235 protein-coding genes, 3 tRNA genes and 1 pseudogene (1 of these 239 cut by a window edge) are annotated in these 222487 nt (G+C 69.2%); 149 read left to right on the plus strand and 90 right to left on the minus strand.

Annotated features, from left to right (window positions below):
- Both ACGFIB_RS13400 and ACGFIB_RS13405 read right to left on the minus strand, forming a co-directional pair.
- Positions 1–642: cellulose-binding domain-containing protein (locus tag ACGFIB_RS13400; protein ID WP_393371491.1), on the minus strand; the 642-nt coding region annotated here is incomplete at its 3' end.
- A 49-nt stretch (positions 643–691) separates the two neighbouring features.
- Positions 692–1813, minus strand: coding sequence for a cellulose binding domain-containing protein (locus tag ACGFIB_RS13405; protein WP_393371495.1), 1122 nt, complete (start codon positions 1811–1813; stop codon positions 692–694).
- Positions 1814–2434: 621 nt separating this feature from the next.
- On the opposite strand from ACGFIB_RS13405, the gene ACGFIB_RS13410 reads away from it, so the two are divergent.
- On the plus strand, positions 2435–3907 hold the full coding sequence (locus ACGFIB_RS13410) for an endo-1,4-beta-xylanase (protein WP_393371498.1): 1473 nt from the start codon (positions 2435–2437) through the stop codon (positions 3905–3907).
- A 61-nt stretch (positions 3908–3968) separates the two neighbouring features.
- On the opposite strand, the gene ACGFIB_RS13415 is transcribed toward ACGFIB_RS13410, so the two are convergent.
- Positions 3969–5003: a LacI family DNA-binding transcriptional regulator gene (locus ACGFIB_RS13415; RefSeq protein ID WP_142574332.1), complete on the minus strand. Its 1035-nt coding sequence runs from the start codon at positions 5001–5003 to the stop codon at positions 3969–3971.
- 197 nt (positions 5004–5200) lie between these two features.
- Here ACGFIB_RS13415 and ACGFIB_RS13420 point away from each other — a divergent pair, with 197 nt between their 5' ends.
- Together ACGFIB_RS13420 and ACGFIB_RS13425 are read left to right on the plus strand one after the other, a co-directional pair.
- Positions 5201–5605 carry an SRPBCC family protein gene (locus ACGFIB_RS13420; RefSeq protein WP_393371502.1) on the plus strand — a complete coding sequence of 135 codons (405 nt, stop codon included), beginning with the start codon at positions 5201–5203 and terminating at the stop codon, positions 5603–5605.
- A gap of 37 nt (positions 5606–5642) precedes the next feature.
- Complete coding sequence (locus tag ACGFIB_RS13425) at positions 5643–6890, plus strand: MFS transporter (RefSeq protein WP_393371505.1); 1248 nt, start codon at positions 5643–5645, stop codon at positions 6888–6890.
- A 41-nt stretch (positions 6891–6931) separates the two neighbouring features.
- Here ACGFIB_RS13425 and rph read toward each other — a convergent pair whose 3' ends face one another.
- Positions 6932–9472, minus strand: coding sequence for a rifamycin-inactivating phosphotransferase (gene rph, locus ACGFIB_RS13430; RefSeq protein WP_393372763.1), 2541 nt, complete (start codon positions 9470–9472; stop codon positions 6932–6934).
- A gap of 183 nt (positions 9473–9655) precedes the next feature.
- Here rph and ACGFIB_RS13435 point away from each other — a divergent pair, with 183 nt between their 5' ends.
- Complete coding sequence (locus ACGFIB_RS13435; protein ID WP_393371508.1) at positions 9656–10624, plus strand: ATP-binding cassette domain-containing protein; 969 nt, start codon at positions 9656–9658, stop codon at positions 10622–10624.
- Entirely contained in the window at positions 10621–11466 is an 846-nt protein-coding gene (locus ACGFIB_RS13440; RefSeq protein WP_142574336.1) for an ABC transporter permease, read from the plus strand. Before ACGFIB_RS13435 ends, ACGFIB_RS13440 begins: the two co-directional genes overlap by 4 nt.
- A gap of 6 nt (positions 11467–11472) precedes the next feature.
- Here the strand turns inward: ACGFIB_RS13440 and ACGFIB_RS13445 are convergent, their stop codons facing one another.
- A complete protein-coding gene (locus ACGFIB_RS13445; protein ID WP_393371512.1) occupies positions 11473–14583 on the minus strand; it encodes an ATP-binding protein in 3111 nt (1036 codons plus the stop codon).
- Positions 14584–14603: 20 nt separating this feature from the next.
- Complete coding sequence (locus tag ACGFIB_RS13450; protein ID WP_229689512.1) at positions 14604–15407, minus strand: fumarylacetoacetate hydrolase family protein; 804 nt, start codon at positions 15405–15407, stop codon at positions 14604–14606.
- 233 nt (positions 15408–15640) lie between these two features.
- On the opposite strand from ACGFIB_RS13450, the gene ACGFIB_RS13455 reads away from it, so the two are divergent.
- The 10 genes from ACGFIB_RS13455 (at position 15641) to ACGFIB_RS13500 (ending at position 29426) form a co-directional block, all read left to right on the plus strand.
- Positions 15641–18016 (plus strand): glycoside hydrolase family 3 N-terminal domain-containing protein, encoded by a 2376-nt coding sequence (locus ACGFIB_RS13455; protein ID WP_393371515.1) that lies wholly within the window; start codon positions 15641–15643, stop codon positions 18014–18016.
- Positions 18017–18261: 245 nt separating this feature from the next.
- Complete coding sequence (locus ACGFIB_RS13460; protein ID WP_393371517.1) at positions 18262–19257, plus strand: LacI family DNA-binding transcriptional regulator; 996 nt, start codon at positions 18262–18264, stop codon at positions 19255–19257.
- Between the two features lie 214 nt (positions 19258–19471).
- Entirely contained in the window at positions 19472–21688 is a 2217-nt protein-coding gene (locus ACGFIB_RS13465; RefSeq protein WP_393371520.1) for an alpha/beta hydrolase, read from the plus strand.
- Between the two features lie 189 nt (positions 21689–21877).
- The gene (locus ACGFIB_RS13470; protein ID WP_142574342.1) at positions 21878–23263 is read left to right on the plus strand and encodes an ABC transporter substrate-binding protein; all 1386 of its coding nucleotides are present in this window, start codon (positions 21878–21880) and stop codon (positions 23261–23263) included.
- 78 nt (positions 23264–23341) lie between these two features.
- Positions 23342–24283 (plus strand): carbohydrate ABC transporter permease, encoded by a 942-nt coding sequence (locus ACGFIB_RS13475; protein ID WP_393371524.1) that lies wholly within the window; start codon positions 23342–23344, stop codon positions 24281–24283.
- Positions 24283–25164, plus strand: coding sequence for a carbohydrate ABC transporter permease (locus tag ACGFIB_RS13480; protein WP_142574344.1), 882 nt, complete (start codon positions 24283–24285; stop codon positions 25162–25164). The genes ACGFIB_RS13475 and ACGFIB_RS13480 overlap by 1 nt, the downstream gene beginning before the upstream one ends.
- 57 nt (positions 25165–25221) lie before the next feature.
- Positions 25222–26943 (plus strand): IlvD/Edd family dehydratase, encoded by a 1722-nt coding sequence (locus ACGFIB_RS13485; RefSeq protein WP_393371529.1) that lies wholly within the window; start codon positions 25222–25224, stop codon positions 26941–26943.
- 134 nt (positions 26944–27077) lie between these two features.
- A complete protein-coding gene (locus ACGFIB_RS13490) occupies positions 27078–27458 on the plus strand; it encodes a YccF domain-containing protein (protein ID WP_191055157.1) in 381 nt (126 codons plus the stop codon).
- A gap of 208 nt (positions 27459–27666) precedes the next feature.
- On the plus strand, positions 27667–28539 hold the full coding sequence (locus tag ACGFIB_RS13495) for a hypothetical protein (RefSeq protein ID WP_393371532.1): 873 nt from the start codon (positions 27667–27669) through the stop codon (positions 28537–28539).
- Between the two features lie 224 nt (positions 28540–28763).
- Entirely contained in the window at positions 28764–29426 is a 663-nt protein-coding gene (locus tag ACGFIB_RS13500) for a DinB family protein (RefSeq protein WP_393371535.1), read from the plus strand.
- Positions 29427–29523: 97 nt separating this feature from the next.
- Here the strand turns inward: ACGFIB_RS13500 and ACGFIB_RS13505 are convergent, their stop codons facing one another.
- A complete protein-coding gene (locus tag ACGFIB_RS13505) occupies positions 29524–29970 on the minus strand; it encodes a cytidine deaminase (protein ID WP_393371538.1) in 447 nt (148 codons plus the stop codon).
- 138 nt (positions 29971–30108) lie between these two features.
- On the opposite strand from ACGFIB_RS13505, the gene ACGFIB_RS13510 reads away from it, so the two are divergent.
- The gene (locus tag ACGFIB_RS13510; protein ID WP_393371540.1) at positions 30109–30480 is read left to right on the plus strand and encodes a hypothetical protein; all 372 of its coding nucleotides are present in this window, start codon (positions 30109–30111) and stop codon (positions 30478–30480) included.
- Positions 30481–30520: 40 nt separating this feature from the next.
- Here the strand turns inward: ACGFIB_RS13510 and ACGFIB_RS13515 are convergent, their stop codons facing one another.
- The 4 genes from ACGFIB_RS13515 to ACGFIB_RS13530 form a co-directional block, all read right to left on the minus strand.
- Complete coding sequence (locus tag ACGFIB_RS13515) at positions 30521–31153, minus strand: response regulator (protein WP_393371543.1); 633 nt, start codon at positions 31151–31153, stop codon at positions 30521–30523.
- Complete coding sequence (locus tag ACGFIB_RS13520) at positions 31150–32256, minus strand: sensor histidine kinase (protein ID WP_393371546.1); 1107 nt, start codon at positions 32254–32256, stop codon at positions 31150–31152. The genes ACGFIB_RS13515 and ACGFIB_RS13520 overlap by 4 nt, the downstream gene beginning before the upstream one ends.
- 3 nt (positions 32257–32259) lie before the next feature.
- Positions 32260–32451, minus strand: a complete 192-nt coding sequence (locus tag ACGFIB_RS13525) for a hypothetical protein (RefSeq protein ID WP_142574352.1) — start codon at positions 32449–32451, stop codon at positions 32260–32262.
- A 209-nt stretch (positions 32452–32660) separates the two neighbouring features.
- Positions 32661–33008 (minus strand): ArsR/SmtB family transcription factor, encoded by a 348-nt coding sequence (locus tag ACGFIB_RS13530; RefSeq protein WP_142574353.1) that lies wholly within the window; start codon positions 33006–33008, stop codon positions 32661–32663.
- A 170-nt stretch (positions 33009–33178) separates the two neighbouring features.
- Between ACGFIB_RS13530 and ACGFIB_RS13535 the strand changes: the two genes are divergently transcribed.
- The gene (locus tag ACGFIB_RS13535; RefSeq protein ID WP_357251312.1) at positions 33179–34084 is read left to right on the plus strand and encodes a quinone oxidoreductase family protein; all 906 of its coding nucleotides are present in this window, start codon (positions 33179–33181) and stop codon (positions 34082–34084) included.
- 45 nt (positions 34085–34129) lie between these two features.
- Here the strand turns inward: ACGFIB_RS13535 and ACGFIB_RS13540 are convergent, their stop codons facing one another.
- Positions 34130–35230, minus strand: coding sequence for an acyltransferase family protein (locus ACGFIB_RS13540; protein ID WP_393371550.1), 1101 nt, complete (start codon positions 35228–35230; stop codon positions 34130–34132).
- A gap of 289 nt (positions 35231–35519) precedes the next feature.
- On the opposite strand from ACGFIB_RS13540, the gene ACGFIB_RS13545 reads away from it, so the two are divergent.
- Positions 35520–36710: a sensor histidine kinase gene (locus tag ACGFIB_RS13545; RefSeq protein ID WP_393371553.1), complete on the plus strand. Its 1191-nt coding sequence runs from the start codon at positions 35520–35522 to the stop codon at positions 36708–36710.
- A gap of 5 nt (positions 36711–36715) precedes the next feature.
- Positions 36716–37345, plus strand: coding sequence for a response regulator transcription factor (locus ACGFIB_RS13550; protein ID WP_357251320.1), 630 nt, complete (start codon positions 36716–36718; stop codon positions 37343–37345).
- Between the two features lie 184 nt (positions 37346–37529).
- Here ACGFIB_RS13550 and ACGFIB_RS13555 read toward each other — a convergent pair whose 3' ends face one another.
- The 3 genes from ACGFIB_RS13555 to ACGFIB_RS13565 form a co-directional block, all read right to left on the minus strand.
- Entirely contained in the window at positions 37530–38018 is a 489-nt protein-coding gene (locus tag ACGFIB_RS13555; protein WP_357251323.1) for a hypothetical protein, read from the minus strand.
- 110 nt (positions 38019–38128) lie between these two features.
- Complete coding sequence (locus tag ACGFIB_RS13560) at positions 38129–39727, minus strand: carboxylesterase/lipase family protein (RefSeq protein ID WP_393371558.1); 1599 nt, start codon at positions 39725–39727, stop codon at positions 38129–38131.
- A gap of 57 nt (positions 39728–39784) precedes the next feature.
- Positions 39785–40288 carry a Rossmann-fold NAD(P)-binding domain-containing protein gene (locus ACGFIB_RS13565; protein WP_393371561.1) on the minus strand — a complete coding sequence of 168 codons (504 nt, stop codon included), beginning with the start codon at positions 40286–40288 and terminating at the stop codon, positions 39785–39787.
- Between the two features lie 226 nt (positions 40289–40514).
- On the opposite strand from ACGFIB_RS13565, the gene ACGFIB_RS13570 reads away from it, so the two are divergent.
- The 3 genes from ACGFIB_RS13570 to ACGFIB_RS13580 all read left to right on the plus strand — a co-directional run bounded on the left by ACGFIB_RS13570 (position 40515) and on the right by ACGFIB_RS13580 (position 41952).
- On the plus strand, positions 40515–40760 hold the full coding sequence (locus ACGFIB_RS13570; protein ID WP_191055146.1) for a hypothetical protein: 246 nt from the start codon (positions 40515–40517) through the stop codon (positions 40758–40760).
- Positions 40757–41182, plus strand: coding sequence for a type II toxin-antitoxin system VapC family toxin (locus tag ACGFIB_RS13575; protein ID WP_357251334.1), 426 nt, complete (start codon positions 40757–40759; stop codon positions 41180–41182). Before ACGFIB_RS13570 ends, ACGFIB_RS13575 begins: the two co-directional genes overlap by 4 nt.
- 254 nt (positions 41183–41436) lie before the next feature.
- Positions 41437–41952, plus strand: coding sequence for a hypothetical protein (locus tag ACGFIB_RS13580; protein WP_393371566.1), 516 nt, complete (start codon positions 41437–41439; stop codon positions 41950–41952).
- 237 nt (positions 41953–42189) lie between these two features.
- On the opposite strand, the gene ACGFIB_RS13585 is transcribed toward ACGFIB_RS13580, so the two are convergent.
- Positions 42190–42897 carry an IS3 family transposase gene (locus ACGFIB_RS13585; protein ID WP_393372766.1) on the minus strand — a complete coding sequence of 236 codons (708 nt, stop codon included), beginning with the start codon at positions 42895–42897 and terminating at the stop codon, positions 42190–42192.
- Positions 42786–43103 carry a hypothetical protein gene (locus ACGFIB_RS13590; RefSeq protein ID WP_393372829.1) on the minus strand — a complete coding sequence of 106 codons (318 nt, stop codon included), beginning with the start codon at positions 43101–43103 and terminating at the stop codon, positions 42786–42788. The genes ACGFIB_RS13585 and ACGFIB_RS13590 overlap by 112 nt, the downstream gene beginning before the upstream one ends.
- 253 nt (positions 43104–43356) lie before the next feature.
- Here ACGFIB_RS13590 and ACGFIB_RS13595 point away from each other — a divergent pair, with 253 nt between their 5' ends.
- Positions 43357–44445 carry an IS110 family RNA-guided transposase gene (locus ACGFIB_RS13595; protein WP_393371568.1) on the plus strand — a complete coding sequence of 363 codons (1089 nt, stop codon included), beginning with the start codon at positions 43357–43359 and terminating at the stop codon, positions 44443–44445.
- Here ACGFIB_RS13595 and ACGFIB_RS13600 read toward each other — a convergent pair.
- Both ACGFIB_RS13600 and ACGFIB_RS13605 read right to left on the minus strand, forming a co-directional pair.
- A complete protein-coding gene (locus ACGFIB_RS13600) occupies positions 44399–44737 on the minus strand; it encodes a transposase (RefSeq protein WP_393371571.1) in 339 nt (112 codons plus the stop codon). The genes ACGFIB_RS13595 and ACGFIB_RS13600 overlap by 47 nt on opposite strands.
- 264 nt (positions 44738–45001) lie before the next feature.
- Positions 45002–45499 (minus strand): nuclear transport factor 2 family protein, encoded by a 498-nt coding sequence (locus tag ACGFIB_RS13605; protein WP_393371574.1) that lies wholly within the window; start codon positions 45497–45499, stop codon positions 45002–45004.
- A 214-nt stretch (positions 45500–45713) separates the two neighbouring features.
- On the opposite strand from ACGFIB_RS13605, the gene ACGFIB_RS13610 reads away from it, so the two are divergent.
- Both ACGFIB_RS13610 and ACGFIB_RS13615 read left to right on the plus strand, forming a co-directional pair.
- Complete coding sequence (locus tag ACGFIB_RS13610; protein WP_393371577.1) at positions 45714–46064, plus strand: tyrosine-type recombinase/integrase; 351 nt, start codon at positions 45714–45716, stop codon at positions 46062–46064.
- A gap of 246 nt (positions 46065–46310) precedes the next feature.
- Positions 46311–47066 (plus strand): hypothetical protein, encoded by a 756-nt coding sequence (locus ACGFIB_RS13615; RefSeq protein ID WP_393371580.1) that lies wholly within the window; start codon positions 46311–46313, stop codon positions 47064–47066.
- 252 nt (positions 47067–47318) lie between these two features.
- Here the strand turns inward: ACGFIB_RS13615 and ACGFIB_RS13620 are convergent, their stop codons facing one another.
- Entirely contained in the window at positions 47319–48053 is a 735-nt protein-coding gene (locus ACGFIB_RS13620; protein ID WP_393371583.1) for a hypothetical protein, read from the minus strand.
- A 336-nt stretch (positions 48054–48389) separates the two neighbouring features.
- Here ACGFIB_RS13620 and ACGFIB_RS13625 point away from each other — a divergent pair, with 336 nt between their 5' ends.
- The 4 genes from ACGFIB_RS13625 to ACGFIB_RS13640 all read left to right on the plus strand — a co-directional run bounded on the left by ACGFIB_RS13625 (position 48390) and on the right by ACGFIB_RS13640 (position 50103).
- The gene (locus ACGFIB_RS13625) at positions 48390–48977 is read left to right on the plus strand and encodes a replication initiator (RefSeq protein ID WP_393371585.1); all 588 of its coding nucleotides are present in this window, start codon (positions 48390–48392) and stop codon (positions 48975–48977) included.
- Between the two features lie 13 nt (positions 48978–48990).
- Positions 48991–49197 carry an excisionase family DNA-binding protein gene (locus ACGFIB_RS13630; RefSeq protein WP_393371588.1) on the plus strand — a complete coding sequence of 69 codons (207 nt, stop codon included), beginning with the start codon at positions 48991–48993 and terminating at the stop codon, positions 49195–49197.
- Positions 49198–49365: 168 nt separating this feature from the next.
- Positions 49366–49803: a tyrosine-type recombinase/integrase gene (locus tag ACGFIB_RS13635; RefSeq protein ID WP_393372769.1), complete on the plus strand. Its 438-nt coding sequence runs from the start codon at positions 49366–49368 to the stop codon at positions 49801–49803.
- 6 nt (positions 49804–49809) lie between these two features.
- Positions 49810–50103, plus strand: coding sequence for a site-specific integrase (locus ACGFIB_RS13640; RefSeq protein WP_393371590.1), 294 nt, complete (start codon positions 49810–49812; stop codon positions 50101–50103).
- 119 nt (positions 50104–50222) lie between these two features.
- On the opposite strand, the gene ACGFIB_RS13645 is transcribed toward ACGFIB_RS13640, so the two are convergent.
- Positions 50223–50768, minus strand: a complete 546-nt coding sequence (locus ACGFIB_RS13645; RefSeq protein ID WP_393371593.1) for a hypothetical protein — start codon at positions 50766–50768, stop codon at positions 50223–50225.
- A 244-nt stretch (positions 50769–51012) separates the two neighbouring features.
- Here ACGFIB_RS13645 and ACGFIB_RS13650 point away from each other — a divergent pair, with 244 nt between their 5' ends.
- The 5 genes from ACGFIB_RS13650 to ACGFIB_RS13670 all read left to right on the plus strand — a co-directional run bounded on the left by ACGFIB_RS13650 (position 51013) and on the right by ACGFIB_RS13670 (position 53993).
- Entirely contained in the window at positions 51013–51417 is a 405-nt protein-coding gene (locus ACGFIB_RS13650; protein WP_393371596.1) for a hypothetical protein, read from the plus strand.
- A complete protein-coding gene (locus tag ACGFIB_RS13655) occupies positions 51414–51815 on the plus strand; it encodes a hypothetical protein (protein WP_139580601.1) in 402 nt (133 codons plus the stop codon). The genes ACGFIB_RS13650 and ACGFIB_RS13655 overlap by 4 nt, the downstream gene beginning before the upstream one ends.
- 397 nt (positions 51816–52212) lie before the next feature.
- On the plus strand, positions 52213–52524 hold the full coding sequence (locus ACGFIB_RS13660) for a hypothetical protein (RefSeq protein ID WP_393371599.1): 312 nt from the start codon (positions 52213–52215) through the stop codon (positions 52522–52524).
- Complete coding sequence (locus tag ACGFIB_RS13665) at positions 52524–52955, plus strand: plasmid mobilization protein (protein ID WP_393371602.1); 432 nt, start codon at positions 52524–52526, stop codon at positions 52953–52955. Before ACGFIB_RS13660 ends, ACGFIB_RS13665 begins: the two co-directional genes overlap by 1 nt.
- Positions 52956–53174: 219 nt before the next feature.
- A complete protein-coding gene (locus ACGFIB_RS13670) occupies positions 53175–53993 on the plus strand; it encodes an HNH endonuclease (protein ID WP_393371605.1) in 819 nt (272 codons plus the stop codon).
- Positions 53994–54093: 100 nt separating this feature from the next.
- Here the strand turns inward: ACGFIB_RS13670 and ACGFIB_RS13675 are convergent, their stop codons facing one another.
- Together ACGFIB_RS13675 and ACGFIB_RS13680 are read right to left on the minus strand one after the other, a co-directional pair.
- Positions 54094–54729: a transposase gene (locus tag ACGFIB_RS13675; RefSeq protein WP_393371607.1), complete on the minus strand. Its 636-nt coding sequence runs from the start codon at positions 54727–54729 to the stop codon at positions 54094–54096.
- Positions 54639–55178, minus strand: coding sequence for a winged helix-turn-helix domain-containing protein (locus ACGFIB_RS13680; protein ID WP_357133111.1), 540 nt, complete (start codon positions 55176–55178; stop codon positions 54639–54641). Before ACGFIB_RS13680 ends, ACGFIB_RS13675 begins: the two co-directional genes overlap by 91 nt.
- 568 nt (positions 55179–55746) lie before the next feature.
- Here ACGFIB_RS13680 and ACGFIB_RS13685 point away from each other — a divergent pair.
- Together ACGFIB_RS13685 and ACGFIB_RS13690 are read left to right on the plus strand one after the other, a co-directional pair.
- A complete protein-coding gene (locus tag ACGFIB_RS13685) occupies positions 55747–55998 on the plus strand; it encodes a hypothetical protein (RefSeq protein ID WP_393371610.1) in 252 nt (83 codons plus the stop codon).
- 11 nt (positions 55999–56009) lie between these two features.
- Positions 56010–56573 carry a TRADD-N-associated membrane domain-containing protein gene (locus ACGFIB_RS13690; RefSeq protein ID WP_393371613.1) on the plus strand — a complete coding sequence of 188 codons (564 nt, stop codon included), beginning with the start codon at positions 56010–56012 and terminating at the stop codon, positions 56571–56573.
- Between the two features lie 115 nt (positions 56574–56688).
- On the opposite strand, the gene ACGFIB_RS13695 is transcribed toward ACGFIB_RS13690, so the two are convergent.
- Positions 56689–57492, minus strand: coding sequence for an inositol monophosphatase family protein (locus ACGFIB_RS13695; RefSeq protein WP_393371616.1), 804 nt, complete (start codon positions 57490–57492; stop codon positions 56689–56691).
- Complete coding sequence (locus ACGFIB_RS13700) at positions 57489–57998, minus strand: DUF5919 domain-containing protein (protein ID WP_393371619.1); 510 nt, start codon at positions 57996–57998, stop codon at positions 57489–57491. The genes ACGFIB_RS13695 and ACGFIB_RS13700 overlap by 4 nt, the downstream gene beginning before the upstream one ends.
- Here ACGFIB_RS13700 and ACGFIB_RS13705 point away from each other — a divergent pair.
- The 5 genes from ACGFIB_RS13705 to ACGFIB_RS13725 all read left to right on the plus strand — a co-directional run bounded on the left by ACGFIB_RS13705 (position 57984) and on the right by ACGFIB_RS13725 (position 62430).
- Entirely contained in the window at positions 57984–58385 is a 402-nt protein-coding gene (locus ACGFIB_RS13705; RefSeq protein ID WP_393371622.1) for a tyrosine-type recombinase/integrase, read from the plus strand. The genes ACGFIB_RS13700 and ACGFIB_RS13705 overlap by 15 nt on opposite strands.
- Positions 58386–59306: 921 nt before the next feature.
- Positions 59307–59825 (plus strand): DUF4365 domain-containing protein, encoded by a 519-nt coding sequence (locus ACGFIB_RS13710; protein ID WP_393371624.1) that lies wholly within the window; start codon positions 59307–59309, stop codon positions 59823–59825.
- Positions 59822–60982, plus strand: coding sequence for a hypothetical protein (locus ACGFIB_RS13715; protein WP_393371627.1), 1161 nt, complete (start codon positions 59822–59824; stop codon positions 60980–60982). The genes ACGFIB_RS13710 and ACGFIB_RS13715 overlap by 4 nt, the downstream gene beginning before the upstream one ends.
- Positions 60983–61030: 48 nt before the next feature.
- Positions 61031–61393: a tyrosine-type recombinase/integrase gene (locus tag ACGFIB_RS13720; protein WP_393371629.1), complete on the plus strand. Its 363-nt coding sequence runs from the start codon at positions 61031–61033 to the stop codon at positions 61391–61393.
- A gap of 458 nt (positions 61394–61851) precedes the next feature.
- On the plus strand, positions 61852–62430 hold the full coding sequence (locus ACGFIB_RS13725) for a hypothetical protein (RefSeq protein ID WP_393371632.1): 579 nt from the start codon (positions 61852–61854) through the stop codon (positions 62428–62430).
- 200 nt (positions 62431–62630) lie between these two features.
- Here ACGFIB_RS13725 and ACGFIB_RS13730 read toward each other — a convergent pair whose 3' ends face one another.
- Entirely contained in the window at positions 62631–63572 is a 942-nt protein-coding gene (locus tag ACGFIB_RS13730) for a DUF6602 domain-containing protein (RefSeq protein ID WP_393372772.1), read from the minus strand.
- A complete protein-coding gene (locus tag ACGFIB_RS13735; RefSeq protein WP_393371635.1) occupies positions 63544–64839 on the minus strand; it encodes an XRE family transcriptional regulator in 1296 nt (431 codons plus the stop codon). The genes ACGFIB_RS13730 and ACGFIB_RS13735 overlap by 29 nt, the downstream gene beginning before the upstream one ends.
- A gap of 349 nt (positions 64840–65188) precedes the next feature.
- Here ACGFIB_RS13735 and ACGFIB_RS13740 point away from each other — a divergent pair, with 349 nt between their 5' ends.
- The 9 genes from ACGFIB_RS13740 to ACGFIB_RS13780 all read left to right on the plus strand — a co-directional run bounded on the left by ACGFIB_RS13740 (position 65189) and on the right by ACGFIB_RS13780 (position 71934).
- Positions 65189–65473: a hypothetical protein gene (locus tag ACGFIB_RS13740; RefSeq protein WP_079315398.1), complete on the plus strand. Its 285-nt coding sequence runs from the start codon at positions 65189–65191 to the stop codon at positions 65471–65473.
- Positions 65474–65745: 272 nt separating this feature from the next.
- Complete coding sequence (locus tag ACGFIB_RS13745; protein WP_393371639.1) at positions 65746–66435, plus strand: GntR family transcriptional regulator; 690 nt, start codon at positions 65746–65748, stop codon at positions 66433–66435.
- 117 nt (positions 66436–66552) lie between these two features.
- Positions 66553–66975, plus strand: a complete 423-nt coding sequence (locus ACGFIB_RS13750; RefSeq protein ID WP_079315400.1) for a plasmid replication, integration and excision activator — start codon at positions 66553–66555, stop codon at positions 66973–66975.
- The gene (locus ACGFIB_RS13755; protein WP_393371643.1) at positions 66972–67277 is read left to right on the plus strand and encodes a hypothetical protein; all 306 of its coding nucleotides are present in this window, start codon (positions 66972–66974) and stop codon (positions 67275–67277) included. The genes ACGFIB_RS13750 and ACGFIB_RS13755 overlap by 4 nt, the downstream gene beginning before the upstream one ends.
- 86 nt (positions 67278–67363) lie before the next feature.
- Positions 67364–68785 carry an FtsK/SpoIIIE domain-containing protein gene (locus ACGFIB_RS13760; protein WP_393371647.1) on the plus strand — a complete coding sequence of 474 codons (1422 nt, stop codon included), beginning with the start codon at positions 67364–67366 and terminating at the stop codon, positions 68783–68785.
- Entirely contained in the window at positions 68782–68973 is a 192-nt protein-coding gene (locus ACGFIB_RS13765; protein ID WP_204051483.1) for a hypothetical protein, read from the plus strand. The genes ACGFIB_RS13760 and ACGFIB_RS13765 overlap by 4 nt, the downstream gene beginning before the upstream one ends.
- On the plus strand, positions 68970–70586 hold the full coding sequence (locus ACGFIB_RS13770; RefSeq protein WP_393371651.1) for a replication initiator: 1617 nt from the start codon (positions 68970–68972) through the stop codon (positions 70584–70586). Before ACGFIB_RS13765 ends, ACGFIB_RS13770 begins: the two co-directional genes overlap by 4 nt.
- The gene (locus ACGFIB_RS13775; protein ID WP_393371654.1) at positions 70583–70810 is read left to right on the plus strand and encodes an excisionase family DNA-binding protein; all 228 of its coding nucleotides are present in this window, start codon (positions 70583–70585) and stop codon (positions 70808–70810) included. Before ACGFIB_RS13770 ends, ACGFIB_RS13775 begins: the two co-directional genes overlap by 4 nt.
- A complete protein-coding gene (locus tag ACGFIB_RS13780; RefSeq protein WP_393371657.1) occupies positions 70807–71934 on the plus strand; it encodes a tyrosine-type recombinase/integrase in 1128 nt (375 codons plus the stop codon). Before ACGFIB_RS13775 ends, ACGFIB_RS13780 begins: the two co-directional genes overlap by 4 nt.
- 80 nt (positions 71935–72014) lie before the next feature.
- Here the strand turns inward: ACGFIB_RS13780 and ACGFIB_RS13785 are convergent.
- Positions 72015–72088, minus strand: a tRNA-Gly gene (locus tag ACGFIB_RS13785).
- 119 nt (positions 72089–72207) lie between these two features.
- On the opposite strand from ACGFIB_RS13785, the gene dcd reads away from it, so the two are divergent.
- The 3 genes from dcd (at position 72208) to ACGFIB_RS13800 (ending at position 74556) form a co-directional block, all read left to right on the plus strand.
- Entirely contained in the window at positions 72208–72783 is a 576-nt protein-coding gene (dcd, locus tag ACGFIB_RS13790; protein ID WP_142574361.1) for a dCTP deaminase, read from the plus strand.
- A gap of 156 nt (positions 72784–72939) precedes the next feature.
- Entirely contained in the window at positions 72940–73557 is a 618-nt protein-coding gene (locus tag ACGFIB_RS13795; RefSeq protein WP_030510423.1) for a DUF47 domain-containing protein, read from the plus strand.
- Positions 73558–74556: an inorganic phosphate transporter gene (locus ACGFIB_RS13800; RefSeq protein WP_357251385.1), complete on the plus strand. Its 999-nt coding sequence runs from the start codon at positions 73558–73560 to the stop codon at positions 74554–74556. It abuts the gene before it with no gap.
- A 49-nt stretch (positions 74557–74605) separates the two neighbouring features.
- Here ACGFIB_RS13800 and mshD read toward each other — a convergent pair whose 3' ends face one another.
- Entirely contained in the window at positions 74606–75496 is an 891-nt protein-coding gene (gene mshD, locus ACGFIB_RS13805; RefSeq protein WP_393371662.1) for a mycothiol synthase, read from the minus strand.
- A gap of 130 nt (positions 75497–75626) precedes the next feature.
- Between mshD and ACGFIB_RS13810 the strand changes: the two genes are divergently transcribed.
- Positions 75627–77411 carry a bifunctional metallophosphatase/5'-nucleotidase gene (locus ACGFIB_RS13810; RefSeq protein ID WP_393371664.1) on the plus strand — a complete coding sequence of 595 codons (1785 nt, stop codon included), beginning with the start codon at positions 75627–75629 and terminating at the stop codon, positions 77409–77411.
- A gap of 77 nt (positions 77412–77488) precedes the next feature.
- Here ACGFIB_RS13810 and ACGFIB_RS13815 read toward each other — a convergent pair whose 3' ends face one another.
- Complete coding sequence (locus ACGFIB_RS13815; RefSeq protein ID WP_357251393.1) at positions 77489–78196, minus strand: winged helix-turn-helix transcriptional regulator; 708 nt, start codon at positions 78194–78196, stop codon at positions 77489–77491.
- A gap of 247 nt (positions 78197–78443) precedes the next feature.
- Here ACGFIB_RS13815 and ACGFIB_RS13820 point away from each other — a divergent pair, with 247 nt between their 5' ends.
- From ACGFIB_RS13820 to ACGFIB_RS13870, 11 genes are all read left to right on the plus strand, one after another.
- Complete coding sequence (locus tag ACGFIB_RS13820; protein ID WP_142574366.1) at positions 78444–78692, plus strand: MoaD/ThiS family protein; 249 nt, start codon at positions 78444–78446, stop codon at positions 78690–78692.
- Positions 78693–78755: 63 nt separating this feature from the next.
- The gene (locus ACGFIB_RS13825) at positions 78756–79436 is read left to right on the plus strand and encodes an LmeA family phospholipid-binding protein (RefSeq protein WP_357264642.1); all 681 of its coding nucleotides are present in this window, start codon (positions 78756–78758) and stop codon (positions 79434–79436) included.
- 61 nt (positions 79437–79497) lie between these two features.
- Positions 79498–80010: a sigma-70 family RNA polymerase sigma factor gene (locus tag ACGFIB_RS13830; RefSeq protein ID WP_244311171.1), complete on the plus strand. Its 513-nt coding sequence runs from the start codon at positions 79498–79500 to the stop codon at positions 80008–80010.
- Positions 80007–81032: a zf-HC2 domain-containing protein gene (locus ACGFIB_RS13835; protein ID WP_393371668.1), complete on the plus strand. Its 1026-nt coding sequence runs from the start codon at positions 80007–80009 to the stop codon at positions 81030–81032. Before ACGFIB_RS13830 ends, ACGFIB_RS13835 begins: the two co-directional genes overlap by 4 nt.
- Before the next feature lie 163 nt (positions 81033–81195).
- On the plus strand, positions 81196–81561 hold the full coding sequence (locus ACGFIB_RS13840) for a thioredoxin family protein (protein ID WP_223853970.1): 366 nt from the start codon (positions 81196–81198) through the stop codon (positions 81559–81561).
- Positions 81562–81734: 173 nt separating this feature from the next.
- On the plus strand, positions 81735–82145 hold the full coding sequence (locus ACGFIB_RS13845) for a DUF4395 domain-containing protein (RefSeq protein ID WP_393371671.1): 411 nt from the start codon (positions 81735–81737) through the stop codon (positions 82143–82145).
- A complete protein-coding gene (locus tag ACGFIB_RS13850; RefSeq protein ID WP_142574371.1) occupies positions 82142–82981 on the plus strand; it encodes a sulfurtransferase in 840 nt (279 codons plus the stop codon). Before ACGFIB_RS13845 ends, ACGFIB_RS13850 begins: the two co-directional genes overlap by 4 nt.
- Entirely contained in the window at positions 82981–83280 is a 300-nt protein-coding gene (locus ACGFIB_RS13855) for a DUF1416 domain-containing protein (protein WP_142574372.1), read from the plus strand. The genes ACGFIB_RS13850 and ACGFIB_RS13855 overlap by 1 nt, the downstream gene beginning before the upstream one ends.
- Positions 83281–83394: 114 nt before the next feature.
- Positions 83395–83622 carry an AbrB/MazE/SpoVT family DNA-binding domain-containing protein gene (locus tag ACGFIB_RS13860; protein ID WP_393371675.1) on the plus strand — a complete coding sequence of 76 codons (228 nt, stop codon included), beginning with the start codon at positions 83395–83397 and terminating at the stop codon, positions 83620–83622.
- Entirely contained in the window at positions 83612–84046 is a 435-nt protein-coding gene (locus ACGFIB_RS13865) for a type II toxin-antitoxin system VapC family toxin (RefSeq protein ID WP_142574374.1), read from the plus strand. Before ACGFIB_RS13860 ends, ACGFIB_RS13865 begins: the two co-directional genes overlap by 11 nt.
- Positions 84047–84076: 30 nt before the next feature.
- Positions 84077–85417 (plus strand): hypothetical protein, encoded by a 1341-nt coding sequence (locus ACGFIB_RS13870; protein WP_393371678.1) that lies wholly within the window; start codon positions 84077–84079, stop codon positions 85415–85417.
- On the opposite strand, the gene ACGFIB_RS13875 is transcribed toward ACGFIB_RS13870, so the two are convergent.
- The 3 genes from ACGFIB_RS13875 to ACGFIB_RS13885 are packed head-to-tail and all read right to left on the minus strand — an operon-like array spanning position 85371 to position 87639.
- Complete coding sequence (locus ACGFIB_RS13875; protein WP_393371681.1) at positions 85371–86309, minus strand: hypothetical protein; 939 nt, start codon at positions 86307–86309, stop codon at positions 85371–85373. The two genes, ACGFIB_RS13870 and ACGFIB_RS13875, sit on opposite strands and share 47 nt — an antisense overlap.
- On the minus strand, positions 86306–86983 hold the full coding sequence (locus ACGFIB_RS13880; RefSeq protein ID WP_357251412.1) for a DUF4352 domain-containing protein: 678 nt from the start codon (positions 86981–86983) through the stop codon (positions 86306–86308). The genes ACGFIB_RS13875 and ACGFIB_RS13880 overlap by 4 nt, the downstream gene beginning before the upstream one ends.
- On the minus strand, positions 86983–87639 hold the full coding sequence (locus ACGFIB_RS13885) for a hypothetical protein (protein WP_142574378.1): 657 nt from the start codon (positions 87637–87639) through the stop codon (positions 86983–86985). Before ACGFIB_RS13885 ends, ACGFIB_RS13880 begins: the two co-directional genes overlap by 1 nt.
- Positions 87640–87784: 145 nt before the next feature.
- Between ACGFIB_RS13885 and ACGFIB_RS13890 the strand changes: the two genes are divergently transcribed.
- The 5 genes from ACGFIB_RS13890 to ACGFIB_RS13910 all read left to right on the plus strand — a co-directional run bounded on the left by ACGFIB_RS13890 (position 87785) and on the right by ACGFIB_RS13910 (position 95616).
- Positions 87785–89737 (plus strand): hypothetical protein, encoded by a 1953-nt coding sequence (locus ACGFIB_RS13890; protein ID WP_393371686.1) that lies wholly within the window; start codon positions 87785–87787, stop codon positions 89735–89737.
- A 126-nt stretch (positions 89738–89863) separates the two neighbouring features.
- Complete coding sequence (locus tag ACGFIB_RS13895) at positions 89864–92953, plus strand: ATP-binding protein (protein WP_357251415.1); 3090 nt, start codon at positions 89864–89866, stop codon at positions 92951–92953.
- Positions 92954–92996: 43 nt separating this feature from the next.
- Complete coding sequence (locus tag ACGFIB_RS13900; RefSeq protein WP_393371689.1) at positions 92997–93551, plus strand: DinB family protein; 555 nt, start codon at positions 92997–92999, stop codon at positions 93549–93551.
- 93 nt (positions 93552–93644) lie between these two features.
- Positions 93645–94919, plus strand: a complete 1275-nt coding sequence (locus ACGFIB_RS13905) for a MurT ligase domain-containing protein (RefSeq protein ID WP_142574382.1) — start codon at positions 93645–93647, stop codon at positions 94917–94919.
- A complete protein-coding gene (locus tag ACGFIB_RS13910; protein ID WP_357251421.1) occupies positions 94909–95616 on the plus strand; it encodes a type 1 glutamine amidotransferase in 708 nt (235 codons plus the stop codon). The genes ACGFIB_RS13905 and ACGFIB_RS13910 overlap by 11 nt, the downstream gene beginning before the upstream one ends.
- 22 nt (positions 95617–95638) lie before the next feature.
- Here the strand turns inward: ACGFIB_RS13910 and ACGFIB_RS13915 are convergent, their stop codons facing one another.
- Positions 95639–96001 carry a DsrE family protein gene (locus tag ACGFIB_RS13915; protein WP_142574384.1) on the minus strand — a complete coding sequence of 121 codons (363 nt, stop codon included), beginning with the start codon at positions 95999–96001 and terminating at the stop codon, positions 95639–95641.
- A 118-nt stretch (positions 96002–96119) separates the two neighbouring features.
- On the opposite strand from ACGFIB_RS13915, the gene ACGFIB_RS13920 reads away from it, so the two are divergent.
- From ACGFIB_RS13920 to ygfZ, 9 genes are all read left to right on the plus strand, one after another.
- Positions 96120–96611, plus strand: a complete 492-nt coding sequence (locus ACGFIB_RS13920) for an FABP family protein (protein WP_357251424.1) — start codon at positions 96120–96122, stop codon at positions 96609–96611.
- Between the two features lie 384 nt (positions 96612–96995).
- Positions 96996–97409, plus strand: a complete 414-nt coding sequence (locus ACGFIB_RS13925; RefSeq protein WP_357027618.1) for a Fur family transcriptional regulator — start codon at positions 96996–96998, stop codon at positions 97407–97409.
- A gap of 77 nt (positions 97410–97486) precedes the next feature.
- The gene (locus tag ACGFIB_RS13930; RefSeq protein WP_357251427.1) at positions 97487–98323 is read left to right on the plus strand and encodes an STAS domain-containing protein; all 837 of its coding nucleotides are present in this window, start codon (positions 97487–97489) and stop codon (positions 98321–98323) included.
- Positions 98323–98688, plus strand: a complete 366-nt coding sequence (locus tag ACGFIB_RS13935; protein WP_191054977.1) for an STAS domain-containing protein — start codon at positions 98323–98325, stop codon at positions 98686–98688. The genes ACGFIB_RS13930 and ACGFIB_RS13935 overlap by 1 nt, the downstream gene beginning before the upstream one ends.
- Positions 98685–99086, plus strand: coding sequence for an anti-sigma regulatory factor (locus tag ACGFIB_RS13940; protein WP_142574388.1), 402 nt, complete (start codon positions 98685–98687; stop codon positions 99084–99086). The genes ACGFIB_RS13935 and ACGFIB_RS13940 overlap by 4 nt, the downstream gene beginning before the upstream one ends.
- 1 nt (position 99087) lies before the next feature.
- Positions 99088–100089 (plus strand): ATP-binding protein, encoded by a 1002-nt coding sequence (locus tag ACGFIB_RS13945; RefSeq protein WP_357251432.1) that lies wholly within the window; start codon positions 99088–99090, stop codon positions 100087–100089.
- A complete protein-coding gene (locus ACGFIB_RS13950; RefSeq protein ID WP_393371697.1) occupies positions 100089–101819 on the plus strand; it encodes an ATP-binding response regulator in 1731 nt (576 codons plus the stop codon). Before ACGFIB_RS13945 ends, ACGFIB_RS13950 begins: the two co-directional genes overlap by 1 nt.
- Positions 101812–103386: a SpoIIE family protein phosphatase gene (locus tag ACGFIB_RS13955; protein WP_393372776.1), complete on the plus strand. Its 1575-nt coding sequence runs from the start codon at positions 101812–101814 to the stop codon at positions 103384–103386. The genes ACGFIB_RS13950 and ACGFIB_RS13955 overlap by 8 nt, the downstream gene beginning before the upstream one ends.
- 101 nt (positions 103387–103487) lie before the next feature.
- Positions 103488–104555, plus strand: a complete 1068-nt coding sequence (gene ygfZ / locus ACGFIB_RS13960; RefSeq protein ID WP_357264623.1) for a CAF17-like 4Fe-4S cluster assembly/insertion protein YgfZ — start codon at positions 103488–103490, stop codon at positions 104553–104555.
- Positions 104556–104580: 25 nt separating this feature from the next.
- On the opposite strand, the gene ACGFIB_RS13965 is transcribed toward ygfZ, so the two are convergent.
- Both ACGFIB_RS13965 and dtd read right to left on the minus strand, forming a co-directional pair.
- Entirely contained in the window at positions 104581–105114 is a 534-nt protein-coding gene (locus ACGFIB_RS13965) for a VanZ family protein (RefSeq protein WP_393371701.1), read from the minus strand.
- A gap of 36 nt (positions 105115–105150) precedes the next feature.
- Positions 105151–105576, minus strand: coding sequence for a D-aminoacyl-tRNA deacylase (dtd, locus tag ACGFIB_RS13970; protein WP_142574393.1), 426 nt, complete (start codon positions 105574–105576; stop codon positions 105151–105153).
- A gap of 45 nt (positions 105577–105621) precedes the next feature.
- Here dtd and ACGFIB_RS13975 point away from each other — a divergent pair, with 45 nt between their 5' ends.
- A complete protein-coding gene (locus ACGFIB_RS13975) occupies positions 105622–106563 on the plus strand; it encodes an asparaginase (RefSeq protein ID WP_393371703.1) in 942 nt (313 codons plus the stop codon).
- A gap of 95 nt (positions 106564–106658) precedes the next feature.
- Here the strand turns inward: ACGFIB_RS13975 and ACGFIB_RS13980 are convergent, their stop codons facing one another.
- Entirely contained in the window at positions 106659–108308 is a 1650-nt protein-coding gene (locus ACGFIB_RS13980) for a DUF2207 domain-containing protein (RefSeq protein ID WP_357249518.1), read from the minus strand.
- A gap of 111 nt (positions 108309–108419) precedes the next feature.
- Here ACGFIB_RS13980 and ACGFIB_RS13985 point away from each other — a divergent pair, with 111 nt between their 5' ends.
- Together ACGFIB_RS13985 and ACGFIB_RS13990 are read left to right on the plus strand one after the other, a co-directional pair.
- Positions 108420–108836: a VOC family protein gene (locus ACGFIB_RS13985; RefSeq protein ID WP_142574395.1), complete on the plus strand. Its 417-nt coding sequence runs from the start codon at positions 108420–108422 to the stop codon at positions 108834–108836.
- 96 nt (positions 108837–108932) lie between these two features.
- A complete protein-coding gene (locus ACGFIB_RS13990; protein ID WP_357249521.1) occupies positions 108933–109904 on the plus strand; it encodes a magnesium transporter CorA family protein in 972 nt (323 codons plus the stop codon).
- A 7-nt stretch (positions 109905–109911) separates the two neighbouring features.
- Here the strand turns inward: ACGFIB_RS13990 and ACGFIB_RS13995 are convergent, their stop codons facing one another.
- From ACGFIB_RS13995 to ACGFIB_RS14015, 5 genes are all read right to left on the minus strand, one after another.
- Positions 109912–110262, minus strand: a complete 351-nt coding sequence (locus tag ACGFIB_RS13995) for a DUF2516 family protein (protein WP_229689516.1) — start codon at positions 110260–110262, stop codon at positions 109912–109914.
- 184 nt (positions 110263–110446) lie between these two features.
- A complete protein-coding gene (locus ACGFIB_RS14000) occupies positions 110447–110806 on the minus strand; it encodes a hypothetical protein (protein WP_357264609.1) in 360 nt (119 codons plus the stop codon).
- 3 nt (positions 110807–110809) lie between these two features.
- Positions 110810–111244, minus strand: a complete 435-nt coding sequence (locus tag ACGFIB_RS14005) for a helix-turn-helix domain-containing protein (RefSeq protein WP_357249527.1) — start codon at positions 111242–111244, stop codon at positions 110810–110812.
- Positions 111245–111312: 68 nt separating this feature from the next.
- On the minus strand, positions 111313–112227 hold the full coding sequence (locus tag ACGFIB_RS14010) for a M56 family metallopeptidase (RefSeq protein ID WP_142574399.1): 915 nt from the start codon (positions 112225–112227) through the stop codon (positions 111313–111315).
- Complete coding sequence (locus ACGFIB_RS14015) at positions 112224–112580, minus strand: BlaI/MecI/CopY family transcriptional regulator (RefSeq protein ID WP_079316189.1); 357 nt, start codon at positions 112578–112580, stop codon at positions 112224–112226. The genes ACGFIB_RS14010 and ACGFIB_RS14015 overlap by 4 nt, the downstream gene beginning before the upstream one ends.
- Positions 112581–112631: 51 nt before the next feature.
- Here ACGFIB_RS14015 and ACGFIB_RS14020 point away from each other — a divergent pair, with 51 nt between their 5' ends.
- A complete protein-coding gene (locus ACGFIB_RS14020; protein ID WP_142574400.1) occupies positions 112632–113150 on the plus strand; it encodes an O-acetyl-ADP-ribose deacetylase in 519 nt (172 codons plus the stop codon).
- A 17-nt stretch (positions 113151–113167) separates the two neighbouring features.
- Here the strand turns inward: ACGFIB_RS14020 and ACGFIB_RS14025 are convergent, their stop codons facing one another.
- The 3 genes from ACGFIB_RS14025 to ACGFIB_RS14035 are packed head-to-tail and all read right to left on the minus strand — an operon-like array spanning position 113168 to position 115374.
- Complete coding sequence (locus tag ACGFIB_RS14025) at positions 113168–113695, minus strand: GNAT family N-acetyltransferase (RefSeq protein ID WP_142574401.1); 528 nt, start codon at positions 113693–113695, stop codon at positions 113168–113170.
- Positions 113696–113723: 28 nt separating this feature from the next.
- Entirely contained in the window at positions 113724–114542 is an 819-nt protein-coding gene (locus tag ACGFIB_RS14030; protein WP_357264606.1) for a class I SAM-dependent methyltransferase, read from the minus strand.
- 40 nt (positions 114543–114582) lie between these two features.
- The gene (locus ACGFIB_RS14035) at positions 114583–115374 is read right to left on the minus strand and encodes an SDR family NAD(P)-dependent oxidoreductase (protein ID WP_393372779.1); all 792 of its coding nucleotides are present in this window, start codon (positions 115372–115374) and stop codon (positions 114583–114585) included.
- A gap of 130 nt (positions 115375–115504) precedes the next feature.
- Between ACGFIB_RS14035 and mshA the strand changes: the two genes are divergently transcribed.
- The 3 genes from mshA to ACGFIB_RS14050 are packed head-to-tail and all read left to right on the plus strand — an operon-like array spanning position 115505 to position 118067.
- Positions 115505–116788 (plus strand): D-inositol-3-phosphate glycosyltransferase, encoded by a 1284-nt coding sequence (gene mshA, locus ACGFIB_RS14040; protein ID WP_409348765.1) that lies wholly within the window; start codon positions 115505–115507, stop codon positions 116786–116788.
- 10 nt (positions 116789–116798) lie between these two features.
- Positions 116799–117284 (plus strand): type III secretion system chaperone family protein, encoded by a 486-nt coding sequence (locus ACGFIB_RS14045; RefSeq protein WP_357249534.1) that lies wholly within the window; start codon positions 116799–116801, stop codon positions 117282–117284.
- A gap of 39 nt (positions 117285–117323) precedes the next feature.
- Positions 117324–118067: a phosphoglyceromutase gene (locus ACGFIB_RS14050; RefSeq protein WP_357249537.1), complete on the plus strand. Its 744-nt coding sequence runs from the start codon at positions 117324–117326 to the stop codon at positions 118065–118067.
- A gap of 53 nt (positions 118068–118120) precedes the next feature.
- Here the strand turns inward: ACGFIB_RS14050 and ACGFIB_RS14055 are convergent, their stop codons facing one another.
- Entirely contained in the window at positions 118121–119551 is a 1431-nt protein-coding gene (locus tag ACGFIB_RS14055; protein WP_393371715.1) for a hypothetical protein, read from the minus strand.
- 118 nt (positions 119552–119669) lie between these two features.
- Positions 119670–120329: a phosphate signaling complex protein PhoU gene (gene phoU / locus ACGFIB_RS14060; protein ID WP_142574407.1), complete on the minus strand. Its 660-nt coding sequence runs from the start codon at positions 120327–120329 to the stop codon at positions 119670–119672.
- 103 nt (positions 120330–120432) lie between these two features.
- Between phoU and ACGFIB_RS14065 the strand changes: the two genes are divergently transcribed.
- Both ACGFIB_RS14065 and ACGFIB_RS14070 read left to right on the plus strand, forming a co-directional pair.
- Positions 120433–121623, plus strand: coding sequence for a sensor histidine kinase (locus ACGFIB_RS14065; RefSeq protein WP_393371718.1), 1191 nt, complete (start codon positions 120433–120435; stop codon positions 121621–121623).
- Positions 121620–122309, plus strand: a complete 690-nt coding sequence (locus ACGFIB_RS14070) for a response regulator (RefSeq protein ID WP_191054995.1) — start codon at positions 121620–121622, stop codon at positions 122307–122309. Before ACGFIB_RS14065 ends, ACGFIB_RS14070 begins: the two co-directional genes overlap by 4 nt.
- A 92-nt stretch (positions 122310–122401) precedes the next feature.
- Here the strand turns inward: ACGFIB_RS14070 and ACGFIB_RS14075 are convergent, their stop codons facing one another.
- Positions 122402–123052 carry a copper chaperone PCu(A)C gene (locus ACGFIB_RS14075; protein ID WP_357264595.1) on the minus strand — a complete coding sequence of 217 codons (651 nt, stop codon included), beginning with the start codon at positions 123050–123052 and terminating at the stop codon, positions 122402–122404.
- 257 nt (positions 123053–123309) lie between these two features.
- Between ACGFIB_RS14075 and ACGFIB_RS14080 the strand changes: the two genes are divergently transcribed.
- The 3 genes from ACGFIB_RS14080 to ACGFIB_RS14090 all read left to right on the plus strand — a co-directional run bounded on the left by ACGFIB_RS14080 (position 123310) and on the right by ACGFIB_RS14090 (position 124730).
- Positions 123310–123792: a CarD family transcriptional regulator gene (locus tag ACGFIB_RS14080; protein WP_030510364.1), complete on the plus strand. Its 483-nt coding sequence runs from the start codon at positions 123310–123312 to the stop codon at positions 123790–123792.
- A 17-nt stretch (positions 123793–123809) separates the two neighbouring features.
- Positions 123810–124268 (plus strand): 2-C-methyl-D-erythritol 2,4-cyclodiphosphate synthase, encoded by a 459-nt coding sequence (gene ispF, locus ACGFIB_RS14085; RefSeq protein ID WP_142574409.1) that lies wholly within the window; start codon positions 123810–123812, stop codon positions 124266–124268.
- Between the two features lie 192 nt (positions 124269–124460).
- Positions 124461–124730, plus strand: a complete 270-nt coding sequence (locus ACGFIB_RS14090; RefSeq protein WP_142574410.1) for a GlsB/YeaQ/YmgE family stress response membrane protein — start codon at positions 124461–124463, stop codon at positions 124728–124730.
- 104 nt (positions 124731–124834) lie between these two features.
- Here ACGFIB_RS14090 and ACGFIB_RS14095 read toward each other — a convergent pair whose 3' ends face one another.
- On the minus strand, positions 124835–126472 hold the full coding sequence (locus ACGFIB_RS14095; protein WP_393371722.1) for a hypothetical protein: 1638 nt from the start codon (positions 126470–126472) through the stop codon (positions 124835–124837).
- Between the two features lie 346 nt (positions 126473–126818).
- On the opposite strand from ACGFIB_RS14095, the gene cysS reads away from it, so the two are divergent.
- The 5 genes from cysS (at position 126819) to ACGFIB_RS14120 (ending at position 130799) form a co-directional block, all read left to right on the plus strand.
- Positions 126819–128213 (plus strand): cysteine--tRNA ligase, encoded by a 1395-nt coding sequence (cysS, locus tag ACGFIB_RS14100; protein WP_142574412.1) that lies wholly within the window; start codon positions 126819–126821, stop codon positions 128211–128213.
- A gap of 22 nt (positions 128214–128235) precedes the next feature.
- Positions 128236–129195 carry a 23S rRNA (guanosine(2251)-2'-O)-methyltransferase RlmB gene (gene rlmB, locus ACGFIB_RS14105; RefSeq protein ID WP_357249551.1) on the plus strand — a complete coding sequence of 320 codons (960 nt, stop codon included), beginning with the start codon at positions 128236–128238 and terminating at the stop codon, positions 129193–129195.
- Between the two features lie 51 nt (positions 129196–129246).
- Positions 129247–129322, plus strand: a tRNA-Thr gene (locus ACGFIB_RS14110).
- Positions 129323–129475: 153 nt separating this feature from the next.
- Complete coding sequence (locus ACGFIB_RS14115; protein WP_393371726.1) at positions 129476–130141, plus strand: DUF4145 domain-containing protein; 666 nt, start codon at positions 129476–129478, stop codon at positions 130139–130141.
- Between the two features lie 67 nt (positions 130142–130208).
- A complete protein-coding gene (locus ACGFIB_RS14120; protein WP_393371729.1) occupies positions 130209–130799 on the plus strand; it encodes an ABC-2 transporter permease in 591 nt (196 codons plus the stop codon).
- A gap of 33 nt (positions 130800–130832) precedes the next feature.
- On the opposite strand, the gene ACGFIB_RS14125 is transcribed toward ACGFIB_RS14120, so the two are convergent.
- From ACGFIB_RS14125 to ACGFIB_RS14135, 3 genes are all read right to left on the minus strand, one after another.
- On the minus strand, positions 130833–132956 hold the full coding sequence (locus ACGFIB_RS14125) for an FAD-dependent oxidoreductase (RefSeq protein ID WP_393371732.1): 2124 nt from the start codon (positions 132954–132956) through the stop codon (positions 130833–130835).
- 301 nt (positions 132957–133257) lie between these two features.
- On the minus strand, positions 133258–133701 hold the full coding sequence (locus ACGFIB_RS14130) for a hypothetical protein (RefSeq protein ID WP_393371735.1): 444 nt from the start codon (positions 133699–133701) through the stop codon (positions 133258–133260).
- 312 nt (positions 133702–134013) lie between these two features.
- On the minus strand, positions 134014–134901 hold the full coding sequence (locus ACGFIB_RS14135) for an NmrA/HSCARG family protein (RefSeq protein ID WP_142574419.1): 888 nt from the start codon (positions 134899–134901) through the stop codon (positions 134014–134016).
- Between the two features lie 83 nt (positions 134902–134984).
- Here ACGFIB_RS14135 and soxR point away from each other — a divergent pair, with 83 nt between their 5' ends.
- Complete coding sequence (gene soxR, locus ACGFIB_RS14140; protein WP_142574420.1) at positions 134985–135440, plus strand: redox-sensitive transcriptional activator SoxR; 456 nt, start codon at positions 134985–134987, stop codon at positions 135438–135440.
- A 354-nt stretch (positions 135441–135794) separates the two neighbouring features.
- Here the strand turns inward: soxR and ACGFIB_RS14145 are convergent, their stop codons facing one another.
- Positions 135795–138350 carry an ABC transporter permease gene (locus ACGFIB_RS14145; protein WP_393371739.1) on the minus strand — a complete coding sequence of 852 codons (2556 nt, stop codon included), beginning with the start codon at positions 138348–138350 and terminating at the stop codon, positions 135795–135797.
- Positions 138351–138400: 50 nt separating this feature from the next.
- A complete protein-coding gene (locus tag ACGFIB_RS14150) occupies positions 138401–139192 on the minus strand; it encodes an ABC transporter ATP-binding protein (protein WP_393371742.1) in 792 nt (263 codons plus the stop codon).
- A gap of 167 nt (positions 139193–139359) precedes the next feature.
- Between ACGFIB_RS14150 and ACGFIB_RS14155 the strand changes: the two genes are divergently transcribed.
- Both ACGFIB_RS14155 and ACGFIB_RS14160 read left to right on the plus strand, forming a co-directional pair.
- The gene (locus tag ACGFIB_RS14155; protein WP_208762407.1) at positions 139360–140565 is read left to right on the plus strand and encodes a sensor histidine kinase; all 1206 of its coding nucleotides are present in this window, start codon (positions 139360–139362) and stop codon (positions 140563–140565) included.
- The gene (locus ACGFIB_RS14160; protein ID WP_393371745.1) at positions 140562–141263 is read left to right on the plus strand and encodes a response regulator; all 702 of its coding nucleotides are present in this window, start codon (positions 140562–140564) and stop codon (positions 141261–141263) included. The genes ACGFIB_RS14155 and ACGFIB_RS14160 overlap by 4 nt, the downstream gene beginning before the upstream one ends.
- Before the next feature lie 341 nt (positions 141264–141604).
- Here ACGFIB_RS14160 and ACGFIB_RS14165 read toward each other — a convergent pair whose 3' ends face one another.
- A complete protein-coding gene (locus ACGFIB_RS14165; RefSeq protein ID WP_142574425.1) occupies positions 141605–142249 on the minus strand; it encodes a response regulator in 645 nt (214 codons plus the stop codon).
- Complete coding sequence (locus ACGFIB_RS14170) at positions 142246–143397, minus strand: sensor histidine kinase (protein WP_393371749.1); 1152 nt, start codon at positions 143395–143397, stop codon at positions 142246–142248. Before ACGFIB_RS14170 ends, ACGFIB_RS14165 begins: the two co-directional genes overlap by 4 nt.
- A gap of 133 nt (positions 143398–143530) precedes the next feature.
- Between ACGFIB_RS14170 and ACGFIB_RS14175 the strand changes: the two genes are divergently transcribed.
- Entirely contained in the window at positions 143531–144184 is a 654-nt protein-coding gene (locus ACGFIB_RS14175; RefSeq protein ID WP_142574427.1) for a hypothetical protein, read from the plus strand.
- A 13-nt stretch (positions 144185–144197) separates the two neighbouring features.
- Positions 144198–144434 (plus strand): hypothetical protein, encoded by a 237-nt coding sequence (locus tag ACGFIB_RS14180; protein WP_357323219.1) that lies wholly within the window; start codon positions 144198–144200, stop codon positions 144432–144434.
- Between the two features lie 9 nt (positions 144435–144443).
- On the opposite strand, the gene ACGFIB_RS14185 is transcribed toward ACGFIB_RS14180, so the two are convergent.
- Positions 144444–144971: an SDR family NAD(P)-dependent oxidoreductase gene (locus ACGFIB_RS14185; protein WP_393371753.1), complete on the minus strand. Its 528-nt coding sequence runs from the start codon at positions 144969–144971 to the stop codon at positions 144444–144446.
- A 343-nt stretch (positions 144972–145314) separates the two neighbouring features.
- On the opposite strand from ACGFIB_RS14185, the gene ACGFIB_RS14190 reads away from it, so the two are divergent.
- Positions 145315–145836, plus strand: coding sequence for an Imm21 family immunity protein (locus tag ACGFIB_RS14190; protein ID WP_393371756.1), 522 nt, complete (start codon positions 145315–145317; stop codon positions 145834–145836).
- Between the two features lie 16 nt (positions 145837–145852).
- Here ACGFIB_RS14190 and ACGFIB_RS14195 read toward each other — a convergent pair whose 3' ends face one another.
- Complete coding sequence (locus tag ACGFIB_RS14195; RefSeq protein WP_393371760.1) at positions 145853–146401, minus strand: GntR family transcriptional regulator; 549 nt, start codon at positions 146399–146401, stop codon at positions 145853–145855.
- On the opposite strand from ACGFIB_RS14195, the gene ACGFIB_RS14200 reads away from it, so the two are divergent.
- A complete protein-coding gene (locus tag ACGFIB_RS14200; RefSeq protein ID WP_393371763.1) occupies positions 146384–146572 on the plus strand; it encodes a hypothetical protein in 189 nt (62 codons plus the stop codon). The genes ACGFIB_RS14195 and ACGFIB_RS14200 overlap by 18 nt on opposite strands.
- Positions 146573–147422: 850 nt before the next feature.
- On the opposite strand, the pseudogene ACGFIB_RS14205 reads toward ACGFIB_RS14200, so the two are convergent.
- The 3 genes and pseudogenes from ACGFIB_RS14205 to ACGFIB_RS14215 form a co-directional block, all read right to left on the minus strand.
- Positions 147423–147692: pseudogene (locus ACGFIB_RS14205) on the minus strand (transposase); the annotation flags it as partial.
- Positions 147577–148491 carry an HIT family protein gene (locus ACGFIB_RS14210; RefSeq protein WP_393372782.1) on the minus strand — a complete coding sequence of 305 codons (915 nt, stop codon included), beginning with the start codon at positions 148489–148491 and terminating at the stop codon, positions 147577–147579. The gene ACGFIB_RS14210 and the pseudogene ACGFIB_RS14205, both read right to left, overlap by 116 nt.
- Positions 148492–148871: 380 nt before the next feature.
- Positions 148872–149492: a TetR/AcrR family transcriptional regulator gene (locus ACGFIB_RS14215; RefSeq protein WP_393371766.1), complete on the minus strand. Its 621-nt coding sequence runs from the start codon at positions 149490–149492 to the stop codon at positions 148872–148874.
- Between the two features lie 119 nt (positions 149493–149611).
- On the opposite strand from ACGFIB_RS14215, the gene ACGFIB_RS14220 reads away from it, so the two are divergent.
- Positions 149612–150637, plus strand: coding sequence for a hypothetical protein (locus ACGFIB_RS14220; RefSeq protein WP_393371768.1), 1026 nt, complete (start codon positions 149612–149614; stop codon positions 150635–150637).
- Positions 150638–150796: 159 nt separating this feature from the next.
- Here ACGFIB_RS14220 and ACGFIB_RS14225 read toward each other — a convergent pair whose 3' ends face one another.
- A complete protein-coding gene (locus ACGFIB_RS14225; RefSeq protein WP_393371771.1) occupies positions 150797–151015 on the minus strand; it encodes a hypothetical protein in 219 nt (72 codons plus the stop codon).
- 222 nt (positions 151016–151237) lie between these two features.
- On the minus strand, positions 151238–152278 hold the full coding sequence (locus tag ACGFIB_RS14230; RefSeq protein WP_393371774.1) for an aldo/keto reductase: 1041 nt from the start codon (positions 152276–152278) through the stop codon (positions 151238–151240).
- A 165-nt stretch (positions 152279–152443) separates the two neighbouring features.
- Between ACGFIB_RS14230 and ACGFIB_RS14235 the strand changes: the two genes are divergently transcribed.
- Positions 152444–153073 (plus strand): TetR/AcrR family transcriptional regulator, encoded by a 630-nt coding sequence (locus ACGFIB_RS14235; RefSeq protein ID WP_357249590.1) that lies wholly within the window; start codon positions 152444–152446, stop codon positions 153071–153073.
- A 56-nt stretch (positions 153074–153129) separates the two neighbouring features.
- Here the strand turns inward: ACGFIB_RS14235 and ACGFIB_RS14240 are convergent, their stop codons facing one another.
- The 4 genes from ACGFIB_RS14240 to ACGFIB_RS14255 form a co-directional block, all read right to left on the minus strand.
- The gene (locus ACGFIB_RS14240; RefSeq protein WP_142574431.1) at positions 153130–153918 is read right to left on the minus strand and encodes an oxidoreductase; all 789 of its coding nucleotides are present in this window, start codon (positions 153916–153918) and stop codon (positions 153130–153132) included.
- A 49-nt stretch (positions 153919–153967) separates the two neighbouring features.
- Complete coding sequence (locus ACGFIB_RS14245) at positions 153968–154543, minus strand: TetR/AcrR family transcriptional regulator (RefSeq protein ID WP_393371779.1); 576 nt, start codon at positions 154541–154543, stop codon at positions 153968–153970.
- Between the two features lie 44 nt (positions 154544–154587).
- Positions 154588–155196, minus strand: a complete 609-nt coding sequence (locus ACGFIB_RS14250; RefSeq protein WP_393371782.1) for a DUF1707 SHOCT-like domain-containing protein — start codon at positions 155194–155196, stop codon at positions 154588–154590.
- Positions 155197–155371: 175 nt separating this feature from the next.
- Positions 155372–156016: an FMN-dependent NADH-azoreductase gene (locus ACGFIB_RS14255; protein WP_357249600.1), complete on the minus strand. Its 645-nt coding sequence runs from the start codon at positions 156014–156016 to the stop codon at positions 155372–155374.
- Positions 156017–156099: 83 nt separating this feature from the next.
- Here ACGFIB_RS14255 and ACGFIB_RS14260 point away from each other — a divergent pair, with 83 nt between their 5' ends.
- Positions 156100–156585, plus strand: coding sequence for a MarR family winged helix-turn-helix transcriptional regulator (locus ACGFIB_RS14260; RefSeq protein ID WP_393371785.1), 486 nt, complete (start codon positions 156100–156102; stop codon positions 156583–156585).
- A 160-nt stretch (positions 156586–156745) separates the two neighbouring features.
- On the opposite strand, the gene ACGFIB_RS14265 is transcribed toward ACGFIB_RS14260, so the two are convergent.
- Positions 156746–158593 (minus strand): FAD-dependent oxidoreductase, encoded by a 1848-nt coding sequence (locus ACGFIB_RS14265; protein ID WP_393371786.1) that lies wholly within the window; start codon positions 158591–158593, stop codon positions 156746–156748.
- A gap of 105 nt (positions 158594–158698) precedes the next feature.
- Entirely contained in the window at positions 158699–159238 is a 540-nt protein-coding gene (locus tag ACGFIB_RS14270; RefSeq protein WP_357249607.1) for a GNAT family N-acetyltransferase, read from the minus strand.
- Between the two features lie 123 nt (positions 159239–159361).
- Here ACGFIB_RS14270 and ACGFIB_RS14275 point away from each other — a divergent pair, with 123 nt between their 5' ends.
- From ACGFIB_RS14275 to ACGFIB_RS14290, 4 genes are read left to right on the plus strand one after another with little or no spacing between them, the layout of a single operon-like run.
- Positions 159362–162721, plus strand: a complete 3360-nt coding sequence (locus ACGFIB_RS14275) for a BTAD domain-containing putative transcriptional regulator (RefSeq protein WP_393371790.1) — start codon at positions 159362–159364, stop codon at positions 162719–162721.
- A gap of 43 nt (positions 162722–162764) precedes the next feature.
- Positions 162765–163409 (plus strand): hemerythrin domain-containing protein, encoded by a 645-nt coding sequence (locus ACGFIB_RS14280; RefSeq protein ID WP_142574438.1) that lies wholly within the window; start codon positions 162765–162767, stop codon positions 163407–163409.
- Complete coding sequence (locus ACGFIB_RS14285) at positions 163406–164431, plus strand: hypothetical protein (protein WP_393371793.1); 1026 nt, start codon at positions 163406–163408, stop codon at positions 164429–164431. Before ACGFIB_RS14280 ends, ACGFIB_RS14285 begins: the two co-directional genes overlap by 4 nt.
- Positions 164432–164455: 24 nt before the next feature.
- Positions 164456–165691 carry an MFS transporter gene (locus tag ACGFIB_RS14290; protein ID WP_208762411.1) on the plus strand — a complete coding sequence of 412 codons (1236 nt, stop codon included), beginning with the start codon at positions 164456–164458 and terminating at the stop codon, positions 165689–165691.
- Positions 165692–165727: 36 nt separating this feature from the next.
- Here ACGFIB_RS14290 and ACGFIB_RS14295 read toward each other — a convergent pair whose 3' ends face one another.
- Entirely contained in the window at positions 165728–166165 is a 438-nt protein-coding gene (locus ACGFIB_RS14295; protein ID WP_357029358.1) for a MarR family winged helix-turn-helix transcriptional regulator, read from the minus strand.
- A 108-nt stretch (positions 166166–166273) separates the two neighbouring features.
- On the opposite strand from ACGFIB_RS14295, the gene ACGFIB_RS14300 reads away from it, so the two are divergent.
- Entirely contained in the window at positions 166274–166843 is a 570-nt protein-coding gene (locus ACGFIB_RS14300; protein WP_139580458.1) for an isochorismatase family protein, read from the plus strand.
- A gap of 22 nt (positions 166844–166865) precedes the next feature.
- Here ACGFIB_RS14300 and ACGFIB_RS14305 read toward each other — a convergent pair whose 3' ends face one another.
- The 4 genes from ACGFIB_RS14305 to ACGFIB_RS14320 all read right to left on the minus strand — a co-directional run bounded on the left by ACGFIB_RS14305 (position 166866) and on the right by ACGFIB_RS14320 (position 170729).
- Positions 166866–168404: an FAD-dependent monooxygenase gene (locus ACGFIB_RS14305; RefSeq protein ID WP_393371799.1), complete on the minus strand. Its 1539-nt coding sequence runs from the start codon at positions 168402–168404 to the stop codon at positions 166866–166868.
- Positions 168405–168659: 255 nt separating this feature from the next.
- Positions 168660–169283, minus strand: a complete 624-nt coding sequence (locus ACGFIB_RS14310; RefSeq protein WP_393371802.1) for an acyl-CoA-like ligand-binding transcription factor — start codon at positions 169281–169283, stop codon at positions 168660–168662.
- Between the two features lie 86 nt (positions 169284–169369).
- Positions 169370–169591 carry an EF-hand domain-containing protein gene (locus ACGFIB_RS14315; protein ID WP_393371805.1) on the minus strand — a complete coding sequence of 74 codons (222 nt, stop codon included), beginning with the start codon at positions 169589–169591 and terminating at the stop codon, positions 169370–169372.
- 94 nt (positions 169592–169685) lie between these two features.
- A complete protein-coding gene (locus ACGFIB_RS14320; protein WP_393371809.1) occupies positions 169686–170729 on the minus strand; it encodes an RNA polymerase sigma-70 factor in 1044 nt (347 codons plus the stop codon).
- A 214-nt stretch (positions 170730–170943) separates the two neighbouring features.
- Between ACGFIB_RS14320 and ACGFIB_RS14325 the strand changes: the two genes are divergently transcribed.
- Positions 170944–171726, plus strand: a complete 783-nt coding sequence (locus ACGFIB_RS14325) for an SDR family oxidoreductase (protein ID WP_357249634.1) — start codon at positions 170944–170946, stop codon at positions 171724–171726.
- Positions 171727–171787: 61 nt separating this feature from the next.
- On the opposite strand, the gene ACGFIB_RS14330 is transcribed toward ACGFIB_RS14325, so the two are convergent.
- Positions 171788–174142 carry a GH1 family beta-glucosidase gene (locus tag ACGFIB_RS14330; RefSeq protein ID WP_393371813.1) on the minus strand — a complete coding sequence of 785 codons (2355 nt, stop codon included), beginning with the start codon at positions 174140–174142 and terminating at the stop codon, positions 171788–171790.
- A gap of 292 nt (positions 174143–174434) precedes the next feature.
- Between ACGFIB_RS14330 and ACGFIB_RS14335 the strand changes: the two genes are divergently transcribed.
- From ACGFIB_RS14335 to ACGFIB_RS14370, 8 genes are all read left to right on the plus strand, one after another.
- Positions 174435–174602 carry an STAS domain-containing protein gene (locus tag ACGFIB_RS14335; RefSeq protein WP_393371816.1) on the plus strand — a complete coding sequence of 56 codons (168 nt, stop codon included), beginning with the start codon at positions 174435–174437 and terminating at the stop codon, positions 174600–174602.
- Between the two features lie 101 nt (positions 174603–174703).
- The gene (locus ACGFIB_RS14340) at positions 174704–176671 is read left to right on the plus strand and encodes a glycosyltransferase family 2 protein (RefSeq protein WP_393371819.1); all 1968 of its coding nucleotides are present in this window, start codon (positions 174704–174706) and stop codon (positions 176669–176671) included.
- A 75-nt stretch (positions 176672–176746) separates the two neighbouring features.
- Positions 176747–177805, plus strand: a complete 1059-nt coding sequence (locus tag ACGFIB_RS14345; protein WP_393371821.1) for an energy-coupling factor ABC transporter permease — start codon at positions 176747–176749, stop codon at positions 177803–177805.
- Positions 177806–177928: 123 nt separating this feature from the next.
- Positions 177929–178693 carry a cobalt ECF transporter T component CbiQ gene (gene cbiQ / locus ACGFIB_RS14350; protein WP_393371824.1) on the plus strand — a complete coding sequence of 255 codons (765 nt, stop codon included), beginning with the start codon at positions 177929–177931 and terminating at the stop codon, positions 178691–178693.
- On the plus strand, positions 178690–179442 hold the full coding sequence (locus tag ACGFIB_RS14355) for an energy-coupling factor ABC transporter ATP-binding protein (RefSeq protein ID WP_393371827.1): 753 nt from the start codon (positions 178690–178692) through the stop codon (positions 179440–179442). The genes cbiQ and ACGFIB_RS14355 overlap by 4 nt, the downstream gene beginning before the upstream one ends.
- 40 nt (positions 179443–179482) lie before the next feature.
- Positions 179483–179830, plus strand: a complete 348-nt coding sequence (locus ACGFIB_RS14360) for an STAS domain-containing protein (protein WP_357249656.1) — start codon at positions 179483–179485, stop codon at positions 179828–179830.
- A gap of 33 nt (positions 179831–179863) precedes the next feature.
- A complete protein-coding gene (locus tag ACGFIB_RS14365; protein ID WP_142574454.1) occupies positions 179864–180643 on the plus strand; it encodes an SDR family NAD(P)-dependent oxidoreductase in 780 nt (259 codons plus the stop codon).
- Between the two features lie 15 nt (positions 180644–180658).
- Complete coding sequence (locus tag ACGFIB_RS14370; protein ID WP_229689520.1) at positions 180659–181456, plus strand: crotonase/enoyl-CoA hydratase family protein; 798 nt, start codon at positions 180659–180661, stop codon at positions 181454–181456.
- Positions 181457–181522: 66 nt separating this feature from the next.
- Here ACGFIB_RS14370 and ACGFIB_RS14375 read toward each other — a convergent pair whose 3' ends face one another.
- On the minus strand, positions 181523–182431 hold the full coding sequence (locus ACGFIB_RS14375) for an SDR family oxidoreductase (protein ID WP_142574455.1): 909 nt from the start codon (positions 182429–182431) through the stop codon (positions 181523–181525).
- The gene (locus tag ACGFIB_RS14380) at positions 182428–183030 is read right to left on the minus strand and encodes a TetR/AcrR family transcriptional regulator (protein ID WP_142574456.1); all 603 of its coding nucleotides are present in this window, start codon (positions 183028–183030) and stop codon (positions 182428–182430) included. The genes ACGFIB_RS14375 and ACGFIB_RS14380 overlap by 4 nt, the downstream gene beginning before the upstream one ends.
- Positions 183031–183165: 135 nt before the next feature.
- On the opposite strand from ACGFIB_RS14380, the gene ACGFIB_RS14385 reads away from it, so the two are divergent.
- A complete protein-coding gene (locus ACGFIB_RS14385; RefSeq protein ID WP_142574457.1) occupies positions 183166–183783 on the plus strand; it encodes a rhomboid family intramembrane serine protease in 618 nt (205 codons plus the stop codon).
- Positions 183784–183898: 115 nt separating this feature from the next.
- On the opposite strand, the gene serC is transcribed toward ACGFIB_RS14385, so the two are convergent.
- Positions 183899–185014 carry a phosphoserine transaminase gene (gene serC, locus ACGFIB_RS14390; RefSeq protein ID WP_142574458.1) on the minus strand — a complete coding sequence of 372 codons (1116 nt, stop codon included), beginning with the start codon at positions 185012–185014 and terminating at the stop codon, positions 183899–183901.
- Between the two features lie 122 nt (positions 185015–185136).
- Here serC and ACGFIB_RS14395 point away from each other — a divergent pair, with 122 nt between their 5' ends.
- Positions 185137–187887 (plus strand): ABC transporter substrate-binding protein, encoded by a 2751-nt coding sequence (locus ACGFIB_RS14395; RefSeq protein WP_393371833.1) that lies wholly within the window; start codon positions 185137–185139, stop codon positions 187885–187887.
- Between the two features lie 135 nt (positions 187888–188022).
- Here ACGFIB_RS14395 and ACGFIB_RS14400 read toward each other — a convergent pair whose 3' ends face one another.
- A complete protein-coding gene (locus ACGFIB_RS14400; RefSeq protein ID WP_142574460.1) occupies positions 188023–189129 on the minus strand; it encodes a citrate synthase 2 in 1107 nt (368 codons plus the stop codon).
- A 170-nt stretch (positions 189130–189299) separates the two neighbouring features.
- On the opposite strand from ACGFIB_RS14400, the gene pdxH reads away from it, so the two are divergent.
- Positions 189300–189944 (plus strand): pyridoxamine 5'-phosphate oxidase, encoded by a 645-nt coding sequence (gene pdxH / locus ACGFIB_RS14405; protein ID WP_142574461.1) that lies wholly within the window; start codon positions 189300–189302, stop codon positions 189942–189944.
- Between the two features lie 35 nt (positions 189945–189979).
- Here pdxH and ACGFIB_RS14410 read toward each other — a convergent pair whose 3' ends face one another.
- Positions 189980–190591 carry a UdgX family uracil-DNA binding protein gene (locus ACGFIB_RS14410; protein WP_229689521.1) on the minus strand — a complete coding sequence of 204 codons (612 nt, stop codon included), beginning with the start codon at positions 190589–190591 and terminating at the stop codon, positions 189980–189982.
- Between the two features lie 79 nt (positions 190592–190670).
- Here ACGFIB_RS14410 and ACGFIB_RS14415 point away from each other — a divergent pair, with 79 nt between their 5' ends.
- Together ACGFIB_RS14415 and ACGFIB_RS14420 are read left to right on the plus strand one after the other, a co-directional pair.
- Positions 190671–191375: a metal-dependent transcriptional regulator gene (locus tag ACGFIB_RS14415; RefSeq protein ID WP_142574463.1), complete on the plus strand. Its 705-nt coding sequence runs from the start codon at positions 190671–190673 to the stop codon at positions 191373–191375.
- Between the two features lie 120 nt (positions 191376–191495).
- Positions 191496–193724: an ATP-binding SpoIIE family protein phosphatase gene (locus tag ACGFIB_RS14420; RefSeq protein ID WP_142574464.1), complete on the plus strand. Its 2229-nt coding sequence runs from the start codon at positions 191496–191498 to the stop codon at positions 193722–193724.
- A 37-nt stretch (positions 193725–193761) separates the two neighbouring features.
- On the opposite strand, the gene ACGFIB_RS14425 is transcribed toward ACGFIB_RS14420, so the two are convergent.
- Entirely contained in the window at positions 193762–194688 is a 927-nt protein-coding gene (locus tag ACGFIB_RS14425) for a hypothetical protein (protein ID WP_357249672.1), read from the minus strand.
- A gap of 146 nt (positions 194689–194834) precedes the next feature.
- Between ACGFIB_RS14425 and ACGFIB_RS14430 the strand changes: the two genes are divergently transcribed.
- Positions 194835–195626, plus strand: coding sequence for an alpha/beta fold hydrolase (locus tag ACGFIB_RS14430; RefSeq protein ID WP_393371838.1), 792 nt, complete (start codon positions 194835–194837; stop codon positions 195624–195626).
- A 66-nt stretch (positions 195627–195692) separates the two neighbouring features.
- Positions 195693–195854, plus strand: a complete 162-nt coding sequence (locus ACGFIB_RS14435) for a hypothetical protein (RefSeq protein WP_167538831.1) — start codon at positions 195693–195695, stop codon at positions 195852–195854.
- Between the two features lie 103 nt (positions 195855–195957).
- Here the strand turns inward: ACGFIB_RS14435 and ACGFIB_RS14440 are convergent, their stop codons facing one another.
- Entirely contained in the window at positions 195958–197103 is a 1146-nt protein-coding gene (locus ACGFIB_RS14440; protein ID WP_142574467.1) for an acyl-CoA dehydrogenase family protein, read from the minus strand.
- A gap of 239 nt (positions 197104–197342) precedes the next feature.
- Here ACGFIB_RS14440 and ACGFIB_RS14445 point away from each other — a divergent pair, with 239 nt between their 5' ends.
- The gene (locus ACGFIB_RS14445; protein ID WP_393371841.1) at positions 197343–198770 is read left to right on the plus strand and encodes a hypothetical protein; all 1428 of its coding nucleotides are present in this window, start codon (positions 197343–197345) and stop codon (positions 198768–198770) included.
- A gap of 11 nt (positions 198771–198781) precedes the next feature.
- A complete protein-coding gene (locus ACGFIB_RS14450; RefSeq protein ID WP_393371844.1) occupies positions 198782–199657 on the plus strand; it encodes a class F sortase in 876 nt (291 codons plus the stop codon).
- Positions 199658–199666: 9 nt separating this feature from the next.
- Here the strand turns inward: ACGFIB_RS14450 and ACGFIB_RS14455 are convergent, their stop codons facing one another.
- The gene (locus ACGFIB_RS14455) at positions 199667–200473 is read right to left on the minus strand and encodes a hypothetical protein (RefSeq protein WP_393371847.1); all 807 of its coding nucleotides are present in this window, start codon (positions 200471–200473) and stop codon (positions 199667–199669) included.
- A gap of 149 nt (positions 200474–200622) precedes the next feature.
- On the opposite strand from ACGFIB_RS14455, the gene ACGFIB_RS14460 reads away from it, so the two are divergent.
- The 5 genes from ACGFIB_RS14460 (at position 200623) to ACGFIB_RS14480 (ending at position 206311) form a co-directional block, all read left to right on the plus strand.
- A complete protein-coding gene (locus ACGFIB_RS14460) occupies positions 200623–201801 on the plus strand; it encodes a hypothetical protein (protein ID WP_393371850.1) in 1179 nt (392 codons plus the stop codon).
- A gap of 157 nt (positions 201802–201958) precedes the next feature.
- Complete coding sequence (locus ACGFIB_RS14465; RefSeq protein ID WP_393371853.1) at positions 201959–202879, plus strand: hypothetical protein; 921 nt, start codon at positions 201959–201961, stop codon at positions 202877–202879.
- A gap of 8 nt (positions 202880–202887) precedes the next feature.
- Positions 202888–203799 carry a class F sortase gene (locus ACGFIB_RS14470; RefSeq protein ID WP_393371856.1) on the plus strand — a complete coding sequence of 304 codons (912 nt, stop codon included), beginning with the start codon at positions 202888–202890 and terminating at the stop codon, positions 203797–203799.
- An 81-nt stretch (positions 203800–203880) separates the two neighbouring features.
- A complete protein-coding gene (locus ACGFIB_RS14475; protein WP_393371859.1) occupies positions 203881–204981 on the plus strand; it encodes a hypothetical protein in 1101 nt (366 codons plus the stop codon).
- Positions 204982–205165: 184 nt separating this feature from the next.
- Positions 205166–206311, plus strand: coding sequence for an acetyl-CoA C-acetyltransferase (locus ACGFIB_RS14480; protein WP_142574475.1), 1146 nt, complete (start codon positions 205166–205168; stop codon positions 206309–206311).
- 82 nt (positions 206312–206393) lie between these two features.
- Here ACGFIB_RS14480 and ACGFIB_RS14485 read toward each other — a convergent pair whose 3' ends face one another.
- Positions 206394–206543 (minus strand): hypothetical protein, encoded by a 150-nt coding sequence (locus ACGFIB_RS14485; RefSeq protein WP_167748393.1) that lies wholly within the window; start codon positions 206541–206543, stop codon positions 206394–206396.
- Between the two features lie 293 nt (positions 206544–206836).
- Here ACGFIB_RS14485 and ACGFIB_RS14490 point away from each other — a divergent pair, with 293 nt between their 5' ends.
- On the plus strand, positions 206837–206995 hold the full coding sequence (locus tag ACGFIB_RS14490) for a hypothetical protein (protein ID WP_357249700.1): 159 nt from the start codon (positions 206837–206839) through the stop codon (positions 206993–206995).
- A 64-nt stretch (positions 206996–207059) separates the two neighbouring features.
- Here ACGFIB_RS14490 and ACGFIB_RS14495 read toward each other — a convergent pair whose 3' ends face one another.
- From ACGFIB_RS14495 to ACGFIB_RS14510, 4 genes are all read right to left on the minus strand, one after another.
- Positions 207060–208940, minus strand: coding sequence for an acyl-CoA dehydrogenase family protein (locus tag ACGFIB_RS14495; protein WP_373292456.1), 1881 nt, complete (start codon positions 208938–208940; stop codon positions 207060–207062).
- Between the two features lie 37 nt (positions 208941–208977).
- Positions 208978–210363, minus strand: coding sequence for a sensor histidine kinase (locus ACGFIB_RS14500; RefSeq protein ID WP_357264498.1), 1386 nt, complete (start codon positions 210361–210363; stop codon positions 208978–208980).
- A 10-nt stretch (positions 210364–210373) separates the two neighbouring features.
- Positions 210374–211072, minus strand: a complete 699-nt coding sequence (locus tag ACGFIB_RS14505; RefSeq protein ID WP_142574477.1) for a response regulator transcription factor — start codon at positions 211070–211072, stop codon at positions 210374–210376.
- Positions 211073–211151: 79 nt separating this feature from the next.
- Complete coding sequence (locus ACGFIB_RS14510) at positions 211152–211883, minus strand: class I SAM-dependent methyltransferase (RefSeq protein ID WP_142574478.1); 732 nt, start codon at positions 211881–211883, stop codon at positions 211152–211154.
- Positions 211884–212140: 257 nt separating this feature from the next.
- Here ACGFIB_RS14510 and ACGFIB_RS14515 point away from each other — a divergent pair, with 257 nt between their 5' ends.
- Together ACGFIB_RS14515 and ACGFIB_RS14520 are read left to right on the plus strand one after the other, a co-directional pair.
- Complete coding sequence (locus ACGFIB_RS14515) at positions 212141–212692, plus strand: RNA polymerase sigma factor (RefSeq protein WP_357264495.1); 552 nt, start codon at positions 212141–212143, stop codon at positions 212690–212692.
- Positions 212676–213425 carry a hypothetical protein gene (locus ACGFIB_RS14520; protein WP_357264492.1) on the plus strand — a complete coding sequence of 250 codons (750 nt, stop codon included), beginning with the start codon at positions 212676–212678 and terminating at the stop codon, positions 213423–213425. The genes ACGFIB_RS14515 and ACGFIB_RS14520 overlap by 17 nt, the downstream gene beginning before the upstream one ends.
- 9 nt (positions 213426–213434) lie before the next feature.
- Here the strand turns inward: ACGFIB_RS14520 and ACGFIB_RS14525 are convergent, their stop codons facing one another.
- Complete coding sequence (locus ACGFIB_RS14525) at positions 213435–214454, minus strand: adenosine deaminase (protein WP_393371866.1); 1020 nt, start codon at positions 214452–214454, stop codon at positions 213435–213437.
- Between the two features lie 74 nt (positions 214455–214528).
- Between ACGFIB_RS14525 and ACGFIB_RS14530 the strand changes: the two genes are divergently transcribed.
- From ACGFIB_RS14530 to ACGFIB_RS14540, 3 genes are all read left to right on the plus strand, one after another.
- A complete protein-coding gene (locus ACGFIB_RS14530) occupies positions 214529–215029 on the plus strand; it encodes a SigE family RNA polymerase sigma factor (protein WP_142574482.1) in 501 nt (166 codons plus the stop codon).
- Positions 215026–216039: a PASTA domain-containing protein gene (locus ACGFIB_RS14535; protein WP_393371870.1), complete on the plus strand. Its 1014-nt coding sequence runs from the start codon at positions 215026–215028 to the stop codon at positions 216037–216039. The genes ACGFIB_RS14530 and ACGFIB_RS14535 overlap by 4 nt, the downstream gene beginning before the upstream one ends.
- Positions 216040–216112: 73 nt before the next feature.
- Positions 216113–216247 carry a hypothetical protein gene (locus ACGFIB_RS14540; protein ID WP_393371873.1) on the plus strand — a complete coding sequence of 45 codons (135 nt, stop codon included), beginning with the start codon at positions 216113–216115 and terminating at the stop codon, positions 216245–216247.
- A gap of 20 nt (positions 216248–216267) precedes the next feature.
- On the opposite strand, the gene ACGFIB_RS14545 is transcribed toward ACGFIB_RS14540, so the two are convergent.
- A complete protein-coding gene (locus ACGFIB_RS14545; RefSeq protein ID WP_142574484.1) occupies positions 216268–217473 on the minus strand; it encodes a pyridoxal phosphate-dependent aminotransferase in 1206 nt (401 codons plus the stop codon).
- A 235-nt stretch (positions 217474–217708) separates the two neighbouring features.
- On the opposite strand from ACGFIB_RS14545, the gene ACGFIB_RS14550 reads away from it, so the two are divergent.
- The 9 genes from ACGFIB_RS14550 to rplL all read left to right on the plus strand — a co-directional run.
- Positions 217709–217781, plus strand: a tRNA-Trp gene (locus ACGFIB_RS14550).
- A 75-nt stretch (positions 217782–217856) separates the two neighbouring features.
- On the plus strand, positions 217857–218114 hold the full coding sequence (gene secE / locus ACGFIB_RS14555) for a preprotein translocase subunit SecE (protein WP_030510284.1): 258 nt from the start codon (positions 217857–217859) through the stop codon (positions 218112–218114).
- A gap of 56 nt (positions 218115–218170) precedes the next feature.
- The gene (nusG, locus tag ACGFIB_RS14560; RefSeq protein WP_393371877.1) at positions 218171–218989 is read left to right on the plus strand and encodes a transcription termination/antitermination protein NusG; all 819 of its coding nucleotides are present in this window, start codon (positions 218171–218173) and stop codon (positions 218987–218989) included.
- A gap of 95 nt (positions 218990–219084) precedes the next feature.
- The gene (gene rplK / locus ACGFIB_RS14565; RefSeq protein WP_139580512.1) at positions 219085–219516 is read left to right on the plus strand and encodes a 50S ribosomal protein L11; all 432 of its coding nucleotides are present in this window, start codon (positions 219085–219087) and stop codon (positions 219514–219516) included.
- Between the two features lie 74 nt (positions 219517–219590).
- The gene (rplA, locus tag ACGFIB_RS14570) at positions 219591–220304 is read left to right on the plus strand and encodes a 50S ribosomal protein L1 (protein ID WP_142574486.1); all 714 of its coding nucleotides are present in this window, start codon (positions 219591–219593) and stop codon (positions 220302–220304) included.
- Positions 220305–220389: 85 nt separating this feature from the next.
- Positions 220390–220557, plus strand: a complete 168-nt coding sequence (locus ACGFIB_RS14575; protein WP_393371882.1) for a hypothetical protein — start codon at positions 220390–220392, stop codon at positions 220555–220557.
- A gap of 161 nt (positions 220558–220718) precedes the next feature.
- A complete protein-coding gene (locus ACGFIB_RS14580; protein WP_357249723.1) occupies positions 220719–221576 on the plus strand; it encodes a LolA-like protein in 858 nt (285 codons plus the stop codon).
- 225 nt (positions 221577–221801) lie between these two features.
- Positions 221802–222326: a 50S ribosomal protein L10 gene (gene rplJ / locus ACGFIB_RS14585; RefSeq protein WP_142574488.1), complete on the plus strand. Its 525-nt coding sequence runs from the start codon at positions 221802–221804 to the stop codon at positions 222324–222326.
- Between the two features lie 77 nt (positions 222327–222403).
- Positions 222404–222487 carry the beginning of a 50S ribosomal protein L7/L12 gene (gene rplL, locus ACGFIB_RS14590; protein ID WP_142574489.1) on the plus strand. The gene runs 312 nt beyond the window's last position, so the window shows 84 of its 396 coding nt (coding positions 1–84); its start codon is at positions 222404–222406; the stop codon falls past the right edge of the window.

Here is a 222487-nt window from a genome sequence, read left to right on the forward strand (position 1 = left end):
CGAGTAGTAGTAGGTGTCGTCCACGCGGAAGACATCGATGTCGGCCAGGTCCTCCCACAACACGGGGTTGGAATAGCTCGACGACGGCGGCCACGGCCCGCTCGTCGGACTCGCCGACGGCGACGGCGACGGGCTGGGGGAGGGACTCGGGGACGGGGACGCCGAGGGGCTGGCACTCGGGCTCGCGCTGGGACTGGCACTGGGACTGGGGCTGGGGCTGGGGCTGGTGACGGTTCCACTGCAGGTGGTGCCGTTCAGCGCGAAGCTCGCCGGCACCGGATTGGACGAGGTCCAGGCGCCGTTGAAGCCGAACGACGTGCTGCCGCCGGTCGGGATGGCGCCGTTGTAGGAGGCGTTGGTCACGGTGACCTGGGAGCCCGACTGCGTGTAGCTGCCGTTCCACAGTTGGCTGATCGTCTGCCCGGCCTGGAACGACCAGGTCAGGCTCCAGCCGTTGACCGGGTCACCCAGGTTGACCACGTCCACGTTGGTGCCGAAGCCGCCCTGCCACTGGTTGGTCACGGTGTAGGTGACCCGGCAGCCGGCGGCGGCGCGGGCGGAGCCGGCGGTCACGATTCCGAGGACGCTCAGCGCCGCGGCCATCCCGGCCGCGAGCCAGCGCCGATGTCGAGTGAAGCGCACGAGAATCTCCAGGGGGATAGGGAGCGCGAACGCGGTGGGCTTGGCGGACTCAGCCCGCGGTGCAGGTCAGTGTGGGCACGCCGTTGGCGCCGTTCCAGGTGCCGAGGAATCCGAACTGGGTGCTCGCGCCCGCGCCGAGCGCACCGTTGTAGCCGACGTTGCGGGCGGTGACCTGGGCGCCGCCGGCGCTGATCTCGGTGCTCCACGACTGGGTGACCGTCTGGCCGTTGCCGAACTGCCAGCCGACCGTCCAGGAGGAGATGGCCGAGCTGCCCGCGGTCACGGTCACCGTCGCCTGGAAGCCGCCGTCCCACTGCCCGGCGATCGCGTACGTTGCCGAGCACCCCGCGCCGCCAGGCGACGGGCTGGTCGAGGGGCTGGCCGACGGGCTGGCCGAGGGACTGGGTGACGGGCTGGGTGACGGGCTGGGACTGGTGCCGGGGCCCTGCCCGATGCTGCCGGGTACCGACTGGAGCGCCGCGTACCAGGCGGCGGCCATCTTGTCGTAGCCGTTGGCGGTGGGGTGGATGCCGTCGATCAGGTCGCCGGTGCTCAGCTTGCTGTGCATGTCGACCAGGTGGACGTGCTTGCCGCTGTTGACCTTGGACTGCACGATGCCGGGGATCGCCGAGTTGAAGTTGCGGGCGGCGGCCTCCTGGCCGGAGTTCGACAGCGGGATGATGGTCGCGACGAACACGTCGGCGTTCGGCGCCGCCGCGGTGATGTGGTCGATCAGCGTGGACAGCCGCTGCGGCGCGCCGGACACGTTGTAGTTCTGCAGCACGTCGTTGGTGCCGATGTGCAACAGAACCGTGCGCGGGGTGGAGTTGCGCAGCCAGCCGTTGATGTTCGCGTCGATCTGGTCGATCCGCCACCCGGGGTGTCCCTCGTGGTCGTGGTCGCCCAGGTTGCCCGGTCCGTTGTACTGCGATCCGACGAAGTCGATCGTGTAGCGGCCCGCGGCCAGGCGCTGCCACAGCCCGATCCGGTAGCCGCCGGGCACCTGCGTGCCCTCGGTGATCGAGTCGCCCAGCGGCATCACCCGCACCCCGCCGTTGGACTCGGCGCGGGCGACGGCGGGCGCGATCGCCAGGACGGTCACGGTCAGAAGCGCGGTGGTCAGCCGGCGTCTCCACCGGCTCTGTCCGCGCTGGTTTGTGAGCGTCAACATCGCTGGTTGGTCAACCCTTCCGTGACGGTGAGGTGGGTGGGCGGGTCCCCGCCGTGGCCGACCCGCACGCCGCCGGGGGCCGGGCTCCGGTAGCGCTCGGCGGCAGTCTTGTTAGCGTTAACATCGGTGCTGCGAGTCGTTCGCTCCTCTCCTCGGATGGCCGGGGCGGTGGTGCGCCGGAGCAAATACGACGTGAGGAGTGCCCGTCAAGTGCGCGCCCGCGCCCTGTTCCGCCCCTCCGTCCGGCCCGCGCGTTTCAACTGGCGGGATGGGACGCGAACGCTCCTCCGGGACGGTCGCGGGGGGTGAAACGTTCATCACGACCGGCATCGCGACGGCCGGTGTCGGGAGCGACAGGAAAATTACATCGGCATGTCAGTGGCATCGATGCAGCGTGATGGCCTCTCGGACCGCTTCGGGCCCCTTTGGGCAGCGAAACGTTCTGGTGACACCCTTGACACGTTTCGAGTCTGATTCCCAGACTGACCCCCGAGGCGGCTCCTCCTGCCGGGGTCGGTGGTGAGCGGCAGGAGCCGCAGTTCCGACGCGACGACGAGCGCGTGCCGTTTCCGCGGCCGTCTGTCCGCGTTCCCTCATTGATTTCGCAGTGGAGGCTCAGGCATGGGCGAAAACCCCTTATCCGCCGGCGGAGGACGGCGGCCACGCGCCGGCACCCGCCGGCTGCTGGTCGCCGGCGCCCTCGGCGTACTCGGCACGGTCACCGCACTCGCGGCGTCCGTTCCCGCCGGCGCCGCCGCAGGCACACTGGGCGCGGCCGCCGCCCAGAGCGGCCGCTACTACGGCGCCGCGATCGCGGCCGGCCACATGAACGACTCGACCTACGTGGCCACCTGGGACCGGGAGTACAACTCCGTCACCCCCGAAAACGAGATGAAGTGGGACGCCACCGAGCCCTCACGCGGCTCGTTCCGCTTCACCTCCGCCGACCAGATCGTCAGCCACGCCCAGAGCAAGGGCATGAAGATCCGCGGCCACACGCTCGTCTGGCACGGCCAGCTGCCCAGCTGGGTCGGCGGCCTGTCCACCAACGACCTGCGCTCGGCCATGGTCAACCACATCAACAACGTGATGGGCCACTACAAGGGCAAGATCTACGCCTGGGACGTGGTCAACGAGGCCTTCGCCGACGGCGGCTCGGTCGGCTCCCTGCGCAGCTCGGTGTTCACCCAGAAACTCGGCAACGGCTTCATCGAAGAGGCCTTCCGCGCCGCGCGCGCGGCCGACCCCAACGCCAAGCTCTGCTACAACGACTACAACATCGACGACGCCAACGCGAACAAGACCCGCGGCGTCTACAACATGGTCAAGGACTTCAAGGCCCGCGGCGTGCCGATCGACTGCGTCGGACTGCAGTCGCACCTGTCCCAGGGATCGGTGCCGTCCAACTACCAGCAGAACATCGCCCAGTTCGCCGCGCTCGGCGTCGACGTCCAGATCACCGAGCTCGACATCGGCGGCTCGGGCTCCGCGCAGGCCGACGCCTACCGCCGGGTCACCCAGGCGTGCACGGCAGTGCCCCGCTGCACCGGCATGACCGTGTGGGGCATCACCGACAAGTACTCCTGGCGCAGCGGCGACAACCCGCTGCTGTTCGACGGCAACTTCAACAAGAAGCAGGCGTACACAGCCGTCCTCGACGCCCTGAACGCGGCGACGCCGAACACCAGCCCGTCGCCGACGATCAGTCCGACACCCAGTCCTACGCCCAGCCCGAACACCAGCCCGAACACCAGTCCGTCCCCGCGTACCAGCCCGTCCTCGACACCGTCTCCGGTGACGGGTGCGTGTTCGGCGACCCTGACGACGGTCAACAGCTGGCCGGGCGGGTTCCAGTCGGAGGTCACCGTACGGGCGGGCGGCTCGGCGGTCGACGGCTGGACCGTGAAGTGGACCTGGCCGGGCGGGCAGACCATCAGCAGCCTGTGGAACGGCACGCAGAGCGTGTCCGGCTCCTCGGTGACCGTCGGCAACGCCGCCTACAACGGCTCGATCGCGGCCGGCTCGTCCACCACCTTCGGCTTCACCGCCAACGGCAGTGCGGCCACTCCCACCCTCACCTGCACCAGCCCCTGACGACATCCGGGGGAAGCGGATCTCCGGTGCGGCGGACCCCCGTCGCACCGGAGGTCCGCCTTCAGTGCTTCGGAGGAGCGGTGCTCTCGCGTACGACGAGGGTCGTGGCGAACTCCTTGCGGTGATGGGGGAGGGGCTCTCCCCTGGAGAGCGTCACCAGCATGGAGGCCGCCGCCCCCGCCATCTCGGTCAGCGGCTGATGGACCGTGGTCAGCGGCGGAATGGCCCACCGCGTCGGGGGCATGTCGTCGAAGCCGACGACGCTGAGGTCCTCGGGGATCCGCAGCCCCAGCTGGTGGGCCGCGTGGTAGACCCCGATGGCCTGGCCGTCGTTGGAGGCGAAGACGGCCGTGGGAGGGTCGGACAGGCGCAGCAGCCGGTGGGTGTGCGTCAGGCCGTCCTCGATCTGGTAGTCGCCCTGGCAGATCAGATCCGGGTCGACGGGCGCTCCGGCCGTGTCGAGCGCGGCGCGGTAGCCGTCGAGACGGGCCCGGCTGGACAACGCGTGCGGCGGCCCGGTGATGATGGCGATCCGCTGGTGGCCCAGCTCCAGCAGGTGGCGTGTGGCGGTGAGCCCGCCGTTCCAGTTGCCCGCGCCCACGGAGGGGACGCGGTGTCCCGGATCGCCGGTCGGGTCGAGGAGGACGAGGGGGATCTTGTGAGTGGCGAGCCGCTCACGCTGGACGTCGGTCAGGCTGGAGAAGACCGCGATGACGCCGGCGGGGCGGCGGCCGAGCACGTCTTCGAGCCAGTCGGCACCGGGGACGTGGTTGCCCTGTAACTCGGAGATCGCCACGGCCATGTGATGGTCGCGCGCGACCTGCCCCACCCCCCGGGCGATCTCCGTCGGGTAGTCGCCCGCCAGTTCGTGGAAGACCAGCTCCAGCACGGCGGCGGGACTGGAGCGCCGCCGCTGCCTGCGGAAGCCGTGCTCGCGGATGAGGCCCTCGATGAGGGCGCGGGTCTCCGGCGCCACCGCGGACCTGCCGTTCACCACTTTGGAGACCGTCGCCTTCGACACTCCCGCGAGTTCGGCGAGCTGCGCGAGGGTCAGCGGTTCGGAGTCGGATGCGGGCGGCTCGTCGACAACGGTCACAAGGCGCAGTCTAACGTCGGGACACGGGGAAAACCCTGAATGTTTCGGCGATTGGCCGAATTGTTTCAGTCGGTCGGCGAGTTCATCCTGCATGCCGCCCACGAAAGTTTTCGTGAAACCGGTTTATCCTGCGAGTATTCCCCCTGCCGCCAGGCACACCGGTGTGCACCCCGGCGCTCTCCGGCATGATGGCATGCATGGCTTCGGAATCCCGGCACATCAGCGTGTGGATCGACCGGCACCCGGCCGACGTCTACGAATACGCGTCGAACCCGGCCAACCTCCCGCAATGGGCCCCGGGGCTGGGCAGCTCAGTGGAGAACGTCGGAGGACGGTGGTACGTGGAGACCCCGTCGGGCCGGGTCGGCCTGGCCTTCGCCGAGCGCAACGACTACGGAGTTCTCGACCACGACGTCACGCTGCCCTCCGGGCAGGTCGTCTACAACCCGATGCGGGTCATCCCCGACGGCGACGTCTGCGAGGTGGTCTTCACCCTGCGCCGCCTTCCGGGGGTGAGCGACGAGGACTTCGCCCGCGACGCGGGCCTCGTCCAGGCCGACCTCACCCGGTTGAAAGCGGTCATGGCACGACCGATGAGGTGAGGGACCGGGCGAGGCATTTCGTAGCATGCGCAGTCGCTTGGGGAAGCTCAGAGGTCTGACTGGTTCGGCGGGTGGATCTCTGGCGTGCAATCGCGAATTCCGCCTGCTGTGGCTCAGCTTCACGATGTCGGTGGCGGCCGACCAGATCTTCCCGGTCACGGTCACCATCGCGGCCCTCAACGCGGGCGGCACCGCGTCGACCGTCGGCGCGATCTTCACCTGCCGGTGGATCGCGTTGATCGTGTTCGCGTTGCTCGGCGGGCTGTGGGCGGACCGGCTGCCCCGCCGTGCGGTGATGGTCGCCTCGATGGGTTTCCAGTGCTGCGTTGCCGCCGTGGGGTTGTGCGGCGCCGCCTCACCGTGGCTTCTCGCGCTCCTGGTCTTCCTCGTCGGAGGGGCGGAGGCCTTCCACCGGCCCGCGTACCAGGCCTGCTTGTCCTCGGTCCTCACCCCCGAACAGCGTCCGGCCGGCGCTGCGCTGACCGCTGTCTCCTGGCGGCTCGGCGCCATGATCGGGCCCGGTCTCGGCGCGTACGTCGTGACGGTGTGGTCCCCCAGGATCGGATTCCTCGCCGTGCTGACGGCCTATCTGCTCGGCCTCGTCCTTCTCCTGCCGTTGCGTGAACCCGTCGTCACACCGGGGCGGCGGGCGTCCGCCGTGCGGGAGATCGCCGACGGCATCTTCGAGGTCGTCCGGCGGCGGTGGGTCCTGGGGATCATCGTCGCCGTCGCGTTCCAGCAGATGCTCACGATCGCGCCGGCGCAGGTCCTGCTGCCTCTCGTCTCCCGCGAGACCTTCGGCGGCGACGCCGTGTACGGAACCGCCCTCGCTCTTCTGTCGGTCGGCGGCCTGGTGGGAGGGCTTGTCAGCATGAGGTGGAAGCCCGGCCGGCCGGGGCTGGCCGCCATCGCCGGGCTCGCCGTCTACGGCGTCGTGCCGCTCGCGCTCGTGTGGCCGGTGTCACCGGGATTCGTGTACGCGTGCTACATCACCGCGGGCCTGGGGCTGGAGATCTTCGCCGTGCAGTGGGTGGTGAACCTCCAGCGGGAGATCCCTCCGGAGCGGCTCGCCCGGGTCACCTCCGTCGACTGGCTGGCCGCCTCGGTCATGACGCCCCTCGGCCTGACGCTCACCGGTCCGGCCGTCGCTGCGATCGGCCGCCCGGCGCTTCTGGCGATCGGCGCGGTGGCCGGATTCGCCGTGCCGCTGGCCACCGTGTTCCTCCGCGGGATGACGCGTTTCCGGAGCGACGTGACCTCGTTGAATTACGGTCACAGCCCATGAGGATCCTCATCGTGGGCGGCAGCCCTACCGCTGCCGACGGCTCAGGCGAGGATCTCGACGTACCCGCCGGTTCCGTGAACGCGGATCCGCTGCCCGTCCCGGATCAGCCGGGTGGCCTGCTCCACCCCCACGACGGCCGGCAGGCCGTACTCCCGCGCGATGACCGCGCCGTGCGTCATGAGGCCGCCCACCTCCGTCACCAGTCCGGCGACGGAGACGAACAGGGGAGTCCAGCTGGGGTCGGTGTACGCGGTGACCAGGATGTCGCCCGCCTCAAGGTCGGCCTGAGCCATGTCCAGGATCACACGGGCGCGGCCCTCGACGGTCCCGGCCGAGACGGGGAGCCCGGCAAGCGCGCCGGGTGGGGCGTCGTCACGCCGATACCCGCCGGTGACGGCCTCGCCGTCCGAGGTGAGGACCCGGGGCGGTGTGAGCGCCTCGTACGACCGGAACGCCTCCCGCCTTTCCCCGATGAGCTGGGCGTCCACGTCGCCGGTGCGCACGACCTCCCGCAACTCCTCGAACCGGAGGAAGAAGATGTCGTCCTTCTCGCGCAGGACGCCGGACCGGACAAGGCGATCGGCTTCTCCCAGCAACGCCTGCTTGTAGGCGAAGTAGCGGCTGACCATGCCGTATTTGGGGTACTCCCGGTATCCGGCGAAGGTGCGGACGCGGTCGATCATCCGCTTGGTCTCCTCGGCCTTCTGCTCCCCGCCGGGCAGGGCGCGCAAGCGCGTGAGCAGCTCCTGCTCCTTGCGCCGCGACTCCCGGCGTCCTTGTTCGAAGCGTCGCTTGCCCGCGCCCGGCTCGAAGTTCTTGACGTTGCCGAGGATGGCGGGCACGAGCATGGCGGGTCGCTCACTCCAGCGCGTTCTGGTGATGTCGATCTCGCCCGCGCAGCGCATGCCGTACTGGTCGAGGTAGCCCCGGACGGCGTCACGCGCCTCCCGTCCGCCGGGCAGCCCGGCCAGCTCGTCGAGGAAGCCGTCGCCCTCGCGGCCTTCGTCCATGACGCGCTGCAGGAACGCCACGACGTCCGCGTACGGCCGGATCGTGTCGGCGACGTCGAGGAGCGCCAGCCCCATCTCCGACGTGACGTTGTGGGGCACGGATTGCGTGAGCGCGTCCGCCGCGTTCTTCTCGCCCAGCCACTCGTCGAGGTGGTCGTTGAGCCACCAGGTCGCCTCCATCCCCGCCATGATCACCCGAGAGCTCAGCGGATCGAACAGGACGCGCTTCAGCTCCGCGATGTCGGTCAGGATGAAGTCGAGCAGCGCCGGCCCGGACAGACCCTGGATCTCGCGCCGCAGGGTGGCGACGGACGCCTCGCTGTGTCGGATCAGCCGGGTGACGACGTCCGGATCGGTCTCGATCGGGGCGGGCGCGGGGCCGGCGGATGTGGGGCCGGACGCCTCGTCCGGGAGTGAGCGGACAAAACCGCGGTCGAGTACGGCCTGCAGCGCGTCCCGGACCAGCGGGTCGGAACTCCCGAAGGTCCCGAGGAGGCGCGCGCGGCCCGCGGGTGTCGCCAGGACGGGGGCCACGTCGACGAACAATCGTCCGCCCGCCTCATGCATGGGCCGCGGGGTGGTGAGCTGCCACAGGGACAGTCCCAGCGGCTTCATCGCGTCGGTCATCATCTGCTGGTGACCGACGGAGACGTAGACGTGGTTGTCCTGGTCGTCGGTCGCGGGGAGGGGAAACAGGGTGGTGATCGCCCGGCTCTGGACGATGTGGAAGTCGTCGCCGGCCAGGCACCATTCGATGTCCTGGGGCCGGCCGAAGTGCGCCTCGATCCGCCGGCCCAGCCGTACCAGGCGCACGACCTGCGCATCCGTCAGAGCCGGCCGCGGCTTGGTGGCGACGGCTGCGGCGGCCGTCCTGGAGACGACCTGGTCGTCGCGCACCGTGTAGACGTCTCCGGAGACCAGACCGGAGACAAGCGCGTCGCCGAGCCCCCAACCGGCCTCCACGGTGGCGATCTTCCGATTCGAGGTCACGGGGTCGGCGGTGAACAGGATCCCGGCCGCGTCGGAGAACACCATCCGCTGCACGACCACGGCCATCCGCACCTTCCGGTCGTCGAAGCCGTTATGGCGCCGGTAGGTCACCGCCCGCTCGGTGAACAGCGATGCCCAGCACCGCCGGACGTGCCGAAGGATCTCCGTCAGGCCCACGATGTTCAGGTAGGAGTCCTGCTGGCCGGCGAAGGACGCGGTCGGCAGGTCCTCGGCCGTCGCGCTGGAACGCACCGCGTAGGAGTCCTGCTCCCCGAGCCGGGCAAGCGATTCGCCGATCGCCGCCACGAGGTCGTCGGGCAACACGACGCCCTCGACGGCCCGGCGGATGTCCGCGCTCAGGGCGCGGATCGCCGCGCGGTCGTCCGGTTCCACCCGCGACAGCAGGTCAAGCTGAGCGTCGATCGACGGGACATCGGCCACGACCCGCCGGAAGGCGTCCGTCGTGACGCAGAAGCCGTCCGGCACGCGGATGCCGTCGATTCGCGAGAGCTCGCCGAGGTGCGCCCCCTTTCCGCCGACGTCCGCGACATTCGTCGAGTCGATGTGCTCGAAACCCATCACATAGCGCAATTCGCCTGCTCCATCGTTCGTCGGGCCGGTTCGACCGTACCGGCAGATACTGCCGCCGGAGCCGACGAAACCGCCAGGTCAGAGGTGAAACCGGCATGAAGCCGCGATGAAGCCGGCAACGCGGAAGCTCATCTCGGACGCCGGGAGGTACCCGGCGGAGAGAGGAGACGCGTCATGGCGGACCTCAGTGCCGTCCGGGCCGAAGGCCTGGTCAAGAACTTCGGGGACTTCCGGGCCGTGGACGGCATCGACCTCGACGTACGGCAAGGCGAGATCTTCGGGGTCCTGGGCCCGAACGGAGCGGGTAAGACCACGATGCTCCGGATGCTCGCGACCCTGCTTCCCATCGACGGCGGCCACGCGGAGATCTTCGGCGTCGACGTGCGGCGGGAACCCCACCGCATCCGGCAGCTGGTGGGCGTCACCGGCCAGTACGCCTCGGTGGACGAGGACCTGACCGCCAGGGAGAACCTCTGGCTGTTCGCCCGCCTGCAGGGCCTGGCGAGCACCCGAGCCAAGAGCATCGCCGGTGACCTGCTCGAACGCTTCGACCTCCAGGAGGCGGCCGACCGTCCCCTGTCCCAGTTCAGCGGCGGCATGCGCCGTCGCCTGGACCTGGCGTCGAGCCTCATCACCCGCCCACCCCTGATCTTCCTGGACGAACCCACGACCGGCCTCGACCCGAGAACCCGAGGCCAGATGTGGGACACCATCCGCGAGCTGGTCACCGATGGCTCCACGATCCTCCTGACCACCCAATACCTGGACGAGGCCGACCAGCTGGCCGATCGCATCGCCGTGATCGACCGAGGCCGGAAGGTCGCCGAGGACATCCCCGACGCCCTGAAGACCCAGGTCGGCGACTCGACCCTGCAGCTCAGGCTCGCGGACGCCTCCGACACCGCCCTGGCCGCCGACGTCGTACGCCGGTTGCTGGGCGAGGAGCCGGTCCTGACCCCGGAGTCGGGACGCATGAACATCCCCCTCCCCGACCCCGATCGGGCCGCGGACGTCCTGATCGGCCTGCGCGAAGCAGGCCTCGGCATCTCCTCGGTGAGCGTCGCCAAGCCGACGCTGGACGAGGTCTTCCTGGCGCTGACCGGCCACGGCACCCACGAATCCCAGATGGAGGCGACTCGATGACCACCACGACCACCGCGACCCCGCTCGGCTCCCGGCGCGTCGACCCGTCCGCCGCGGTGGCCCGCACCACGTCCCACCCCTCGTTCCAGGAAACCTGGGTCCAGACCCTGGCGATGGCGTGGCGGGGCCTGAAGAAGATGCGCCGCAAGCCCGAGCAGTTCTTCGACGTTCTCATCCAGCCCTTGCTGTTCACGGCGATGTTCGCGTTCATCTTCGGCGGCGCGATCTCCGGCAGTGTGTCGGACTACCTCCCGGTGCTGATCCCCGGCATCCTCGCCCAGACGGCCATGACCGTCTGCATGGCGACGGGCGTGCAACTGCGCGAAGACATGGACAAGGGGGTGTTCGACCGCTTCAAGTCCCTGCCGATCGCGAGGATCGCCCCCCTGGCCGGCCCGATGATCGCCGACCTGATCCGCTACGGCATCGCGTCGGTGCTGACGGTCGCCACCGGCCTGGCCATCGGTTACCGTCCCGGCGGTGGGGTGCTCGGCTGCGTCGGCGGCGTCGCACTCACCGTGGTCGCGGGCTGGTCGCTGGCGTGGATCTTCACCTGGCTGGGCACGATCGCGCGCTCGGCGCAGAGCGTCCAGGGCATCTCAATGATGATCATGTTCCCGCTCACCTTCCTGTCCAACGCCTTCGTCCCCGCCGACACGCTGCCCGACTGGCTGGAGGCGTTCGTGAAGGTCAACCCGGTGTCGCACGTCGTCTCCGCGGTGCGTGACCTGCTCAACGACGGGGCCGTGACGGGCGAGGTCGGCTGGGCGGTCTTCGGCTGCGCGGTCGTCGTGGCGATCTTCGCTCCGCTGGCGGTCCGGTCGTACTCCCGCAAGATGTAGCCGGTGTCAGACCACCCGCTCCAGAACGGCGCGCGCCTCGGCCAGCAGGGCCGGGCCGCGCCGTTCGCCGTATTCGGTCTCGATCCGGGAGATGGCGCCGGGGGCGATCCGTTCGGCGTGCGCGGACAGCACCGACCACTGCATCGTCGGGACGAACCGGTTGTAGGCGAACCGGTCGGCGAGCACGAGCAGCCGCACCGCCTCCTCGACCGGTAGCGCCCCCCTTCGCAGGCCCCAGATGCCCAGCCCGGCGAGCACCATCCCCACCAGCGGGTAGTCCCTGAAGGCGTGGTCGGAGTCGAACGCGATCAGGACCTTGGCTCGCAGCGACGCGAAGAGGTCCGCGCCGTCGTCGCCCCCGCCGTACTCCGCGAACGCCGAGACCGCGACGACCTCGCCGACGATGGCCCACATCGTCGAACCCTCCGGCACGCCCGGCATGCGCAGGTTCCGGAGCGCCTCGGCGGTCTCGCGGTGCTGCCGCAGTCCCTCGGCGATGTCGCCGTCGACGAGGGCCAACTGGGCTATTCCGGAGGCGACCGCCAGGACCTCGCCGTAGGTGCCCTGGGAGGCGACCGTCTCCAGTTCGTCGAGCATCCTCGCGGCGTCGTCTCGGCGGCCCTCGGCGAGCGCCGACATGGCGAGGGTGGCGCGGATCTGTACGGCGTCCTCCACCGCCCCGAGGCGTTCGAGCACGGGGATTGCCTCGGTGGCATGCAGGGAGGCCGACGCGGAGTCACCGAGGTGCGCGTACAGAGCGGCGAGGTGGATGCGCAGCACCGCCCGGTGCCAGGGACCGTCGTCGTCGCCGACGAGTGCGAGGGCGGCCTGGGCCGCTTCGACGGCGCCGACCGGGTCGCCGGTGTTCTCCCGGCCGTGGCTCAGCCAGTGCAGCGCGATCCGGCGAGTCAGCGGGTCGGGGTCGGCGGCCAGCTTTTCCAGGCCGCGCTCCTGGTCCGACAGCATGGTGAGCAGTGCGGTCACCAGCGCCCGCACGGCCGGGTTCGCCGAGTCGGCGCCCAGCTCGGACAGCAGCCGCGTCAGTGTCCCGGTCTCTTCGAGGGAGATGACGCTGGTGGTGAACAGCGCGATGCTCAGGGCCAGCCGGGTCCGGTCGAGGAGCCGGGGCGGAGGCGTCCAGTCGCTCAGGGCGGCGGCGATGGCCGGAGTGAGGACGACGGTGCGCGTATGGTTCCCGCAGATCGTCCAGTAGGCGCCCAGAGCGGAGAACAGCACCACGATCGTCTCCGGAGCGGGATCGGCGAGGGCCTCGCGCAGGACGTCGGCGAGGTTCGTCTCCTCGGCACGCAGCCGGTCCATCGCGTCGACCTGCTCCGGCGAGTACAGCCGTGCGCCGTGCCGGTCGGCGTAACCGACGGCCCAGGCGCGTACGGCGGCCCGTGCGTCGGCGGTCTCGCCGGCCGAGTCCAGCCGCATACGGCCGAATTCGCGCACCGTCTCCAGCATGCGATATCGGACGCCGTCGGCTGTCTCCACGACGGTGAGCAGGGACTGCTCCACGAGCTCCTCGACGTCGCCGAGAGCGTCGTCGCCGAGCACCTCCTCCGCCGCGTCCAGGGTGAAGCCGTCCGGGAAGGCCGAGAGGCGGCGCAGGGCCCGGCGCTCCCGCTCGCCGAGAAGGTTCCAGGACCAGTCGATCACCGCCAGCAGCGTCTGGTGCCGGAAGGGGGCGCTCCGATCGCCGCCGCGCAGCAGCGCGAACCGGTCCGCCAGCCGCCGGGCGATCTCGGCCGGTGACATCACCCTCACCTTGGCGGCGGCCAGTTCGATCGCGAGCGGCAGGCCGTCCAAGCGGGACACGACGGCGCGTACGTCGTCCTCGTCGAGGTGCACACCGGGCCGGGCCGCGGTCGCGCGGTCGCCGAACAGCTTGACGGCGTCAGCGGTTCCCAACTGGGGCAGCGGATAGGCGCGTTCGGCGGCGATCGCCAGCGGCGAGCGGGTCGTGGTGAGGACGCGCAGCTCCCGGGTGGTCGCGGTCAGATAGGCGACCAGGTCGGCGACCGCCTCCACCAGATGCTCGCAGTTGTCGAGGACCAGCAGCGTCGGGGCCAGATCGAGCTGCTGGGCGATCCGGGCCCTGATGTCGGCGCGCTGCTGCGGGGTGAGCGTGCGGCGCCCTGTCACCGAGTCGCGGACGCCGAGCGCGGACCCGACCTCGCCGACCAGGTCCTCGGGCGCGGTCACGCCGACCAGTTCGACGAAGTGCACCACCGGCTGCGAGGCCTCGCGGGCGACGGCATGGGCGAGCCGGGTCTTGCCGAGCCCGCCAGGACCGAGGATCGAGACCACCCGTGAGGTGGCGAGCAGCGCCCGCACCTGCCGGAGATCGTCGTCGCGGCCGAGCAGCGGGGTGGTCTCGAACCGAACGCCGGCGCGTACGGGGCTGTCGAGTGCCAGCAGCTCACGATGGATGCGTCGCAGCTCAGGGCCGACGTCGGCGCCGATCCGGTCGCGCAGGCCGGACCGGTAACGCTCGAAGCGGTCAAGTGCGGCGCCCGTTCCGCGCACCGCCGCCTCGCTGTGCAGGAGGTCGGCGAGCAGTCCCTCGTCCTCGGGGTGGAGCCGCACCGCCTCCTCGATTTCGGGCAGGGCGAGGTCGTGGTCGCCGCTGCGGCTGCGGGCCCGGGCGAGCACGACCCGCGCGGCCGCCAGATCGCGTTCCGCGCGCTGGCGCGCCTCGGCCAGCGGGCCGCCGCCCTCTGGCGGCAGCGCTCCGACGCCCAGCGCGAGCGCCTCCTGCGCCGCCGTGACCGCCGCGGCCGGATCCTCGGCGAGCAGCGCCCGCGCGCGGTCCGACAGACGGTGTAGCCGGCCCGCGTCGACCCGCTCGGGCGGGACCTCGAGCCGGTAGCCGCCCCCCTCCGTGACCAGCGTCTCCGCCCCCACGACCGACCTGGTCCGGGACACCAGGACCTGCAGCGCCTTCGCCGGATTGGCCGGTTCGCTGTCCCCCCACACCTCCGCGACGAGCTGATCCGCGTTCACGGTCCGGCAGGCGAGCGCGAGGGCCGCGAGCAGTGCCTGGGCCCTCTCGCCGACCACCGGCTGCCCCCGCCACCGCACACGGTCGAGCAGGGTCAGATCGATCGGCATGGCGCAAGTCTAGGCTGGCGTCACGGGGTCGACAGAAAGCGGAAATGATCCTTGCCCGCGACAACCGGATTACGGAGTTCGCCGACCTCGTCGATCGACACGGTGATCAGGTCGCCCACATGCAACAGGAAGTCGAGCTCGGGCACGATGCCGGTCCCCGTGGAGAGAACGGCCCCGTGGGGATGGTTCTCGGAGTGGAAGAGATAGGCGGTCAGCTCGGTGAGCGGGCGCCGGATCTGCCTTGTGGAGGTAGTGCCGTCCCAGATGACAGCGCCCTCGCGAGTGACCGTCAGGCGGATGGCGAGATCGGAGGGGTCGACCTCCCACGCGGGTCTGATGCCGGAGGACAGGGCGCATGCTCCGGCGTACATCTTGGCCTGCGGTAGGTAGAGCGGGTTTTCGCCCTCCACCGATCGCGAGCTCATGTCGTTGCAGACGAGGTAGCCGACGATCTCCTCGAAGCGGTTCACCACGAGAGCCAGCTCGGGCTCGGGAACGTTGAGCTCGGAGTCGGAGCGGATGCCGACGGGTTCGCCGTCGACGACCACGCGCCAGGCGGGCGACTTGAAGAACAGTTCGGGACGCTCGGCGTCGTAGACCAGCTCGTAGACCGATTTGAGGTCGCTTTCCTCCACCCGCGCGTCCCGGGAGCGCAGGTAGGTCACGCCCGCGGCCCACACCTCCGTGGCGCCGTCCACGGGGGCGAGCAGACGTACCTCGCCGAGCACGCGGTCGGGGACGGCGTCGGCGCACATCCGCTCGATGTCCTCGATCCGGTGGTTCAGAAGCTCGAACATGCCGGCGACCGGGAGGGTGGACAGCACGCCCTCATCGATTACGGCGATGCGTGGGCGGGGGTCGCTGTCACTCCTGTATCGAACGATGTGCATTCGGGTCTTTCCCTTCTGCCGTGAATGGCTGACGTCAGGGCCGGCGGATGGCGGAATCCGCGGTTCGAGATCTGGACAAAACGCACAAGATCGGTAACGGTGGCATTGTAAACGTTATCGATTACGTTTGCGAGGGAATGGGATCGAGCAGTGATTGGGGTGACCGGGTGACCACTGTGAGGCGGGAATCTGGAGCGGCGTACACCGATCCGGGCGTGCCGGTGGGCGAGCGCGTGGCGGATCTGATGGGCCGGATGACCCGGGAGGAGAAGCTCGCGCAGCTGGGAAGCGTCTGGGCGTTCTCCCTGATCGAGGCGGGCCGATACTCGCCGGAGCGGGCGCGTGCGGTCCTCCGGCACGGGCTGGGGCACGTGACCCGGGTCGCGGGAGCCACCAATCTCAAGGCGGCGCAGGTCGCGCGGGTCGCCAACGAGATCCAGCGATTTCTGGCGACGGAGACCCGGCTGGGGATCCCGGCGATCGTGCACGAGGAGGTGTGCTCCGGATTGATGGCGCGGGAGGCGACCGTCTTCCCCCAGGCGATCGGTGTCGCGAGCACCTGGGAACCGGAGCTCAACCGGCGGCTGGCGGACGCCGTCCGCGCGCAGATGCGCGCGACGGGAAGCCACCAGGGGCTCTCACCGGTGCTGGACGTGGTGCGGGACCCGCGGTGGGGCCGGACAGAGGAGACCTACGGGGAGGATCCGTACCTGGTGGCCCGCATGGGCGTGGCCTTCATCCGGGGCCTTCAGGGCGCCTCGCTGACGGAGGGCGTCATCGCGACGGCCAAGCACTTCGTCGGTTACGGGGCGTCCGAGGGCGGGTTGAACTGGGCGCCGGCGCACCTGCCGCCTCGTCTGCTGCGGGAGGTGTATCTGTACCCGTTCGAGGCGGCGGTCCGCGAGGCGGGCCTCCAGTCGGTGATGGCCGGTTACCACGAGCTGGACGGCATTCCCTGCCACGCCAACCGTGAGCTCCTCGGCGACGTCCTCCGCGAGGAGTGGGGCTTCGAGGGGACCGTCGTGTCGGACTACTTCGCCGTGGACGATCTCCACTCGTATCACCACTTCGCCGGGGACAAGCCGCAGGCGGCGGCTCTGGCGCTCACCGCGGGCACCGACGTCGAGCTTCCGGCGACGGACGCGTACGCGGGCGCGCTGGCACAGGCCCTGGACGCCGGCGAGGTCGGCGAAGCGGAACTGGACGAGGCGGTCGCGCGGGTTCTGCGGCACAAGTTCGAGCTGGGCCTGTTCGAGAACCCCTACGTCGACGAGGCCGCGGTCGCGGTGGCGGTGAACGCCGAGGGGCACCGCGAGGTGGCGCTCGAGATCGCTCGCCGCAGCCTCGTCCTGCTCAAGAACGACGGCATGCTGCCGTTGCGGCCGGACGCGGGAACGGTGGCGCTCATCGGGCCGAACGCCGACGACGCCCGCCACCTGCTCGGCGACTACTCCTTCGCGGCGCATGTCGAGTCGTTGATGCAGGCGCGCGAGCGGCAGGGCCTGCTCGGCCAGATGATGACGATCCCGGACGACCTCGAGATCGAGGAGAGCACGGACGGGATGCCGACGGTGCGCGACGAGCTCGCGGCCCGCCTGGGCGACCGGCTGCGCTACGCGCGTGGGTGCGACGTGATCGACACGTCGAGGGACGGTTTCGACGAGGCGGTCGCGGCGGCCGCGGCGGCCGACGTCGCGGTGCTGGTCCTGGGAGATCGTTCGGGGCTGACCACCAGGGCGACCACGGGGGAGTCGCGTGATCGGTCCAGCTTGGAACTGCCCGGTGTCCAGGAGGATCTGGTTCGCGCCGTCGTCGCCACCGGCACCCCGGTGGTGGCGGTGCTCGTCGCCGGCCGGCCCGTCGGCGGCGACTTCCTGCACGACAGTTGCGCCGCGGTGCTGATGGCCTGGCTGCCGGGGCAGACCGGGGCGAGGGCGATCGCCGAGGTTCTGCTCGGTGAGGTGAACCCCAGCGGGAAGCTGCCCATCTCCTATCCGCGCACCGTGGGCCAGATACCCGTCTTCTACGGGCACAAGGTGTCCGGGGGGCGCTCGCACTGGCACGGGGACTACGTCGACTCGCCCGTCAGCCCGCGCTACCGCTTCGGTCACGGACTCGGATACGCCCCGTTCGTCATCGAACGGGCCACGCTGGACCGCACCGAGGTGATCGCCGGGGACGGCGTCGCGGTGGAGGTCGCGGTGGCCAACACCGGCGACCGGGCCGGCGAGGAGGTCGTCCAGCTCTACATACGGGACCCGCAGGCGACGGTCACCCGGCCGGTGCTCGAACTGAAGAGCTTCGCCCGCGTGTCCGCCGGCGCCGGGGAGCGAACGGTCATCCGCTTCCACCTGCCCACGGGCCAGCTCGGCTTCTACGACCGGAATATGAACTATGCGGTAGAAACCGGCAATATCGAGGTGTATGTCGGATTCTCCGCTGACGTCCACACCCACGCGGGGACGTTCACCATCACGGGCGACGCGGACCGGCCGGAGGTCCGCAAGGCCTACACGGGTGCGGTCACGTCACCGGCCAAGTGAGACGACGGCGTGAGACGACAGCGTGAGACGACGGCGTGAGGCGAGACGGGCGGCCGCGGCTCCGCGGCTGCCCCACTGTCATGCCTATTTGGGGCACGCCCTAAAGGGAGTACGGTCGTCGTAACGAGAAGCCGAAAGGCCTTGTGTTTGCTATCGGTGTCGCTTACGTTAAAGGCCGGAAACGTAACCGATAACGATTGCAATGCGGAGAGAGCGGCATGGTCGAGGGCGGTGCGCCGGTGACGATGAGTGATGTCGCGCGCCTGGCGGGCGTCTCCACTGCGACCGTGTCGCGGGTGGTCAACGGACGTTACGGCGTCAGCGCCAGCACCACCGCGCAGGTCCGTTCGGCCATCGAGCGACTGGGCTACGAGTCGAGCCTCGTGGCGGCGAGCCTGCGGCGCACCCGCACCAACGTTCTGGGACTGGTGACCCACAGCTTCCAGTCCTACACGGCTGAGGTGCTCAAGGGCGTGATGGACGCGCTGACCCAGTCGGGCTTCGACCTGATCGTCTATGCCAACAGCGATCTCTACGGCACCTACTCGGAGGGCTGGGAGCGGCGGCATCTGAGTCGCCTGTCGGGCACCCTCACGGATGGCTGCATCGTGGTCACGCCCTGGGGCGAGGTGCGGAGCAGCACTCCCGTCGTGGTCATCGATCCGGTGAGGGACTCGGCGGTGCCGTCGGTGACGGCGGACAACCTCACGGGCGCCACCACGGTGGTCGAGCACCTGCTCGGCCTGGGCCATCGGCGTATCGGGTTCATCGCGGGCCGTTCCAGCCTGGCGGCGGCGTGGTCGCGTGAGGAGGGCTACCGCAAGGCGCTTGCCGAGGCCGGCGTTCCGGTCGATCCGGCGTTGATCGGAAGAGGCGACTTCAACCCCGAGTCCGCGGTCCCGCTGGCGCGCGCCTTGCTGGAAAGGCCGGACCGGCCGACGGCGATCTTCGCGGCCAGCGACGGGATGGCGCTGAAGGTTCTGGAGGTCGCGAAGGAGATGGGGCTCGACGTTCCCGGCGACCTGTCGGTGGTCGGATTCGACAACATCCCGGAGTCGGCGTTGGCGGAGCCGAGGCTGACCACTGTGGACCAGTCGATGTACCGGCTCGGATACGAGGCGGCGCACATGCTCAAGTCGCTGGTGACCGGTGATTGGGAGGGCCGTCGTCAGATAATGCTCCCGACCCGCCTGCTGGTCCGCGACTCCACCGCGCCGGTGAGCGTCACGACGAGATCATGACGACGGGATCGTGACGACAAGATCATGACGGCGAGAGCATGACACAGACCCTCATCTGCGACGCCAGTTGCAGCTGACGTGGCAGATGAAAAGGCACCCCCATGAACGGAGGTAGAGAAACACACACCACTACTTAAACCACTGCACATCCACAAGACGATTCAGACTGGCTAGCGGACCCCATCCGCTGCCAGTCATCTTAGGAGTGCTCAGTATGAGTTTATCGTATCACGGCAGCGTGCGCCCCATGGGCGTGCGCCGGCTCTCGGCGGTTGTCGTCGCCGGGGCCATGGCGATCGCGGCGGTGTCGCTCGCACCGCGTCCGGCGGCGGCGGACACCCCGTGGCTGGACGTCTCCGAGGACGGCTACGCGTCGTTCAGCGTCCCGGCGGCCTACGTTCAGGCCAACGCGGGCCAGGTGTCGCAGGTGGTCATCGAGGGGAACTTCGGTCCCTCCTTCGGTTGGGCGGAGTTCGGGTTGACCCGCCGGGGCGACGTCTGGTCCGGAGTCCTCGGCCCGCTCAAACCGGGGCTGTACTCCTACCAGGTCACGGGCGACGACACCAAGAGTCTCAAGGATCCGACGAATGCCGCCGGCGTGGCGTCCACGCCCCTGCAGAGCACCTTCCTCGTCGCGGGCGATTCGGCGCGTCTGCTGGCGGACGCGCCAGAGGGACAGGGCGGCAAGGTCGAGACCCTGACCTATGAGGTGAAGAAGCAGGAGCGGTCGGCCCTGGTGTGGACGCCGCCGGGCTACCAGGCCAAGGCTCCCGGCCCCAAGGGTCCGGGTCCCGAGGGCCCGGGGCAGAAGGGTTATCCGGTCCTGTTCCTGCAGTCCGGCGACGACAGGAGCGCCACCGACTGGCTCGACCTCGGCCGGGCCAAGCAGATCCTCGACAACCTGTCGATCCAGGGCTCCGTGGAGCCGATGGTGGTCGTGATCAGCGATGGTGACGGGCCGGACGGTGACAAGGATCTGAAGGACCTGCGCAAGGCGGTCGGGGACACCTACAACGTCCTGCGCGATCCGGCGCACCAGGCGATCGCCGGGGTGTCCGAGGGCGGGTCGCAGGCGCTGCGTGCCGCGCTGACCACCCCGGGGCAGTTCGCCTACGCCGGCTCGTTCTCCGGTCTTCTGGAGGAGGGCGCCGGCCGGGTGGACGCGAAGGCGATCAACCGCGATCTCAAGCTGGTGCGTCTGTACACCGGGAACGTGACCGACCCGGCGTACAACGCGACCAACCGCCTGACCAAGGCGCTCAAGCAGGCCGGTATCAGGTACGAGTTCGACGGGGTCAACCCCGACGGCGGGGCGAACTGGAACGCCTGGCAGGAGAACCTGATCGATTTCGTGCCGCGGCTGTTCCGCAACGTGTCGGATCACGGTCCGAGCGCTGGTCACGGGCCGCTGAAGGGCGAGTTCACCCCGCCGCCTGCGGGCACCACTCCGACGCCGTTCGTGTCCGAGGGCGGCTTCGTCACCTTCGAGACCACGACCGACTTCAAGGACGCCAAGCACGTCACCGTGTGGGCCAACGTGGCTCCCGGGGGAAGCTGGCTGCGTATTCCGATGTCCCGTGACGGCGACCGGTGGCGGGTGACCGTGGGTCCGCTGGACCCGTGGTTCTACTACTACCGGGTGATCGTCGATCGGGTCGCGGTCAAGGATGCCTCGAACCCGACGAAGGTGACCTCCGAGCCGACCTGGAGCACCTTCCTCGTCCCCGGTGAGAGGTCGCGTCTGCTCTCGGACGTTCCCGAAGGCAAGGGCGGAAAGGTCGAGAGCCTGACCTACCACAGCGATGTGGCCAACCAGGACCGGACCGCGCTGGTCTGGACCCCGCCCGGCTACGACCCCGACCGCGCGGAGCCGTATCCCGTCTTCTACCTCCAGCACGGCAGCGGCCAGAGCTACACCGACTGGGTGGAGATGGGCCGCGCCAAGCAGATCCTCGACCACCAGTTCCTCGACGGCGACCTGGTGCCGATGGTGGTCGTGATGGGCAACGGCAACGTGTCCAACTTCAACAAGGAGCTGCTGGACAACATCGTTCCGGCGGCTCGTGCCCACTACAACGTCTCCAGCGACCCGTCGCAGCAGGCCCTCGCGGGTCTCTCGATGGGCGGTGGACAGACGATCGGGGTGCTCAAGGCCTACCCGGGCCGGTTCGCCTACATCGCGGCGTTCTCGGCAGGGTTCGGCGGCGGCACCGGCGTCGACGTGGCGGCGATCAACAGCGGGACCAAGCTGTTCCGTGTGTACGTCGGCGACGTGACCGACTTCGTGTACCCGTCGTTCATGGCGGGACTGACCACGATGAACGACCTCGGAGTCCACTACGAGTTCGACGGGGTCACCCCTGGGCCGCACGGCTGGGACGTGTGGCAGAAGAACCTCATCGACCTGGCGCCGCGCCTGTTCAAGCGCTAGGTAAGCCCGTCGATGCGACACCGCCGGGGCAAGGGCGTTCCTGCCCCGGCGGTGGCCGCACCATATCGGGGCCGGCACGAAGGACAGGGCGCGGATCAGCTCTCCGCGCCCCGTCCCGGCCGAGACATTCGGCCACAGCGGCGGCGCATGACCCTTGTGCGCAGTGATCCCGGAGGGGAAATTATGTCAATGAAGACGAAAAGACTGTTTGCCACCGCAGCCATGCTCGCCGCCGCGGGCGTGCTTGCCGCCTGCTCCCCCGATGCGGGTAGCCAAAGCAACGCGAGTGCGAGCAACGGCGGAAACGACACGACCGGAAACAAGGCGAGCAACTGCACGAACACCATCACCAAGAAGGACCTGCCGGTTGTGACGTTCTGGGGCTGGTACCCCAACATGCAGCTCGTCGTCGACAACTTCAACAAGCAGAACAACGAGGTACAGGTCTGCTGGACCAATGTCGGCCAGGGCGGTGACGAGTACGACAAGTTCCAGACCGCGATCTCGGCGGGCACCGGCGCGCCCGACGTCATCATGATCGAGGCGGACCGGATCCCGACCTTCCAGATCCAGAAGGCGCTCGTCGACATCAAGAACTACGGCTTCGACGCGGTGAAGGCGAACTACAGCGACGGCGCGTGGAAGGACGTCTCGATCGGCGGCGCGGTCTACGGCGTGCCGGTCGACGGCGGCCCGATGGCGATGATCTACCGCAAGGACGTCTTCGACAAGTACAAGATCACACCGCCGAAGACGTGGGCCGAGTACGAGCAGGCGGCGCAGAAGGTGAAGGACGCCGGGGGCCCGCTGTTCGGCGACCTGGGCGCGAACGTGCCGGCCGTCATGATGGCGCTGCAGATCCAGAAGGGCGCCACTCCGTACACCTACGACCCGGCGCAGCCCGAGTCGATCGGCATCGCGCTGAACGACCAGGCGTCCAAGGACGTGCTGGACTACTGGGGGAGCCTCGCCAAGAAGGGCCTGGTCGGGACGCAGGACCAGTTCACGCCGGAGTACATCTCCGGTGTCGTCAACGGTAAGTACGCGACGTACATCTCGGCGGCGTGGGCGCCCGGATACCTCACCGGCGCGGGCGTCGGCAAGGGCAAGGACACCGGCAAGTGGGCGGTGGCGCCGCTCCCGCAGTGGGATGCCGGCAATCCGGTGCAGGTGAACTGGGGCGGGTCGGCCTTCTCGGTGACGAGCCAGGCGAAGAACCCCGAACTGGCGGCGAAGGCGGCGTACGGCCTCTACGCCGACGACGAGTCGCTCAAGGACGGCTGGACCAACCAGATCATCTTCCCGCTGAACCTCAAGGCGCTCAACAGTCCCGAGTTCGTGGACCTGAAGGTGAACTTCTTCGACGGTCAGCAGGCGAACAAGGAGGTCTACGTCCCCGCGGCGAACGCCTACACGGGCATGACCTACAGCCCGTTCGGCCAGTACTACTTCGACTCCATGACGAAGCAGATCAGTGCGGTCATCGACGGCTCCGTCACCGGTGCGCAGGCGGCCGACCGCGTCCAGGAGGACGTGGCGAACTACGCCAAGGAGCAAGGCTTCACCGTCCAGTAGGCATCACGGGTGGGCCACGCCGTCCTCGACCGGCCGGCCCACCCGCCCCTCCCCAGCATCGACCCCTCGGAGCCCACAATGACCCTGCTGATCGAGGAGAGTGCATCGAGCACTCAAGAGAAAGCGCACAAGGCCCGCGGAAAGGTGCGCCTCCGTGAGCACCTGATGGGGTGGCTCTTCGTCGGGCCATTCGGGATCGTCTTCCTGGCGTTGCTCATCGCGCCGCTCGGGTACGCGCTGTATCTCAGCCTCTGGCAGAAGAAGCTGATCGGCGGCACCAGTTTCGTCTTCCTCGGCAACTACGTGAAGGCGTTCTCCGACCCGACCTTCCTCTCGGGGGTGTGGTTCGTCGTCCGCTTCTCCCTGGTCGCCATCCCGCTGCAGATCCTCATCGCGCTCGCGATGGCCCTCATCGTGGACGCCGTGACCTCGATGTTCACCCGGTTCTCGCGCCTCATGATCTTCCTCCCCTATGCCATTCCCACGGTCATCGGGGCGGTCATGTGGGGATTCCTGTACAGCAAGAGCTTCGGGCCGCTCACCGACATCTTCGGACTGTTCGGCGCCCCCGCGCCCGACTTCTTCAGCAAGAACCTGATCTTCTACGGCCTGATCAACGTGGTCACCTGGCAGTGGGCTGGTTACTACATGATCATTCTGTACGCGGCGCTCCAGGGCATCGACCCGTCGCTCTACGAGGCCGCCCGCATGGACGGCGCCGGGAAATGGCAGATCGCGCTCCGGATCAAAATCCCGCTGATCGCCCCCGCACTGCTCCTGATCCTGGTCTTCTCGCTCATCGGCACCCTGCAGTTCTTCAACGAACCACAGATTCTGCGTTACCTGGCGGCCGGCACGATCCCACCGGGATTCACTCCCAACATGTACGCGTACCAGCAGGCGTTCGGGCTCGCGAACTTCAACTACGGGTCGGCGATCTCCTTCGCCCTCGGCGGGGTCGTGTTCGTCTGCGTCTACGCCTTCCTGTTCTTCACCCGTAAGCGGAGGAGCTTCTTCTGATGACCGGCAGCTCCAGCGCCGGCGCACGCCGCCGTCCCCAGCGCCACCTCCCTTTGCAGATCTTCCTCGGCTTCCTGGTCGTGTATTTCCTGGTGCCGTTCTGGTGGGTCATCGTCAACAGTTCCAAGGACGCCCCCGGCCTGTTCGGCGGCAGCAACACCCTGTGGTTCGCCGACCAGGTCGACTACTTCGGCAACATCCAGCGACTGTTCACCTACGACGGCGGCATCTACGGCAGGTGGATCCTCAACTCCACGCTGTACGCGTTCGCGGGCGGGATCGGCGCCACGATCCTGGCCGTCATGGCCGGCTACGGATTCGCCAAATACCGGTTCGCCGGCAGGCGCTTCAGTTTCTCGATCCTGCTCGGCGCGCTGATGGTGCCCGCGACCGCCCTGGTGATCCCCACCTTCATGATGTTCTCCGGGCTGGGCCTGACGAACACGATCTGGGCGGTGATCCTCCCGTCGCTGCTCAACCCGTTCGGCGTCTATCTGATGCACGTGTACGCGCGCGACGCGGTTCCCGACGAGATCCTGGACGCGGCGCGGGTCGACGGCGCGGGTGAACTGCGGACGTTCCTCCAGGTCGCCTTCCCGCTGATGCGGCCGGCGGTGGTCACGGTGCTGCTCCTGTCCGCCGTGGCGTCCTGGAACAACTACTTCCTGCCGCTCGCCATGCTCTCCGACAACCGCCTTTTCCCCGTCACCGTCGGGCTCGGCCTCTGGCAGGGCATCGCCTCGGCGAACAACTCGGGTAGTACCTCCCTCTGGAGCCTCATCATCCTGGGCGCGCTCGTATCGGTGATCCCGCTCGTCATCGCCTTCTTCACCCTCCAGCGGCACTGGCGCGGCGGACTGTCCGTCGGGGGTCTGAGATAGTCGCGGCCGGTCGTTCAGCAGTCGATAGAAATGACAGGAAGAGGTGTGCCGATGTCGATGAGTGATCGCCCCCTGCGCAGCCAGGAGTGGTTCGGGGCGGAGGGCCGCAACGGGTTCATCCATCGGTCGTGGATGCGCAACCAGGGGTTCGCGGACGACGTCTTCGACGGCCGGCCCGTGATCGGCATCGCCACGACATGGTCGGAGCTGACGCCGTGCAACGCCCACCTGCGCGACCTGGCCGAGTCGGTGAAACGTGGCGTGTGGGAGAGCGGCGGCCTGCCGCTGGAGTTTCCGGCGATGAGCCTGGGGGAGCCGCTGATGCGGCCGACGACCATGCTCTACCGGAATCTGCTGGCGATGGAGGCGGAGGAACTGATCCGGGCCAACCCGCTCGACGGGGTGGTGCTGCTGTCGGGTTGCGACAAGACCACACCCGGGCTGCTGATGGGCGCGGCCAGCGTCGACCTGCCGAGTCTCATGGTCACCGGTGGCCCGATGCTCAACGGCAAGTTCCGCGGCCGGGACATCGGGTCGGGCACCGACGTGTGGCGTTTCACCGAGGAAATGCGGGCCGGCCGGATGACGGCGGCCGACTGCGCCGAGGCGGAAGTCTGCATGTCCCGCAGCCGGGGGCACTGCATGACCATGGGGACCGCCTCCACGATGGCCTGCGTGGCGGAGGCGCTGGGCGTGCAGCTGCCCGGGGCCGCGGCCATACCGGCCGTCGACTCCCGGCGGTACGCGCTGGCGCAGGCCGCCGGGCGCCGGATCGTGGCCATGGTGAAGGAGGACCAGCGGCTGTCCACCGTGCTCACCCGCGACGCCTTCGAGAACGCCATCCGGGTCAACGCCGCGATCGGCGGCTCCACCAACGCCGTCGTGCACCTGCTCGCGATCGCCGGGCGCCTCGGCGTTCCCCTGTCGCTGGAGGACTTCGACACGCTCACCGCCGACGTGCCCATGCTGGTCAACCTGATGCCCTCCGGCACGTACCTGATGGAGGACTTCGCGTACGCGGGCGGACTCCCGGCGGTGATGCAGGAGATCGCCTCCCTGCTGCACATGGACCATGTCACCGTCAGTGGAAAGAGCGTGGCCGACAACATCAGCGGCGTCCAGTGCTGGAACCGCGAGGTCATCGGCACCATGGAGAAGCCGTTCCAGGCCGCCGGCTCGGGAACCGTCGTGCTGCGCGGGTCGCTCGCGCCGTCCGGGGCCGTGCTGAAGGTGTCCGCCGCCTCGCCCCATCTGCTCCAGCACACCGGACCGGCGCTCGTGTTCGACCGGATCGAGGACTACGTCGCCGCGGCCGACGACCCGGACATGGACGTCACCGCGGACACGGTCATCGTGGTCCAGAACGCCGGACCACGCGGCTACCCCGGCTTCCCGGAGGTGGGCAACATGCCCATGCCGCGGCGGCTGCTCAAGGAGGGGGTCACCGACATGGTCCGGATCTCCGACGCCCGCATGAGCGGCACGGGGTACGGCACCTGCGTCCTGCACGTGGCCCCGGAGGCCTCCGTGGGCGGCCCCCTCGCATTCGTGCGCACCGGCGATCTGGTCCGGGTCGACGTTGCGGCGCGGTCTTTGGACCTGCTGGTCGACGACGCGGAGCTCGAGCGCCGCCGCGCCGCCTGGAAGCCCCCGCAGCCCACCGCCACCCGGGGCTGGGCACGGCTGTACAGCGAGCACGTCCTGCAGGCCGACGAGGGCGCGGATCTGGACTTCCTCGTCGGCGGCAGCGGCAGCGCCCCGCCCCGCCACTCACACTGACCACTGGGGGAGCTGTTCCCGGGTGGTGCGACGGTCACATCGGACCGGTCGTCACCGTCCGGGACACCTCCGTGTGTGCCTGGCGGCGACGACGTTGATCGCGGCCCATTCGGCCGGGTGGGACAGTGAGCACTATGAACACCGTCCTTAATGTCATCTGGCTGATCTTCGCCGGCCTGTGGCTCGCATTAGGTTACGTCGCGGCGGGGATCATCTGCTGCGTCCTCATCGTCACCATCCCGTTCGGTATCGCGTCGTTCCGGATCGCGGGCTACGCGCTGTGGCCGTTCGGCCGGACCGTCGCCGACAAGCCGTCCGCCGGCGCGTGGTCGGTGCTCGGCAACGTCATCTGGCTGCTCGTCGCCGGGATCTGGCTGGCGATCGGGCACGTCGTCACCGCGATCCCGCTGTTCATCTCGATCATCGGCATCCCGCTGGGGATCGCGAACCTCAAAATGATCCCGATCTCGCTGATGCCGCTGGGCAAGGACATCGTTCCCGTCGGCCGGGGATAACTACCCGTGATGACAAGTGGGTCTTCTCGGGGATGAGCGCGTCCCGTGCTCGGGAGGACCGACCTGCCGAAGCTTCTTGTGAAGTGCAGGACGCCGCGCCATCGGCGGTCCTCTGCGACGGAGCGGCTGCGGGCACCTGCGTGGACGGAGTGCTGTCGGTGCCGTAGGGCATGCTGCCCCTCGTATCCCGACGACGCGAAGGACACCGTTGGCCCGCCTGCTCCGCCACCTCGACGACGAGCTCTACGTGCAATACGGCGCGCTCTGCATCTACGGCACTCCCGACATCCCAGAATTTCGTGACGAGGAGTCAGAGGCTCTCCACTACACCGCCACCCTCCACCTGGAGGCATGGGACGCCGAACCGCCGGACCCGGGGACCTCCTGGAGGCTGATCGAGCAGCGAAACTTCACGGCCGAGACCGGGGTGATCCAGATTGGCGTGGTGGACGACAGCGGTCGTGAATTCCTGATCGGCCCTCCTCTCTTCGAGTACGGCCTGACCGTGCACGTAGACGTCCCGGACGATGGCCGGTGGTTGTTCCGATTCTGGCCGATCCGCGATGTCTTCGACCCGCTCGTCCATTTGAAGCCGAGGGAGCCGATCGGATCCACTTCACCGCTGGAACCCCGCCCGGTTCCCGTCCCCGTTACGACAGCCGGACAGTGGGCGGCCATGCGGCCGGACAAGTTCCGACGTTCGGAAGGCGGTGTGCGGTGGGTGGCCATGCCGCCGGGACTTCCCTGGGCGGATCCGGTCGCCGACGCGTTGAACCCCGATAATGCGCCCACCTTCCTGATCCCCTGTCAGGAGCAGCATGTGCCTGACCTCCGCACCAAGGAGCCGGGCGGCACCTACCGGATGTGGCGCTGGGAGAGGCAGACCGCCGACGGTAACCCGGAGGACGGCAACCTTCTGACAGGCAGGATCGTGCACGTCCGTGACTCCCTCGGCCGCCGGGTCTTCGCCTCGGGCATCGTGACGATGCTCGGTATGGACGACGGGCGTTGCCTCGTCCGCGACGCCGAACCTCATGAGGCCGCCCGGGTGCTCTGCTCCGAGGAGACCTGGCCGGACTGACCGCACGGCTCAGGAAAAGATCAAGGCGCGAGTCGGGGACACTTTCCCGACCCGGGCCTTGAGCAGTGAAGCGGGTGACGGGAATCGAACCCGCACTGTCGGTGTCACAGCGTGCTCGTAATGGACTTGACGTCCTCACGTCCACTCGTGAAACACCGCTGATTACCGTTCGTTCTGGCACGTCTGGCACGTGTTTCAGGATCATCCACCGTGCATTTCTTCGGATGACCGCCGCTGAATATTCGGTGGCGTCCGGAGGCCGCGTGCTAGACGATGCGGTGATGACTACCTCGGATGCGAGTGAATCCGTTCCCGCGCGGTGGACGAAGTCGACGGTGTACCTCGATATGTGGGTCGACCCGAACGACGATCCCCGCGAGACCGAGGTCGGGGCCGTCGACGAACGCGGCATACTTCTCGACTATCTGCGCCACTACCGTCTGACCCTGGAAATGAAATGCGCGGGGCTGGATGCCGAGCAGCTTGCCCGGCGATCCGTACCACCGTCCACGATGTCTCTGCTGGGGCTGGTGCGGCACCTGACCGAGGGGGAAAGACACCTTCGCCGGGTCATGGCCGGGGAAGACGCGCCGAAGCTGTACTGCACCGACGATGACCGTGACGGCGACTGGAACGGCGCGATCGCCGACCCGGCGGTCGTGGAGGACGCCTGGCGGCGGTGGCGAGCCGAGGTAGAGCTCACCGACCAGTTCGTGGCCGGAGTCGCCGACCTCGGCACCTGGAACGCAGGCGTCTCCGACCTCGGCCCCGACGGGGCTAACTTGCAGCTTCGCGACATCCTGGTCGCGCAGATCGCGGAGTACGCGCGGCACTGCGGCCATGCCGACCTCCTTCGCGAGCGCATCGACGGCCGCGTCGGCCAGTAAGCGCCGCCGGACAGAACCATGGCCGAAGGCTGGTTGTCCGTGACGAGCAAAGGGCCGCGCAAACGGTCGAGGCCCGAGTTGGGCGTACTTGCGTCGGTCAGGAGAAGTGGACTTCAGGGGCCGGCCAGGTCCCGTCTTCGGTGAACTGCGATCCCCAGTAAAACGGGTTCACCTCGCGAAGAGTGCGAGCCCTCCATCCCGTCGCGCTGGAGTCGTCGGGCACGCCGACCTGGACGTCAGGTCCCCACAGGGCCAGGCGCTCCTGGCAGATGCCACACGGAGGCAGGATGAGGACGCGTTCACGTTCGGGGTCCCGATATACGCACACGGAGGCGGTGATCTTCTTATCGAGTGTGTAGGCCTGGCAGATGGCGCCGGTCTCGTGGCATAGGGACACTCCGCCGTTGAGGTTGTCCAGGCCGACGCTGGTGAGGATCTGCCCATCGTTCAAGTAGAGGGCCGCGGCACCGCCCTGCTCACCAGGGGGCCATCGCCGATCCATCTGTGCGATGGCCGCGTCGACAAGGCTTTGATCAAGCTGCATGTCGGCATCCTGACATATCAAGACGTGGCAGCCTCGCCGACCACCGGTAGATCGCCCAGGCTCGTACCGCGGTCCACCCGATCTTTGGTCGGGATAGGGAGTGTGAGTTGCGGACCCGGCGGCCGTGGTCTGCTCGGCTTGTCCCGGGTCGATGGCTGGGGCCGGACGGGCAGCGGCGTACGGGCTGCTGCGGGCGGTGCTGATGACGGCGGTCGAAGAGGACCACATATTCCGCGCAACCCATGCCGGATCCGCGGGGCCGGCGACGAGCACGCGAAGGAATGGCCGGTCCTCACCGTGGCCCTGGTCTTCGAGCCGGCCGACCTCGTGGGCCGTCGTCGTGTCGGCAAGGTCCCCACGCTCAAGAACGGGGCGTACCGGCTCCGTTTCCATCGGTACGGGGAGACGCGTACGCACTTCGAGGTCTTCCGGACTCGGGCGGCCTTCGGCGAGCGCTCCATGGGTGAACTGGTCATCGGGCTGTTCCGGCTTTCGGCGACTGCCCCATGAGCGAGATCAAGCCGGGGCACGTCCGTGAACCCCCCGACACCTAAAGTAGTTTGTCGCGCGCGTAGGCGGCGGCTTCCGTGCGGTTGCGAACGCCGATCTTGGCGAAGGCGTTGTTGATGTGCGTCTTGACGGTCGTCTCCGCGATGAAGAGGGCCGAACCGATCTCCGCGTTGCTCAGGCCCCTGGCGACGAGCCGCAGCACCTCGACCTCCCGCACGGTCAGCCCGTCGGGACAGGCCGTGACCGGCGGTGGTGCGGCGCGAGACAGCGCGTCGACCAGCCGGCGGGACACCGCGGCCGAGAACGTCGACTGCCCAGTGGCGGCGGAGCGGAGGGCGGCGGCGATATCAACGCGTCCGGCATCCTTGGTGAGATAGCCGCAGGCCCCGGCCAGCAGGGCGGAGTCCACGGACTGGTCATCGTCGTAGGTGGTCAACACCACGACGACCACCTCTGGGTACTCGCGGGTGATCCGCCGTGTGGCCTCGACGCCGTCCATCACGGGCATGCGCAGGTCCATGAGCACGATGTCGGGACGCAGCTCGGCCACCAGCCTCAGGGCCTTTTCGCCGTCCCTGGCGTCGCCCACCACCTCCACGTCGTCAACCAGGTCCAGCAACGCCACCAGGCCCTCGCGCATGAGCTGCTGGTCGTCTACGACCACAACCCTCACTCTGGCACCTCCGCTCGCACTTCCCACAGGCCACCCGCCGGTCCAGCGATCAAGGTCCCGCCCGCGAGCGCCAGCCGCTCACCCATGCCTTGCAGGCCGTGCCCGGATGAGGCCGCCGCGCGTCCGGCCGCGCACGGGTTGCGCACCACCAGCCGAACGGCGTCCTCGCCGTAGCCGAGCTTGATCGTGATCGGCTCGCCCGGGGCATGCTTGGCGGCGTTGGTCAGCGCCTCGCGTGCCGTACGCAGTAGGCAGACCTCCGCCGCCGGGGGGATCGGCCGCCGCGTGCCCGTCGTGCGCAGCTCGGCGGGCACGTCGTGGTCCCTGCGGTGCTCGGCGACCAGCAGATTGAGCGCGTCGGGCAGCGGCGGCACGTCCTCGCGCAGGGCCGCCACCGCCGAGCGTGCCTCGACCAGCCCCTCCCTAGCCAGAGACCGTGCCCTGTGGATGCGCGTCAGCGCTCCTTCCACATCGCCTCGCTCGGAGAGCAGGGCCTCGGCGACCTCCAGCTGCACCCCCAAGGCGCCGAGGGAGTGCGCGAGCACGTCGTGGAGCTCCCTGGCGATGCGAGCCCGCTCGTCGAGCGCCATGGCCCTGACCCGGTCCTGCTGGGCACGGCGGTAGTGGCGCCGATGCAACGCGAAGAGCACGGCGCACATCATGACCGCCCCGCGGACCACGATCGCCGATCGCGGCTGCTCCCACCACAGCATGCTGCCGACCATGAGAGCCAGGTCGCCCGCGGTAACCGCGACGATCGCTCCCATGCTCGGCGTCACGTGCGCCACGAACAGCAGCAGTGTCGCGAACAGCAAGACCGTGGGCGCCGCCTCGGCCGATCCTGAGACCGACGCGGCGATCGCCGAACCGGCCGCGAGCAGGGCCATGGCTACGCGCGGGAATCGGCCGTCGAGCAGGACGAAAGTCAGCCAGCACGCCATAGATGCGCCGAGCGCCGACCACACCAGCGCGGGAGCGCGATCGGGCGAGGCGGTCGCGAGCGACCAGGCGAAGACCAGGCTCATCAGCAGCCTGACCAGGCGGCCGGTTTCGGGGTCGTCGGCCGCCAGTAGCCGCACGACCCGCTCCCGCACCTCCCGCATCGCCTAGCGCGAGTCCTTCAAGGTCAGAATCATGTCCACCAAGATAACCCGGAAGGCCACGAAGCCGGCGATCACCAGCAGGGCCACGACCACGATCGCGAGCAGGAGCTTGCCGTTCATCTTTCCCCCGTTGGCGTCCAGGAGCCGGTGCAACAGGTCGAGCCAGATGCCCGACCGTCCGAAGCGTTTGTCCATGCCTGGAAGGTAGGGAGAGGGTGGGGTGGAGCGGCACCACCGAAGGATGGAGAGCGGGATGGAGCTCGACGTTGCCAGTACGCGGAGGGCGGAGTTGAGACTGGAGTCCTTGGCAGGCACCGGCAGCAGGCGCGCTCGGGGGGAGCCGAATCGAAGCCGGGGCGCTTCACTTTCGTTCGTGAGCTCCTGGGCTGGCTCAGATTCTTGCGTCAGGTGGTGACTGAGTCGGTCTGCTGGCCGTACGCGCTGACGATGGTGTCCAGGAGACCTGGGAAGCGGTCCTCGAGATCTTCAAAGCGAAGTGCGGTCCAGCGACGGTTGCCGTCCTCGCGCTGGCGGATGATGCCGGCCTCTCGGAGCACCCGGAAGTGGTGAGTGAGTGTGGAAGGCGCGACGTCGACCGGGAAGGTGCCGCAGGCTCGTTCGGGATCGGCGCGCAGGGTCCGCACGATGGTCATGCGGGTGGGGTCGGCGAGGGCGTGCAGCACGTCCAGCACGTCGAACTCGTCGACGTCCGGGTGGATCAGCGTCGCGCGACGGCTGTGTGATCGGGGCATCTCGCACCTCTCTTTCGACAAACATCGTACAGGGTGATAGGACTTTCGTAGTACTACGAACGTCGAAATAGGAGTTCGGGATGCGCGCTTTGGTGATGACAGGACCGTCACAGGGATCGGACCGCACACAGATCCAAGAGATCGACATACCCCGTCCGGGCCCAGGAGAGGTGACCATCGATGTCGCCTACGCAGGGGTGAACTTCCTCGACGTGATGGCGCGCCGCGGCGACGTTGGATACGTGCCTGCCTGGCCGTATGTTCCGGGACTTGAGGTAGCCGGCACTGTACGCGAGGTTGGCGCGGGCGTCAGCGATCTCACCGTTGGACAGCGGGTGGCCGCGTTCACTCCAGGAGGTGGCCTGTCCGAGGTCGCACTCACGCGTGCGGTGCTCACCGTACCGATACCAGACCGGATCTCGTTGCTCACGGCAGCAGGCACCCCGATGATGTTCTCAACCGCCTTGCTACTGCTGACCGACTCCGCCAGGCTCGGCCCCGGTGACAATGTGCTGGTGCATTCGGCCAGCGGTGGTGTGGGCAGTGCTCTCGCGCAGTTGGTGCCCGCGATAGGCGGGGGACTGCTCATCGGCACCGTCGGTCGCCCTGACAAGGTCGCCTCGGCGCAGAAGAGCGGCTACGACGTCGTGATTGCTCGTGGCGATGGTCTGATCGAGGCGGTACGTGCGGCCACCGGAGGGGGCGGCGTCGATGTCGTCCTGGACCCGCTGGGCACCAGCATGCTCGATGTCGATCTGGCGGTCACGGCGCCCGGCGGACGGATCGTGCTGTTCGGCAATGCCGGCGGAGGGCAGCCCGCTCCGCTTCCGCCCGCGGGCAAGCTCATCGGTGGCAACGTCGCGATCGGCGGGTTCAGCATCAGCAGTCTGAGTGCTTCCGCTCCCGAGCGTGTCGCCGCAGCCCTGCGCCGCGTCCTGGACATGATCGCGACCGGTCGGCTCGACGTTGCCGTCACCAAGGTCGACTCACTCGCCGACGTGCCCGCCGTGCACCAGCTGCTCGCCGACGGCCGCGGCAACGGCAAGTACGTGACCCGAGTGACCTCCACGGAATAGAAAATCTCGCGGCACTGTCGCTGCCTGCGGGGCGTGGACGCGCGCTCAGGTCCGCCGCGGTGCGGCCGGTCGCCACCGTCGGGGAACTTCGAACAGCCACGTCGCGCGCACTGCGAGCAGCCCGCGGTGGATCGCCAGGCTCAGGCCGATCACCACGGCGGTCAGCAGAATCGGATACTCCGCCACCGTAAGCGCCTGTCCGTCGCCACCCAGCCCGGACATCGGACCGACGAGGAACCCGTGCAGCAGGGCGAGCAGGGGCATGTGGATGACGTAGATCGGCAGCGTTCGTCGTCCAAGGGCGGCGAGCGCGTCACCCACCGGCCGCCACCTGCTCACTCGCTCAGCGGCGGTGACGCCGAAGGCCACCGCCGCGACGGACACCGCCGGCCACACCCCCACCCAGCGCTGACCGCCGGTCACGGCCATGACCGTCAGCGCCGCGGCGTACACCACGAGGGTCAGGGCCAGGCGGCGGTTCGTGGCGGTCGCCGCCCACCGTTCGACGTACGGCTTGAAGTACAGACCGCCGAGGAAGAACACCAGGTTCTGGTAGACGCCGCCGCGGTCGCCGGGGGTGGCGAGCACGCCGGCGGCCGTGATGACGGACAGGGCCGCGGCCGCCGCGAGGATCACCGGCCGCGGCGCCCGCCGTACGGCTTTCGCGAACGCGAAATAGAGCGCGAGGGCGTACAGGTACCAGAGGTTGGAGGGGGTGATGGTGAGCTGTTCCACCAGCCCGAGCACGGAATCACCGTGGGCGGTGGGGAAATCCGGGACCGCGGCCAGGATCGCGGTGTGGATGAGCAGCCAGACGGCGTACAAGTACAGGAATTTGGCGACCCGGGATCTGCCCAGCACCCGCCACGGGCGATTTACGGCGTTTGCTGCGAAAACCCCTGAGATGGTGAAGAACAGCGGCATCCGGAGCGGCAGGAACTGCTCGCCCAGCGTTCCCCAGGCACTGGGGACGGGAGAGCCGGCGTGCCAGCTGATCTGCAGATAGTCCTTGACGATGACGTGCCACAACACCACGAGGATGATGCATGCGCCCTTGGCGACGTCCGCCCACTGTGCCCGTTGCCGGGACGCATCGGCGCCGGGCGCGGTCGGGGCGTTCCCGGCGTGAATCCGAACGGTCGTCACGATTCTCCTTGGTCAGCGTGAGGAAGGGCGCGCCGGAGCCCCGGGCGGCTGATTCGGTTTCCGGCCGGGTTTCCTGCTTCAGGGGGGGCAGCGGCCTGTCAGGGCCAGGGCGCGCGGGAGAGGTTCCGCTGAGCGGACCGGGGGGCCTCCCGAAGGCGGCTGTCGGCTCTGGAGAAGCTTCGCTGCCGGGCCCGGGACGGCGCATCGGCCCCAGGGCAGGGATCTGCCCGGCACCGGCTCTGCCTTTCGGCCGATATCGGCATCCCGCACTCTGACTACGCTGGTCACGATGACGACGCCGCAGATCCGACGCTTGTGGTTACGCCTGGGCCAGGTGGCCGGGCTGACCGTGATGGCGATCCTCGGGATCATCGACGTCCGCTACGGCATGCTCCAGCTCTCCCTACATGGCCTTGTGCTGTCCCTGGTACGGGTGGGGCTGGCCGTGGCCACCGTGAGGGTCTGGCTCCCCGAACACCCGCAGAACTCCCGGCGCCTGCCGTCGCTGGCTCTGCTGCTCGCCGCCGCGTCGATCGCCGTCACCGTCGCCACGCTGACCGCCGGGTTCGGCCTGACGGGCGTGTGGGGTCTCGCCGAGACCTGCGGCCTGCTCGCGAGCATTTACGTGGTGGCGCGCCGGGGGGCGCCCAGGTCGTCGGTCGCCGCGGTTCTGGCCCTCGGGCTGGCCGGCATCCTGCTGCCGTTGCGCGGTGCCGCCGACGACACGTACGTCATAGCCGCCCTCCTCGTCGCCCTCGGCGTGGCCGGCGCGACCGCGGGTGGGGCCTACCTGCGGTTCCTGGACCGTGGGCGGGAGCAGGTTCTCGTCACGATGCGGGCCGAGCAGCGCGCCGAGTTCGCCCGGGAACTGCATGACTTCATCGCCCACCACGTCACGGGAATCGTGGTTCAGGCGCAGGGCGCGCGGTTCATCGCCGAACAGGATCCGCAGCGGGTGATCCTCGCCCTGGAACAGATCGAGCAGGCCGGCGCGGAGACGATGAACTCGATGCGGCGGATGGTGGGCGTGCTGCGCGACCCGCACGCCGCACCGGACGCGCCGTTGACGCCGCTGGCCGGGCTGACGGAGCTCAACCCGTTGCTGGCGGGCTTCAACGGTTCAGGTGCGCCGGTGGCCCACCTGCACGTTGACGGGGATCTGGACGGGATCCCCGTCGAGGTCTCCACCACGGCCTACCGGGTGGTGATGGAGGCGTTGACGAATACCCGCAGGCACGCGGCAGGCGCCCGATCAGTCGATGTGCAGATCTTCCGCGACCCGGAGTCGCTCTTCGTCCGGGTGACAGACGATGGCGCCACCCCGCGCGCCGCCGGGCCCCGGCGACAGCACCGGTACGGTCTCATGGGCCTTACCGAGCGGGTCCATGCCCTCGGCGGACGGTTCTCCGCCGGGCCGGGTGCCGTCGGTGGCTGGGTGGTCGACGCGGCGCTGCCGCTCGATCCTGAGGCGGCGCGGTGATTCGAGTGGTGATCGCCGACGATCAGGCAATGGTCCGGACCGGCTTCAGCATGATCATCGACAGTCAGCCGGACATGGAAGTGGTGGGCGAGGCGGCGGACGGCGTGGCCGCGGTCGACCTGGCCCGGCGGCTCCGGCCCGATGTGGTGCTGCTGGACATCCGGATGCCCCGGATGGACGGCCTGGAGGCGCTCCGGCTGCTGGCGGGCAAGGGTGTCGCCGACCCGATCAAAGTGGTCGTGGTGACCACCTTCGATCTCGACGAATACGTGCACACGGCACTGAGCACCGGCGCGTGCGGGTTCCTGCTCAAGGACTCGGGGCCGGCACTGCTGGTGGAGGCGGTCCGGGCGGCGGTGTCGGGCGATGCGATGATCAGCCCTTCGATCACGGTGCGGCTACTGAAGCACCTCAGTCCCCCGGCCCGGGCGCACGACGACGCGGGCCTGTCGCCGCGGGAACTCGACGTGGTGAAGTTGATCGCCCGAGGCCTGACCAACGCGGAAATCGCCGAGCACCTGTTCATCGCCGTCGGCACCGTCAAGACGCATCTGGGCAGCGTGCATATGAAGCTGGGCGCCCGCAACCGGGTGGAGATCGCGGCCTGGGCGTGGGAACACCGCCTGGTCGATTGAGTCGCCGGGCTACGGCGGTGCAGGTCAGGGCCGGCCGAGCGACGGTGAGTCCCCGCGATTCACCGCCGCAACAGAGACGGAACTGAGGTCCAGTTCGGGCCTGCTCGCTGAAATGTCGACCGTCAGCGGTCCCGGTGCCTGAGGTCTGTCGGTCGACTTGTGGACAAGCAACCACGGTAGGTTCTCACCGCTCCGGCCCGCCGCGGCGCCAGGACGATGGCATCGTCCGGCCGAGGGGCTTGTAGTAGCTGAGCAGGATGGTCACGAGCAGCACCCCGGAAGCTCCCCCGGAGTCCTTGACCAGCCCGTACGCGTCTGAGGGAACTCCTCCGGCCAGTGCCACACCGGCGGCCGCGGAGAGCGTGGGCACGAGAACGAACACGGCCAGCAGCGTGCCGCCCGCGGTGAGGACCAGCGAGATGAGTACCCACCAGTAGCGCAGCAGCCCCCACGGGGTGAGCATTCCCAAGACGACGCCGGTGGAGAGGGCGAGCAGCGCCAGGGGCAGGACGAGGAACTCGCCGAGCATGTATCCGGCCGGATAGACGGTCAGCGGGTTCGACCCCTGCCACCCCGCGACGGCCAGAGCGAGTACGGCGGCGTCGGCACCCAGCAGTCCCAGCGAGGCGACCACATGCACGATCCGCAGGGCCTTGCGCCAAGGCGGTGACAACCGCATCCTGGGCCGGCCGTGGGGCTCAGGCTGCCTGCCGGCCGTCCTCCCGCCCGCTCTGGGAACCGGGGGTCGGCGGTGCTGTTCACTGGAGGTCCCTTCCTGGTCGGTTACGACGCGTGCTGCGGGTGGCGCCAGAAGGCGCACTGGTGACTGCTCACGAAGTTCACCGGATGCACACCTTGCGGACCGGACGCGAGCGAGAGGACCGTACCGCCGGAGTGGTAGGCCGCCCAGTGGGGTAGCCCCGGCAGGTTGGGATCGCCGGTCGCGGCGAAACGCGTCCAGTAAGCGATCATGTCGCGCGACAGCCTCTCCTGTGCGGGAGAGAGCGCCAGAGGCGGGTTAGGGCCCTCCATGAGGTACGGCAGCTCGGCCGCGTGCCCGGCTCCGAGCGGGAGGCCGACGATCTCCTGCCCCGAGCTCTCGGCGAACTCGAAGGCATAGACGGGGGCACGCCAGGCCGCCGCGTCGTCCGCCGGAAGCTGCGAGCAGGCGCCCAGTTTCGCGCCCCAGTCGGTCAGCACGGTGGCCAGTGCGAGGCTCGGTGTGGGGAATCCGGCGACCGGATAACGATCGAGCACGGCGTCGGCGTCGTCCCCGAAGAGGTCGGTGAGAATCTCCGGATACTGCTGTGCCGTCACGGGTCGGCCCTGCGCGTCGAACTGCACCGCCACGAAAGGCCGCATCTCGTCATGGGTAGCCCCCTGGAGGAGGGGGACCGGCGCGGCCAGGCCGCGGCGCAACGCCTCCAGCGGCTGCGTCGGCAGCGCAGGCGTGCCCGCCGTGAAGATCCAGGGCATGTCACCGATGCGGGCGGTCGCGGTGAAGACCTGATCGGAGCCGATGGGGAGCAGTTCGGCCACGGGCTTGGCCCGCAGGCACGTCGCAGTCCGGGTGACGCACCCGAGGTCGGCGGCGATCTTCGTGGCCCGCGCCCGCGCCGCCGCCCGGGTGACGAAGGCGTTGCCGCAGGGGCCGCTCTCCACGATCGCCTTCTGGAACAGGCCGCGCGATCCAGGCGCTGCCAGATGGGCGCACACGCTGAAACCGCCCGCCGATTGGCCGAAGATCGTCACGTTGGCGGGATCGCCGCCGAAGGCCGCGATGTTGCGCCGCACCCAGCGCAGTGCCGCCTGCTGGTCGGCGAGCGCGTAGTTGCCCTCGTACGGGTCGCTCATGGCCGGATGGTCCAGGTAGCCCAGGGCTCCCAGCCGGTAGTTGAGTGTCACCGTGACGACCTTTCCCTGGGTGGCCATCCGGCTCAGGTCGTACTCGCTGCCCGCGCCCGCCACGAACCCGCCGCCGTGGATCCAGACCATGACGGGAAGCCGCTCGGCCGGCCGGGAGGCAGGCGTGGTGACGTTGAGGAACAGGCAGTCCTCATCGCCGAGCGGCTGCGGTGGCCGATCGGGGCCGCCTCCGTCAAGCTGGGGGCAGGGACTGCCGGGTTTGGTGGCGTCGCGCACGCCTGCCCACGTCGGCGCGGGGCCCGGCGCCCGCCACCGCCGATCGCCGGTCGGCGGCGCCGCGTATGGGATCCCAGAGAACGTCCGGTGGTCGGAGCCGGGAAGACCGTGCACGGCGCCCTGGGCGGTTCGCACGAGAGCCGGATCCTGATCGCCTGCCGCCCGTGCGTGGGCCACGCCTCCGCCCAGCGGGACCATCAGGACGGCGGCGAGGACAAGCAACAGCGGCTTTCTACGCATGCGGCCAGACTTTCGGCTTCCGGGTTGTTCCGCGTCGTCTCGTCGGCGGTCCCGCGACTACGTCTCCTGTCGTATGCGAAACAAGGGACGGCTCCGAGAGCGCGCACGATCTTCCGCAGGGCCTTCCTGATCACCTGCATGCGCGCGGGGGGTGCGGCCGGCGGCGAAGTCGCGCGCGTTGACCATCTGGAAGGCGCGGTCCGGGTCGCCGGGGGCCAGCACTTTGCCGCCCCGCGCCATCCGGTCCAGCCACCGCAGCAGGCGGCCCACGTTCTCGTACGGGCCGACGAGCAGGCCGCAGTTGAGGATCAGCGAGCGGTCCGCGCCGAACCGCTCCAGCACCGCGCGTTCGCACCCGGCCTTCAAGTGGTTGTCTGCGGGCTGGCCGGGCGGGGTGTCGGCAGGACAGGGGCACGTGAGGGAGTCCTCGTTCATGGGGCGCTCACCCCAGTCCGAGAACGCGTGGATGGAGGAGACGAACGTGTAGTGGCCGGCGCGCTCGCGTAGGAGCCCGGCGGAGAGCAGTACGTCGCTCGGCTGCTCCCCGGAGGTGTCCACCACCGCATCTCAGCTCCGGCCGGGTGGCGGGAATCGAACCCGCGCTGTCAGCTGGGGAAGTCTTTCAAGGTCACCGCGTCTGAGCTGGGCAAACGCTGACCTGGGCCTATGGCGGTCGAGTCACCGCGAGTCCCTTTTGCTTCCCGCTGATCGCCAACCGAACGGGCACGCAACGGGCACGGCCACCGTGCCCCTGACACTAGCGAGATCGCAAGCGTAGACTCGGAGCATGAGCGCTGGGCATGCGCATGAGGAGCTTCATCACCTGGTGGATCGGCTGTCGCCGGACCAGGCGGGTCGGCTGTTGCGATTGGTCAGGACAGACCCGGAACTCGCTGAGGCCGCGAACGAGGACCTGCCCGAGCCGGTACGGCGTCGTCGGCTGTCTATCGCTGGGATCGGCGCATCCGGAGAGGGCGATCTGTCGGAACGGGTCGAAGATCTGCTGGCGGAGCGGTTCAATCGGTCGGTGTGACCGCTACGCTCCTGGACACGGGGCCTCTGATCGCTGTTGTCGATCGAGATGACAAGCATCATGCCTCGTGCGTACGCCTCCTTGAGCAGTTGGAAGGGCCGTTGCTTCTTCCTTCGACCATCTTGATCGAGGCTGGTTGGACGATCAACAGGCATATGGGACCTGCTGTACATGCGCGGTTCCTCGATCTTGTGACCGAGGAGTTCGAGCTGGTCGATCTGCTTACCGCTGACGTACGGCGCATGGCCGAACTCGTCCGGCTTTACAAAGATGCTCGTCTCGACCCTGCCGATGTGTCCGTTGCCGCAATCGCCGAGCGTCTAGGAATCACCCAGATCGCGACGATCGACCGGCGTGATTTCGGCCTGATCCGGCCGCGGCACGTGGCGGCGTTCAGACTCCTGCCGGAGGTACTCGCTTAGATCTTGGAGCGGGTGACGGGAATCGAACCCGCGCTGTCAGCTTGGGAATAGGCTACTGATCTTGCCGTGCTGAGCTGGGAAAACAGGGGTGCAGGTCAGGGCTGGCCGAGTGGCCGTGAGTCCCCGCGATTCACCGCTGATCGCCGTCCGTTCTGGTACGCATCTGGCACGGACGCCGGCTCTCCCTTGTCGGTGTCACAGCAGGCTCGTAATGGGCTTGACGTCCTCACGCCGGCCCCCGGCATGATCGTCAGATGTTCGACTTCGGGATCGGCGGATGCAGGCCCGCATGGCTGAGCGGGAGTTCAGCAGTCGCCGCCGCACATGGTCGGAGACTGGCCATGCTGGAAGGACGGAGGCTGACGCGGTCTCTGCTGCTGTGGGACCTCGACAAGGATGTCTGGTTCTCCGATGGTCTGGTCTTGTTGCACTTCGAGGGCGAGCAGGTCGAGATCGTCCACCAGAAGTTCGATGAAATCTCGATCACGTGGAACACGGTGGATCCGGCTCGGCCGCTCGATTGGGCCGGGGAGGGATTCCGGCTGGCATGGCGAGAGGGTGTGCCAGGCGCACTGGCGAGATTGCAGGGGCAGAGGCTGCAGGCCGTGGAGCTTCTGACGTGGATGGATGAGGACATGGCCCAAGGGATGGTGGCTGTCGGATTCCTCTTCCCGCACGGCCGAGTGACGATTTACAACGCTCTCGATGAGAACGGCATGGAGTTCGGAGACCCTGATCAGCGGTATGCGCGCCTGAGGCTCAGTGCCTAGTGCTCATGAGTCACTGGTGTGGCTTATCGGCCCCTGGAGAGTGGAGCGGGTGACGGGAATCGAACCCGCGCTGTCAGCTTGGGAAGTCTTTCACCACCATGCGGCCTGAGCTCGGAAAACGCTGACCTGGGCAGATGGGGGTCGAGTGACCGTGAGTCCCCGTGGTTCCCCGCTGCTTGCCGACCGTACGGGTACGATCACCGCCACTGGCAATCCCCTGAAACCGTGGAGACGTTTCTATGCGGCGATGGCCTCCTGGGCCCTCGCCCTGGCGGCCGTTCGGGTAGCCATGATTTGTTGCTCGTACTCGATAGGTGGTAGCCCTTCCGCGGCGCTGTGCCGGCGGCGGGTGTTGTAGAAGTCGGCGATCCAGGTCGCGACCTTCACACGGGCTTCGGCGCGGGTGGTGAAGTGGTGCCGGTGGACGAACTCGACTTTGAGGGTGGAGTTGAACGACTCGGCCGCGGCGTTGTCCAGGGCGCAGCCGACCCTCCCCATGGACTGCACCACACCCCAGTGCCGGCAGGCGGCCTGGAATCGGGCGGCGGTGTATTCGCTGCCGCGGTCGCTGTGAAAGATCACCCCGTCCACGGTGCCGCCCCTGGTCGCGGCGGCCATCTGCAACGCGGCGATGGTCAAAGCGGCGTCGTGGTGGGCGGACATGGCGTAGCCGAGCATCCGCCGGGAGAACAGGTCCTCCACCGTCGCCAGATACAGCTTGCCCTCACCAGTGGGGATCTCAGTGACATCCCCGCACCACAGCACGTCCGGCGCGACCGCGGTGAACTGCCGCCGCACCAGATCCGGCGCGGCCTGCCGTTTCCCGGCCCTGGTCAGGCCTCGGGGTTTGCGACGCTCATGGGCGACCAGGCCCAGTTCGGCCATCCGCGCCGCCACCGTGTTGACCGATACCCGCCACCCTTCCTGGTGCAGGTCCCGCGTGATGCGCGGAGATCCGTGGTGCCGGCCGAGGCGGCGAATCGGATCTCGATCGCCGCATCGAGATCGGCTTGCCGTCGCTGGCGGGCGGTCGGCGCCCGGCCGCGCCACTTGTAGAACCACGCCTGCGAGACGCCCAAGGCCCGGCAGGCAAGCGCGTGGGGGATGTCATGCTCGGTCTTCTGGGAAGCGATGAAGGCCGCCACGCTCACCGGCCCGTCGCTTCCTTGACCCAGAGGACCACCGAGCGCTTGAGGACTGTGAGACTGAAGGAGCACCGCCCGGAGCGCTCGGGTCTGACCCCGCTTGAGACTGGCCCCGTGCCTTCGTGATGACCTGTCGCCTGGGCCTGGGCGATGCCGCCGACCAGGCGGGGATGTGTCCCCATAGGGGCCTTGCGAGCGCATCGTCACAGTCCTGACCTCCTCCGCCCGGCCGGTGACCCCCGAGCTCGTGAGGAGAACCATGACCCGCACCGTTGCCCAGACCACCCGCGTCGATGATGAAGAGATCGTCTTGGGGGTGGACACCCACGCCGACACCCACGTCGCGGCGGTCGTCACCGCGCTTGGAAGGCTCGTGGCCACCGAGTCGTTCCCGACGACCGCGGCAGGGTATACCGCCCTGCTCACCTGGGCCCGCGGACACGGCCGGTTGCGCCGGGCCGGCGTTGAGGGCACCAGTTCCCACGGAGCGGCACTCAACCGCTACCTGCGCGGCCAGGAGATCCAGGTCCTCGAGGTCAACCGGCCCAACCGGGCGGCACGGCGCCGGCGTGGCAAAAGCGACGCCGTTGACGCCGAGAACGCTGCGCGGGCGGTCCTGGCCGGGGAGGCCACGGCGATCGCCAAGACCGGCGACGGCGTGGTCGAGATGATCCGGCTGTTCAAGATGGCCAAGGACTCCGCGATCAAGGCACGAACCCAGACCATGAACCAGCTCAAGGCCGTGCTCACCCGAACCGATCCGAGTCTGCGCGACTCGCTCAAGGAGCTCGGACAGGCCGCGCTGCTGCGCACGTGCGCCGCATTCCAGCCCGGCTCCCTCGGCGGAATCGAGGACGCGGCCATCGCCGTCCTGCGCATCCTGGCCTTGCGGATTCTCGCGCTCACCGAGGAGATCCGCACCCACGAGAGCGCCCTGACACAGATCATCACCGGCTGCGCCCCACGGCTGCTCGAACGACATGGAGTCGGCCCGGACACCGCTGCTTGTCTCCTTATCACCGCAGGTGACAACCCTGAGCGGCTGAACAGCGAGGCCGCCTTCGCCGCGCTGTGCGGTGTCAATCCGATCGAAGCGTCCTCTGGAAAGACGGCCCGACACCGTCTCAACCGTGGCGGTGACCGGCGCAGCAACAGCGCCCTCTACACCGTTGTGCTGACCAGACTGGGGCGCGATCAGCGCACCCGTGACTACGCGCAGCGGCGTACCGCCGAGGGCAAGTCCAAGAAGGAGATCATCCGCTGCCTCAAACGGTACGTCGCCCGGGAGGTCTTCCCGATCATCAGGGAAGCTCTCTCACCAGCGCAGACCTCGGCATCGGCGGCTTGACAAACATAGGGGCGTCATCACGCTCCATCTCCAGCTCGGCGCGTTCCTTGGCCCACTCGGCCCTCTGCCTGCGCAGACGCGCCAGTTCCTCACGCTCAGACTCGGCCAGCTCACCACCGGAACCGGTGTCCTGCTCACGGGCCAGCCGGTCCATCTGCACCCAGTTGGCCAACGTTCCCGCGTTGATCCCCAGGTCCCTAGCGACCTGAGCGACGGATTTACCCGTCTCCCCGACGATGCGCACCGCACCCGCCCGGAACTCCGGATCGAACCTACGTCTGGTCTCTCCCACGCCCAACCCTTCTTAGGTCAGGTCTCCACGGTACGAGGGGAGGGCCACCACATAGTTGGCGACCTGAATCGGTGACCTCGACAGTGGAGCCGTCAGGCAGCAGATCCAGCACTCGCGACGTAGTCCAACCGATGTTTGGGTGCTCCGGTAGACCGACAACACTGCGCGATCGACGTCCTCGAATACGCGCTGCCCCCGCTCGACCGGACCACGGAGCAGCCGCTGGCGGCCGTCCGCGAACGGGCGAACGGCACATCACCGAGGTCAACGAGGCTCGGCGCCGTTATGACCTGATGGGTCAGAGACAGGGCCCTTGGCGTGGTGGTCGCCGATGGCGTCCAAGACCTCGGCGAGCATGCCGCGGGCCGCAGCTGAGCGCAGGTGATCCAGGTAATCGCGGGATTCGACGATCTTTCCGTCCCTGACGCGCATGACGAAAACGGCCGGGATGGTGAAGGGTTCGCCGGTCTCCACCACGATCCCTTCGTACTGGAACTCGGCCACAATGACCTCGGGATCGGTGGTCTCGTGGACGTTGATCCGCGTCGGCCGACGCCGCAGGGTCGGGCCTTGGTACGCCTGTGGCCCACCGCCGAAGTGGGTTCGTAACGCTTCGCGGGAGAGCATCGGCGGCGCCCCCACCGGGTGGAACGGGTGGGAGACATCGGTCTGCTCCGCGTACAGGTCCACCACGTCCGCCCAGCGCTCTTCACAGACGCCGTGCACGAGTTTCAGAAAGACTTCGCGGGGAGTTTCGGTCACCGGCTCACCATAACCCGGCCCGATCCCCAAGGCGGGCCGGGCAAACGGGCCAGGCAAATCTGCGGGGTCCCTCATTTACACCGGTCTCGGGACGCCACCGGCACGCACCGTCGGCGGCTTCTCGGCTGTAGGTACCTGCCAATGGCCCTGGGCGGCCCGGCGGCCAGGCAAGCGCATCGTCTCGGTGCCCGAACTCCTCTTGCCTGATCTCCGCATGCACCTGAACACCTATGCGGGGGAGGGAGACGAGGGCCTGGTCTTCGTCGGCCCCAAGAGCGCCCAGCTCCGGCGAGCGAACTTCACCCGGACATGGAGCAAGGCGGTCACAGCAGCCAACCTGAGCGGCTTCCACTTCCACGATCTACGCCATACCGGCAACACCTTCGCCTCCCAGCCGCGTCCGACGCTGCGGGAACTAATGAACCGCATGGGTCACTCGACCACCTGGGCCGCGCTGATCTTTCAGCACACCGTGATGGAGCGGGACCGGGCCATCGCCGACGCGCTCGGGAAGCTCGCCGAGGAGGCCCTGAATAAGCAAGATCCAGACGGATCGGGCACGTAACGGGCACGGAAGATCGACATGACCCCGAAAACAATCAAGGCCCGGGTTGGGATGTGCCCCCTGACCTGGGCTTTCGCTTGTGGAGCGGGTGACGGGAATCGAACCCGCGCTGTCAGCTTGGGAATTGCATGGATCACGGCCCGTACGGGCGCTGACCTGGGCGTGGAACTGGTCATGAGTGACCGTGGTTGCCCCCTCGTCACCCTGCTTAATGGCCCGCTAATTGCCCGGCTAGCATCGCTGGTCATGGCGTCATGGAGCGCGAGATATCGCGCGGGCGAGTGCTTCGCCGTCTGGGACGAGCTTCGGGCGTACGGTCCGGATGGTGTTCCCGAAGCTCTCCAGGAGGATGCCGAAGAGGTCGCAAGAGAGACCATGCGACGTGTGGCGGTCAACGTTGATGTGATCGTGGAGCGGTTGACTGCGGCCGGCTATGCCTTCGCCTTCCCCGGTCGAATCCGGCAGTTGCCCGCGGCGGATGATCTAGAGGCGGTCAAAAGGGCAGAGCAGGTGATCGGCTCTCTTCCGCTCGCTCTACGTGCCTGCCTGGAGATTGTGGGGGCAGTCGATCTTTGCGGCGACGGAGGTGAGGTGTTACTACAGGTCAGCTACCACGCTGATCCGCTTGAGGAATGGGACCTTTATCCCGACCCGCTGGTGCTCCCCTCGGGACGTCATCTCTGGAACGACTGGGAGTACTGGGCCGAGGACTTCGAGAGGAGCGAATCGCGCAGCGTCCACCACCAAGGCTTCTCCTTCACGTTCGCGCCTGACGAGATTCATAAGGCGAACGTCAGCGGCAGCGAGCAGGACATCCTTCTTCCTAGCCGATCTGCTGACCCCAAACTTATCGGTGCTCGCGGTCGAGAGGGCCTCACGCTTGTCGAGTACCTGCGGATCTCGCTCGCCTGGGGAGGCTTCCCCGGCTACGACGCCACTCCATTAGACGTTCCCGTGCCGCAGACGCTTGAAGGGCTACGCCGCGACCTCCTCATGTTCTGACCGTCGTCGTTCCTCTGCGGCGCGCAAGCCAGTTCACCTCGTACGCCTGCGCTGCCTGATCACCCCGTCTGCCGTCGACCCGCCCGAAGGGGAAGCGGGCCTTGGTCTGCTCGGCTTGTCCCGGGTCGATGGCGGGCGGGGTGATCAGGCCCCTACCTCAGCCACCTACGGCCGGCCACGATGAGCGGAGCCTTGGCGATCACCCCGGAGCCGGAGCGCCCCCGCGCGGAGGCGAATGGCAGTGGTCTTTCGTCACTGGATGGTCATGCGGAAGCCGTGCTCGGAGGACATCGGGCAGAGGAAGATGGTCAGGGCGCCCCATCGGCCGAGATTCAGTTCGGTGGGCTCGTAGGCGTCCCGGTATTCGGGTTCGTCCGAGGTGAGGTGGCGTTCTTCCACGGGCTGCCACCGCGGGCCGCTGCCGCCGTCCCATTCGGAGCTGTCAAGTTTGAGTAGCGGTTCGGTTTCGGTTCCGCAGACGTTGCAGGGCAGCTCGTACATGTCGGTGAGGTGCCAGGACTCCCATCCGCCGATCTTGCATCCGGGCGCTATGGAAAGCAGGTACTGATAGTCGCCCTCAGTCTCCTCATCCCATTCATCGAGAGCCGCTTCGAGATCCTCGGGAAGTTCCTCCGAGTAGGGATATTCGGTGACCCGTTCGGGATGCAGAACACAGGGGCGAGGGAGATATTCCTCCTCGGCAATGGCTGCCAAGTTGAAACGGAGGGCGGCCACGTCCGGGCCGACGGGTCCGGTCGCGGCATCGGTGAGGTCTGCCGTACGTCGCCAGATGAGCTGGATGGCCGGGCCGCAGATGTCCTGTTGCTGGTGCTCGTTCGGGCACCAGAGAAGTTGGAGGAGGTCTTTGCCCTCGGGGAAGGGGATCTCGGGGATTTCTCGCTTGAAGAACTGGGCGACCCCGACCATCGGTATGGGGGAATCCGGGCACCATTGGTTGAGTTCACCCGCGATGCCAACGATCGGCACGTCGCAGGTAGGCCAGGCTTCGCTTGCCGACCATAGAAGCGGACCACCGATGTGGCTGTCCCTGACGGCTGGTGTTCCGGGTCGGGGGTGTAGCCGTACGGTAGTCCGCGCGTACTTGACTAGCTCGGGGAACCTCGCCGTGACGTCGATGGGTGGAGCGGGTGTGGTGCGTGTCATTTCTGGAGTCTAGGGAGCCGTGCCGCTATGGGCGGCCCGAGCTGACCGGCGGCCGGGACCGGCCCCCAGGCCGCATGCCCGGCCGCCGAGCGGGCGTAGGGCCGCGAGGTGGCGCGGAGCGCCGCCCTTGACTAGGACGACGAGGCCGAACCCCTGCACATGCTGCGCTTCGGCGACCAGATGGACGTCAAAGGCGTGCTCGCCGGAACCCCGGACGCCGACCAGCTCATCGGGTACCTGTCGAACTACCTGACCAAGTCTCTCGGCGATGCCCTCGGTACCGACGATCCCCGCCGCAAGGCGCACGCCGAACGGCTGCTCGACGCGCTCCGCTTTGAGCCGTGCTCGCCGACCTGCCCGAACTGGCTGCGCTACGGGGTGCAGCCCAAGGGCGCCAAACCGGGGATTGCTCCCGGCCGGTGCAAGGGCAAGGCGCACAAGCCCGATCACCTCGGTTACGCGGGCCGCCGCGTGCTCGTCTCGCGCAAGTGGTCCAACAAGACGCTGACCGAGCACAAGCAGGACCGGCGCACGTGGGTCCTGGAAGCCCTCGGCCTGCCTGACGAGCCGGTCGACCCCCACCGCTACATCTGGCGGCCGGTCAAACCCGGTGACCCCGAACTCGCCCCGATCGGCGTGCGCCTCCTGCGCTCGGTCCACGAACGCCAGCGCTGGCGCAACCACATGAACCAGCTCCAGGCCCAAGCCGAGGGCCGAGATCTTTCGGCAATTCAGTCCGCCGCGTGAAGGGAGGAACACCTTGTATCAGCTGCTCACTGTCCAGCAAGCGGCGGCCCGCCTGAACGCCTCGGTTCGCTTCGTCCGTCGCCTGGTGGCCGAACGGCGCATCGAGTTCGTGAAGGTCGGTCGTCACGTCCGCATCTCCGAGTCCGCACTGACCGCCTTCGTCGTCGCGGGCACGGTCGCGCCCCTGACGGCCCATGATGTCACCGGGAGGGCGGCCTGATGGCCAACAAGGACGGTCACCGCCGTTTCGACAACATCCGGAAGCTTCCGTCCGGGCGCTACCAGATTCGCTATCCCGGCCCTGACGGACAGGTGCACCTCCGGGGCCGAGACCTACGAACGCAAGGGTGACGCCGAGCGGGCGCTGTCCCTCGTCGAAGCGCAGATCATCAAGGGGGAGTGGACCGACCCCGATCGCGGCAAGGTCAAGCTCAAGGACTACGCCGAGACGTGGGTCTCCCAGCGTCCCTGCCTGCGTCCTCGCACTGTCGATCTCTATACGTGGCTGCTCAAGAAGCACATCACGCCGTACCTCGGCGGGGTCCAGCTCGGCAAGCTCTCAACCGCGTTGATTCGGCAGTGGCGGGCCGACCTGCTCGGCAACGGCGTCTCGGTGTCCGTCGCGGCCGAGGCGTACCGGCTGCTGCGGGCCGTGCTGATGACGGCGGCCGAAGAGGACCACATCATCCCGCGCAACCCCTGTCGGATCCGCGGGGCCGGCGACGAGCACGCACAAGAGCGCCCGCGGCCGGGCCGACTGCACCCAGGACAGGCGCTGCCGCGCCCTGGTGCTGCTCGCCACCTTCGCGAGCCTGCGATGGGGTGAGGTGAGGTGAGCGCGCTTCGTCGCAGTGACCTCGACCTGGACGCCGGGACAGTCCGCGTTCGGGCCGCCTTCGTCGAGCGCTTCACGGGTGAACTGGTCCTCGGCCAGCCCAAGTCCAAGGCCGGACGGCGGACCGGGGGCATCCCTCAAGCGATCGTCCCCGCGCTGCGCGAGCACCTTGCTACCTACGTCCAGGACGAGCCGGGCGCGCTCCTCTTCCCCGCTGCCAAGGGCGGCCCGTTGCGGCGCAGCGGCTTCAACACCCGTACGCGCTGGATGGACGTGGTCAAGGAGCCGTAGCTCTCGCCGCCGGCCCCGGCGGCGTAGATCATGCGTCGTAGATCGGATAGGTGGTCGCTGACCTGTGTCAGATCTGTTGCATGAAACCTCGGCTACTTGGGTGATAGCGGGCCGGACGATCAGGGCTTGGTCTGTGCGGACCTGGCGGAAGGGCATATGGCGATGGTGCTGACAGTGCCATCGCCCCAGACGGTGGTGTTCATCGTCGTCCGTCCGCTCAGGGACGCCACCGTGAACTCCGGAACGAAGCGTGTCGTGAACGTGCTGGCTATCCAGCTGCGGAACTGCTCTACCTCGCCTGCGACCCAATTCCATTCATCGAGGAGTTGCACCAGAGCCCAGGCTCCACGATTTTCGATCTCGGCTGCTCCATGGTTTTCCACGTCGTTGACCCAGACCAGGAATTCACGATCTTCGTTGAAAAGCTCGTACTCCGTCGCCATCCGGAACCAGCTCGCATTGACCTTGTCAGGCATGTCCGGGGCATCGATATCGACCACTTCGTGGGGATGGGAGTCGAACCGGCCGTGCTCGGGGCGCGCGCTTGCAGGGGAGTATCCCGGCGGCAGTGAAGGTAACCGAACTTCCTCGTGATCCATCCACCTGATGAAGCGAAGCCCGGCGGGAGCGAGCAGAGTCGCGATCTCGGCGTCAGAGAGCATCACGTGCTGACCATAACCGTAAGCGCCCACCTCGCGAGGGAGGGGCATGATGCGTGCGTGGAGGCGGGTGACGGGAATCGAACCCGCACTGTCAGCTTGGGAATTGCATGGATCACGCCTCCTAGAGCTGCTGACCTGCGCGTGAGACCGGTCATGAGTGACCGTGGTTGACCCTTCGTCACCCTGTCTAATTGCACGCTAATTGCACGGTGATCGCGTCGGGATGTGGAGGTGGGACGCTTCTTGGATGGATCCCTCGGAGTTTGCCGCTGTGAAGCAGCAGGTGATGGACGAGTCGTTCCCCAGCTCTGGGGCTGACCTCGACGGCATGGCAAAGGACTTCGATGCTTACCTCTGGCACTCGCCATTGATCACGGAGGTATCAGTTCGCCGTACCGGCGATACGAACAACCTGATCGCGGCTACGTGCTGGACTGTGCCGGGGTCTTCGACCGTGGAGATCGCGGCAGAGCTCGAACGGATCTGGTTGCAGGATCTCAGCTACCGGCACTTCGAGGCTCACATGATCACTGCGGACGAGCGGGCAGTCCGCCTTGATGCGGTGACGCAGATCGCTCCGGACGATTTCTACGTCACGGCCGCCATCGTCGCAGAGACCGCGCGGCCGACAACGGGAGGAGCAACAAGGTGATCACTTTCGACGGGACCTTCTACCGCGTTACGGATCCTGAGTTCGAGATGGTCATTCCAGCCTGGGAGGGGTACGAGCCGGACGCTGCTGACCAGGCAGACGCGACAATCACCTTCCGCGACGGCTCGCGCCGGTATGCGACCTTCATGACCCTGGACGCGATCCAGCACATCATGGACAAGGATGCGCGTACTGGTGAGTGCCTCGATGGCCGGTACTTCTGGTGCTCAGACTTGATCGTCATCAGGGGCGTCGGGTTCGAAGGCATGGCGGCCGCGATCCGAGACCTGGTCTCCTCGGGAGGCATCGAAGGAGCATGTGGCCTGCTCGACCCGATTGGTGATGACGAAGAGAAATCAACGTCTCGGGAGAGCCCGGGGCGAGAGTGGAGCGGGTGACGGGAATCGAACCCGCGCTGTCAGCTTGGGAATAGGCTACTGATCTTGCCAAGCTGAGCTGGGAAAACAGGGGTGCAGGTCAGGGCTGGTCGAGTGACCGTGAGTGCCCGCAATTCACCGCTGATCGCCGTCAGTTCTGGCACGCATCTGGCACGCAATCGATCACGGGCAGTCGTGCCTCTCGGGAGTCGAGGTGGCAGGACTGAGGGGTTGCGCTCCGAAGCCCTGCATACCTGAAGATCGAACCAATTGAGCACGACGAGAGTGTTGCATCCCCAGCGACAGGCGCCGTGCAGTTGGGCCGGCTCTCCTCAAGGCGCATCTCCCTGTCCGGTTCGCATTGAGGGGTTCTCGTATGACACTGGACGGGTATGATGTATGACATGGATGGTGGTGGATGAGGAAGTCGCTCCCGATCATCGAATTGCCGCTGTATTGGGACGAGGCGAACCTCACCCACGCGCAGGGGCATGGCGTCTCGCATGATGAGATCGAACAGGTTGTCCGAAACGGGCCCGAGGTGCGCCAGGCGAGGAGGAACGGAGAGGCCGTCCTTGATCACTACCTCCTGGTGGGCGTCACCGACGCTGGCCGGCGAGTCACGGTAGTTATTCTCTACCCCGTCACCTTGCAGCGTGATTGGGGTCCATACGAGATGGAGATGGCGAGACCGATCACCGCATACGACACACCCAAAAGGGGTTTCTGATGAGGCAGAACGAACCTACCGCTGCGGACATTGCTGCAATGGATGAGGCAGAGCGCGCCGAGTGGTTTTACAACAATCGTGAACAAGTAGCCGAAGAGTCCACCCCCGCTGTTCTTGATCGTGTCATATCGGTACGGGTCAGCCCAAGCGATCTGAGCGTGCTGAGCGAGGCCGCATCGGCAGCGGGCATGAAGCTGAGCGCATGGTTGCGCAAGGTTGGGTTGGAAGCTGCAGCGACAGCGCCTGCCGCTACACCTGCGGCGATCCTGTCAGGCGCGGAGACTCAGCAGCTTCAAGACTCAGTCCGCCACATTGTCGCACTACTGCAACGCAGTGGCATTGGACTCGATACCCCAAGGGGCCAGCACAATCGACAATTGATTCTGAAGCTACGACGGGCGAGCAAAAGAAGGATCAAGGTCGGCAAGTAGAGGTCCGCTCACCGCTCTACCGCAGTGTTGCGTGCAACAACCCGCATGCCTTCCACCGCCAGGTGGAGTGCCCGCGGACTTCGACCAGGACCGAGCCTCTGGAACATAGGGGCACGATTGGCTCCGATTCTCTCAGCTGTGGGAGTACGATCTCTTAATATGAGTCGCCGATCAGTTAGAGCTATTTCTGTGGACCTTCCTGGTGGAAGCGTCCTCCGAATGGCAACCGCGCGGCCTCAGCTGTCCGACTCGGCACGTATCGAGCTGATCGAAGAAATACCTCGCCGTGTCCTTGGTGCCTGCCCCATATGCGGTGATCCTGCTACAGAGGAAGAACACGTTCCGCCTCTCGCCATGGGTGGGGCGAAGATGACGCTTACCTGTGCCCGGTGCAACAACAGCCTAGGTAGCTATGTGGAGGCAGACCTGGCGGACTGGTACGAAAACGTATTCTCGGTCACTCGTTTTAGCGCGCCAGGCATCCAGGGGTATCGGAACACAGGGCCCATGCCGCTTAGGTGGACTCCTGAAGGCGAGTTTGTTCTCCTTCTCAGCGGAAGAAAGATCGATCCCGCTGTGGACGACATGCTGCGCGGCGGTGAGGTGGAATTGCACGTCACGCCCCCAAATGAGAACCGCTATCGCCTGGGCCTACTTAAACAGTCTTACCTAGCGGCGTGTCTACAGTTCGGCTTTCTAGAGAGCGAAGCAGGGGATCTGGTCCGGCGTGAGCTCCTTGCTGCGCGAGACGCAGTCAGTCGCCGAGATGTACCGATAAGCCCCTTGGCGTGGGGACTCACTGTCTATCGCCATCATGAGACGAGGCGGCTGACTTCTGCCCCGCTCGTTAGAGCGTTAGCGCACTCCGAGGAGGAATCGATTGAGGGCGTGCTCTTGGCGGGGCGCGTTTTTGTTTCGTGGTCATCGAGGGTGGATCCCGACCGGCCGCCATGCCGAGAGCCCGAGCCCTTCCAGGTTCGGCTACAAGTCGGGGAGCCTACGAATGGCACGGTTAGCTCAGTTACAGAGGATGAATGAGTCCCCTCCTCATCTGAGCGTAGGCCGTGCAACTGTTCTCGTCGTGAGTTGGCGGGATACGATCCTGGGCCGCATCTCTTCCTGCTCCCGCTACTGATCTTTAATTCGTGATGTCGACTCCTGTCGTTATCGCCAGGCCGGTCGGTGGGAGGCATCCGTCGATGAGGTGGGCCCGGTACTGGATCTTCTTCAGGGCGCGTTTGATGACGCGGACGAGCTGGGGCAGGTCGGCGGCGGCGAGGTTGGCCAAGGGGCCGCGTTTGAGCAGGGACCAGATGCCTTCGGTGGGGTTGAGGTCGGGGGCGTAGGCGGGGAACTGGACGATCGTGAGCCAGTCGGCGTGCTCGGCGGCGAAGGTCTTCATCCCGGGCACCAGGTGCAGGTTGAGGTTGTCCCAGACCAGCACGATCGGTGCTGCGAGCTGGGCGTGGGCGGACAGGATCAGGTCGCGGTAGTCCATCCAGCCGAAGGTCTTGGGCTCGCCCTTGCGGCCGCGGTAGACGTGCAGGCGGTAGATGAGCCGGGAGCGTTCGCCGGGTTTGTAGCAGACCAGTGCGGCGATGTTCACCCGCCCACTGCCGCGCCCGCGGATATGTACGACGGGGGTGTGCCCGCGCCGGCCCCACGTTCGTGCGCGAGGCGGCCTCAGCCCTTGACCGGCTTCGTCTTCGAAGCAGATCCAGGCGCCGTTGGCCGCCGCGGATCTTCCACCTGCGGCCAGACCTCCTTCTTCCACACCTCGATCGCGGCCTCGTCCCGCTCGATCGCCCGCCGGGCGGGCCGCTGGCACGACCAGCCGTTACGCCGCAGCAGGTACCACACCCCCTGCACGGTGTAGCCGAGGTGGAACATCCTGCCGATCAGCGTCTTGATCCGCATCAGCGTCCAGCGCTGGTCGGCGAACCCGTGCGCCAGCGGACCGCGTTCCAGCTCGGCCTCCAGCCGGGCGAACTGCGCAGGGCTGAGCCGGGGTAGCGCGTGCGGGCCTGCTGAGGCCAGCCCGGCCGTGCCGTCCTCGCGCCAGGCGCGCCTCCACCGCTCCACCGACCGCTGGGTGACCCGCAGCGTCTGGGCTACTGCCGCGTTCGTGACCCCCTGCGCGAACATCTCAGCTGCTTGCAGCCGTACCTCCTCGCGGCGCCGCTGCTCCTGGGGGGTGAAGCCGCCGCCTTGCGCATACCGCACACCCTGGTCATACAGACCAGATCAGCCCTCGTCAGCTCACCGACAAGACCCATTTAAGTTCCGTAGCGGCCAACTCCGGGACTGCCAGGCGGGTTCTGTCAAGGACGGCTTTGCGTGTTCCATCTGCCGGTGACCTTCCAGGCGAGGCGGTTGTCCAACGTGCACAGCCGTCCTTGACGGGTTCCGCCTGCCCCGGACAATGGGCCGGCGGGTGCAGGAGTACGGCGAGAAACTGGCGGCGAGGCTGTCGATCGGCCGTTTGTAGCGTGCGGCGGGCACGCGCTACGGCGTCGGCCCGAGCCGCTGCCGGCCGGGACCGGCCCCCAGGCCGCATGCCCGGACGGCGAGCGGGCGATGGGCCGCAGTGCGGCGGCGTGCCGCGCCGCCGCCTTGATCCTTATAAGAACAATTCGGCAGACCCGAAACTCCCGACCGAAACGGGGGTAGGCATCGAGCGATTAGTAGCCACTCGTGTCACATACGCTTCGAACACGTTTTCACTCTCGACAAGCTGTTTCCCCGCGTTCATACTCGGCGTCGAGGTGTCCGTCTACTTGAAAGGAGTACCGTGTCTCTGTTAAGGCGGGAAAGGGGAGATTTGAGTCGCCAGCCAATATTCGATGCCATCAGGCGCCGCTATCCTGAACTCACGAGGGAGCAGTGCGACGTGTTGGCCGAGGAGGTTATTAAGAAGATAGCCCAGGCCATTCGTGAGGGAAAAAATTTAGGCACATTTGCGCAGCTGCCGAATGGAGATATAGAGATAAGTATGATATCGGTCATTGATAACTTTATCGACCGCGCAATCGCCGCAAAGTAGGTGACCCAACGATGGCGGGTGGCGACGTTCCGTCGATGGAGAGGCATCTATTAAAGAATTTGGGTGATCGAATTGCATTGATAGAACAGACGATTATCCTTCAGAGGGGAATAGATTCTCGTTTCGAGACTCTGGCCGAGGATCAAGAAGTAGGCGTTAATGCTCGAAAAGCTCGGGTCCTAGGCGATGCAACCCTGGAACGATTGACGAGTAGAAGCTTCACGTGTGCTCAAATTGCCATGTTTATTGGGCTTGCGTTGATTGTCTTCGGCGCTATTGCAGTTCCCATGCAATCTGATTTCATGGGGAAGGCTCAAGTGGGAGCGGCGAGTGGGATCGGTGCGGCCGCTACCTTATATATCCGGACAACATTCCTCCGCATTTTCAATAAAATGGCAGACGAGTTTAGGTTATTGAATGAGCTAGAGAGAAAGCGCGCTAGCGATGACCATCGTTGGCGTGCGGTTGCAGTGATTCTAGGCAAGGCTGATACAAGGGGTGCGGCGGCTTTGATCCGTGCGCTCCCTGTGCCCTCGGTTGATGATGGCAGTTCTGCATCAGCTAAAAAGCCGTAATGCATCCCTGGTGGAGCAAAATGACCTTCCAGCGGCAAGCGTACGACGAGCCACGATATACTTGTGAAACTCTCTGCCAAGAGAATTGTGGCGTGTGGGCGTAAGACGCTCCAGGTCAGCTTGCACTCTTCTCGGCTCCAGCAGTCAATTCCACCAGGTCTGCGATGATTTTGGGGGCTGCGGCGATGGTGGCTCGGGCGTTGGTGGTGTGGGGGGTGCCGTCGATGTCGGTGACGATGACTCCGGCTTCGCGGGCGATGAGTACGCCTGCGGCGGTGTCCCAGGGGTTGTTGGACAGCATGATGCAGGCGTCGGTCTTGCCCTCGGCGACCCACGCCAGATCGACGGCGGCGGAGCCGAACATGCGGACGCGCTGTACCCGGGTGGCGAGCTGGTAGTTGAGCGGTAGGCGGACGCGGTTCTTGGCCTCGGCGCCCTTGCCTACGGCGTAGTCGCCGACGGAGACGATGGCGGCCTCGATGGCGTCGGTGGTGCTCGCGCTGATGGGGTGGCCGTTGGCGGTGGCTCCGGCCGTTTCGGCTGCGGCGTAGCGGGTGCTGAGGAAGGGGAGGTCGATTACGCCGAGGATGGAGCGGTCGTGGTCGATCAGGCCCAGGGAGGTGCCGCATAGCGGGATGCCGTGGGTGAAGTTGGCGGTGCCGTCGAGTGGGTCGAGTGCCCACATGAGGCCGTCGCCGGCACTGGTGATTCCTTCCTCCTCCCCGAGGAAACCGATCTCTGGTGTTTCCCGGGATAGGAAGTCGCGTACGGCGTGCTCGACGGCGTAGTCCACTTCGGTGACCATGTCGCGGTCGCCTTTGGCGGTGACGAGGCCGGGGAGTTTGGTTGTGATGATGTGGCTGGCGATGGTGACGGCCTGCTCAGCTATGGGCAGTAGCGCGCGGGCGTCAAGGGTCATACGGGTTTGCTCCGCTCCCACATAGAGGTGAAGACCTGGTCGAAGACGGGAAACAGCCCGTCGGCGGCGGTGTTGTCGGTGATGACGAGCGTAGGTGAGTCGACTCCGCGGGCTGCTGGTAGGTAGGGCTGTACGACGCAGGTCGAGCCGTCCACGATAAGGATGTTGAAGCGGATGGTCTCGTCGTAGACGTGGATTTCCAGTCGTTGGGCGGCCTCGGGGTCGAGCCGGTCGCGGAGCCGGGTGAGCATGCTGATGTTGAGCGCCGTCAACGTCTGGAGGGTGCCGTCGGTGTAGTGCTCTTCGCGCTCGCGGGCCTTGATGGCCTCGCCCTTGGGGTCCAGGAACAGGCAGCGGATGCGGGTGCCGCCCTCCAGTAGGCGGGTGAGCTGGTGGACGCCGGGACCGTGCGCGTTCGGGCCGCCTTCGTCGAGCGCTCCACGGGTGAACTGGTTCTCGGTCAGCCCAAGTCCAAGGCCGGACGGCGGACCGTGGGCATCCCGCAAGCGATCGTCCCCGCTCTGCGCGAGCACCTTGCTACCTACGTCCAGGACGAGCCGGGCGCGCTCCTCTTCCCCGGTGCCAAGGGCGGCCCGCTGCGGCGTAGCGGCTTCAACACCCGTACGCGCTGGGTGAATGTGGTCAAAGAGATGGGCCTCTCCGGCCTTCACTTCCATGATCTGCGTCACACCGGCAACATGCTCGCCGCCGAGTCGGGTGCGGGGCTCAAGGACCTCATGGCCCGGATGGGTCACGACAACGTCCGAGCCGCGATGATCTACCAGCACGCCGTACGGGGTGCCGACAAGACGATTACGGATGCCATCGACCGGCACATCAGCAGGGCCGGTGACGAGGACGGGTCAGCGACCGTCCTGGCCCCCGTGGGCTAATTGCACGTTAATTGCACGGAAGATCGAACAGGTGCCAGAAATGATCAAGGCCCGGGTCTGGATTGCTGTCCTGACCTGGGCCTTCGCTCTGAGAGCGGGTGACGGGAATCGAACCCGCGCTGTCAGCTTGGGAAGTCTTTCAACATCATGCTTTCTGAACTGCAAAAACGCTGACCTGGGCATATGCGGGTCGAGTGACCGTGAGTCCCCATGATTCCCCGCTGGTCGCCGACCGTACGGGCACGCAACGGGCACGACCGGCGGGCGCGGTATCGACTCGGGGCCGCCGCGATGGGTGGAATAGCGGATGAGTGCGCTGAGCCAGCGTGACAGCCTGGAAGCATGCCATTTGAGGAGTTCGAACGTGCCGGCGCTCGATACGCAGTGCAGTTTACGTATGCCTTACCTGACGACGCTTGGTATGTGGAGCTAAGCGAGGCGGTGCCGGCGCCAGCGGCCTGGGCTGACATCCCAAATGCCGAGACTCACTTGCCTGGGTCGGCCTTCATCACGGCGATGGTGCCTGACGAGGATCCAACTCGGGAACCGACGATCCAGTTCATGGTAACCGCGAGCGCGCCGTCCCTTACGAAGTGATGCGCTGGTACATGGAGAAGGTCGTTCAGGAGGTCGAGCGCTGTCGCTGGAGCGGGTGACGGGAATCGAACCCGCGCTGTCAGCTTGGGAGTCTTTCAACATCATGCGGTCTGAGCTGAGGAAACGCTGACCTGGGTGTATGCGGCTCGAGTACCCGTGGGTCCCTGCGGGACTGATGCTCTGTGATGCTTTGGTATGGCGGTGGATCCAGCGTTGTGCAGCTACTTTGGGTCACAAAGGGGTTGCGGTGTCTTCACGGCTTCCTAATCATGATCTACCATCAGTGCGACATTGCAGCGTCCAACGACGGAGCACTCAAAAAGTATGAGCCTTAATGAGCAAGTGCATCAGGGGCACTTCGGAGAAGGCTTTGTCTGGGCTCTGGCGTGTGCGGCAGGTCTGAATCCTGGCAAGCGCATATTAGATGTAGATGGCGTTGATATAATCGTCGGGTTTCCCGGCAAGGTTGGAACTCTTAAATCCCCATCTCTTGAAGCGCAGATTAAGTCATGGTCGCAGCCGAAGGCGCGGGATGGCCACTTTGCGTATCCCCTTCCCGTAAGTAATTTCAACGCGCTTGTGGGAAAAGTTGGAATCGACCTCGCTTGTCCGCGATACCTATTTCTGGTGGTTGTTCCTGCAGATGCCGATTCGTATGCGCATGCTACGGAGGCGGGACTTACGCTAAGTCATGCAGCATACTGGCTCGATTTGATGGATGAAGAGGAAATCGACCCTGAGGTTCAGGAATCGAAGACTGTTTATGTGCCCCAGGCTAATCTATTGACTTCGGACATGCTCCGTGAGCTAATAGAGCAAGGCTGGGCAAGGAGGACTGCGTGATGGACGTCAAGATCACGGACTTCGCTACTCTGCAGTCGTGCTCGCCTGATCAGGTCTCCCTATACCTGCGCGCCAACGGTTGGCTCCCTGAGTTAATGCAGGGTGGAACGGTATGGCGACTGTCGAGTGACGAGGATATTGAGGTATTTATCCCAGGTAGCTCGGCGATGAAAGGATATTCGGCTTTCTTGGCCGATGCGCTAAGTATCATCTCTGAAGTCGAGAATCGCTCGCAGCTTCACATTTTTCGGGATATATCATCTGCGTCCGCAGACGTTCAGTATGTCCGAACTAAGCCCGAGGGAGAGGCTGGGACTACGAGCCTTAGCGATGGCGTACGGAGCTATGAAGGGCTTAAACACTGGCTGTTGTCTGCGGCTGTACACGAAGCCAGCGATAAGTCTTATGTCGTTCAGCCGACACGTAAGCCCCATCAGGCCCTCGATTTTCTTCGGAAGGTGCGCCTCGTTGCGCCATTCCCGGGCAGTTTCATAATTGCTGCTCAGATTCCGATTGTTCGACAGATAAGCCAACAGCAGGCTATTTTCGATGATCCTCGATTGGCGTTAAGTGATCAGCCATTTGAGCGTCGAGTTTCTCTAAGGCTCCAGGAGGCAACTGCTTCCGTTCTAAGTGCTACCCATGAAGTCCTTGTGGGTGGAAAATCTATCGAAGCGTTCAAGGAGCGAGCCTCTCAAGGGGTAAGCGCGAACCTTTGCGAAGCATTGGTTAGTCTTGGGGGAGAGAGCGAAGTACCTTACGAATTAAGTTTCTCTTGGGCTATGTCCCGGCCGGTTGAACCGCGTCCACCTATCAAGGTGTCGGTTCGAGAAATCGAAATAATCCAAGAAGCTGCACGTGAGCTACGCTCAGATGAGCCCGAGGAAGACGTCCGCATCATTGGCGGGGTAACTCGGTTGCATAGAGAAGGTTCGCTTGGTCCTGGCGAAGTATCTATTGCTGGTGTAATCGAGGGCGATACTACTGAACGCCTGAGGAGAGTTTGGTTGCAGTTGGTAGAAGAAGACTACTCCAACGCTACCCGAGCTCATGATGAAGGATCTACGGTTTCGGTTCGCGGAAATCTAGTTCGTCGCGGTAATCGTTACCTTCTTCAGGCAGCTTCTGGTTTTGAGGTTCTTCGAGAGCGGCTCTAGTTTCAGGCCGTCCGATGCGGGGCGTCAGCTCACACGCCCGACCATCCCGTGTGCCATCGACCCACCGCAAAGCGGCGGCGGAGCCGGTCTGCTGGGCTTGCCTGGGTCGATGGCGGGCGGGATGGACCCCTAGCCACCCCACAACCCGCACGGACATGGAGCAAGGCGCTCAAGGACGCGAAGCTCAGCGGCTTCCACTTCCATGATCTCCGTCACACCGGGAACACGTTCGCCTCGCAGTCCGGCGCGACTCTGCGGGAGCTGATGAACCGCATGGGGCACTCGACCACGCGGGCCGCGCTGATCTATCAGCACACCGCGATGGAGCGGGGCCGGGCCATCGCCGACGCGCTCGGGAAGCTCGCCGAGGAGGCGCTGAGCAAGCAAGATCCAGACGGATCGGGCACGTAACGGGCACGGAAGATCGATATGACCCCGGAAACAATCAAGGCCCCGGTCGGGAATCTGTCCCTGACCTGGGCCTTCGCTCGTGGAGCGGGAGACGGGAATCAAACCCGCGCTGTCAGCTTGGCAATTGCATGGATCACGGCCCGTACCGGCGCTGACCTGGGCGTGGAGCCAGTCATGAGTGACCGTGGTTGCCCCCTCGTCACCCCGGTTAATGGCACGACGATCACGCACACGCCCTGCGCGCGGCCCGGCCCCTGATTCGCCCCCGTCCCCCTCGTAGCTGCCGACCCCCGGGACGGGACCGCCGTGTCAAGGGTCAGCGAAGCTGATCGCGAAGCGACGCCGTAGGCGCCCTTGACTCGGCGGGCACGGCCGGGACACTTGAGCAGCGAGGAGGACGGATGTCTCGGCTATTGTGCACGAAGCGGACGTCAGCCGAACGTCGAGGAGCGAACTCGGTGAGCAGGGAACTGGCAACAAATCCAGTCGCTCTCGAAAGCGCCGTGAGTGATGAGCTGGCAAGTACAGCAGGGGCATGGGCCGGTGGTCCTACCGCCGTAGAGGGATTTCTCCGATGGGTTGTCGCCGACCTAAATAGGCTGCCAGCGCTGATCGTCGAGCATGCCGAGTTCCGGCATTACGGCTCGGGGTACGCGTCCTACGTCGATGTCTTCATGACCAAGCGCGACGGCTCGATGCGTCGCTCCGCGAACGGTCGGACAGACGTTGAGGGATTGACCCTAGGGTTGTGCCGGCTCGCTCCTTTGGCGGTGCTCCTTAAGCGCAGTTGGCGGTCCTCCGGGCCTGGTGCTACAGGTGGTCATAGCATGCCCGAACTGTTGCGAGTCGTGGATATCGATCTGCCGGAATGGGAGGAGGAGTGCCGGCAGATTGGCCAGGTGCTTGATGGGCACGGCATCGCCTTGCTCGGCTTGCAGGTGCTCGGCTTGCCGTTGGATGCTCGGTTGCGGGTGGAAACAGCTCTCGGCGATCCGCCGTACTGCGTGTTCGATGCCTGGTTCCACTGGATGGATTAGCCGGCGCCCCTGCTCCGGACCTGCCGTGCCGTTGGGTTGGTATGCACCTGCGACGGTCGCGGCCGGAGCCGCTGGCGGTCGGGACCGGCCCCCAGGCCGCATGCCCGGCCGCCAGGCGGGCGACGCGCCGCGAGGCGGCGCGGAGCGCCGCCCTTGATTTCTACGAGCGTAATTCGGCAACTTCGTGCACTGCGCGCTCACTACTCGGATTGCTTCCATGTAATCCCGGGCCACGACCGAGGATCCCATATATCTACAGGGTAGTCTCTTCTGACGCGCGTGTGACGAATCGACCACATTCCTGGCTGCCCCGGTGGTTGCAGATACCGCAGTATCGCCGACGGATGGGCGCATGAGTCAAAACTGATACTTCCGTGAAGCCAGGCAAGAAGTCGAGTTAATACGTTATCTAATGAATACCAACACCAACCGCTGACGTCTAACTCGCCAAGAGGTGTTTTGGTGGGGTATCGGGAACGGTACTGCTGGTTGCCGTCGCCGTAGTCGATGCAGGCTCCCTTCTTCAGGATGAAGACGGCATCGACCGGTGACGAAATCTTATTACCGTCATCCGTGTAGGTCGTCGCCTCTGCCAATCTGGCTATCAGAGTCTCGGCGGCGACCCTGGTTTCAAATGCGACCACGAAGAATGGTGCGCTGGTCGCCTCTAAAACTTCTGTTAGTTGATCATTTGCATCTTTAGCTACTCTATTGTGCAGATCCTTAAACGCTCTGCCCTTCTGCAGGGCGTCATCGAGATCTTTGTGTGTGAGGCAAGATTTGACCTCTCCTGCGGCGGCTACTCCTTCTATCAGGTAGACCCCTGGCTCATGTAGTCCATATTGGAAAGGGTGCCAGGTGTTGGTGATGATGATGTCTGTCTGATGGGAAACCTTACTAGAGCTGTCTATAATCTCTCCGGTGCCGACAAATGAGAGTAGTGGTAGATGTTTCCGAGGAACTCGCGAACCGCTGCCTCTACCTGATCTCCTCGTAAGCCAGCATGCTGAAAGGATGCGCGCGCATGCTCTAGCGTCGACATCAGCTGTTTTTCGAGCAGGGCTAATCTTTCGGGTAGCATTTTTAAGCGTGGCGCCTTCTTTTGTAGTGTTCTTAGTCGAGCAGTTCGGGATGCCGGGTATTGAGTGCTCGCCGGGCCGTCACATAGCGCTCGTGGAACTCATCCGCGAGGGCTTCACGGCGGTAGCGCTGGCGTAGGACGCGGTCAAGGTCTCCGGCTCTGTTCACGAGGTCAGTGAGGGACTTGCGTTCGATGTCGAATGCGGCCATGCCTTGTTCGACGGCGGCGTCGAGGTTTCCGCGTCGGGCGTGGACGATGCCGAGGTCTATGTGAGCGTCGGCGACTCGCATGGGTGCGTTGGAGGTGCCGTCCGGGCGGGTGTGCATCTGGATCGTCTCCAGTGCGTGTTCCTCGGCCCGGTCGTTGTCCTCCAGCCAGGTGTACGCCGTGGCCGCGTAGAACACCCACTTGGCGTGGTCGAACACGAAGTGGTGATCAGGGTTCTCGGGAATCGGGAGCTTGGCGAGGATGTCGGCTCCGTGCGACAGCGCCTTGTCGGCTTCGCGGCGGTCACCGATGCGGGCCAAGCCGCGGGCTTCCTGCAAAGTGAGCTGTACCTGTGCGCTGGATTGGCCGGCGAGAGCCTGGCCCTGGCGGGCGGCCGTGACAACGTCCTCGTAGCGGCCTTCGACCAGTGCGAACCACGCCGACATCTCGTGCGCCCAGCCCATGAGTTCGCCGTGCCCGACTTGGCGGCCCATCTCGTAGGCGGCCTGACGGGCGGTCTCGGCTTCCTCGCGCTCGCCCAGGTCGTAGTGGACGCAGCCGAGCAGGGCGGTAAGCCATCCGGTGATGACCAGCAATTCGCGGTGCTGGTCGAGTGTGATTCTGCCGGACAGGAGCCGGGTCACCTGAGCGAGGCGCTTTTGTGTGCGGTCGCGCAACGTCGCGGCGGGAACAACCGGGTAGGCGCGGCACAGCAGATCGACGGCCTCGGCGAGGGCTTCGAGAGTGCCGGTCCCGACATCGGACGCCTGGAGCTGCTGCGCGAGTTCCATCGTGCCGTACAGGTCGGCCTCGGCCCGCAGCGCGTCGACCGGCATGACGTGTGCCTCGATGAGGCGGCTATTTCCGCTGCCTCTCTTTGTGGGGGAGAAGCCGAGATCTTCGGGCTGTAGTCCGGTGGCTTGAGTCAGTGCGAGTCGAAATGGTGCGCGGGGCCAGGAGACTTCGCCGGCCTCCCATCGCCGGATGCGTTCTTCATCGACGGCGAGGCGTTCCTTGATGCCCACAGGGGTCCGGTTGATCCGCTCGGCGAATTCGGCGCGGGTGAGCTGTTGCGCGTTGCGCCATGCGCGGAGTTGGACATTCGGGATGCTGTCTGGCATCTCGGGGTCTTCCTCCCGTCGGGGGGTCATCAGGGGGTTAAGAGGGGGGCTTTTCGGGGGTCCTATCGCGCTCGCTTTGCCGGTGGACTTGCCATCAACCAACCACGGTACGTCAAGCGGCTTCCCGCCACAGGGAACGCCGGATGAACGAGGAGATGGCGACGGTGACCCGGCCAGACGAGAACAGCGAGGCAAGACCCTGTCCTTCGTGTCGGGGGCGTGGCGCCAAGCAGTGCCATTCAAGCCGTCAGCTCATCGTCGGCGGCGAAACCAGTGACGATCGCGACTCGGGTGGGGAGCGGGAGTGCCTCGACTGCCTCGGAAACGGCCGGGCCGAAGGGAGCGGAACATGAACCCGATCGAGGTTGCGGCGGTGGCCTACATGAACCGAAGCGACGAGGCGGACAAGCTCATCCGACTGCGGGACGCGCTGACCCGGCTCAGCATCAACGCGGAGCTGCGCGACAACAACACGGCGCTGATGGTCAACCCGCCAAGTGGGCGGGGCATGCCGGTGTGGGTCTTCGTCGGCTACGGCGGCCAGTACTACTCATGGAACTCGGCAGGCAGGCGGCACCCGGTGTCCGATCTGGAGGGCGCTGCGAAGGCGATAGCCGCCTACATCTGCCGTTGAAGCGGGCGCGGCGAGGCAGTTGAGCCGACGACGGGTCGGCAGCCATCAATCCCTGCCTCGTCGCGCCCTTGATCTCCGGCAGGGCCACAGTGACTCGCCCCCGTGTCCCCCCGTGTGGTCCTGCCGGTCCCCTCCTCCCGGACTGCGAGTGCAGCCGAACGAGGTGACAGAAGCATCGAGCCGGTCTAGGCTCAAACTTGGTAAAACAACCTGTCGGCTGCTGGACGGTCGTGATGTCTCTAGAGTCCGTGCCTCCGAAGTATGCACAGCTTGTGCAGACGCTTCAGCGGCGTATTGAAGCGGGGGACTACCCTCCCGGAACCCTCCTGCCGAGCGAGAATCAGCTCATCAATGAGTTCGGCGTCTCCCGTCCGACCGTCGTGGCGGCCCTGCGCGTGCTCCGGGAACAGGGCTGGATCGAGTCCCAGCAGGGCAAGGGCCGTTTCGTGCGGGACCGCCCTGCCCTCGCCTCGCTCGAACAACCCCGGCCCGGCCACGCCTACCTCACCAGCGCCGAGACAGCCTCGGCCGAACTGCTGGAAGTCGGCGCGGTAGCCGTGCCGAACAGGATCGCCGCTCTGCTCGACCTGCCGCCCAAGAGTAAGGCGTTCCTCCGTCGCCGACTGGTCTCACGCGGCGATGAGGCTTCCGAGATCGTCTCGCTGTGGCTGCCGCTCGATCTGTCCGAGGGGACGAACCTCACGAGCGCAGAGCCACTGACCCAGGGCATTCGCGAGCACATCCAGGCGCGCAAGGGCGTCCGGTTTGATCACGTCATTGAGCAGATCACGGCACGGATGCCTACCTCTGATGAGGCCAAGCAGCTCGGCATGCCCAAGAACACGCCGGTTCTCGACGTCTATGCGGCTGTACGTGACCCCGGTGGCCGGCCCCTTGCCGTGCTGGCTGTCGTGCTGCCTGCCGACCGTCACGAGCTGGAGGATGCCTATCCCATCGGGTAGGAACGCCTCGCCTTCGGAGCCCACTTAGCTTAGGCACTTGATCTAGCAAGTGGGCTCTCTTATGCTCGAGGCACTCGATAGGTTAAGTGACTATCAGTCGAGAGAGGATGATGCCCGATGGCTCTACAAGGTCCGATCCCCGTCAGCTTCGACATGGTCTTCCCGCACGGCTGCTACCTCGTCGGTGAGGTGGAGGCGGTCAAGGACTTCGACGCCTCTACCAACGGCCGATTCGTGCAGGCACGGGACAAGCAGAGCGGCGAACTGGTCTGGCAGATCGCCGTTATGGACGCCGACCCCCAGGTCAAGCCCGCTCAGAAGACCGTCGCTGTAAAGATCATCGCGCCCGTCCAGCCGGTGCCTCCGGCCCCGGTCGCGGGCCTGCCCTTCACGCCGGTCGAGTTCGACGGCGTCACTGTTACCCCGTACGTCAACGGAAACGGCCGCCTGGCCTACTCCATCCGCGTTCGGGAGATGCGTCCGCCTCGGACGGGTGGGGCCAAGTCCGGACACGCGGGCGGCAAGGAGGCGGCGGCGTGAACTGGCGGCCGTACACGCACCTGTCGATGTCGATCGACCCCGGCGAGCGTCCCCGTATCGGCATCTCGTTCTACGCCTCGATTACTCGGGCGCGGGCTCGGGTGCTGGAGTCCGGGCGGCCGTACCTGGTCCTGGAGTCCGACGAGGCAGACGTGACGATCTCGACCACCGGGGCTGCCGGACCGGTCACCGCCGCAGACCTGGACATCGCCCGGGAGATCTTCAACGCCGCCGCGCGCTACCTGGCCGACTGCGAACGCATCCACGCCGAACACACCCAGGCCACCAACTCGGCAGCCTGACACGCAAGCGGGGCCGCTGGAACTGCCATTCCAGCGGCCCCCGGGATCTCTCACACACGCCAATGCCTGAGAGGACACCAAGCCTAATGTTCAAGAAACTTCCCGGCGACGAGGCACGCAACCTCGTCTCCACCACACCAGACACCGCCGTGGTCTTCCGCCCGGCCGTCGTCCGAACCCCCGCCCTCGTCACCCTCGTCATCTGGCTGTCCCGCCTGCTCGCGGGCCTGGTCCGCCTCGTCGTGCGGCATCCGGTCGCCGTGGCCGTGCCGGTCGCCTTCGGGGTCATCTGGACCCTGTACGGCTGGCGCCTGGCCCTGGTCATGGCCGGATTCCTGCCCTTGGCCGGGCTGTCGTGGGCGCTGCTGGATCGGGCCTCGTTCCTGCGTCTGGTCGGCTGGCCGCTGCTGGCCTGTTGGCGGCTCGTCGCCGTCTACAGGCGGCACTGGCAACCGGTCATGGTCGTGTCCGGGCTCGGGCGGCACATCCGGGGCCGCGACTACCTGCCCCGCCTGGTCCGGGTGGAGTGCGACGGCTGGGCCGACCGCGTGAGCGTGAAGATGCTCAACGGCCAGGCCGTCAAAGATTGGGCCGACCGCATCGAGCACCTGGCCCACGGCTTTGGCGCACCCTCCTGCCGGGTCGCCGTCGCCCGGGCCGGACGGCTCGTGCTCACCTTCCCCCGGCGTGACCCCCTCGCCGAACCCCTGCCCGCCGTCCCTGTCCCTGAGATCGCCTCGGTGGGTCCGGTCGAAATCGGCCGGTGCGAGGACGGCACACCGCTGCGGCTCAAGGTCCACGGCACCCACGTCCTGATCGCCGGTGCCACGGGCGCGGGCAAAGGCTCCTACCTGTGGTCGACCATCCGCGGGCTTCTCCCGGCGATGCGGGCCGGGCTGGTGCAGGTCTGGGCGCTCGACCCCAAGCGGATGGAACTGTCCTTCGGCCGAGCCCTCTTCGGCAGTCGGTACGCGGCAGATCCGAAGGAGTGCGCCGACCTGCTCGATGAGGCCGTGTGCGTGATGCAGGAGCGGGCCGACCGGTTCGCCGGCCTCCAGCGCTCCCACACGCCTACACCTGCTGACCCGTTCGTTCTGGTGCTCGTGGACGAGGTGGCGTTCCTGACCGCCTACCAGCCCGACAAGCATCTCCGCCAGCGGATCACGGCGGCCCTGGCCACGCTCACCACGCAAGGGCGCGCGGTGGGCGTCGGGGTCATGGCCGCGCTCCAGGACCCGCGCAAGGAGGTCATGAACATCCGCAACCTGTTCCCCGACAAGATCGCCCTCCGTCTCGACGAGTCGGAACAGGTGGACATGGTTCTCGGCGACGGCGCACGGGACCGGGGTGCCCTGGCTGATCACATCTCACCGGTTCCTGAGTTGGGTGCGGGCGTCGGCTATGTCCGGTTGGAAACCTCCCCTGATCCGGTGCGGGTGCGGGCGGCGTACGTCTCGGATGCCGACATCTCCGCGATGGTCGCCGAGTTCGCGGGGGTGGGCCGATGATGCGCCTGGCTCACATCCTCGATGGCCTGCGCTGCTCGGGCTGCGGCGCGCTCGATGTGCTGTGGCTCGACCCGGTGCGGGGCATCGTGGAGTGCCACGAGTGCGGCGAGAAAGCGTCCGTGATGGTCGACGGCCTCGGCCCGGCCGACCTCCTCGACCCTCTCAGCGCGTGGGACGGTGACCGGTGACCAACCCGAACGACCGTTCCACCCCTCGCGCCGTGCGGATGGCTCAACCGCTGGCCCGTGAGGTCGTGGAAGAGATCGCCAAGCAGTACGGCGTCTGTATCCGGCCGGTTCCGCTGCGGCGGCAGGACATCCTCACCGGGCAGGTTGAGGTCATCGACGTGCCATGCGGTGCCACCTTGGAGAGCAAGTGCCCGCCGTGCGCCAAGCGCAACCGGCAACTCCGGCGGGCGCAGTGCCGGGAGGGCTGGCACCTCGACCACGAGCCCGTGAACCTCCCCGACAACGCCGACGAGTATCAGCGGCACCTCGTCGAGCTGCGGGCCGACGCTCAGGCGTGGCGGGACGAGGTGGAAAAGGCCGGCGGGGACACCACCGACCTGGACGCCGCGATCGAGGACCTGGACGAGGAGATCAACCGGGCCGGGATGCGGGGCAACGTCCTCGGCCGGACCTCCGGGAAGCGGTCGCGGTCCACGAAGCGGCGGCAGGACGCCCCGGACCTGCCCAAGCGGCAGATGAACAAGACCACACTCGGGCGAACCTTCACCGGCTCGGACGGCAAGACCTACCGGCCCTCGATGTTCGTCACGCTCACCCTGCCCTCCTACGGGCGGGTGCTGGAGGGCGCGCCGCTCGACCCGGACCGGTACGACTACGCGCGGGCAGCCCGGGACGCGCTGCACTTCTCCAAGCTCGTGGACCGGTTCGTGCAGAACCTCCGCCGGGTCGCCGGGTATGACGTGCAGTACTTCGCCACCGTCGAGCCTCAGAAGCGGCTCGCGCCGCACCTGCACATGGCGATCCGTGGCACCCTTCCGCGTGCGGAGCTGCGGCAGATCATCGCGGCCACGTATCACCAGGTGTGGTGGCCCTCGGCCGATGAAGTTCGTTTCAAGGGCGACCACCTGCCGGTCTGGGAGGACGGGGCCGGCTACCTCGACCCCGACACCGGGGAAGTCCTGCCGACCTGGGAACAGGCCCTCGACCGGCTCGACCAGGACGACGAGGCCGAACCCCTGCACGCGCTGCGCTTCGGCGACCAGCTCGACATACAAAGCGTCCTCGCCGGAACCCCGGACGCCGACCAGCTCATCCAGTACCTGTCCAAGTACCTCACCAAGAGCCTGGGCGACGCCCTCGACACCGACGACCCTCGCCGGAAGGCTCATGCCGAACGGCTCCTCGATGCGCTCCGCTTTGAGCCGTGCTCGCCGACGTGCCCGAACTGGCTGCGGTACGGGGTGCAGCCCAAGGGCGCCAAACCGGGGATGACCCCGGGCCGGTGCAAGGGCAAGGCGCACAAGCCCGATCACCTCGGCTACGCGGGCCGCCGCGTCCTCGTCTCGCGGAAGTGGTCCAACAAGACCCTGACGGAGCACAAGCAGGACCGCCGCACGTGGGTCCTGGAAGCCCTCGGCGTCGAAGACGAGCCGATCGACCCCCACCGCTACATCTGGCGACCGGTCAAGCCCGGTGATCCCGAACTCGCCCCGATCGGCGTACGGCTGCTCCGCTCAGTCCACGAACGCCAGCGCTGGCGCAACCACATGAACCAACTCCAGGCACTCGGAGACGGCCAAGATCTTTCGGCAACTGAAGGGAGGGCAGCATGAGCAAGACCCCGGCGAGGCCACCAGCTGACCGCCTGCTCACGGTCGCCGAGGTCGCCGAACGGCTCGGTACGACCGAGCGCTTCCCCCGGCGGCTCATTGAGGAACGCCGGATCGCCTTCGTCCGCATCGGAAGGAAGGTGCGCATCCCCGAATCCGTGCTGGACGAGTTCATCACCGCTGGCATGGTGCAGCCCATCACCACGAGGGCCGGGAGGGCGGCATGAGTAAGCGGCGGTTCGGCCGTGTTCGGCAACTTCCCTCGGGCCGGTTCCAGGCGCGCTATCCGGGGCCTGATGGCCTCGACCGTCCCGCGCCCATGACCTTCGCCACCAAGCGTGAGGCCGACATCTGGTTGACCAAGAAAGAGGCCGAGATCCACTCGGGGGACTGGCTGAACCCGGACCGGGGCAAGGTCAGCTTCAAGGAGTACGGCGCGGCCTGGGTGGACGAGCGGCCGGGCCTGCGTCCCAAGACGGCGCAGCTCTATGAGGGGCTGCTTCGCCTTCACCTGGTCCCGACTTTCGGCAATCAGGCCGTGAACGAGATCCAAGAGGCGCACGTCCGCAAGTGGCGCAAGAGCCTCTTGGACGGCGGCGTCGGCGCGGTCACCGTGGCGAAGGCGTATCGGCTGCTCAAGGCAATCTTCAACACGGCGATAGAGGACGGGCTGATCAAGTCGAACCCGTGCAAAATCAAGGGAGCGGGCAAGGAGGAATCGCCGGAACGGCCGGTGCTGACCATGAAGCAGGTCTTCGTCCTGGCCGACGCGATCGATCCCCGATACCGGTTGCTGATCCTCCTGGCGACCTTCGCGAGCCTGCGATGGGGCGAACTCGCGGCCCTGAAGCGGAAGAACGTCGATGCGGAGGCCGGGACGATCCGCGTCACCGGGACCACGACCGAACTCAAGGACGGGTCGGTCACGATCGGGCCGCCCAAGTCCGAGGCCGGCAAGCGCATCGTGAGCGTCCCGGCCGTGCTGCTCCCGGATCTCCGGGCGCATCTGGAGACGTACGCCGAAGCGGGGGACGAGGGCTTCGTCTTCGTCGGGCCGAAGGGCGCCCAGCTCCGGAGGGCGAACTTCACCCGGACATGGAGCAAGGCGCTCAAGGACGCGAAGCTCAGCGGCTTCCACTTCCATGATCTCCGTCACACCGGGAACACGTTCGCCTCGCAGTCCGGCGCGACTCTGCGGGAGCTGATGAACCGCATGGGGCACTCGACCACGCGGGCCGCACTGATCTATCAGCACACCGCGATGGAGCGGGACCGGGCCATCGCCGACGCGCTCGGGAAGCTCGCCGAGGAGGCGCTGAGCAAGCAAGATCCAGACGGATCGGGCACGTAACGGGCACGGAAGATCGATATGACCCCGAAAACAATCAAGGCCCCGGTCGGGAAACTGTTCCTGACCTGGGCCTTCGGGCGTGGAGCGGGTGACGGGAATCGAACCCGCGCTGTCAGCTTGGGAAGCTGATGTTCTGCCATTGAACTACACCCGCGTGACCGGCTGCTAAGCCCGCCGCTGCCCCTACTGTAGCGGATTCGGGGCGTGTTCCTGCAGTCCCGACGCGAAGATCCCCGATACCCGCCGGTCAAGGGGCCCACTAGCCTTGCACCCGTGCTGCTTTCCGATCGTGACCTCCGCGCCGAGATCGAGTCGGGCAGGGTGAAGCTCGACCCGTACGACCCGGCGATGATCCAGCCGTCCAGTATCGATGTGCGGTTGGACCGCTACTTCCGGGTGTTCGAGAACCACCGCTATCCGCATATCGACCCCGCGATGGAGCAGCCGGACCTCACCCGGCGGGTGGAGCCGGACGGCGACGAGCCGTTCATCCTGCACCCGGGGGAATTCGTGCTGGCCAGTACGTACGAGGTGATCAGTCTGCCTGACGACGTCGCCTCACGGCTGGAGGGCAAGTCGAGCCTGGGCCGGCTGGGCCTGCTGACGCACTCGACGGCCGGCTTCATCGACCCCGGCTTCGACGGGCATGTCACACTCGAACTGTCCAACGTCGCCACGCTGCCGATCAAGCTGTGGCCGGGTATGAAGATCGGTCAGCTCTGCATGTTCCGGCTCAGCTCGCCCGCGGAGTTCCCCTACGGCTCGGACCGGTACGGCTCGCGCTACCAGGGGCAGCGGGGCCCGACCCCGAGCAGGTCGTTCCTGAACTTCCACCGCACCAAGATCTGAAGTGGCTCAGGCAACAAGTGTGTTACGGGGGACGTTCTGGGCAGCGGGAAGGGGAAGAGTAGGTTACAAGCGGGCTTGTATGGCCTGAACTTCGCATTTCCACTGGTAACCCGTACTCTTCTCTGCGGACCGTCCCCGCACATCTGGAGAAACGACGTGCGCCTGCGTCTCACGCCCCGTGAGGACAGCTACTACGACTTGTTCGCCGACTCGGCGAACAACCTCGTCACCGCATCGCGTCTGCTGGTCGAGATCATCAGCGACGGTTCGGACCGGGAGGGTCTGGCCGAGAAGATGCGCGCCTGTGAACACGCAGGCGACGAGCGCACTCACGCGATCATGAACCGGCTCAACGAGAGCTTCATCACGCCCTTCGACCGCGAGGACATCTACCGCCTCGCGTCGAATCTCGATGACGTGATGGACTACATGGAGGCTGCGGCCGACCTGATCGTCCTCTACCAGATCGACCACCTGCCCAAGGAGGTCGTACGCCAGGTGGAGGTCCTCGAACGGGCCGCCGAGCTGACGGCGGACGCGATGCCGCGTCTGCGGTCGATGCAGCACCTCAACGAATACTGGATCGAGATCAACCGGCTCGAGAACCAGGCCGACCAGGTCTACCGCAGGCTGCTGGCGAAGTTGTTCAGCGGCGAGTACGACGCCCTCACCGTCATGAAGATGCGTGAGGTCATCGAGCAGCTTGAGCTCGCCGCGGACGCCTTCGAGCACGTCGCGAACACGATCGAGACGATCGCAGTCAAGGAAAGCTAAGTGGAGCTTGCGCTTGTCATCGGCGTGATCGTCATCGCGCTGGCGTTCGACTACACGAACGGTTTCCATGACGCGGCGAACGCCATCGCCACCTCTGTCTCCACCCGCGCGCTGACGCCGCGCATCGCACTCCTCCTCGCCGCGGTCATGAACTTCATCGGCGCCCATCTCGGCACCGAGGTGGCCCAGACCGTGGGCAAGGGGATCATCGATGCTCCGGACGGCACCCATGGGCTGCTCATCGTGGGCGGCGCACTCATCGGGGCGATCGTCTGGAACCTCATCACCTGGTACTTCGGCCTGCCCTCGTCGAGCAGTCACGCCCTGATCGGCGGGCTGTGCGGCTCCGCCATCGCGGCCAGCGCGACCGTGCACTGGTCCGGGGTGCTGGAGAAGGTCGTCATCCCCATGATCTTGTCGCCTGTCATCGGGTTCGTCCTGGGCGGCGTCATCATGACCATTCTTCTCTGGATCTTCCGCAAGTCCAACCCCCACCGCACCAGCCGGGGATTCCGGTACGTGCAGCCCGTGTCGGCGGCCGCCATCGCGCTCGGCCACGGACTGCAGGACGCGCAGAAGACGATGGGCGTGATCTTCCTGGCGCTCGTCGTCGGCGGATACGCCTCCCCGCAGAGCGGCATTCCCGAGTGGGTCATCACGGCCTCGGCCACGGCGATCTCTCTCGGCACGTACTCCGGCGGCTGGCGCATCATGCGGACGATGGGCAGGCGGATCATCCACCTGGACCCGCCGAGCGGTTTCGCGGCCGAGACGGCGGCGTCGTCGGTCCTCTACACCGCCGCCATCGGGTTCGGCGCCCCGATCTCGACCACGCACACCATGACCTCCGCGATCATGGGTGTGGGCGCCACACGGCGGCTGTCGGCCGTGCGGTGGGGCATCGCCGGCAACATCGTGACCGGGTGGATCCTGACGATCCCCGCCGCGGCCGTCGTCGCGGCGCTCGGCTACTTCCTCCTCAACCTCATCCTCGGATAGATCGCACAGGAAACGGGCCGGCCCCCGAAGGGGACCGGCCCGTCCGCGTTCAGCGCCGGTACATCACATCGGTGTTCCACCGCGTGAACCCGAGCGACTCGTATAACCGGACCGCCGCGCTGTTCTCCTCGTCCACGTAGAGCATGACCTGGGCGAGGCCGAGCGCGCGCAGGTGCGCGAGCCCGGCGAGCGTCAGCGCCCGGCCGAGACCCGTGCCGCGCTCGCCGGGTGCGACCCCCACCACGTAGACCTCCCCGATCGGCTCGTCGCCGCCGTGCACCTTGGTCCAGTGGAAGCCCGCGAGCGCCTCCCCCCGTACGGCGAGGAAGAAGCCGGCGGGGTCGAACCACGACTCCCGCTCCCGGAGTTCGAGGTCGGCAGGCGTCCAGGAGCCCTGTTCGGGGTGGGTGGCGAAGGCCAGCGCGTTGAGCGTCAGCCATGCCTTCTCATCGCGTCCAGGCTCGAACGTGCGCAGCCGTACGCCCTCGGGGAGGGCGGCGGCGGGCAGGGGTTCGGCCAGCGGGCGGCGCATCTGCCACAGGGAGCGCGCCCGGGCCAGGCCCGCGCTCGCAGCGAGACGGGCGGCGGCGGGCAGGTCCCCGTGCGCCCACAGGCGCAGCCTGCCCCCGCTCGCCTCCAGCGCGTCGCCCAGCAGTCGCCGGCCCAGACCGCGCCCGCGGAAGGCGGGATGCACCACGAGTTCGCCGCTCGGCCCCTCCGCCGGGTCCGCCGGATCCAGGTGGGCGAAGCCCGCGACCTTTCCGTCCTCGTACAGCAGCACGGCTCTCGCGCCCGGCTCGGCGCCGTGGCGCACCTGGAGCATCACGTGCTCGTTGAGCGGACCGACACCATCGGCCTCGGCGGCCGCCTCCACCAGGGCGAGCACCGCCGCCACCTGCTCGTCATCGAGCCGTTCCGTGATCTCCACGCGTACGTCCATGTCTGGCACGATAAGTGAAAGCCCGGCGATCTCCCTACCGGGCTTCGGCAATAGACGCCATGGGTTCGCCCCCTGAATCGTTATCTTTGCGCCATTTCCTGCTTAGATCCCGGCCCTACTGTCGAAGGTCATGACCCGAGCATCCCTGACGCGACTGGCCATCGCCGGCGCCGCTATGGTCGGCGTCGCGGCCCTCACGATGGGCACGGCAGCCGCATCTCCCGGTCCCAAGCCCCCCAAGCCTGACAAGCCCGGCCCCTCCGTTCCCATCCGGTTGCTGACCATCAACGACCTCCACGGCAACCTGGAGCCCCCGACCGGGTCCAGCTCCCGGATCCTCGACCCGAACGGCGCGAACACCGACACCGACGGCTCGCTGACCGGCATCGCCGGTGCGAAATACTCGATCGCGGGCGGCGCGTCCTACCTGGCCGCCCACCTCAAGCAGCTGCGCGACCCCAACACCCTCCTGGTGGCCGCGGGCGACCTCATCGGCGCGTCGCCGCTGCTGTCGGCCGCCTACCACGACGAGCCGACCGTCGCCCTGCTCGACAAGCTCGGCCTGGTCACCTCCTCGGCCGGCAACCACGAGTTCGACGAGGGCATCGACGAGCTCAACCGCATCACGAACGGCGGCTGCCACCCGGTCGACGGCTGCTCCCCGGCGGGTGAGTGGAAGGGCACGAAGTTCGACTATCTCGGGGCGAACGTGCTCAAGGAGGGCAATGGCGACTACGCCCTGCCGCCCTTCTACGTCAAGAAGATCAAGGGGGTGGACATCGGCTTCATCGGCCTGGTGACCCAGACCACTCCGAACATCGTCACCGCCGCCGGCATCAAGGGCCTGCAGTTCACCGAGGAGGTCGCGGCGGCCAACAAGGCGTCGAAGTACCTCGCCCAGCACGGGGTCAAGGCGCAGGTCGTGCTGGTCCACGAGGGTGACAACATCAACCCGAACCAGGACCCCAGCTCGTGTCCCGTCGTCCCCGGCAACGGCTCGCGGATCGCCACGGGCCTCGACCCGCAGATCGACCTGGTCATCAGCGGCCACAGCCACCAGGCGTACGTCTGCAAGGTGAAGGACCCGGCCGGTCAGGACCGCGTCTACACCCAGGGCTCGTCGTTCGGCCGCGCGATCACGCAGATCGACTTCCGCGTCGACCACAAGACCAAGGACGTCGTCCGCTCCAGCGTCGTCGCCAAGAACAACGTGGTGACCCGCACCGTCACCCCGGACGCCGACACCGAGGCGTACATCAAGACCTGGCAGGAGCGGGTCTCGACCGTCGCAGACAAGCCGATCGGCAAGATCACGGCCAACATCGGGCGCGGCAGCAACGTGGGCGAGACACCGCTCGGCGACCTCATCGCCGACGCGCAGCTTGAGGCGACCAAGGACGGCGGCGACGCGGAGATCGCGCTGATGAACCCGGGCGGCGTCCGCACCGACCTGACCTACGCCCAGAGCGGCTCCGAGGGCGACGGCGTCGTGACGTACGGCGAGGCCTTCCAGGTGCAGCCGTTCAACAACCTCATGCAGGTCGTCACGCTCACCGGGGCCCAGCTGAAGGCGCTGCTGGAGCAGCAGATCTGGACGGTCGACCCCGCGACGGGCGGGATCACCCAGCGGATCCTCCAGCCGTCCTCGTCGCTGACCTACACCTTCGACACGACGAAGCCGGTGGGCTCGCGGGTCTCCGACATCAAGATCAACGGCACTGCGGTGACCGACGCCCAGCAGATCCGGGTGGCCGCCAACAACTTCCTCGTCGGCGGCGGCGACGGCTTCGGCGTCTTCACCCAGGGCACGAACCTGTGGAGCGGCCCGCTGGACATCGACGCGCTCGTCGCCTACATGGGCACGCACTCGCCGATCGCCCCGCCGGCCACCGGCCGGATCAACCTCATCCGGTGATCGGCCGAAAGGCGATGATCGCCGAAAAGCGATGATCGGTTGAAAAGCGATGGCCCGCCCCCGTCAGGGGTGGGCCATCAGCGTCTGGCGGGTTCGGCCTCGTTCTGTTCGCCGCGATCGGGGACGAAGCGGTAGCCCACGTTGCGGACGGTTCCGATGAGCGCCTCGTATTCGGCGCCCAGCTTGGCGCGCAGGCGCCGTACGTGCACGTCCACGGTGCGGGTGCCGCCGAAGTAGTCGTAGCCCCAGACCTCCTGCAGCAGCTGAGCGCGGGTGAAGACCCGGCCCGGGTGCTGCGCGAGGTACTTCAGCAGCTCGAACTCCTTGAAGGTGAGGTCCAGCGCGCGCCCGCGCAGCCGGGCCGTGTAGGTGGCCTCGTCGATCGACAGGTCACCGCTGCGGATCTCGTCGGGGACCTCGTCGGCGGATGCCAGCGACAGCCGCCCGACCGCCATCCGCAGCCGGGCCTCGACCTCCGCCGGGCCCGCGGTGTCGAGGATCACGTCGTCCAAGCCCCACTCCGCCGTCATCGCCGCGAGGCCGCCCTCGGTCACGATCGCCATCAGCGGGCAGGTGACGCCGGTCGTGCGCAGCAGCCGGCACAGGCTCTTGGCCTGAACGAGCTCGCGGCGCGCGTCCACCAGGATGGCGTCCGCCGGGGGCGTGTCGATCAGTGCGGAGGCCTCGGCGGGTGCGACCCGCACCGAGTGCAGCAGTAGTCCGAGTGCCGGGAGTGTCTCCGCCGATGGCTCCAGAGCGTTGGTCAGCAGGAGCAGATTGCTCACATGAGCCTCCTCGCACCATGTCGGCTCGGCGCCGTTTGCAGCACTGGAAACCGCGACAGCCGTACAAACACGTAAGGACCCGGGGGCCACATCGCCCGAGTCCATTAATTCGTAGGGTAGCTCACACGAAGTTTGGGTCCAATGTGCGTCACCCGTGTGAACAACACGTCACGTGGTTTAGCGCCGTAACGTGACGGTGACGGTGAGCTTCCACGAGGTGACGTGAGGGTGAGGGGAGCGGCACGTTATGGCCAGGGGAACGATCCGCTACTGGGCGGCGGCCAAGGAGGCCGCAGGCGTGCCGGAGGAGCCGTTCGACGCGGAGACGCTGGGAGACCTGCTCGCGGGGATCTCCCGCGATCCGGCCGTCGAGCGCGTGCTGCGCCGGTGCTCCTTCCTCGTCGACGGCGCACCCGCGGGCACGCGCGATCCGGCGACGATCGACCTTCCCGACGGTGCCGTGGTCGAGGTTTTACCCCCCTTCGCCGGGGGATGAGCCGCAAGTGCCTCTCCCGTCAAGGCACTACTCTGATCACAGTGGCGCCTTCGGAGGGGTCGGATGCGCAAGTTGGTCGTTGCCGTGGCCCTGCTGGCCATCGTGCTCGTCGTGCTCGACCGGGTCGCCGTGGTCGGGGTGCAGCGTGAGATCGCCCGCCAGATCGAGGCGAAGTACGACCTGGCGGAGACCCCGTCGGTGCAGGTCAAGGGCATTCCGTTCCTCACCCAGGCCATCTCGGGCCGGTACGAGGAGATCAGCATCGGCATCGGGAAGACGGAGCGGGAGGGCGTGCAGCTCGAACGTATCGACGCCACGCTCTACGGCGTCACCGCCCCGCTCTCCGACCTGATCCAGAACGCCTCGGCCGCCGAGATCAGGGCCGACCGCGTGACGGGGACCGTGGTCATCTCCCGGCAGACCCTGTCGGCCCGCGCGCCGCGCGGCATGAAGGTCGAGGGCACCGACGGTGACGAGCTCCGCGTCTCCGGCAACGTGACCGCGTTCGGGAACCAGGTGCCGGTCACCGCCGACATGAAGATCCAGGTGGTCCAGGGCGGGATACGGCTCACGCCCACGAACGTGAAGATCGCCGGCGGCATCCCTGTGCCGAACCCCGAGCGATACATCTCGTTCACCGTGCCGGTGAAGAATCTGCCGCTCAACCTCAGGATCACCCGCGTGAAGTCGACGAGCGAAGGGCTCGCGGTGCAGGGCACCGCGTCCGATGTCCCCCTCCGATGAGGGCTCGCGTGACGGTCGTCACACCGCCGAACCATCGCGCCCCGGCGTACGTGATGAGGGTGTGAGTCCAGCCGGAACGGCCGACGAGGAGCTCATACGCGCACTTTGGGAAGATCACGGAGGGCCGCTGTACGGCTACGTGCTGCGGTTGACCGGTGATCGGGGCAGGGCGGAGGACGTGGTGCAGGAGACGCTGCTTCGGGCCTGGCGGCATCCCTCCGGGCTCCAGGGACGCCCGGTTCGCGCGTGGCTGTTCACCGTCGCCCGCAATCTCGTCGTCGACCAGCACCGGGCCCGCAAGTCCAGGCCGCAGGAGACGGGGGACGAGGCGCTCGCCGTGCTGCCCGCCGCCGACGAGCTGGAACGGGCCGTCGAGTCGTGGGGAGTGGCGGAGGCGCTGGCCTCTCTCAGAGCGGAGCACCGCGAGGTGCTCCTGGAGACGTACTACCGGGGGAGATCGGTGAAGGAGGCGTCGGAGGTCCTCGGCATCCCACCGGGAACGGTGAAGTCGCGGACCTACTACGCCCTCCGGGCGCTGAAGCTCGCCCTGGAGGAACGGGGGCTGGCACCATGACCTGCGAGGAGGTGCGGATCTCGCTCGGCGCGTACGTGCTGGGGGCGCTCGACGCCGAGGAGACCGCCGAGGTCGAGGCCCACCTGGACACCTGCGCGGCCTGCCGGGCGGAGCTGGCCGAGCTGTCCGGGCTGCCGCCGTTGCTCGCCCGCGTGTCGGCCGAGGACATCGAGCGCGCCGCCGCGCCGCCGCGCAGCGTGCTCGACGGTGTCTTCGCTGATGTTCTGGCAAATGCTCTCGCGGATGCGGGTTCCAATCCGCATGCGGGCGCAGGTCCCGGCACGGCGCCGGCGGTCGCGGCGTCCGCCCGGCGCGGGCGCCGGTCCCGCGTGCTGCTGGCGCTCGCCGCGTCCGTCGTCGTCGCGGCCGTGGGAGGCACGGCGTGGGTGTCGGCGGCGCAGAGGGGCTCGGAGGGCACGGCAGCGAGGTCGGTCGCCGCGGCCCCGGACCAGGCGAGCCGCGCGGCGAAAGGCCAGGCTGCACCGGATCAGGCAGCGCAGGACCGGGCAGCCCAGGACCAGACGGCGCAGGACCTGGCGGGCCGGGCCGACAAGTCGGCGGAGGCATTCGGAGAGCCCTTCGCCGCCCAGGAGTCGCCCGCGCCCTTGTCATCGTCCGGGCCCGTGTCCTCCTCGGCGCCCTCGGCCACGGCATCCGACGGAGTCATGGCGAGGAAGGCCGATCCGTCGCGCGCCGAGGCGACCGCCACCGCGCCGGCCACACCGTCCGAGGCGCGCGGAAGCAGCGGCGACGCGCGCATCGTCGTGCGGTTTGCGCCGCACGACGGCGGGACGCAGGTCGTCGCCAGGGTCGCCGGAGTTCCCGCGGGCACGGTCGGTACGTGGCGCGCGGTCGCCAAGGACGGCACGGTCTCGACCCTCGGCAGCTGGACCGTGGGCAGAGGCGAATATCGCGGTCAGAAGATGGTCCTCGAAGGCTCGACGGCGTTGCGGCCCGGCCAGATCGACCGGATCGAGCTCGTCGACACGGGTGGCCGCGTCCTGGTGACCGCCAGGCCGTGACCCTAGCCGTGACCTCTCACTGTTACCTCGCCGTGATCCGGCGCGGGAATCAGCCGCACCCGGCGTACGGTTGCAGACGGTGATGGCAGGGATCGCGACCGTCGTGACCACGCTCGTGCTGGGCGTGGTCGTCGGGCTGGTCCTGAAACGGCGCGACGGAAGGATGCGGGTCGTGGAACACGCCCCGGTGACGAGCGCGGATCTCGCCGCCGACCTCGGCGAGCGTGCCACGCTGGTGCAGTTCTCGACCGCGTTCTGCCAGCCCTGCCGGGCGACGCGCCGGATCCTGGACGAGGTGGCCGCCATGGTGCCCGGGGTCCGCCACGTGGAGATCGACGCGGAGTCGCGCCTCGATCTGGTCAGGCGATTCGGCGTCCTGCGCACCCCGACCGTGCTCGTCCTCGACGGCGCGGGCAACGTGGTGAAGAGGGCGTCCGGCCTGCCGCGCAAGGCCGATGTCATCGGCGCGCTCGGCGCGGCCGTGGACGGCACGTCTCACGGACCGTCTCAAGCATCGGACAAGGTGTGACAGATGCCGAGACGGAAGGTACTGTCGTGGTCATGACTCCCACGACAGAGCTGCTCACGAAGCGCCGCGCGGTGGACTTCTGCCGCGTCGCGACCTCGCTCTGTCGCATGGCCTGAGGGTGATTCCTGCGACTTCGTGTCGCTTTCCATGAATCCTTCAGGAGCATCCCCACGATGCAGATCGACCCTCGTGGCCCGCGTTTCGGAGCGGCCGTAACCAGCGTGGTACTCGCGGTCGTACTGGTCGCGCAGAATCCCTGGCTGCTCGCCGCACAGGCGGTCGTCTTCGCGCTCGGCGCCGCCGGCGCGTCGCCGTACGGGCTGGTTTTCCGCCGGTTAGTACGGCCGAGGCTGGGGCCGCCGGCCGAGATGGAGGACGCGGCGCCACCGCGGTTCGCGCAGGCCGTCGGGCTGGGGTTCGCGCTGGTGGGACTGATCGGATTCGCGGCGGGGATCACCCCACTGGCCTTGGGTGCGACAGCAGCGGCACTGCTGGCCGCCATCCTCAACGCAGCGTTCGGCTTCTGCCTGGGCTGCGAAACGTACCTGCTCATTCGCCGTCTACAACCTGGGAGAATCCAATGAGCCGCTCCGCCGTTCTGGTGGACGCCGACTGGGTCGAGGCCAACCTCGACACGCCCGGTGTCGTGCTCGTCGAGGTCGACGAGGACACCAGCGCCTACGACAAGGGTCACATCCGCGGTGCCGTGAAGATCGACTGGAGGACGGACCTGCAGGACCCGGTCCGCCGCGACTTCGTCGACAAGGCCGGCTTCGAGGCGCTGCTGTCGTCGCGCGGCATCGCCAACGACGACACCGTCGTCCTGTACGGCGGCAACAACAACTGGTTCGCCTCCTACGCCTACTGGTACTTCAAGGTCTACGGCCACGGGAACGTCAAGCTGCTCGACGGCGGGCGCAAGAAGTGGGAGCTGGAGTCCCGCGAGCTGGTCAAGGACGTCGTCGAGCGGCCGGCCACGCAGTACGCGGCCTCGGAGCCCGACAACGACATCCGCGCCTTCCGCGACGACGTCGTCTCCGCGATCGGCAAGCAGAACCTGGTCGACGTCCGCTCGCCCGACGAGTTCACCGGCAAGCTGCTCGCCCCGGCCCACCTGCCGCAGGAGCAGGCGCAGCGCGGTGGCCACGTGCCCACCGCCCGCAACATCCCGTGGTCGAAGGCGGCCAACGACGACGGCACCTTCCGCTCCGACGACGAGCTCCGCGAGCTCTACTCGGGCGCCGGCGTGGACCTCTCCAAGGACACCATCGCCTACTGCCGTATCGGCGAGCGCTCCGCGCACACCTGGTTCGTGCTGCACGAGCTGCTCGACCAGCCCAACGTCAAGAACTACGACGGTTCGTGGACCGAGTACGGCTCGCTCGTGGGCGTGCCGATCGAGCTGGGGGAGGCCCGCTGATGACCATCCAGGGTTGCGCTGCTCCTGAGCAGACCGTCGCGCTGCCGGCCGGCATCGACCTGTCCAACCAGGCCGTGATCCAGGGCGTCGTCACCGGCGCCGGCACGGCGTACGCCCGTCTGCTGGACCACAGCGGCGAGTTCACCGGCGAGGTCGTCGTCTCCGACGAGGGCATCTTCCGGTTCTTCGCCGCGCCCGGCCAGTGGACCGTCCGCATCATCGCCGGCGGCGGCGTCACCAAGGACGTCCCCGTCGAGGCCAAGCTCGGCGAGGTCGCCCAGCTCGCGGTCACCGTCTGATCCACTGCTCGACGAGAAGGCCGGTGCGTTCCCGCGAACGCACCGGCCTTCTGCGTTTTCCTGTGGACGGCTAGTATTACGTGCTACTTGTAATACGTGATGGGGATGAGCGCGATGCGACTGAACAGCAAGGGACAGGTGACCATTCCCGCCGAGATCCGCGAGAAGTACGGCCTGCACCCCGGCGACGAGGTCGACGTCGTCGAAGTGGGCGACACCCTGCGGATCATGCGCCGGGAGAGCAGCAGCACGCGGGGCCGGCGGGCCGCGCAGCGACTCCGTGGCAGTGCGACGACGTCCATGACCACTGACGAGATCATGGGACTGCTGCGTGACGAGTAGTACTCTGCGCGTCGTCCGCGAGCAGGTCACCCTTGTGGATTCCTGCGTTCTGCTCGACGTCGCCACCGACGACCCCAAATGGGGGGCCTGGTCCGCCGACGCCCTGGCCCGGACGCTGGACGAGGGACGGCTGATCCTCAATCCGGTCGTCTACTCCGAGGTGTCGGTCGGCTTCTCGAGCATCGAGAGCCTCGACGAGGCGTTGCCGCCCGAGGACTACGAGCGTGAGGACGTGCCCTTCGAGGCGGCTTTCCTCGCCGGCAAGGCATTCCTCGCCTATCGCAGGCGTGGGGGTGAGAAGAGGTCACCACTGCCCGACTTCTTCATCGGCGCGCACGCTGCGGTGCGGAAATACCGGTTACTGACCCGCGACACCACCCGATATCGGACCTACTTCCCCACAGTCGAGCTCATCGCTCCGTAGGGAGGAGCGAGAGCCGATAGCATGCGGCAGGTGTCCGGAACGTCCGCACTTGCCGCCCCCCTCCAGGATGCCGCGCCGCGCCGGGCCTCCTGGATGCTGTCGCCCTACGCGCTGCCGCTGAACGCCCTGCGGATCATCGCGAAATGCGCCCTCCCGCTGATCTTCTGGTTCTCGGCCGGACGGCTCGTGCGCTGGGCGCTGCTCCTTCTGGCCGCGACCGTCTCGCACGGCTCGTGGTATCAGGCCCGGCTGGTGCTGGTGATGTTCCTGTTCACGCTCGTCGTGATGACGTCGCTCGCCACGACCGTCGGCATGCTGTACGTCGTCCGCGAGGCGCTGCTCGAGACCCAGGCCCGGCGTGTGGCCGGCGAGGCCAAGGAGAGCCTGCTCAACGCGCTCAACCGGACCGCGCTCGTCTTCGCCGGCCTCTACACGACCTGGGGGTTCGTCGCCGACGACGCCCGCGAGTTCTCAAGCATCGACGTGATGCGGCAGCCGGACCGGTATGTGCTCGATGCCGGCAGCGGCGACGACAGCGGAGTTATGGGCGGGCTCATCAGCCTCGACCCGAGGATCTCCCTGGCCACGATGGTCGTCGCCTACGCGGTCAAGTGGTATTTCGGCCGCCGCCACGAGGCGGGCGAGGGCCGTATCTCCGGCATGCTCGCCACCTTCGGGGAGCTCGCGTTCGCCTTCTACGGGCTCAACGCGGTCGCCGCAGCCGTGGGGGCGCGCTCCGACTGGATCGGCCAGCGGTCCGCCGTCGCGGCCTGGCACGATCTCGCGGCCAGGGCCGAGGAGAGCGTCCCGGGATGGAAGTCGGTCTCGGAGTGGCTGGGCGGCGTCTGGCCGTACGCCGTCGACGCCCTCGCCATCCCGCTCACGTGGCTGACGGTCGGCATCCTCGTCTACGGCGCCTACGCGGAGGACACCCGGACCACGATCAGGGGGACCCGCCTGGAGCAGGCGGCGGTGCACCTGGAGCGCACGCACGACTGGACGCGTCTGGCCCTGGCGAAGCTGAGCGCCGGCTGGACCTCGCGGTGGATCCCGCTGCTCAACTCCCTGCGCCTGACGGTGCGCGGGGGCGCCCCGCTGTTCGGGCTGTTCGCCCTCTGCTACGTCGGCCTGCACATCGGCGGCGACTATCTCCTCAGAGCGGGCCGCTATCTCACCGCGAGCGGGGAGCCGTACCAGTGGATGGCGACCGGCGAGCCGCTCGCCTATGTCGTGGACCTGGTCGTCACCCTGGTGTCGATGTGCCTGATCGCCGCCACCTTCGACCTGGCCGCGACGCGGGCGCGGGCGGAGGGCGCGGCGTCCGTCACCGGCGGAACCGCAGAACCTGATCGTCCTTCTCCGTCGCACTGAAGGCGTCCTTCACGAAATCCTCGGCAGACTGACCGGGCACGCTACGGTAGGTGCTCGGCCGCAGCGCGACCTCGACTTCGTCGGCCACGGGCGGCGGGACCACCGCCATCATCTCCAGCCGGTACGGCGTGCCGATCACGTTGTCCTTGGTGTCGGGTGGCGTCTCGTTGTTCACCATCTCCACCTGCCACGTGCGCCCGGCTCGGTCGGTGAACGTGATCTCCGCCGGCTCCCCGTGGCGAATGGCGCCCTCGGCGTCGAGCGCGGTCCTGGTCACCAGGACCTTCATCCACTGGCGGTCGGACCGCTCCGGCTTGCCGGTGGGGTCCTTGACCTTCTCCACGGTCACCCGCCACGACACGTGCTGCCAGACTCCCGCCTGGCCGGGTGGCACGACATGGACGGTGTAGTCGGGGCGGGCGTACTTGTACGTCTGGTAGCCGAACACCGTGGGGCCGGCGACGGCGAGCACGACGGACAGCACGGCTCCCCCCACGAGCAGGCCCGTACGCCGTGCGGGGGCTGAGGGCTCCGGTGCGGACACTTCGGCGGGCGGCGCCGTGGGCGCCTCCCCGAGCGTCTCCCCGGGCGCCTGCGCGGACGGGAGAGCGGGAGCGAGCGCCATGGGCGGCGGCTGCCGGTTCGTCCGCAGCGCGGGAAAAGGCTGTGTGGAGCTGTCCTCCGCTTCGGGCTCCAGAGGCGGCCACACCCGCAGGTCCGTCGGCGGCTTCAGCGTGCCGGGGATGGGCACGGAGAGCGGCGCCCTCGGCCGGGGGGCGGGAAGCGCGCCGCTGTAGGTGATGTCGGAGGTCTGCTCGGCCGGGGGCGCGAACCAGTCGCGGGCGTCCGGGCCGTTCCTCGGCGGGGTTCCGTCCATGGGCGTCTCGGTCATCGGCTCTCGCTCACGAGAGAGTGGTTGTCCTCCGCCTGGGAGATCAGCCGGGCGGCGGCGGCGCCGGACAGCTTCAGATCGATCTGCGCCTCTGGCGCGTAGTTGTCGCTCACCAACGGGCTGACGGGAGGGATGAAGACGAGGTCGGCGCCCGGCACCGCGTCTTCCGGCACCTCGAAGACGAGCAGCCCGCTGGTCCAGAATCCGGGCTGGATGTACTTGTTGAACAGTGTCAGCGTGTCGTTGACCTTGTCCGTCGGCTGGTAGCGCCGGCCGTCCGCGGTCAGCAGGACGGGGGGACCGAGTCTGCTCAGCTTGAAGGGCTCACGCGCGCTCGTCGCCGAGATGTCGACCAGGAGGAACAGATTGCTCGTGGCCACCTTGGTCACCTTGTTCGAGTAGTCCGTGGTGTCCACGGCGCGGGCGGCCGTGACCGACAGGACCTTGACGGTGAAGCGCTTGGTCTCCACCGTCTCGCCGATCCGGCCGTTGTAGGTCAGATAGGAGGTGCGCTGCTCGAAGGACATCGAGAAGTGCTGCTGTGCGTAGACCGCGGCCGCCGCGAGCACGATCCCGGCCACTCCCGCGGCGATCCGCCGCCCCGAACCGCGCCTCGGCGGCTTGGCGCGGACCGCGCGGCGGGAGACACGGTTGTCCGTCTGCGTGGCCGCCATCAGCTGGTCTCCTTCCGTACGGGAAGGGTGATCCGCGTGGCCACCTCGGGTTCGAAGGTGCCCTTCTCGTCCGTGTACGCGCCTGCGAGCATCCAGTCATAACCCTGGTTCAGCAGTCCGAGTTGCTCGTAGGCGAACGAGCCCACGTCGAGGCTGATCTCCGGCGGCGCGGTCGCGGTGGGCTCGAGTTCGTACTTCACCACGACTGTGGTGGTGATGCCGGGATGCAGTTGGTGGCTCTCGACGCCGAGACTGAGCACGGAGACCTCGGGGCCGTACTCGGTCTTGATCTCCGGACGGGTCCGCAGGAGGGAACCGGCGAAGGAGCCGAACGGCGAGTACCTCCCGGCCTCGGGCATGACCCCGACCGAGGCGGTCCTGTCGCCCACGTTGGTGACCTTGAGGACGAGCTCCAGGTAGCGCTTGTCGGTACCGAAGTCGCCCTTTTCGGTGATGTCGATCGCCTTGATGAACTGGGTGTGGAACAGCCCCTGGTCGATCATGTCTCCGGGCGAGACCGTCGCCGGGGGCTTGTCCGGGGCGTCCTTGAAGCCGCCGAAGGCGGCGGTGACGCCGACGCCCACCACGGCCAGCGCGAGGGCGACCGGGACGATGACCGGGCGTCGTCGGCGGGCGCCATTGGGGGATGACGTCATGGCAAGCGATGGTAGTACGACCACAGTTGCCCCATTGGCCGCAATGGTTCGACCCCTCGCGTGGAAATACGTCCGAATGGCGAGAAGCGCGCCCTGACAGGGCTTCCAGCTCCTACGCTGTGACCGAGGCGGACATGGAGGGCCCGTGGGCGACCCGCACCCCGAGCATGCCCAGTTGCAGGCGGATCGGATCTACCTGGGCTGGCAGTATGCGCTGCTGTACCCGGATCCCGGGCCGCCGCCGAAGCGACCGGCCAGGGAGGATGTCACCGAGCCTCCGGCGGACGCCGACACCGAGTGGATCCACCGCGAGCGGCTCCAGAAGGACCTGCTCAACCGCCCGGTCAAGATCTTCCGTACGTTCATGGCCGTGGTGGCCGCGGGGATCCTCGTCCTCGGCGTGACCGGCCTGCTGAACTGGTCGTTCGTGATGCTGGGCCTGGTCGCCGCGGGCGGCGTGGCCGCCATCTGCACCTACGCCATCAGACAGGGCGACCGCACGGTCAACGAGCGGCTCGACGCGCGCCGCCGCAAGGCCCTGCGGGAGCAGGAGCGCCGCCGGCAGGAGATCGTCACGGCCCAGGAGGAACACGCCGCGAAATACCGCGACTGGGCCGAGAAGAAGAACCGCTTCGACCAGCAGATCAACTGGTACGCCGTGGCGGTGCCCGACGACATCGACCGGGTCGACGTGGCCGGGGGCACGCTGACCGGCTGGTCGGCGCTGCTCACGCTGATCGGCGCGACCCGGCTCTACAGCGGCGGCCACCTGACCGTGCTCGACCTGTCGGAGGGCGCGATCGCCAAGGATCTGATCGAGCTGGCGCGCAGGGGCGGGGACGACCCGCTCGTCTGGGTGCTCCCGGTGGACCTGCCCCGGCTCGACCTCGGCGCGACCCTCAAGCCCGAGGCGTTCGCCGACGTGCTCGCCCACGTGGTGAGCGTCAGCGAGGAGACCAGCAGGGACATCGGCTTCGACAACGCGATCCTGGAGCGCGTGCTCGAGGTCCTGGGCGAGAACGCGACGATCAGCCAGGTCACCGCCGCCCTGCGGGCGCTCGCACAGGTGGGCGACCCGCGCGACGACATGAAGGGCGGCCTGCTCACGGCGTCGCAGCTCGAACGCATCGGCATGCTGTTCGGCCGGGGCGTGGCCGACCGGGTGGTCATCGAGCGTGCCTGGGCGCTGGAATCGCAGCTGCGCAAGCTGGAGACGCTGGGCTCCCAGGCCGTACGGCTGCCGCCCGCGCGGCTGCGGGTCGTCAGTATGGACCGGCAGGCGGGGGTCTTCGGCAACCGGGTCCTCGGGACCTACGTCGCGACCGCGCTCACGCACATCCTGCGCCAGTCGCCGGCCAGCGAGCGGCCCTGGTATCACACGATCATCGTGGCCGGCGCGGACAAGCTGCGCGGCGACGTGCTCGACCGGCTCATGGACGCCTGCGAGACCTCGCGCACCGGGCTCGTGCTGACCTACCGCAGCCTCACCCCGACCGTGCGGGAGCGGCTCGGCCGCGGACACGCGGCGGTCGCGTTCATGCGCCTGGGCAACGCCGAGGACGCCCGGGTGGCCAGCGAGCACGTCGGCACTGAGCACCGTCTGGAGCTCGCCCAGCTCACCGAGACGTTCAGCTCGGCGGTCAACGGCCCGAGCGGCTTCTACACCTCCACCGTCGGCGAGAGCCGTACGGAGGGGGAGGAGAAGGGCGACGGCGACCTGCGGGAGGACATCACCGAGTCGACCGAGTGGGGACGGCGCGCCCCCACGGTCGCCGACGGGGTCCTGCAGCGGTCGCGGGAGTTCCTGGTCGAGCCGCACCAGCTCCAGCAGCTCCCCACGACCTCCGTGATCGTCACCTACTCGACCGCGGAGGGACGCCAGGTGCGCCTCGCGGATGCGAATCCGGCGATACTCACCTTCCCCAAGACGACGCTGGGGGAGTTCGAGGAGATCCGGAGGGCCGCCCTCGCGCCCCCCGAGCCCGAGCCCGAGCCGGAGCCGGAGCCGGAGGAGCCCGTGCTGCCCGATGTGCCGCCGAACCTGCCCCCCAATCTGGGCCCGCCGCCGCCTCGGCTCGACTGGCGCAAGCGGTCATGACCACTCACGAAACGTCACATGCGACCATGACACGGTCCGCTGTCGGTAAGAGCATCGTCAACCGGGGTGTGCGAGCGTGATCGTTCGAGGAGTCTCTCCCCTGTTCGTCGTCACCTGAGGGGTCTGATGCAGCCGTTTCCCCTGAGCGGGCCGTGGTACCGGATCCAGGCGATCACCGCCCCATCGCGTAGTTCGTCCGCGGAGTGGGACTTCGTCACGGTGCTGCCCGCGGTCCTGTCCGCCGCCCAGCGCAACCGGCCGTTCGTCATCGGCTGGCTGTCGCGGGGTTCGGGTGCGCCGCTGGAGCTCATCACCAACGCGGGACCGCTCACGCCGCCCAAGCCGCCGAAGCGCGCGGCCACCACGCCGGAGCCGCCGGTCACCGGCCCGCAGCCGCTGCTGTTCCCCGGCGGCGCGCGCGGCGTGGAGATCGGCGACGAGTGGCTGGCCGACCTCGCCGACCTCGTCTGGACGCCGTGCCCCGGCCGGCAGGCCCCGCCGCTCTACGGCAGGCGCGAGCCGGAGCCCGACGAGACCAAACGGCCCACGCTGTTCGAGTCGACGCTGGTCACGCTCATGTCCCGGCCGTTCGCGTGGGTGGTGGTCGCCGAGCCGACCGACCTGCTCGACGCCGAGGTGGCCCACCTGCGCACCCAGCTCAACGTGCTGCGCCAGTATGGCGACGCCTCGGAGCGCTCGCGCTTCGACGCCGAGCGGGCCGAGCGCAGGATGCAGGAGCTGGATGCCTTCCGCGAGGCCGGCCTGTGGAACGTCCGGGTGCTCGCCGGCGCGGCCGGCCCCGACGAGCTGCGCCAGATCGCTCCGGTGCTGGTCGGCTCGGTGGAGATGAGCCACCACCCCTACCGGCTGCGCAGCGCGATGTCGCTGCCCGCCCTGACCGGCGACGGCACTTGCGAGTCGGTATACGGCTTCAACGAGGCGCTGGCCGTCAACCTGCAGGACTCAGCCGACGGCGCGGCGGCGCCGTTCGCGGCGACGGCCGGGGCGCTCGCCGCGCTCGCCGGGCTGCCGCGCCGTGAGGTGCCGGGTGTCCGGGTGCTCGACGCGGGCTTCTTCGACGTGACGAGCGAGACGGAGGTCGAGGGCTCGGCGGAGACCGTCGACCTCGGCGCGATCGTCGACGGGCAGGACCGCGCCGTCGGGATGTTCCGGGTGCCGCTGGCCACGCTGAACCGCCACGCCTTCGTCACCGGCGCCACCGGCTCGGGCAAGTCGCAGACCGTGCGTCACCTGCTTGAGCAGCTCACCAAGGCGGGCATCCCGTGGCTGGCGATCGAGCCGGCCAAGTCGGAGTACGCCGCGATGGCCGGCCGGGTCGAGCACCTGGCGCCGCTGACCGTCATCAACCCCTCGGCGCCCGACAACGTGCCGATCAGCATCAACCCGCTCGCGCCCGAGCCCGGCTACCCCGTGCAGGCCCACATCGACATGGTCAGGGCGCTGTTCATGGCGGCGTTCGACGCCGAGGAGCCGTTCCCGCAGATCATGTCGCTGGCGTTGCAGCGCGTCTACGAGGCCAACGGCTGGGACGTGGTCACCGGGGGCGGCATCCCGGGGGCCGCCGTGCAGCCGGCCGTGCCGACCCTGGAGCAGCTCCAGCAGCACGCGCTGGAGGTCATCCAGGAGATCGGGTACGGCAACGAGGTCCAGGCCGACGTCGAGGGCTTCATCAGCCTGCGCCTGCGCAGCCTGCGCGTCGGCAGCGCGGGCCGGTTCTTCGAGGGCGGCCACCCGGCCGACATCGGCGGCCTGCTCCAGCGCAACGTCGTGCTCGCGATCGAGGACGTGGCCAACGACGAGGACAAGGCGTTCCTCATGGGCACGCTCATCATCCGCATCGTGGAGCACCTGCGGATGCGCGCCCGCTCGGAACCGCGGGGCGAGGACGGCGCGGGCGGCCTGCGGCACGTCATCGTCATCGAGGAGGCCCACCGGCTGCTGCGCGACCGGGGCTCCCAGCGGGCCTCCACGCACGCCGTCGAGCTGCTGGCCGGGATGCTCGCCGAGATCAGGGCGTACGGCGAGGGCATCATCGTGGCCGAGCAGATCCCCACCAAGCTCGTCTCCGACGTGGTGAAGAACACCGCGCTGAAGGTCGTGCACCGGCTTCCGGCCGAGGACGACCGCGCGCTCGTCGGCGCGGCGATGAACCTGAGCGAGGACCAGTCGCGCCAGGTGGTGTCGCTCCAGCCGGGCTTCGCCGCGGTGTTCGCCGACGGCATGGACCGCCCGTTGCGCGTCCAGGTGCCGCTGGGCGAGGACCGCGAACGCGAGACGCTCGGCCCGGTGCCGCCGATCTGCGGGCGCCGTTCGGCCGCCTGCGGGCGCGAGTGCCGCACGGGGAAGGCGTGCACGCTGGTCGAGCTGCGCGAGGCCGACCTGCTCGCGGTGGCCCCGGAGTGGGCGTGGCTGCGGATCTGGACCGACACGGTCGTCCTGGCGTTCGTGACGAACCGGTCGCTGCCGGGCGTGCCGCGCGTGCTCGCCGACATCTGGGCGGAGCTGCCGGCCAAGCGGCGCGAGTGCCTGCTGGCCACGCTGGCCGAGCGGTCGGTCGCGCGCCGCGCCTGGTCGCTGCGGACGTGGTTCGACCCCGCGCTGCTCACCGAGAAGGCCGCCGAGGTCGCCGCCGGGCTGCTCGCGGCGGGCCAGGCGGACGGCGGGGAGAGCGAGCCGCCGATGCGGGCGGGCGAGCGGCCGGGCGCGGCCTGGGTGATCCCGCAGGTCCGCTGGCTGCACGAGGTGGACCGGCTGTTCCCGTTCGGCCATCCCGCGCCCAACCTGCGCAGCCCGGCCCCGGCGATGGAGTATCCGCTGTTCGGCACCGACCCGGCCGGTCGGCCGTACCCGCATCAGGGGGTCAACGGCGCCGAGCCGGCCGAGGGCGGGGTCGCGGTCGGCGTGCGCACCGAGCTGCTCGGCCACCGCGCCAAGGCGCTGCGCCACCACCCGCTGTCGATGGAGGTGGACCGCAACCGGGCCCTGGCCTGGCGGGTCATCCTGGGCGACGACGAGCACGAGGGCATCCAGCGCGACGTGACGACGGTCGCCATCGGGGTCGAGCCGCGCGAACGGGTCAAATACGTGGCCCAGACGATGAGCGCGGGCTGGCTGGAGACCGTGTTGTCCTGGCCGCGCCGGTTCGTCCTGCCGTTCGACGGCGACACTCCCGCGGAGCTGTCCTTCGGATCGTGATCCCACCCCTCTCACCCCCCTCCGGAAGGGAGCCCGAGAGCCGATGTCGAACAGCCGTCTGCGGCGACTCACGTCCCAACTCACCTGGCACTGGGAGCACCAGCTACGGCCACGCCTGTCCGGCCTCACCGACGCCGAATACCTGTGGGAGCCGGCGGAGGGATGCTGGTCGATTCGCGCGCGGCCCGACGGCGCCTCCGCACTGGACTGGGCGTTTCCGGCGCCCGACCCGGCGCCGCTGACCACCATCGCCTGGCGGCTGGCGCACATCGGCCAGACGCTGGCGCAGCGGGCCGACTTCCACTTCGGAGACGGCACGCTGACGATGGATCGGATCCGGTGGCCGGGGCCGACCGCGGCCGAGGGGCTGGCCTGGTTGGACAGCGCGTACGCCGACTGGACCGACGGCCTCGCCGCGGCGGACGACAGCATGCTGGGGCGGCGCAGCGACGGTCCACCGGGAACGCTCGACGGCCGCTTCCCCTTCGCCGACGTGATCTTGCATGTGAACCGGGAAATCATCCACCACGGGGCCGAGGTCGCGCTGCTCCGCGACCTCTACCGCGCCCAGCGGCCCGGTTCTCACGCAACGGCATAGGGCGGCCGGAAGTCGCCGGTGAGACGACCGGCGCGGGGCCACGGCGGGCACCGCTACGTCGGCGCAGGCTCCGGGCGCGGTTAGGATCTCGGCATGAGTCAGCTTCCGTTGCGGGCGCAGCTCGCCAGCGCCCTGGGCCGCACGGCCGCGACGCTGTCCAGGGCCACCGGGCGTGGCGACGGCTCGGTGATCGGCGGCAGGGTCGGCCTCATGCTGGAGCCCGACCTGCTGCGCAAGCTCGCGGCCGACCGCAAGCTCGTCCTGGTCAGCGCCACGAACGGCAAGACCACGACGACGCGTCTGATCACCTCGGCGCTGCAGGAGTTCGGCGACGTGGCGACGAACGCCTTCGGCGCCAACATGCCCGCCGGGCACGTGTCGGCGCTCGCCTCCAACAAGGATGCGCCGTACGGCGTGCTGGAGGTCGACGAGAAGTACCTCCCCGAGGTCCTCGACACGACCGACGCCGGCATCCTCTGCCTCATGAACCTGAGCCGCGACCAGATGGACCGGGCGGCCGAGATCTGGCTGCTGGCCCAGAAGTGGCGCCGCGCCCTCGCCGGCAGGCCCGTGCACGTGATCGCCAACTGCGACGACCCGCTGGTCACCTGGGGCGCGTCCACCGCCGCCCGGGTCACCTGGGTGGCGGCGGGCCAGCGCTGGCGCGAGGACTCCTGGTGCTGCCCCGAGTGCGGCGGCCCGCTCGACCGCTCCGGGTTCGGCAACGGCGGTCAGGGCCTCACCGCGGCCCAGATGGCCGACACCAACTGGGCGTGCCGCGAGTGCACCTTCCGCCGGCCCGAGCCCAACTGGGTGCTCGACGGCGAGTACGTGACCGATCCCCGGGGCCAGCACTGGCGCCTGGACATCCAGCTTCCCGGCCAGGCCAACCGGGCGAACGCCGCCATGGCGCTGGCGGTCGCCGAGACCCTCGGCCTCGACCCCGCCCGGGCGCTGCCCAGACTGCGTACGGTCACCTCCGTCGCCGGGCGCTACACGACCGTCGAGCGGGACGGCCGGTCGCTGCGGCTGCTGCTGGCCAAGAACCCGGCCGGCTGGCTGGAGGCGTTCGACGTCGCCGACCCGGCGCTGCCGATCATCCTGTCGGTGAACGCGCAGGGGCCGGACGGCCGCGACACCTCCTGGCTGTGGGACGTCGACTACCGCATCCTGCGGGGCAGGCCCGTGCTCGTCACCGGCGAGCGCCGCCTCGACCTCGCGCTGCGGCTGACCGTGGCCGGGGTCCCCTTCCAGCTCTGCGACTCGTTCGAGCAGGCGGTGGGCCTCCTCGCACCCGGCAAGATCGACGTGATCGCCAACTACACCGCGTTCCAGCAGATCCGAGCGGAGTTCGGCCGTGCAGTCTGAATTGTCCATCGTCTGGATCTATCCCGACCTCCTCAGCACGTACGGGGACCAGGGCAACGTCCTGGTGCTGGAGCAGCGGGCCCAGGCCCGGGGCATCCAGACCAGGACCGTCCACGTACGGTCGTCCGACCCCGTGCCGCAGCAGGGCGACGTCTACCTGATCGGCGGCGGCGAGGACCGGCCGCAGATCCTCGGGGCCGAGCGGCTGCGCCGGGACGGCGGCCTGCAGGCCGCGATCCAGCGCGGTGCGGCCCTTCTGGCGGTCTGCGCCGGCTACCAGATCATGGGCACGGTGTTCGGCGGCGAGGAAGGGCAGCCGGTGCCCGGCATCGGGCTGCTGGACATCAGCTCGGGGCGGGGCGAGCGGCGCGCGGTCGGCGAGCTGGCCGCCGACGTGGACCCCGCGCTGGGGCTGCCCACGCTGACGGGCTTCGAGAACCACATGGGCGTGACCAGGCTCGGCCCCGGCGTGCGCCCGCTGTCGCGGACCCTGACCGGCATCGGCAACGGCGACGGCACGGAGGGCTGCTACGCGGGCCGTGTCATCGGCACCTACCTGCACGGGCCGGCGCTCGCCCGCAACCCCGCGCTGGCCGACCTGCTGCTGAGCTGGGTGACCGGACCGCTGCCCCCGATCGACGACGGCTGGTATCAGGCGCTGCGCGACGAGCGCCTGCGGGCGGTGCTGCCGAACTGACCAGGCGGTAGGTCCCGGCCGGTCAGTAGATCAACGCCTGCACGCCCTCGCCCAGGGCCTCCTCGACGAACGTGGGGGCCCCGGCGATGCGCACGCCGTCGATCACGTCGTCCACGGTGATGCCCCGGCGGGCGGCGCACTGGGTGCACAGCGTGACCCTGCCCGCGACGAGCACGGCGTCGAGCAGGTCCTCCAGCGGGGCGGCCTCGGCCAGGGCGAACTCCTTGGCCCGTCCCGGCAGCGCGAACCACGAGGATTCGCCGGTCAGCCACAGGGAGACCGGGACACCGCTCGCCAGTGCGGACGCCGCGACCGTGAAGGCCTGGTTGCAACGCTCCGGGGCGTCCGCCCCGGCCGTGACCTTGATGACCAGTGATCGTGCCATGCTGCGAGCCTAGTCCGCCGGGGTCGCCGGTGTGCCGCCGCGTGCCGTACAAGTTGGGCAATCGGGGCATGCCGCGTGTGGTGCGAGGGGCCGCTCGCGCGCCTCTAAGCTCGTCTCCATGGACGTACATCCCGACCTCGAGCCGATCGCCTTCCTCCTGGGCCGCTGGGAGGGGGCCGGGGTGATCGGCTATCCCACCATGGAGAGCGCCAACTTCGGCCAGGAGATCGTCTTCGGGCACAACGGGAAGCCGTTCCTGACCTATCAGAGCCGCACGTGGCTGCTCGACGCCGAGGGCGCCAAGGTCCGGCCTCTGTCCACGGAGACGGGGTTCTGGCGGATTCAGCCCGAGCGCCAGATCGAGGTGTGCCTCGCGCATCCGACCGGCATCGTGGAGATCTACCTGGGAGAGGTCGTCTTCCACAAGATCGAGCTGCGTACGGACGTGGTCGCGCGGACCACGACGGCCAAGGACTACAACGCGGGGCACCGGCTCTACGGCCTGGTCAACGGCAACCTCATGTACGCCTACGACATGGCGGCGATGGGGCACCCGCTGCAGTCGCACGCCTCGGCGGAGCTCAAGCGGGCCGGCGACTTCGACGAGTAGGAGAAAAGAAAGAACCCCGGGCTCGCTCCGCCTCCTGTGAGGCGGGCCGGCTGGACCATGGCCGTGACGCAAGTCGCGGCCGCCGGCTGCCCGGGGTTCCGGTGTCTGTCGAGGATTCGCCGGGACGTCGTACGACATCCAGACGGAAGGTCCAGATGGACGAGTCCTAGCGGACAGCCACCTCGCTAGCCCAAGAATGATCAACCATTGTCTGGACCACCTCCCTTCTGCGTGCCTTCACGCTATGCGAGCACCCCGCGCGCGGGCAAACGATTAATGCGATGAACTTCGCGCCCCTCCCGCGACAGCCGGGGAGCCTCCCGGCGGCGACGGTGAGGGGCCGACGAAGGGCGTGTTCCGGCGGGCACGACTTACACTCTGGGCATGGCCGAGACTTGGCACGAGGAGCTGCGGGCCCGCGGCTACCGGATCACTCCCCAGCGGCAGCTCGTGCTGGAAGCGGTCACCGAGCTGGGGCACGCCACGCCCGAGGACATCTGCTGCCGCGTGCAGCAGACGGCCAGAGGCGTCAACATCTCGACCGTCTACCGGACCCTTGAGCTCCTGGAGGAGCTTGGGCTGGTCACGCACACGCATCTCGGCCACGGCGCTCCCACCTATCACCTCGCCTCCGAGGCCGACCACGTCCACCTCGTCTGCCGGGGGTGCGGCGAGGTCACCGAGGTGGCCCCCCAAATGGTGGACGGCCTCGTCTCGGCCCTCGACGCGGAACTAGGTTTCGCCACCGATGTCCGCCATCTAACCGTCTTCGGGCATTGTCACAAATGCAGAGTTTGAGTATTATTGCTCGTTTTGTCGTTCGGGGCCGGTAGCGTGACGAGAGGCGCACCACGCCGATTCGTCAGGAGATGAGGGTGACCGTTCCCGCGGAGGCCGCCAAGCGGCGCATAGTTGACCTTTTTCTGTCCAGCGAGGAGCGGCTGCTCCAACGGTGGACTCAATTGTCCGGAGCGTCTTCCGACGAACTCCGTGATCTCTATCAGGCGTTGCACGCCGCGCTCAGCGGAGAGGACGCAGACTTCGCCGACGCACGCGGGCTGCTCGCCGAGCTTTCCCGCGTCCGCGTCCGGCAGGGGCACACGCCGTCCGACACCGCGCGGCTCGTGTTCTCGCTCAAGGAGGCGTTGTACGAGGTGGCCGAGGCCGACGGCGGCTCGGACGCGTTGCGCGGGTTCGTATGGTTCTCCCGGCTCGTCGACGACCTCGGCCTGTACACCTTCGAGACCTACACCTCCGCCCGCGAGCGGATCATCTTCGACCAGGCCGAGCAGCTGCTCGAGTTGTCGACGCCGGTGGTGAAGCTGTGGGAGGGCATCGTCGCCGTGCCGCTCGTCGGCACGCTCGACTCGGCCCGCGCCCAGGTCGTCATGGAGAAGCTGCTCCAGACCCTGGTCGACACCGGCTCGGAGCAGGCGGTCATCGACATCACCGGCGTGCCGGCCGTGGACACGCAGGTCGCCCAGCATCTGCTCAAGACCGTCGTGGCGGCCCGCCTGATGGGCGCGGAGTGCGTCATCTCCGGCATCCGCCCGCAGATCGCGCACACGATCGTCACGCTGGGCATCGAATTCGGCGACATCGTCACCAAGGCGTCGCTGGCCGACGCCCTCGCGTACGCCCTCGGACGGAGCGGCGTGGAGATCACGCGCGGCGCGCCGACGCGGGTCGCGGTCAGGGCGGAGCGCGCCTGATGGAACGTGTGCCGATTCTCAAGCTCGGCGACATCCTGATCGTCTCGATCCAGGTCGACCTGGACGACCAGAGCGTGCTGGCCCTGCAGGAGGACCTGGCGGACACGGTGGTCTCCTCGGGTGCGCGAGGCGTCATCATCGACATCACGGCCGTCGAGATCGTCGACTCGTTCATCGGTCGCATGTTCTCCACGATCGCCGCGATGACCCGCATGCTCGACGCCGAGACCGTGGTGGTCGGCATGCGCCCCGCGGTGGCGATCACGCTGGTCGAGCTGGGACTGTCGCTCGGCGGCGTGCGCACGGCCCTCAACCTGGAGAAGGGCGTCGCGATGCTGCAGCACGTCAGGGGCGCCGAGGGGTGAGCGCGCCCCGGGAGCTGCCCATCGCCACCAACGGCGACGTCGTGGTCGTACGTCAGCAGGTCAGAGGGCTCGCGGCCGAGATGGGGCTCTCTCTGGTCGACCAGACGAAGATCGTGACCGCCGCCAGCGAACTCGCCAGGAACGCCCTCGTGCACGCCGGGGGAGGACGGGTGCTGATCGAGGTGTTGGAGGGCGGGCGTCGGCCGGGCCTGCGGCTCGTCTTCACGGACGAGGGGCCGGGCATCCCGGACGTCGAGCAGGCGCTGACCGAGGGCTGGAGCACCGCCGGAGGGCTGGGACTCGGGCTGACGGGATCGCGGCGGCTCGTGGACGAGTTCGACCTCGTCTCCGCGCCCGGCGAGGGCACCCGCGTGACGGTGACCAAGTGGGCCCGGTGACATGACGATGACGCACCGGTACGAGGACGTGTGGGTGTCCACCGCCGACCCGAGCGTGATCGGCGCGGTGCGCAGGGCGGCGGTCGCGCTGGCCACGGCCTCCGGGTTCGACCAGAACCGCACCGGTCAGGTCGCGGTGGCGGTGACCGAGGCGGTCTCGAACCTGGTCAAGCACGCGGTGGGGGGTGCCGTGCTCGTACGCCACCACCTGGAGCGCCCGGGCACGGTCGAACTCGTGGCCGTCGACAGGGGCCCCGGAATCGCCGACCTCGGCCGCGCCCTGCGGGACGGCTACTCCACCTCGGGCACGCTCGGCATCGGCCTCGGCGCGATCGCCCGCATGGCCACGGGCTGGGACGTCTACTCGGTGCCCGGCAGGGGAACCGTGCTGGTCCTGCACTTCACCGCGGACGGCCTGCCCGGCCCGCCGCTGCGGGTGAGCGGGCTGCGCCGCCCCATCGGCGAGGAGAGCGTGTGCGGCGACGCCTTCGCCTTCTCCGACGACGGCGACGCGGTCAGCATCCTGGTCTGCGACGGGCTCGGCCACGGCGACCTCGCCGCGCACGCCTCCCGCGAGGCCGTGCGGATCTTCATGGAGGATCCGCACGCCCTTCCGGCCTCCGCTCTCGAACGCGTGCACCGGGGGCTGGGCCACACGCGGGGCGGGGCGGTCGCGGTGGTGCGGGTCGGCCGTGAGAGCGTCACGTTCGCCGGGCTGGGCAACATCTCGGGCTGGATCGCGCACGCCGAAGGCCGCCAGGGAATGATCTCGCTGCCCGGCATCGCCGGGCACAAGGGCAGGCGCCCCCAGCAGTACGAGTACGCGCTGCCGCCGCATGCCACGGTGGTGCTCCACTCCGACGGTCTCACCGACCGTTGGCACCCCGCCTCCTTCCCCGGGCTGTTCGCCCATTCCCCGGCCGTGGTGGGCGCGACCCTGCTGCGCGACGTGGGCAGCCGCAGGGACGATGCCTGCGTCGTAACCGTCAAACAGGGGCAGTGATGGGCGAGGTGCTCACCCGCGCGGAGATCTGCAGCGACCAGGACGTCTTCGCCGTACGGCAACTGGGCCGCCGGATCGCCGAACTCGTCGGGCTTGAATCCCAGGATCAGATCCGGGTGGCGACGGCGCTGAGCGAGATCGGCCGTGAGGCGCTGGGGCGGGGCGCCGGGAGCACCGTCGTCTTCGACCTGCGTGAGGATCGGCTGGTCATCACGGTGGACTATCTCGACGGCGCCGACCTGCGGGAGAGCGAGGGCCTGAAGCTGGCCGGTCGTCTGGTCGACGAGATCGCGCTGTCGGCCGGGGACAGACGCGTCACGCTGGTGAAGCGGGTGCCCGAGCACCGCAGGCGGCGGTCGCTCGACGGCATCCGCGCGGAGCTGGCCCGTCTCTCGCCTCCCACGGCGGCCCTGGACGTGCTGCGTGAGCAGAACAGGGAGCTGGCCGGCACCCTGGAGGAGGTGCTCCGGCTCAACGCGGAGCTGACCGAGACCAACCAGGGCGTGCTGGCGCTGTACAACCAGCTGTCGGACGAGCTGGAGGAGACCAACCGCGGTGTCGTGGCGCTCTACGCCGAGCTGGACGAGAAGTCGTCCCAGCTCCGGCAGGCCGCCGAGGCCAGGCAGCGGTTCTGGGCCAACGTGAGCCACGAGCTGCGGCTGCCGCTGAACTCGATCATCGGCCTGGTCCGGCTGCTGCTCGGCTCGGGCGCGGAACCGCTCACCGGGGAGCAGCACCACCAGGTCACCCTCATCGGCGCCTCCGCGGAGACCCTGCTGGCGCTCGTGGGAGAGCTGCTCGACCTGGCCAAGGCCGAGTCCGGGCGGCTGGACCCGCAGCCGTCGATGGTGGACGTGGTCGCCCTGGCCGAGGGACTGCGCATGACGCTCCAGCCCGCCGGCCGGGCCGACGGGGTCACGCTGTCGGCCCACGTGTCGGCCGACGTGTCGGACGAGATCGGCGAGATGTTCGTCGACGAGACCATGCTGACCACCATCCTGCGCAACCTGCTGTCGAACGCGCTGAAGTTCACCGAGCAGGGGGAGGTGCGGCTGACGGCCACCGTGGACCCCGCGATGGCCGAGGTCGTCTTCACCGTCGCCGACACCGGCGTGGGCATTCCCCCCGAGCACCTGGAGCGCGTCTTCGAGGAGTTCTTCCAGGTGCCCGGGCCGCTCCAGCTCAGGACGAAGGGCACCGGCCTCGGCCTGCCGTACGCCCGGAGGCTGACGGAGGCGATCGGCGGCACGCTGGAACTGGCGAGCAGGCCGGGCGAGGGCACCACGGCGACGCTGCGGGTGCCGCACCGGATGGTCACCCCGGAGGTGGGCCGGGTGCTCGTGGCCGACGACGACGCGGGCTTCCGTGCGGTGGCCCGGCGGATGCTCTTCGGCTTCGCGGCCGCGGTGGACGAGGCGGCCGACGGAGTCGAGGCCCTCAACCTGATGCGCGAGCGACCGCCGGACGTGGTCCTGGTCGACCTCCTCATGCCGCGCCTGGACGGCACGGCGCTGCTGCACAGGATGGCCGAGGACGACGTCCTGTGCGGGATCCCGGCGGTCGTCGTGTCGGTGGTGTCCGAGCAGCCGGGAGAGCCTCATCCGGTGCTGCCGAAGCACGGACTGCGCAGGGACCAGCTTCTGGAGGCGCTCCGGGAGGCCGTACGCGACAGGGCCGTACGCGACAGGGCCGGGAGCGTGGAGGGTGGCAGGGGTGGAGCTCATGATTGACGACGCGGCGACGGTCCTGGTCGTGGACGACATCCCCACCAAGCGCTACATCCTGGCGAGCTGGTTGCGCCGTGGCGGGCATCGGGTCGTCGAGGCCGGCGGAGGCGAGGAGGCGCTGGCCGTCGTCGGCGTGCTCAAGCCCGACCTCGTCATCCTCGACGTACGGATGCCCGACGTGGGCGGCATCGAGGTGTGCGAGAAGATCAAGGCGAATCCGGAGACCGCCTCGATTCCGGTGATCCAGGTGTCCGGCAACGCCGTCACCCCGGCCGACCGCGCCGAGGGGCTGGAACGCGGAGCCGACGCGTACCTGTCGGAGCCGATCCAGCCCGACGAGTTCGCCGCGACGGTGCGGGCGACCCTGCGGTACTACCGGGCGCGGCAGCGTGCCGAGCGGATGGCGGTCAGGCTGAGCGAGCTGGCCGAGATCACGCTGGAGATGAACCAGGCGGAGGACTTCGAACGGCTCCTGTCGGCGGCCGCCGAGGGCTGCTCCCGCCTGCTGGAGCGCTACTCGCGGGTGCTGGCGATCCCGCCGGACGGACGGCTGCGCAGGTTCTCCGCCCGGCCCGGGGAGCACGCGGTGGCACGGCCGGTCCATCCCGACACCCTGGAGCGGCTGAGCACCATCTCCATCGGGGAGTCCCCCGGGGTGAGGACGTTCGAGATCGACAACGCGACCTGGGCCCGTGTGGTCCCCGACAGCGACGTCGTCGCGCACGTGTCCGGCATGCTGTGCCGTACGAAGGCGGGCCGGCCGCCGGTGTTCCTCGGGGTGGAGACGGGCTCGCCGCTCGACGGCGCGGAGCTGAGCCTGCTGCGGCAGCTCGGCCAGGCGCTGGCGCTGGCGGTCGACGCGGCCCGCGCCTACGCCGAGGAGCACACGATCTCGCTCACGTTGCAGCGCAGCCTGCTGCCCGCCGAGATCCCCCTAGTTCCCGGCCTGCGGATCAGCGTGCGCTACCAGCCGGCGGTGGACAACGTGGAGGTGGGCGGCGACTTCTACGAGGTCCTGCCCCTCGGCGATCGGGTCCTGGTCGCGCTCGGCGACGTGCAGGGCCACTCGCTCTACGCCGCCACCGTGATGGCGGAGCTGCGCTACGCGCTGCGGGCGTCGGTGATCGACGTCGTCGACCCCGCCGGCTCGATGAGCCTCCTCAACGCCGTCCTGCGGCGCTACCACCCCGGCATGACGGCGACCGTCTGCCTGATACTGATAAATCCCGCGACGGGGGAGAGCGAGATCGTCAACGCCGGGCACATCCCGCCGCTGCTGGCCGGGAAGGGGGCGGCCTACCACCGGTTCGGCAACCTGCTGCTCGGGGTGGCCGACGAGGTCTACCGGGTGGACCGGCTCCGGCTGCCCGAGGACGCCACCGTGCTGATGTTCACCGACGGGTTGATCGAGGACCGCGACAAACTGCTCGACGAGAGTCTGGAGATCGCCCGGCAGCAGGCCGAGGACGTGACCGACGATCTGGAGGGCTTCTGCGACCGGCTGATCGCCACCTTCGGCGCCCGCGAGGACGACGTGGCGGTGGTCGCCGTCCGTCGCGTGCCGTTCTGAGGTCGTCCACAGGCCGGGCGTCGTCCACAGGCCGGGGCGTTGTCCACAGGTACGCCTGCCGCCGCCACGCCGACCGTGCGGGACCGAATAGCCTTGACGGCATGCGGAGCCCTTTGCTTGACACATCCGGCGCGGTAGCCGCGCAGGCGCCGGACGAGACGGTCGCGGCCCACTACGGCGATCCCTATGCCGAGCAGCGTGCGCTGGCCGGCGGGCGGGCGCTGGTCGACCGGAGCAACCGCGAGGTCGTGCGGATCACCGGGCCCGACCGGCTGAGCTGGCTCAACGACCTCAGCTCGCAGAAGCTCGACACGCTCCAGCCGGGCACGCCCACCCAGACCCTGCTGCTCGACCCGCAGGGCCGCGTCGAGCACCACCTCGCGCTCGTGGACGACGGCGAGGCCGTGTGGGCCCACGTGGAGCCGGGCACCTCGGCCGAGCTGGTCGCCTTCCTGGAGAAGATGCGGTTCATGCTGCGTGTCGAGGTCGCCGACGTCACCTCGGACTACGCGGTGGTCTCCCTCGCCCCGCCTTCTCCGGACGGGGGCGCCGAGGCGCTCGGCGCGACCGTGGAAGGAGCCGTCGCGATCGGCGGCGACCTGCTCGTGCCGCGCGAGCGGCTGGGCGGCCTTCCGGACGCGCTGGGCCTGCGCCCCGCCGGTCTGTGGGCCTACGAGGCGCTGCGCATCGCCGCGCACGTGCCCAGGCTCGGGTTCGAGACCGACCACAAGGCGATCCCTCACGAGATCGGCTGGATCGACGTGGCCGTGCACATGACCAAGGGATGCTACCGGGGCCAGGAGACGGTCGCCCGGGTGCACAACCTCGGCCACCCACCCCGCCGCCTGGTCTTCCTGCACCTCGACGGCAGCGTGGACGAGCTGCCCCCGCATGGCGCGCCGGTGACCCTCGGCGTCGGCACGCCGGTCGAGGCCGAGCCGGAGGCCGCCGTGGAGGGCTCCGCCCAGCCCGGGCAGATCGGCTTCGTGGGCTCGTCGGCCCGTCACTACGAGCTGGGCCCGATCGCCCTCGCGATCGTGAAGCGTACGGTGCCGGTGGACATCGATCTGCTGGCCGGCGGTGTGGCGGCGACCCAGGAGATCGTGGTGCCGCCGGACGCCGGGCGCAACGTGAAGATCGACCCCGCCCTCCGCCGCCGCATCCGCTAGGGATCTGTCAGCGGGGGCCCACCACCTACGGGTGCACAGGTGGTGGGCTCGCCCACCACCTACGGGTACACAGGGCCGCGAGCACGGCGCCCGCCGTGTTGAGGATCACGTCGTCCACGGAGCTCACCCGCCCGAGCCGCAGGCCGTACTGGAGAATTTCGACGCCGAGCGAGGCGGTGGCCGAGACGGCGGCCACCGCCGCGGGCGAGGCGAAGCGCGCGGAGCGGACCGGGAGCATCGCGCCGAGCGCGGCGAAGACCAGAAGGTTGCCGCCGATCTGCACGACCGCCGCTCCCGTTGACAACCGCGCGACCTGGCCCGCCAGGTCCACCAGGGGAACGACGTGTACGCCCTCCTCCGTTCCCGGCGTGAGGATCATCCAGATCCAGGGTGCGGTCCCGGTCACCATGACCACGTCGGCGACGGCGGTGCGCAGGGGAGCGGGATGTCCACGGCGGGCGCGGTGGGGGGTGAGGAGCACGACGGCGAGAGCGGCCACGGGAACGGCGCAGACGGTCGTGACGATGACATATAACCAGGTGCTCCACGCCTCCCGCATCCGATCATGATGGCAGGCCGGGGGAGACCGTGACGGTCAGACGTCCAGGACGAGGGTGATCGGGCCGTCGTTGGTGAGGGTGACCTTCATGTCGGCGCCGAAGACGCCCGTCTCCACCTGCGCGCCGAGTGCCCGGAGCTCGGCCACCACGGCCTCCACGAGAGGCTCGGCCACCGGGCCGGGCGCGGCGGCCTGCCAGGTGGGTCTGCGGCCCCTGCGGGCGTCGCCGTACAGGGTGAACTGGCTGATCACCAGCAGCGGCGCGCCGATGTCGGAGCAGGACTTCTCGCCGTGCAGGATGCGCAGTCCCCACAGCTTGGCGGCGAGTCTGGCCGCCTCGGCGCGCCCGTCGGTGTGGGTGACGCCCACGAGCACGAGCAGGCCGGGTTCGTCGACGGCGCCGACGACCTGACCCTCCACCACAACGGACGCGGAGCTGACCCGCTGTACGACCGCACGCATGGCCCCGAATTCTGCCACGTCCTGGGCCTTCGTAGACTGCCCGTCATGTCGGAGATGGTCGTCGAGGTGGTCCGGTCGGGGTTCGTCGAGTCGGTGCACCGTGCGCGTGTGCACGTGATCGGGGCGGACGGCGCGCCGGTTCTGGTGTGCGGGGACACATCGAGCCTGGCGTCGCCGCGTTCGGCCGTGAAGCCGCTGCAGGCGCTCGCGATGGTGCGGGCGGGCCTGCCGCTCGAAGACGAACTGCTCGCGCTCGCCGCCGCGAGCCACAGCGGCGAGCCCTTCCACATCGACGGCGTACGGAAGATCCTCGCGGGCGCGGGGCTGGACGAGACCTCGCTGCGCTGCCCGGAGGACCTGCCCCTCGACGAGGAGGAGCGCCGCCGGGTCCTGCGGGAGCACGGCGACGCCCGCCGGATCCTGATGAACTGCTCGGGCAAGCACGCCGCGATGCTCGCGACCTGCGCGGTCAACGGCTGGCCGGTCGACGACTACCGCCATCCCGGCCACCCGCTGCAGCGGGCCATCCGCGCGACGGTGGAGGAGCTCACCGGCGAGCGGGTCGCGGCGACCGGCGTGGACGGCTGCGGCGCGCCGCTGTTCTTCGTCTCGATGGCGGGGGTGACGCGTGCCTTCCGCGCCCTCACGCTCGCCCCGGCCGGCACGCCGGAGCGGCGCGTCGCCGACGCGATGCGCGCGCATCCCGAGTGGACGAGCGGCACGACCCGGGCGGAGAACCTGCTGATGCGGGCCGTTCCGGGGCTGCTGGTGAAGTCGGGCGCGGAGGCGTTCGACGCCTTCGCCGACGCCGAGGGCCGGGCCGGCGCGGTGAAGATCGTGGACGGCGGCGGCCGGGCCCGCGTGCCGGTCACCGTCGCCGCCCTGCGCGCCGCCGGGATCGACGCCCCGGAGCTGGCCGGGCTGGCCACCGCCCCCCTGTTCGGCGGCGGGGTCCCGGTCGGCGAGGTCCGCGTCCGTCCCGCCTGACCGGTCGCGGGTCACAGGCGGCGCGGTGCGGCAACCGGGCTCGCGTCGCCCGGCGCCACCGGCGTCACCGCGCCGCCGGCTCCGGCTTATCCGGCTTATAGGGAGCGGAACTGGCGTGAGGTCGAGATCGCCCCGGAGGTGGTCATGACGAACGTCCGCATCGAGTCGGCGAACCTGGACAGGTCCCACTCGGCCGGGCCCTGGTACCAGTACAGGTGGTCGGTCTGCCGCCCGTCGCCGTCGAACGCGCTGACCACCCGCGCCCACCGGTCCACACTGTCGAAGATCACCGCGTACGGCAGGTAGCGGGAGAACAGTTCCACGCGCCGGCCGGTGGGGACGTCGTCGACGCTCGCCCCCGCGAGGTACTCCCGGAACCCGAGCGTGTGCGCCAGGGCCGCGGCGCCCTGGGCCGTCTTGGCCGGCATGTACTGGGCGCCGAAGGCCAGCGCGGCTCCGGCGATGATCAGGGCCAGTCCCAGCAGGCCGTACGACGTGAACCAGGCGAGCAGGACGGTGGCGACCACCCCGAGCGCGACCACGACGAGGCCGATGGTGGTCCAGCGCGACCGGATGGAGTCGGGCCGCCGGGCGAACCAGCCCTGCGCCACGACGTCCTGATACAGCGCGTCGCGCACCGAGGACAGGCGTGCGGCGAACGACCCGTGCAGCTCCGACAGCAGCACCCTGTCGCGGCCGTCGAAGATCGCGTCGTAGAGGGCGCGCTCGTACGGCAGCAGCTGGCCGACCGAGGCGCCGGGCAGCTTGACCAGGCACCAGTCGGGGGTGTCGTAGGTCTGGCGCGGCCGCTCGTCGATCCGCAGGTAGTTGCGCACGGCGAGGTCCACGATGGTCGCGGTCACGTCGACCACATCGGCCTGCTCGTCGAACAGCGTGCCGATCTGCCCGGGGCGCACGCCGTCCGGCGGGCTGAAGTGCCCGTTGAGATGGCCGCTGACCGGGCCGGACTCACTGCCGACCACGCGGGCGTCGCGGCCCCGCGTCCAGTAGAGCAGCCCGACGCCGCCCAGCAGCAGCACCAGCAGCGCCGCCAGCGAGCCACCGGTCACCGTGTTCAGCGTGAACGCGGTGGACAGCTCGAACCTGCGCTCCAGGATCGGCCGGGCCCCCGTCGCGCCCTTGGGGTAGCCGACCACGACCGTGAGCGTCTGGCCCTCCCCGAGGCCCTGCTGTTCGAAGGTGGAGGTGGTGCCGGTCTCCTCGACGGAGGCACTGGTGCAGGCGATGGCCGCGCTCAGCTCGCCGGCGAAGCAGGACAGGTTCTGCACCCGGCCCGGGCCGGTCACGGTGACGACCGCGTCCTTCACGGGGCCGGAGACCGCGAACCACCGCAGTTCCTCGCCCGACGCCGTGGGCGTCACGGCGCCGGTCACGTCGTATTCCACCGTGCCCTTGAACGTCAGGGTCTCCCCGTCGTACGAGCCGCCCTTGACGCCTGAGATGCGGTAGACGCGGTCGTGGCCGTCGTCGAAGCGGGTCCGGGTGAGCGGCGTGCGCCTGACCGTCTCGCCGGCCGGGGCGACCGTCTCCTTCACATGGAGCACGCCGTTCGCGCGCAGCTCCATCGTCACCTCGTCCTTCGCCGGAGGCGCGGAAGCCGCGGTGTCGGCGTACGAGGTGACGGCGAGCGCGGTGTCGGCGTACGCGGTTCCGGTGAGCGCGGGGGAGGCGGCGAGGACGGCGAGCAGTGCCGCCAGTCCGAGCCGGCGCGCGAGATCCACCATGAGCCGCAACCCTATCGGTCCCGGTGCTCCAACTGGGGATCGAATGCGGTCAGCCGGACCGGTCAGGAATCGAGAAGCATGGGGAACACCACCGGCCGTAGCGTCATCGGTATGGAACTCACTCTTCACTACTGCTACATCACGGTCGACGACGGCGACGCGGCGCTCGCCTTCTACCGGGACGTGCTCGGCCTCGAACTGCGCAACGACGTCGGCTACGAGGGAGCCCGCTGGCTGACCATGGGCCCGTCGTCGCAGCCGGACGTCAACATCGTCCTGGAGACCGTCAACGCCGACCCGACCGCCTCCCCGGAGGACCGCGCCGCGCTCGGCGACCTGCTCGCGAAGGGCAGGCTGCGCGCCGTCGTCTTCGCCACCCCGGACTGCGACGCGACCTTCGAGAAGATCCGCGAGTCCGGCGCCGAGGTCCTGCAGGAGCCGATCGACCAGCCGTACGGCGTCCGGGACTGCGCCTTCCGCGACCCGGCGGGCAACATGATCCGCTTCCAGCAGCTCGGCAAGGGCTGACGCGGCGGCGCCGGGCGAGACGGGGGCGTCCTCCCGCGTGACCCCGGGAGAGCGCCCCCTCCGGCCGGGTCTGCCGGGTGGGTAGGGTAACCGTCCATGGGACTCACCCGGTTGTACCGGAACGGAACCCTGGAGGCCGAGGGCTTTCCCGTCGCCGACGTCTCCGAGCACGTCAAGGACCCGTCAGCGGTGGTGTGGTTCGACATGTGCGCCCCCACCGAGGAGGACCTCCGCGCCATCAGCGACGAGCTGGGGCTGCACGTCCTGGCGGTGGAGGACGCGCTGCAGCACCGGCAGCGGCCCAAGCTCGACGTCTACGACAGCCACATGTTCCTCAGCGTCTACGCGGCGGCCTTCGACAGCGCGTCCGGGCAGGTGCGGACCGCCCCCGCCACCGCCTTCATCACGAAGAACGCGCTGGTCACCGTGCGCCAGTCGGACGACTTCTCCATCGAGGAGGTGGTCCGGCGCTGGGACGAGGGGGCGGCCCTGGCGCGGCACGGCGTCGCGTTCCTGCTGCACGGCCTGCTCGACTACGTGGTGGACAGCCACTTCGAGACCGTCGAGGGGATGGACGAGCAGGTCGAGGACCTGGAGGGGACGGTGTTCGGCGACCGGCCGGTCGGCCCTGCTGACCAGCGGCGCACGTTCGAGTTGCGCAAGAGCCTGGTGACGCTGCGCCGGATCGTGATGCCCATGCGGGAGGCCGTGAACACGCTGCTCCGCCGCAACGGCCTGAGCGACGACGGTGAGATGACGCCGTACTTCCAGGACGTGTACGACCAGGTGCTGCGGGCCACGGAGTGGACGGAGTCGCTGCGCGAGCTGGTCAGCAACATCCGCGAGACGCACCTGACCATGCAGAGCAACCGGATGAACCTCATCATGAAGCGGGTGACGAGCTGGGCCGCGATCATCGCGGTGCCCACGCTGATCACCGGCTTCTACGGCCAGAACATCCCGTTTCCCGGCTTCGGGCACTCGTGGGGCTTCTGGGCGTCCACCGTGCTGATCGTCGTCGCCTCGGCCGCGCTCTACCGGGTGTTCCGGGCCCGCGACTGGCTCTGACGGCAGGTCACCAGGGCCCGTACGGCCCCTGGTTGCCGCCGCCCCGGTAGCCGTTGACCGCGGGCTTCACGTCGGCGAGGTAGATGCCCGCCCCGATGACGGCGGCGATCGTGAAGATGTTGGGCAGCCCCATGCCCATGCCCAGGTAGTTGATCGCGGCGGCGAAGGTGAACAGCGTCGCCAGGCCGAGGATGATCAGCCAGAGCCGCTTGGTCTGCTTGCCGGCCGCCGGGAAGGCGTGTGCGGGGATCCGCAGGGCGTGCACCAGCGCCCAGCCGGACAAAACGAAGGCCCCGACGGAAAGCAGCCAGAAGATGATGTCGAGGATGCCGTACAGCCCGAACATGGACTCTCCCACACGGTCACAGTCACTGACGCCCCCACACTAGTGGGCGGCGCCGACACATGGCGCGGGCGGGAAGGCCGGTCTCCGCGAACTTCCCGGGGCGCCGCGCCTCGGATCACCCCGGGAGCTCGTGAACGGCGGCGGCCCGCCTCCCCCGAGGGAAGGCGGGCCGCCGTGTCGCTCGCGTGGGCCGCGATCAGCTCTGGCTCGTGGTGGCGCGGGCGCGACCGGTCCGCTTGGACGTGGTCTCGGCGGCGATCGCCGGCTCGGCGGTCTCCGAGACCTCGGTCAGCTCCAGCGCGGCCTCGCCGCTCACCCGGCTGACGACCTTGCGGCCGCGGCTGGCCAGGTCGTCGTAGAGCCGGTTGAACCGGGTGGCCGCGGCGTCGGCGTAGCCCTTCGCCTTCTCCGGCAGCTCGCGCGCGACGACCTCCGCCTTGTCCTGCACGGTGGAGGCGTAGGTGCGGGCCTTCTCCACGGCGAAGTCGCCGGCGCCCGTGAGCGCGTAGAACGGCTTGGACTCCGTGATCTTCTTGGCCTGGGTCGTGATGGTCATGGGCTATCCTTCCCTCGAATCCGGTGTGATGCCGTTCAGTGGGTGAACCGGGCCGTCCCCGAGATGCTCAGCCGATTGCGGCGGCTGGGCGGTGTCGGCCCGGTTCTCCTTACAGAACGACTCGTAGATGTCGATCAGCACCTGACGTTGCCGACCGGTCAGTGTGACGTCGGCCCTGATGGCGGCCAGCACGTCACTGTGCGGCTCGCGGTCCTCGATGAGACCGGCCTGGACGTAGAGCGCCTGGGCGGAGATGTGCAGACCCTTCGCGATCTGGTTCAGGATCTCCGCGCTCGGCTTGCGCAGGCCCCGTTCCACCTGGCTCAGGTAAGGGTTGGACACACCGGCCTGCGCGGCGAGCTGACGAAGCGAGATCTTCGCCTGCTGCCGCTGCTGGCGGATGTACTCACCGAGCGAGGCGACCTTGGGCAGTTCCATGTCCCCAGTCTGCATCGCGCTGCTTGCAATTGCAAACTCGGTGGTTAATTCCAGCTAGCACCCAAGGCTTATCCAGGAAGCAGCCAAAGCAGCGGGGCGCTGATGGCGAGCGCCACCGATCCGGCCAGGATGAGGAAGCGGTGGGTGGCGGGAAGCGCGACCTCGGGCCGTACGAGCCGGTCGACCCGGGCCATCACGCTGGACGGCGCGGACACGCCGAGCGCGCCCTGTGGCGTGGGCAGCGCGGCCGAGGTGCCGAAGCGCAGCAGAGCGGTGGCCAGCCTGCGCGGGCAGCACTGCTGCCGGGCACGGTCGTCGGCGGCCATCTCGACCAGCAGCTCGACCGACGCCTGCGCGTCGCGGACCAGCTTCGACCACGGCAGCGCGCGGCGCAGCGCGGCGAACGGCAGCAGCACCAGGTCGTGGCGCTCCCGTACGTGGGCGGCCTCGTGCGCCAGCACGGCATCCAGCTCGGCGGACGACAGCAGGTGCAGCGTCCCGTCACTGATGACGACCTGCGACTTGAGCCCCGGCAGGCAGTAGGCGGCGGCCCCGGGGAAGTCGACCACCCGCACACCCGGCACGGCCGGCTCGTCCCTGGCGACCAGCGCGAGCAGGAGCCGGTGCCGGCGGCGGGCACGCAGCGTCTGCGCCCCGGCCGCGAGGGGCAGGGCCACCAGCACCGCGAGCAGCGACAGACCCGCGACCAGCGCGCCCAGCCGGAGGTAGTCGTACGGCTGGCGCGCGCCGAACTCCACGCTCAGCAGGAACTCCGCGAGCCCGTGCACGACGCCCTTGCGGTAGGGGTCGAGCGCGAAGGCGAGCAGGGCGCCGATGGAGGCGAGCCCCCAGGTCAGCCCGAGCGACTGCCACAGCAGGATCGCCGTGCGCGGGGCGCGCCAGGTCCAGCGCGCGAACGTCAGCCGCCACGCGGCCACCGCGCAGATCATGGCGAGCGCCGCTAAGACCGCCGCCGCGATCACTCTTCCTCCAGCTCCGTGAGGGCTTTCAGCAGGATCTCGGCCTCCGACCCGGAGACGGCGCGGGCGAAGCGGGTCAGCGCCGCGTCGCGGTCGCCGGTGAGGTCCAGGGCTTCGAGCATGAGCTCGGCGACGTACGCGTCGCGGCTCGCGGCGGGCTGGTAGCGCCAGGCGCGGCCGTCGCGGGTGCGGTTGAGGAAGCCCTTGCGGGCCAGGCGGTCGAGCACGGTCATCACGGTCGTCGGCGCGAGGTCGCGATCCTCGATGAGGCGTCCCACCTCGCGGGCCGTCAGCGGGGTGTTCTCCGCCCAGAGGATGTCCATGATGCTACGTTCGAGCTCTCCCAGTCCCTTCACGTCTTTAAGCCTACCCGGGGTAGTACTACGTCCTGTAGAGAGGTAGGAGACATGAAAATCGTTCTGGTCGAGGGCGACATCACCGAGCAGCGGGTGGACGCGATCGTCAACGCGGCCAACTCGTCCCTGATGGGCGGCGGAGGGGTGGACGGCGCCATCCACCGGCGCGGCGGCCCGGAGATCCTTGAGGAGTGCCGGGCGCTGCGCGCGTCCCGGTACGGCAGGGGACTGCCGACCGGTCAGGCCGTCGCCACCACCGCGGGGCGCCTGCCCGCGCGATGGGTGATCCATACGGTCGGGCCCGTGTACTCGCGGAGCGAGGACCGATCCCATCTGCTCGCCTCCTGCTATCGGGAGTCGCTCGTCGTCGCCGACACGCTGGGCGCCGGCACGGTGGCGTTCCCCGCGATCTCCACGGGGATCTACCGGTGGCCGGTCGAGGACGCCGCCCGCATCGCGATCGGCGCGATACGGCAGGCCGCCCCGACCGTGGTGGAAGAGGTGCGCTTCGTGCTGTTCAGTACCGCAGCCTATGCGGTGTTCGAATCGGCCCTACAGGACATCGGATAAGCATTAGGCCAAAACTTTCACAGCCACTTGAGCATGTAGATCTCGTCGCGGTCGTCACCGGGGGCCACCCGGATCGAGCGGGGCACCCGGCCGACCTCCCGGTAGCCCACGCTCGCGTAGAAGCGGTCGACCCCGGTGCCGCCGCGGCACGTGAGCTGCAACGCCTCCAGGCCGAGCGACCTGGCGGCGTCGTCGGCGGCGAGCAGCAGCGCCCTGCCGAGCCCCTTGCCCTGGTGCTTGGGGTGGACCATGACCCGCAGCAGCCATCGCCAGTGCGCCCGCAGGCCCGAGCCGTTGTCGCCCAGGATGAGCCAGGCGCCCACGGTGCCGTCGTCACCGAACCCGGCGAGGAGGCTGTCGGGGGCCTGCGGCCCCGCGGCGGAGCGGGTGCGGGCGAACGCCCTGTCGGCCGTCGGCCTGACGTCGTCCGGCGTCACGGGCGGCACGAAACCCACCGCTCCGTTCGCGTTGGTCACCTCCGCCCAGCAGCTCAGGAGCTCCTCGAAGAGCTCGGGGGTCATCTGCGGGTCGAGGACGAAGCGCATGCCGGGACGCTATCAACCGCCCCCGCCGTCAATCGCGGGGGGAGACGCTGCTCCAGGGCAGGGTCAGCTCGCCGAGCCGCCAGCGGCCGGGGCCGCCGGTCGGCGGCGTCACCACCACCGGCCAGTCGCGCGCCAGCAGCTCCGCCGCCCTGATCCAGCGCTGCCGCGTGCCGTACGCGCCGAAGGAGGCGCAGGTCGCCCAGGCGCGGTCCCAGTCCGCCAGCAACGCGTGGACGCGCTCGCCCGGGACGTTGCGGTGGATCAGCGTCTTGGGCAGGCGCTCGGCCAGATCGGAAGGGCGTTCGAAGTTGGTGAACCGGGCCGCGAAGGTGAGCGTGCGCGGCCCTTCGGCGCCGAGCGCCACCCAGGTCGCCCGGTGGCCGACCTCCGAGCAGGTGCCCTCGACGAGCACGCCCGAGGGGTGCAGACCGGCCCGCAGCCGGTCCCAGTGCTCCCACGCCTCGGCCTCGCCGTACTGCCGCAGCACGTTGAAGGCACGCACGATCATCGGGGGGCGGGGGGTCGGCAGCTCGAAGCCGCCCCTGACGAACGACAGGCCCTCCCGCTCGTACGGCTTGGCCGCCGCGACCCGCTCGGGGGCGATCTCCAGGCCCACCACCTCGACCGTGGGGCAGACCCGGCGCAGCCGCGTGAACAGCTCGGTCGTCGTGGTGTGGGACGCGCCGTAGCCGAGGTCCACCACCAGCGGCGCCGCGCCCGCCGGGGCCGAGCGCAGCAGCGGGCCGTGCACGGCGGCGATCCAGCGGTCGCAGCGGCGCAACCGGTTGTGCCCGGTGGTGCCGCGCGTGACCGTCCCCACGGGACGGCCGGGCCGGACCGGTCTCATGTCCCCGCGTTCATGCACACGGCGCTCGTATACCCGGCGCTCATGTGGCCGGAGCGACCCGGTGCACCTTGTGCTGGGCGGCCTGCGCGCGCGGCCGGACGACCAGCCTGTCGATGTTCACGTGCGACGGGCGGGTCACGGCGAAGGCGATCACGTCGGCGACGTCGTCGGCGCTCAGCGGGTCGGGGACGCCCTCGTAGACCTTGGCGGCACGCTCGGCGTCGCCACGGAAGCGGGTCACGGCGAACTCCTCGGTCCGCACCATGCCCGGCGCGATCTCGACGACCCTCACCGGGTCGCCGCACAGCTCCAGACGGAGGGTCTCGGTCATCGAAGTCTGGGCGTGCTTGGCCGCGCAGTAGCCGCCGCCTCCCTCGTACGACACGAGCCCGGCCGTCGAGGTGAGCATCACCAGCACGCCGTCTCCCGACTCGATGAGCTTCGGCAGCAGGGCCCGGGTCATGCGCAGGGAGCCGAGCACGTTCACGTCGAACATCCGCTGCCAGTCGTCCACCCGGCCCTCGGCCACCGACTCGAGCCCGAACGCGCCGCCCGCATTGTTCACCAGGACGTCGCAGCGCTCCAGCGAGGCGGCCAGGGCGTCCACCGACGCCTGATCGGTCACGTCCAGCGTCACCGGGCGCACGCCGGGCACCTCGGCCGCGAGCTTGTCGAGCCGGTCCCGCCGTCGCGCCGCCGCCACGACCCGGTATCCCTCCGCGGCGAGCCGGCGGACCGTCGCCTCGCCGATGCCGCTGCTCGCGCCGGTCACCACCGCGGTCCTGACCGCGGGGCTGGTCGCCGCGGGATTGGTCGCCGCGGGATTGGTCATCGTCACCGCCATCGTCCTTCCACATCGCCTCGATCGGCAGGCGACATCCTCTCAGGGGCCCCCGGTCTCACCTATGTCGGGGAATCCAGTGATGATTTCCGTAGTTATAACCCTCTCGGAGGTGGTTCGGGTGTCGGTGTTACGGCGTCGGGTCAACCGCGTCGCGACCATCAGCGTGCACACGTCCCCGATGGACCAACCGGGCACCGGGGACGCGGGCGGCATGAACGTCTACATCCTCGAAGTGGCCAAACGTCTCGCGGCGCTGGGCATCGAGGTGGAGATCTTCACCCGTCGCACCGCCCGCGACCTGCCTCCGGTCGCCGAGCTGAGTCCGGGCGTGCTCGTGCGCCACGTGACCGCGGGGCCGTACGAGGAGCTCGACCGGGCCGATCTCCCGGGGCAGCTGTGCGGCTTCCTGTCCGGTGTGCTGCGCACGGAGGCGATGTACGACCCCGGCCGGTACGACGTCATCCACTCGCACTACTGGCTGTCGGGCCAGGTGGGCTGGCTGGCCAAGGAACGCTGGGGCGTGCCGCTCGTGCACACCATGCACACCATGGCCAAGGTGAAGAACGCGCTGCTCGCCGAGGGCGACAAGCCCGAGCCGGCGATGCGCGTGCTCGGCGAGGAGCAGGTCGTGGAGGTCGCCGACCGCCTGGTCGCCAACACCGCCGCCGAGGCCGAGGAGCTGATCAGCCTGTACGGCGCGCCGCGCGAGCGGGTGGCGGTCGTCAACCCCGGCGTGAACCTCGCCGTCTTCCAGCCCGGGTCCAAGGGCGCCGCGCGCCGCCGCCTCGGCCTGCCGCAGGACGCCCACGTGCTGCTGTTCGTGGGCCGCATCCAGCCGCTCAAGGCCCCCGACGTCCTGCTCAGGGCGGCCGCCCGGATGCTCGTGGAGGACCCCTCGCTGCGGTCGCGGCTCGTCGTGGCCTGCGTGGGCGGGCCCAGCGGCAACGGTCTCGCCCGTCCCTCCCTGCTCAGCGACCTCGCGGCCGAGCTGGGCATCGCCGACGTCGTACGGCTCGCGCCGCCCGCGCCGCAGCCGGAGCTGGCCGACTGGTATCGCGCCGCCGACGTGACCGTTGTGCCCTCCTACAACGAGTCGTTCGGGCTGGTCGCGCTGGAGTCGCAGGCGTGCGGCACACCCGTCGTCGCGGCGGCGGTCGGCGGCCTGCGCACGGCCGTCAAGGACGGCATGTCCGGCGTGCTGGTGGCGGGGCACGACCCGCACGACTGGGCGCGCGAGCTCGCCGTGCTGGCCCGGCGCCCGGACCGGCTCGCCGAGCTGGCCGCCAACGCCGTGCAGCACGCCACCGCGTTCGGCTGGTCGGCGACCGCCGCCCGGCTGGCCGACGTGTACGCCGGCGCCATGGCCCAGCTCCACCAGACCCCCATCGCGGTCAACTCGTAGGGTGGGCGGTATGAGACCGGATCTGGAAGCCGTCATCGCGTCGGCGCTGGAGTCCGCCGAGCTGTCCTACGAACGGCCGAAGCCGGGCGCGTTCCTGGTCAAACTGCCGGGCCAGCACAAGCTCGCCACGCTGACCTGGCTCGTCATCGGCGACCAGGCGCTCAACGTCGAGGCGTTCTTCTGCCGGCAGCCCGACGAGAACCACGCCGAGTTCTACCGCTGGCTGCTCCACAAGAACGGCTCCATGTACGGCGTTCACTTCGCCGTCGACGACACGGGCGACGTGCACCTGGTCGGCCGGCTGCCGCTGGACGCGGTGACCGAGGAGGAGATCGACCGTGTCCTCGGCTGCGTCCTCACCTACTCGGACGAGTCGTTCGACCGCGCCCTCGAGCTGGGCTTCGCGACGTCCATCAGGCGCGAGTGGGAGTGGCGGGTCAAGCGCGGCGAGTCGCTGGCCAACCTCCAGGCCTTCGCGCGGGTGGTCGAGTCCTGACCAACGGGACGTCTGCTACACGCCGATAGGATTGGCCGCATGGCGACTTTGGTGCTGCTGCGGCACGGCGAGAGCGAATGGAATGTCAAAGGCCTGTTCACCGGCTGGGTGGACGTCACCCTCTCGCCGACCGGCGAGGAGGAGGCGCGGCGCGGCGGTGAGCTGCTCCTGGAGGCCGGCATCCGGCCCGGCGTGGTGCACACCTCGGTGCTCACCCGGGCCATCAGGACCGCCAACATCGCGCTTGAGGCGGCCGACCTGCTGTGGCTCCCGGTCAAGCGCTCCTGGCGGCTGAACGAGCGCCACTACGGCGCGCTCCAGGGCAAGGACAAGGCCCAGACCCGCGCGGAGTTCGGCGACGAGCAGTTCATGCTGTGGCGCCGATCCTACGACGTGCCGCCGCCGCCGATCGCCGACGACGACGAGTACTCCCAGGTCGGCGACGGCCGCTACTCCCTGCTGCCCTCGGAGCTGGTGCCGCGCACCGAGTGCCTCAAGGACGTCGTCGGGCGCATGCTGCCGTACTGGTACGACGAGATCGTCCCCGACCTGGCGGCCGGTCGCGACGTGCTGGTGGTGGCGCACGGCAACTCCCTGCGCGCGCTGGTCAAGCACCTGGAGGGCATCAGCGACGCGGACATCGCGGGCCTGAACATCCCGACCGGCATCCCGCTGCGCTACGAGCTGGACGCCGACTTCCGCCCGGTCGGCAAGGGCGAGTACCTCGACCCGGAGGCTGCCAAGGCCGCCATCGAGGCCGTCGCCAACCAGGGCAAGAAGTAACTTCTCACGTTTCTCACGAAGGCCGCGTCCCACTGCTGGGGCGCGGCCTTCGGTCATTTGTAGACGACCGGCTTCTTCGCGGTGCCGGGGAACACCTGGACCAGGAGTTCGACGGCGCCGTCCGGAGCGTCGACCGTCTGGGTCACGAGCTCGCGCCCGCGCAGGTGGACCCTGACCCGGTAGGAACCCGGGCCGCGCGTGGTGAGCCCCTTCAGGCTCGTGCCGTCGCCGTCCACCAGTTCCAGGGACCCGGTCGGGCTCTCGTAGCCCACCTCGACCACCTCCTCCCAGCCTCTCGTCTCCAGTGGCGGGCGCCGCGTGTAGGACTCGACGGTCACACACGCGTGTCCGATCTCGTCGGCCGCCCAGATCGCCAGTGTGCCCCGGCCGCTTCCCACCAGCTCTTCCACCAGGTCCGGAGGATTGCCCTCGTAGCCGTCCTCCCACCCGTCGATGGTCCAGAACTCCGTCCACAGCGTGGCCCGGCGCTGCCGTACGGGCTCGATCTTCGGGCGGTGCCGGGGATGCGCCGCGCAGGCCCGCTCCTTCTGCGCGACGTACGCGTCCGACTCCGCCTGCCGCCGGTCGGCCTCCGCCTGCTGCGCGCGGGCCACGGCCGGGCACAGGCTCGGCAGCGCACCCGCCAGGGACGCCTGTGGCGCCTCGCTGACGGCGCGTGCGGCGATATCGCCTCCACGCCGGGTCGCCAGCGCGCACAGGTGGCGTCCCTGGGCCAGGACGTCCTGGTCGGAGACCTCGTCCCACCCCTCCACGCCCGAGTCGTACGGGCGGTCGTAGCCGCGGACCGTGCAGAGGAAGTCCTTCTCCGCCGAGTTCAACCTCGTGGCCGTGTCGTCGCCGAATCCGGGACAACCGAGTTCCCACTGCGCGCTCACCTTCCCGGGCGGGGCCGACGCCGCCGGGAGCAGGACGACCGCGGTCACCGCCAGGACGCCCGCCGCCGTACGGACGACCGGTCCCCGGCGCACGAACGCGCGCCGGGGAGCGCGTACGGCGAGCAGGACGAGGATCGGCGGAACGCAGTCGTAGAGCCCCCACGCGAACTGCTGGGACAGCAGCTCGGGCGGCCCCCAGATCTGCGTGCACGCGGGGCCGAGCGCCGCGTCCAGCGTGGGAAGCAGGAGGTCGGGGAGGTTGAGGACGAGCAGGACGACGGCCACGCAACGGCCGATCATCCTGCCCAGTCCCGTCCGCCCGCTTCGCAGGCTCAGACACCAGCCCGCGAAGCCCAGGACGATCAGCGGTGCACCGCCGTACGAGAAGAGGGGAAAGGCCTTGACGGGATAGGCCCAGGGGGAGACCTGAACGTAGATGTCCCACCCGAGGCAGGAGCCCGAGGACATCGACAGGTAGCTCCGGCTGCCGTAGTCGCCGGTCAGGGTCCATATGACCCAGAAGAAGAGGGAAGGAACCGCGGCGGTCAGCGTCGCCGCCGCCCAGAGGACCCATGATCGTCTCGGCACAGGAGCGAAGACTATTCGGCACGTGCGACAAACAACTCACAGTCCGGCGATTCGAGGGGCAGACGAAAGCCCCGGCCCCCCGAGGACCGGGGCTTTCGCGCCCCTGTACGCCGCCGCGTCAGCCGGGGATGGCGTCCACGTCGCGCGTACCCGTGACGAGGTACACGACGTCGCGGGCGACGCGTACGGCGTGGTCGGCGTACCGCTCGTAGTAGCGGCCGGCCAGCGTGATGTCGATGGCGGCCTCGATGCCGTGTTCCCAGTCCTTGGAGAGCAGGATGCGGAACAGCCGGCGGTGACGGCGGTCCATCGCGTCGTCGTCCTCCTCAAGCTCCTTGGCGAGCTCGATGTCGCGGGAGGCGATGCAGCTGCCCGCCTTGGTGATCAGGTTCTCGGCGATGGCGCCCATCTCGACGAACGTGTCACGCAGCGCTGCCGGGATGGCGGACTCGGGGTGGCGCATCCGGGCGAGCTTGGCGATGTGCTCGGCCAGGTCGCCCATCCGCTCCAGGTCGGCGGCCATCCGCAGGGCGGTGATGACGGCACGCAGGTCGACCGCCACCGGCTGCTGCAGGGCCATCAGCTCGAAGATCGAGGCCTCGAGCTCCTGGTGCAGCCGGTCGACCTCGTTGTCCTGCGAGATGACGCTCTCCGCCAGCTGCAGGTCGGCGTCGAGCAGGGCGGTCGTGCCCCTCGACATGGCCGACCGCACCAGGCGGGTCATCTCCACCAGGCGGTCGGTCAGGGCCGCAAGCTCTTCGTGATAGGCGTCGCGCATGGCCGCCACGCTACGCGCGCGTCCGTGAACGAATCCCGACCGCCGGATGAACTTTTCCGGAAACAGGGCGTCGTGCCAGGTCGGGCAGGTGGAAGAACCGGAAATGCCGCCTAGGCTGCTGAATGTGAACGAGTTGCTGGCGAGCCTGGCGGCGATGGGCGGATTCGTCCTCGGCTCCTTCGTCATGCTCGCGATCCGACGGCAGGCGGACAAGCCCCGTGCACCGGAATCGGTGGACGACGGCCTTCCACCGGGGGTGGCGTCGGTGCTCGCCGTGCTGCCCTCCTCGGCGGTCGTCCTCGACCGCGAGGACCGGGTGCTGCGTGCCAGTTCGGCCGCGCGCGCCTTCGGTCTCGTACGCGGGGAGTCCCTCATGGCCGCCGAACTGCTCGCGCTGGCCAGGAAGGTCCGCAGGGACGGCGAGATCCGCGAGAGCGAGATCGAGACCGCCGGCCGCAAGTTCGGGCAGGAGTCCACGTCGTTCGCGGTGCGGGTCGCTCCGCTCGGCTCCCACGGACAGGTGCTCGTGCTCGCCGAGGACCAGACCGAGCGGCAGCGGGTCGAGGCCGTGCGCAGGGACTTCGTCGCCAACGTGAGCCACGAGCTCAAGACGCCGGTCGGCGCGCTGAGCCTGCTCGCCGAGACCGTCCAGGACGCGGCCGACGACCCCGAGGCCGTGAAGCGGTTCTCCGGCCGGATGCAGCACGAGGCCGCGCGCCTGACCTACCTGGTGCAGGACCTGATCACGCTGTCGCGGATCCAGGGTGGTGAGCCCATTCCGGCGCCCGAGCAGGTGCCCGTGGACGAGACCGTCCACGAGGCGATCGACCGGTGCAACACGAAGGCGTCGGCGAAGGACATCACGCTCGTCGCGGGCGGCGCGGAGGGCCTGAAGGTCTGGGGCGACGAGGAGCTTCTCGTCACCGCGTTGCGCAACCTCATCGACAACGCCGTGGCCTACAGCCCCGAGCACACCCGCGTCGTGATCAGCGCCAGACCGGCCGGGGACGCCGTCGAGCTGAGCGTCAGCGACCAGGGCATCGGCATCCCGGAAGGCGCCCAGGAGCGCATCTTCGAGCGGTTCTTCCGCGTCGACCCGGCCAGGTCCCGGGCCACCGGCGGCACCGGGCTCGGCCTCGCGATAGTCAAACACGTGGCCGTCGCCCATGGCGGAGAGGTCGCGGTGTGGAGCAAAGAGGGCTCCGGTTCGACCTTCACTCTTCGCCTTCCCGCGTTCGGCGGTCAGGCGGTCCCCGTACCAAGCACGACCATTCCCCAGGAGGCCGCTAAGTGACTCGGGTACTCGTCGTCGAGGACGAGGAGTCGTTCTCGGATGCCTTGTCGTACATGCTCAGGAAAGAGGGGTATGAGGTCGCGGTGGCGACCACCGGCCCCGACGCGCTGGACGCGTTCGACCGCAACGGCGCCGACCTCGTCCTGCTCGACCTGATGCTCCCGGGCCTGCCCGGAACCGAGGTGTGCCGCTCGCTGCGGCAGCGTTCCAAGGTGCCTGTGATCATGCTGACCGCGAAGGACAGCGAGATCGACAAGGTCGTCGGCCTGGAGCTGGGCGCCGACGACTATGTGACCAAGCCGTTCTCGTCCCGCGAGCTGGTGGCGCGCATCCGCGCGGTGCTGCGCAGGCAGGGCGACGTCGAGGAGATGGAGTCGGCCGTCCTGGCCGGGGGACCGGTCCGCATGGACGTCGACCGGCACATCGTGGCCGTACGCGGCCAGCAGGTGCAGCTCCCGTTGAAGGAGTTCGAGCTCCTCGAGGTGCTGCTGCGCAACGCCGGACGGGTGCTCACCCGCGGCCAGCTCATCGACCGGGTCTGGGGCGCCGACTATGTGGGCGACACCAAGACGCTCGACGTGCACGTGAAGCGGCTGCGGGCCAAGGTCGAGGCCGATCCGTCCAACCCCCGCTGCATCCTCACGGTGCGCGGCCTCGGCTACAAGTTCGACCCCGCCGACGAGTGAGCCCGTACGGGCCCGTACGGCCCGCGGGGCCCGTCCCGAACGAGGAAGCCCCTGTCCGGCAGGACAGGGGCTTCTACGCGTCTACACGGCCGTCAACCGGCGTTCGTGGCGGGCGACTCGGAGGGAGTGGCCTCGGTGGTCTCCGGGATGGCGGCATCCGACGGAGCCGGGCTGCCGGTGGCGAGCGGCGAGGCCACGGGAAGGGCCGTCGGCGCGGGCGGCAGCGTCGCGAACTCGCGGCTGCGGGCGACGACCGGCACGGTGAGCGCGACGTCGCCGGCGTTCTGGAACTGGAGCGTGAGCTTGATGCTCTCGCCGCCGCGCAGCGCCGTCTTCAGACCGTCGATCGTGACACCGGGGGTGCCGGCGAGCGTGCCCGGCTGAAGGTTGATGGGGCTCTGCACCTTGACCGACGTGGCCAGCTGCTCCTCGGGGACGATGCTGATGAGCTGGTCGGCGGTCCCCGTGCTGTTCAGGAGAGTCAGGTAGACCGGCGCCGACCCGCCGGTGGCGAGCTGCTGGCCGGAGTCCGGCCCGAGGACGAACGCCTGCGGGATCATGATGCCGTTCTTGCCGTAGGCCTTGCCGGGGCCGTCGCCGTCGTAGAGGACGCCCGCTTCGTTCGGGGCGTACGGCACATTGGTGTTGGCGTCGAAACCGGCGCCACACGCGGCCAGCGCAGGGATGGCGGCGGCGAGGAGCGCGGCAACGGCGATCGCCCTGCGACGGCTGCTGCTGGTCACGGTTCGAGGTCTCCTTGGTACGCACGTGTATGGGCAGCAATCACCTTATCCGCGCCGGTCACCGGTCCGGCGTCGGCTCCCGGTCCACGCGCCGCAGCAGCGCAGGTCATCCCGCATGTCTCCTCTGCCGATTCACAGAGTGAGTGGCTTGTCAAGCCCCAAAACGGGGCTTTGACCTGCAGTTATGTTTCTTTCACTGTTCCGGGAGGCGGTAACCGCGTGGTACCCTGGAGTACAGCGGAAGGGGTACTCGTCACATGACTTTCCAGGTCGGCGACACTGTCGTCTACCCCCACCATGGGGCTGCTCGGATCGAGGCCATCACGACCCGAACCATCAAGGGTGAGGAAAAGACCTACCTGGTGCTGAAGGTCGACAAGGGCGACCTGACCGTACAGGTACCAGCGGAAAATGCCGAGCTCGTCGGGGTGCGCGACGTCGTCGGCCAAGAGGGACTCGAGCGGGTGTTCGACGTTCTGCGCATGCCGCACACGGAGGAGCCCACCAACTGGTCCCGCCGCTACAAGGCCAACCTTGAGAAGCTGGCGTCGGGGGACGTCAACAAGGTGGCCGAGGTGGTGCGCGACCTGTGGCGGCGCGACAAGGAGCGCGGCCTGTCCGCCGGTGAGAAGCGCATGCTCGCCAAGGCGCGCCAGATCCTCGTCAGCGAGCTCGCGCTGGCCGAGAAGACCAACGAGGACAAGGCGGAGGCCTTGCTCGACGAGGTGCTGAACTCCTGAACATCACATCGCCAAGGGTGGGCATCGGGGTCGATGTCCACCCTTTCGCGTCCGGTAGGGAGCTCCACCTCGCCGGACTGTTCTGGCCGGACGAGACCGGGCTGGCCGGTCACTCCGACGGCGACGCGGCGGCGCACGCGTGCTGTGACGCGCTGCTGTCGGCCGCCGGGCTCGGAGACGTGGGCGCCCTCTTCGGCACCTCCGATCCCCGCTGGGCGGGCGCCGCGGGCGTCACTCTCCTGGAGGAGGCGGCCCGCCAGGTGCGGGCGGCCGGATTCGAGATCGGCAACCTGGCCGTCCAGATCATCGGGAACCGTCCAAAGGTCGCACCTCGCCGCGCGGAGGCGGAGAAGGCCCTCGGGGCCGCCGCCGGGGCGCCGGTGAGCGTCAGCGCCACCACGACCGACGGTCTCGGGCTCACCGGCCGGGGTGAGGGCGTGGCGGCCATCGCGACCGCCGTGATCCTTCCGGCATGAATGTTCCGTTCCAATCGGACATGCCAACCTGGATGAGGCCCGGCGCGTCTCACTAGCACGTGGGCGGCGGCTCGAACCAAGGCGCGGAATCGAGCCGCCGCCCTCTTTTTTCTTTCATGGGGCGCATATTTCCCTTCCGTGGGGTATCCCACAGTCCGAGGATGAAAGGGTCACCCTCATCGGGAGGTCGATATGACAATCGAGTCCATTCTCGGCGCCATCGTCATCGGTGCGGTCATCGGCGCTCTGGGCCGTCTGTTCCTGCCCGGTCGGCAGCCGATCGGCTGGATCCTGACGATCGTCGTCGGTATCGTGGCGGCGCTCATCGGTACCGCGATCGCCCAGGTCATGGGCGTGTCCACGACGGATGGCATCGACTGGATCGAACTGGTCATGCAGGTCGTACTGGCCGTCGTGGGTGTCGGCATCGTTGCCGGCCTCAGGCGAGGGTCGCGAGTGTAAGGCACTCGCTCGGTGGGGCGGCCCCCCGCTCTCACCCCCCAATAGCGCGCAGGCCCGTCCGGCTTCCCAGCCGGGCGGGCCTGCGCGTGTACGGAGGGCCCGGCTCAGGCGGGCGGGCGCGGTGTGCTGCGCATCCGGCCCGACGGAGGCGCCATCGGCACCGTTCCCTCCCCGCCGGCCTCCCCGATGCCCTCTTCGGTGTCACCGGCTTCCGGCGCGCCGTGACGGCCGTCTTCCGCGGCGTGCGGCCCGTGCCTTCCGTCCTGCTCGACCGGGTCGGCGCAGTCCGAAGGGTGGGCGGGGTCCGGCGTGTGGGCGGGGTCCGGCACATCCCTGATCTGACGGAGGGGCTGGGTGTCGATGCCCGCCTCGTCATCGGGCCGCTCCGGCTCTGCCGCGGCGGGCTCGTCCGGTTGGGGGCGGGGGTGCACGAGGACGTCACCGGTGTGCGGCCGTACCAGGTCGCCCCAGCGCACGGGACGGTTGCGGCGGGGCTGCGCCGGGCGGTCACCCGTTGCGGCGGAAGAAGGCGCCTGCGGAGCGGGCTCGGCGGGCGCCTCGGCGGCGACGGGCTCCGCGTCACGGGCGCGCTCGTCCGTGGCCGTCTCAGCGGTCGGCTCCGTCACGGCCGGCTCTATCACGACCGGTTCCGTCACGGCCGGTTCCGTCACGGCCGGTTCCGTCACGGCCGGTTCCGTCACGACCGGTTCCGTCACGACCGGATCGGCCTGCTCCGCGAGGGGCGGGGTGCCGGGCGCCGCCGTGGGAGTCACGATGGGCAGGGCCTCGGGCTCGTCCGGCGCCTGGTCCGGATTCGCCCCAGATTCGGACCCGGTCCCGGTCCCGGGTTCGGTCTCGGGCCCAGGTTCGATCCCGGGGACGGTTTCCGGGATCGCCTCGGGCGATAGCCGTACGCCGTCCTCGTCGGTGTCGGGGGTGACGGCGCGCGGTCCGGCCTCGCCCTCGGCCTGCGGAGGGGTGACGGGCAGCGGCGGAGCGTACTCGGGTGGCGCGACGGTCTCGGAGACCGGGCTGACCGGCAGCGGGGGGACGTAGCCGGGGGGTGCCACGGCTTCGGGAACCGGCTGCAGGGGCGGCGCGCCGTGCTCCTCGATGACGGTGTGCGCGGGCGTGGGGCGCTCCCGCACGGCCACCGGATAGGGGGCGGTGACGCTGGTCCGGGGTTCGCGCGAGCCGTCGAAGGGCACCAGGTCGTCGCCGGAGCCATCATCGGAGTCGTCGTCGGAGTCGTCGTCCAGGTCGGCCCGATTGGTGCGCACGTGCTTCAACAGGAGCAGCAGCAACCATAGCCCCATGGTGAGCATCACCCAGGGCGACAACGCGACGACGAGAGCGGAGGCGTCGGGGTCGAAGGAGACGCCGACGGCGGTCGCGGCGTTCGCGGCGGCGGCAGACGCCAGGAGCAGGAGCAGGACGAAGCCCGCCTGTAACCGGACCAGGAATCGCGCGGCCCGCAGCAACGGCACGCTGACCAGGGCGACGACCAGCAGAATGTCGAACGCCGCGGGATACAGGTAGTCGAGCCGCGGCTCGGCGCGCCCGGAGACGGCCAGAGCCCGCAGGTCGTCGAAGGACAGCGCGCAGGCGACCCCCGCGAGCACTGCGAGGGCGGCGCCCGCGAGGCCGATGGCCAGGCGGCGCAGCACCAGCGGGATTCCGGAGGGGGTGTTTCGGGACGGGCGGGAGGCCGTGCCTGCCGCGCCGGGGGGAGTCACGTCCATGGCGTTTCGAGCCTACAGAATCGGAGTGACCATCGATCACTACCCGCGTGATCACCTGTTTCGTGTCGGAACCGGGGAGTCCGCCGGGAATCTCCGGCCCCGTCCGGGCCGGCCCGGGCCGGCCCGGTGAGTCGCGGCGCCCACGGTGGCCGGCGACGCTGCGTGTCCGCCCACGCCTGGCCAGGCATGGTGCAGCCCGCACGGTTTGCCGTACGGACCGTTACGGGTTTTGTTTCAGGTTGTATCGGGACTTATGTGTCAAAAGTTTCCATGATCGGCCACACTATGCCGTTCACAGGCGCCCAAGTAGCCCTGTGCCATGCCGTCAGGCGTTAGCCTTGCCTTCGTGAGCCTGCACCTCTACGACACCAGCACGCGTACGGTCCGTGAATTCGTACCGGTCGAGCCTGGCCGGGTTTCGATGTATCTGTGTGGTGCGACCGTTCAGGCTCCGCCGCATATCGGGCACATCAGGTCCGGGGTGAACTTCGACGTTCTCCGCCGGTGGCTGATGCGACAGGGCTACGACGTCACCTTCTGCCGCAACGTCACCGATCTCGACGACAAGATCATCAGGGTCGCCGCCCAGGAGGACGTTCCCTGGTTCGTCGTGTCCGAGCGCAACCAGCGCGCCTTCACCTGGGCGTACGACCAGCTCGGCTGCCTGCCGCCGACCGTCGAGCCGCGTGCGATGGGGCACGTGCCCGAGATGGTCGAGCTGATGCGGCGGCTGATCGACAAGGGACACGCGTACGCGTCGGGCGGCGACGTCTACTTCGACGTGGTGTCCTACGCGGATCGTTACGGCAAGCTCTCCAACCAGAAGCTGGAGAACATGCGGGCGGCCGCCGACACGGACACCGACTCGCTCAAGCACGACCCGCGCGACTTCGCGATGTGGAAGGGCGCCAAGCCCGGTGAGCCCACCTGGCCGACGCCGTGGGGCCGAGGCCGCCCCGGCTGGCACCTGGAGTGCTCGGCCATGGCGACCAAGTATCTCGGCGGAACCTTCGACATCCACGGCGGCGGCGTCGACCTGATCTTCCCGCACCACGAGAACGAGATCGCCCAGTCGCAGGCGGCGGGCGACGGCTTCGCGCGTTACTGGCTGCACAACGGCATGCTCAAGCTCGGCGGCGAGAAGATGAGCAAGTCGCTCGGCAACTCGCTGCTGATCCCCGACATGCTGCGCAAGGTGCGCGCGGTCGAGCTGCGCTACTACCTGGTCGCGGCGCACTACCGTTCGGCGATCGACTACTCCGACGAGGCGCTCCAGGAGGCGGCGGCCGGATACCGCCGGATCGAGGGGTTCGTCACGCGGGCCGCCGAGGTGATCCACGACGTGGACGCCGCCGCACCGCTGCCCCAGGCGTTCGTCGACGCGATGGAAGACGACCTGAACGTCTCACAGGCGCTCGCCGTGGTCCACGAGGTGGTCCGCGAGGGTAACGTCGCGCTGGCGCAGGGCAACAAGGAGCAGGTCGCCCGGCTGCTCGCCGAGACGCAGAACATGCTCGACGTGCTCGGCCTCGACCCCAGGTCGCCGCAGTGGCGTACGACCGGCGACTCGGGGCTCCGCGAGGTCGTGGACGCGCTCGTGGCCGTGGCGCTGGAGCAGCGGCAGGCCGCGCGCGCCCGCAAGGACTATGCGGCGGCCGATGCGATCCGCGACCAGCTCGCGGCGGCCGGGATCGTCGTGGAGGACACCCCGCAGGGCCCGCGGTGGGAGCTGGCACAGTAGGCGTGGCCCTACGCTAGAGACCATGGCGGGTAAGGCTTCAGGGAAGCCGTCGAAGAGGCAGGGGCCGGCGAAGGGCTCGGGTGGCAAGGTCAGGCGTTCCCTGGAGGGCAAGGGAGCGACGCCACCCGCGCACATGCGGCACTGGTACAAGGACAAGGCCCGCGCCGAGCGGATCGAGCGCGAGGGCCGGGGCGGCGCGGGTTCATCCTCGCGCACGCCGAGCCGTACGCGCCGGGAGGACGCCCCGGAGGTCATCGGCGGCCGCAACCCCGTGATCGAGGCGCTGCGTGCCCACGTGCCCGCCACCGCGCTGTACGTGGCGCAGCGGGTCGAAAACGACGACCGCGTCCGCGAGGCCATCAAGATCGCGGCTGATCGTGGCATCGCGCTGCTGGAGGTCAGCAGGGACAAGCTCGACCGGCTGACCGAGAGCACCGTCCACCAGGGCATCGGCCTGCAGGTCCCGCCGTACGACTACGCGCATCCCGAGCAGCTCGTGGAGCTGGCCAGGGACGCCGCCGAGGTGCCGCTGATCGTCGCCTTGGACGGTGTGACCGACCCGCGCAACCTCGGTGCCATCGCGCGTTCGGCGGCGGCCTTCGGCGCGCACGGGCTGCTCGTCCCGTCCCGCCGCTCGGCGGGCGTCACCGCCGGCGCCTGGAAGACCTCGGCCGGCACTCTCGCGACCCTCCCCGTCGCCCGCGCGTCGAACCTCACCCAGACCCTCCAGGCGTACCGGGAGGAAGGCCTGTTCGTGGTCGGCCTCGACGGCGCCGCCACGGTGGACATCGCCGACGTCGGACTCGCGTCCGAACCGCTCGTCGTGGTCGTCGGTTCGGAGGGCAAGGGCCTGTCGCGCCTGGTCAGGGAGGCGTGCGACCAGATCGCCCGCATCCCCATGAACGCCGCCGCCGAGTCGCTGAACGCGGGTGTGGCCGCCGGGATCGCCCTCTACGAGGTCGCCCGGCACCGTCGCCGGTGATTTCACCGTGACGGTACGGCCCTCGGCCCACTAAACTCGTCTGGGTGGCAGGCCGCCTTAGCTCAATCGGCAGAGCATCTGTCTTGTAAACAGAAGGTCTGGGGTTCGATTCCCCAAGGCGGCTCCAGCTCAGAGGCCCTCTCCGCTTCGGAGAGGGCCTCTCTTGCTAACGGTCCTGCTAACAGCGGTCACCTCTCCACGATGTCGAGGAGTCGGTGGTAGGCCCTCTTGGAGAGGATCTATCCTGGAAGGCTTTGCCGTATCCAGGAGAGGAAACACGGTGAGCCTCCCGTTCCTCATGGCCATCTGTCCGACCTGTCAGCGGCCGGTAGCCGCGATGGAAGATCGCTCGGTGTCGTACTACGACGGGGAGGGGCTGCCTTGTCGCTTCACGCTCATGTGCTGTAGCGCATGCCCGCAGGCCTTCGTGGTCCTACAAGAACTCTACGCTGGACAGCACTGGGGACAGCCGGAACTGATGTGGCCGAGCGCCACCAAAGCTCTTAACCAGGCGATCCCCTTTAAGATCCGGAAGGAATTGTCTGAAGCGACGCAGTGCTTCAAGGCTGGTCAGTACACCGCTACTGCGGTGATGGTCAGGCGAGTGATAGAGGGAGTGTGCCGAAGCCATAACGCGACGGGGACGCCCTTCAAGGCACTTGATGATCTTTATGAGCGAGGCTTGATCGACAAGCGACTACTGGAGTGGGCACACGGATTGCGGGCTCTCGGTAATGACGGCGCCCACTTCGGAGGCAAACCGATCACACGCCAGGATGCCGAAGACGCTCTGACCCTCGCGGAGGCGGTCCTGAACTATACGTACGTGTTCACGAGGCAGTACGAGGAGTTCAAGCAGCGCAGGGCGGAGTCCGTACCTCCTTCCGATGAAGGTACGTCGAATGGCTCGGCCCCAACTTGCGAGTTGGGGCCGGTCAGTGAGTGAATCTAGGATGCCTGACTGATCGGTCGACCGGCCGAAGGCGCGCTCGGCCGTCCTGAACCAGGACGCGGTGGCGGCCTTCGTGCCGTCCCCGCACCATCCGCAGCTGTACCGCGCCAAGGCCGACGGCGCCGCCATGGAGACGATCATCCGCCAGGCCTTCACCTCCGCGGCCCAGAAACCCGGCGCCACCGTCGCCTTCAACGAGCTGGTCTCGACCAGGCCGGGAGACAGCCTGGGCATCAGCCCGCTGTACCTCCTGATGGGCTGCACCCTCCCCGTCTATTTCCTGGTGGTCGCCATGCAGCGCGCGGTGGGCTTCAGCCGTCGGGCACATATGGCCACGATGGTCGGAGGCGGCGCCGTCGCCGCCCTCGCCTGTTACCTCACGAGTGCTTACGGGATGGACGCGATCCCGCCGCATCCGCTCGCTCTGCTGTACCTGTTCCTACTGACGCAGGCCGTGGCACTGACCTCGTACGGGTTCGTGCCCTTTCTCGGCCCGTTCTTCCCAGGGGCCGCCGTCACGCTGTTCATCCTGCTCGGCGTGTCTTCCAGTGGCTGCAGCGTCCCCGTCGACCTGCTCCCTGGCTTTTTCCGCTTCCTCCACCCCGTCCTGCCCATGGGCAATGCCGCCGATGCCCTGCGCGATGTCAGTTAATTCCCGAGAGTCTCGGCCTCCGGCAGATCGTGTTCACAGCGGCAGGCGATGGTAGGCGTGGTCGAGTTGGTCCTGGCCGTACCCGCGGGCGGCCAGGTAGCCGTCGGGTCGCACGAGTACCCACCCGTCGTTGTCCAATCCGAGGGTGTCAGCGGCAGGTTTTTCGACCTGGCAGCCGCGGGCCAGGCTCGGCAGGGATGGTGTCGAGCCGCCGGTTGCCGGGCCTGTGGTCGAGGTGATCACCAGCCAGGTGGGATCGCGCAATGCGTCGAACAGCTTCTTCCAGCCGGCGGTGTCGGCTTCGGGGTGGCGGACCTGTACCAGGCGCTGCCCGGGAGCGGGTCCGGGTCGCAGGGTGTCGGTGTCTGGGACCGTGAGCGGGCTGGTCGGATAGGCGATGCCGAGGCCGGACATCGAGCCGAACAGAGCCTGGTTGAGGGCCTCGAAGATCGGGGGCCAGGCGTTGACTATCTCGAACACGGCAGGGAGGTACTCGTCGACGACCGCGCTGCGCAGCTCGACAAGCTGTGTGGCCATCCGGGTCGACTTCAGCAGGGCCTTCGCGACCGGTTCCCGCTCGACGCTGTAGGTGTCGAGCAGCTCGGCGGAGGCCTGGCCGTTGATCACCGCGGCAAGTTTCCAGGCCAGATTGAAGGCGTCCTGGACACCGGTGTTCAGGCCCTGCCCGCTGGCCGGGCTGTGCACGTGGGCGGCGTCACCGGCCAGGAAGCAGTGCCCGGACTGCATGACGGGCGCCGCACGCTGCTGGATGTTGAACACCGACACCCAGGTGGGGCGTTCGACATGCGATCGGATCCCCAGGCCGCGGCTGAGCTTGCGCCCGAAACGCTCGGCGACGGCGGCGTCATCGCCGGCGTAGTCGACGTCCACGGTGTCCAGCAGCCGCCACCGCCGGTCGCCGACCAGCGGAAAAAGCATCATGGACGTGCCGTCGGCCCGAATCCACCGGATCCGGTCGTGCTCGACCAGCTGGGCGAAGGTGATGTCGGCGTCGGCGATCAACCACGTTTCCGTGGATTCCCCCTTCATCTCCAACCCGATCTGGTGGCGCACGGTGCTGTGGCCGCCGTCGCAGCCGACCAGCCACGGCATCGAGACAATCTCCGTAGTGCCATTTCGATCCAGGGTCGCACGCACCGTCCCGGCGTCCTGCTCGACGGCGGTAAGCCGCACACCCCACTCCACCCGGCCACCGAGCCGTTCGACCGCCGTGCGCAGCAACTGCTCCGTGATCACCTGGTCGAGCAGCAGCAGCTTGTTGAATCGAGTCGGGTAGGCGGTGAAGTAGGAGTCCATCGAAGCCAGTTGCTTCCCGTCGGCGTGGAAGGCGGTTCCCCTGCCTTGCACCGCGCGAGCGTTGACCTCCTCGTAGAGCCCTGCCTGGTCGAGGGTCTCCATCGTTCGAGGATGGATGACGGCGGCCCGACTCGTCGTCGCCGGACCGGTCGCGGCGTCGATCAGCCTCACCGAGACCCCTCGGCGCAGCAGCTCGTGGGCGGCCATCAATCCGACCGGCCCGGCACCGACGACCAGTGCGTCCGGCTTGACTGCTCCAGACGGGGACGGCTCCGTTTCGACCGTTGCCGACCGTGGCAGCACCGTGAGCACGCGGACGATGAACGCCCGGAATTCCTCCATGAAGTTATGCAGGAAACGCGCCGTGCCGGCGTCGGTCACTTCGCCGGCGTCGGTGATCAGGCCCGGTTTGAACTGGATGTACGCCTCCGGGGCGTTCATCTGCGGGGAGTTGCAGTAGCTGAGAACGCTGCGCAGGTTCTGCTGAGCGACGGCGGTTCCGATAGCGCCCGGGGATGCGCCGATGACGGCAGAGGGCTTGTGCGCGAATGAGTTGTCCCCCCAAGGGCGACTGGCCCAGTCGATGGCGTTCTTCAGTGCGCCGGGAATGGAGCGGTTGTACTCCGGGGTCACGAACAACACTGCGTCCACGGCGGCGATGGCGTCCTTGAGCGCCCTGCCCTCGGCCGGGTAGTCGACGTCGTAGTCGTAGCTGTACAGCGGGAGGTCCTTGATCGGGATCTCCACGAAGTCCAGGTCCGGCGGGGCAATGCGGACCAATGCCTTGGCCAGGGTGCGGTTGATGGAGGCGGTCGCAAGGCTACCGACGATGTAACCCACCGTGTACCTGGTCATGTCGGTTCACTCTCTGCTCACCCGGCCAAGCCACCGGCCGGGGTCAGTTGATCTGGAAACGGCGCCCAAGGCGCATGTGCCCGTTATCTACCGATATCACCCATTGACTTCGATCGTTGCGGAACCTCATCGACGGGAGCAGGCGGCAGGCCAGAGGAAGCCGAGAGCAGCGATATGCACTTCTAGGCCATTGATCGCGAACGATAGGCAAACCAGTCGTGGCGCCGTTTCCGCACTTCGTAGACATCTTGATGCCGCCGACGCCAGGAGGCCACAGGCGCTGGGGTCATCCGTTCCTCATCGGTGACGGTTCGCCCGCAGGCGCCGGGAGCCTGGACAGGGCTACGGCGCCGACTGCGCACGCGACAGCCGCGAGCAGCGGCGGCACACCTGAACCGTCGAAGCCCGTAGCGAAATCCGGCTGGCTACCCGCGCTGATGTCGGCAGGCGTCGATGGCCGCAAGGACTCTCCGAGGAAGACCACCAGGTTAGTCGCCAGGGCGCCGAGGAGCGTGGCGCCCGCCATCCCCGCAGGCCACCATTGCGAGGAGGCGCCGGCTGCGGCAAGGGCGAGCAGCGGCAGACCACCCGCCACGAGGAAATCGAGCCCGAATCGCGCGTCGACTCCGATGAAGCGCCAGGAGACGATCTGCAGGTGGTCCGTGCCGATACTCACGGTCATGATCACCAACATGAACGGCACCGCCGAGGCAAGCACCGCCAGGACCATCTACGCCCACACTCGGCGACCGGCCCCCTCTCGCCCTGCCTTCTCGAACATCAGCTGATCGTACGGGAGCGTCTGGCTGAGAGCTTGCGATCAGAAAGGCCCCGGTGTCGGCCAGGTGTTCACCTGGGCGGCGGTGATGTTCACCTTGGGTAAGCCCGGCGAGCTTGGCCAGGTGCCGGCGAAGCGCCAGGGTGAACCGCCGCCACAGCTCCGGCGCGGTGGCGTTGAACAGCACACCCACGCTGGGCGACTTACAGACGACGCCGCTCGGGTCATGCCGCGCTCGAGCGAGCGTCGTCTGGTCATCGCGGGTTATCTCGCCATCGTCCGGCTTGGTAGGACGGCGTCCCAATCGACTGTCCGAGCCCAATCGGCATAGCTGTGCCAGGCCACGTCCGGGTACGTGGCGTGTAGCCCATCGACGTCGAGGAAGTCGGTGTTCTCCTCGAACCGTTGGAACATGTCCGCGATCTCGTCGCCGGCCCACTGGCGGACCTGGTCCAATGGCAGTTGGTAGTACGGGATCTCGCGGCCGAGGATGTCACTGAGGATCCGGGCCGCCTCCTCGCCGGTCACCCGGTCGGAAGCGACGTCGATCCGCTCGCCGACGAACCGGTCCGGGTGCTCGATGGCGTGTACGGCGAGGCCAGCGATGTCTCGGACGGTCACTTGGTCCAGCGGCTTGGCGGCGGACAGCGGGTTGGCCAGGACGCCATCGCCAAGGCGGCTGAAGCCGACGTTGAGGACGTTCTCCATGAAGTACACGGGCCCCAGGACGGTCGCCCGGATCTCCTGCTCTCGCAGATACGCTTCGACAAGCTGCTTGCTGTCGGCATGGTCGATGTCGGTTGCCGAGAGCCGGTCGGCGCCCCGGAGCGAGGAGTACACCAGGTGCGCGCCGGCGCGCATCGCGACATCGATAAGGAGGCGGCCCTGGGCCACCTCCTCGTCCTTCCCGCCCGATCCGAACGGTATCGAGAGGCCGAAAATCGCATCGACGCCCCGGGCGGCGCTGGCGAGGGCCTCCAGATCGGCCAGGTCGCCGGGGAGGAGCCGGGCTCCAGCAGCGGACAATGCCCGCGCGGACGGCGCCTCGGGTGATCGGACGTAGGCGGTGACGTCGTGGCCGTGGTCGAGCAGCAGTTCGGCGACGGCACCGCCCTGCTTCCCGGTGGCGCCGATGACGAGAACAGTGGCCATGAAAGGGCTCCTTTATCGCGACTCGCGGACGCGCCTATCCTTTGACCTCAACCTCTGTTGAGGTCAACTGCTAAAGTCGGCCCATGCCTCGGGCTCGCACCACGTTCCATGAACTCACCGTCGGACAGGTCGCCCACCGCAGCGGCGTCGCGATCTCCGCGCTGCACTTCTACGAACGCCAGGGCCTCATCCGCAGTACCCGGACGTTGAGCAACCAGCGGCGATACAGCCGCGACACGCTGCGCCGGGTCGCCTTCATCCGGGCATCCCAGCACGTCGGCATCTCGCTCGCGGCGATCCGGGAGGCCTTGGATCAACTACCGAGTGAGCGCACCCCGACCCCGGATGACTGGGCTCGCCTGTCCGCGAGCTGGCGAACCGAGCTCGACGCACGCATCGCGCACCTGCAGGCACTCCGCGACGACCTCACTGAGTGCATCGGATGCGGCTGCCTGTCGCTGCGGTCCTGCCATCTGACCAATCCACGCGATGTGCTGGGCCGCGAAGGCCCGGGCGCACGTCGCCTGCCACAAGGGTGAAAACCACGCCTACAGCCCAAAACTGCCGCCGATGAGAAGGCACTGTCTTCGGCAGAAGCGCGCAGCGGCCTGTCCTCGCCACAACGGTCGGCGTCCACGGAAACTGACTGAGCCGTCCGTGCTGCCCCGACGTTGACACGACGTCGTTTCGGGACGTGGTCGACAGAGCGCCATGCTTGATGGCGTGAGCGGATCGGGCGGCCGGTGCGGGAGGCGTTCCCGCGCCGGCCGCCTCTCATGACCGTGTCGCCTCAGGACCAGACGGCGGCGGTCGGCTCGGCGAAGCCGGCGGCCTGGTCGAGCCCCCCTTGAAGGCCGCTAGATTCTTCTCCCGCGCCCGCTGACCGGCGAAGGTCAACCGGACTGGATCGCGGTGAGCATGTCGAGCCGTGCCGCGTTGCGGGCGGGCCACACGGCGGCCACGACGCCGATGACCGTGGCCAGGGCGAGGACGAGCGCGATCTGACCCCAGGGCAGGATGAGCCGGTAGGCGGGCGTGTCGGCGGCCAGGAGGCGGACGCCCGCCCAGCCGAAGAAGACGCCGAGACCGACGCCCAGCGTCGCGCCGAACAACGAGATGACCAGCGACTCCAGGCGCACCATCCGCCTGACGCCGCCACGGTCCAGGCCGATGGCGCGGAGCATGCCGATCTCGGCCGAGCGTTCGACGACGGACATGACGAGGGTGTTGACGACGCCGAGGACGGCGACGATCACGGCCATGGCGAGCAGCCCGTACAGCAGATTCAGCATCACGGTGATGCTGTGGGCGATGGAGGTGGAGACGTCCTGCTTGCTCTGCACGAGGATCGCGGGGCTGTCACCGAGGGCATCGATGATCGCGTCCTTGGCCGCCCGGCTCGGGCCGTGCGCGGTCTTGACCAGGACGGACCCGGCGGTGCGGGTGCGCAGGTGCGGGTCGAGGAGGTGAGTGTCGATCACGAGGCCGTGGAGCAGGTCGGTGTCCTGGTAGACGCCGCTGATCGTCACCCGGCCGTGGCCGCCGTCGGGGAAGGTGACCGGGAGGGCGGTGCCGGTGGTCCAGCCGTGCTCGGCGGCCGTGCCCGCGTCGACGAGGGCGCCGCCCGTGCCGAGGCCGGAGAGCGATCCGCGGGTGAACTCAGGCCGGAGCAGGTCACCGATGACGCCGGCGTCCACGCCGGTCAGGAACATGTTGGAGCCGGCGACGCGCGCCGGGACCTCACGCAGCGGGCTCACGGCGGTGACCCCGCCGGTGACCCTGTCGGTCGCTTTGAGCGCGTCCTCGACCTGTACGGACAGGTCGTCGTAGTTGCCCATCCTGACGACGTAGTCGGCGCTCAGGGTCGCGGTCGCCCGGGCGTCGGTGGCCTCCCGGCTGCTGGTGGCGATGACGGTGAGGCCGGTGATGACGGCCAGGCCGATGGTCAGGGCGGACGCCGTGGCGGCTGTACGGCGGGGGTTGCGCAGGGCGTTCTCGCGGGCCAGTTTCCCGGGGGCGCCCATGCGGCGCAGCAGCGGCGTGACGGCGGCGATGAACGGGCGGGACAGCAGCGGGGTGAGGACGAACACCCCGGTGAGCAGCGTGCTCGCGCCCAGCCCAATGACGTACTGGCCCTCGTCGAAGTCCATGCCGGTGCCGGCGAGCACGGTGGCGGCGCCGGCGGCGGCCAGGATGGCGCCGACGGTGTTGCGCACGACCAGGGACCTGCTGGTGGCCGGCGCGTGCACGGCGCTCATCGCGGCGACGGGCGGGATCCTCCCCGCACGGCGCGCGGGCGGCCAGGCGGCGGCCATCGTCACCAGGACGCCGACGGCCAGGGACACCACGACGGCGGCCGGGGATACCACCAGCGGTCCGTCGGGGAGGACCTGGCCGCCGGAGCCGAACGAGCCGATCAGGCCGCGTAGGCAGGCGGCGACGCCGATCCCGGCCACCATGCCGGCGCAGCCCGCGACGGCCCCGATGAGGAGGGCCTCGACGAGAACGGAGCGGGTGATCTGGCGGCGCGACGCGCCGATGGCACGCAGCAGCGCGAGCTCCCTGGTGCGCTGGGCGGTGAGCATCGTGAAGGTGTTGGCGATCAGGAAGACGCCGACGAACAGCGCGATGCCGGCGAAGACCAGGAGAGTGGAGCGCAGGTCGTTGATCGTGCCCTCCACCCGCACGGCCTGGTCGCGGGCGAGGGAGTCACCGGTGAAGGTGACGGCGCCTTCGGGCAGGACCTTCTCGACGGCCGCCCGCAGCGCCACCTGGGACGCGCCGGGTGAGGCCTTGGCGGTGATCTCGCTGAATATGCCCGGCTCGGCGAACAGCCGCTGCGCGGTGGCGGTGTCGAAAAGGGTGAGCGTGCCGCCGGCGGCGACCTCCCCGTCGTCGGTGGTGAAGACGCCGACCAGCTTCTCCTTCAGAACCGGCCCGTCGACGGAGAGGCGCACCGTGTCGCCCACCTGGTAACCCGTACGCTCCGCCGACCTGGCGTCGAGCATGATCTCGCCCGCGTTCTGGGGCGCCCGTCCCCGCGCCACGGCGTAGCGGGGGTCCGCGCCGCCCGGGCCCGGGTAGTAGTTGGCGCCGCGCGTCGACCAGCCTTGCCCCGCCAGGGCGCCGTCCTTGCCGGCGATGGCGGTGAAGCCGGTGACCGAACCGATCACCGTGCGGGCCTCGGGCAGGCGGGCCACGTCGTGAAGAAGATCCTGAGTGAGGGCGGGCCGGGCTCCCGGAGGGCCGCCCTCGGGCGCCTGGCCGGGCCTGATTGCCACGTCGACGTACGCGAAGCTCTGCTCGGAGCTCTTGCGGTACGCCTCGGCGAAGGTGTCGGTGAAGACGAGGGTCGCGGAGAGGAAGGCCACGCCGAGCAGTACGGCGAGCATGGTCATCAGCAGCCGGCCCTTGTGGGCGGTGACATTGCGCAGCGTCGTGCGGAACATGCGAGATCGGTCCTGGAGAGAAGTGATCGGGGGCGGGTTCGGGACGCGGTTCAGCCGGCGCGGTCGCCGGTGTCGAGGCGCTTCATCCGGTCGAGCACGGTCTCGGCGGTCGGCTCGCGCAGCTCGTCGACGACGTGGCCGTCGGCCAGGAAGACGACCCGATCCGCGTAGGAGGCGGCGACCGGGTCGTGGGTGACCATGGCGACCGTCTGGCCGAGCTCGCGCACCGAGTCGCGCAGGAAGCCCAGCACCTCTGCGCCGGATCGGGAGTCGAGGTTGCCGGTGGGCTCGTCGGCGAAGATAATCTCCGGCCGTCCGGCCAGCGCGCGGGCGACCGCGACCCGCTGCTGCTGCCCGCCGGACAGCTGCGCGGGCCGGTGCTCGAGACGGTCCGCGAGGCCGACGGCGGCGATCACCTCGTCCAGCCAGGCCTTGTCGGGCCTGCGGCCGGCGATGGTCAGGGGGAGGGTGATGTTCTCGGCCGCGGTCAGCGTGGGCAGCAAATTGAACGCCTGAAAGACAAACCCGATCCTGTCCCGGCGCAGCCGGGTGAGCTGCTTGTCGCTCAGCCCGGTCAGCTCGAGGTCACCGATCCGCGCCGAGCCACCGGAGATCGCGTCCAGGCCGGCCATGCAGTGCATGAGGGTGGACTTGCCGGAGCCGGAGGGCCCCATGATGGCGGTGAACTCGCCGCGCCGGAACTCGCCGCTGACGCCGTCCAGGGCGACCACCCGGGTCTCGCCCTGCCCGTAGACCTTGGTCAATTTGTCGGCCACGGCCGCTGGCCGGGTCGTCATCGTCACGGAAGAGGCGTGGGAGGCCGTCGTACGGCTGGGGTTCATCGCGGATCACTCCAGGAAAGCGGATGCCAGAGGGCAGGGTCGATCCTCCACGTGAGGGCGGGTGCGGCGGATCCACCGGACGGCCGAAACGGCGCCGGCCCGCCACTGCCCGCATCGGCCGAAAGGCTGAGGTGGTGGGCCGCGGCGACGCCGTAACGTGGGACGACGTGTTATCCGCGTTCCGGGCCCGGCCCCTCGCCCATCAGACGCTGTTCGTCCTGGCCGCCGTCGTGGTGATCGCCGCGCTCGTCCTCGAAGGCGAGGCCACTGGCTACCCGCCGACCGCGGTGGCCACCTTCCTGACCGGAGGGCTGTGCGTTACCGCCCTCGTCGTGCCGAGGAGGCGATACGTCCTGGCGGCGGCCGTCGCCATCGCCGCCTCCTGTGTCTTCACCACGGTCAGCGTGAACCTGACGCATCGGCCGGAGAACACGTTCGGGGTCACAGAACTGATCGCCCTCCTGCTGCTCATCGCACGCGCCGTCCGCACCCAGCCGCTCATAACGGCGGCGGCGTTGGGGACCGCGGCCGCCGTCTCAGCCGTCGTGCTGCCCCTGCGGATCGAGCCGTCCCAATGGCCGAACGTGATCACGTACGCCGAGCCGGCCGTCCTGCTGGCAGTGGTGCCCGCGGTCGTTCTCGGCCTGTACCTGCGTCTGCTCGACGACGCCCGCGATCGCCGGCTTCAAGGCGATCGGCAGGCTCAGCGCATGGAGTACGCCCGGGAGCTCCACGACTTCGTGGCGCACCACGTCACCGCGATGATCGCGCAGACCAAGGCCATCCGCTTCGCCACCTCCGCGGGGCACCCGCCCAGCCCCGCGGAGCTGGACCAGATGCTCGCCCGGATCGAGGAAGTCGGAGCCCAGGCGATGGACTCCATGCGGGCCATGGTCTCCGTCCTGCGCAATCCCGCCGCACCGGCGGCCACCAGTCCCTGCGCGGACCTCACCCGGCTGCACGACCTGGTCGCGACGTTCTCCCGCACCGGTCCGCCTGCCGAGCTGACACTCGACCCCCGGCTCACCGGTCGCCGCCTGCCGCCCGAGATCACCACCACGGTGCACCGGGTGGTCCAGGAGTCCCTCACCAACATCCGCAAACACGCCACCGCCGTCCGGTACGTCACCGTCGACGTCCAGACCGGCGATCAGAACACACTCCGAGTCACGGTGACCGACGACGGACGCGGCCGCCGCAGGACCACGACCAGCGGCTACGGCCTGGCCGGTCTCACCGAGCGCATCGAAGCGGCCGGCGGCCGACTTACCGCCGGGCCACATGAGCTGACCGGTTGGCAGGTCGTCGCCGACCTTCCCCTTCCCCGTCGGGCGGATCCGCCCAAATCACCGCCTGGCATCATGGACATATGACCATCCGGGTGCTCATCGCCGATGACCAGGAGATGATCCGCTCGGCGTTCCGTATGATCCTCGACTCGCAACCCGACATCCAGGTCATCGCCGAGGCGGCCGACGGCGGCGCCGCCGTCGGCACGGCACGCGCCCTGCGCCCCGACGTCTGTCTGCTCGATATCCGCATGCCCGTACTCGACGGGCTTGAGGCAACCCGGCTGCTGGCCGGCCCCGACGTCCCCGACCCCCTGCACGTCCTCATCGCCACCACCTTCGACCTCGACGAGTACGTTTACCGCGCCCTGCGCAACGGCGCCTGCGGCTTCCTCCTCAAGGACGGCTCTCCGGTCCTGCTCGCCGAGGCCGTACGCGCGGCGGCGGCGGGAAACTCCCTGATCTCTCCGTCGATCACGGTCCGCCTCCTGCAGCACATGAACCCGCCCGCACGCGTCACGACCGGCCGGGCCGGGCACACACCGGCGGCATCCGCGAGCGCCGGCCAGGGCGGGTTGATCGAACCGCTCACCGAGCGGGAGCTCGACGTCGTCCGCCTCGCCGCCCGCGGACGGACCAACGAGGAGCTCGCCACGGAGTTGCACGTCACGCTGTCCACCGTGAAGACCCACCTCGCCAACGTGCAGCGCAAACTCGCCGCCCGCAATCGCGTCGAGATCGCCGCCTGGGCCTGGGAGAACGGCGTCTGCACCAGCCGTTAGCGCCGCTGACCGGCCCGGTCAGAGGCCTGCGGTCCGTAGCGGCGCTACGGCGATCAGTCAATACCGCAAGCGGCAGGCCGGACCGATGAGTTCGCCTCAGTCCTGCACGGGCCTACATGGGACTACTGGGGATCACGATGTTGCATCCCGTCAGTGTGATCTACCTTCTCAGGACGGATGTCGCAGAGCGCGGTGATCCGTGCCCCGGGGATCGGGAAGAACAGCGGGAGCTGCCCTGATCCGCGGTTGCCCAGCCCGATGATCGCCACCCGTACGGTATCGAACCCCTCGAAGGGCATGTCGGGTCATGGTCCGTTCTAACTCGACCTGTCCGACGTGCTTCAGCCGGGCACGATGAGGCCGGACTCGTAGGCGAAGATCGCCGCTTGGATGCGATCGCGCAGGTCGAGCTTGGTAAGGATCCGGCTGACGTGGGTTTTGGCAGTGGTGTCGGAGATGAAGAGCTCTGCGGCGATCTCGGGGTTGGACAGGCCCCGTGCCATGAGCCGCAGCACTTCCAACTCCCGGGCGGTGAGCCTGTCGAGGGCGGGTGATCGGCGCGGGACGGGGGCTCTGGCGAAGGCCTCGATGACGCGGCGGGTTACTCCTGGCGTGAGCATGCCGTCCCCCGCAGCGACCACCCGGACCGCCTCGATGAGCCGCTCGGCGGGGGCCTCCTTGGTGAGGAACCCGGCGGCTCCGGCTCGAAGCGCCTCGTAGACGTACTCGTCGAGGTCGAATGTGGTCAACACGATGATCCGGGTGGGCAGCCCGGCCAGCCGCCGAGTCGCCTCCAGGCCGTTGACGCCGGGCATCCGGATGTCCATGAGCGCGACGTCGGGGGTGAGCGCGCGGACCACCCGTACGGCCTGCTCGCCGTCACCCGCCTCCGCCACCACCTCCATATCGGGCTCGTCGTCGAGCATCAGCCTGAAACCCCGCCGTACCATGGCCTGGTCGTCGGCGACCACTACGCGGATGCTCACCGCTGGCTCCCGTTCAACGGCAGCACGGCGCACACCCGGAAACCGCCGCTTTCGTACGGCCCGGCCTCCAGGACCCCGTCGTAAAGCGCCGCCCGCTCGCGCATTCCGATCAGCCCGTGCCCGGTACCCAGGCCGAGCGGCGCCGCGCCATTGCCATCGTCGTGAACCTCCAGTTCGACGGCCGTGCCGTTCCACCGGATCGCGACCTCGGCCCGCGCGCCCTGCCCGGCGTGCCGGAGGGTGTTGGTGAGCGCCTCCTGCACGATCCGGTAGGCGGCAAGGTCTATGCCGGGTGGCAATGGGGATGGCACGCCCTCGACCGTCATCTCGACCATGAGCCCGGTCTCGCGCATCTGGTCCAGCAGCGGCGGCAGCCCGTCGAGCCCGGGCTGTGGGGAGAGCGAGAGCGCCTCGCCGTCCGCGCGGAGGATTCCGAGCAGCCGCCGCAACTCCCCGATCGCGCCCCGCCCTGCCTGCTCGACCTCGTCGAGGAGTTCGCTGTCTCCGGGCCGGTCGTGCCGCAGGCGCCGCCGTACGACCCCGGTCTGCACGACCATAACGCTGAGACTGTGGGCGATCACGTCGTGCAGCTCGCGGGCGATCCTGGTCCGCTCGGCCTGTACGGCGCGCTCCGCGTCCTCGGCACGCCGCCGTTGGAGCTCGGCGGTCTGCTCCTTGAGGAGCGTCGCCTCCTGGCCGCGCCTGCGGATCAGGTACCCCAGCGTCCACGCCCCGCCGAACAGCACGCCGGTGAACAGGTAGTCCCCCACGCCGCCGCGGTGGGGGTCGATGGCGAAGCCGACCAGCACGAACGTGGTCACCATGGCGGCGCCGACGGCGGAGTCCCTGAACTTGGCGTGGGCGGCGACGGAGTAGCAGCACACGATCATGGCGAAGAAGGCGTAGCCGCTCTCGAAGCTGTGCGTCACCGGCGAGGAGGCGGCCACGACGACCATGACGACGGCGACCACGCCGAGTGGCCAGACCCGGCGCCACGCGATGGGCGCGACCGTGGCGCCGGCCACGAGCATCTCCATGGCGGTAAAAGGGAGATCGGTACTCGTCAGCGCCTCCAGCACGGCGGCGGTGCCGAGCACCCCGGCGACCGCGATATCGGTCCAGGCAGGCCGAGGCGGGATCCAGCGCATGGCGCTCACGATAACGCCGCAGGCGGGGCCGCCGAATCGTCCGCGTGGACGACGCCGGAATCATCGTTATGCCGGACGACCAGAGATGTGCCCGCGACCTACGTTGGCGGCCTCACACGTCAAGGAGGCTCACATGCCCACATCCCTTGAGGACTTCCGTCGCCGCTTCGCCGGCGTCTGCCTGATCGCCGGGCCGGTCGCGATGGCCGCGGCGATGGCGCTCAAGACGGTGTCAGGCGGCGATTCCAGCGCCATCCTCACCGAGGTCGCCGCCGACCCGAGCCGATTCCGGCTGTCGATCCTGCTCCAACTAGTTGCGGCACTGCTCATGGTGGCGGGGCTGGCCGGGCTGCCGCGGCTCTTCCCCGGACGCGGCGCGGTGCTCGGCCACCTCGGGATCGCGCTGCTCTGGCTCAACATGCTCGGGAATCTGGGCGACGCGGCGAGCGGCTCGGTCCTGTCCGCGATGGCCGCTGGCGGCGTCACCGACCAGAAGGTGGCGATCGCGGACGCGGTCGCCGGCGAACCCGTCTTCATGGTCATCCAGTTCATGGTGCTGATTGGCCTGCTCGGCTTCGTCCTGCTGGCGGTCGCCCTATTCCGGGCCCGCACGGTCCCATGGGCCGTGCCGGCGCTGCTCCTGGCGACACTGGTTTCGTTCCTCGTACCGATCACCGAAGCGGTGGGGGGTGTCCTGCTTGTGCTGGCCTATGGCTCGGTCGGCACCCGCTTCCTGCGGCCCGAGTCTGCTGTGAACCCGGCTGTGGAACCCGCTGTGGGACGGTGACTCCGTCCGCGGCGTGTGGTCGCGCCATATCGAGGGGCCGATATGGCGCGACCCCAATCGGTCTCAGCTCACATGCCTGCGACCCGCACGCACCATCCGCCGCCGCTACGAGGACGCCGACGTCGAAAGACTGGTGCGCGCGGCGTGGTGGGACTGGCCGGTCGAACTGGTCACCGAGCACGTACGCACGATCATGACCGGTTCCCCGGCCGACATCGAGGCCGTCGCCATCCAGGCCGGACGCGTGTGACGCCGTGCGTCACCAGGGCACCGGCCCGGCGTCGTCGAAGAATCCACCGGTCGGGCCGTCGTCGGGCAGGGTCGCGAGCCGGATCGCGATCGCCGCGCCCTGTTCGGGCGTACGGACCCCGCGGAAGCCGTTGAGGTCGGTCGCGCAGAAGCCGGGGCAGCCGGCGTTGATCAGGATGTTCGTGTCGCTCAGCTCCTTGGCGTACTGCACGGTGACGGCGTTGAGGAACGTCTTCGACGGCGCGTACGCGGCGGAGATCGGGCCCGTTTCGGCGCCGGGAGTGGTCTGGCGGGTGAGAGAGCCCACGGTGCTGGACATGTTCACGATCCGCGGCGACGGCGAGCGGCGCAGCAACGGCAGCATCGCGTTGGTGACGCGGATGACGCCGATCACGTTGGTCTCCACGGCCGCCCGCATCGTGGCGGGGTCCACCGTGGTGGGCGTCTGCGGCATGCCGCCGGTTATCCCGGCGTGCCATTTCCGGTGCTCTGCTGGGGCAACGAAAGCGGTGGCTCCCAGGGTGGCTTCCAACGACACGAAGAGACCGGATGAGCCGCGACAGCACAGTTCGGCCCTCCACGGACTTCGTCGGCGTCATGGTCGTCCTGCCCATCGTCTTCTCAGAAACAAATTGGACAGATCTCGAGCAGGGCGGCGAGCCATCGACCAGGGGCCCGCGCTTCACTCGTAATGAGGTGGTCGGGCAGTGCCTTCGGGCTTACGAACGCGAAGGTTACGGTGTCCGGATGAGATTCGTGAGCGTTCATCGCCCCAAGAGAGACAAGCCGTATCCTTGCCCTTGCTGAGTGCCCACCTTCTCCGCACTCAACAAGTCGAGTTGCCGAGAATCTTGGCGTGTTGGCTGCGTACGCTCTGCGGCATGACCGCAAATGACTCGAAACACGCGGAATCCAGCGGCCTCACGTGGGTGAGCAGCTTGGGCGGCCCGCACATCCTCGTGCCGCAGGCAGCACTTCCGTACTGGCACGGAACGCCCAGGAACTACCCCGAGGACGAAGGCGACTACGGCCGTGCCTGCTCGGTGCCCGGATACATCGGGCTTATCCGGGTTGGTCCGGTCGAAGCCTTGGTTAAGGCTGAGCCGTCCCCTACGACGTTCCTCGCCGAACGAAGGGCCCTCATCTCCTGGGTCGGGGCGTACTCAGAGGAGGAACTGGTGGAGGTGGCTACGGAGGTCATGGACGCAGAGTCAGTGCCAGAAGGCGAGGAGTTGACGTATACCGTCGACGAGCCGCTGATTCTCTTCGATTCCGCTTATGGGCATGACGACATCTCCTCAGAAGAGCATCTCGTCGTCGACCTCGCCCCCGGTCGGTACACGGTACGCGCCGCATACGTGGAGCATCCAAGGGCGTATCTGATCCTCGTTCAGTTCACATGAGCCGAGCGCCAGCGCGTCAGAGAGAGTATGCGTCTTCCAGTTCGTGAAGGTCGCCGGGGAGGACCAGGTCCACGATGAGGGCGGGACGGCCGCCGCCGTTGTAGACGCTGGCCAGCACGCCGAGGACGGGTGCGGTCTTACGGAATTCCAGGAGCCTGGCTTCTTCCGTCGAAGGGTGTCGAGCGCTGAGCCGTTCCGCGACGTGTTCGAGCTTGAGGCCCTTGGCGTGCTGGAGATGCTGCCGGATGCCGGCGGTGAGCGGTTCAGACAGACCCAGGTCGGTACCTTCGGCCAGCTCTACCGGGCACCAGATGGTGACGAGGTCAACCGGCCGGTCGGCATCGCGGAACAGGACGCGCCGCATCATGACGGGTGACTTCTCGGGGACGCCGAGGAGCTTGGCGACGCTTGCGGGGGCCGGGTGCTCACCGACGCTTACCGGTGAGCCGTTCTCGTCGGCTTCCGCGCGGTCGAGTACGGCCCGGCCGGGCCGGGAGGCTTCCTCCGCCGCGGCCGGCGGCGTGGAATTCACGAAGGAGCCCTTGCCGTGCTCGCGCTCGATCACGCCGCGCAGCTGGAGCACCTGCAGCGCGCGGACAATGGTGGGCCGGCTGACGTGGAACTCAATGCCCGAGCCACCATCGCCGCAGCCCCGAAGATCCTCGCCGACCTCGTCGAGTTGGTTGCTGGAGCCGAAAAGGATGCCAACCGCACAATATGGTCAGGTCGGCCCTAGAAACTTAGTGAGCAAGTGGCTATAGGCGGCTTACTGACGATAAGAAGAATTATGGCTGCGACTCCGGAGGCCACAGTCGCAATGCCCCCAAGCGTGGCGATACACTCGCGGGGCTGAGTCCACAGCCCCCGATTGATCTGTGCCCAGCTGGATCGCGCAACGCGAATTTTCAGCTTCTGCCATTTGTGCTGCCGGCGATGGCAACCCAAGAGCTGTCCATAAGCGTTCTCTCGGCAATAGGTGCCATCACGATTTACGGCACCACACCATACGGGCATACAGAGTATGAAGTAATAGGTTGTCACGAGCGACAACGCCACGAGCACTATCGCGGCCAGGCCCGGTATCCATCCAAGGATGCCTGCTATAAGCACTCCGAAAGTCAGAAAGCCCCAGTACTTGGCCACATTTCCGCTACTCTTGCTCGCCACGCTGGGAACTTATCTAGCACTTCCCCCGTCCACCAGCAACATCTTGATGGCTGAGAGGTAAGCGAGTCGGAACTTTCGAAGTGAGAGCTAACAGCACGAACCCCGAACCCTGCCTCGTGTCAAACGTGATCTGCAACTTGACGAGCGAGAGCTGCTGCTCGGGTGATGTGGGCGTGGATGTGTCCGTAACGAGGGGAGCCCCGAGGTGCCAAGATCCGTCAGTTTCAGAGGACACAGCACCTTGCCGAATTGAGCTTTTAGCCTCGATCTTTCGCGCCCATCCGATAGCTGGCTGAGCTATCCGGCTGGAGTGTGATCTCGCGGTCGTGGTCAGGGTGATGGCCCGGCTGTCGCGCCGGTGGGCGGCGTTCCACGGGCCCGCGGGGTGTCTCCTGGTCGTAGGGATGATTCTGCCCTGGTCAGGTCGGTGCTGGCAGGGCTTGGAGTCGGGTGATGGCGGTGACCAGCTGGCCGGCCCAGGGCCAGGACGCGGCCACACGTAGGCGGAGGCGCCGTCCGCCGCGGACCAGGCGGGCGGCGACGGCGAACAGGCGCAGCCGCAGCCGTTTCGGCTCATAACGGCGAGCGGGGGTCTCGTGCAGGGCGAGCATCTGCATCCAGGCTATGAGTTCGCAGGCCAGCGCGACGATCTCCGTCCAGATCTGGTTCTGGGTGAAGTCGTGCAGCGGTGGGCAATCCCAGCTCTGCCAAGCCGGACCGGATCGCCTTCGATTCCTGATCGAGCAGACTCCGCGCCCTTGTGCCCCAGGTGGCGTCTATCCGGAAGCTGTCTCCCTCGAAGCGAGGGAACACATGCAGGTGGAAGTGGAAGACCTCCTGAAACGCTGCTTTCCCGTCCGCCAGGAAAATGTTCACGCCCTCACACCGCAAACCAGAGCGCCGTAGAGCCCGGCCCATCTGATGGCCGATCGTCCATACATGCGCACTCGTCTCCTCATCAAGGTCTTCCAACCCCACGGCGTGAACGCGTGGAATGACAAGGAGGTGACCTGGGGTGACGGCTCCTATGTCCATGATTACCATTACGCGGTCGTCTGCGTAGGGAACGCTCGCTTCAGCCTCGCCGCGAAGGATCGCGCAGAACACGCAGTCCGATCGGCCAAGATCTCCCATGGTCAACATGGTGACAGTGGGCGGCATCCACAGCGAATGCTTTTGGCTTGAGCAAGATCCGGCATGTGCGCGGGACGCACTTCCAGCCGTACAACCCTCGCCGATCCTGCCGGGAGCCCTGTCATGGGTAGGGGGATCGAGCTGATAAGTAAGAGGTCGGCCTCCGTTGCCGTGCCCCGTTGCGTGCCCGATCGGGCGGTGATCAAAGGGGGAGCAACGGGGAATCACGGGAAACGCGATCAGGCCGCTGAGCTGCGTCTGTGCAGGTCGGGCAAGATCGGCGGGCGTCTTTGCAAGCAGGCATTCTGAGGCTGTCCGGGAGCCACCGTGGGAGCCACCCGAACGGACCATCATGAACTGAGGCGAACAAGCTTGAACGATGATGCGACCGCCGACCAGCACGGCGAACGATCCTGAACGACCCTGGAGATCGTTTGGGGACCTTGTAAACAGAAGGTCTGGGGTTCGATTCCCCAAGGCGGCTCGCAGTTCAAAGGCCCCTTGCGATCATCGCGAGGGGCCTTTTTGATCTCTGTACAGCAGCGAAATACCGCAACGTCCTCAGTCGCCACCGTCCAAGCTCTGGCTCGCAAGCCCCCGCCCATGCCGGGCGGTGGTGGCGCGGCGCGCCCGGTTCGCGGCCGGGCGTTGCTCGACCATAGCCCGCCCCCCTCGGCCTCTGCGCAGAGCCCACACGTCGCGTGTCATGAGTCGCTGTGAGTGCCCGCGGAGGATCAGCTGGGTGTCATGCCACGTTGCCGTACTAGCGGTAGGTACACCTCGTCGACGATCTCGACAAGGACGTCGTCGGGTGCGGTCGGGATCCCGCGCATGACGAATTCGTTGCGCAGCAGGACGATGGCCACGGTGGCGACCCGTGGATGGAGCGCTTCGGGGGAAGCTTCACCGCGTGCGACCGCGCGCCCCAGAATGATCAGCCAGGGGGCGGCTGCGGCGTCGCCGGACTGTTCTTGCAGCTGCGCCAGGAGTTCCGACGTGCCGCCGGCTGCAGAGAGCAGTTCGCGCAGGATCGCGCCGAGGGGGGAGCTCCAGTGGCGGTTCGCCTGGCGTAGCAGCTCAAGGACGTCGCCGCGCAGATTGCCGGTGTCGGGGGGCGGGACTGTCGTGGCCAGTTGCCGATAGGCGGCGATGCCGAGCGTGAGGCGGTTTGGCCAGCGGCGGTAGATGGCGTTCTTGTTGGTGCCGGCGCGGGTGGCGACCTTGTCTATGGTCAATCCGCCGTATCCGGATTCGGTGAGCTCGTCCACTGCGGCGCGCAGGATCGCCTCCTCCAGGGCAGCTCCGCGTCGCCGCGTCTGCCCAGCACCTGGCTGCCTCATAGGGTTGCCTGCCATGGCCCCTTCCCGCAATCGGTACCGATCGTACCCTCCCATTCTGGTTGTCGCGTGCGCGTCTCCTCATTTAAGGTACGGTGCGTACCTTAAATTCCTGCTGGAAGCGAAGAAGGCGCGGCATGCGAGCCAAAGGCATCAGTTACGACACCGGCTTCGTCTACAACGGAGCGATCGGCCACAAACTCTTCGACTCGGAGGTAGTCAAGCGCGAGCTGCGCATCATCCGTGATGACCTGCACTGCACTGCGGTCCGCGTCATGGGTGGCGATCCGGAACGGATGGAGCTCGCGGCGGCGCACGCCGCCGACCTCGGCCTTGAGGTCTGGTTCTCTCCCTACCCTCTGGAACTGACCACCGATGAGATGCTGTCGCTGTTCGCCGACTGCGCCGCGCGCGCGGAGCGGATCAGGCAGCGGGGAGCCGAGGTCGTGTTCGTCGCCGGCGCCGAGCTCAGCCTGATGAACAAGGGATTCCTGCCCGGCGACAGCACCGACGAGCGAGTCGAGTTGCTGAGGCAGCCACATCGCGTGCGCGAGCAGATCGGCGAGATCAGCGCTCGCGTCAACGACTTCCTCGGCAGGGCCGTGGCACTGATCCGTGAGCACTTCGGCGGCAAGGTGACCTACGCCTCCGTACCGCTTGAGCGCGTCGACTGGACGCCGTTCGACATCATGTCCGTGGATCTGTACCGGTCGGCCGAGATCGCCGACCGCTTCGCCGAAGGCGTCCATAACCTCGTCGCCCAGGGAAAGCCGGTCGCGATCACCGAGTTCGGCGCGGCCGGCTACCGGGGTGCCGGCGATAGGGGTGCTCTCGGTCTGGAGATCGTCGAGTACGACAAGGACACCCGTGCACCTGTTCGGTTGCAGGGTGAGTACGCCCGCGACGAGGCCGGCCAGGCCGCGTATCTGCGCGAGCTGCTGGAGGCCTTCGAATTCGGAGGCATCGACAGCACCTTCGTGTTCACTTTCGCGCTCTACGACCACCCTCACCGCCCCGACGGCGACCCCCGCGAGGACCTGGACCTGGCCAGCTACGGCATCGTCAAAGTCCTCGAAAACCGTCGCGGAGACACCTACCCCGACATGCCATGGGAACCTAAGGCCGCGTTCACCGCCCTTGCCGAGTATTACCGAGGGCACTGAGACAGCGGACGCGATCTTGAGCAGGTTCCAGAGCCACCCGGAGTGCGCCCTGAGTGACTAGCTGAGTGATGACCGCCATGAACGACGCGAGCTTCACCAGCTGGTCGCCGGGTGGAATCCGTTCCGTCCGGCGACCAGTGAAGGCCGTGGGGGGAATTATTACGGGACGCTGTAAAGGAACCACATGTTGTACTGGTAATCACAGTGATACCAGGTCCACAGGTGGTTCTGGACGCCGTAGTCCCCGTACCGATAGCAGTCGGACGAGGAGTAGTAGACGTTACGAAGCGTGTCGGCCTGCGCGGGGGCGGCGTTCGCGATGACTGCCAGCCCACCGACCAAGGCGCCGGCGACGGCTAAAGCTCTGATTTTCCCCACTGACTCTCCTCGCAGTGTAGGTCGTGCCGAACTTCCACTGCGGAGCATTGCAGCGCGGACAATATGAGTACAGATCACGTTACCCGCCGTCGTTCCCCGACGGGGGCGACCTGCGGCTATACCGGGCAGACGCTGAAACTTTCCCCTGCGGATCTTTCACGCTCACATCCGGTTTCGGATGGGGGAGAACTGATCGGCTACGCCGGATGCCGGACGTCCTGATCAGGCCAGGTTGCCGGCCGGGATCCGTGCCGGAGCGAACTGCTCCTGAATCCAGTTCGGGTAGGCGATCGGCGGCCGGCTGACCTCGTCGAGCTCGGCGAGATCCTGCTCGGTGAGAGCCAGGTCGCCGGCGGCGATGTTGTCCGTGAGCTGTTCCACCTTGCGAGCGCCGACGATGACACTGGTGACGGCGCGCTGGGCGAGCAGCCAGGCGATGGCGACCTGAGCGGGGCTCACCTCGTGTCGCGCGGCGACGGTCCGCAGTACGTCGAGCACCCTGAAGCCCTTCTCCTCGTCGAAGGGCACGAAGTCGAAGCCGTTCCGGGCTCGACGGGAGTCGTGTTCGGTGGTCGCCCCGCCGCGGTCGAACTTGCCCGTGAGGAATCCGCCGGCAAGCGGCTGCCACACCGTCAGGCTCAGCCCGGCGTCCTCGGCCAAGGGCACCAGGTCACGCTCGGCGTCGCGCGACACCAGCGAGTAGAGCGTCTGATTGGCGGCGAACTTCGCCTGGTTGTGCAGCGCGGAGACGCCCAGCGCCTTGCTGATCTGCCAGGCGGCAAAGTTGGAACAGCCGATGTAGCGGATCTTGCCCTGCCGTACGGCGTCGTCGAGCGCGCTCAGCGTCTCCTCGATCGGCGTCACGTGGTCGTAGTTGTGGAGCTGATAGAGATCGATGTAATCGGTCTTCAGCCGACGCAGGCTGTCGTCCAGGGCCCGCATCACGTGAAGACGGGAGAGCCCCTGGTCGTTGGGCCCGGGCCCGACCGGAGCGAGCAGCTTGGTGGCGAGCACCACGTCCCGCCGGCGCCGCCCGATCGCCCGGCCGAGCAACTCCTCGCTCTCGCCGTCGGCGTAGACGTCGGCGGTGTCGAAGAAGTTGATCCCGGCGTCGAGTGCCGTGCCGACGACCCGATCCACTTCCTGTTGTCCGAGTGCTCCGATGGTGCGGTAAACCGGGTGCTCCTTGCCCCCGAACGTCATCGTGCCCAGGGAGATCTCGGAGACCCAGACCCCGGTGTGTCCCAGCAGACGATATTTCACAGCTACTCCTTCGTGCCGTACGTGCGGTCTACCGGCCGGCGACCAGGCGTTTCGCGCTCACCGGTCGCCGAGTCCGGACATCGTGTCCGAAAATTACGCTACACCGTGTCCGGACGAGGTGTAGTGTGACGTTGACCGCAAGGCGACGACTCTAGGATCCTGGACATGCCTTCGATCACCCGGCGACGCACCGCGAATGTCGGCCGCCCCACCTCGGCCGAGGCGGACATCCTGGCCGCGACGCAGCGTCTGCTGATCAACGGCGCGAACTTCACCGAGCTCGGCGTGCAACAGATCTGCACGGAGGCCGGAGTCGCCCGCTCGACCTTCTACAGCCACTTCCGCGACAAGGTCGACCTGCTCGTGCGCCTGGCCGCCGCGTTCACGGCCTCATCCTTCGACTTCGCCTCGGCATGGGCCCCATCGGACGGCGTCGAAGGTCTCGCGGACGCCTTCCTGCACGTGGTGAAGGTCTACCGGGAACACGCCGCCGTGCGGCGGGCGCTCGCCGAGGTCGCCACCTACGACGCGACCGTGCGTGACTTCTGGAGTGCGGAGCTCGACCAGTTCACGGACTGGACGATCGCGTTGCTCCGCGCTGAGCAGGAGGCGGGCCGCGCTCCCGCCGACCTGGACCCGGTGAGCGCTACCCGGGTGATCGTCATGGGCGGCGAACGGGCCCTCGTCGCCCACGTCACCGCCGAGGATTCCGGCAGCGACGCCGCGTTCGCCCGCGAGCTGGCACTGACCTGGTGGTACGGCGTCTACCGCCGCCCGGCGGACCACAGCAGGTAGGCGCCTAATGCGTCCTGTTTGCGGAAGCCCGCGTCATGGATGCGGGGCGGCGGCGGTCAGATGGTCTTGATCTGGCCGCCGTCGAGGATGAACTCGGCGCCGGTGGTGTTGGCGGAGCGGGCGGAGGCGAGGAATAGCACCAGGTCGGCGACCTCGCGGGCCTCGGTGACCCGGCCGGTGCTGATCCCCATGCTCTGTGGCACGACCTCGTCGAGCGCCTGCTGGGCGGTGACTCCGGCGCCGGCGGCCACGCTGTGCGCCATGCCGTCCTGTCCGGTCCAGAACGGGGTCCGCACCGGCCCGGGTGAGACGGCGTTGACCCGCACGCCGCGTGGTGCGAACTCCTCCGACAGCGCCTTGGTCAGGTTGGTCACCGCGGCCTTCGCCGCGGAGTAGTCGACCACTGTCGGGAACGGCAGCCGGGCGTTGATGCTGCTGATGTTGACGATCGTCCCGCCGTTTTCCAGCAGAGCGGGCAGGGCCGCCCTGCTGGTGCGCACGACGCTGAAGAAGGTCACGTCGAATATCCGCGCCCACTCGGCGTCGTCCACATCGAGGAAGCTCGACCGGGCGCTGCCGGCGCCGACGTTGTTGACCAGCACATCCAGGCGCCCGTACGCCGACAGCGCGGCATCGACGAGCCGCTGCGGGGTGCCCGCCTCGGTGATGTCGGCCAGCACCACGGTGGCGCCACGCGCGGCCAGGGCGTCGAGCTCGGGGGTGCTCGTGCGGCTGCTCGTCACCACGTGCGCACCCTCGTCGAGCAACGCCGCCGCGACGGCCAGACCGATGCCTTTGCTCCCGCCGGTGACGACGGCGACCTTGCCCTGCAGTTCGAGGTTCATGAGATTTCCCTTTGTTGACTGATCGGTTCCTAATTCGGGTAACAAAAAGTCAGTCGAGCGCGCCCAGGGCGACCTCCACGGCGTTGTTGAGGAACGCGCGATCCGCGCGGGCCTTGCCCATGACCCGCAGGCCCTGCAGGAACGTGGTCAGGAACTGGGCCAGCTCCCGCGGTTTCTTGTCCGCCGCGATGTCCCCGCGGGCCTGGGCCCGCTCCAACGCCCCGGCCAGCGCCGACTCGATCCGGCCCATGGTGCGGGAGACCTGCTGCACCGTGTCCTGGTGTGCCGAGCGCTCCGTGGCCGCATTGACCAGCAGGCACCCCAGCTCCGGATCGGCCAGGTCGGCCTCCGCCAGCTCCAACAGCGCCGCCCGGATGGCCGGACGCACCTGCTCCGCCCGGTCCAGCATCTCGATCAGCCCGGTCGCGTGGCGCTCGCAGTAACGGCCAAGCGCCATCGCGTAGAGCTGCTCCTTGGATCCGAACGCCTTGTACAGGCTGCCCCGGGCGATCCCGAGGCCCTCGACGAGATCCTCCGTCGAGGTCCCCTCGAACCCCTGACGCCAGAACAACTCCATCGCGCGGTCGACCGCCGCGTCGATGTCGAACGTCCTCGGCCTGCCCATGCCACGACCGTACCGATAAGGAACCGATCAGTCAACAACCGTGCTCAAGGATTGCCGCGGCGCCGGAACCTGCCGCTGACTCCGCCGAACAGCGCCATGCCTTTGATCACGACCACCGGCGCCGACGGGTCGACGTTCGGGCTGTTGTGCACGTCGTAGCCGCCGAAGATGCCGGCGCCCTGGCAGCGCACCTCGACTCCCTCCGGCAGGATGATCTCGGCCCCGCCGAAGATGGCGTTGATCGTGATCTCGACCTCTTTCGCCTCGAACAGGGCTTCGGTCAGGTCGAACCGCATGCCGCCGAAGACGGCCAGCGCCCTGGTGTTGCGCCGCACGCGCCAGCGGCCCTTGCGCTCGGCCCCGCCGAAGATGGCGACGATGGTGTCGGTCTCGGTGCTCTCGCTCTGCGGCGTGTAGTAGGCCGGGCTCGCGGCCGGACGGTGCTGCTCGACCTGGAGGTCCTGGGTGAGGACGTCGAGCTCTCCCACGGTCTTGGCCTGATAGAGGCTGTCCAGCCGCTCGGAGTACTCGTCGTGGCTCAGCTGGCCCGTGCTCAGGGCTTCCCCGAGCAGGGCGGCGGCCTGGTCCCTGTTGCTGTCCGAGGCGCGTAGATGCGACGTGGGGGAGTCCCGGCGCTGAGGGGGATTTTCCATGCTGGTCACGATAGTTCTCAATCGACCCGGCAGGGAGTTCGTCGCGCTTCGAAATGTTCTTGTAGCCGGTCGACGAAGAGCCGGGTGCCGTCGAGGGTGATCTCTACGGCGAAGGCCCCTTCCCTCGCCGGGAAGGGGCCTTCGCCGGCCGGATGCCCGCCCCCGTCGGCTCCCCTTACGCGACGGCGGCGGGAGTCCAGAGACCGTCGATCTCCTGCTGCGCCGTCGCGAGGCTCTTGTCGGCCAGCGGAATCAGCTCGGCCATCGCCGGTGTGACGTAGGAGAGGGTGAGCTCGGCCGTGATGAAGCGGGGCTGCAGGCCCGTCATGGACAGGCCGTGCGGCAGCCACGGCTCCGCGTGGTCCCATCCCTCGCGTGGGGTCCCCGCGCCGTAGCCGCCGCCGCGACTCGCGAGGACGAGGAAGTCACGCCCTCCCAGCAGGCCCTCGCCCGTCGCGGGGTCGTACGACAGCCCGGGGGCGATGAGGTGGTCGACCCAGGACTTGACGGTGCTGGGTGCGCCGTAGTTGTAGAGCGGGAGCCCGAGAACGATCGTGTCGGCCTGCCTCACCTCGCCGACCAACTGTTCCGTCAACCTCCACGAGGCCTCCTGGGCGGGGGTGTGCTGCTCTCGCGGGACTATCCGGGCCAGGCCGCCCTCCTGGTCGAAGTGCGGGAGCGGGGTCCTGCCCAGGTCGCGGTAGGTGACGGTGCCAGCGGGATGCGCGGCGCGCCAGGCGGCGACGGCCCGCGCGGTGAGCTTGCGGCTGACGGAACGCTCGCCCTGGATGCTCGCGTCGATGTGCAGCAAATGAGACATCTGATGACCTTTCACAGATGGTTGATGCTGCATCAATCATTAGTCTTCCACGCATCGCAGGTCAAGTCGGCTAGAGTTGGGCCATGACGTCACTGCCCGTCGTCAACCAGCCGGTGCACCGGTGCGGCGCGCTGCTCGAACACCTCGCGCGCCGTCTGCGCCTTCGTTCCGAGTCGGTGCTCGCGCCGCTCGGTCTGCGTCCCCGCCACCTCGTCGCCCTCACGGTGCTGCGGGAACGCGGCGGCAGCACCCAGCAGGCGCTCGCGAGCACGCTGGAGATGGACGGGACGAACGTCGTCGGGCTGCTCAACGACCTGGAAGCCGAGAAACTGATCGAACGGCGCCGGTCGCCGGAGGATCGCCGCAGGCATCTCGTCGAACTCACCGAGGCCGGCGCGAAGCTACTCGCGAAGGCCGAGTTCGCGCTGGCGGCGGTCGAGGACGAGGTGCTCGGCGCGCTCGACTACGACCAGCGCGAGAGTCTCTACGGCCTGCTCCGGCAGGTCGCCACCGGCAGTGCGGAGGCATGCGCCGAGGTGGCCGCCTGCGGCGAAGCCCCACTCTGCTGACAGTGGTGGGGCCGCCGGCCTGCCCGCATTCCTCGCCGTGATCACCCCGGCCGGCCGGGCGTCGGCCGGGTATGAATGTCGATCGTGACCGGGCCGACCCCCGGCCTGTTCGTGTGAACCCGCGGGGCCCCGGGCACGAAGGGCCCCGCGGGAGTACGGGTCAGCCGTTGATCTCCAGGGCCACGCGTACGGCCGACTCCAGCGCGCCCTCGATCCAGGAGTGCTTGAGCGAGGTGTGCTCGCCGGCGAAGTGCAGCGGGCCCTCGGCGACGGCGATGGAGGGGTGGATCTCGGTCATCTGGCCCGGTGTGAAGACCGCCGCCTCGCCGAAGGCGTAGCGGTTGCGCATCCAGCTCTGGGTCTGGCCGCGGCCGGTGTAGAACTCCGCGATGCGGTCCCCGTGCACCTCCTGGAGCCCGCGCAGCGCGTAGCCGTACCGCTCCTCGTCGTCCATCGAGTCCCAGCGGGTCGCGTCGTCGGCCCACGAGTAGCTGGCCAGCACGACGCCGCCCTCGCTGCCCGGCACCGGGTGCGAGGGGAAGTAGATGAACCGGTTGGCGTTGTCGCAGACCGACCCGCCGCCCATCGTGTGCGTCACCGGCCCGGGGCGGTAGCGGCCGCCGAGCTCGCGCTTCCAGTCCTGCTCGGTGAACTCCCACCAGCGCCTGCGGAACTCCAGCAGCACCTTGGTGGCGGAGTCGTAGTGCAGTTCCATGATCGAGCGGCGCTTGCGATAGGACAGGGCCGGCGCGATCTCGACGTGGCGCAACGCGGAGAACGGGACCGTGATGATCGCCACGTCTCCCTCGAAGGTCTCCCGCCGCGTCTGCCGGGTGAACTCCGACTCGGTGCTGCCCACCTCGCTGACCGTCGAGATGCGCACGCGGTGTCCGGACGTCTCGATCCGTACGGCCCTGCGGTCCATGCGGATCTCGTCGCGCAGGCCCGGCTCCAGCGCGTACGGCAGCTCCCTGCTGCCGCCGGCCATCTCCCAGTAGGTCACGGCCGGGTTGACGAGGCTGCGGGTGAGGAACGTGTGCATGAACGACAGCGGCAGCCGGGAGGTGAGGTTCTCCAGCGTGCCGATGGCGTCGATCGCCTCGTCGCCGAGCTTCGCGTGCTCGTTGAGGTAGGCGTACATCGAGTAGCCGTCGAAGTCGTACAGCAGGCGGGCCCAGCCCTCGATCTGCTCGGGCAGCGGTTTGTCGATCCGCTTGCCGCCCCTGCGTACGGAGAAGTAGTCCCTCGCCGGGTCCAGGGCGGTGTCGAGGATCTCGGCCGCGGTCCGGTCGTCCTTGAGGCCGAACGACGCGTTGATCCTGCGTGGATCCTTCGCGTACTCGTCGCGCCGCTGGGTGATGCCGTTGACGTGGAGGAACGTGTGGTTCGCGCGCGGGGGCGCCGTGAAGGCGCTCTTGGACGGGCCGGACCGCCACTCCTGTCCGGTGTAGGAGGTGTAGACGACCGGCGGCACCGGCCCGCGGGGGACGGCGCCGGGCGGCACGTCGACGTTGTAGAAGGGCCGGCGGGTGATACCCAGCTTGTCGATGAGCGCCAGCGTCAGCGGGTGGAAGTCCGGGATGCGCATGGCCCCCGCCTCGGCGTACTGCCGCCTGTCCTGGAAGCCCGTCTGGAAGGTCTTGATCCGGCCGCCGATCCGGTTGCCGTTGGCCTCGATGACGGTGACGTGGTGCCCGGCCCGCTTCAGCAGCGTCGCGGCCACCAGGCCGGAGATCCCGGCCCCGACGATCAGGACCTTCTTGGGCGTGCGGGTCTTCGGCAGGCCGTTGTCGATGAGCACCCGCAGGTAACGGTGCTTGAGGTCGTTGCCGTCCTTGTCGACGAGCAGATGGTCGCGCGCCACCTGAAGACAGGTCTGCCAGCGCTGTCCCGCGTACGGCGCGCGCGCCGCCGAGGCGGGGGGCGTGCCCAGGGACGGACTCATGACCGATCCCACCGCGCCCAGCCCGGCCAGCCTGGCGAATCCCCGACGGTCGATTGAGACCACGAACTCCTCCTCCGCGAGTCGACTACGGAGAGTGAGTGTCGGGGTCATGGTCACGCGACCGCACGCGACGCGCCGGGGGCGGGCAACTGGTGCCCCAGGCAATGGTCAAGACGAGGGGGCGTCGTCCAGTGTCCGCTCCCAGAACACCTCGTCATGCCATGCGCCGTCGAGGAAGATGTGGGCGTGGGCGACCCCCCAGGGCTGGAAGCCGTTGGCGCGCAGCACCCGCTGCGAGGCCAGGTTGTCCATCCGGGTGTGCGCCTCCGCGCGGTGCAGCCCGAGCTCCTCGGTCATCACGGTGAGTATCCGGCTCACCGCCCGGGTCGCGTGCCCCCGGCCGCTGGAGGCCGAGGCGACCCAGTAGCCCAGGAAGCCCTTCCGGAAGGGGGCGCGCAGGATCGTGCTCACGGTCACCTGACCGACGACCTCGCCGTCCGCGAGGATGACCGCCGGCCAGCGCTCGCCCCGGTCGTGCTCACCGAGCAGTTTCTCGATGCGCCGGCGCTGCCCGGCCTCCGTGTAGAACTCGTCCGGCTGGGCCGGTTCCCGGGCGGCGTACGCCCGTCTGTCGCGGGCGCGGTGCGCCGCGATCACCCCGGCGTCGTCCACCCGGATGAGCCGGATCGTGGTCTCTTCGTCCGCCATGTGGCCGTTCCTCCGCTTCTGTACCGTCCGGACTGCCGGGCGATCGTAACCCCGCCGGCGCCGTGCGGCAGGCCGGGAAAGTGACGGCTGGACCGGTTCACGCCGTCTCCCTAGCATTGGCCCGTGCGGCTGAACGTCCTCGGTCCCATGGAACTCGTCGTGGCCGGGCAGGCCGTGCCGGCCGGGCCGCCCAAGCAGCGGGCGCTCCTGGCCCTCCTCGTGATGAACGCCGATCGAGTGCTCCCCGCGGACGTGCTGACCGACCGGCTCTGGGGCGGCAGCCCGCCCGCGAGCGCGCAGGGCAGCCTTCAGGTGTACGTCTCGAATCTGCGCCGTCGCCTGGAGCCCGGCAGGAAGGCCGGGGCGCCGGCCACGGTCCTGGTCAGCGCGGCGGACGGATACGGCCTGATGACCGGCGGGATCCGCCTCGACACGCGGGACTTCGACGTGCTCGTGTCCACGGGGTCGGGACACCTCGGCGAGGGACGGCACGAGCAGGCGGCGGCCGTGCTCACCGAGGCGCTCGCCCTGTGGCGGGGCGACGCGTACGCGGACGCGCGGTCCGAGGAGTGGGCGCGGCCGGAGATCGCCCGCCTGGAGCAGCTCCGCCTCGACGCGGTCGAAGGGCTGGCGGAGGCGCTGCTGGGGCTGGGGCGCCACACGGACGTGGTCGCGCGGCTCGAACCGTTCGTGCACGACCACCCGCTGCGGGAGCGGGCTTGGGAGCTGCTCGCGCTGGCGCACTATCGGTCGGGCCGCCAGGCGGCGGCGCTGGCGTGCCTGCGCAGGGTGCGCGAGGTGCTGGCGGGCGAGCTGGGCATCGATCCGGGGCCCCGGCTGCGCGAGCTGGAGACCGCCGTGCTGCGCCAGGACGCCGCGCTGACCTCGCTGACCTCGCTGACCGCGGCGGCGAGACCCGCCGCGCCGCCGCCAGGACGGTCCGACTCCGGACGACACGATCCGGGGCGACACGATCCGGGGCGACGCGATCCGGGGCGACACGATCCGGGGCGACGCGATCCGGGGCGACGCGCGGACGACGGGCCGTTCGTGGGACGCGAGAGCGCGCTGGAGTTCCTGGCCGGCGCCGTGACGGCGGCGTCCACGGCCCGGCAGGTCGTGCTCGTGGACGGCGAGCCGGGGGTCGGCAAGACCCGCCTGCTCAGGAGGTTCCGCGCGACGGCCGGCGTCCCGGTGGGATGGGGGTCGAGCCCCGACCACGAGACGGCGCCCGCCCTGTGGCCGTGGGAGCAGGTGCTGCGCGACCTCGCGGACGCGGCGCCCGGCGCCGCCCTGCCCGAGGAGGTCCGCACGTTCCTGTCGGGCGGCGCGGCGGCGATCCCGGCGTACGACGCGCAGGGGGCGCGGCTGCGGTTCTTCGAGGCGGTGGGGACGTTCCTGGCCGATCTCGGCCCGGTGGCCGTCGTGCTGGAGGACGTCCACGCGGCCGACGACGCGACGCTGCGCCTGCTGGTCCACGTCGCGTCCACCGCGCGGCCGGGCCTGCTGGTGGTGGCCAGCTTCCGGCGGCACGAGGCGTCGGCGCTGACCGCCACCCTGTCGGCGCTGTCCCGGCTCGGCGCGCGCCGGCTGGGGCTCGACGGGCTCGCGGTCGAGGAGGTGCGCGCGCTGGTGCGGGAGCTGTCCGGCCGCGACCCCGGCAGCCGGAAGGCCGAGGAGCTGCGCGGCCGCACCGGGGGAAACCCGTTCTTCCTCGCCGAGCTGGCCCGGGCGGGTGAGGAGCTGCCGCAGGGCGTGCTCGACGTCGTGCTGCACCGGGTGGCCGGGCTGGGGGAGGAGACGGCCGCCCTGCTGGAGCTGGCCGCGGTCGCGGGCGACGAGTTCGAGGCGCGGGTCGTGGCCGAGGTCTCCGGGCGCGACCTGGGTGACCTGGTGCCGTCGCTGGAGGCGGCGCTGGCGGCCGGTCTGATCCGCGAGTCGGGCGCCAGGCTGGGCGGGTACGCGTTCGCGCACGCCCTGGTGACCGACGCGTTGCTGTCGCGCCGCTCCCGGCTGTGGCGGGCGGGCGTGCACGCGCGGCTGGCCGGCGTGCTCACCCATGAGTACGGAGACCGGGACGACCAGGCGGCGGCCATCGCGCGGCACTGGCTGGCGGCGGCCGAGCTGGGCCCTGAGCCGGCCCGCATGGCGATGGACTACGCCGCCCGGGCCGCGCGGGCGGCCATGCGCAGGCACGCGCTCGACGACGCGGCCACCTCATGGCAGGAGGCGCTGGCGGCGGCCGAGCTCGCCGGGGCGGAGGCGGCCGAGCGGTTCGAGCTCGCGGTCGGCCTGGCGGACAGCCGCTACGCCGCCGGGCGGTACGACGAGGGTTATGAGGCGATCGAACAGGCGCTGGCCCTCGCCGGAGACGATCTGGAGCGGGCCGTCAGGGCCGCCGACATCGCGATGGGGCATGGCATCTGGGTCCCCTTCCGGCACAGCCTCGACGTGCGCGTCCTGCGGCAGTCGATGGACCGCGCCGTGCGCGAGCTGGCGCGAGACGCCCCCGCCTGGGCGTCCGCGCAGGCCGTGCGGGCCGTCGTGCTGGCCCAGACCGGCGGTGAGGACCAGGTCGAGCGGGTCTCGTCGCAGGCCGTGGCGGCGGCCGAGCGGCTGGGCGACCCCGCGCTGCTGCGGCGCGTGCTCCATCTGCGGCTGCTCGCCATGCAGGGGCAGGACTTCATCGACCAACTGGCCGAGACCGCGCAGCGCCTGCTGGCGCAGCCGGACCTGTCGTCCCAGCTCACCGCGGTCGCGCAGCTCCACCTCGTCGCTCATCTCGTCGAGTACGGCCGGGTGGCGGAGGCGCGCGAGTTGCTGACCGAGACCGACGCCCTGCTGCGCGACCTGCACAACCCGACGCTGGCGCTGCAGGCGGCGATCGCGCACGTGGGGCTCGACCTGTTCCAGGGCGTGCCGGAGCCGACCCGCCACGTCGAGCGGGCCGGGGCGACGTCGTCCTTCTCCGACCTCGCGTACTTCGAGGTGGGCATGCTCGCCGTACGGGCCGAGACGCTCCTCCAGGAGAACCGTCTCAGCGCGGAGGTGGAACAGCTCGAGGAGATGTTCCGGCGTACGGGCCTGGCGGGGCTCGCCTACGTCCTGGCGTACGCGCTGGCGGACCTGGGCGAGCGTGAGCGCGCGCTGCGGCTGCTGCGTGAGACCCCTCTCCCGCCGCGCGACTACCACTGGGCGATGGCCACCATGTGCCGGCTGCACGCGGCGATCCGGCTGGGCGAGCTGGACGTCGTGCGGGAGGTCTACGACGCGTTCCGTCCCTTCGCCGGCCTGCTGCACGTCAACGGCACCTGCACCACCGTCGACGGGGCGTACGACGGCCACCTGGGCGAGGCCCTGCTGGCGCTGGGAGACCACGCGGGAGCGCGGGCCCATCTGCGGGAGGCGGTGCGCCTCCTTGAGGAGGCGGGCGCCGGCTACTGGCTGACAAGGGCCCGACAAGCCCTCGACAAGTGCTCATAAGGGCAGGAAACACACGCTGTTCCCCACACACGTGAGGGAGCAGATGATCACACAAGAACACCTCGCCGGCTTCCTGCTGATGCACGCCGGCTTCCGGGCGGAGTTCGGCCGCCTGGCCGAGGCGTGCCGCGGCCCCAGGGACGGCGAGCACGAGGAACTCCTGGAGGAGCAGCTCGCGCTCGTGCTCGAGATGCTCCACGCCCACCACACCCACGAGGACGCCACGCTGTGGCCCACGCTCGTCGCCCACGCCCCGGAGGCGGCGGACGTGCTGGCCGAGCTGGAGTCCGAGCACGCCGTGCTCGACCCGCTCGTGGCGGCCGCCGCCGACCGCGCGGTGCCCCTGCCGGAGCGCGCTCCCGCGCTGCGGCGGCTGCACGAGCTGGTCAACGAGCACCTCGACCATGAGGAGCGCACGGCCGTGCCGCTGATGCTCCGGCACCTCACACCCGACGACATCGAGGCGGACAGGCGCAAGGCGACGGCCGACTTCGGCCGCCGCAGGATCCCCGTCATCTTCGGCTGGCTCGCCTCCAGCGCCGGCCCCGCCCTGCTCACGGCCGCGTTCGCGGACCTGCCGGTCGTGGCCCGGCTGATGTTCCGCCTGTTCTGGTGGCCCGCCTACCAGCGGCGGTTCGCCCGGCTGTACGGCGCCTCCGTCTCGCTGCCCGCACCCCTGGAGTCATGATGACCACCCTGATCAACGCGACCGCCCAGGCCACCCCGGCCACCCCGGCCGCCTGGCCGCGCGAGGCGGCCGAGCTGTTCGACCGCGCCGTCGTCTGCGAGTACGCCTCGCTCACCCGCGACGGACGGCCCATCACCTGGCCGGTCACGCCGTACGCCGGCCCGGGCGGCACGCTCGACGTGAGCACCGGCCTCACCTATCCCGACAAGGCGGAGCGGGCCCGCCGCGACCCGCGTGTCGCGCTGCTGTACTCCTCCGCCGAAGGCAGCGGCCTCGACCGGCCGCCCGTCGTCCTCGTGCAGGGCCGGGCCGCCGTACGCGACGCGGATCTGCAGGCCAACACCGACAGGTACGTACGGGAGTCCCTGGCCAGGACGGGCTCCGGGTTCGCCGGGATGCCGTGGTTCCTGACGAAGCGGCTGGGGTGGTACTTCGCCCGCATCTATGTGGAGGTGACCCCCGAGCGGATCGTCTGGTGGCCCGAGGGCGACCTGTCCGGGACACCGAAGGTGTGGACCCGGCCCGGTGAGGCGGTCGCGCCCGTCTCCGACCCCGCTCCGAACGGCCCCCGGCTGCCGAGCCGGTCCGTCGCGCCGGCGGACTGGCGGCCCTTCGCCGGCCGCGCGGCCCGTCTGGGCGATCCCGTCGTCACCATGGTCGACGCCGGCGGCATGCCGCTGGCCGTGCGCACCCGCTCGGCCGTACGCACCGAGGCGGGCTTCGACCTGCTGCTGCCCGCGGGCGTCGAGGCCGTCGCGGGGCCGGTGTGCCTCACCTTCCATCGGCACGGCCCGGAGATGGAGTGGCAGGAGAACGTGGTGCTCGTCGGGACCGCGACGGGGGAGGGCGACCGGCTGGCCGTACGGGTCGAGCGGGCCCTGAACGACTGGAGCCTCGCCGGGAGCGGCCGCGAGCGGTTCCGGTCGTTCCTCGGCCAGGGCAGGGTGCTCAGGAAGCGCCTGCGCGCCGAGGCCGGGCGCCGGGGCCAGCCCGTGCCCGTCGTCCGCCGCCCCCGCACCTGATCGACCATGCGGCAGCATGGTGGGATGGCGAAGGGATCACCGCTGTGGCGCGACCGGGATTTCACCGTGTTCTGGGCGTCCCAGACGCTGTCGGTCGCCGGTGACTCCTTCGCCCTCATCGCCGTTCCGCTGCTTGTGCTGCACGTGACCGGGTCGGTCGCGCAGATGGGCCTGCTGACCGGCCTGGCAAGCGCCGCGTCGGTCGCGGCGGGGGTCTTCGCCGGGGTCCTGGTCGACCGGCTCGACCGCAGGCGCCTGCTGATCTGGTGTGACGTGGCGAGGATGGCGTTGTACGGCGTCGTCCCGGTCGCCTGGGCCTTCGGCCCGAAGATCTGGCTGCTCTACGTGGTCCTGCCGCTCAGCGAGGCGATCGGCATGGTCTTCCAGGTCGCGTACGTCACGGCGGTGCGGGGCCTGGTCGACGCGGACCGGATCACCGAGGCCAACGGGCGGCTGTACGCCACCGCCGCCGCGGCGGGAATCGGCGGGCCGCTGCTGGCCGGGGTGGTGGCGGGCTGGTTCGGGCCCACGGCCGCCGTCGCGATCAACGCGGCCAGCTTCGGGGTCTCCGCGCTGGGCGTCCTGCTGATCCGGCTCAGGCGGCAGCCGGCGCCCCCGCCCTCGGCGAAGGAGGCACGGGGGCCCTGGCACGAGCTGCTCGCCGGAGCCCGTTTCCTGTGGCGGCAGCCGGTGCTGCGTGCCCTGACCGTCCTGCTGTCGTTCTTCATCTTCCTGACCCTCGGGCTGACCGACGTGCTGATCTATCACCTCAAGCACGACCTCGGCCAGTCCGACGGCGCCGTGGGGGTGGTGCTCGCGGCCGCCGCGCTGGGCACCGTCGCCGGCTCGCTCCTCGTCGGTCCCGTACGCCGCCGGCTGGGGTTCGGCGCGTCCTGGATCGGGGCGATCGCGGTCGCCGGGCTCGCCATCGTGGGGCTCGGCGTGTCCACCGGTGTCCCCGTGGCCGGGGCGGCGGCCGCCGCCTACCTCGCCTGCGTCAGCGTGGCCGGGATCTGCTCGATGTCGCTGCGCCAGCAGGTCACCCCCGACCACCTGCTGGGCAGGGTCACCTCGGCCTTCTGGACGATCCACTTCTCGCTGGGCCCGGCGGGGGCGGCCGTGCTGACCTGGGGCGCGCAGAGTCACGGCGTCGAGGTGGTCTGCCTGCTGGCGGGGGCGGCCTGCCTGCTGATCGCGTTCGCCGCGTTCTTCACGCCCATCCGCCAGCAGAACCCGGAGCTGTCCGGCGCCACCGGCTGACGGCTCACGTCCCGCGGCCCGGCCTGACCCCGCCCCTCAGCGGCCCGGCCCGGACGGCTCCCGGTCGACCAGGCGGCGAACCAGGTCCACCGCGCTCGCGAGCGTCTCCCGCTCGGAGGGGGACAGCGTGTCCTCGATCGCCTCGGCGAGCCAGTCGGCCCGCCGGGTGCGCACCTGTTCCAGGGCGTCGAGCCCGGCGGCGGTCAGCGAGACGGGGGCCTTGCGGCCGTCGACGGGATGGGTGCCGCGTTCGGCGAGCCCCTGGTCGATCAGCTGGCCGACGGTGCGCGCCATCGACTGCGGGCGCACCCCCCGGGCGGCGGCGAGGTCACTGGTGGTCATCGGGCCCTGCCGGCCGAGCAGACCGATCACCGCGATGATCCCCGGAGGCATCGGGTCGTCCTCGCGCACCCGCCTCACCAGTTGCCCGACCACGAGCCGCAGCTCGGCGGCGACCTCGGACGCGTCCCTCATGGGGCTCAGCGTAACCGAACTGTACAGCCTTGCTGGCAATGTATTCAGCATGGCTGTACAGTTCAGCTGTCTATCTCTGGCCGGCTGACTATCCCTGAAGGAGCTCACATGCCCGTCACGCTGCTCGACGACCGCACGGCCGTCGTCCTGATCGACCTGCAGAAGGGGATCACCGCCCTGCCCACCGCGCATCCGGCGGCCGAGGTCGTCGCCAACGCCGCCCGGCTCGCGGGGGCCGCCCGCGAGCGCGGCCTTCCGGTCGTACGGGTGCGGGTGGCGTTCTCCCCCGACGGCGGTGACGTGCTGCGGGCCCGGACGGACGCGCCCGGGCCCGCGATCGCGCCCGCCCCGGACTTCGCCGAGTACGACGAGCGCGTGCCGGACGGGCCGACCGACATCGCGATCACCAAGCGCGGCTGGGACGCCTTCCACGGCACCGAACTCGACCTGCAACTGCGCCGCCGGAAGATCACGGGGATCGTGCTGGCGGGGATCTCCACCAGCATCGGCGTGGAGTCCACCGCGCGCGGCGCCCGGGAGCGGGGCTACGAGATCGCGGTGGCCTCCGACGCGGTCACCGACCTGGTCGCCTCGGCCCACGAGAACGCTCTCGGGGTGATCCTGCCGAGGATCGCGCAGATCGACACGACCGAGTCGATCCTGGCCGCCTTCGCCTGAAGAGCCTCAGCGGCCTGACCCTTCAGCGAGCGGCGCCGAAGGCGGAGGCCAGGGCCGTACGCAGGGTGTCGTGCTCCTTCGCGTCGGGCCGGAGGGAGTCCGACGCCCAGGCCACGTAGCAGTCGGGGCGCAGGAGCACAGCGGTGGGGACGCCGTCCTGGCTCGTCTTGGCGGTGACGAGGTCCACGCGGTCGCGCCGGCCGTCGAGAGCCCCGGCGAGCGCGGCGTCCGGCGTGAGGTCGATGAGCAGCGGCCGGGCGGTTCTGGTCAGCTCGGCCAGCCGCACGGAGCCGGTCTCTGTCTCCAGCACGAGGTCGGGGGCGGGGCGCCCGGCGAGGGGGTGGGTCCCTTCGAGGTCATATCTGATGTCCGCCCCGGACATCATGTCCGCGATGTGCTTGGTGGTCCGCTCGTCGCGCAGCAGCTCGGTGAACAGCGCGCGCAGCGCCGTGACCTCAGGCCCGGGGGCGATGAGCGCCGACTGCGCCTGCGTGTGCATGACCACGCGCTCCGCGGCGGGGCGCCGCTCGGTCTCGTACGTGTCGAGCAGTCCGGGCGGGGCCCAGCCGTGGATCTCCGCGGCCAGCTTCCAGCCCAGGTTGATCGCATCCTGGAGGCCCAGGTTGAGGCCGGGGCCGCCGATCGCGCTGTGCACGTGCGCGGCGTCGCCCAGCAGCAGCACCCGGCCGTCGCGGAAGCGCTCGGCCAGGCGGGTGTTGCCGCCGCTCACGCGGCGCAACTGGTGCGGGCCGGGGCCCTCGGGCGGGCCGAACGGCAGGTCGACGCCGAGCACGCGGCGCACGCTGTCTCTCAGCTCGTCCAGGCTCATCGGCTGGTCACCGCCGTCCTGGTTCCACTCGGTGGCGTGCACGAGCGTTCCGGTGGGGAACGGCGCGTACACGAACAGCCCGTGGTCGGTGCGGTGGTGCATGAACGGGGGGATCGGCCCGTAGCCGGGCACGTTCAGCCCGCCGGTGACCGGGTCGATCAGCTCGGCGGGCACGGTGACGTGCGCGCCGCGGGAGACCGAGCCGTCCCTGGTCACTCCGGGGAAGCCGATGCCGCACAGCTTGCGGGTGATGCTGCGCCCGCCGTCCGCGCCGACGAAGTGGCGGGTGCGCAGCCGATAGGAGCCCTCGGGACCGGCGATCTCCGCGTCGACGCCGTCCTCGTCCTGGGAGAGGCCGGTCAGCTCGTGTCCCCGGCGGATCTCCACGCCGAGTTCGAGGGCGCGCTCCGCAAGCACCTGCTCGATCCGGTGCTGCGGCACCGGCAGGCCGTACATCGGGTTGTCGTCGAGCCTGCTCAGGTCGAGGGGCATCGCACCGAACACGAAGGCCGGGCTCGGCCGGGGCGGCTCGGCGCCGCCGCTGAGGCGTTCGTACAGGCCGCGCCGGTCGAGTGCGCGTACGACCTGGCCGACCAGTCCGTTGGCCCGGTTCTCCTTGGTCTGCCCGTTCAGGCGTTCCAGCACGATCGGCCGCACTCCGGCCAGGTTCAGCTCGCAGGCGAGCATCAGCCCGTTCGGTCCGGCTCCGGCGATCACGACGTCGGCGGTCATGGCGGTCCTCCTTGGGGATTCGGCGGGCATGGCGAATGAAGGCGTGGCGAAGGGAAGGCGTGGCGGGTGGAAGGCAGGGCGGGTGGAAGGCAGGGCGAATTCGCGGCATGGCGAACGACGGGACGGCGTGGTCGCCTACGGCGCCCCGCGTCAGTCAGGGCGTGAAAGGCCGCGCGGCGGGCCGGCGTGGCACGTCACATCGCGAGTTGGGGAAAGCCCCCGCGGGGGCGTCCTTCTGTCAGGGCCGGGCTTCTGTCAGGGCTCGGGCAGCCCGGCGGACAGCCGGTCGAGCGCGTCCTCGATGAGTGGTTTGACGGGCACGGGCGGGTCGCTCCGCAACCAATAGTCCATCGCCACCCTGATCGCGGCCCCGGCCGCGCCCGCCACCAGGCGCGGGTAGAGGTCGCGGGCGACGTCGGTGCCGGTCCGCTCGGCGATGGCCGCCGCCAGCTCGTCCTCGGCGATGGCGTCGGCCTTGAGCATCTCGCCCTGCAGCGAGGGCTCGCTGATCATGAGCCGGATCCCGGTCTGCCACTGCTGGTCCGGCTGCCTGGCGTCGTACTCCGCACCCATCGCGAGCTGGGTGATTACGGCGATCTTGATGGCCTCCCACAGGGACTCCGACGCCGGACGGCGGCGCAGCTCCTGTGCGATCAGGCGGGCGCGGTCGAGGTGCCTGGCGGCGATCGCCTCGCCCTTGCTGGAGAAGTAGTTGTTGAAGGTCCGCGGAGCCACGCGGGCCTCCGCGGCGATGTCCTCCACGCGTACGTTCTCCAGTCCGCGCTCCACGGCGAGTCGGATCGCCGCCCAGCTCAACGCGATGCGCGTCTCCTGTTTCTTGCGCTCGCGCAGCCCCGGACGCTCGCCTTCCCTGCTCACAGGACCACCATACAACTACTTGCGTACAACGCAAAGATGCGTGAGACGTAAATTTGCGTAAGCCGCACTTTGTGCCGAGGGATGTTTCAGTCGCGGGCGCCGGCCAGGCGGATGAACTCCTCCAGGGAGAACCGGCCGTCGGCGTCCACGTCGGCGTCCCGGTCGAGCGCGCCGATCGCCTCCGGCGGCAGGGCGGGAAAGTGTGACCGCAACTCCGCCTCGGTGATGAAGCCGTCGCCGTCGCCGTCGATCGCGTCGAATTCACGCTTGAGGGTCTCGAACCGCTCGTGGCTGAGTTCGTGAGTCACAACGACCTGCCTTCGCACCGGGGGACGACACCAGACAACCTATGCCGTACGGCGCGAAAGTTCGAAGGCGGGCCGAGCTTCGCCACCAGCGGCCTCAGCGGCTCACGGCGATCTCCCGCTCCACGTGCGACAGCTTGTCGGGATTGCGCACGTGGTAGACGCCGGTGACGTAGCCGTTCTCGATACGCATCGCCAGCACGCCGTCGATCTCCCCGTCGACTCGGACGAGCAGCCCAGGGCCGCCGTTGATCTGCACCACTTCGACCGACCTTTCGGCGTCGCGCCGCCACCAGCGGACGGCCAGCAGGCGAGCCACCCGGCGGACCCCCACGATGGGCTGAAGCAGGGCGTGTCTGATGCCGCCGCCGTCGCTCAGGGCGACGACGTCTGGGGCGAGGATGTCGAGCAGGCTCTGCAGGTCGCCGGTCTCCACCGCTCGTTGGAAGGCGTGGAGTGCGGCTTGGGTCTCGGCCGGTGAGGCCATGCCGCGTGGCCGGCGCGCGGCGACGTGTGCGCGTGCCCGATGGGCGATCTGGCGGACCGCGGCCTGGCTCTTGCCGACGGCCTCGGCGATCTCGTCGTAGTCGAGGTCGAACACCTCGCGCAGCACGAACACCGCCCGCTCGGTCGGTGACAGCGTCTCCAGCACCAGCAGCATCGCCATCGAGACGCTGTCGGCCAGCTCGACGTCCTCGGCCACGTCGGGCGCGGTCAGCAGCGGCTCGGGCAGCCACGGGCCGACGTAGGACTCCCTGCGCCGGCCGAGCGCACGCAGCCGGTCAAGCGCCTGCCGAGTGACGATCCGCACCAGAAAGGCGCGCTTGTCCCGCACGGTGTCCAGGTCGACGCTCGCCCATCGGAGCCAGGTCTCCTGCAGCACGTCCTCGGCGTCGGCGGCCGAACCGAGCATCTCGTAGGCGACGGTGAACAGCAGGTTGCGGTGGGCGACGAACGCCTCCACGGCGTCCACGCACTCCACGGCGTCCACGCACTCCACGGCGTCCACGCACTCCACGGCGTCCACGCACTCCACAGCGTCCACGGCGTTCTGGGTGTCGAAGGTGTCCGCGGGGTCGGCGGGGTCGGCGCGATCGCGTGGCGCGGCTGTGTATGCGGATCGATCGCCTCGCTCGCTCATGCCGTGGCTCCTCCTGTCCGCTTCCATCCCTGCCACACGCACAGGACGCCGGTGTCCGCCGGTTTGTGACACCCATGATCGGTGGTTCACGTCACACGAGCGCGTTGTCACAGGGGCCGGAGCGCCGGCGTCTCGTGTTCGTCAGGACGCCGCGCGAACGATCGGGCGGCACGCGACACCACGAATGGTGATCGAGAGAAGGGAAGGCATCGCCATGCCCGCACCCACGACGAGCATCGGCAAATTCGCAGTGGCGGGAGCGACCGGGCGGCTGGGACGCCACGTCGTCGACGTCCTCACTGAACGGGGTTACCAGGTCGTTCCGATGTCCCGAGCCACCGGCGTGGACGTCGTCACTGGTCAAGGCCTCGCCGAGGCGCTCACGGGGGTCGACACCATCGTCGACGTCGCGTCGTGGCATGCCTCCGAGCAGGAGGCGGCGACGGAGTTCTTCCGCACCTCGACCCGCAACCTGCACGAGACCGGCCGGAAGGCGGGAGCCGGCCGGATCGTCATCGCCTCCATCATCGGCGTGGACAAGGCCACCGCCGGTTTCGGCGTCGCCAAGCAGGTGCACGAGGAACTCAACCTGTCCGGCCCGCTGCCCGCTCGCATCCTGCGGGCCGCGCAGTTCCACGAGTTCGTCGGTCAGCTCCTGGACTGGCAGCAGGGCGAGGTCGCCTACGTCCCGAAGTGGCCCAGCCAGCTCGTGGCCTGCCGTACGGTGGCCGAGGCGCTGGTCGACCTGGCCACCGACCCCGGCGCGCCCGCCCAGCCCGCTTCCGGAACGCCGATCCCCGAGATCGCCGGGCCGCGCAAGGAAATCATGTCCGAGGCGGCCGGGCTTCTCGGCGCCCGCCGGGGCATCAAGGTCGTCGGCGTCGACGACCCCGGCCTGCCCGATGCCGAATACGCCGCCGGTGGTGGCCTCCTGCCCGGCCCGCACGCCAGGCTCGCCGGCCCGACCTTCCAGGAGTGGCTCGCCACCCAGCCCTGACACGGACGGAGCCGGCCGGGCCGGGCACCCTGTGGTCCCCTGGCGGACGGGCCCGCGAGGGTCAGGTCGTGGCGCGGACCACCAGGCGCGTGGGGAGGACGACGGAGCTGGTGTGGCGGCCGTCGAGGCGGGACAGGAGCAGTCGCGCCAGGGCCAGGGCCTGGTCCGCGACGGGCACCCGGACGGTGGTGAGCGCCGGGGTCGTGCAGGAGGCGGCGTGGATGTCGCCGAAGCCGACGACCGCCAGGTCTTCCGGCACCCGCAGTCCTTCTTCACGCGCCGCTCGCATCGCGCCGATCGCCAGCTCGTCCGAGGTGGCGAACAGGGCATCCAGGCCCTGGCCGCCGGACAGCAGCTCGCGGGCCGCGGCGGCGCCCGATCCGCTGTCCAGACCGGCGGGCGCGATCACCGGTCGCAGCCCGTCCTCGTGGAGCGTGGCCAGGTGCCCGGCGAGGCGGTCCTGTACGGCGACGAGGTCCAGGGGGCCGCAGATCACCCCGATGCGGCGGCGGCCCCGGTCGAGAAGGTGCCGGGCGGCCTCCCTCGCACCGCCCCCGTTGTCCACGTCCACATGCGGCACGAGGGAGGCGATCGCGGGCTTGCCGAGCAGCACCACCGGCACCCCGGTGCGGGCGAGCCGCTCGGTGAGCGTGTCCGGGCTGTCCGGGGGAACGAGTACGACCCCGTCGACCTGCCGCGCCTCCACATGCCGGATGATGCGCCGATGGCTTTCGGGCGTGTCGGCGAGCATGAGGGTGATCTGCTTGCCGGCTCCTTCCAGGACGCTGGTGACGTACTGCACGACCGCGGAGGTCAGCGCCTCACCGCCGTGCCGGGGGACCGACAGGACGAGCGCGACCGAGTCGGTCCGCCGGGTGACGAGGCTCCTGGCGGCGGCGTTGGGCACGTAGCCCAGCTCCTGCACGGCGCGCAGCACGGTGGCGCGCACATCGGGGCTGACCCGCGCCTCGCCGTTCACCACCCGCGAGACCGTGGCCCGGGAGACGCGCGCGCGGGCGGCGACGGTCTCGAGAGTGGGCCGCTTCGGCCGCTCCGCGCCGAGTCCGTTGCGCTTGACGACGTCGCGATACCACAGCGCGCTGTCCTTGAGCAGCCGCCGCTGGGTGGTGAAGTCGACGTGGACGATGCCGAACTTGCGCCGGTAGCCGTCCGCCCATTCGACGCAGTCGAGCAGCGACCACAGCAGGTAGCCGCGGACCCGGGCGCCCTCGTCGATCGAGGTGCGCAGGGCCCGCAGGTGCTCCTCGACGAAGCTGATCCGGTCGACGTCGTGAATGCCGTCGCCGGTCACGACGTCCTCGAAGTCGGCGCCGTTCTCGGTGATCATCAGCTCGGTCTCGGGATACTCCTCGGACAGGCGCCGTAGGAGCAGGGACAGGCCGCTCGGCATGATGGGCCAGCCCATCGCGGTGACTGCCGTCGGCACACTGCAGAACAGGACGCCCTCGCTGCCCGGGAAGGCCGGGTCGGCCGGGGCGCTGGGCTGGGCCTGCACCGCGATGGGCGTGTAGTAGTTGACCCCGAGCAGGTCGACGGGCCGCCCGATGACGTCGAGGTCCCCGTCGCGGATGTGACCGAGCCCGGCGGTCCTCTCGATCAGGGGCAGCAGCTCGGCGGGGTAGCGGCCACGCAGCAGCGGCTCCAGGAACTGCCGGTTGTGCAGGGCGTCGATCCTCGCCACCGCCGCAGCGTCCTCGTCGGGGATGCCGGCGGACATGTCCCCGAGCTGCGCGGGGGTGAGGACAGGGGAGAGGTTCAGCACGACGCCGGCCCTCGCGGCGCCCTGCGCACGCAGCGCCTCCAGGCCGAGCCCGTGCGCGAGCAGCATGTGGTGAGCGCTGACGAACGCGTCGGCCGCCGACCGCAGGCCGGGGGCGTGCACCCCCGAGCCGTGGCCGAGGAAGGCGGCGACCCACGGCTCGTTGAACGTGAACCAGGTGTCCACGCGGTCGCCGATCCTGTCGTACACGACGCGGGCGTAGTCGGCGAAGTGGCGGGCCGTATCTCGCGAGGTCCACCCGCCGCCGTCCTGCAGCGCCTGTGGCAGGTCCCAGTGGTACAGCGTCGCGTACGGCGCGATGCCCGCCTCCAGCAACTCGTCCACGAGCCTGTCGTAGAAGTCGAGCCCCGGGCCGTTGACGCGGCCGTGCCCCTCCGGCAGCACCCGCGGCCAGCTGACCGAGAACCGGTAGGCGGCGATGCCCAGGTCCTGCATCAGCCGGACGTCCTCCGGATGGCGCGCGTAGTGGTCGCAGGCCGGGTCGCCGTACTCCCCACCCGCGAAGGCGTCCCAGATGGAGGGGCCCCGGCCGTCGCGGTCGGTGGCGCCCTCGATCTGGAACGCGGACGTGGACACTCCCCAGACGAAACCCTCTGGGAACAACGCGGTGCGCATCTACGCGAAACCCCCGGTGACTCGGTGAGCGCTCAGTCTGCCGCGTCGCGTGCCGGACCCGCCACTCAGACGGCCGCCACTCAGTCGGCCGCCGCCGGTCCCGGCCGGGAGGAGCGCGAAGCCTCCAGTGAGCGGGCCGCAGCCTCCACCGTGTCGCCCGCGCCCACGGCGAAGTCCCGGAGAAGGCCCTCGAATGCGTGTAGACCGCCATGGTCGACACCCCGACCTCGGCGGCCAGCCTGCGGGTGGTGAGCGCCTGGCGGCCTTCGGCCTCCAGTAGCCGGGCGGCGGCGTGCGGCGGGCCGGCGGGCGGCTCGTTCTGGCCGGGGTCGCGCCGCGGCTGGCCCGCCACCTGCATGTCGCCGGCCTGCTGGGGCGGTTCGAGGTGTGCGGTACGGCGGACGAGGCGGTCGCCCGGGTGCGAGAGCCGTACGGGGGCGAACGTGGTGAGCAGGGGTGAACGGCGGTGAACGGCGGTGAACGGCGGTGAACGTGGTGAGACGCGCCCGAGGCGCGGCGAAGGCGGGGTCGGGGCGGGTCGTCGGCACATAATGAAGGGCGATGGATACGGACAGTGACCAGCGCGCCGATCGGGGGATCGACGTCAGCGTCGTCGTCCCGGCGTACAACCGCCGGGCGTCACTCGACCGTTGCCTCACCTCGCTGCTCGTGCAGCGCGTCGCCAAGGAGATCATCGTGGTCGACGGCGGCTCGCGGGACGGAACCCGCGCGCTGCTCCGCCTCTACGCCGCGCACCACCCCCGGCTGATCACCGTGATCCGGGACGCCCAGCCCGGCACGCCCGGCGGCGCCCGCAACCGCGGACTGGAACGAGCCGCCGGCAGATACGTCTTCTTCTGCGACGCGGGGGACCACCTCGCCCCCGACGCGCTGGCCCGCCTGGTCGCCGCGGCCGACGTGAACGGCGCCGACGTCGTTGTGGGGAAGGTCTCCGGGGCGCGCCGGGGATTGCGGGACAGCGCCGACAGGGCCTCCTTAGCGGCCGCCTACGACGATCTGTCCTGCTTCAAGCTCTTCCGCCGGGATTTCCTGGCACGGCACGCCATCCACTTCGACGAGACGCAGCGGCGCGGCGCGGACATGACCTTCACCGTCCACGCGTACTGCCACGCGCGGGTGATCTCGGTGGTGGCGGACGGGGACTGCTACCACGCGGAGGGCGGGGGCGAGGCGTCCGCGCGGGATCCGCTCGGCTGGCTGCGTGTGGTCCGCACGCCCATCGAGGTCATGACGCGGCACGTGCCGCCCGGCGCGCTGCGCGACCGCCTGCTCCTACGGCACATACGCCGCGACGTGCTGGCCCAGCTCGGGACGCCGTTCCTGGCGGCCTGCGAGGCCGAGCGCGAGAAAATTGCCGTCGAGGTGGCCGACATCTGCGGCCAGTGGGTGACGCCGGGCGTGCGCGCGGGTCTCGACGGCGTGGACGCCGCTCGCGTCGCCGCGCTCGACGACCCCGACCGGCTCGTACGGCTCGCGCTCGTCGAGGCAGCCCCGCTGCGGCACCGGCTGAATCGCGTCGAGTGGCGGGACGACCGCCTGGTGATCGAGGGGTGGGCCGCCCTCGTCGGCGCGGACGGCGGATCGGACGGCGAATCGGACGACGCAGGTGCGAGCGGCGCGGCGTTGACCTACGCAGGTGCGAACGGCGCGGCGTTGACCTGCGCAGGGCCGAACAGTGCAGGGCCGAACAGTGCAGGGCTTAACAGTGCAGGGCTGAACGGCGCAGGGCCGAGCGGCGCGGCGCTGACCGGCACTGTCGGCCTGGTAGTGCGCGAGCGCATGTCGCGTGAGGAGCAGGTGCCCTTCGTGACCCGCGGCGCGGCCGGATCCTTCACCGCCGTGCTCGACGTGGCCGCGCTGTCGCCCGGAGTGTGGGACGTCCACGTGGTCGTCGAGTGCGAGGGCGCGCGGAGGCTCGCCCGGCTGGGCTCCCGCCGCGACCCCGGAGCCGGCGTTCCGTCCGCTCATTTGGTGGGCGGGGTCGTCGCGGTGCCCTTCCTCACCCGGTCGCACGGCCACCTGGGCCTCGACGTCGGGGGGCATGTCGTCCGGGTCCCCGCCGTCGTACGGCTGTCGCGGGCGTGGTGGCGGGGCAGACGGCTGCGGGTCGAGGGACAGGCGCTGATGGGCGAGGAGGACGCCGCCGCGGCCGTACGGCACCTGATCTGGCGCGAGCGGGCCTCGGGGCGGGAACACCGCGAACGGGCGGTGGCCGTCGGGCCACGGGAGTTCGCGGCCGAGACGGCCGGCCTGCGGCCCGGCACCTGGGACGCCTACCTCGAACTCGCCCTCGGTGGTCCTCCGGTGCGCTTCCCGGTCAAGGTCGCCGATGCGGACGCGCTGGGCCGGCCGCTGCGGTGGTGGTGCGGCGCGCTGAGATGGGGAGGCGCGCAGTGGACCGTCCGGCCGTACGCCACGGCGGTCAACCGGCGGCTCAGCGTGTCGGTGCGGGTGGCGACCCCGTTGACCGTGGTCAGGCGGATGGTCAGGCTCCTGCGCCGGCACTAATTGCGAATCATTTGCAACTACAACCCGGTGCTCTAAAGTGAGGGGAGATTCGCCCGTTTCGAAGGGGTTATAGCCGTGCACGTGCCCGATGGGTTCTTCGACGTCCCCGTGTCCGTCGGTGCCGGGATCTTCGCGGCCGCCGGAGTGGCCGTCTGCCTTCGGGGCGCCAAACGGGAGCTCGACGACCGGACCGCCCCCATGGCGGGCCTGGTGGCCGCGTTCATCTTCGCGGCGCAGATGCTCAACTTCCCCGTGGCGGCCGGCACCAGCGGTCACCTGCTCGGCGGGGCCCTTGCGGCGATACTCGTCGGGCCGTACACCGCCGTGTTGTGCGTCGCGGTCGTGCTGCTCGTCCAGGGGTTCTTCTTCGCCGACGGAGGGCTGACCGCGCTGGGCGTCAACATCACGCTGATGGCGATCGTGACATCGGTCGTCGGCTGGGCGGTGTTCCGGCTGATCACCCGGGGCGCGCCACGCGGGCGGACGGCGCTGGTGTCCGCGTCGTTCGTGGCGGCGCTGGTCTCCGTTCCGACGGCGGCGCTCGTGTTCACGGGCCTGTTCTGGCTCGGCGGCACCGCGCCGATCGAGGTGGGCTCCGTGGCCGCCGCGATGGGCGGTGTGCACCTGCTCATCGGGCTCGGCGAGGGCTTCATCACCGCGCTCACCGTGAGCAGCGTGCTGGCCGTGCGTCCCGATCTCGTGTACGGCGCGCGCGGGATGACCAGGACGCTGACGCTGCGCACCGCCGATGGAGATGTCCAGGTCGGCCCGGCGGCTCCGGAGGCTCCCTCGGCCGGTACCGGCCTGCGGGGTCTGCGTCCGGTCCTGGTGGGCGGCGCGCTCGTGGCCGTGCTGCTGGCCGGCGTCGTCTCGTTCTACGCCTCCAGCGCCCCCGACGGTCTGGAGAAGGTGGCGGCCGACAAGGGCCTGAGCGCGCAGGAGAAGCCGCACACGGCGGAGAACGGCCTGCTGTCCGGATACAGCATCAAGGGCGTGGAGAACCAGCGGCTGTCCGGCGGCCTGGCCGGTGTGGCGGGCGTCGCGCTGACGGTCGTGGCCGGAGGCGGTGTGTTCTACGTCATCCGCCGGCGCCGGCGGGCGACCGACGCGATGGCGCCTGCGAGCGCCCGGTGAGTGCGCCGATGAACCCCGCGATGACCGGCACCGCGGCGATGAGCCCCGCGCCGATGAGGCCGTGAGCGCCCTGTCCACGTGCGGGGCGGGGCGGGTCGGCCATGATGAGACGGTGAGTGTGAAGTGAGCGGCGGGCACCATCATCCGATCTACCGGCCCGCCGACACGCCCGTCCACCGGCTGCCGCCCCAGTGCAAGCTGGCGGCGGTCGTCACGTTCGCGGTGATCGTGGTCGCCACACCGCGCGAGCGCCTGTGGGCGTTCGCCGTCGACGCGCTGCTGCTGGCCGCCGTCGCGGCCGCCGCCCGGGTGCCGGCGGGCATGATCGTGCGGCGTATGGCGATCGAGGTGCCGTTCGTGCTGTTCGCGCTGGCGATTCCGCTGATCGGCACGGGTGAGCGGGTCCAGGTGCTCGGCCTGTCGTTGAGCGCCCCGGGTCTGTGGGCGGCCTGGAACATCCTGGCCAAGGCCTCGCTGGGTGTGGTCGCCTCGATCCTGCTGGCGGCCACGACCGAGCCCCGCATGATGCTGCTCGGCGCCGAACGGTTGCGGTTGCCCCGGCTGCTCGTGCAGATCGCGACGTTCATGCTGCGCTATCTGGACGTGATCCTCGATCAGATGCGGCGCATGCGGATCGCCAGGGAGTCACGGGGCTTCGTCGCCCGTGATCTCAGGCAGGCCCCTGTGCTGGCGAAGTCGGCGGGAGCCCTGTTCATCCGCTCGTACGAGCGGGGGGAGCGGGTCCACCTGGCCATGCTGAGCCGCGGCTACATCGGTGAGATGCCGACGATTAGGGATATATCAGCGACTGGGCGAGACTGGGCGATGGCGGGCGTGCTGCCTTGCCTCGCCGCGGTGACGGCCCTACTGGCGTGGAGCACGACATGACCTCCGGCAGTCCCTCGCTCACGGTGAGCAGGCTCGCGTACGCCTACCCCGACGGGACGCAGGCGTTGTACGGCGTGGACCTGACGATCGAGCGGGGGGAGCGGGTCGCCCTGCTCGGCCCGAACGGCGCGGGCAAGACCACGCTCGTCATGCACCTCAACGGCATCCTCACGGCCGGGCACGGGACGGTGGAGGTGGCCGGGCTCCCCGTCGGCGCGGACACCCTGCGGGAGATCCGCCGCCGCGTCGGGCTGGTGTTCCAGGATCCGGACGACCAGCTCTTCATGCCGACCGTACGCGAGGACGTCGCCTTCGGCCCGGCCAACCTCGGGCTGCGCGGCGCGGAACTCGACCGCCGCGTGCGCGACGCGCTGGAACGGGTCGGCATGCTGGACGCGATCGACCGGCCGCCGCACCACCTGTCCTTCGGCCAGCGCCGGCGGGTGGCCGTGGCCACAGTGCTGGCGATGGAGCCGGAGATCCTCGTCCTCGACGAGCCGTCGTCCAATCTCGACCCGGCGTCCCGCCGCGAGCTGGCCGAAATCCTCAAAAGCCTGGACGTGACGGTGCTGATGGTCACCCACGACCTGCCGTACGCGCTGGAGTTGTGCGAGCGTTCGCTCATCATGTCCGAGGGGGTGATCGCCGCCGACGGGACGACGCACGCGCTGCTCGCAGACGAGCGGTTGCTCGCCGCACACCGGCTGGAGCTCCCCTACGGCTTTGCCGTCCCTGCTCAGCCGGGGTGATGAATAAGTAAAGTGGGCCGGAGCTGAGGAGGTCCCGACGATGAAGCTGCGGCTCGCGCGCCAATCGCTTTCCAACGCCGTGGTGGTGGTGGCCGTGGAGGGGGAGCTCGACCTGTTCACCGCCCCGTTCCTGCGAGACGAGATACGGGACGCCATACGCGAGGACGGCCCGAAGCTTGTGCTGGACCTCGCCGAGCTGTCGTTCATGGACTCCAGTGGGCTCAGCGTGCTCATCGAGGCCTGGCGGCTCGCCACGAGCGAGGGGGGCGGGGTGTGCCTCGCCTCACCGCAGCCTCCGGTGGCCCGCATCCTGCGCACGACCGGCCTGGACCGGCGGATCAAGGTCTACCCCGACGTCGATACCGCGATTTTGCAGCATCCCGAGTAGAACTTCATTCGGTTCGCGCGTTAAGGTCCGGCTATGGATCTGAACGGAGCAGCAGCAATCATCTCGGGCGGTGCCAGCGGCCTCGGTGAGGCATCGGCCCGCGAGCTGGCCCGTGTCGGTGCGACCGTGGTCGTGGCCGACCTGAACGTGGAGCGCGGCAAGGCGCTGGCCGACGAGATCGGCGGCGTGTTCGCCCACACCGACGTGTCCGACGAGGCGTCGGTGCAGGCCGCGGTGGAGGCCGCGGTGGCCACCGGCAAGCCGCTGCGCGCCGTGATCAGCAGCGCCGGCATCGGCTGGGCCCAGCGCACCGTCGGACGGGACGGCTCGCCGCACGACCTGGCGTCCTACCGCAAGGTGATCGACGTCAACCTGATCGGCACCTTCAACCTCATGCGCATCGGCGCGGCGGCCATGGCCAAGACCGAGCCGGTGGACGAGGACGGCGCCCGCGGCGTCGTCATCAACACCGCGTCGGTCGCCGGGATCGAGGGCCAGACGGGCCAGGTGGCGTACTCCGCGTCCAAGGGCGGCATCATCGGCATGACCCTTCCCGCCGCCCGCGACCTCGCGGCCATCGGCGTCCGCGTGCTGACCATCGCCCCGGGCATCATCGACACCCCGATCTACGGGAAGATCGGCGACAAGAACGCCGAGGAGTTCAAGGCCAAGCTCATCGGGCCGGTGGCGTTCCCCAAGCGGCTCGGCAAGGCCTCCGAGTTCGGCCACCTGGTGCGCACGCTGATCGAGAACGACTACATGAACGGCGAGGTCATCCGTTTCGACGGCGGCATCCGCTTCCAGCCCAAGTAAGCCGAGTGAGGTCAGGTGTCCGAGGTGAACTCCGGGACGGCCGCTGAGCCGGACGAGGTGCTCGTAGAGATCGTCGACGGCGGCGTGGCCGTCGTCACCATCAACCGGCCCAGAGCCAGGAACGCCGTGAACGGCGCGGTCGCGCGCGGGATCGCGGCCGCCCTGGACGAGCTGGACGAAAGCCCCGACGTGTCCGCGATCGTCCTCACCGGGGCCGGCGGCACGTTCTCGGCAGGCATGGACCTGAAGGGCTTTCTCACCGGGGACATGCCGGTGGTCGAGGGCCGGGGCTTCGGCGGTGTCACCGAGGCGCCGCCGAAGAAGCCGATCCTCGCCGCGGTCGAGGGGTACGCGCTGGCCGGCGGGTTCGAGCTGGCGCTGTCGTGCGACATCATCGTCGCCTCCGAGGAGGCCAAGTTCGGCCTGCCGGAGCCCAAACGCGGCCTGGTCGCCGGCGCGGGCGGGGTCATGCGGCTGCCGCGCCGGATCCCGTACCACGTCGCCATGGAGATCGCCCTGACCGGCGATCACTACCCGGCCGCCCGGCTGTACGAGCTGGGGTTGGTCAACCGGATCACGTACCCGGGCGAGGCGCTCAACGGCGCGCTCGAACTAGCCCGCACGATCGCCGCGAACGCGCCGCTGGCGCTCGCCGCGACCAAGCGTGTCATCGTCGAGTCGGCCGACTGGCCGCTCGACGAGATGTTCCGCAGGCAGGGTGAGATCGTGGGCCCGGTCTTCACCTCGAAGGACGCGATGGAGGGCGCCGCCGCCTTCGCCGAGAAGCGCGCCCCCGTCTGGAAGGGCGAGTAACCCTCGCCTCATAGGCGACCGGCGGCGCCCCGCGTAGGGCGATGGCGGTCGCCTTCCAGCCGGGGGTCAGAGCGGGTCGCCGAGGGGGCCGTGCTCCTCCTCCAGGACGTCGGCCCAGTGGGCGGCCCAGTCCGGCTGGGTGCCGTCCGCGTCGGTGAAGCCGTACTCCCGGTACAGCCCCCAGGTGGCCAGGGCGCGTCCGGTCTTGGCCATGACGCCGGGGTCGGCGGCCAGGGCGGCGACGGCCCGTCCCAGGTAGGCGGGGGTCTCCGAGTGGGCGAAGTGCGGATCCTCCGCCACCGCGTTCCGCCAGTCGGCCTCGGTCACGCCGAAATGGTCGAGCACGGCCTCCGAGCGAAGGAACCCCGGGGTGACGGCCACGGCCGCGACGCCGTACGGCTTGAGCTCCGCCGCCTGGGCGACGGCGAGGCGGATCACCGTGGACTTGGCGATGTCGTAGAAGAACGAGCCGCGATAGCGGGCGGTGTTGCCGTCGGTGACCTCCACGACCAGGCCGCTCCGGCGGGCCACCATCAGAGGCAGCGCGAACCGGCTCGTGACGATGTGGGTCTCCACCGCCCGGTGCAGCAGCCGCAGGCCGGTGTCGAGGTCCTGCTCCCACAGCGGGTGCTCCCAGTCGGTCAGCCCGTCGCCGCCCCACACCGAGTTGACCAGGACGTCGAGCCGCCCGTCCTGCTCGGCGGCGATCCGGTCGACCAGGGCGCGCACCTCCTCCGGGTCGCTGTGGTCGGTGCGCACGGCGATGCCGGTGCCGCCGGCCGCGGTGACCCGTGCGGCGGTCTCCTCGACGGTCTCCGGGCGGTCCAGGTCGGAGCGGCCGGCCGTGCTGCTGCGGCCGGTGACGTAGACCGTGGCGCCCGCGGCCCCGAGTTGGACGGCGATGCCGCGCCCGCCGCCCCGCGTGCCTCCCGCGACCAGGGCGACCTTCCCGGCGAGCGGCTGTGTCTCGTTCACGACATCTCCTTCGAACGGGCATGAGGCGAGAGGAGGGCGGTGACCGCCCGCCGGAGCCGCTCCGGCAGCGTGTCCTGCCGGTCGAGCGCCCACGTCAGGCCGGTGCCGGCGATCAGCGCCTGGACGGATCCGGCCAGCGCGGCGGTGTCGGTGCCGATCCGCAGCTCTCCCTCGGTCACCGCCTCGTCGAGCAGGGCCAGGATCGCCCTTCGCTGCGTCTCGTGGATGACCAGGGCGTACTCGTGCAGCTGGGGATCGGTGAGATCCATGCACAGGAACGCCAGGTGATTGGCGAAGCGCTCCGGGGTGTCCATGAGCGCCATCGACTCCTCGGCCAGCGCCACCAGCGCCGCCAACGGGGAGGGACGTCCCTGTCGCAGCCGCTCGTGGTGGGCCTGCGCCTCGTGCGCGGACTGCCGCGCCAGCGCCACCAGCAGGCCGCGCTTGGACCCGAAACGCTGCACGAGAGTGCCGGGCACGAGCCCCACCTCGTCGGCGACCGCGGCGAGGGTCAGCCCGGTGGGCCCCACCCGGCCGATCACCTCGGCCGCCGCACGCAGGATCACCGAATCGTCCACTCCGCGGGGTCGTCCCGCCACCGGTTCCTCCTGTTTATAAATGACTTTTCATTTATTAATACAGCCGCTCCGCCTGTTGTCGCAAGTCGACCGGCATGATCCGGGTGGATCCGGGCAGTCCGCTCGTTTGTGAGCAGGACTGCGTACGGTGAAACCATGAGTGATTCCGGGCCCGGGCTTCCCCGGCCGGGCCGGTCGATGCGGGAGCGGACGTCCACGCTGCTCACCGGCGCCCTCGGCAGCGCGATCCTGATGATCGTGCTCGTGGCGGTGATGTGGGCGATCGAGATCGTCGACTACATGGAGGACGGGCGGCTCGACAGGTATGGCATCGTCGCCCACGAGCCTGACGGTCTGCCCGGGATCCTGTTCGCGCCGTTCCTGCACGCGGGGTTCGCCCATCTGATGGCGAACTCGGTGCCGCTGCTGATCCTGGGGTTCGTGGCCGCGATCAGGGGGATCGGCAGGTTCCTCGCGGCGAGCCTGGTCATCATCCTGGTCAGCGGGCTGGGCGTGTGGTTCACCAGCGCGCCGGACACGCTGACGATCGGCGCGAGCGGCCTCGTCTTCGGATATTTCGGTTATGTGGTGGCACGGGGGTTGTTCGACCGCCGTGCCCTCGACATCGTGCTCGGCGTCGTGGTGGCCGTGCTCTACTACTCGATCCTGTGGGGGGCCCTGCCCACCCAGCCGGGGGTCTCCTGGCAGGGCCACCTGTTCGGCCTCATCGGCGGAGTGATCGCCGCCTGGCTGCTACGCCGCCGCAGGACCTGACGCGCGGACGGCTGCCGCATACCGATACCGGGCCGGAGGAAAAAGAAAAAGCCGACGGCCCGGAGACCGTCGGCGACATCGGCGGCCGCCGGAGGGGCGGCCGCCGTGAGAATCGTCAGAGACGCTCGACCACGTAGTCGACGCAGGAGGTCAGCGCCTCGATGTCGGCGGGGTCGACCGCCGGGAACATCGCGACCCGCAGCTGGTTGCGGCCGAGCTTGCGGTAGGGCTCGGTGTCCACGATGCCGTTGGCCCGCAGCACCTTCGCGACCGCCGCGGCGTCCACGGCGTCGTCGAAGTCGATGGTCCCGACGACGTTGGAGCGCTGCGCCGGGTCGGCCACGAACGGCGTGGTGTACGACGTCTTGTCGGCCCAGGTGTACAGCCGCGAGGCGGAGTCGGCCGACCGGGCGGTGGTCCAGGCGAGGCCGCCCTGGGCGTTCATCCAGTCGATCTGGTCGGCCAGCAGGAACAGCGTGGCGACCGCCGGGGTGTTGTACGTCTGGTCCTTGACCGAGTTGTCGATCGCGGTCGGCAGGCTGAAGAACTCGGGCACGAACCGGCCGCTCTCGGCGATCTCCGTCACCCGGGCCAGCGCCTTCGGCGAGAACAGCGCGATCCACAGGCCGCCGTCGGAGGCGAAGCTCTTCTGCGGGGCGAAGTAGTAGACGTCGAACTCCTCGGCGGAGACCGGCAGGCCGCCGGCGCCGCTGGTGGCGTCCACGAGGACGAGCGACTCGTCGCCGCTGGTCGGCCGCTTGATGGGCATGGCGACGCCGGTGGAGGTCTCGTTGTGGGTGAGCGCGTAGACGTCCACGCCCTCCTCGGCGACCGGCAGCGGGTGGCTGCCCGGCTCCGACTTGATCACCGACGGGTCGGCGAGCCAGGGGGCCTTCTTCGCGACCGTCGCGAACTTCGAGGAGAACTCCCCGAAGTTCAGGTGCTGCGACTTCTCCCGGATGAGCCCGAAGGACGCGATGTCCCAGAACGCCGTGGTGCCGCCGTTGCCCAGCACGACCTCATACCCCTCGGGGAGGGAGAACAGGTCGGTGAGCCCGGCGCGGACGCGGGCGACGAGGTTCTTCACCGGCTTCTGCCGGTGGGAGGTGCCCATCACCTTCGCTCCGGCATCGGCGAGAGCGGCGAGCTGCTCGGGGCGTACCTTCGAGGGCCCGCAGCCGAAGCGGCCGTCGGCGGGCTTGATGTCAGCGGGAATCACGATGTCAGCCACGGTTCAAGCCTAGTGAGACCTGCGGATGCTCTAGACCATGGTCCGGATGGTGAGACATCATGGTCTCGTTTTAAGATCACGCACCATCCCAGCATGGACTCCACCCCCCGGGAGACATCCGCGTGGCCGATCCGCACGCTGTCATCGAGGCACTGGTTCGCAGGCCGTTCTTCTGGCGCGCCGACCGCCCCCTGCCCCTCGTCCTCGTGGTCGGCCGCGACGGCGGCGCCTTCGACGCGGCCCGGCGGCTCGCCGAGCCCTTCGAGGACTCCCTTCCGCAGGCCACCGTCAGAGCGGGGGAGTACGACACGCTGCGTGAACTCGTCACGGCGCTGGCGGGGGAGCACGGGCAGCTCGGCAAGCCCGTCGGCGGCTCGTTCCTGCCCCCGCCGCGGTTCCCGCTCGTCCAGTTCGTGCTGTGGGCGCGCCGCCAGCGCGAGGAGCCGCCTCCCGGGGAGCCGGTCGACGTGCCCGGCCGCACCTGGCCGCCCGACCCGCAGTCGCGTACGGGCCAGGAGGAGTTCAAGGACCGGCTCAAGGACTGGCGCAGGGGCAGGTACGGCGGGGACCGGGGGCGAAGGACCGCGGCGGACTTCCTCGGCCGCGCGGCCACCACCTGGGTGCCGGTCGGCACGCTCGCCGCCTGGTCGCTCGGCGGTGCCTCCGACCTGGTCGGCCTGATCCCGTGGGCGCTCGGCGTGCTCGTCGCCGTCGTCGGCACGTTGATCCAGGCCATGCTGTCGATCAGGGGGTCCTTCTTCAACGGCTGGTTCAGGAAGCAGCCCTACCTCGCCAGGAAGCCCTTCGAGCGCCTGCCGAAGTACGCGCTGCGCATCGCCAACGCGAGCGAGGCGGAGGTCGAGGGGCTGCTCGTCCACGCCCTGTGCCAGGACCTGCGCCAGGCCTACCAGAAGTGGCTGATCCCGTGGCCGAGCTGGGGGCGCGGCCTCTACGCGATGATGGTCCTCGACGCGCGATGGTCCGGCGACGTCAACGAGCGGTTCCTGCGGACGCTGGAGGAGTCGGTCGAGGAGACGGGGCTGCTGCCGCCGCTCCTGGTGCTGGCCGCGGTGCCCGATTCGTTCACGCCGGGCATCCGGCCGGTCACCGCGGGCCGGATGTCGGACCTGTCCACGCTGGTGGAGTCGTGGCGGACGGCGGCCCGGCGGCGGGTGCCGCCGTTGCGGCTGATGGTCAGCACGCCCGAGATCCCGCTGGACGACGACTACCGGCCGCGCCTGCTGGGCAGCCGGATGCGGGCGATCGGCTACTGGTGCGTGATGGCGCTCCTGCTCATCGGTCCTGTCGTCCTGCTCGGGCGCATCCAGCAGGACCGTGACGCGCACTGCGGCGGCCTGCCCTGGGGCGAGCGCGTCGGCAAGGAGTGCATCGGCGTCGTGAACGCCGATGGGCCGGCCCCGGGCGATCTCTTCCCCTCGGACGAGATAAGGAATCTCGTCAGCAAGATCGATAAGCACAACGCCGATGCCAGGAACGCCGGGACGTACGTGAGTGTGGTGCTGTTCGGCGAGTACTCGATCGCGCAGGACCAGAACGACAGCGCGTTCGTCGGGGCACGGGCGGAGCTCACGGCGGTGGAGGAGTACCAGGATGACGCCAATGGCACGCCCCGTCTTGAGGTGCTGGTGGCCAACGCGGGCACGAACTTCCAGCAGGGGGAGCGTACGGCGCAGCTCGTCAGCGAGATGGCGGCCGAGGACCCCCGGGTGCTCGGGGTAATCGGCTTCCAGCGCAGCGTCGGCGGCGTCGAGGACGCCATCCGGACGCTCGACGCGGCGAAGCTCCCGATGCTGGTGACCACGGCGACCGCCGACCGGCTCGCCTACGTGTCGGACGGCCCCGCCGACTCCGGGTCGAGCTACCCCTCGCCGTACGTGTTCCGCCTCGGGTCGTCGAACCAGCGGCAGGCGCGGCTGGCCGCCCGGTTCGCCCGCACGCGGCTTCTCGGCGGGGTGGACAAGCCGTCCGCGGTGGTCGTCAAGGACCAGACGGACGACGATAACTACACGAACAATCTCGCCGACGACTACGCGGACGAGGCGGGCGCGGTGGGGATCGCGGTCAGCGGTGCCGTCGGGTACAAGGACCGGGGGACGGGCATGGATCTGGCGGTGAGCCAGGCCTGCGGGCGCGAGCCCGACCTGATCTTCTACGCGGGCCGCGCGGCCGACTTCCTCGGCTTCCTGCAGTACGTCGAGGCCAAGGACTGCGGCAAGGAGCCGATCAAGGTCCTCGCGGGCGACGACGTCATCAAGGCGGTGGCCAACAGCGGCGCCGCGATCGGCGGCTACCGGCGCGTCCAGGTCTACTACGCGGCGCTGGCGAGCCGCGAGCTGTGGCGCGACCGCTCCTTGAAGGCGACGGGCTTCGTGCAGAGCCTGCTGAACGGCCGGCACCCGAAGGAGTCCGACGACAACCTCATCCTCAGCTACGACGCCGTGAGGCTCTTCTACGAACGCGTCAACGCGGCCTATCGGGGCGGCCTGCCCAGCAGGGGAGACGTGCTCTACCAGATCTCCCTCGTCTCCCCGCGAGGCAGATGGAACGGCTCGGGCGGGGTGATCTCCTTCGGCGCCACCACCCACGAGCCCGAGAACAAGGCCATCGCGATCCTGAAGGTGAACAGCTCCGGCAGGTCCGAGGTCGCGGAGCGCTGCGGGCGCCTGGCGGCCACCGAGCCCGAGGACACCAAGGAGATCTGCCGCAACCTCGACGGGGACGCCGAGGATCGGGAGGCCGCGAACGCCCCGGCGGCGGTCTCGTCCGTCCACCCGTCGGCTCGCCCGTCCGTCCACCCGCCCCTTCGCCCATCCGCGAGCCCGCGCGACGCCGCCGCGGACTCCGGCCGGTGACGCGTCCTCCGGACACGGAAACGGCCCGCCCCTCGGGGAAAGGGCGGGCCGCCACGGGTGCTGACGGTGCGCGGGCGGGCCCGGCGGCCTCTCGGAGTTTGTGGCACGCCGCAGGGCCACGACCCGCGCTGAGGCTCAGACCTTGCCGATGACCTCGGAGGCGCCGGGCACGTCGCTGATGGAGCGCTGCTTCGGGCCCACGTAGTCGGCGCTGGGGCGGACAAGCCTGCCCGTGCGCTTCTGCTCCAGGACGTGAGCGGCCCAGCCGGCGGTCCGGGCGCAGGTGAACATCGAGGTGAACATGTTCGACGGCACCTCGGCGAAGTCGAGGATCACCGCGGCCCAGTACTCCACGTTGGTCGCGAGGACCCGGTCCGGCTTGCGGGCGTGCAGCTCCTCGAGCGCGGCGGTCTCCAACGCGGCCGCGACCTCGTAGCGGGGCGCGCCCAGCTCCTTGGCCGTACGACGCAGCACGCGGGCACGCGGGTCCTCGGCCCGGTAGACCCGGTGGCCGAAGCCCATGAGCCGCTGGCCCTTGTCCAGCTCGCTCTGGACGTACTTGCGGGCGTCACCCATCTTCTCGACGCCCTCGATCATGTGCAGCACCCGCGCGGGCGCGCCGCCGTGCAGCGGGCCGGACATCGCGCCGACCGCACCCGACAGGGCGGCCGCCACGTCGGCGCCCGTGGACGCGATCACACGGGCGGTGAACGTCGAGGCGTTCATGCCGTGCTCCGCGGCCGAGGTCCAGTAGGCGTCGATGGCCTTCACGTGCTTGGGATCGGGCTCACCGCGCCAGCGGACCATGAAGCGCTCGACGATGCTCTCGGCCTCGTCGACGCGCTTCTGCGGGACCATGGGCAGGCCCAGGCCACGAGCCGACTGCGCGACGAACGACAGAGCGGTCACCGAGGCGCGTGCGAGATCGTCGCGGGCCTGGTCGTCGTCGATGTCGAGCAGCGGGCGGAAGCCGTACGAGGGCGCGAGCATGGCCAGCGCGCTCTGTACGTCTACTCGGATGTCGCCGGAATGGACGGGAAGTGGGTACGGCTCCGCCGGGGGCAGCCCCGGCTGGAACGTGTTGTCGACGAGCAGGCCCCAGACGTGTCCATAGGAGACGTTGCCCACGAGCTCTTCGATGTCGACGCCCCGGTATCGCAGGGCGCCCCCTTCTTTGTCCGGTTCCGCGATCTCGGTCTCGAACGCCACCACGCCTTCGAGCCCGGGTTTGAAGTCGGACATTCTCGGCCGCCTCCCTCTCTTGTGAAGTCCAGAGCCTTGATGTCGAGATACCGGCGGGTCAATTTAACCCGCAGCGCCCGACTGCCGCGCCCCCGGCCCTACCCAACGGGGTTCCCCCAGGTAGGGGCCAGCGAGCGAGACATACATAGAGCACGGGAGAATATCTTTCCGTGGACAGCGCTTCGCACCTTCCCGGGCTCCGGCACAGCTACGAAGGTGAGCCCCTGCTCGAATCCGGCATGGCCGCCGACCCGGTGACGCAGTTCGCGCTGTGGTTCGCCGACGCGGTCGGCGCGGGCCTGCCCGAGCCGAACGCCATGGTCGTCGCCACCAGCTCCGCCGGTGGCCGTCCCTCCGCCCGCACCGTCCTCCTCAAGGGCTTCGACGAGCGCGGGTTCGTCTTCTTCACCAACTACGAGTCCCGCAAGGGCCGCGACCTCGGTGAGAACCCACGGGCGTGTCTGCTGTTCCCGTGGCATCCCATCAGGCGGCAGGTCCGCGTGGAGGGCTCCGTCGTACGGCTCCCGCGCGAGGACAGCTCCGCCTACTTCCACTCTCGCCCGTACGGCTCCCGCATCGGCGCGTGGGCCTCCCGTCAGTCGGCGGTCGTGGAGTCGAGGGAGCAGCTCGACGTGAGATTCCGGGAGCTGGCCGAGCGCTGGCCGCAGGATCCGCCGCTGCCGGACTTCTGGGGCGGGTTCCGCGTGGTGCCGGCGGAGGTCGAGTTCTGGCAGGGCCAGACCGACCGCATGCACGACCGGCTCCGCTACCGGCGGACCGGCGGAACCTGGACGCTGGAGCGCCTCGCCCCCTGAGGCCCCGCGTCCTGAGGTCCCGGGCCGTGATCTGATCAGGGCAGCCCGGCCGCGACCGTGAGATCGGCGAGGAAGCCGGAGTACGCCTCGTCCCTGTCGGGCGCGCGCAGGATCGCCGAGGGGTGAATCGTCGCCACGTAGTAGGCCCCCTCACGCCGGGGGACCGGCTGTCCCCGATGCCGGGTGACGCGGAAGTCCGGCCCCAGCAGGGCCCGGGCGGCCGTGGCCCCCAGCACCACCGTCACCTCCGGGTCCACCAGGCGCATCTCGGCATCGAGCCAGGGCCGGCAGGCGTCGATCTCTCCAACGGTGGGTTTCTGGTGGATTCTGCGTTTGCCGCGGGGCTCGTACTTGAAGTGCTTGACCGCGTTGGTCACGTACACCGCCTCGCGCTCGATGCCCGCCTCTTCGAGCGCCTTGTCGAGCATGCGCCCCGCGGGTCCGACGAACGGCGCGCCCTCGCGGTCCTCCTGGTCGCCCGGCTGCTCGCCGACCAGCATGAACCGCGCGTCGGGAACACCCTCGCCGAAGACCGTCTGCGTGGCGGCGCGGTGGAGATCGCAGCCTTCGCAGTGTCGTGCGGCCTCCCTGAGCGCGGGCAGGCTGATCTCCTCTGGAAGGAATCGCTGGGCTCCGATGTTTCCCACCCTGGGTCGCTTCCCCAATAAGGTCGGCTGCGAACACGCGGGGAGGTCGTAGCATCGATTGACAAGGACTGGAGGAGCCTTGACCGCACACGGCCTGATCGACACGACGGAGATGTATCTCCGGACGATATTCGAGCTCGAAGAGGAGGGCATCGTCCCGCTCCGCGCTCGGATCGCCGAGCGCCTGCAGCAGAGCGGTCCGACCGTCAGCCAGACGGTGGCGCGCATGGAGCGCGACGGCCTGGTCAAGGTCGAGGGGGACAGGCACCTCAGCATGACCGCGCTGGGCCGCACGCTGGCCATCCGCGTGATGCGCAAGCACCGCCTGGCCGAGTGCCTGCTGACCCAGGTGATCGGCATGCCCTGGGAAGAGGTCCACATCGAGGCGTGCCGCTGGGAGCACGTGATGTCGGAGTCGGTGGAGACGCGGCTCGTGAACCTTCTCAAGAACCCCCGGGTGTGCCCGCACGGCAACCCGATTCCGGGCCTGGACGAGCTGGGAGTGCCGCAGTCCGGTTCGGCCGCAGATGAGATGGTGTCTCCTATGGTGACCCTCGCAGGTCAGGCTCCTGTGCCCGTTGTAGTGCGCCGAATCAGCGAACAAGTGCAAAGCGACCCGGCCGTGATGCTTAAACTCAAGCAAGTTGGGATACAACCCGGACGCGAGGTCACGCTCGCGGCGAGTGACAACGGTGTAACGGTGACTGGTGATGGTGAGGTGGGGACGACGACCGCCGATCTTCCGAGGGACGTCGCCTCACACGTTTTTGTCACCAGACGATGACGGAATGAGTTGTGCCTGGTTGAATCCCCTAGGGAGTCCTTTCATTTCTCGCGACCCAGCCTTCGCAGGAGCGCCCGTGCCCGGCATAGCGAACCCACCTCGTCAAGGGACGGTCGTGGCATGAGGCGATGGGGAGATCTGTCACAGGACGCCGACGACCACCTTTCGGCGGGTTCCGTTCTCGACCACGCGGAGATGGCCGTGGTCGTGACCGACCGGTTCAGCAATGTCCTGTACTGGAACCCCTTCGCCGAGCAGTTGTTCGGCCGTGTGGGCGCGCCTGCGGGCAAGGAGTCGCTGCACACCCTGGGGATTTCGGAGAAGGACCACCCGCTCGCGGCCGAGCTGGCCAAGCACGTGCTGCGCGGCGGCGTGTGGGAGGGCACGTTCGACGTGGCCCGCGGCGACGGCTCCACGATCTACGTGCGCGCGCAGGCCGTGCCGCTGCGGCACCCCTCCGGGTCCGTGAGCGGCATCGTGATCACCGCCCGCGAGGCGATGCGCAGCAACGAGCGTGAGAAGGACCGCTTCGGCCTGCTCGAGCGGATCGGCGAGCGGCTCGCCGGCTCCCTGTACGTCGAGGAGACGCTCAACCGGGTCGCGGAGATGCTCGTCCCGCAGTTCGCCGACCACTGCTTCATCGAACTGGTCGAGGGCGACCGCCTGGTGCGCAAGGTCTCCACCCACGTGAACGGCTGGACGCCGCCGCCGGACACCTGGCGGCCGGTGGGCGCGGAGATCAGATACCCCCTCGGGCACTACGCCGAGAGCGCCGTGCGCCGCCAGGAGACGATCCTCGTCGAGGATCTCTCCCAGGTCAGCTACCCGGCGCCGAGCGAGGGCGCGGCCCGGCTGTGCGGCGAGATCGGGATGACCTCGGCCATCGTCGCCCCGCTGTGCGTGCGCGGCGAGACGCTCGGCCTGATGTATCTCGGCCTGTCGAACCTCACGAACCGGCGCTCGCCCCACTACGACACCTTCGACCGCGACTTCGTCGGCGCCATCGCCACCCGCGTCGCGCTCGCCGTCGACAACGCGCTGCTGTTCGAGGAGGAGCGGCACACCGCCGAGTCGTTCCAGAAGCACCTGCTCCCGCGCCAGCCGCTGCCGTCGCTCGACGGCCTGGAGATCGCGGTCCGCTACTACCCGGCCGCCCCGCTCGCCTCGCACGGTCAGGGCATCCAGACCCAGGTGGGCGGCGACTGGTACGACGTGATCCCGCTGTCGGCCGGCCGCGTCGGCATAGTGATCGGAGACGTCGAGGGCCGGGGAGCCAAGGCGGCGGCGGTCATGGGCCAGCTCAGGGCCGCGTTGCGGGCCTTCGCCCAGGACGACAAACCGCCCGCCGACATCCTCGCCCGCCTGGACGAGTGGACCAGGATCGTCGCCGCGCCGGAGCACGACGACTTCGGCGCCGACATCACCAACCCGCCGATCGTCACCTGCCAGTACATGGTGTACGACGCGTGGTCGAGGCAGCTGTCGTTCGCCAACGCCGGGCACGCGCCCCCACTGCTGATCGTGGAGGGCGAGGTCAGAGACCTGGACATCACCGAGGTCGGCCAGCCGCTCGGGGTGCGGGCCAAGGGCATGCACGCCGACCTGGTCTACAAGGAGGAGACGAGGGTTCTGCCGCCCGGCGCGACCCTGCTTCTCTACACCGACGGCCTGGTCGATCGCAGGCCGCCGCGCGACTCCGCCACGGGCGTCCCCGGCGACGACGAGGCGCTCGACATCCTGCGGGAGAAGCTCGCCAAGGCGTCGGGGGAGACCATCGAGCGCATCGCCGACCTGGCCACGGTGGCCGTCCCCGGCGAGATCGACGACGACATGGCCATCCTCGTCGTCCGTTCCGCTGGCGCGGAGCTGCAGTCCCAGGAGCGCACGTTCCCGGCCCAGCCGATCATGGTGAGCGAGGCACGGCGGATGGCGTCGGAGGCCTTCGCGGGATGGCAGGTGCCCGAGGAACGCGCGGAGCTGGCCTGCCTGCTCGTCTCCGAGGTCGTGACCAACGTGGTCCTGCACGCCGCCAGCGCCAGCGTGCCGCGCCGCGAGCTGGTCTTCGACGGGCCCCCGCTGCCGTTCGACGAGTCGTGGGACGTGCCGGGCTTCGAGGAGGAGATCGCGGGCGACAAGGAGTTCACCCTGCGGCTGCGCAGGGGCGGGGAGTCCGTCTGGGTCGAGGTCTTCGACCAGGATCTGCGGCTGCCCCGCATCCGCAGCGCGGGGGAGAACGACGAGGGCGGCCGTGGCCTCTACCTCGTCGACCAGTTGGCGCGACGCTGGGGCTCCCGCCCCACCCACGAGGGCAAGGCGGTCTGGTTCGAGATCCCCATAGGCGGTCGTTAGGCCGTGGCCGCGCCCCCGCAGCGGGGGCGCGTCACGGTCAGTTCTCCTGCTTCAAGCAGCTGTAGCCGCTCGGCCGCTCGGGTTCGAGCGTCACCTGCCGCAGCACGGTGGCCTCCATGGAGATGCGGAAGGTCTCCTGGTGCGCGCAGTCGTACAACGCGTACGTGCCTTCGCGCTCGCCGAGCAGCAGCACCTCCGCCCCGCCGCGCAGCACCTTGCCGCTTTCGCGGTCGTTGAGCACCACCCACTGGTCCTGGAAGCCCACCATCGACAGGAGCAGGCTGGCAGGCCGGCCCTTCTCGGCGACGGCGATCGCGTCGCTCTCCATCTGCCCCATCAGCGCGAAGCCCAGCCCGATGCCGGTGAACGCGGCCACCACGATCTTCATGCCCGCGCGGCCGGCCGGGCGCCGCCGCAGCAACCGGAACGGCACGAGGAAGGCCAGGGCGCCGATCACCGCCGCGGTGATCACGACGCCGGCCATCGACACACCCTCGCCCAGCCCGAGGTATCCGAGGAAGCCCCAGTAGCTCACTCCGCACCACAGCGCGCCGGCGGTCGCGGCGGCCCACGGGCGCACGCGAACGGCCCGGATCAGGCGGGACATATGGCCGAGGGTGGCCTTGTCGAGCAGCCAGACGGCCGCCACGAAGACGCCCGCGAGCAGCGCGCCGGCGATGACGAGCAGGATCAGTGTCCCCACCAGGCGGCCGAACATGGTGGCCTGGTCGATGCCCGCCTGCTCCGGGCTGATGTTGAAGATGCCGTACACCTGCTGGATGCCGAGATAGAGCAGCGCGTAGAGGGCGATGCCGACCGGCACCACGACCGATCCGCCGCGTTCCAGCAAGTCGATGACGCCGGCTTTCATGTCCGGCTCGGACGGATCGACGACGCCGGCCTTCGCGTCCGGCTCCGGCAGGTCGGCGATGCCGGTGTGTTCGTCCGGCTTTGTGATGGTCATTTGTAGTTCATTCCGTTTTCAACCAATGCGACGGGACATGATTGCAGCCGCAGAAGACGAGCGAACGGCGGGCCTGTTAACTGCCGTCGACGGACGCGACGCGCTGACGCTTCTTTCCGGCCGTCCCGGGTGCTTGACTCGGACACATGGAGCTCGCCCACGACCGTCGCGGCAGCGGCCCGCCGCTGATCCTTCTCCACGGCATCGGTCACCACCGGCGCGGCTGGCTGCCGGTCCTCGATCTGCTCGCGGAGCGGCACGACGTCATCGCGGTGGACCTGCCCGGCTTCGGCGACTCCCCGCCGCTGCCGTACGGCACGCCGTACAACGTGGAGACGCTGGGGCGGGCGGTGCGGGACTTCTGGATCGGGCTCGGCCTGAGCCGGCCGCACGTCGCCGGCAACTCGCTGGGTGGCTACATCGCGCTCGACCTGGCGTCCAGCGGCGACGTCCGCACGGCTGTCGCGTTGTCTCCCGCAGGGTTCTGGTCCCGGGCCGAGCACGCGTACTCGCGGGCCGTGCTGCGCCTGCTGCGGCTGGCGGCGCGGGCGGACGGACTGCCCGCGTTCGCGGCCGGCACGGACGGGGGGAAGGCGCTGGCCTTGGGCCTGTTCGTGGCCCGTCCGGAGCGGCTGCCGCGTGAGGCCGTGCTGGCGGCGGCCACGGCGCTGCGCGAGTGCGTGGGGTTCGAGGAGACGCTGGACTCGCTGGCCTGGGCAGCGCCGCCCGCGCCGCCTCAGGTGCCGGTCATCATCGCCTGGGGCGACCGCGACCGGCTGCTGCCGCGCCGCCAGGCCGTACGGGCGGCGCGGTGGGCGGGGCAGCGGACGCTGCTGCTGCGGGGCTGCGGCCACGTGCCGATGAGCGACGACCCGGAGCTGGTCGCGCGGGTGATTCTCGGAGGCAGCATCCTCGAAGGCGGCGAAGATCCCCGCTGAGTCTCTGCGCGCCGGCTTGTGCCGAGGGGCACGCGGGGACGGGGAAACCCGCGCATACTGATCAGTGTGGACACCGGACTCATCCTTCTGGTCTTCCTGGCGCTCCTGTTCGCGTGGCTGCTGAACAAGGTGCGCCGGTTCTTCCGGCTGAGCCCGGTGGCCTATGGAGGCGTGATGGTCGTGTTCGTGGTGGCCATGCTGCTGATCTGGGGACAGCAGCACAGCTGATCGGCTGCTGATTCTCGGGAGTCAGAAGCGGGCCGCGAGAAGCAGCCGCCCGAAGCGGGCCGCCAGGCGCGGGGCGTCGGGAGCGGGGCGTCGGGAGCGCGGCTCAGAAGCCGAAGGACCGGCCGATGATCTCTTTCATGATCTCCGTGGTGCCGCCGTAGATCGTCTGCACGCGGCTGTCCAGCCAGGCCTTGGCCACCGGATACTCCAGCATGTAGCCGTAGCCGCCGTGAAGCTGGACGCACCTGTCGATGACCTTGTTCTGCAGTTCGGTCGTCCACCACTTGGCCTTCGCGGCGTCCACCGCCGTGAGCTCCTTGGCGTTGAGCGCCCGCACGCACTTGTCCACGTAGTGGCGGGCGATCTCCACCTCCGTCGCCAGCTCGGCCAGGAGGAACCGGGTGTTCTGGAACTTGCCGATGCTGCGGCCGAAGGCCGTGCGGTTGCGGCAGTACTCGATCGTCTCCTCCAGCACCGTCTCCGCCGCGGCCACGGCCGCCACCGCGATCGACAGCCGCTCCTGCGGCAGGTTGTGCATGAGCTGGAAGAAGCCCTGGCCCTCCTCGCCGCCCAGGAGATTGGCCACCGGCACCCGGACGTTGTCGAAGAACAGTTCGGCGGTGTCCTGCGCGTGCATGCCGACCTTCTCCAGGTTGCGGCCGCGGGTGAAGCCCTCCATGCCGCGCTCCACCACCAGCAGCGAGGTGCCGCGCGCGCCCGCCGAGGGGTCGGTCTTGGTCACGACCACGACGAGGTCGGAGTTGATGCCGTTGGTGATGAAGGTCTTCTGCCCGTTCACCACGTAGTGGTCGCCCTCGCGGACGGCGGTGGTCCGGATGCCCTGCAGGTCGCTGCCGGCCCCCGGCTCGGTCATCCCGATCGCCGTGATCAGCTCGCCGGACGCGAAGCCGGGCAGCCAGCGCTGCTTCTGCTCGTCGTCGGTCAGATCGACCATGTACGGCGCCATGATGTCGTTGTGCAGGCCGAATCCCAGGCCGCTGGCGCCGACGCGGATGACCTCCTCGACGATCACCATGTTGTAGCGGAAGTCGGTGATCCCCGAGCCGCCGTACTCCTCCGGCACGGAGAAGCCGAACATCCCCAGCTCGCCCGCCTTCTTCCACACCTCGCGGGGGACGATGCCGTCCTTCTCCCACTGCGCGTGGTGGGGAACGACCTCACGGGCCATGAACTCACGGACGGTCTCACGGAAGAGGTCGTGCTCCTCGTCGAAGAGGTCTCGCCGCATCGGGTACGCCTTCCGGGCTCAGAATCTGTTGGCCGCACCAGAATACGATTCTGGTCGTCCGCCGGTCGATCGACTTCGCATCGTACGGACGGTCACAACTACGAAACCTTCGTGATAATGACCACTTTGACCGCTTCGGTTGCCCCTAAGATCTACCTTCGGTTTGCTATAGGCCCGCCAGGGCGGTCCTGTGATCGGAGTATGCGGTGATTCGGTGGAAAGCTGGTCTTCCTAAGGCCGTGGCTGCCTTGGCCCTCGGCCTTGCCGGTACGGCGATGGTCGTCACACCGTCATCGACGGCTGGCGCCGCTACCGCCGCCGCCACTGTCGCTGTCGACTACGCCTGCATAAACGGCATCGCCGGTACTGGCCCCGGGCCCGTGAATCTCCGGACGTGGCTCACCGTGCCGACGACGCTCAACGTCGGTGACCCCCTCAACGTCGAGTGGAAGCTGAACTACCAGGACACGACGCGGCTGGGAGCGCCCGTACGCCTGCCCAACGGTGGTCGGACCGAGGTGACCGGGCGAGTCAACATCGACGGCGCCTGGATTGGCCAGCTTGAGCCGAAGGGGTTCGTGGAACAGTCGAAGGCGATGGTCAAGGGCAGCCCGCTCCGGCTGCCGGACGGTATCTCGGACTCCGGTCACACGGAGCGGGAGGGCACCGTCACCATCCGGCCAGGGAAGCTGTTCATCGATTTCCGGCCGCCTGCTTCCCAGCTCATGGTGAACGACGACGACCCGGCGATCACCTATGGTCTTGGCTGGGAAGACCTCAACGACCAGCCGAGCCAGAACAGGGACTACCACTTCGACCTGCATCGGACCACGGCCAAAGACGCCTGGGCGTCGCTGACCTTCACGGGCACCGGGATCGACTACGTCGCCCAGAAGGACCAGCGTGCCGGAGCGATCGATGTTTTCATCGGCGATGATCCCGGCACCCCGCCGCGGATCGACCCGTCGAAGAACGACGATGGCACGGTGGTTAACGACGCGAACAAGGGCGGGGAGACCCTGTGGAAGTTCCGCGGCCTGAAGTTCGGCGAACACACGATCACGATCAAGAACGTCGAGGACGGCAAGTGGGGTCAGCTCGACGCCTTCCGCGTGATCACCAAGGAAATGGCCAACCCACCGCAGGACTACCGCGCCACCTGTGAAGTCACCAACGGGCCGATCGCCGTCCGGGTGGAGATCGGGGGCGGTGGCGACAATCCGGCCAGCCCATCGCCGGACAGTTCGCCTGACACGTCGCCGAGTGCTTCCCCTAGTCCCTCGGTCAGTCCCACCGACGAGGACCCGGGCGATGAGTCCCATTCCCCCTCGCCGTCGCCTTCGCCGTCGGCCACGCCTTCGCCTTCTCCGTCGGCCAGCCCGTCGCCGGCCGCGGCGCAGACGCAGAACTACATCGTGACGGCGGTGGTGACGCAGGGCAGTCCGTCGCCGACGGCGACGCGGACGGTGACGCTGACCGCGACACCGAGCGTGGCGCAGGTGGCGATCACGCCGCAGGGCGGCGCGCAGACCGGTGAGGCTCCCGAGCGCGTGTCGTCCTCGGCCATGCTGCTGATCGGCTCGGGCGGCGCACTGTTGATGATCGGCATGCTCAGTGGTGTGGCCATGCTCCGGCGCAGGGCGGCGCACTCGGGCGAGCGGGGCTGAGGAGGATGACGATGAACGACGCTCCTGAAGGTGGCGTCCCCGAGCAGGGTGACGCGGGCACCGAGGCCAAGAAGACGCGCAAGCCGCTGCCTCAGCCGGTCCTCGCGACCCTGCTCGTGGCCGGGTCGTTCGGCGGCATCGCGGCGGTGATGGCCGGGATGCTCGTCGTGCTGAGCCCCTCGGACTCTCCGGACAGCGGACCGGTCGCGGGTGCGGTGAACGTCCAGGACGCGGGCAACGTGGCCCTCCTGCCGCCGACAGTCGGCCCGGGCGGGCCCGGTGTCCCGCTCACGGCGGCGGACCCGGCCGCCCCGCCGCCGTCTCCCGTGATGCAGCCGATCGCCCCGCTGACCCTCACGAGCGTGGCCTCGTCGTCGACGAAGCCGCTGTCGTCCGGCGCGAAGAAGACGACGACCAAGCAGGTCACCGGCAGGCCGCTGAAGATCAGCATTCCGGCGATCGGCGTGAAGGCCGCGGTGGGCTCGGTGGGCGTGGACAAGTCCGGCGTCATCCAGACGCCGCCGCTGAGCAAGCCCAGCCTCACCGGCTGGTACCGCTACGGACCGGCCCCCGGCGACCAGGGGCCGTCGATCATTCTCGGGCACGTGAACACTCGCAAGGGCGCCGCCGTCTTCAGCCGCCTGCGCGAGCTCAAGCGCGGCAACAAGATCGCCGTTCTCCGCGCGGACGGCAAGATGGCGATCTTCACGGTGGACGGGATCGAGCAGGTCAGCAAGTCGACGTTCCCGACCAAGCGGGTCTACAGCAACACGATCACGTCGTCGCTGCGGCTGATCACCTGCGGCGGGGTCTACAACGCCAAGCAGCACCACTACACCGACAACATCATCGTCTACGCGACGCTGACCGAGACCAAGGGCAAGTGATCGCGGGCGTCAGCCCCTACTGATCACCTCTTCGCCGTCTCGCGTCTCGCGCTCGGGCGGATCGTGCGGCCTGCGCCGTACGGCCGCCCGGGCCGCGCGCTGGACCAGCAGCGTGCCCGCCACCGCCGCCACCGCGACGATCACCAGCGCGTACGGCTGACGCCACGGCGAGGAATTACCGACGGCCGCGGAGACCTGGGCCGGTTGCGTGGCCCTTACCTGCTGGGCGGCCCCGGCCGGCTGCGCGGACGCCCCGGACGTAGCGGACGCCCCGGACGTAGCGGACGCCACGGACGTCGCGGGCGTCGCGGCGGGAAGACGGTTGGGGATGACGGACGCCGCCTTCCAGGGGAATCCGGGCGGCTTCACGGGCCCCCAATAATCCATGACCTCGGAGCCGGCGGGCACCGGGAACTGCGGCGGAGCCGCCTTCAGCCCGCCCGGCACCGTGAGCGTGCCGATCTCGTACGGCCCGAACATGCCCTGCAGGCCCTGCACCCGCCACCGTCCGGCCGGCACCTTGATGGACGTGGCGTAGTGGGCGGGTTCCGGCAGCGGCGTTCCGCCGAACGTCAGCGTCGTGCCGTCCTCCCCGGTCAGGCGCAGGCCGATCGGATCGAGGCCGCCGGGCCCCTCGTACGGATGGGTGCCGTGCTGGAGCACCCAGAAGCCCACCGTGTAGGGGACGTCGGGCCGCACCTGGGCGGGAAACGGGTCGAGTTCGGTCACGGCCCAGAAGCCGGCCCGCGCGTGAGCGGGCAGGGCCGGCGCGAGGATCGCGGCCATCGCCGCGAGGGCCACGAGTAGTCGTCTCATCTCGATACCTCCACCCTCACTACCGTGGGAGGGCGATGAAGGTTCCCTGAGAATTTCCTGACATAGGGGGCCCGCCGGTTATGGCGGTGGTCAACTGCTGGGAGACTGTTCGTTATTTCGTACGTGACTGTGGTGGCAGGAGAGACGTCGTGCCCGACCCCAGTGCCCGGCGCAGGAGTGCCAGGCGTCGCATCGCGGCCCGGTCGGCGGCGGGAGCGACGGCCGCACTGGCCCTGATGACGTGGCCCGTGCTCGCGGCGACCAAAACCACGATCGTGCCGTATTCCTGCACTCCGGCGGGCGGCGTCGCCGCGACCTACCCGGTGGACGTGACCCTGGTCGCGCCCGACGACCCGGTGGTGAGCAGTGCGGCGACCGTGACCTGGCGGATCGCTCCCGCGTCGCCGTCGAGCGGCCAGAGCGCGATGGTGGCGCCGGCGACGGGCATCGCACCGAACGACGTCATGATCGCCGAGGGCCTGATGGAGGTGACCGGCGCTCCCGTCGTGAGCGGGTCCGCCACTCCCAGCCCATCGCCGACTCCCACGCCCTCTCCGTCGGCGTCGCCGTCCGCATCGGCCGCTCCCTCCCCGAGTGCGAGCCCCTCCCCGAGCGCGTCACCCTCCCCGAGTGCGTCGCCCTCAGCCAGTGCGACTCCCTCCGATGAGGACACCGGCTCGGCCACGGACGACACCGAGACCGGCACGCAGGAGGAAAGTCCCTCGGCCATCACGCTGAGCCCGTCCGCCTCAACGGTGCTTGCGTCGACCGTCTCACCGTCGGCCACGCTGACGCCGATCCCCGAACTGCTCGTCACGCTGACTCCGACGGCGGTGGGCACGATCGGAGTCTCGGCCGGGGACTTCACGCTCAAACTGCGACCGGCGGGGGACACCGCCGGCACGGGCGAGGCGCTCTACACGTGCACGCTGCCGGAGTCCGCGACGCGGGCGTCGCTCGCGCTCACCGTCGTCGCCTCCTCGTCTCCTTCGCCGTCCGCCACGCCGTCCCCTTCGCCGAGCCCGGCCGGTAACACGAACACCTCGCCCAGTCCCAGCGCCGGAGCCTCGACGACGCCGACCCCGAGCCCGAGCCCGAGGACCACGACGACCACCACGGTCACGGCGACCGCGACGGCCTCCCATACGGCCACCAAGCAGATCAAGACGACGCCGCTCGGCGGTGCGCAGACCGGGGCCGGGGGCGACGCGGGCCCGGACGCCCGGCTCGTCGTGCTCACCGGCCTGGCGCTGATGGCCGCGGCGGCGGTAGGAGGGCTGCTGCTGCGGCGCTTCGGCCCGAACCCCGGCTCGTACGGCGGGCACTAGCGTCCGGCTGGACGCGGACATGCCGAAGAAGCGAGAAAGTTTGAGCAACTGGAGGCGGTCTTGGGGTTTTTGTCCGTAAGATCTCTACCTGACCGTGACCGTATGCTGGAATGCTGGTACGCCTGTTGACTGCGAGCATCGAAGTGGAGAGAAGTCAGTGCTGAAGTCAAAGGCGCGGGGCCGAGTCGCCGGAAGGGCCGCCGCGGCCGGAGTGGTCAGCGCGGGCCTTCTCCTGGGCCTGAGCGCGCTCGGCGCGCGAGCCGACACGAAGACCGTGACATACACGTGCAGCCCGGGGACCTCCGGTGGCACCGCCGTCACACACGATTTCACCGTGACGCTCAACGCGAGCACCTCGGCGGTGACCGGCACTCAGTACACCGCGACCCTGAGCATCCAGCCGCTCACGACTTCGCCGTTCCCCGTGCCGGTGCAGATCGCGAGCGGCGCGACGATCGAGTTGCAGCCCACTGTGTCGGCGTCGGTGCTGCCGGTCGGTATGACCGCGGGAGTGTCCACGCCCTCGCCGACCGGCACGGCGTTGACCGCGGTCGTCGCGGCCCAGGGGCCTATGCCGGCGCTTCCCACCGCGACGCTGACCGTGACGCCGTCGGCCGGGGCCACCTCCGTCGTGCTGACGGCGAAGGACTTCAAGATCAGCATGATCGCGCCGGCCGGCACGGGCACGACCACCACCACGCCCACCGCGCTCTACAACTGCGCGGTCGCGACGACAGGCGCCAACACGATTCCCGCGGTCGCGACGATCGCGGTGGCGAGCCCCTCGGCGTCCCCGAGCGCGAGTGCCAGCGCCAGTCCCTCCGCGAGCGCCTCGCCCACGCCGCATAACACCAAGACGGTGTTCGAGACGGTCTTCGCGTCGCCCACGCCGCTCAAGACGAAGACCACGAAGTCCGCCCAGGTCGAGAGCACGCCCGGAGGTGGCGCGGCCACCGGCGGCGGAGGCGAGGCGGGCCCCGACGCTCGCCTCTTCGTGCTCACCGGCACCGCGCTCATGCTGGCGGCGGGAGCCGGCGGACTCGTGCTCCGGACCCGTCGCCGCCCGGTGAGGCGGTAGGACGAGCCATGACCATCCCGCCACCTGGACAGTACCCGCCGGGCCAGCCGTACGGCGTGCCTCTCGGGCCGGGCGGGCAGGGCTACCCCCAGCCGGTTTACGGCCAACCGGTCTTCCAGCCGGTCATGCTGCCTCACATGCAGCACATGCAGCCGCCGCCACAGCCGCCGGAGGACAAGCCGCCGGGCGGCGGCGCGGAGACCATCCGGCGTGTGCTGATCACGGCGGCCATCCTGGGTCTGGTCGTCGTGATCGTGGGCGTAGTGATCATGGTGAACAACCCCGACGAGTACGCCGCGTCGGCCCGTGAGACGGTGAAGCTCGCGGCGCCGCAGAACGGGCTCGCCCCCTCCGTGGGCCCGGGCGGCGCCGGTCAGCCGCTGACACAGGCGGTCGCCACCGCGCCTCCGCCGGTGCCGAAGATCCCGGCGGCTCCGGCGATGCAGCCCTCGACGCCCAAGCGCCTGGTCATTCCCAAGATCGGCGTGAACGCCCCGATCAATTCGGTCGGCCTCGACCGCAGCGGCGCGATCCAGACGCCCCCGATCAGCAACCACAATCTGGTCGGCTGGTATCGCGGTGGCCCGACGGCGGGTGAGGCGGGCCCGGCCGTCATGCTGGGCCACAAGGACACCACCTCGCGCAGCGCCGTCTTCAGCCGCCTGCACGAACTGTCGTACGGCGACAAGATCGAGGTGTACCGCCTCGACGGGACCGTGGCCATCTTCACCGTGGGCGGGATCGAGCAGGCGGACAAGCAGACGTTCCCCACCAACCGGGTGTACGGGCACGCCGACAACGCCGAGCTCAGGCTGATCACCTGCGGCGGCACATACAACCACATGACCGGCCACTACATCGACAACGTCATCGTCTACGCCACGATGACCGGCACGCGTCTGGCGAAGTCGAAGTCCTGAGCCGAGGCACCTCGCCGAGAGGGCTCGTGGTGAGCGGCCGTCGAGGGCTATGGTCTCTTCGACCGATCATGAGGAGGGCCTATGGGCTGGTTGTCGAAACTCCTGTTGCCCGGCCGGCTGCGCACGGGGCCTACGGCGCTGCTGCCCGCCCGGCCGGATCCGAAGACACTGCTGGCGGTCGCGCAACTCGCCGATCCCGAGGCGAGGACCGACGGCGACGACATCCTCGCGGGCGGGTCGCGCATCGAGTCGCCCGTCGAACTGACCGGAGAGGTCCTCGCCAAGCTCGGCGTGCCCGACGAGGACAGGCTCTGGGCGTGCCGGATCGCCGCCGAGGGCCCGCTGCCGGTGGACTTCTTCGACAAGAGCCTCGCCGAGGGCATCGCCTACCGTCTGGGCGGCTGGTCGCTCTGCCAGGGTGAGCCGCTCGATCCGGCGGAGGACGGCGGAGACCCGCTGGTCTATCTGCCGGCCGTGCCGGAGCCCGAGGAGATCCTGCCGATCCTGGCCGAGTCGCTGCGGCACGCCGACGCCGTGGACACCGCACGGTGGCCGGAGGGCGAGCTGATCGAGGGCGTCGTCCACGTCCCCGTCCGCCGTGGCAGGGTGGCCGACGTCTACGCGGGCGCCGACGTGCTGGTCACGGTGGAGGAGGGGCATCGCCTGCCGCCCGCCGCCCAGGTTCGCTGGCCGTACCTCACGGAAGTCGCGATCGCCCGGGTCTCCCCGGTCGCGCGTACGGAGGAGGAGGCGGGCGAGGACGCCGAGCCTGCCGGTGCGGCCTCCGGAGCTGCGGCCGACGACCGGACGGAAGACGTGACGAGTGCGGAGGCGGCCCCGGGTCCGCTGGATGACGGCTCGGACAGCGAAGACGCCAGCACGAGCACGGGCGCGAGCACGGGCGCCGGCTCCGACGCGGAGGGCGCGCAGGCCGCGGAAGGCGCGGAGGCCGCGACGAGCCGGAACGACGCGGAGGGCACGGAGGACACGGAGGACACGGAGGACACGGAGGACACGGAGGACACGGAGGACACGGAGGACACGGATGGGGCGCGGGGGGCGCTGCTCGCGCGGGCGGCCGTGGCGCTCGCGCTCGCGGACGGGCTCCGGGGGATCGCGGCCGACAGCCGGGGTTTCCAGATCGCCGAGGTCGCCGACGTGCTTCCGGGAGGTCACGCCTGAACCATGACCGCCAACGCGCCCGCCATTGCACCACCAGCGCGCCGATCGACCACGGTCATGGACGGAACCCGCCAACGCGTCCGCCGGCGTGCCGATCGACCAGGGCTACCGTCGCCTCCCCCGACGAAAGTTCTGAGGTAACCTCTCACTAACCGAACATTGCTCGGTTTCTTATGGAGGCACTGTGGCAGAGGCGTACATCGTCGGGGCGGTCCGCACGCCGGTCGGCAAGAAGAAGGGCGGGCTCTCCGCGGTCCACCCGGTCGACCTGGCCGCCCACACTCTTCAAGCGCTCGTCGAGCGCACCGGCGTCGATCCCGCCGCCGTCGATGACGTGATCATGGGCTGCGTCATGCAGTTCGGCCCGCAGTCCATGGACATCGCGCGCAACGCGTGGCTCAGCGCGGGCCTCCCGGAGACCGTGGCAGGAGTCACGATCGACCGGCAGTGCGGCTCGTCGCAGCAGGCCATCCACTTCGCCGCGCAGGGCGTGCTGTCGGGCACGCAGGACCTGGTCGTGGCGGCCGGCGTCGAGTCGATGTCCATCGTCCCGATGGGGTCGAGCATCTCGGCGGCGCTGGAGAAGGGCATGCCGTTCCCGTTCGGCGACAAGTGGGTCGAGCGGTACGGCAAGCAGGAGATCTCCCAGTTCCGCGGCGCGGAGCTGATGTGCGAGAAGTGGGGCCTGGAGCGTGACGAGCTGGAGCGTTACGCCTACGAGAGCCACCAGCGGGCCGCCAAGGCGATCGCCAACGGCCACTTCAGGGACGAGATCGCCCCGGTGAACGGCGTGGCCGACGACGAGGGCCCGCGGCCGGACACCACGCTGGAGAAGATGGCCGGGCTGAAGACCCTGCGCGAGGGCGGCCGGATCACCGCGGCCACCTCCTCGCAGATCTCCGACGGCTCCGGGGCGCTGCTCATCGCCTCGGAGCAGGCGGTGCGCGAGCACGGGCTGGTCCCGCGCGCCCGGATCGTCACGCTCGCGCTGACCGGTGACGACCCGGTCTACATGCTCACGGCGCCGATCCCGGCCACCCGCAGGGCACTGGCCAAGGCGGGGCTCACGATCGGGGACATCGACGTCATCGAGATCAACGAGGCGTTCGCCCCGGTGCCGCTGGCCTGGCTCAAGGAGATCGGGGCCGACCCGGCGCGGACCAACCCCAACGGCGGCGCGATCGCGCTGGGGCACCCGCTGGGCGGCACCGGCGCGATCCTCATGACCAAGCTCCTCCACGAGCTTGAGCGCACCGGCGGGCGGTACGGCCTGCAGACGATGTGCGAGGGCGGCGGCCAGGCCAACGTCACGATCATCGAGCGTCTCTGACCGTTCGCGCGAGGATCCGACCGTTCACGCGGAAAGGGCACCCCGGGCTTACCTGGGGTGCCCTTTCCGGCCACGAAGCGGCTTACTTGGCTCTCGGCAGCCGCCGCGGCTGCCGCACCGGCCGCATGGGCGGCGCCGGGATCTGGCGCGGCGGCGGAGGGAAGGAACGCTGGGGCTGCGGCGTGCGCGGGTTCTGCCGCTTGCCGCCCTTGCTGGACGCGCGAGTACGCATACGGGATCTCCTTGTACGTCGGGAACGCGGCACCGAGGTGCCGTCACTCAGCTGCCGCGTCGAATGGACAGGGCCGGAAAGCTGAGCGGATCAGCCACTCAGAGGGCTGATCAGCGGTCGCCGTACAGAATCCACATGCGGGTGACAGTAACAACTCGCCGTATCGCCGGACAAAGGGTTTTCGCTCCGTCCAAGGCGACCAAGCCGTCTCCAAGTGGATCACCAGACGTCGACAAGTGGGGCGTTGTGTACTCGAACACGTCAAACAGACGTTCCCTGCACAGGAGATACCAGTGAAGTCAATCAAGCGAGTCGCCGCCGTTCTCGCCACCACCGCCGTCGCGGTCACCACCTTCGGCGTCCTGTCCGCCCCGGCGCACGCCCAGAAGCCCGAGGGCTGGTACCGCTGCTACGTTCCGGGCTACGGCACGATGTGGTGCCTCGACGTGTGAGCCTGACCGACCTCGCCGCACGGCCCCGCCCCCCGCAATCGGGGGCGGGGCCGTGCCGTTCCCGTCAGCCGATGCGCCGGTGGACGTCCTCGAACATGGACGGGCCGGTGCGCTGAGAGGCGATCCACGGGCCCTCCAGCGACGGGTCGACGATCCCGTTCTCCATGAACGTGTACCGCCCGTCGAGCACCCGCCGGGCCAGCCGCACGTCCTCGTCGTCGGTGTTGTCCCACAGTCGGTCGAACAGCGCCTCGGCCCGCTGCCTGGCCTGGTGGCAGAAGGTGTCGGCCAGCTCGTACGGCTTGCGCCCGTGCTCGGCCGAGTCCTCCTGGGCGCGCACGCAGACCGCGGTGATGGCGAACAACTCGGCGCCGATGTCCACGATCCGCGACAGGAATCCCTGCTTGTGCTCCAGCCGCGCCTGCCAGCGCGACATGCCGTAGAAGGTCGATCGGGCGAGCTTGCGGCTGGTCCGCTCGACGAACCGCAGGTGCTGGGCCAGCGGGCCGAACTCGGCGTACGACGTGGGCACCTGACCGGGCCCGGTCACCAGGCTCGGCAGCCACCGGGCGTAGAAGGCGCCGGCCCGGGTGGCCGCCCGCCCCTTGGCCCGCAGGCCGGCCTTCGGATCGACGAGCTCGCCCGCCACCGACAGGTGGGCGTCCACCGCCTCGCGGGCGATGAGCAGGTGCATGATCTCGGTCGAGCCCTCGAAGATGCGGTTGATCCGCAGGTCGCGCAGCATCTGCTCGGCGGGTACGCCGCGCTCGCCGCGGGCGTGCAGCGACTCGGCGGTCTCGTAGCCGCGCCCGCCCCTCATCTGCACCAGCTCGTCCATGAGCCGCCAGGCCATCTCCGTGCTGTACAGCTTGGCGAGCGCGGCCTCGATGCGGATGTCGTTGCGCTCGTCGTCGGCCATCCGGCTGGCCAGGTCCACCACCGACTCCAGTGCGTACGCGGTGGCGGCGATGAAGGCGACCTTGCGGGCGATGGCCTCGTGCCGGCCGACCGGCCGGCCCCACTGGACCCGCTCGCACCCCCACTCGCGGGCGATCTTCGTTGCCCACTTCGCCGCGCCGACGCAGGTCGCCGGCAGGGAGAGGCGCCCGGTGTTGAGCGTGGTCAACGCGATCTTCAGGCCCTGGCCCTCGCGGCCGATCAGGTTCTCCACCGGCACGCGCACCTGGTGGAATCGGGTGACGCCGTTCTCGATGCCCCGCAGGCCCATGAACTGGTTGCGGTGCTCCACGGTGATGCCGGGGGAGTCCGCCTCGACCACGAAGGCCGAGATCTTGGCCCCGGTCCGTGCCATCACGACCAGCAGGTCGGCCACGACGCCGTTGGTCGTCCACAGCTTCACGCCATTGATCACGTACGCGTCGCCGTCCCGGACGGCGGTCGTCGACAGCCGGGCGGGGTCGGACCCCACGTCCGGCTCGGTCAGCAGGAAGGCGGAGATCTCGCCCCGGGCGCAGCGGGGCAGGAAGCGGCGCTTCTGCTCGGGGGTGCCGAACAGCCGCAGCGGCTGCGGAACCCCGATGGACTGGTGGGCCGACAGCAGCGCGCTGAGCGCGGGGGAGCACGACGTCACGAGTGCCAGCGCGCGGCAGTAGTACAGATGGCTCAGCCCCAGCCCGCCGTACTCCTCCTCGGTGGTCATGCCGAACGCGCCGATCGCCGCCAGGCCCTTGACCACCTCGTCCGGGATCACAGCGGTGCGCTCGATGAGGGAGGGATCGACCTTCTCCTGCAGGAACGCGCGCAGCGCGCGCAGGAAGTCGTCTCCCTTCTTGATCTCCTCCTCGGAGAGGCGGCGGGCGGGATACACGAGATCCAGCTGGAAGTCCCCGAGGAAGAGCTGCTTGCCGAAGCTCGGGCGGGTCCACTCCGTCTCGCGCGCCTGCTCGGCCACCTCCCTGGCCTTGGCGTACTCGGTCGTCATCATCGACCTCCTCGGCGGTGAAACGAGCTCTCCTCGTTAACTACCCGCCAGTAGCCTCTCGCATCGCGGGAAGCGCGATGTGTATGGCCGTTCCTCCGCCCAGGGAGGAGACGATGCGGCACCGGCCGCCGTGCGCCTCCACGATGGCCTTCACGATCGACAGGCCGAGCCCCGATCCGCCGGACAGGTGGTCCTCTCCGCGCTGGAAGCGGTCGAAGGCGCGTGCGGCCTGCTCCGGGCTCATCCCCGGGCCGGTGTCGCGCACCTCGATCGCCACCGACTCCGGGACGCGCTGCAGCCGTACGGTGGCCCGGGTGCCCTCGGGCGTGTGCGCCCGCACGTTGCCGAGCAGGTTGACGAGCACCTGGCGGACCCTGGCCTCGTCCACCGTCGCCACCAGGGACGGCGGCGCCTCCACCGTGACGGGGTAGGCAGGATCGAGGGCGGCCGAGTCGGCGGCCACCTCGCGGGCCATCTCGGCCAGGTCGGTCGCGTCGAGCGCGAGGGCGGTGCCCCGGTCGAGCCGCGCGAGTTCCAGCATCTCGCCCACCAGGCGGCCCATGCGGTCGGCCTCGGCCTCGATCCGTCCCATGATCTTGGGCAGATCCTCGGGCGGGATCGCCCCGGCCCGGTACAGCTCCGCATACCCGGAGATGGTCGACAGCGGGGTGCGCAGTTCGTGGGAGGCGTCGGTGGCGAAGCGGCGCACGCGGTCCTCCGACGCCTGCCGGTCGCGGAAGGCGTCGGCGATCCGGTCGAGCATGAGGTTGACCGCGGCGCCGAGCCTGCCGACCTCCGACGGGCCCTCGGGCATCCGGGCCGACAGGTCGACTCGCTCGGCCACGAGATGGGCGGTGCGCGCCATCTTGCCGAGCGGCGCCAGGCCGCCGGCGATCAGCAGCCGGCCACCCGCGGCGAGCAGCAGGATCAGCACCCCGCCGGTGGCCAGTTCGCTGATCAGGAGGTGGCGAACCGGGTCGTCCACCGCGTCCAGGGGCACCGCGATGACCATCAGCCGAAGGCCGCTCGGCGACATCGCCGCGGCCGCGATCAGTTGGTGACCGCCGCTCGGGTCGAGGTCGAAGGTGCGGCCCTGCGCCGCGTACGCCAGCAGCCTGTCCTTGCCCAGCGCCTCGGTCAGGCCGGGTACGGCCTCGGCCTCGTCGGCGTCACCGCCGACCAGGTGCGCGTGCTGCTCGGTGAGGTTGTAGACCGCGACGGCGTAGGTGGAGCCGGTCAGCGCCTGGTCGAGCGGGTCTCCCTCGACCACCCGGCGCGCCGCCGTGACGGTCGCGGCCACCACCTGCCCCTCCAGCCGCGTGCGCAGGTGGCCACGCAGGACGACGACGCTGACGAGGGAGAAGACGACGAGCAGGACCGCGCTCACGCCGAGGAGCCCGGCGAGCAGGCGTGTCCTGAGCGACATCACCGGTCCGTCACATGTCCTGGGGCGGGCGCAGGGAGTATCCGATGCCGCGCTGGGTGTGGATCAGCGGCGGGCCGAGCGGGTCGAGTTTGCGGCGCAGGTAGGAGATGTAGGTCTCCAGCACCTGCGAACTCCCGCCGTAGCCCCAGACCTCCTCCAGCAGGCGCCGCTTGGTGAGCACCAGGCCGGCGTTGGCCATCAGGAAGGCCAGCAGGCGGAACTCGGTCGGCGACAACTCCACCGGGACGCCGCCGCGCCGCACCTCCCAGCGTGCCTCGTCGAGCTCCAGGTCGCCGACCTGGAGGATCGGCCCGTGCGCCCGCTCGGCCGCCTCCGGCACGGTCGTACGGCGCAGCACGGCGCGGATCCGCGCGACCAGTGCCTCGACCGAGAACGGTTTGGTGACGTAGTCGTCGCCGCCGAGGGTCAGCCCGCGCACGGTGTCGGCGACCGCGTCGCGGGCGGTCAGAAAGATCACGGGAGGGTGCACGCCGTCGGCCCGGATTCGCCGGCAGACCTCGAAGCCGTCGATGTCGGGCAGCATGACGTCGAGGACGACCAGGTCGGGCTGGTTCGTCAGCACCTCGCCGAGCGCCGCGGCTCCCGTGCCCACGGCCGTCACCCGGAAGCCGTGGAACCTGAGGGCGACTTCCACGATGTCCCGGATGTTCGGCTCGTCCTCGACGACGAGGATCCTGGTTTCACTCATGGGGGACCCATTGTGCAGGTAGAAGGCATTTGTTGCACAATGCGGGTCTCCGGGGGCCGCTCCGCGCGGCATTCGTGCGTCAGCGCGGGACGCGGGCCACGCAGAACACGGTCTGGCCGAACGGGGGACGGACGAACCGCTCGATGAGCCGGGTCAGCGGCACGACGGTGCGGTCGTAGATCTTGACGAGCCGGGGGTCGGGGTAGCCCACGCCACCCCGCCGCACGGCCGCCCACCAGGCGATGCCGCCGAGGAAGTTGATCGGCTTGAGCACCTGCACGTCGAGGCCGGCGTCGGTGACCGTCTTGCGCAAGGTAGCGGGGGTGTAGCGGGTGACGTGCCCCACCTTGCGGTCGAAGTCCCCGTAGAGCTGCATGTAGCCGGGCACCCAGATGACGATGCGCCCGCCGGGAGCGGTCACCTTGGCCAGCGACCGCAGCGCCTCGGCGTCCTCCTCGATGTGCTCGAGGACGTTCATCATCACGACGGTGTCGACCGGGTCGGAAAGGGGGATCTCGGTCGGCAGGCCGAACTGGAGCACCGACACGTCGTCGCGGTCGGCGAACCTCTGGCGCAGTTGCTCCACGCAGTAGGGATCGAAGTCGCTCACCACGAGCCTGTCCAGGCGCGGCAGAAACTGCTCGGCGAAATGCCCGAGACCCGACCCGATCTCCAGGAGCGACCGCCCGACGTGCGGCGCGACCATGTCGAACTCGTACTGCCGGTAGTTCTTGGCCTCGTCGCCGCCGAGGTGGTTCTCCAGAGCCTCGTCCCCGGCCGCCGGCTGGACTACTCGGTCATACCCAGACATAGGATCCTCGATCTGCACGCTGACGGTCGTGGAAAGTGTAGTGCCCGACCCATCGGCGGGCGTCCGCTTCGCCGGAGGGGCCGCGGATGGGAGCTTCGCGCGGCTCTGTTCTTCGGGCGGCTCCATTCTTCAGGCAGCTCCGTTCTTCGGACAGCACGGTTCTTCGGACAGCATGGGGAATCCGTCGACACCCCTGTGGACGGAATGCCCGCCTGATCGTAGGCTTCACCTCCGCCCCGATCCCCCGATTGCCCTTTATGGACGACGACGAAGCAGTGATCCGCGCTCTGGCCGGTGACCTCGACGCCTACGAGGTGCTGGTCACCCGTTACAGCGCGGTCGCCCACCGTACGGCGAGCCTGCTCGGCGCGGCCGACGAGGCGCAGGACGTCGTTCAGGAGGCGTTCGTCAAGGCGTTCCGCCACCTCAAGGGCTTCCGCCGGGGCTCGTCCTTCCGTCCCTGGCTGCTGCGTATCGTGGCCAACGAGACCCACGACCTCACCCGGTCGCGTGGCCGCCGCTCCGACCTCGCCGTACGGCTGGGCCGCGAGCGGGAGCCGTACGGACCCGGGGACCCCGGGGACCCGGAGAGCGCGGCGGTGGACGCCGACGGCAGGGCCCGCCTGCTGGAGGCCGTACGCGCGCTGTCCGACGGGGAACGCGAAGCCGTGGTCTGCCGGTATTTCCTGCAGTTGTCCGAGGCGGAGACGGCCGAAGTCCTCGGCGTGCGGCTCGGCACGGTCAAGTCACGGACGTTCCGGGCCCTGCGGCGTCTGCGGGAGGAGGTGGGCCGTGAGCACTTCGGATGACAGAGATCCGATCGCGCCGGAGGACCTCGAGACGCGGCTGCGGGACCTCGGCGAGGAACTGGCCATGGCCCCCGTGCCGCCTCCCGCCGACGTGGCGCGTGCCGTACGCGCCCGCATCGAGGACGGCGGGGCCGGCGACAGGGCACGGCCGCGGGCCGCGTGGCGGCCGTCGCCGCGCGTCGCGGCAGCGGCGGTGGCGGTGCTGACGGCCGTGCTGCTCGGGGCCACACCGCAGGGCCGGGCCGCGGTCGTGTCGGTGCTGCGCATCGCGGGCGTCGAGATCCACGTGGGCGGCGCCGGGCCGCTGCCCACGGGAGTGCCGAGTCCGTTGCCCGGCGAGCGCCGGGTGACGCTGGAGGAGGCGCGGCGCAGCGCCCGCTTCCCCGTCGCCGTGCCGTCCGCGCTCGGCGAGCCGTCCGACGTCCGCCTCGCCGACGGCGGCCGGGTGGTGACACTGCTGTGGCCGGGCGTCCGGCTCGACGAGTTCGACGGCACGCTGGGCGTCGTCTGGCACAAGGAACTCGGAGAACCGTTCCCGGAGCAGGTGGGCGTCGTCGGCGGATGGTGGATCCCGCGCTCCCACGGCGTGTCGTACGTGCCAGGGGACGGCGGCGCGCCGCGCGAGGAGCGGGTGGCCGGGCCGACGCTCATCTGGCAGCACAAGCTGGTCGGGCTGCGGCTGGAGGGGCCGGACCGCGTCGAGGCCATGCGGATCGCCTCCTCGGTCCGGTGAGCCGGAGACTCACTTGGGGGAGGCGAGCCAGGCGTCGGCCTCGCTCAGCAACTCCTTCTTGACCGCTTCGGGCGCCGTCGACGACCGGATCGACTGCCGGGCGAGCTCGGCGATCTCCGCGTCGCCGAAGCCGTAGACGTCCCGCGCGAGCTCGTACTGCGGCAGCAGCCGGGCGCCGAACAGCAGCGGGTCGTCGGCGCCGAGAGCGATCGGCACCCCGGCCTCGAACAGCCGCCGCAGCGGCACGTCCTCGGGGCGTTCCGCCACCCCGAGGCCCACGTTGGACAGCGGGCACACCTCGCAGGTGACCTGCCGGTCGGCCAGCCGCTCCATCAGGCGGGGCGACTCGGCCGCGCGCACGCCGTGGCCGATCCGATCGGCGCCCAGGTCGTCGAGGCATTCGGCGACGCTCGCCGCGCCCAGCAACTCGCCGCCGTGCGGCACGGCGAGCAGCCCCGCACCCCTGGCGATCCGGAAGGCGTGCTCGAAGTCCCTCGCCCGGCCGCGCCGCTCGTCGTTGGACAGGCCGAAGCCCACCACGCCCCTGCCCTGGTAGCGGGCCGCCAGGCGGGCCAGCGTCCTGGCGTCGAGCGTGTGCCGGATGCGGTTGGCGGCCACGATCACCGCCATGCCGATCCCGGCCTGCCTGGCCGCCTTGTCCGTCGCGTCGAGGACGAGTTCGAGTGTCTCGGTCAGCCCGCCGAAACGCTGGGCGTACCCGGAGGGGTCGACCTGGATCTCCAGCCAGCGCGACCCTTCCCGGGCCTCGTCCTCGGCGGCCTCGCGCAGCAGCCGGTAGACGTCCTCGGGGCGGCGCAGCACCGACCGCGCGATGTCGTACAACCGCTGGAACCGGAACCAGCCGCGCTCGTCGGTCGCCCGCAGTTTCGGCGGCCAGTCCTCCACCAGCGCGTCGGGGAGGTGGACGCCCTGCTCCCGGGCGAGCTCGATCAGCGTCGAATGCCGCATCGAGCCGGTGAAGTGCAAGTGCAGGTGCGCCTTGGGGAGCGTGTTTAGTGGACGTGCCATCTCCATATGTTGCCGCATGTCGCTCTCAACCTGTCGCCGGGTTGGCGCGTTGGGGAGGGACGAAAGGGGAGCCCATGACCGAAGAAGACGAGGCGGCTTTCGACGAGTTCCTGGCCGCGCGCAGCACCGCCCTCCTGCGCACCGCGATCCTTGTCTGCGGCGCCTCCGAGTCCGACGCCGAGGACATGGTCCAGAACGCGTTGGAGAAGGTCTACCGGCACTGGCCGCGCATCCGGCACGACAACCCCGAGGCGTACGCGCGCCGGGTCGTGGTGAACGGCGCGATCAGCAAGGCCAGGCGGCGCAAGGTGCTCCGGGAGATCACCTTCGCCCAGCCGCCGGAGACACCCGTGGAGTCGCCCGACCTCGGCCTGCGGGACGTGCTCATCACCGAACTCAGGAAGCTGCCGGCCCGGATGCGGGCCGTACTGGTCCTGCGCTACTGGGAGGACCTGTCGGAGGCCGAGACCGCGGCGCTGCTCGGCTGCTCCGTCGGCACCGTCAAGAGCCAGGCCGCCCGCGGTCTGGCACGCGTGCGCGCACATATGGAGAACTTGGAAGGAGCGTCCGCATGAACGTCGAAGAGGCGCTGAGAGACGCCATGGCCGCCGAGGTCGTCGGCGTGCAGGCGCCGCCGTCACTGGGCCAGGCCGTCCGGCGGCGCAACCGGCGGCACGTGGTGCGATTTCGCGTGGCGGGAGCCGCCGTGCTCACCGCGGCGGCCGCGGTGGCCGTGCCCGTGGCGTTGACCGCCGGGCCCGGCGCCGTCCCGGACGCCGGCGTTCTCGCCGGGGCCGGCGCCACCGGCTCGGGAACTCCGGCCGCGTCCGCGACCGCGAGCGGCTCCGGCGACACGGTCGCCGTGCCCGGGAACGTTGTTCCCGACATGGTCGGCAAGAGCGCCGCGGAGAGCGACGCCGTCCTGAAGGAGGCCGGCTACACGGTGCGGGTCACGAAGGTCGTCAGCGACGGGGCCCCGGCGGGGACGGTCGTCGGCCAGACGCCGGCCCCCGGGACGACCGCTCCCGCCGGGGCGGCGGTAACGATCATCATCGCCACGGCGGCCGGCCCGGCCCCGTCCGCCACGACGGGCACGGAGGGCGCGCAGGACCCGTCGATGCCCCAGGACCTCGGCGATCTGGGGGACGGCCGGACGCTCGGCGGCGTGCACGTCGGCTACCTGCCCAAGGGGCTCGAATGGGGCAAGTGGTCAGGCAAGGACGGGTTCGGCAAGCGGAGCTACACCACGAGCTGGGTGGAGCCCGGGCTCGAACCCGGCATGTACAGCGTCCAGATGATCGTCTATCGGAAGGAGGCCGCAGAACAGTTCGCGAAGCGGCTTCAGAGCTTCGCCGCCCAGGGCGCGAAGCCGGTCGAGATCGGCGGCAGGAAGGCCTACCTGGTCAGCCTGTCCGATGGGGGCGAGCGGCTCAACGACGGGGGCACCCCGACGATCGCGTGGACCATCGCTCCCGGAGTCGGGGTCGAGGTCATGATGAGCCCTGACTACGCGGCCAAGCTCGGCAAGGCGGTGGGCGACAAGGAGCTCAAGAAGATCGCCGCCGGGGCCACCCTCGACAAGTGACCCTGCCCCGTTCCGCTTTGACGCCGGTGCCCGTCACCTGCCTCTGGGAGACGGGGCGCATCCGACTCAGCGCATGACGAAGGCCCGGTCCCACCTGGTGGGGACCGGGCCTTCGTGGCAGATTCGCGACGTCCTGGTGGCCTCGATGCTCGGCAGGCCCCTGCCCGACTGGCTTCTGTCCGACAGGTCCTTGCCCGACGGCCCCTGATGCTCGGTCGGCCTCGGTTCTCAGTGCGACTCGGCCAGGAGCTTGGCCACCCGGCTGACGCCCTCGACGAGGTCGTCGTCGCCCAGCGCGTACGACAGGCGGAAGTAGCCCGGGGTGCCGAACGCCTCACCGGGCACCAGCGCGACCTCGGCCTCTTCCAGGATGAGCTCGGCCAGCTCGGCCGAGGTCTGCGGGCGCCGGCCGCGGATCTCCTTGCCCAGCAGCGCCTTGACCGACGGGTACGCGTAGAACGCGCCGAACGGCTCGGGGCAGAGCACACCGGGGATCTCGTTGAGCATCCGGACCATGGTCTGGCGGCGCCGGTCGAACGCCGCGCGCATCTCGGCGACGGCCGACAGGTCGCCGGAGACGGCCGCGAGCGCGGCGGCCTGGGCGACGTTGGACACGTTCGAGGTGGCGTGGGACTGCAGGTTCGTCGCCGCCTTGACCACATCGGACGGGCCGATCAGCCAGCCCACCCGCCAGCCGGTCATCGCGTACGTCTTGGCCACGCCGTTCAGCACGACGACCCGGTCGCGCAGCTCGGGCACGGCGGTCGCGATGCTGGAGAACTCCGCCTCGCCGTAGACCAGGTGCTCGTAGATCTCGTCGGTCACGACCCACAGGCCCTTGTCCAGCGCCCAGCGGCCGATCTCCTCGACCTGGGCGGGGGAGTAGACGGCCCCCGTCGGGTTGGACGGCGAGACGAACAGCAGGACCTTGGTGCGGTCGGTCAGCTTCTCCTCGAGCTGCTCGACCGAGGCCAGGTAGCCGGTCGTCTCGTCGGTGACCACGTCGACCTGGACGCCGCCCGCGAGCTTGATCGCCTCCGGGTACGTCGTCCAGTAGGGCGCCACGACCAGGACCTCGTCGCCGGGGTCGAGCAGCGTGGCGAACGCCTCGTAGACCGCCTGCTTGCCGCCGTTCGTCACCAGGATCTGGGCGGCCTCGACCCGGAACCCGCTGTCGCGCAGCGTCTTGTCGGCGATCGCCTGCTTGAGCTCGGGCAGGCCCCCGGCCGGGGTGTACTTGTGGAACCTGGGGTTCCGGCACGCCTCGACGGCCGCCTCGACGATGTAGTCGGGCGTGGGAAAGTCGGGCTCGCCGGCGCCGAAGCCGATGACCGGGCGACCGGCCGCCTTCATCGCCTTGGCCTTGGCGTCCACGGCCAGAGTCGCGGACTCGGAGATCGCGGATATGCGCGCGGAGATGCGAGGTCGGGTCATGCCTCCATCGTTCCAGACGCGCCGCGCGGTTTCGTATCCATATCCAGGATGCGGACGGGTTCGCACGGTAGCTTTAGACCGCACAGGAACGGCACCCGGGCCGCCTCCGGGCGGTGCGGCGACCATGTGGTTCGACGGAGTGGTGAATCCCGCGTACACTTCACCGACTAGTGGGCCACATGAACGCCACGACGGACGCTTCTACGCGTTTCTCGGGTATCGTGGTGCACGGCTTAGGGCACTAGCGCAATTGGTAGCGCACCGGTCTCCAAAACCGGCGGTTGGGGGTTCGAGTCCCTCGTGCCCTGCGGAGTGCGGTCCGCGCAACAATGGCGTGAAAGCGCGCCGCAACTGCGACGGACACGACGGATCAGGTGAGGACTGTGGCGATCGACACCCGCGGTGAAACCGCTGGCAAGCCAGGCAAGCCGACCAGTGAGAAGAAGGCAAAGCGCACCTCGCCCGCTCTGTTCTACCGGCAGGTTGTCGCCGAGCTGCGCAAGGTCATCTGGCCCCGGCGCAATGACCTTATTTCGTACACGGTAGTTGTCCTGGTCTTCGTTGTGATCATGGTTGGGCTCGTGTTCGGGATCGATACGCTGCTGGGTAAGGCAGTGCTCTGGCTCTTCGGCGGATCCTGATCCCGCGCGAGACGTCATAGCACGTCAAGACACCAAGCGAAGTAAGGAAGAGTCCCGTGTCCGAGTCCCCGATGCCGACCGACCGCTCCCATGACGAGCATGACGAGTGGGGCACCGAGCAGGACGAGGCCGTAGCAGAGGCCGAGGAGACCACGGTCGCCGACTCAGACGGCGATGACGCCGCTGACACCGATGACGCCGGCGACGCCGCTGACACCGGTGACGGCGACGAAGAATCGGCCGAGGCCGCCGCGCAGGTCGACGAGGACGGTGACGTCCTTCCGGACGTCGACCCGGTCGAGGAGTTCAAGCGTCAGCTTCGCGGCCAGTTCGGCGAGTGGTACGTCATCCACTCGTACGCCGGTTACGAGAACCGCGTGAAGCAGAACATCGAGAGCCGTATCGGGTCCCTCAACATGGAGGACTTCATCTTCCAGGTCGAGGTGCCGACCCACACGATCACGGAGTTCAAGGGCGGCAAGAAGACTCCGATCAAGGAGCGAGTGCTTCCCGGTTACGTTCTGGTCCGGATGGACCTGACCGACGAGTCCTGGGCCGCGGTGCGTAACACCCCCGGTGTGACCGGCTTCGTCGGCCTGTCCAACAAGCCGAGCCCCCTGAACCTCGACGAGGTCGCCAAGCTGCTCGCTCCGGAGCCTTCCGAGGAAGTCAAGAAGGCCACGGCCAAGGCGACCACCGCGACCGTCGACTTCGAGGTCGGCGAGTCCGTCACGGTCATGGACGGGCCGTTCGCCACGCTGCCGGCCACGGTCAGCGAGATCAGCGCCGAGTCGCAGAAGCTCAAGGTCCTTGTTTCGATCTTCGGTCGTGAGACCCCGGTTGAGCTGTCGTTCAACCAGGTCTCGAAGATCTGACCGCCTCGCGTAGACTCGATAGCCGTCCTCACGCACGCCCTGCTTCGGCGTGCCTGTGAGGCTTTTGTAGGACAAAAGGACCCGGAGAAGGACGAATGCCTCCAAAGAAGAAAGTCGCGGCACTGGTGAAGGTCCAGCTTCCCGCTGGACAGGCCACCCCCGCGCCGCCGGTCGGTACCGCGCTCGGTCCGCACGGCGTCAACATCATGGACTTCGTCAAGCAGTACAACGCGGCGACGGAGGCCCAGCGGGGCAACATCATCCCCGTCGAGATCACCATCTTCGAAGACCGCTCCTTCACCTTCATCACGAAGACGCCGCCGGCGCCCGAGCTGATCAAGAAGGCCGCCGGTCTGCAGAAGGGCAGCGCGAACCCGCACAAGGACAAGGTGGGCAAGCTGACCCGCGAGCAGCTTCGCCAGATCGCCGAGACCAAGATGCAGGACCTCAACGCGAACGACGTCGAGGCCGCCGAGAAGATCATCGCCGGCACCGCCCGTTCCATGGGCATCACCATCGCCGACTGACTCTCAGCCGCAATCAAACGCAGTGGGAGGGCCGACGCGCGGGCCCGGACCACGATCTCCACGAGGAGCATGAAGTGAAGCGCAGCAAGAACTGGAAGAACGCGGCGGCCGAGGTCGACCGCGCGGCCCTGTACAACCCGCTCGACGGCGTACGGCTGGCCAAGAAGACCGCGACCACGAAGTTCGACGCGACCGTCGAGGTCGCCCTGCGGCTGGGCGTCGACCCGCGCAAGGCCGACCAGATGGTCCGCGGCACCGTCAACCTCCCGCACGGCACCGGCAAGACCGCCCGGGTCCTGGTCTTCGCGACCGGTGACCGTGCCGAGGAGGCCCGCGCGGCGGGCGCCGACATCGTCGGCTCCGACGAGCTGATCGACGAGGTGTCCAAGGGCCGTCTCGACTTCGACGCGGTCGTCGCCACCCCGGACATGATGGGCAAGGTCGGTCGTCTGGGCCGCGTGCTCGGCCCCCGCGGCCTCATGCCGAACCCGAAGACCGGCACCGTCACGCCCGCCGTGGCCAAGGCCGTCAGCGACATCAAGGGCGGAAAGATCGAGTTCCGGGTCGACCGGCACGCGAACCTGCACTTCATCATCGGCAAGGCGTCCTTCGACGAGCGTCAGCTCGTGGAGAACTACGCCGCGGCGCTGGACGAGGTGCTGCGTCTCAAGCCGTCGGCGGCCAAGGGCCGTTACCTCAAGAAGGTCACCTTCACCACGTCCATGGGCCCCGGCATCCCGGTCGACCCGAACGTGACGCGGGCGTTGACCGCTGAGATCGACGCCTGAGTCGTCACCCAGGCCGATAACGACGACGGAAGCCCCCGCCCTTTCCGGGCGGGGGCTTCCGCGCGTTTGGCGGCAAACCAGCCCCATGGCCGACGGGGTCCAGGTCGGCCTGCGCTCGGGGGACTTCGATGTGCCGGCCGCACTGCGTCGTTCCGGCCCGCCCTGCGCGCTGATCCCGTCCGAGCCGTCGGACATGGTGATGATGTCGCGTGCCGGCATGACCAGCCGGCGCGATCCGCCCCCGATCGCGTGACGCGGGACAGCCGCGCGGAGGCCGACTCTCAGGAGACCGACAAGGGCGATGTAGAGGTTTTGTGCACAGCTCATGAGGGTTCGCCCTGTAGCAGCGCACTGGTGGCGTTAGGCGCATAGGGTCAAGGGCAGGTAAAGGGGGACACCGAAGGGATGGAAACAATGCGACGACTACTGGTGGCCACCGGGGCGATGGCCGCGCTCACGGTCGCGGGATGCGGGACGACCGCGGCTCCGTCTCTCCAGAACGCGCAGCTCTCGGCGGCCGAGGTCATCCAGCAGACCGCGCAGAAGGCCGACGACGTCAACACCTATGCCGCGGACCTCGTGGTGAACGTGACCGACGCCAAGGGGGGTCAGGGAGGGGTCGTTCAGGGCACCATGCTCTACCAGAAGACCCCGCAGATTGCCTCCGACATCAACCTCAGCCAGGTGGCGTTCAACGGGCAGAGCGTGCCCGGCGGCGTACGGGTGATCCTTGAGGGCGACGTGGCGTTCGTGAAGGTCGACATGCTCAAGACCCTGGTGGGCGCCACCAAGCCGTGGATCAGGCTCGACCTGAAGCAGCTCGGCTCGCAGGCCGGCGTGAACGTCGACCAGTACCTCGCCCAGGCCCAGCAGTTCGACCTGAAGACGAGCGTCGCCATGCTCACCGCGTCCAAGGACGTCAAGTCGGTGGGCAGTGAGCAGGTCGGCGGGGTGGACACGACCCACTACTCGGGCTCGTTCCCGGTGGACGAGGCCGTCAAGCAGCTTCCCGAGGACCGGCGCGGCCGCATGCAGGGCGAGCTCGCGAACGCCAAGGACGTCAAGTTCGACGCCTGGATCGACGCTCAGGGCCTCCCGCGCAAGGTCGAGCTGAACGGCGGCAAGCCGGACGCCGGTACGTTCAAGGCCACGGCGATGTTCAAGTCGTTCAACGAGCCGGTTTCGATCAAGGCGCCGGCCGCCGACCAGGTCGGTGACCTGCCGCAGACGCTGCCGCACCTGACGCAGCAGCCGTCCGGCGCGGGAAGCTGATTTGGCGTCCTGCCGGTTGACAACGTAGTCTGTCTCCTGCCAAAGACCGCCGGTCGTCATCGGGCTGTACAGCCTGGTGACCGAAGGATCCACGTGAGTGGACGGCCCGCGTAGGTGTGGAGATGCTTGAGGACGTTCGACGTCCGTCCAAGCCCCGTGCGCCTGCGCCGGGGCTTGTCTGTTTTTCCGAGGCCCTTCGCCGGCGGCACATCTGGAAGGAGGCCCATGGCGAAGGCGGAGAAGAGCGTCGCGATCGCCGAGCTCAAGAGTGAGTTCGAGGGATCCAGCGCCGCCGTTCTGACCGAATACCGCGGTCTCACCGTCGCGCAGCTCAAGCAGCTGCGCGTCTCTCTCGGTGGGAATGCGAAGTTCGCCGTGGCGAAGAACACGCTTACCAAGATCGCGGCCAACAACGCCGGGATCTCTGCCCTGGACGACCTGTTCCAGGGCCCGACCGCCATCGCGTTCGTCAAGGGCGACGTCGTGGAGGCGGCCAAGGGTCTGCGTGACTTCGCCAAGGCCAACCCCCTCCTGGTGATCAAGGGTGGTGTCGTCGACGGCAAGTCGATGACGCCCGACGAGATCACGAAGCTTGCCGACCTTGAGTCCCGCGAGGTGCTCCTCGCGAAGCTGGCCGGCGCACTGAAGGCCAAGCAGTCCCAGGCTGCCGCCACCTTCGCCGCGCTGCCCACCACGATGGCTCGACTGGCCGAGGCTCTGCGCGCCAAGCGCGAAGAGGCCGGCGAGTAGGTCCGCGCAGCGGACGGGGGAAGCGCGCACCGCGGTCCCTTTAACGTTTTTTGCTCGATCCACTGGAGGAACACATCATGGCGAAGCTCAGCACCGACGAGCTGCTCGAGACCTTCAAGGAGATGACCCTCCTTGAGCTGTCCGACTTCGTGAAGGTCTTC

This window comes from Microbispora bryophytorum (assembly GCF_043197435.1).
Classification (GTDB): domain Bacteria; phylum Actinomycetota; class Actinomycetes; order Streptosporangiales; family Streptosporangiaceae; genus Microbispora; species Microbispora bryophytorum.

Bases quoted from the DNA above. Each gene is read 5' to 3' on its own strand.
- ACGFIB_RS13975 (WP_393371703.1), top strand. From the start codon at position 105,622: ATGTCGGAGATGGTCGTCGAGGTGGTCCGGTCGGGGTTCGTCGAGTCG.
- ACGFIB_RS14000 (WP_357264609.1), bottom strand. From the start codon at position 110,806: ATGACCATCACGACCCAGGCCAAGAAGATCACGGAGTCCAAGCCGTTC.
- ACGFIB_RS13490 (WP_191055157.1), top strand. From the start codon at position 27,078: ATGAACACCGTCCTTAATGTCATCTGGCTGATCTTCGCCGGCCTGTGG.
- ACGFIB_RS13560 (WP_393371558.1), bottom strand. From the start codon at position 39,727: ATGCGTAGAAAGCCGCTGTTGCTTGTCCTCGCCGCCGTCCTGATGGTC.
- ACGFIB_RS14425 (WP_357249672.1), bottom strand. From the start codon at position 194,688: ATGACCATCACAAAGCCGGACGAACACACCGGCATCGCCGACCTGCCG.
- ACGFIB_RS13810 (WP_393371664.1), top strand. From the start codon at position 75,627: ATGACCCGAGCATCCCTGACGCGACTGGCCATCGCCGGCGCCGCTATG.
- ACGFIB_RS13955 (WP_393372776.1), top strand. From the start codon at position 101,812: ATGATTGACGACGCGGCGACGGTCCTGGTCGTGGACGACATCCCCACC.
- ACGFIB_RS14325 (WP_357249634.1), top strand. From the start codon at position 170,944: ATGCCCGCACCCACGACGAGCATCGGCAAATTCGCAGTGGCGGGAGCG.
- ACGFIB_RS13660 (WP_393371599.1), top strand. From the start codon at position 52,213: ATGAGGAAGTCGCTCCCGATCATCGAATTGCCGCTGTATTGGGACGAG.
- ACGFIB_RS13500 (WP_393371535.1), top strand. From the start codon at position 28,764: ATGACCGCCGCTGAATATTCGGTGGCGTCCGGAGGCCGCGTGCTAGAC.
- ACGFIB_RS14285 (WP_393371793.1), top strand. From the start codon at position 163,406: ATGATGACCACCCTGATCAACGCGACCGCCCAGGCCACCCCGGCCACC.
- ACGFIB_RS14025 (WP_142574401.1), bottom strand. From the start codon at position 113,695: ATGCGCTTCGTCCTCGACCCGCAGATGACCCCCGAGCTCTTCGAGGAG.
- ACGFIB_RS14005 (WP_357249527.1), bottom strand. From the start codon at position 111,244: ATGGAACTGCCCAAGGTCGCCTCGCTCGGTGAGTACATCCGCCAGCAG.
- ACGFIB_RS13435 (WP_393371508.1), top strand. From the start codon at position 9,656: ATGGCGGACCTCAGTGCCGTCCGGGCCGAAGGCCTGGTCAAGAACTTC.
- ACGFIB_RS14400 (WP_142574460.1), bottom strand. From the start codon at position 189,129: ATGTCCGACTTCAAACCCGGGCTCGAAGGCGTGGTGGCGTTCGAGACC.
- ACGFIB_RS14080 (WP_030510364.1), top strand. From the start codon at position 123,310: ATGACTTTCCAGGTCGGCGACACTGTCGTCTACCCCCACCATGGGGCT.
- ACGFIB_RS14020 (WP_142574400.1), top strand. From the start codon at position 112,632: ATGAAAATCGTTCTGGTCGAGGGCGACATCACCGAGCAGCGGGTGGAC.
- rplJ (WP_142574488.1), top strand. From the start codon at position 221,802: ATGGCGAAGGCGGAGAAGAGCGTCGCGATCGCCGAGCTCAAGAGTGAG.
- ACGFIB_RS13625 (WP_393371585.1), top strand. From the start codon at position 48,390: ATGCTGCGCTTCGGCGACCAGATGGACGTCAAAGGCGTGCTCGCCGGA.
- ACGFIB_RS13420 (WP_393371502.1), top strand. From the start codon at position 5,201: ATGGCTTCGGAATCCCGGCACATCAGCGTGTGGATCGACCGGCACCCG.
- ACGFIB_RS13735 (WP_393371635.1), bottom strand. From the start codon at position 64,839: ATGCCAGACAGCATCCCGAATGTCCAACTCCGCGCATGGCGCAACGCG.
- ACGFIB_RS13965 (WP_393371701.1), bottom strand. From the start codon at position 105,114: ATGCGGGAGGCGTGGAGCACCTGGTTATATGTCATCGTCACGACCGTC.
- ACGFIB_RS13570 (WP_191055146.1), top strand. From the start codon at position 40,515: ATGAGCGCTGGGCATGCGCATGAGGAGCTTCATCACCTGGTGGATCGG.
- ACGFIB_RS14255 (WP_357249600.1), bottom strand. From the start codon at position 156,016: ATGTCTCATTTGCTGCACATCGACGCGAGCATCCAGGGCGAGCGTTCC.
- ACGFIB_RS14495 (WP_373292456.1), bottom strand. From the start codon at position 208,940: ATGATGACGACCGAGTACGCCAAGGCCAGGGAGGTGGCCGAGCAGGCG.
- ACGFIB_RS14340 (WP_393371819.1), top strand. From the start codon at position 174,704: ATGGATACGGACAGTGACCAGCGCGCCGATCGGGGGATCGACGTCAGC.
- ACGFIB_RS14190 (WP_393371756.1), top strand. From the start codon at position 145,315: ATGACCGCAAATGACTCGAAACACGCGGAATCCAGCGGCCTCACGTGG.
- ACGFIB_RS13765 (WP_204051483.1), top strand. From the start codon at position 68,782: ATGATGCGCCTGGCTCACATCCTCGATGGCCTGCGCTGCTCGGGCTGC.
- ACGFIB_RS14170 (WP_393371749.1), bottom strand. From the start codon at position 143,397: ATGCGCTGGATCCCGCCTCGGCCTGCCTGGACCGATATCGCGGTCGCC.
- ACGFIB_RS13445 (WP_393371512.1), bottom strand. From the start codon at position 14,583: ATGCCGATCGATCTGACCCTGCTCGACCGTGTGCGGTGGCGGGGGCAG.
- ACGFIB_RS13750 (WP_079315400.1), top strand. From the start codon at position 66,553: ATGGCTCTACAAGGTCCGATCCCCGTCAGCTTCGACATGGTCTTCCCG.
- ACGFIB_RS14580 (WP_357249723.1), top strand. From the start codon at position 220,719: ATGCGACGACTACTGGTGGCCACCGGGGCGATGGCCGCGCTCACGGTC.
- ACGFIB_RS14030 (WP_357264606.1), bottom strand. From the start codon at position 114,542: ATGAGACCGGTCCGGCCCGGCCGTCCCGTGGGGACGGTCACGCGCGGC.
- ACGFIB_RS13525 (WP_142574352.1), bottom strand. From the start codon at position 32,451: ATGGACAAACGCTTCGGACGGTCGGGCATCTGGCTCGACCTGTTGCAC.
- ACGFIB_RS13980 (WP_357249518.1), bottom strand. From the start codon at position 108,308: ATGGTGGATCTCGCGCGCCGGCTCGGACTGGCGGCACTGCTCGCCGTC.
- ACGFIB_RS14540 (WP_393371873.1), top strand. From the start codon at position 216,113: ATGACGAAGGCCCGGTCCCACCTGGTGGGGACCGGGCCTTCGTGGCAG.
- ACGFIB_RS14320 (WP_393371809.1), bottom strand. From the start codon at position 170,729: ATGAGCGAGCGAGGCGATCGATCCGCATACACAGCCGCGCCACGCGAT.
- ACGFIB_RS14485 (WP_167748393.1), bottom strand. From the start codon at position 206,543: ATGCGTACTCGCGCGTCCAGCAAGGGCGGCAAGCGGCAGAACCCGCGC.
- ACGFIB_RS13920 (WP_357251424.1), top strand. From the start codon at position 96,120: ATGGACGTACATCCCGACCTCGAGCCGATCGCCTTCCTCCTGGGCCGC.
- ACGFIB_RS14220 (WP_393371768.1), top strand. From the start codon at position 149,612: ATGCGAGCCAAAGGCATCAGTTACGACACCGGCTTCGTCTACAACGGA.
- ACGFIB_RS13820 (WP_142574366.1), top strand. From the start codon at position 78,444: ATGGCCAGGGGAACGATCCGCTACTGGGCGGCGGCCAAGGAGGCCGCA.
- ACGFIB_RS14270 (WP_357249607.1), bottom strand. From the start codon at position 159,238: ATGGCGGACGAAGAGACCACGATCCGGCTCATCCGGGTGGACGACGCC.
- ACGFIB_RS14050 (WP_357249537.1), top strand. From the start codon at position 117,324: ATGGCGACTTTGGTGCTGCTGCGGCACGGCGAGAGCGAATGGAATGTC.
- ACGFIB_RS13505 (WP_393371538.1), bottom strand. From the start codon at position 29,970: ATGCAGCTTGATCAAAGCCTTGTCGACGCGGCCATCGCACAGATGGAT.
- ACGFIB_RS14145 (WP_393371739.1), bottom strand. From the start codon at position 138,350: ATGTTCCGCACGACGCTGCGCAATGTCACCGCCCACAAGGGCCGGCTG.
- ACGFIB_RS14430 (WP_393371838.1), top strand. From the start codon at position 194,835: ATGGAGCTCGCCCACGACCGTCGCGGCAGCGGCCCGCCGCTGATCCTT.
- ACGFIB_RS14065 (WP_393371718.1), top strand. From the start codon at position 120,433: ATGCCGCCTAGGCTGCTGAATGTGAACGAGTTGCTGGCGAGCCTGGCG.
- ACGFIB_RS13465 (WP_393371520.1), top strand. From the start codon at position 19,472: ATGAGTTTATCGTATCACGGCAGCGTGCGCCCCATGGGCGTGCGCCGG.
- ACGFIB_RS14245 (WP_393371779.1), bottom strand. From the start codon at position 154,543: ATGGGCAGGCCGAGGACGTTCGACATCGACGCGGCGGTCGACCGCGCG.
- ACGFIB_RS13610 (WP_393371577.1), top strand. From the start codon at position 45,714: ATGCACCTGAACACCTATGCGGGGGAGGGAGACGAGGGCCTGGTCTTC.
- ACGFIB_RS13915 (WP_142574384.1), bottom strand. From the start codon at position 96,001: ATGGCACGATCACTGGTCATCAAGGTCACGGCCGGGGCGGACGCCCCG.
- ACGFIB_RS14090 (WP_142574410.1), top strand. From the start codon at position 124,461: ATGACAATCGAGTCCATTCTCGGCGCCATCGTCATCGGTGCGGTCATC.
- ACGFIB_RS14045 (WP_357249534.1), top strand. From the start codon at position 116,799: ATGAGACCGGATCTGGAAGCCGTCATCGCGTCGGCGCTGGAGTCCGCC.
- rlmB (WP_357249551.1), top strand. From the start codon at position 128,236: ATGGCGGGTAAGGCTTCAGGGAAGCCGTCGAAGAGGCAGGGGCCGGCG.
- ACGFIB_RS13860 (WP_393371675.1), top strand. From the start codon at position 83,395: ATGCGACTGAACAGCAAGGGACAGGTGACCATTCCCGCCGAGATCCGC.
- ACGFIB_RS14535 (WP_393371870.1), top strand. From the start codon at position 215,026: ATGAACGTCGAAGAGGCGCTGAGAGACGCCATGGCCGCCGAGGTCGTC.
- ACGFIB_RS13850 (WP_142574371.1), top strand. From the start codon at position 82,142: ATGAGCCGCTCCGCCGTTCTGGTGGACGCCGACTGGGTCGAGGCCAAC.
- ACGFIB_RS14385 (WP_142574457.1), top strand. From the start codon at position 183,166: ATGAGTGATTCCGGGCCCGGGCTTCCCCGGCCGGGCCGGTCGATGCGG.
- ACGFIB_RS14175 (WP_142574427.1), top strand. From the start codon at position 143,531: ATGCCCACATCCCTTGAGGACTTCCGTCGCCGCTTCGCCGGCGTCTGC.
- ACGFIB_RS13900 (WP_393371689.1), top strand. From the start codon at position 92,997: ATGTCGAACAGCCGTCTGCGGCGACTCACGTCCCAACTCACCTGGCAC.
- ACGFIB_RS14500 (WP_357264498.1), bottom strand. From the start codon at position 210,363: ATGTCGCTCAGGACACGCCTGCTCGCCGGGCTCCTCGGCGTGAGCGCG.
- ACGFIB_RS13690 (WP_393371613.1), top strand. From the start codon at position 56,010: ATGGCGGGTGGCGACGTTCCGTCGATGGAGAGGCATCTATTAAAGAAT.
- ACGFIB_RS14475 (WP_393371859.1), top strand. From the start codon at position 203,881: ATGGGCTGGTTGTCGAAACTCCTGTTGCCCGGCCGGCTGCGCACGGGG.
- soxR (WP_142574420.1), top strand. From the start codon at position 134,985: ATGCCTCGGGCTCGCACCACGTTCCATGAACTCACCGTCGGACAGGTC.
- ACGFIB_RS13580 (WP_393371566.1), top strand. From the start codon at position 41,437: ATGTTCGACTTCGGGATCGGCGGATGCAGGCCCGCATGGCTGAGCGGG.
- ACGFIB_RS13845 (WP_393371671.1), top strand. From the start codon at position 81,735: ATGCAGATCGACCCTCGTGGCCCGCGTTTCGGAGCGGCCGTAACCAGC.
- ACGFIB_RS13475 (WP_393371524.1), top strand. From the start codon at position 23,342: ATGACCCTGCTGATCGAGGAGAGTGCATCGAGCACTCAAGAGAAAGCG.
- ACGFIB_RS13945 (WP_357251432.1), top strand. From the start codon at position 99,088: ATGACGATGACGCACCGGTACGAGGACGTGTGGGTGTCCACCGCCGAC.
- ACGFIB_RS13405 (WP_393371495.1), bottom strand. From the start codon at position 1,813: ATGTTGACGCTCACAAACCAGCGCGGACAGAGCCGGTGGAGACGCCGG.
- ACGFIB_RS13470 (WP_142574342.1), top strand. From the start codon at position 21,878: ATGAAGACGAAAAGACTGTTTGCCACCGCAGCCATGCTCGCCGCCGCG.
- ACGFIB_RS13480 (WP_142574344.1), top strand. From the start codon at position 24,283: ATGACCGGCAGCTCCAGCGCCGGCGCACGCCGCCGTCCCCAGCGCCAC.
- ACGFIB_RS14575 (WP_393371882.1), top strand. From the start codon at position 220,390: ATGGCCGACGGGGTCCAGGTCGGCCTGCGCTCGGGGGACTTCGATGTG.
- dtd (WP_142574393.1), bottom strand. From the start codon at position 105,576: ATGCGTGCGGTCGTACAGCGGGTCAGCTCCGCGTCCGTTGTGGTGGAG.
- ACGFIB_RS13855 (WP_142574372.1), top strand. From the start codon at position 82,981: ATGACCATCCAGGGTTGCGCTGCTCCTGAGCAGACCGTCGCGCTGCCG.
- ACGFIB_RS14365 (WP_142574454.1), top strand. From the start codon at position 179,864: ATGGATCTGAACGGAGCAGCAGCAATCATCTCGGGCGGTGCCAGCGGC.
- ACGFIB_RS13545 (WP_393371553.1), top strand. From the start codon at position 35,520: ATGACGACGCCGCAGATCCGACGCTTGTGGTTACGCCTGGGCCAGGTG.
- ACGFIB_RS14250 (WP_393371782.1), bottom strand. From the start codon at position 155,196: ATGGAAAATCCCCCTCAGCGCCGGGACTCCCCCACGTCGCATCTACGC.
- ACGFIB_RS13670 (WP_393371605.1), top strand. From the start codon at position 53,175: ATGGCAACCGCGCGGCCTCAGCTGTCCGACTCGGCACGTATCGAGCTG.
- ACGFIB_RS14290 (WP_208762411.1), top strand. From the start codon at position 164,456: ATGGCGAAGGGATCACCGCTGTGGCGCGACCGGGATTTCACCGTGTTC.
- ACGFIB_RS14130 (WP_393371735.1), bottom strand. From the start codon at position 133,701: ATGGTCCTGGCGGTGCTTGCCTCGGCGGTGCCGTTCATGTTGGTGATC.
- ACGFIB_RS14450 (WP_393371844.1), top strand. From the start codon at position 198,782: ATGAACGACGCTCCTGAAGGTGGCGTCCCCGAGCAGGGTGACGCGGGC.
- ACGFIB_RS13460 (WP_393371517.1), top strand. From the start codon at position 18,262: ATGAGTGATGTCGCGCGCCTGGCGGGCGTCTCCACTGCGACCGTGTCG.
- ACGFIB_RS13990 (WP_357249521.1), top strand. From the start codon at position 108,933: ATGGGACTCACCCGGTTGTACCGGAACGGAACCCTGGAGGCCGAGGGC.
- ACGFIB_RS14135 (WP_142574419.1), bottom strand. From the start codon at position 134,901: ATGGCCACTGTTCTCGTCATCGGCGCCACCGGGAAGCAGGGCGGTGCC.
- ACGFIB_RS13485 (WP_393371529.1), top strand. From the start codon at position 25,222: ATGAGTGATCGCCCCCTGCGCAGCCAGGAGTGGTTCGGGGCGGAGGGC.
- ACGFIB_RS13835 (WP_393371668.1), top strand. From the start codon at position 80,007: ATGACCTGCGAGGAGGTGCGGATCTCGCTCGGCGCGTACGTGCTGGGG.
- ACGFIB_RS14215 (WP_393371766.1), bottom strand. From the start codon at position 149,492: ATGGCAGGCAACCCTATGAGGCAGCCAGGTGCTGGGCAGACGCGGCGA.
- ACGFIB_RS14095 (WP_393371722.1), bottom strand. From the start codon at position 126,472: ATGGACGTGACTCCCCCCGGCGCGGCAGGCACGGCCTCCCGCCCGTCC.
- mshD (WP_393371662.1), bottom strand. From the start codon at position 75,496: ATGGACGTACGCGTGGAGATCACGGAACGGCTCGATGACGAGCAGGTG.
- ACGFIB_RS13935 (WP_191054977.1), top strand. From the start codon at position 98,323: ATGGAACGTGTGCCGATTCTCAAGCTCGGCGACATCCTGATCGTCTCG.
- ygfZ (WP_357264623.1), top strand. From the start codon at position 103,488: ATGCGGAGCCCTTTGCTTGACACATCCGGCGCGGTAGCCGCGCAGGCG.
- ACGFIB_RS14455 (WP_393371847.1), bottom strand. From the start codon at position 200,473: ATGAGACGACTACTCGTGGCCCTCGCGGCGATGGCCGCGATCCTCGCG.
- ACGFIB_RS13780 (WP_393371657.1), top strand. From the start codon at position 70,807: ATGAGTAAGCGGCGGTTCGGCCGTGTTCGGCAACTTCCCTCGGGCCGG.
- ACGFIB_RS13530 (WP_142574353.1), bottom strand. From the start codon at position 33,008: ATGCCCCGATCACACAGCCGTCGCGCGACGCTGATCCACCCGGACGTC.
- ACGFIB_RS13950 (WP_393371697.1), top strand. From the start codon at position 100,089: ATGGGCGAGGTGCTCACCCGCGCGGAGATCTGCAGCGACCAGGACGTC.
- ACGFIB_RS14420 (WP_142574464.1), top strand. From the start codon at position 191,496: ATGAGGCGATGGGGAGATCTGTCACAGGACGCCGACGACCACCTTTCG.
- ACGFIB_RS13875 (WP_393371681.1), bottom strand. From the start codon at position 86,309: ATGACCGAGACGCCCATGGACGGAACCCCGCCGAGGAACGGCCCGGAC.
- ACGFIB_RS14295 (WP_357029358.1), bottom strand. From the start codon at position 166,165: ATGAGGGACGCGTCCGAGGTCGCCGCCGAGCTGCGGCTCGTGGTCGGG.
- ACGFIB_RS14355 (WP_393371827.1), top strand. From the start codon at position 178,690: ATGACCTCCGGCAGTCCCTCGCTCACGGTGAGCAGGCTCGCGTACGCC.
- ACGFIB_RS14150 (WP_393371742.1), bottom strand. From the start codon at position 139,192: ATGAACCCCAGCCGTACGACGGCCTCCCACGCCTCTTCCGTGACGATG.
- ACGFIB_RS14280 (WP_142574438.1), top strand. From the start codon at position 162,765: ATGATCACACAAGAACACCTCGCCGGCTTCCTGCTGATGCACGCCGGC.
- ACGFIB_RS14360 (WP_357249656.1), top strand. From the start codon at position 179,483: ATGAAGCTGCGGCTCGCGCGCCAATCGCTTTCCAACGCCGTGGTGGTG.
- ACGFIB_RS13665 (WP_393371602.1), top strand. From the start codon at position 52,524: ATGAGGCAGAACGAACCTACCGCTGCGGACATTGCTGCAATGGATGAG.
- ACGFIB_RS13615 (WP_393371580.1), top strand. From the start codon at position 46,311: ATGGCGTCATGGAGCGCGAGATATCGCGCGGGCGAGTGCTTCGCCGTC.
- ACGFIB_RS14330 (WP_393371813.1), bottom strand. From the start codon at position 174,142: ATGCGCACCGCGTTGTTCCCAGAGGGTTTCGTCTGGGGAGTGTCCACG.
- ACGFIB_RS13775 (WP_393371654.1), top strand. From the start codon at position 70,583: ATGAGCAAGACCCCGGCGAGGCCACCAGCTGACCGCCTGCTCACGGTC.
- ACGFIB_RS13695 (WP_393371616.1), bottom strand. From the start codon at position 57,492: ATGACCCTTGACGCCCGCGCGCTACTGCCCATAGCTGAGCAGGCCGTC.
- ACGFIB_RS14515 (WP_357264495.1), top strand. From the start codon at position 212,141: ATGGACGACGACGAAGCAGTGATCCGCGCTCTGGCCGGTGACCTCGAC.
- ACGFIB_RS13905 (WP_142574382.1), top strand. From the start codon at position 93,645: ATGAGTCAGCTTCCGTTGCGGGCGCAGCTCGCCAGCGCCCTGGGCCGC.
- ACGFIB_RS14035 (WP_393372779.1), bottom strand. From the start codon at position 115,374: ATGACCAATCCCGCGGCGACCAATCCCGCGGCGACCAGCCCCGCGGTC.
- ACGFIB_RS14210 (WP_393372782.1), bottom strand. From the start codon at position 148,491: ATGATGGTCCGTTCGGGTGGCTCCCACGGTGGCTCCCGGACAGCCTCA.
- ACGFIB_RS13650 (WP_393371596.1), top strand. From the start codon at position 51,013: ATGGATCCCTCGGAGTTTGCCGCTGTGAAGCAGCAGGTGATGGACGAG.
- ACGFIB_RS13760 (WP_393371647.1), top strand. From the start codon at position 67,364: ATGTTCAAGAAACTTCCCGGCGACGAGGCACGCAACCTCGTCTCCACC.
- ACGFIB_RS14300 (WP_139580458.1), top strand. From the start codon at position 166,274: ATGCCCGTCACGCTGCTCGACGACCGCACGGCCGTCGTCCTGATCGAC.
- ACGFIB_RS13880 (WP_357251412.1), bottom strand. From the start codon at position 86,983: ATGGCGGCCACGCAGACGGACAACCGTGTCTCCCGCCGCGCGGTCCGC.
- ACGFIB_RS14545 (WP_142574484.1), bottom strand. From the start codon at position 217,473: ATGACCCGACCTCGCATCTCCGCGCGCATATCCGCGATCTCCGAGTCC.
- ACGFIB_RS14260 (WP_393371785.1), top strand. From the start codon at position 156,100: ATGACGTCACTGCCCGTCGTCAACCAGCCGGTGCACCGGTGCGGCGCG.
- ACGFIB_RS14530 (WP_142574482.1), top strand. From the start codon at position 214,529: ATGACCGAAGAAGACGAGGCGGCTTTCGACGAGTTCCTGGCCGCGCGC.
- ACGFIB_RS13840 (WP_223853970.1), top strand. From the start codon at position 81,196: ATGCGGGTCGTGGAACACGCCCCGGTGACGAGCGCGGATCTCGCCGCC.
- ACGFIB_RS13440 (WP_142574336.1), top strand. From the start codon at position 10,621: ATGACCACCACGACCACCGCGACCCCGCTCGGCTCCCGGCGCGTCGAC.
- ACGFIB_RS14505 (WP_142574477.1), bottom strand. From the start codon at position 211,072: ATGAGTGAAACCAGGATCCTCGTCGTCGAGGACGAGCCGAACATCCGG.
- ACGFIB_RS14440 (WP_142574467.1), bottom strand. From the start codon at position 197,103: ATGCGGCGAGACCTCTTCGACGAGGAGCACGACCTCTTCCGTGAGACC.
- ACGFIB_RS14235 (WP_357249590.1), top strand. From the start codon at position 152,444: ATGCCTTCGATCACCCGGCGACGCACCGCGAATGTCGGCCGCCCCACC.
- ACGFIB_RS13985 (WP_142574395.1), top strand. From the start codon at position 108,420: ATGGAACTCACTCTTCACTACTGCTACATCACGGTCGACGACGGCGAC.
- ACGFIB_RS14525 (WP_393371866.1), bottom strand. From the start codon at position 214,454: ATGGCACGTCCACTAAACACGCTCCCCAAGGCGCACCTGCACTTGCAC.
- ACGFIB_RS13520 (WP_393371546.1), bottom strand. From the start codon at position 32,256: ATGCGGGAGGTGCGGGAGCGGGTCGTGCGGCTACTGGCGGCCGACGAC.
- ACGFIB_RS13925 (WP_357027618.1), top strand. From the start codon at position 96,996: ATGGCCGAGACTTGGCACGAGGAGCTGCGGGCCCGCGGCTACCGGATC.
- ACGFIB_RS13410 (WP_393371498.1), top strand. From the start codon at position 2,435: ATGGGCGAAAACCCCTTATCCGCCGGCGGAGGACGGCGGCCACGCGCC.
- ACGFIB_RS13895 (WP_357251415.1), top strand. From the start codon at position 89,864: ATGCAGCCGTTTCCCCTGAGCGGGCCGTGGTACCGGATCCAGGCGATC.
- rplK (WP_139580512.1), top strand. From the start codon at position 219,085: ATGCCTCCAAAGAAGAAAGTCGCGGCACTGGTGAAGGTCCAGCTTCCC.
- ACGFIB_RS14510 (WP_142574478.1), bottom strand. From the start codon at position 211,883: ATGTCTGGGTATGACCGAGTAGTCCAGCCGGCGGCCGGGGACGAGGCT.
- phoU (WP_142574407.1), bottom strand. From the start codon at position 120,329: ATGCGCGACGCCTATCACGAAGAGCTTGCGGCCCTGACCGACCGCCTG.
- ACGFIB_RS13885 (WP_142574378.1), bottom strand. From the start codon at position 87,639: ATGACGTCATCCCCCAATGGCGCCCGCCGACGACGCCCGGTCATCGTC.
- ACGFIB_RS14305 (WP_393371799.1), bottom strand. From the start codon at position 168,404: ATGACCGCCGACGTCGTGATCGCCGGAGCCGGACCGAACGGGCTGATG.
- ACGFIB_RS13710 (WP_393371624.1), top strand. From the start codon at position 59,307: ATGAGCCTTAATGAGCAAGTGCATCAGGGGCACTTCGGAGAAGGCTTT.
- ACGFIB_RS13740 (WP_079315398.1), top strand. From the start codon at position 65,189: ATGAACCCGATCGAGGTTGCGGCGGTGGCCTACATGAACCGAAGCGAC.
- ACGFIB_RS13825 (WP_357264642.1), top strand. From the start codon at position 78,756: ATGCGCAAGTTGGTCGTTGCCGTGGCCCTGCTGGCCATCGTGCTCGTC.
- ACGFIB_RS13595 (WP_393371568.1), top strand. From the start codon at position 43,357: ATGACCCGCACCGTTGCCCAGACCACCCGCGTCGATGATGAAGAGATC.
- ACGFIB_RS14240 (WP_142574431.1), bottom strand. From the start codon at position 153,918: ATGAACCTCGAACTGCAGGGCAAGGTCGCCGTCGTCACCGGCGGGAGC.
- ACGFIB_RS14470 (WP_393371856.1), top strand. From the start codon at position 202,888: ATGACCATCCCGCCACCTGGACAGTACCCGCCGGGCCAGCCGTACGGC.
- ACGFIB_RS14160 (WP_393371745.1), top strand. From the start codon at position 140,562: ATGACCATCCGGGTGCTCATCGCCGATGACCAGGAGATGATCCGCTCG.